This is a genomic window from Methylorubrum thiocyanatum (genome assembly GCA_014138645.1).
In the GTDB taxonomy this organism is placed as follows: domain Bacteria; phylum Pseudomonadota; class Alphaproteobacteria; order Rhizobiales; family Beijerinckiaceae; genus Methylobacterium; species Methylobacterium thiocyanatum.
On record JACJIB010000004.1, the window covers coordinates 112,081 to 336,052 of the forward strand.

209 protein-coding genes, 1 tRNA gene and 1 pseudogene (1 of these 211 cut by a window edge) are annotated in these 223,972 nt (G+C 70.1%); 115 read left to right on the forward strand and 96 right to left on the reverse strand.

Annotated elements, in window-relative coordinates; genetic code table 11:
- Together HNR51_RS11765 and HNR51_RS11770 are read right to left on the reverse strand one after the other, a co-directional pair.
- Nucleotides 1-255, reverse strand: the 5' end (the start) of a protein-coding gene (locus tag HNR51_RS11765) for an alpha/beta hydrolase (protein ID WP_182555066.1). 774 nt of this gene lie to the left of the window's left edge; the window shows 255 of its 1,029 coding nt (coding positions 1-255); the start codon lies at nucleotides 253-255; its stop codon lies beyond the left edge, outside the window.
- 129 nt (nucleotides 256-384) lie between these two features.
- The gene (locus HNR51_RS11770) at nucleotides 385-2,247 is read right to left on the reverse strand and encodes an ABC-F family ATP-binding cassette domain-containing protein (RefSeq protein WP_182555067.1); all 1,863 of its coding nucleotides are present in this window, start codon (nucleotides 2,245-2,247) and stop codon (nucleotides 385-387) included.
- Between the two features lie 160 nt (nucleotides 2,248-2,407).
- On the opposite strand from HNR51_RS11770, the gene HNR51_RS11775 reads away from it, so the two are divergent.
- Both HNR51_RS11775 and mutL read left to right on the forward strand, forming a co-directional pair.
- On the forward strand, nucleotides 2,408-3,664 hold the full coding sequence (locus HNR51_RS11775; protein ID WP_141953713.1) for an acyl-CoA dehydrogenase family protein: 1,257 nt from the start codon (nucleotides 2,408-2,410) through the stop codon (nucleotides 3,662-3,664).
- A gap of 93 nt (nucleotides 3,665-3,757) precedes the next feature.
- Nucleotides 3,758-5,773 (forward strand): DNA mismatch repair endonuclease MutL, encoded by a 2,016-nt coding sequence (gene mutL, locus HNR51_RS11780; protein WP_182555068.1) that lies wholly within the window; start codon nucleotides 3,758-3,760, stop codon nucleotides 5,771-5,773.
- 28 nt (nucleotides 5,774-5,801) lie between these two features.
- On the opposite strand, the gene HNR51_RS11785 is transcribed toward mutL, so the two are convergent.
- The 4 genes from HNR51_RS11785 to HNR51_RS11800 all read right to left on the reverse strand — a co-directional run bounded on the left by HNR51_RS11785 (nucleotide 5,802) and on the right by HNR51_RS11800 (nucleotide 7,530).
- The gene (locus HNR51_RS11785) at nucleotides 5,802-6,383 is read right to left on the reverse strand and encodes an ATPase (RefSeq protein ID WP_182555069.1); all 582 of its coding nucleotides are present in this window, start codon (nucleotides 6,381-6,383) and stop codon (nucleotides 5,802-5,804) included.
- Nucleotides 6,384-6,398: 15 nt separating this feature from the next.
- Complete coding sequence (locus HNR51_RS11790; RefSeq protein ID WP_152278488.1) at nucleotides 6,399-6,614, reverse strand: hypothetical protein; 216 nt, start codon at nucleotides 6,612-6,614, stop codon at nucleotides 6,399-6,401.
- A 105-nt stretch (nucleotides 6,615-6,719) separates the two neighbouring features.
- Nucleotides 6,720-7,340, reverse strand: coding sequence for a protein-L-isoaspartate(D-aspartate) O-methyltransferase (locus HNR51_RS11795; RefSeq protein ID WP_182555354.1), 621 nt, complete (start codon nucleotides 7,338-7,340; stop codon nucleotides 6,720-6,722).
- Between the two features lie 28 nt (nucleotides 7,341-7,368).
- Nucleotides 7,369-7,530 carry a hypothetical protein gene (locus HNR51_RS11800; protein ID WP_182555070.1) on the reverse strand — a complete coding sequence of 54 codons (162 nt, stop codon included), beginning with the start codon at nucleotides 7,528-7,530 and terminating at the stop codon, nucleotides 7,369-7,371.
- 125 nt (nucleotides 7,531-7,655) lie between these two features.
- Between HNR51_RS11800 and HNR51_RS11805 the strand changes: the two genes are divergently transcribed.
- Together HNR51_RS11805 and HNR51_RS11810 are read left to right on the forward strand one after the other, a co-directional pair.
- Complete coding sequence (locus HNR51_RS11805) at nucleotides 7,656-7,982, forward strand: cupin domain-containing protein (protein ID WP_182555071.1); 327 nt, start codon at nucleotides 7,656-7,658, stop codon at nucleotides 7,980-7,982.
- An 11-nt stretch (nucleotides 7,983-7,993) separates the two neighbouring features.
- On the forward strand, nucleotides 7,994-10,222 hold the full coding sequence (locus HNR51_RS11810; RefSeq protein WP_182555072.1) for a glycosyltransferase family 2 protein: 2,229 nt from the start codon (nucleotides 7,994-7,996) through the stop codon (nucleotides 10,220-10,222).
- 90 nt (nucleotides 10,223-10,312) lie between these two features.
- On the opposite strand, the gene HNR51_RS11815 is transcribed toward HNR51_RS11810, so the two are convergent.
- Entirely contained in the window at nucleotides 10,313-13,522 is a 3,210-nt protein-coding gene (locus HNR51_RS11815) for a PAS domain-containing hybrid sensor histidine kinase/response regulator family protein (protein ID WP_210280021.1), read from the reverse strand.
- A 521-nt stretch (nucleotides 13,523-14,043) separates the two neighbouring features.
- On the opposite strand from HNR51_RS11815, the gene HNR51_RS11820 reads away from it, so the two are divergent.
- Entirely contained in the window at nucleotides 14,044-14,640 is a 597-nt protein-coding gene (locus HNR51_RS11820; protein ID WP_182555074.1) for a pyridoxamine 5'-phosphate oxidase family protein, read from the forward strand.
- Nucleotides 14,641-14,735: 95 nt separating this feature from the next.
- On the opposite strand, the gene HNR51_RS11825 is transcribed toward HNR51_RS11820, so the two are convergent.
- The gene (locus HNR51_RS11825; RefSeq protein ID WP_182555075.1) at nucleotides 14,736-15,251 is read right to left on the reverse strand and encodes an Lrp/AsnC family transcriptional regulator; all 516 of its coding nucleotides are present in this window, start codon (nucleotides 15,249-15,251) and stop codon (nucleotides 14,736-14,738) included.
- Nucleotides 15,252-15,298: 47 nt separating this feature from the next.
- Between HNR51_RS11825 and HNR51_RS11830 the strand changes: the two genes are divergently transcribed.
- A complete protein-coding gene (locus HNR51_RS11830) occupies nucleotides 15,299-16,207 on the forward strand; it encodes a phytanoyl-CoA dioxygenase family protein (RefSeq protein ID WP_182555076.1) in 909 nt (302 codons plus the stop codon).
- Nucleotides 16,208-16,351: 144 nt separating this feature from the next.
- Here the strand turns inward: HNR51_RS11830 and metC are convergent, their stop codons facing one another.
- Both metC and HNR51_RS11840 read right to left on the reverse strand, forming a co-directional pair.
- On the reverse strand, nucleotides 16,352-17,539 hold the full coding sequence (gene metC / locus HNR51_RS11835; RefSeq protein WP_182555077.1) for a cystathionine beta-lyase: 1,188 nt from the start codon (nucleotides 17,537-17,539) through the stop codon (nucleotides 16,352-16,354).
- A 73-nt stretch (nucleotides 17,540-17,612) separates the two neighbouring features.
- Entirely contained in the window at nucleotides 17,613-17,777 is a 165-nt protein-coding gene (locus tag HNR51_RS11840; RefSeq protein WP_012456465.1) for a ribosome modulation factor, read from the reverse strand.
- Nucleotides 17,778-17,920: 143 nt separating this feature from the next.
- On the opposite strand from HNR51_RS11840, the gene HNR51_RS11845 reads away from it, so the two are divergent.
- The 3 genes from HNR51_RS11845 to HNR51_RS11855 are packed head-to-tail and all read left to right on the forward strand — an operon-like array spanning nucleotide 17,921 to nucleotide 20,121.
- A complete protein-coding gene (locus HNR51_RS11845) occupies nucleotides 17,921-18,208 on the forward strand; it encodes a hypothetical protein (RefSeq protein WP_141953698.1) in 288 nt (95 codons plus the stop codon).
- A 57-nt stretch (nucleotides 18,209-18,265) separates the two neighbouring features.
- Entirely contained in the window at nucleotides 18,266-19,135 is an 870-nt protein-coding gene (gene rarD / locus HNR51_RS11850) for an EamA family transporter RarD (protein ID WP_182555078.1), read from the forward strand.
- Nucleotides 19,132-20,121, forward strand: coding sequence for a P1 family peptidase (locus HNR51_RS11855; RefSeq protein WP_182555079.1), 990 nt, complete (start codon nucleotides 19,132-19,134; stop codon nucleotides 20,119-20,121). The genes rarD and HNR51_RS11855 overlap by 4 nt, the downstream gene beginning before the upstream one ends.
- A 115-nt stretch (nucleotides 20,122-20,236) precedes the next feature.
- On the opposite strand, the gene HNR51_RS11860 is transcribed toward HNR51_RS11855, so the two are convergent.
- Nucleotides 20,237-21,910 carry an electron transfer flavoprotein-ubiquinone oxidoreductase gene (locus HNR51_RS11860; protein WP_182555080.1) on the reverse strand — a complete coding sequence of 558 codons (1,674 nt, stop codon included), beginning with the start codon at nucleotides 21,908-21,910 and terminating at the stop codon, nucleotides 20,237-20,239.
- Between the two features lie 207 nt (nucleotides 21,911-22,117).
- Between HNR51_RS11860 and HNR51_RS11865 the strand changes: the two genes are divergently transcribed.
- The 3 genes from HNR51_RS11865 to HNR51_RS11875 all read left to right on the forward strand — a co-directional run bounded on the left by HNR51_RS11865 (nucleotide 22,118) and on the right by HNR51_RS11875 (nucleotide 24,652).
- Nucleotides 22,118-23,047: a uracil-DNA glycosylase gene (locus HNR51_RS11865; protein ID WP_182555081.1), complete on the forward strand. Its 930-nt coding sequence runs from the start codon at nucleotides 22,118-22,120 to the stop codon at nucleotides 23,045-23,047.
- A gap of 106 nt (nucleotides 23,048-23,153) precedes the next feature.
- Complete coding sequence (ypfJ, locus tag HNR51_RS11870; RefSeq protein ID WP_012456459.1) at nucleotides 23,154-24,059, forward strand: KPN_02809 family neutral zinc metallopeptidase; 906 nt, start codon at nucleotides 23,154-23,156, stop codon at nucleotides 24,057-24,059.
- Nucleotides 24,060-24,088: 29 nt separating this feature from the next.
- Nucleotides 24,089-24,652, forward strand: a complete 564-nt coding sequence (locus HNR51_RS11875) for a sugar O-acetyltransferase (protein WP_182555082.1) — start codon at nucleotides 24,089-24,091, stop codon at nucleotides 24,650-24,652.
- Nucleotides 24,653-24,682: 30 nt separating this feature from the next.
- Here the strand turns inward: HNR51_RS11875 and HNR51_RS11880 are convergent, their stop codons facing one another.
- The 7 genes from HNR51_RS11880 to HNR51_RS11910 all read right to left on the reverse strand — a co-directional run bounded on the left by HNR51_RS11880 (nucleotide 24,683) and on the right by HNR51_RS11910 (nucleotide 29,092).
- Complete coding sequence (locus HNR51_RS11880; protein ID WP_152278480.1) at nucleotides 24,683-25,000, reverse strand: helix-turn-helix domain-containing transcriptional regulator; 318 nt, start codon at nucleotides 24,998-25,000, stop codon at nucleotides 24,683-24,685.
- A complete protein-coding gene (locus HNR51_RS11885; protein ID WP_012456456.1) occupies nucleotides 25,000-25,326 on the reverse strand; it encodes a type II toxin-antitoxin system RelE/ParE family toxin in 327 nt (108 codons plus the stop codon). The genes HNR51_RS11880 and HNR51_RS11885 overlap by 1 nt, the downstream gene beginning before the upstream one ends.
- A 71-nt stretch (nucleotides 25,327-25,397) precedes the next feature.
- Complete coding sequence (locus HNR51_RS11890; RefSeq protein ID WP_012456455.1) at nucleotides 25,398-26,144, reverse strand: arginyltransferase; 747 nt, start codon at nucleotides 26,142-26,144, stop codon at nucleotides 25,398-25,400.
- Nucleotides 26,145-26,365: 221 nt separating this feature from the next.
- Nucleotides 26,366-26,860 carry an RDD family protein gene (locus HNR51_RS11895; RefSeq protein WP_182555083.1) on the reverse strand — a complete coding sequence of 165 codons (495 nt, stop codon included), beginning with the start codon at nucleotides 26,858-26,860 and terminating at the stop codon, nucleotides 26,366-26,368.
- A 124-nt stretch (nucleotides 26,861-26,984) separates the two neighbouring features.
- The gene (locus tag HNR51_RS11900) at nucleotides 26,985-27,389 is read right to left on the reverse strand and encodes a hypothetical protein (protein WP_182555084.1); all 405 of its coding nucleotides are present in this window, start codon (nucleotides 27,387-27,389) and stop codon (nucleotides 26,985-26,987) included.
- 35 nt (nucleotides 27,390-27,424) lie between these two features.
- A complete protein-coding gene (hemB, locus tag HNR51_RS11905) occupies nucleotides 27,425-28,480 on the reverse strand; it encodes a porphobilinogen synthase (protein ID WP_141953683.1) in 1,056 nt (351 codons plus the stop codon).
- Between the two features lie 369 nt (nucleotides 28,481-28,849).
- The gene (locus HNR51_RS11910; protein ID WP_182555085.1) at nucleotides 28,850-29,092 is read right to left on the reverse strand and encodes a DUF6894 family protein; all 243 of its coding nucleotides are present in this window, start codon (nucleotides 29,090-29,092) and stop codon (nucleotides 28,850-28,852) included.
- Between the two features lie 430 nt (nucleotides 29,093-29,522).
- Here HNR51_RS11910 and HNR51_RS11915 point away from each other — a divergent pair, with 430 nt between their 5' ends.
- The 3 genes from HNR51_RS11915 to ldtR all read left to right on the forward strand — a co-directional run bounded on the left by HNR51_RS11915 (nucleotide 29,523) and on the right by ldtR (nucleotide 31,815).
- Nucleotides 29,523-30,671: an enoyl-CoA hydratase/isomerase family protein gene (locus HNR51_RS11915; RefSeq protein WP_182555355.1), complete on the forward strand. Its 1,149-nt coding sequence runs from the start codon at nucleotides 29,523-29,525 to the stop codon at nucleotides 30,669-30,671.
- Entirely contained in the window at nucleotides 30,668-31,135 is a 468-nt protein-coding gene (locus HNR51_RS11920) for a DUF6163 family protein (protein WP_012456449.1), read from the forward strand. Before HNR51_RS11915 ends, HNR51_RS11920 begins: the two co-directional genes overlap by 4 nt.
- 161 nt (nucleotides 31,136-31,296) lie before the next feature.
- The gene (ldtR, locus tag HNR51_RS11925) at nucleotides 31,297-31,815 is read left to right on the forward strand and encodes a transcriptional regulator LdtR (RefSeq protein ID WP_012456448.1); all 519 of its coding nucleotides are present in this window, start codon (nucleotides 31,297-31,299) and stop codon (nucleotides 31,813-31,815) included.
- Nucleotides 31,816-32,066: 251 nt separating this feature from the next.
- Here the strand turns inward: ldtR and pqqA (HNR51_RS11930) are convergent, their stop codons facing one another.
- On the reverse strand, nucleotides 32,067-32,156 hold the full coding sequence (gene pqqA, locus HNR51_RS11930; RefSeq protein ID WP_015857429.1) for a pyrroloquinoline quinone precursor peptide PqqA: 90 nt from the start codon (nucleotides 32,154-32,156) through the stop codon (nucleotides 32,067-32,069).
- A 72-nt stretch (nucleotides 32,157-32,228) separates the two neighbouring features.
- Nucleotides 32,229-32,318: a pyrroloquinoline quinone precursor peptide PqqA gene (pqqA, locus tag HNR51_RS11935; RefSeq protein WP_015857429.1), complete on the reverse strand. Its 90-nt coding sequence runs from the start codon at nucleotides 32,316-32,318 to the stop codon at nucleotides 32,229-32,231.
- Between the two features lie 505 nt (nucleotides 32,319-32,823).
- Between pqqA (HNR51_RS11935) and serS the strand changes: the two genes are divergently transcribed.
- The 4 genes from serS to HNR51_RS11955 all read left to right on the forward strand — a co-directional run bounded on the left by serS (nucleotide 32,824) and on the right by HNR51_RS11955 (nucleotide 37,247).
- A complete protein-coding gene (gene serS / locus HNR51_RS11940) occupies nucleotides 32,824-34,254 on the forward strand; it encodes a serine--tRNA ligase (RefSeq protein WP_182555086.1) in 1,431 nt (476 codons plus the stop codon).
- Nucleotides 34,254-35,018 (forward strand): 5'/3'-nucleotidase SurE, encoded by a 765-nt coding sequence (gene surE, locus HNR51_RS11945; protein ID WP_141953678.1) that lies wholly within the window; start codon nucleotides 34,254-34,256, stop codon nucleotides 35,016-35,018. The genes serS and surE overlap by 1 nt, the downstream gene beginning before the upstream one ends.
- A 36-nt stretch (nucleotides 35,019-35,054) precedes the next feature.
- A complete protein-coding gene (locus tag HNR51_RS11950) occupies nucleotides 35,055-35,741 on the forward strand; it encodes a protein-L-isoaspartate O-methyltransferase family protein (RefSeq protein WP_141953676.1) in 687 nt (228 codons plus the stop codon).
- 165 nt (nucleotides 35,742-35,906) lie between these two features.
- The gene (locus HNR51_RS11955) at nucleotides 35,907-37,247 is read left to right on the forward strand and encodes a murein hydrolase activator EnvC family protein (protein ID WP_182555087.1); all 1,341 of its coding nucleotides are present in this window, start codon (nucleotides 35,907-35,909) and stop codon (nucleotides 37,245-37,247) included.
- Between the two features lie 150 nt (nucleotides 37,248-37,397).
- On the opposite strand, the gene HNR51_RS11960 is transcribed toward HNR51_RS11955, so the two are convergent.
- Nucleotides 37,398-38,276 carry an ATP-binding protein gene (locus tag HNR51_RS11960; RefSeq protein ID WP_182555088.1) on the reverse strand — a complete coding sequence of 293 codons (879 nt, stop codon included), beginning with the start codon at nucleotides 38,274-38,276 and terminating at the stop codon, nucleotides 37,398-37,400.
- Nucleotides 38,277-38,657: 381 nt separating this feature from the next.
- On the opposite strand from HNR51_RS11960, the gene yajC reads away from it, so the two are divergent.
- The 7 genes from yajC to HNR51_RS11995 all read left to right on the forward strand — a co-directional run bounded on the left by yajC (nucleotide 38,658) and on the right by HNR51_RS11995 (nucleotide 43,889).
- Nucleotides 38,658-38,990 (forward strand): preprotein translocase subunit YajC, encoded by a 333-nt coding sequence (gene yajC / locus HNR51_RS11965; protein WP_012456442.1) that lies wholly within the window; start codon nucleotides 38,658-38,660, stop codon nucleotides 38,988-38,990.
- Between the two features lie 64 nt (nucleotides 38,991-39,054).
- Nucleotides 39,055-40,656 carry a protein translocase subunit SecD gene (gene secD, locus HNR51_RS11970; protein ID WP_012456441.1) on the forward strand — a complete coding sequence of 534 codons (1,602 nt, stop codon included), beginning with the start codon at nucleotides 39,055-39,057 and terminating at the stop codon, nucleotides 40,654-40,656.
- 105 nt (nucleotides 40,657-40,761) lie between these two features.
- On the forward strand, nucleotides 40,762-41,706 hold the full coding sequence (gene secF / locus HNR51_RS11975) for a protein translocase subunit SecF (protein WP_012456440.1): 945 nt from the start codon (nucleotides 40,762-40,764) through the stop codon (nucleotides 41,704-41,706).
- 118 nt (nucleotides 41,707-41,824) lie between these two features.
- Nucleotides 41,825-42,223 carry an Mth938-like domain-containing protein gene (locus HNR51_RS11980; RefSeq protein ID WP_012456439.1) on the forward strand — a complete coding sequence of 133 codons (399 nt, stop codon included), beginning with the start codon at nucleotides 41,825-41,827 and terminating at the stop codon, nucleotides 42,221-42,223.
- A gap of 29 nt (nucleotides 42,224-42,252) precedes the next feature.
- The gene (locus HNR51_RS11985; protein WP_182555089.1) at nucleotides 42,253-43,149 is read left to right on the forward strand and encodes a phytoene/squalene synthase family protein; all 897 of its coding nucleotides are present in this window, start codon (nucleotides 42,253-42,255) and stop codon (nucleotides 43,147-43,149) included.
- Nucleotides 43,150-43,238: 89 nt separating this feature from the next.
- Nucleotides 43,239-43,493: a type II toxin-antitoxin system RelE family toxin gene (locus HNR51_RS11990; RefSeq protein WP_182555090.1), complete on the forward strand. Its 255-nt coding sequence runs from the start codon at nucleotides 43,239-43,241 to the stop codon at nucleotides 43,491-43,493.
- A gap of 21 nt (nucleotides 43,494-43,514) precedes the next feature.
- A complete protein-coding gene (locus tag HNR51_RS11995) occupies nucleotides 43,515-43,889 on the forward strand; it encodes a helix-turn-helix domain-containing protein (protein WP_012456436.1) in 375 nt (124 codons plus the stop codon).
- Between the two features lie 52 nt (nucleotides 43,890-43,941).
- On the opposite strand, the gene HNR51_RS12000 is transcribed toward HNR51_RS11995, so the two are convergent.
- Nucleotides 43,942-44,865, reverse strand: a complete 924-nt coding sequence (locus HNR51_RS12000) for a manganese catalase family protein (RefSeq protein ID WP_012456435.1) — start codon at nucleotides 44,863-44,865, stop codon at nucleotides 43,942-43,944.
- Nucleotides 44,866-45,169: 304 nt separating this feature from the next.
- Here HNR51_RS12000 and HNR51_RS12005 point away from each other — a divergent pair, with 304 nt between their 5' ends.
- Entirely contained in the window at nucleotides 45,170-46,909 is a 1,740-nt protein-coding gene (locus HNR51_RS12005; protein ID WP_012456434.1) for an L-lactate permease, read from the forward strand.
- A 76-nt stretch (nucleotides 46,910-46,985) separates the two neighbouring features.
- On the opposite strand, the gene HNR51_RS12010 is transcribed toward HNR51_RS12005, so the two are convergent.
- Entirely contained in the window at nucleotides 46,986-47,417 is a 432-nt protein-coding gene (locus HNR51_RS12010) for a DUF983 domain-containing protein (protein WP_012456433.1), read from the reverse strand.
- Nucleotides 47,418-47,594: 177 nt separating this feature from the next.
- Between HNR51_RS12010 and HNR51_RS12015 the strand changes: the two genes are divergently transcribed.
- Entirely contained in the window at nucleotides 47,595-48,125 is a 531-nt protein-coding gene (locus tag HNR51_RS12015) for a GNAT family N-acetyltransferase (RefSeq protein WP_182555091.1), read from the forward strand.
- Between the two features lie 195 nt (nucleotides 48,126-48,320).
- Nucleotides 48,321-49,055 (forward strand): response regulator, encoded by a 735-nt coding sequence (locus HNR51_RS12020; protein WP_152278468.1) that lies wholly within the window; start codon nucleotides 48,321-48,323, stop codon nucleotides 49,053-49,055.
- A gap of 10 nt (nucleotides 49,056-49,065) precedes the next feature.
- Here HNR51_RS12020 and HNR51_RS12025 read toward each other — a convergent pair whose 3' ends face one another.
- Nucleotides 49,066-49,956, reverse strand: a complete 891-nt coding sequence (locus tag HNR51_RS12025; protein WP_182555092.1) for a DMT family transporter — start codon at nucleotides 49,954-49,956, stop codon at nucleotides 49,066-49,068.
- A gap of 120 nt (nucleotides 49,957-50,076) precedes the next feature.
- Between HNR51_RS12025 and HNR51_RS12030 the strand changes: the two genes are divergently transcribed.
- Nucleotides 50,077-51,492 carry an aminotransferase-like domain-containing protein gene (locus HNR51_RS12030; RefSeq protein WP_182555093.1) on the forward strand — a complete coding sequence of 472 codons (1,416 nt, stop codon included), beginning with the start codon at nucleotides 50,077-50,079 and terminating at the stop codon, nucleotides 51,490-51,492.
- 127 nt (nucleotides 51,493-51,619) lie between these two features.
- Here the strand turns inward: HNR51_RS12030 and HNR51_RS12035 are convergent, their stop codons facing one another.
- Both HNR51_RS12035 and HNR51_RS12040 read right to left on the reverse strand, forming a co-directional pair.
- Nucleotides 51,620-54,016, reverse strand: coding sequence for a hybrid sensor histidine kinase/response regulator (locus HNR51_RS12035; protein WP_152278465.1), 2,397 nt, complete (start codon nucleotides 54,014-54,016; stop codon nucleotides 51,620-51,622).
- 85 nt (nucleotides 54,017-54,101) lie between these two features.
- Nucleotides 54,102-55,460, reverse strand: coding sequence for a pentapeptide repeat-containing protein (locus tag HNR51_RS12040; RefSeq protein WP_141953658.1), 1,359 nt, complete (start codon nucleotides 55,458-55,460; stop codon nucleotides 54,102-54,104).
- Nucleotides 55,461-55,714: 254 nt separating this feature from the next.
- Here HNR51_RS12040 and HNR51_RS12045 point away from each other — a divergent pair, with 254 nt between their 5' ends.
- Together HNR51_RS12045 and HNR51_RS12050 are read left to right on the forward strand one after the other, a co-directional pair.
- The gene (locus HNR51_RS12045) at nucleotides 55,715-56,089 is read left to right on the forward strand and encodes a response regulator (RefSeq protein ID WP_041372165.1); all 375 of its coding nucleotides are present in this window, start codon (nucleotides 55,715-55,717) and stop codon (nucleotides 56,087-56,089) included.
- 108 nt (nucleotides 56,090-56,197) lie between these two features.
- Complete coding sequence (locus HNR51_RS12050; protein WP_182555094.1) at nucleotides 56,198-58,147, forward strand: AI-2E family transporter; 1,950 nt, start codon at nucleotides 56,198-56,200, stop codon at nucleotides 58,145-58,147.
- Between the two features lie 9 nt (nucleotides 58,148-58,156).
- Here the strand turns inward: HNR51_RS12050 and HNR51_RS12055 are convergent, their stop codons facing one another.
- The 3 genes from HNR51_RS12055 to HNR51_RS12065 all read right to left on the reverse strand — a co-directional run bounded on the left by HNR51_RS12055 (nucleotide 58,157) and on the right by HNR51_RS12065 (nucleotide 60,492).
- The gene (locus tag HNR51_RS12055) at nucleotides 58,157-58,600 is read right to left on the reverse strand and encodes a DMT family transporter (protein WP_152278462.1); all 444 of its coding nucleotides are present in this window, start codon (nucleotides 58,598-58,600) and stop codon (nucleotides 58,157-58,159) included.
- Nucleotides 58,601-58,720: 120 nt separating this feature from the next.
- Nucleotides 58,721-59,878, reverse strand: coding sequence for a Gfo/Idh/MocA family protein (locus HNR51_RS12060; RefSeq protein WP_182555095.1), 1,158 nt, complete (start codon nucleotides 59,876-59,878; stop codon nucleotides 58,721-58,723).
- Between the two features lie 119 nt (nucleotides 59,879-59,997).
- The gene (locus tag HNR51_RS12065) at nucleotides 59,998-60,492 is read right to left on the reverse strand and encodes a ferritin-like domain-containing protein (RefSeq protein WP_141953655.1); all 495 of its coding nucleotides are present in this window, start codon (nucleotides 60,490-60,492) and stop codon (nucleotides 59,998-60,000) included.
- Nucleotides 60,493-60,678: 186 nt separating this feature from the next.
- Between HNR51_RS12065 and HNR51_RS12070 the strand changes: the two genes are divergently transcribed.
- Nucleotides 60,679-61,839 carry a glycosyltransferase family 2 protein gene (locus HNR51_RS12070; protein WP_182555096.1) on the forward strand — a complete coding sequence of 387 codons (1,161 nt, stop codon included), beginning with the start codon at nucleotides 60,679-60,681 and terminating at the stop codon, nucleotides 61,837-61,839.
- A 120-nt stretch (nucleotides 61,840-61,959) separates the two neighbouring features.
- Here the strand turns inward: HNR51_RS12070 and lipB are convergent, their stop codons facing one another.
- Nucleotides 61,960-62,691 (reverse strand): lipoyl(octanoyl) transferase LipB, encoded by a 732-nt coding sequence (lipB, locus tag HNR51_RS12075; RefSeq protein WP_182555097.1) that lies wholly within the window; start codon nucleotides 62,689-62,691, stop codon nucleotides 61,960-61,962.
- A 57-nt stretch (nucleotides 62,692-62,748) separates the two neighbouring features.
- On the opposite strand from lipB, the gene HNR51_RS12080 reads away from it, so the two are divergent.
- The 7 genes from HNR51_RS12080 to HNR51_RS12110 all read left to right on the forward strand — a co-directional run bounded on the left by HNR51_RS12080 (nucleotide 62,749) and on the right by HNR51_RS12110 (nucleotide 72,609).
- Nucleotides 62,749-63,054, forward strand: coding sequence for a FliM/FliN family flagellar motor switch protein (locus HNR51_RS12080; RefSeq protein WP_012456419.1), 306 nt, complete (start codon nucleotides 62,749-62,751; stop codon nucleotides 63,052-63,054).
- Between the two features lie 136 nt (nucleotides 63,055-63,190).
- Nucleotides 63,191-63,275 (forward strand) — tRNA-Leu (locus HNR51_RS12085).
- A 925-nt stretch (nucleotides 63,276-64,200) separates the two neighbouring features.
- Nucleotides 64,201-65,229 carry a Hint domain-containing protein gene (locus HNR51_RS12090; protein ID WP_182555098.1) on the forward strand — a complete coding sequence of 343 codons (1,029 nt, stop codon included), beginning with the start codon at nucleotides 64,201-64,203 and terminating at the stop codon, nucleotides 65,227-65,229.
- Between the two features lie 154 nt (nucleotides 65,230-65,383).
- Nucleotides 65,384-66,817 (forward strand): NAD-dependent succinate-semialdehyde dehydrogenase, encoded by a 1,434-nt coding sequence (locus HNR51_RS12095; RefSeq protein WP_182555099.1) that lies wholly within the window; start codon nucleotides 65,384-65,386, stop codon nucleotides 66,815-66,817.
- A 313-nt stretch (nucleotides 66,818-67,130) separates the two neighbouring features.
- A complete protein-coding gene (locus HNR51_RS12100; protein WP_182555100.1) occupies nucleotides 67,131-68,513 on the forward strand; it encodes a polyhydroxyalkanoate depolymerase in 1,383 nt (460 codons plus the stop codon).
- Between the two features lie 174 nt (nucleotides 68,514-68,687).
- Nucleotides 68,688-71,660: an FAD-binding and (Fe-S)-binding domain-containing protein gene (locus HNR51_RS12105; RefSeq protein WP_182555101.1), complete on the forward strand. Its 2,973-nt coding sequence runs from the start codon at nucleotides 68,688-68,690 to the stop codon at nucleotides 71,658-71,660.
- A 76-nt stretch (nucleotides 71,661-71,736) separates the two neighbouring features.
- On the forward strand, nucleotides 71,737-72,609 hold the full coding sequence (locus tag HNR51_RS12110; RefSeq protein ID WP_012456414.1) for an SDR family oxidoreductase: 873 nt from the start codon (nucleotides 71,737-71,739) through the stop codon (nucleotides 72,607-72,609).
- Nucleotides 72,610-72,693: 84 nt separating this feature from the next.
- On the opposite strand, the gene HNR51_RS12115 is transcribed toward HNR51_RS12110, so the two are convergent.
- Entirely contained in the window at nucleotides 72,694-73,212 is a 519-nt protein-coding gene (locus HNR51_RS12115; protein ID WP_141955030.1) for a DUF3280 domain-containing protein, read from the reverse strand.
- A 114-nt stretch (nucleotides 73,213-73,326) separates the two neighbouring features.
- Here HNR51_RS12115 and HNR51_RS12120 point away from each other — a divergent pair, with 114 nt between their 5' ends.
- Nucleotides 73,327-74,403: an AraC family transcriptional regulator gene (locus HNR51_RS12120; protein WP_141953642.1), complete on the forward strand. Its 1,077-nt coding sequence runs from the start codon at nucleotides 73,327-73,329 to the stop codon at nucleotides 74,401-74,403.
- Nucleotides 74,404-74,425: 22 nt separating this feature from the next.
- Here the strand turns inward: HNR51_RS12120 and hyi are convergent, their stop codons facing one another.
- A complete protein-coding gene (hyi, locus tag HNR51_RS12125) occupies nucleotides 74,426-75,202 on the reverse strand; it encodes a hydroxypyruvate isomerase (RefSeq protein WP_141953640.1) in 777 nt (258 codons plus the stop codon).
- Between the two features lie 55 nt (nucleotides 75,203-75,257).
- Nucleotides 75,258-76,070: a GntR family transcriptional regulator gene (locus tag HNR51_RS12130; RefSeq protein WP_141953638.1), complete on the reverse strand. Its 813-nt coding sequence runs from the start codon at nucleotides 76,068-76,070 to the stop codon at nucleotides 75,258-75,260.
- A gap of 163 nt (nucleotides 76,071-76,233) precedes the next feature.
- On the opposite strand from HNR51_RS12130, the gene HNR51_RS12135 reads away from it, so the two are divergent.
- Both HNR51_RS12135 and HNR51_RS12140 read left to right on the forward strand, forming a co-directional pair.
- Nucleotides 76,234-77,409, forward strand: coding sequence for a pyridoxal-phosphate-dependent aminotransferase family protein (locus tag HNR51_RS12135; protein ID WP_012456411.1), 1,176 nt, complete (start codon nucleotides 76,234-76,236; stop codon nucleotides 77,407-77,409).
- A gap of 99 nt (nucleotides 77,410-77,508) precedes the next feature.
- A complete protein-coding gene (locus tag HNR51_RS12140; RefSeq protein ID WP_012456410.1) occupies nucleotides 77,509-78,810 on the forward strand; it encodes an MFS transporter in 1,302 nt (433 codons plus the stop codon).
- A gap of 36 nt (nucleotides 78,811-78,846) precedes the next feature.
- On the opposite strand, the gene HNR51_RS12145 is transcribed toward HNR51_RS12140, so the two are convergent.
- Together HNR51_RS12145 and HNR51_RS12150 are read right to left on the reverse strand one after the other, a co-directional pair.
- Nucleotides 78,847-79,251 (reverse strand): hypothetical protein, encoded by a 405-nt coding sequence (locus tag HNR51_RS12145; RefSeq protein ID WP_012456409.1) that lies wholly within the window; start codon nucleotides 79,249-79,251, stop codon nucleotides 78,847-78,849.
- Between the two features lie 153 nt (nucleotides 79,252-79,404).
- On the reverse strand, nucleotides 79,405-79,878 hold the full coding sequence (locus HNR51_RS12150; RefSeq protein WP_182555102.1) for an anaerobic typically selenocysteine-containing protein: 474 nt from the start codon (nucleotides 79,876-79,878) through the stop codon (nucleotides 79,405-79,407).
- Between the two features lie 296 nt (nucleotides 79,879-80,174).
- On the opposite strand from HNR51_RS12150, the gene HNR51_RS12155 reads away from it, so the two are divergent.
- Complete coding sequence (locus HNR51_RS12155) at nucleotides 80,175-80,411, forward strand: hypothetical protein (protein WP_012456407.1); 237 nt, start codon at nucleotides 80,175-80,177, stop codon at nucleotides 80,409-80,411.
- A 198-nt stretch (nucleotides 80,412-80,609) separates the two neighbouring features.
- Here the strand turns inward: HNR51_RS12155 and HNR51_RS12160 are convergent, their stop codons facing one another.
- Nucleotides 80,610-83,342 carry a DUF2339 domain-containing protein gene (locus tag HNR51_RS12160; protein ID WP_182555103.1) on the reverse strand — a complete coding sequence of 911 codons (2,733 nt, stop codon included), beginning with the start codon at nucleotides 83,340-83,342 and terminating at the stop codon, nucleotides 80,610-80,612.
- Nucleotides 83,343-84,153: 811 nt separating this feature from the next.
- Between HNR51_RS12160 and HNR51_RS12165 the strand changes: the two genes are divergently transcribed.
- From HNR51_RS12165 to HNR51_RS12190, 6 genes are all read left to right on the forward strand, one after another.
- Entirely contained in the window at nucleotides 84,154-84,846 is a 693-nt protein-coding gene (locus tag HNR51_RS12165; protein ID WP_012456405.1) for a Crp/Fnr family transcriptional regulator, read from the forward strand.
- A gap of 85 nt (nucleotides 84,847-84,931) precedes the next feature.
- Nucleotides 84,932-86,011, forward strand: coding sequence for an ABC transporter ATP-binding protein (locus tag HNR51_RS12170; protein ID WP_182555104.1), 1,080 nt, complete (start codon nucleotides 84,932-84,934; stop codon nucleotides 86,009-86,011).
- On the forward strand, nucleotides 86,008-86,955 hold the full coding sequence (locus tag HNR51_RS12175) for an ABC transporter permease (protein ID WP_182555105.1): 948 nt from the start codon (nucleotides 86,008-86,010) through the stop codon (nucleotides 86,953-86,955). Before HNR51_RS12170 ends, HNR51_RS12175 begins: the two co-directional genes overlap by 4 nt.
- Nucleotides 86,952-87,728 carry an ABC transporter permease subunit gene (locus HNR51_RS12180; RefSeq protein WP_012456402.1) on the forward strand — a complete coding sequence of 259 codons (777 nt, stop codon included), beginning with the start codon at nucleotides 86,952-86,954 and terminating at the stop codon, nucleotides 87,726-87,728. Before HNR51_RS12175 ends, HNR51_RS12180 begins: the two co-directional genes overlap by 4 nt.
- A gap of 41 nt (nucleotides 87,729-87,769) precedes the next feature.
- Nucleotides 87,770-88,480, forward strand: a complete 711-nt coding sequence (gene tmk / locus HNR51_RS12185) for a dTMP kinase (RefSeq protein ID WP_182555106.1) — start codon at nucleotides 87,770-87,772, stop codon at nucleotides 88,478-88,480.
- Nucleotides 88,470-89,561, forward strand: coding sequence for a DNA polymerase III subunit delta' (locus HNR51_RS12190; RefSeq protein ID WP_182555107.1), 1,092 nt, complete (start codon nucleotides 88,470-88,472; stop codon nucleotides 89,559-89,561). The genes tmk and HNR51_RS12190 overlap by 11 nt, the downstream gene beginning before the upstream one ends.
- 51 nt (nucleotides 89,562-89,612) lie before the next feature.
- Here HNR51_RS12190 and HNR51_RS12195 read toward each other — a convergent pair whose 3' ends face one another.
- Nucleotides 89,613-89,813 carry a hypothetical protein gene (locus HNR51_RS12195; RefSeq protein WP_012456399.1) on the reverse strand — a complete coding sequence of 67 codons (201 nt, stop codon included), beginning with the start codon at nucleotides 89,811-89,813 and terminating at the stop codon, nucleotides 89,613-89,615.
- Nucleotides 89,814-90,115: 302 nt separating this feature from the next.
- On the opposite strand from HNR51_RS12195, the gene HNR51_RS12200 reads away from it, so the two are divergent.
- The 4 genes from HNR51_RS12200 to HNR51_RS12215 all read left to right on the forward strand — a co-directional run bounded on the left by HNR51_RS12200 (nucleotide 90,116) and on the right by HNR51_RS12215 (nucleotide 93,868).
- Nucleotides 90,116-90,325 (forward strand): hypothetical protein, encoded by a 210-nt coding sequence (locus HNR51_RS12200; protein WP_141953626.1) that lies wholly within the window; start codon nucleotides 90,116-90,118, stop codon nucleotides 90,323-90,325.
- A gap of 304 nt (nucleotides 90,326-90,629) precedes the next feature.
- The gene (gene metG, locus HNR51_RS12205; RefSeq protein WP_012456397.1) at nucleotides 90,630-92,198 is read left to right on the forward strand and encodes a methionine--tRNA ligase; all 1,569 of its coding nucleotides are present in this window, start codon (nucleotides 90,630-90,632) and stop codon (nucleotides 92,196-92,198) included.
- A 49-nt stretch (nucleotides 92,199-92,247) separates the two neighbouring features.
- A complete protein-coding gene (locus tag HNR51_RS12210; RefSeq protein WP_141953622.1) occupies nucleotides 92,248-93,045 on the forward strand; it encodes a TatD family hydrolase in 798 nt (265 codons plus the stop codon).
- A gap of 16 nt (nucleotides 93,046-93,061) precedes the next feature.
- Entirely contained in the window at nucleotides 93,062-93,868 is an 807-nt protein-coding gene (locus HNR51_RS12215; protein ID WP_182555108.1) for an MBL fold metallo-hydrolase, read from the forward strand.
- Nucleotides 93,869-93,898: 30 nt separating this feature from the next.
- Here HNR51_RS12215 and HNR51_RS12220 read toward each other — a convergent pair whose 3' ends face one another.
- Complete coding sequence (locus tag HNR51_RS12220; RefSeq protein WP_182555109.1) at nucleotides 93,899-94,792, reverse strand: aldo/keto reductase family oxidoreductase; 894 nt, start codon at nucleotides 94,790-94,792, stop codon at nucleotides 93,899-93,901.
- 92 nt (nucleotides 94,793-94,884) lie between these two features.
- On the opposite strand from HNR51_RS12220, the gene HNR51_RS12225 reads away from it, so the two are divergent.
- Entirely contained in the window at nucleotides 94,885-95,793 is a 909-nt protein-coding gene (locus HNR51_RS12225; RefSeq protein ID WP_182555110.1) for a LysR family transcriptional regulator, read from the forward strand.
- Nucleotides 95,794-95,807: 14 nt separating this feature from the next.
- Here HNR51_RS12225 and HNR51_RS12230 read toward each other — a convergent pair whose 3' ends face one another.
- From HNR51_RS12230 to HNR51_RS12245, 4 genes are all read right to left on the reverse strand, one after another.
- Complete coding sequence (locus HNR51_RS12230; protein ID WP_182555111.1) at nucleotides 95,808-96,200, reverse strand: group III truncated hemoglobin; 393 nt, start codon at nucleotides 96,198-96,200, stop codon at nucleotides 95,808-95,810.
- A 66-nt stretch (nucleotides 96,201-96,266) separates the two neighbouring features.
- Nucleotides 96,267-97,070 (reverse strand): SGNH/GDSL hydrolase family protein, encoded by an 804-nt coding sequence (locus tag HNR51_RS12235; protein WP_141953619.1) that lies wholly within the window; start codon nucleotides 97,068-97,070, stop codon nucleotides 96,267-96,269.
- 443 nt (nucleotides 97,071-97,513) lie between these two features.
- Entirely contained in the window at nucleotides 97,514-98,569 is a 1,056-nt protein-coding gene (locus HNR51_RS12240; protein WP_182555112.1) for a sensor histidine kinase, read from the reverse strand.
- Between the two features lie 209 nt (nucleotides 98,570-98,778).
- A complete protein-coding gene (locus HNR51_RS12245) occupies nucleotides 98,779-99,711 on the reverse strand; it encodes a DMT family transporter (RefSeq protein WP_182555113.1) in 933 nt (310 codons plus the stop codon).
- Between the two features lie 204 nt (nucleotides 99,712-99,915).
- On the opposite strand from HNR51_RS12245, the gene HNR51_RS12250 reads away from it, so the two are divergent.
- Genes HNR51_RS12250 through HNR51_RS12265 form a run of 4 tightly spaced genes read left to right on the forward strand, consistent with a single transcriptional unit; the run spans nucleotide 99,916 to nucleotide 104,612 of the window.
- The gene (locus tag HNR51_RS12250; protein WP_182555356.1) at nucleotides 99,916-101,355 is read left to right on the forward strand and encodes a protein adenylyltransferase SelO; all 1,440 of its coding nucleotides are present in this window, start codon (nucleotides 99,916-99,918) and stop codon (nucleotides 101,353-101,355) included.
- A 7-nt stretch (nucleotides 101,356-101,362) separates the two neighbouring features.
- The gene (locus HNR51_RS12255; RefSeq protein ID WP_182555114.1) at nucleotides 101,363-102,187 is read left to right on the forward strand and encodes an SDR family NAD(P)-dependent oxidoreductase; all 825 of its coding nucleotides are present in this window, start codon (nucleotides 101,363-101,365) and stop codon (nucleotides 102,185-102,187) included.
- A gap of 2 nt (nucleotides 102,188-102,189) precedes the next feature.
- A complete protein-coding gene (locus tag HNR51_RS12260) occupies nucleotides 102,190-103,104 on the forward strand; it encodes an alpha/beta hydrolase (RefSeq protein WP_182555115.1) in 915 nt (304 codons plus the stop codon).
- A complete protein-coding gene (locus tag HNR51_RS12265; RefSeq protein ID WP_182555116.1) occupies nucleotides 103,101-104,612 on the forward strand; it encodes a flavin-containing monooxygenase in 1,512 nt (503 codons plus the stop codon). Before HNR51_RS12260 ends, HNR51_RS12265 begins: the two co-directional genes overlap by 4 nt.
- On the opposite strand, the gene HNR51_RS12270 is transcribed toward HNR51_RS12265, so the two are convergent.
- From HNR51_RS12270 to HNR51_RS12285, 4 genes are read right to left on the reverse strand one after another with little or no spacing between them, the layout of a single operon-like run.
- Nucleotides 104,613-105,080 carry a DUF2721 domain-containing protein gene (locus HNR51_RS12270; protein ID WP_182555117.1) on the reverse strand — a complete coding sequence of 156 codons (468 nt, stop codon included), beginning with the start codon at nucleotides 105,078-105,080 and terminating at the stop codon, nucleotides 104,613-104,615.
- Nucleotides 105,081-105,095: 15 nt separating this feature from the next.
- Complete coding sequence (locus HNR51_RS12275; RefSeq protein WP_012456382.1) at nucleotides 105,096-105,425, reverse strand: lipid-A-disaccharide synthase N-terminal domain-containing protein; 330 nt, start codon at nucleotides 105,423-105,425, stop codon at nucleotides 105,096-105,098.
- A 4-nt stretch (nucleotides 105,426-105,429) separates the two neighbouring features.
- Complete coding sequence (locus tag HNR51_RS12280) at nucleotides 105,430-106,188, reverse strand: glycosyltransferase family 2 protein (RefSeq protein ID WP_182555118.1); 759 nt, start codon at nucleotides 106,186-106,188, stop codon at nucleotides 105,430-105,432.
- Nucleotides 106,185-107,993, reverse strand: a complete 1,809-nt coding sequence (locus HNR51_RS12285) for an ArnT family glycosyltransferase (protein ID WP_182555119.1) — start codon at nucleotides 107,991-107,993, stop codon at nucleotides 106,185-106,187. Before HNR51_RS12285 ends, HNR51_RS12280 begins: the two co-directional genes overlap by 4 nt.
- A gap of 261 nt (nucleotides 107,994-108,254) precedes the next feature.
- On the opposite strand from HNR51_RS12285, the gene HNR51_RS12290 reads away from it, so the two are divergent.
- Together HNR51_RS12290 and HNR51_RS12295 are read left to right on the forward strand one after the other, a co-directional pair.
- Nucleotides 108,255-108,449 carry a hypothetical protein gene (locus tag HNR51_RS12290; protein ID WP_003599068.1) on the forward strand — a complete coding sequence of 65 codons (195 nt, stop codon included), beginning with the start codon at nucleotides 108,255-108,257 and terminating at the stop codon, nucleotides 108,447-108,449.
- Between the two features lie 140 nt (nucleotides 108,450-108,589).
- Nucleotides 108,590-110,224, forward strand: coding sequence for an acyl-CoA synthetase (locus tag HNR51_RS12295; protein WP_182555120.1), 1,635 nt, complete (start codon nucleotides 108,590-108,592; stop codon nucleotides 110,222-110,224).
- Between the two features lie 10 nt (nucleotides 110,225-110,234).
- Here HNR51_RS12295 and HNR51_RS12300 read toward each other — a convergent pair whose 3' ends face one another.
- Nucleotides 110,235-110,597 (reverse strand): response regulator, encoded by a 363-nt coding sequence (locus HNR51_RS12300; RefSeq protein ID WP_141953600.1) that lies wholly within the window; start codon nucleotides 110,595-110,597, stop codon nucleotides 110,235-110,237.
- Between the two features lie 80 nt (nucleotides 110,598-110,677).
- The gene (locus tag HNR51_RS12305; protein WP_182555121.1) at nucleotides 110,678-111,952 is read right to left on the reverse strand and encodes an ATP-binding protein; all 1,275 of its coding nucleotides are present in this window, start codon (nucleotides 111,950-111,952) and stop codon (nucleotides 110,678-110,680) included.
- 195 nt (nucleotides 111,953-112,147) lie between these two features.
- Between HNR51_RS12305 and HNR51_RS12310 the strand changes: the two genes are divergently transcribed.
- Nucleotides 112,148-113,536 carry an AMP-binding protein gene (locus HNR51_RS12310; RefSeq protein ID WP_373325204.1) on the forward strand — a complete coding sequence of 463 codons (1,389 nt, stop codon included), beginning with the start codon at nucleotides 112,148-112,150 and terminating at the stop codon, nucleotides 113,534-113,536.
- 244 nt (nucleotides 113,537-113,780) lie between these two features.
- Nucleotides 113,781-114,122, forward strand: coding sequence for a hypothetical protein (locus HNR51_RS12315; RefSeq protein ID WP_012456375.1), 342 nt, complete (start codon nucleotides 113,781-113,783; stop codon nucleotides 114,120-114,122).
- A gap of 192 nt (nucleotides 114,123-114,314) precedes the next feature.
- Here HNR51_RS12315 and HNR51_RS12320 read toward each other — a convergent pair whose 3' ends face one another.
- From HNR51_RS12320 to HNR51_RS12345, 6 genes are all read right to left on the reverse strand, one after another.
- Nucleotides 114,315-114,512, reverse strand: a complete 198-nt coding sequence (locus HNR51_RS12320) for a hypothetical protein (protein ID WP_012456374.1) — start codon at nucleotides 114,510-114,512, stop codon at nucleotides 114,315-114,317.
- Nucleotides 114,513-114,683: 171 nt separating this feature from the next.
- Nucleotides 114,684-115,052, reverse strand: coding sequence for a DUF6481 family protein (locus HNR51_RS12325; RefSeq protein WP_012456373.1), 369 nt, complete (start codon nucleotides 115,050-115,052; stop codon nucleotides 114,684-114,686).
- A 104-nt stretch (nucleotides 115,053-115,156) separates the two neighbouring features.
- Entirely contained in the window at nucleotides 115,157-115,366 is a 210-nt protein-coding gene (locus HNR51_RS12330) for a cold-shock protein (RefSeq protein WP_012456372.1), read from the reverse strand.
- A 347-nt stretch (nucleotides 115,367-115,713) separates the two neighbouring features.
- Nucleotides 115,714-119,316 (reverse strand): transcription-repair coupling factor, encoded by a 3,603-nt coding sequence (mfd, locus tag HNR51_RS12335; protein WP_182555123.1) that lies wholly within the window; start codon nucleotides 119,314-119,316, stop codon nucleotides 115,714-115,716.
- Between the two features lie 208 nt (nucleotides 119,317-119,524).
- A complete protein-coding gene (locus HNR51_RS12340; protein WP_012456370.1) occupies nucleotides 119,525-119,821 on the reverse strand; it encodes an FAD assembly factor SdhE in 297 nt (98 codons plus the stop codon).
- Nucleotides 119,822-119,885: 64 nt separating this feature from the next.
- Nucleotides 119,886-120,857 (reverse strand): NAD-dependent epimerase/dehydratase family protein, encoded by a 972-nt coding sequence (locus HNR51_RS12345; RefSeq protein ID WP_141953595.1) that lies wholly within the window; start codon nucleotides 120,855-120,857, stop codon nucleotides 119,886-119,888.
- Nucleotides 120,858-120,949: 92 nt separating this feature from the next.
- On the opposite strand from HNR51_RS12345, the gene recG reads away from it, so the two are divergent.
- Entirely contained in the window at nucleotides 120,950-123,139 is a 2,190-nt protein-coding gene (gene recG / locus HNR51_RS12350) for an ATP-dependent DNA helicase RecG (RefSeq protein ID WP_182555124.1), read from the forward strand.
- A gap of 287 nt (nucleotides 123,140-123,426) precedes the next feature.
- The gene (locus tag HNR51_RS12355) at nucleotides 123,427-123,753 is read left to right on the forward strand and encodes a hypothetical protein (protein WP_012456367.1); all 327 of its coding nucleotides are present in this window, start codon (nucleotides 123,427-123,429) and stop codon (nucleotides 123,751-123,753) included.
- A 36-nt stretch (nucleotides 123,754-123,789) separates the two neighbouring features.
- On the opposite strand, the gene HNR51_RS12360 is transcribed toward HNR51_RS12355, so the two are convergent.
- Entirely contained in the window at nucleotides 123,790-124,596 is an 807-nt protein-coding gene (locus tag HNR51_RS12360; RefSeq protein WP_012456366.1) for a DUF502 domain-containing protein, read from the reverse strand.
- A gap of 254 nt (nucleotides 124,597-124,850) precedes the next feature.
- Between HNR51_RS12360 and HNR51_RS12365 the strand changes: the two genes are divergently transcribed.
- The 10 genes from HNR51_RS12365 (at nucleotide 124,851) to HNR51_RS12410 (ending at nucleotide 135,508) form a co-directional block, all read left to right on the forward strand.
- Nucleotides 124,851-125,285 carry a GlcG/HbpS family heme-binding protein gene (locus tag HNR51_RS12365; RefSeq protein WP_012456365.1) on the forward strand — a complete coding sequence of 145 codons (435 nt, stop codon included), beginning with the start codon at nucleotides 124,851-124,853 and terminating at the stop codon, nucleotides 125,283-125,285.
- A gap of 191 nt (nucleotides 125,286-125,476) precedes the next feature.
- The gene (locus HNR51_RS12370; protein WP_182555125.1) at nucleotides 125,477-127,078 is read left to right on the forward strand and encodes a sigma-54-dependent Fis family transcriptional regulator; all 1,602 of its coding nucleotides are present in this window, start codon (nucleotides 125,477-125,479) and stop codon (nucleotides 127,076-127,078) included.
- A gap of 211 nt (nucleotides 127,079-127,289) precedes the next feature.
- Entirely contained in the window at nucleotides 127,290-127,841 is a 552-nt protein-coding gene (locus tag HNR51_RS12375) for an OsmC family protein (protein WP_012456363.1), read from the forward strand.
- 59 nt (nucleotides 127,842-127,900) lie between these two features.
- Entirely contained in the window at nucleotides 127,901-129,091 is a 1,191-nt protein-coding gene (locus tag HNR51_RS12380) for an acyl-CoA dehydrogenase family protein (RefSeq protein WP_182555126.1), read from the forward strand.
- Nucleotides 129,088-130,422: an FAD-dependent oxidoreductase gene (locus tag HNR51_RS12385; RefSeq protein WP_182555127.1), complete on the forward strand. Its 1,335-nt coding sequence runs from the start codon at nucleotides 129,088-129,090 to the stop codon at nucleotides 130,420-130,422. The genes HNR51_RS12380 and HNR51_RS12385 overlap by 4 nt, the downstream gene beginning before the upstream one ends.
- Before the next feature lie 11 nt (nucleotides 130,423-130,433).
- Nucleotides 130,434-131,384, forward strand: a complete 951-nt coding sequence (locus HNR51_RS12390; RefSeq protein ID WP_182555128.1) for an MBL fold metallo-hydrolase — start codon at nucleotides 130,434-130,436, stop codon at nucleotides 131,382-131,384.
- A gap of 4 nt (nucleotides 131,385-131,388) precedes the next feature.
- Nucleotides 131,389-132,150: a sulfite exporter TauE/SafE family protein gene (locus tag HNR51_RS12395; RefSeq protein WP_012456359.1), complete on the forward strand. Its 762-nt coding sequence runs from the start codon at nucleotides 131,389-131,391 to the stop codon at nucleotides 132,148-132,150.
- 164 nt (nucleotides 132,151-132,314) lie between these two features.
- Nucleotides 132,315-133,676, forward strand: coding sequence for a CmpA/NrtA family ABC transporter substrate-binding protein (locus tag HNR51_RS12400; RefSeq protein WP_012456358.1), 1,362 nt, complete (start codon nucleotides 132,315-132,317; stop codon nucleotides 133,674-133,676).
- A gap of 3 nt (nucleotides 133,677-133,679) precedes the next feature.
- Nucleotides 133,680-134,519 (forward strand): nitrate ABC transporter permease, encoded by an 840-nt coding sequence (ntrB, locus tag HNR51_RS12405; RefSeq protein WP_012456357.1) that lies wholly within the window; start codon nucleotides 133,680-133,682, stop codon nucleotides 134,517-134,519.
- A gap of 8 nt (nucleotides 134,520-134,527) precedes the next feature.
- Nucleotides 134,528-135,508 (forward strand): ABC transporter ATP-binding protein, encoded by a 981-nt coding sequence (locus tag HNR51_RS12410; protein WP_182555129.1) that lies wholly within the window; start codon nucleotides 134,528-134,530, stop codon nucleotides 135,506-135,508.
- 127 nt (nucleotides 135,509-135,635) lie between these two features.
- On the opposite strand, the gene pyk is transcribed toward HNR51_RS12410, so the two are convergent.
- Genes pyk through HNR51_RS12430 form a run of 4 tightly spaced genes read right to left on the reverse strand, consistent with a single transcriptional unit; the run spans nucleotide 135,636 to nucleotide 140,793 of the window.
- Nucleotides 135,636-137,048 (reverse strand): pyruvate kinase, encoded by a 1,413-nt coding sequence (gene pyk / locus HNR51_RS12415; protein WP_182555130.1) that lies wholly within the window; start codon nucleotides 137,046-137,048, stop codon nucleotides 135,636-135,638.
- A gap of 60 nt (nucleotides 137,049-137,108) precedes the next feature.
- Nucleotides 137,109-138,368 carry a glycerate kinase type-2 family protein gene (locus HNR51_RS12420; protein WP_182555131.1) on the reverse strand — a complete coding sequence of 420 codons (1,260 nt, stop codon included), beginning with the start codon at nucleotides 138,366-138,368 and terminating at the stop codon, nucleotides 137,109-137,111.
- Nucleotides 138,369-138,378: 10 nt separating this feature from the next.
- On the reverse strand, nucleotides 138,379-139,455 hold the full coding sequence (locus tag HNR51_RS12425) for a tartrate dehydrogenase (protein ID WP_182555132.1): 1,077 nt from the start codon (nucleotides 139,453-139,455) through the stop codon (nucleotides 138,379-138,381).
- A gap of 39 nt (nucleotides 139,456-139,494) precedes the next feature.
- Complete coding sequence (locus HNR51_RS12430; protein ID WP_182555133.1) at nucleotides 139,495-140,793, reverse strand: MFS transporter; 1,299 nt, start codon at nucleotides 140,791-140,793, stop codon at nucleotides 139,495-139,497.
- A 153-nt stretch (nucleotides 140,794-140,946) separates the two neighbouring features.
- Here HNR51_RS12430 and HNR51_RS12435 point away from each other — a divergent pair, with 153 nt between their 5' ends.
- On the forward strand, nucleotides 140,947-141,660 hold the full coding sequence (locus tag HNR51_RS12435) for a GntR family transcriptional regulator (RefSeq protein WP_182555134.1): 714 nt from the start codon (nucleotides 140,947-140,949) through the stop codon (nucleotides 141,658-141,660).
- Between the two features lie 59 nt (nucleotides 141,661-141,719).
- On the opposite strand, the gene HNR51_RS12440 is transcribed toward HNR51_RS12435, so the two are convergent.
- From HNR51_RS12440 to exbB, 6 genes are all read right to left on the reverse strand, one after another.
- Nucleotides 141,720-141,944 (reverse strand): hypothetical protein, encoded by a 225-nt coding sequence (locus HNR51_RS12440; RefSeq protein WP_141953573.1) that lies wholly within the window; start codon nucleotides 141,942-141,944, stop codon nucleotides 141,720-141,722.
- A 128-nt stretch (nucleotides 141,945-142,072) separates the two neighbouring features.
- Nucleotides 142,073-144,190 carry an ABC transporter ATP-binding protein/permease gene (locus HNR51_RS12445; RefSeq protein ID WP_182555357.1) on the reverse strand — a complete coding sequence of 706 codons (2,118 nt, stop codon included), beginning with the start codon at nucleotides 144,188-144,190 and terminating at the stop codon, nucleotides 142,073-142,075.
- Nucleotides 144,191-144,414: 224 nt separating this feature from the next.
- Nucleotides 144,415-146,928: a TonB-dependent siderophore receptor gene (locus HNR51_RS12450; RefSeq protein ID WP_182555135.1), complete on the reverse strand. Its 2,514-nt coding sequence runs from the start codon at nucleotides 146,926-146,928 to the stop codon at nucleotides 144,415-144,417.
- A 323-nt stretch (nucleotides 146,929-147,251) separates the two neighbouring features.
- On the reverse strand, nucleotides 147,252-148,121 hold the full coding sequence (locus tag HNR51_RS12455) for an energy transducer TonB family protein (RefSeq protein ID WP_182555136.1): 870 nt from the start codon (nucleotides 148,119-148,121) through the stop codon (nucleotides 147,252-147,254).
- The gene (exbD, locus tag HNR51_RS12460) at nucleotides 148,118-148,555 is read right to left on the reverse strand and encodes a TonB system transport protein ExbD (RefSeq protein WP_182555137.1); all 438 of its coding nucleotides are present in this window, start codon (nucleotides 148,553-148,555) and stop codon (nucleotides 148,118-148,120) included. The genes HNR51_RS12455 and exbD overlap by 4 nt, the downstream gene beginning before the upstream one ends.
- 4 nt (nucleotides 148,556-148,559) lie before the next feature.
- A complete protein-coding gene (gene exbB, locus HNR51_RS12465; RefSeq protein WP_239681496.1) occupies nucleotides 148,560-149,240 on the reverse strand; it encodes a tonB-system energizer ExbB in 681 nt (226 codons plus the stop codon).
- Between exbB and HNR51_RS26715 the strand changes: the two genes are divergently transcribed.
- Entirely contained in the window at nucleotides 149,191-149,808 is a 618-nt protein-coding gene (locus HNR51_RS26715; RefSeq protein WP_239681497.1) for a hypothetical protein, read from the forward strand. The genes exbB and HNR51_RS26715 overlap by 50 nt on opposite strands.
- Here HNR51_RS26715 and HNR51_RS12470 read toward each other — a convergent pair.
- From HNR51_RS12470 to HNR51_RS12520, 11 genes and pseudogenes are all read right to left on the reverse strand, one after another.
- Nucleotides 149,732-150,445 carry a YitT family protein gene (locus tag HNR51_RS12470; protein WP_182555139.1) on the reverse strand — a complete coding sequence of 238 codons (714 nt, stop codon included), beginning with the start codon at nucleotides 150,443-150,445 and terminating at the stop codon, nucleotides 149,732-149,734. The two genes, HNR51_RS26715 and HNR51_RS12470, sit on opposite strands and share 77 nt — an antisense overlap.
- Nucleotides 150,442-151,671, reverse strand: a complete 1,230-nt coding sequence (locus tag HNR51_RS12475) for a PLP-dependent cysteine synthase family protein (protein WP_210280004.1) — start codon at nucleotides 151,669-151,671, stop codon at nucleotides 150,442-150,444. Before HNR51_RS12475 ends, HNR51_RS12470 begins: the two co-directional genes overlap by 4 nt.
- Nucleotides 151,671-152,225 (reverse strand): hypothetical protein, encoded by a 555-nt coding sequence (locus tag HNR51_RS12480; RefSeq protein WP_182555140.1) that lies wholly within the window; start codon nucleotides 152,223-152,225, stop codon nucleotides 151,671-151,673. Before HNR51_RS12480 ends, HNR51_RS12475 begins: the two co-directional genes overlap by 1 nt.
- 83 nt (nucleotides 152,226-152,308) lie before the next feature.
- Nucleotides 152,309-153,286 carry a FecR family protein gene (locus HNR51_RS12485; RefSeq protein ID WP_182555141.1) on the reverse strand — a complete coding sequence of 326 codons (978 nt, stop codon included), beginning with the start codon at nucleotides 153,284-153,286 and terminating at the stop codon, nucleotides 152,309-152,311.
- An 18-nt stretch (nucleotides 153,287-153,304) separates the two neighbouring features.
- Nucleotides 153,305-153,823, reverse strand: coding sequence for a sigma-70 family RNA polymerase sigma factor (locus HNR51_RS12490; protein ID WP_182555142.1), 519 nt, complete (start codon nucleotides 153,821-153,823; stop codon nucleotides 153,305-153,307).
- A 676-nt stretch (nucleotides 153,824-154,499) separates the two neighbouring features.
- Nucleotides 154,500-154,757, reverse strand: a pseudogene (locus HNR51_RS12495) (integrase core domain-containing protein); the annotation flags it as partial.
- Between the two features lie 189 nt (nucleotides 154,758-154,946).
- On the reverse strand, nucleotides 154,947-156,773 hold the full coding sequence (gene glmS / locus HNR51_RS12500) for a glutamine--fructose-6-phosphate transaminase (isomerizing) (RefSeq protein ID WP_182555143.1): 1,827 nt from the start codon (nucleotides 156,771-156,773) through the stop codon (nucleotides 154,947-154,949).
- 160 nt (nucleotides 156,774-156,933) lie between these two features.
- Complete coding sequence (gene glmU / locus HNR51_RS12505) at nucleotides 156,934-158,355, reverse strand: bifunctional UDP-N-acetylglucosamine diphosphorylase/glucosamine-1-phosphate N-acetyltransferase GlmU (protein ID WP_182555144.1); 1,422 nt, start codon at nucleotides 158,353-158,355, stop codon at nucleotides 156,934-156,936.
- Nucleotides 158,356-158,710: 355 nt separating this feature from the next.
- Nucleotides 158,711-158,881, reverse strand: a complete 171-nt coding sequence (locus tag HNR51_RS12510; RefSeq protein ID WP_182555145.1) for a hypothetical protein — start codon at nucleotides 158,879-158,881, stop codon at nucleotides 158,711-158,713.
- Nucleotides 158,878-159,405, reverse strand: a complete 528-nt coding sequence (locus HNR51_RS12515; protein WP_182555146.1) for a DUF2243 domain-containing protein — start codon at nucleotides 159,403-159,405, stop codon at nucleotides 158,878-158,880. The genes HNR51_RS12510 and HNR51_RS12515 overlap by 4 nt, the downstream gene beginning before the upstream one ends.
- Nucleotides 159,406-159,416: 11 nt before the next feature.
- Complete coding sequence (locus tag HNR51_RS12520) at nucleotides 159,417-160,316, reverse strand: MBL fold metallo-hydrolase (RefSeq protein WP_182555147.1); 900 nt, start codon at nucleotides 160,314-160,316, stop codon at nucleotides 159,417-159,419.
- 354 nt (nucleotides 160,317-160,670) lie between these two features.
- Between HNR51_RS12520 and HNR51_RS12525 the strand changes: the two genes are divergently transcribed.
- On the forward strand, nucleotides 160,671-161,408 hold the full coding sequence (locus HNR51_RS12525) for a DUF4336 domain-containing protein (protein WP_141953564.1): 738 nt from the start codon (nucleotides 160,671-160,673) through the stop codon (nucleotides 161,406-161,408).
- 16 nt (nucleotides 161,409-161,424) lie between these two features.
- Here HNR51_RS12525 and HNR51_RS12530 read toward each other — a convergent pair whose 3' ends face one another.
- Both HNR51_RS12530 and HNR51_RS12535 read right to left on the reverse strand, forming a co-directional pair.
- The gene (locus HNR51_RS12530) at nucleotides 161,425-161,622 is read right to left on the reverse strand and encodes a hypothetical protein (RefSeq protein ID WP_012456332.1); all 198 of its coding nucleotides are present in this window, start codon (nucleotides 161,620-161,622) and stop codon (nucleotides 161,425-161,427) included.
- A gap of 161 nt (nucleotides 161,623-161,783) precedes the next feature.
- Nucleotides 161,784-162,689 (reverse strand): S1 family peptidase, encoded by a 906-nt coding sequence (locus HNR51_RS12535; protein WP_182555148.1) that lies wholly within the window; start codon nucleotides 162,687-162,689, stop codon nucleotides 161,784-161,786.
- 369 nt (nucleotides 162,690-163,058) lie between these two features.
- On the opposite strand from HNR51_RS12535, the gene HNR51_RS12540 reads away from it, so the two are divergent.
- From HNR51_RS12540 to HNR51_RS12605, 14 genes are all read left to right on the forward strand, one after another.
- Complete coding sequence (locus tag HNR51_RS12540) at nucleotides 163,059-164,939, forward strand: methanol/ethanol family PQQ-dependent dehydrogenase (RefSeq protein WP_141953560.1); 1,881 nt, start codon at nucleotides 163,059-163,061, stop codon at nucleotides 164,937-164,939.
- A gap of 275 nt (nucleotides 164,940-165,214) precedes the next feature.
- Nucleotides 165,215-166,093, forward strand: coding sequence for a methanol oxidation system protein MoxJ (moxJ, locus tag HNR51_RS12545; RefSeq protein WP_182555149.1), 879 nt, complete (start codon nucleotides 165,215-165,217; stop codon nucleotides 166,091-166,093).
- Nucleotides 166,094-166,137: 44 nt separating this feature from the next.
- Complete coding sequence (gene moxG, locus HNR51_RS12550) at nucleotides 166,138-166,731, forward strand: cytochrome c(L), periplasmic (RefSeq protein WP_239681498.1); 594 nt, start codon at nucleotides 166,138-166,140, stop codon at nucleotides 166,729-166,731.
- Nucleotides 166,732-166,849: 118 nt separating this feature from the next.
- Entirely contained in the window at nucleotides 166,850-167,140 is a 291-nt protein-coding gene (locus HNR51_RS12555) for a methanol dehydrogenase [cytochrome c] subunit (protein ID WP_012456327.1), read from the forward strand.
- 203 nt (nucleotides 167,141-167,343) lie between these two features.
- Nucleotides 167,344-168,375, forward strand: a complete 1,032-nt coding sequence (locus HNR51_RS12560) for an AAA family ATPase (protein ID WP_182555151.1) — start codon at nucleotides 167,344-167,346, stop codon at nucleotides 168,373-168,375.
- Nucleotides 168,372-169,241, forward strand: coding sequence for a DUF58 domain-containing protein (locus HNR51_RS12565; RefSeq protein WP_182555152.1), 870 nt, complete (start codon nucleotides 168,372-168,374; stop codon nucleotides 169,239-169,241). Before HNR51_RS12560 ends, HNR51_RS12565 begins: the two co-directional genes overlap by 4 nt.
- Before the next feature lie 5 nt (nucleotides 169,242-169,246).
- Nucleotides 169,247-170,242: a nonribosomal peptide synthetase MxaA gene (locus HNR51_RS12570; RefSeq protein WP_239681503.1), complete on the forward strand. Its 996-nt coding sequence runs from the start codon at nucleotides 169,247-169,249 to the stop codon at nucleotides 170,240-170,242.
- 4 nt (nucleotides 170,243-170,246) lie between these two features.
- The gene (locus HNR51_RS12575; protein WP_182555153.1) at nucleotides 170,247-171,311 is read left to right on the forward strand and encodes a vWA domain-containing protein; all 1,065 of its coding nucleotides are present in this window, start codon (nucleotides 170,247-170,249) and stop codon (nucleotides 171,309-171,311) included.
- Nucleotides 171,311-171,937, forward strand: coding sequence for an MxaK protein (locus HNR51_RS12580; protein ID WP_182555360.1), 627 nt, complete (start codon nucleotides 171,311-171,313; stop codon nucleotides 171,935-171,937). The genes HNR51_RS12575 and HNR51_RS12580 overlap by 1 nt, the downstream gene beginning before the upstream one ends.
- Entirely contained in the window at nucleotides 171,934-172,929 is a 996-nt protein-coding gene (locus HNR51_RS12585) for a vWA domain-containing protein (protein WP_182555154.1), read from the forward strand. Before HNR51_RS12580 ends, HNR51_RS12585 begins: the two co-directional genes overlap by 4 nt.
- Nucleotides 172,929-173,459: an SRPBCC family protein gene (locus tag HNR51_RS12590; RefSeq protein ID WP_141953553.1), complete on the forward strand. Its 531-nt coding sequence runs from the start codon at nucleotides 172,929-172,931 to the stop codon at nucleotides 173,457-173,459. Before HNR51_RS12585 ends, HNR51_RS12590 begins: the two co-directional genes overlap by 1 nt.
- Entirely contained in the window at nucleotides 173,456-174,415 is a 960-nt protein-coding gene (locus tag HNR51_RS12595) for a YncE family protein (RefSeq protein ID WP_182555155.1), read from the forward strand. Before HNR51_RS12590 ends, HNR51_RS12595 begins: the two co-directional genes overlap by 4 nt.
- Nucleotides 174,412-174,984 carry an MxaH protein gene (locus tag HNR51_RS12600; RefSeq protein WP_182555156.1) on the forward strand — a complete coding sequence of 191 codons (573 nt, stop codon included), beginning with the start codon at nucleotides 174,412-174,414 and terminating at the stop codon, nucleotides 174,982-174,984. Before HNR51_RS12595 ends, HNR51_RS12600 begins: the two co-directional genes overlap by 4 nt.
- A complete protein-coding gene (locus tag HNR51_RS12605) occupies nucleotides 174,981-175,661 on the forward strand; it encodes a response regulator transcription factor (RefSeq protein WP_182555157.1) in 681 nt (226 codons plus the stop codon). Before HNR51_RS12600 ends, HNR51_RS12605 begins: the two co-directional genes overlap by 4 nt.
- A 33-nt stretch (nucleotides 175,662-175,694) precedes the next feature.
- On the opposite strand, the gene HNR51_RS12610 is transcribed toward HNR51_RS12605, so the two are convergent.
- The 3 genes from HNR51_RS12610 to HNR51_RS12620 form a co-directional block, all read right to left on the reverse strand.
- Nucleotides 175,695-176,102 (reverse strand): hypothetical protein, encoded by a 408-nt coding sequence (locus HNR51_RS12610; RefSeq protein ID WP_012456316.1) that lies wholly within the window; start codon nucleotides 176,100-176,102, stop codon nucleotides 175,695-175,697.
- Between the two features lie 11 nt (nucleotides 176,103-176,113).
- Nucleotides 176,114-177,523, reverse strand: a complete 1,410-nt coding sequence (locus HNR51_RS12615; protein ID WP_182555158.1) for a mannose-1-phosphate guanylyltransferase/mannose-6-phosphate isomerase — start codon at nucleotides 177,521-177,523, stop codon at nucleotides 176,114-176,116.
- Between the two features lie 69 nt (nucleotides 177,524-177,592).
- The gene (locus HNR51_RS12620) at nucleotides 177,593-178,918 is read right to left on the reverse strand and encodes a polysaccharide biosynthesis/export family protein (RefSeq protein WP_239681499.1); all 1,326 of its coding nucleotides are present in this window, start codon (nucleotides 178,916-178,918) and stop codon (nucleotides 177,593-177,595) included.
- A gap of 503 nt (nucleotides 178,919-179,421) precedes the next feature.
- Here HNR51_RS12620 and HNR51_RS12625 point away from each other — a divergent pair.
- The 6 genes from HNR51_RS12625 (at nucleotide 179,422) to HNR51_RS26720 (ending at nucleotide 186,814) form a co-directional block, all read left to right on the forward strand.
- Nucleotides 179,422-180,423 carry a UDP-glucuronic acid decarboxylase family protein gene (locus HNR51_RS12625; RefSeq protein ID WP_182555160.1) on the forward strand — a complete coding sequence of 334 codons (1,002 nt, stop codon included), beginning with the start codon at nucleotides 179,422-179,424 and terminating at the stop codon, nucleotides 180,421-180,423.
- A complete protein-coding gene (locus HNR51_RS12630) occupies nucleotides 180,420-181,199 on the forward strand; it encodes a WecB/TagA/CpsF family glycosyltransferase (RefSeq protein WP_182555161.1) in 780 nt (259 codons plus the stop codon). Before HNR51_RS12625 ends, HNR51_RS12630 begins: the two co-directional genes overlap by 4 nt.
- A gap of 308 nt (nucleotides 181,200-181,507) precedes the next feature.
- Nucleotides 181,508-182,506, forward strand: a complete 999-nt coding sequence (locus tag HNR51_RS12635) for an NAD-dependent epimerase/dehydratase family protein (RefSeq protein WP_012456311.1) — start codon at nucleotides 181,508-181,510, stop codon at nucleotides 182,504-182,506.
- Nucleotides 182,507-182,636: 130 nt separating this feature from the next.
- On the forward strand, nucleotides 182,637-184,169 hold the full coding sequence (locus tag HNR51_RS12640; protein ID WP_012456310.1) for an exopolysaccharide biosynthesis polyprenyl glycosylphosphotransferase: 1,533 nt from the start codon (nucleotides 182,637-182,639) through the stop codon (nucleotides 184,167-184,169).
- A 63-nt stretch (nucleotides 184,170-184,232) separates the two neighbouring features.
- The gene (locus tag HNR51_RS12645; RefSeq protein ID WP_182555162.1) at nucleotides 184,233-186,464 is read left to right on the forward strand and encodes a GumC family protein; all 2,232 of its coding nucleotides are present in this window, start codon (nucleotides 184,233-184,235) and stop codon (nucleotides 186,462-186,464) included.
- Nucleotides 186,464-186,814 (forward strand): hypothetical protein, encoded by a 351-nt coding sequence (locus HNR51_RS26720; protein ID WP_239681500.1) that lies wholly within the window; start codon nucleotides 186,464-186,466, stop codon nucleotides 186,812-186,814. The genes HNR51_RS12645 and HNR51_RS26720 overlap by 1 nt, the downstream gene beginning before the upstream one ends.
- A gap of 142 nt (nucleotides 186,815-186,956) precedes the next feature.
- On the opposite strand, the gene HNR51_RS12655 is transcribed toward HNR51_RS26720, so the two are convergent.
- From HNR51_RS12655 to HNR51_RS12675, 5 genes are all read right to left on the reverse strand, one after another.
- Nucleotides 186,957-188,399 (reverse strand): calcium-binding protein, encoded by a 1,443-nt coding sequence (locus tag HNR51_RS12655; RefSeq protein WP_141953536.1) that lies wholly within the window; start codon nucleotides 188,397-188,399, stop codon nucleotides 186,957-186,959.
- 354 nt (nucleotides 188,400-188,753) lie between these two features.
- Entirely contained in the window at nucleotides 188,754-190,214 is a 1,461-nt protein-coding gene (locus tag HNR51_RS12660) for a calcium-binding protein (RefSeq protein WP_141953534.1), read from the reverse strand.
- Nucleotides 190,215-190,643: 429 nt separating this feature from the next.
- Entirely contained in the window at nucleotides 190,644-192,149 is a 1,506-nt protein-coding gene (locus HNR51_RS12665; RefSeq protein WP_182555361.1) for a phosphomannomutase/phosphoglucomutase, read from the reverse strand.
- Between the two features lie 122 nt (nucleotides 192,150-192,271).
- A complete protein-coding gene (locus HNR51_RS12670; RefSeq protein ID WP_182555163.1) occupies nucleotides 192,272-196,996 on the reverse strand; it encodes a malectin domain-containing carbohydrate-binding protein in 4,725 nt (1,574 codons plus the stop codon).
- 212 nt (nucleotides 196,997-197,208) lie between these two features.
- Nucleotides 197,209-197,409: a hypothetical protein gene (locus HNR51_RS12675; RefSeq protein WP_012456303.1), complete on the reverse strand. Its 201-nt coding sequence runs from the start codon at nucleotides 197,407-197,409 to the stop codon at nucleotides 197,209-197,211.
- Between the two features lie 502 nt (nucleotides 197,410-197,911).
- Between HNR51_RS12675 and HNR51_RS12680 the strand changes: the two genes are divergently transcribed.
- From HNR51_RS12680 to HNR51_RS12705, 6 genes are all read left to right on the forward strand, one after another.
- Nucleotides 197,912-198,190, forward strand: coding sequence for a hypothetical protein (locus tag HNR51_RS12680; protein ID WP_182555164.1), 279 nt, complete (start codon nucleotides 197,912-197,914; stop codon nucleotides 198,188-198,190).
- Nucleotides 198,191-198,520: 330 nt separating this feature from the next.
- Complete coding sequence (locus HNR51_RS12685) at nucleotides 198,521-200,875, forward strand: TonB-dependent siderophore receptor (RefSeq protein WP_012456300.1); 2,355 nt, start codon at nucleotides 198,521-198,523, stop codon at nucleotides 200,873-200,875.
- A gap of 10 nt (nucleotides 200,876-200,885) precedes the next feature.
- Entirely contained in the window at nucleotides 200,886-201,236 is a 351-nt protein-coding gene (locus HNR51_RS12690; RefSeq protein WP_182555165.1) for an iron transporter, read from the forward strand.
- Nucleotides 201,233-202,849 (forward strand): PepSY-associated TM helix domain-containing protein, encoded by a 1,617-nt coding sequence (locus HNR51_RS12695; protein WP_182555166.1) that lies wholly within the window; start codon nucleotides 201,233-201,235, stop codon nucleotides 202,847-202,849. The genes HNR51_RS12690 and HNR51_RS12695 overlap by 4 nt, the downstream gene beginning before the upstream one ends.
- Nucleotides 202,846-203,196, forward strand: a complete 351-nt coding sequence (locus HNR51_RS12700; protein ID WP_182555167.1) for a DUF3325 domain-containing protein — start codon at nucleotides 202,846-202,848, stop codon at nucleotides 203,194-203,196. The genes HNR51_RS12695 and HNR51_RS12700 overlap by 4 nt, the downstream gene beginning before the upstream one ends.
- Nucleotides 203,196-203,510, forward strand: coding sequence for a hypothetical protein (locus HNR51_RS12705; protein ID WP_152278386.1), 315 nt, complete (start codon nucleotides 203,196-203,198; stop codon nucleotides 203,508-203,510). Before HNR51_RS12700 ends, HNR51_RS12705 begins: the two co-directional genes overlap by 1 nt.
- Here HNR51_RS12705 and HNR51_RS12710 read toward each other — a convergent pair.
- Nucleotides 203,494-204,120, reverse strand: coding sequence for a thermonuclease family protein (locus tag HNR51_RS12710; protein ID WP_182555168.1), 627 nt, complete (start codon nucleotides 204,118-204,120; stop codon nucleotides 203,494-203,496). The genes HNR51_RS12705 and HNR51_RS12710 overlap by 17 nt on opposite strands.
- Nucleotides 204,121-204,283: 163 nt before the next feature.
- On the opposite strand from HNR51_RS12710, the gene HNR51_RS12715 reads away from it, so the two are divergent.
- From HNR51_RS12715 to HNR51_RS12725, 3 genes are read left to right on the forward strand one after another with little or no spacing between them, the layout of a single operon-like run.
- A complete protein-coding gene (locus HNR51_RS12715; RefSeq protein ID WP_012456294.1) occupies nucleotides 204,284-204,598 on the forward strand; it encodes a PepSY domain-containing protein in 315 nt (104 codons plus the stop codon).
- A 24-nt stretch (nucleotides 204,599-204,622) separates the two neighbouring features.
- Nucleotides 204,623-205,297, forward strand: a complete 675-nt coding sequence (locus HNR51_RS12720) for a response regulator transcription factor (RefSeq protein ID WP_012456293.1) — start codon at nucleotides 204,623-204,625, stop codon at nucleotides 205,295-205,297.
- Complete coding sequence (locus tag HNR51_RS12725) at nucleotides 205,294-206,676, forward strand: ATP-binding protein (protein ID WP_182555169.1); 1,383 nt, start codon at nucleotides 205,294-205,296, stop codon at nucleotides 206,674-206,676. Before HNR51_RS12720 ends, HNR51_RS12725 begins: the two co-directional genes overlap by 4 nt.
- Nucleotides 206,677-206,722: 46 nt before the next feature.
- On the opposite strand, the gene HNR51_RS12730 is transcribed toward HNR51_RS12725, so the two are convergent.
- Nucleotides 206,723-207,112 carry a response regulator gene (locus tag HNR51_RS12730; protein WP_182555170.1) on the reverse strand — a complete coding sequence of 130 codons (390 nt, stop codon included), beginning with the start codon at nucleotides 207,110-207,112 and terminating at the stop codon, nucleotides 206,723-206,725.
- A 217-nt stretch (nucleotides 207,113-207,329) separates the two neighbouring features.
- Here HNR51_RS12730 and HNR51_RS12735 point away from each other — a divergent pair, with 217 nt between their 5' ends.
- From HNR51_RS12735 to HNR51_RS12755, 5 genes are read left to right on the forward strand one after another with little or no spacing between them, the layout of a single operon-like run.
- Complete coding sequence (locus HNR51_RS12735; protein WP_182555171.1) at nucleotides 207,330-207,530, forward strand: hypothetical protein; 201 nt, start codon at nucleotides 207,330-207,332, stop codon at nucleotides 207,528-207,530.
- Nucleotides 207,520-209,223, forward strand: a complete 1,704-nt coding sequence (kaiC, locus tag HNR51_RS12740; RefSeq protein WP_012456289.1) for a circadian clock protein KaiC — start codon at nucleotides 207,520-207,522, stop codon at nucleotides 209,221-209,223. The genes HNR51_RS12735 and kaiC overlap by 11 nt, the downstream gene beginning before the upstream one ends.
- Nucleotides 209,220-209,567: a circadian clock KaiB family protein gene (locus HNR51_RS12745; protein ID WP_182555172.1), complete on the forward strand. Its 348-nt coding sequence runs from the start codon at nucleotides 209,220-209,222 to the stop codon at nucleotides 209,565-209,567. Before kaiC ends, HNR51_RS12745 begins: the two co-directional genes overlap by 4 nt.
- Entirely contained in the window at nucleotides 209,564-209,968 is a 405-nt protein-coding gene (locus tag HNR51_RS12750; protein ID WP_182555173.1) for a circadian clock KaiB family protein, read from the forward strand. The genes HNR51_RS12745 and HNR51_RS12750 overlap by 4 nt, the downstream gene beginning before the upstream one ends.
- Nucleotides 209,958-211,715: an ATP-binding protein gene (locus HNR51_RS12755; protein ID WP_182555174.1), complete on the forward strand. Its 1,758-nt coding sequence runs from the start codon at nucleotides 209,958-209,960 to the stop codon at nucleotides 211,713-211,715. Before HNR51_RS12750 ends, HNR51_RS12755 begins: the two co-directional genes overlap by 11 nt.
- Before the next feature lie 169 nt (nucleotides 211,716-211,884).
- On the opposite strand, the gene HNR51_RS12760 is transcribed toward HNR51_RS12755, so the two are convergent.
- Nucleotides 211,885-212,874 (reverse strand): L-threonylcarbamoyladenylate synthase, encoded by a 990-nt coding sequence (locus HNR51_RS12760; RefSeq protein WP_152278379.1) that lies wholly within the window; start codon nucleotides 212,872-212,874, stop codon nucleotides 211,885-211,887.
- 109 nt (nucleotides 212,875-212,983) lie between these two features.
- On the opposite strand from HNR51_RS12760, the gene HNR51_RS12765 reads away from it, so the two are divergent.
- Nucleotides 212,984-214,747, forward strand: a complete 1,764-nt coding sequence (locus tag HNR51_RS12765; protein WP_182555175.1) for an acyl-CoA dehydrogenase — start codon at nucleotides 212,984-212,986, stop codon at nucleotides 214,745-214,747.
- Nucleotides 214,748-214,753: 6 nt separating this feature from the next.
- On the opposite strand, the gene HNR51_RS12770 is transcribed toward HNR51_RS12765, so the two are convergent.
- Entirely contained in the window at nucleotides 214,754-215,416 is a 663-nt protein-coding gene (locus HNR51_RS12770) for a TetR/AcrR family transcriptional regulator (RefSeq protein WP_182555362.1), read from the reverse strand.
- Between the two features lie 134 nt (nucleotides 215,417-215,550).
- Between HNR51_RS12770 and HNR51_RS12775 the strand changes: the two genes are divergently transcribed.
- A complete protein-coding gene (locus HNR51_RS12775; protein ID WP_182555176.1) occupies nucleotides 215,551-216,759 on the forward strand; it encodes an HlyD family secretion protein in 1,209 nt (402 codons plus the stop codon).
- A gap of 69 nt (nucleotides 216,760-216,828) precedes the next feature.
- The gene (locus tag HNR51_RS12780) at nucleotides 216,829-218,406 is read left to right on the forward strand and encodes a DHA2 family efflux MFS transporter permease subunit (protein ID WP_141953506.1); all 1,578 of its coding nucleotides are present in this window, start codon (nucleotides 216,829-216,831) and stop codon (nucleotides 218,404-218,406) included.
- Nucleotides 218,407-218,440: 34 nt separating this feature from the next.
- Here HNR51_RS12780 and HNR51_RS12785 read toward each other — a convergent pair whose 3' ends face one another.
- From HNR51_RS12785 to mnmA, 6 genes are all read right to left on the reverse strand, one after another.
- Nucleotides 218,441-218,740, reverse strand: a complete 300-nt coding sequence (locus tag HNR51_RS12785) for a helix-turn-helix domain-containing protein (protein WP_141953504.1) — start codon at nucleotides 218,738-218,740, stop codon at nucleotides 218,441-218,443.
- Nucleotides 218,740-219,027 carry a type II toxin-antitoxin system RelE/ParE family toxin gene (locus tag HNR51_RS12790; protein ID WP_182555177.1) on the reverse strand — a complete coding sequence of 96 codons (288 nt, stop codon included), beginning with the start codon at nucleotides 219,025-219,027 and terminating at the stop codon, nucleotides 218,740-218,742. The genes HNR51_RS12785 and HNR51_RS12790 overlap by 1 nt, the downstream gene beginning before the upstream one ends.
- Nucleotides 219,028-219,127: 100 nt before the next feature.
- Complete coding sequence (locus tag HNR51_RS12795) at nucleotides 219,128-220,618, reverse strand: sensor histidine kinase (protein WP_012456278.1); 1,491 nt, start codon at nucleotides 220,616-220,618, stop codon at nucleotides 219,128-219,130.
- Nucleotides 220,619-220,792: 174 nt separating this feature from the next.
- Nucleotides 220,793-221,590 (reverse strand): TVP38/TMEM64 family protein, encoded by a 798-nt coding sequence (locus tag HNR51_RS12800; RefSeq protein WP_182555178.1) that lies wholly within the window; start codon nucleotides 221,588-221,590, stop codon nucleotides 220,793-220,795.
- A 41-nt stretch (nucleotides 221,591-221,631) separates the two neighbouring features.
- Complete coding sequence (locus HNR51_RS12805; RefSeq protein WP_012456276.1) at nucleotides 221,632-222,288, reverse strand: class I SAM-dependent methyltransferase; 657 nt, start codon at nucleotides 222,286-222,288, stop codon at nucleotides 221,632-221,634.
- 251 nt (nucleotides 222,289-222,539) lie between these two features.
- Nucleotides 222,540-223,697, reverse strand: coding sequence for a tRNA 2-thiouridine(34) synthase MnmA (mnmA, locus tag HNR51_RS12810; protein WP_141955015.1), 1,158 nt, complete (start codon nucleotides 223,695-223,697; stop codon nucleotides 222,540-222,542).
- Nucleotides 223,698-223,972: the final 275 nt, after the last annotated feature.

The window sequence follows — 223,972 nt, forward strand, 5'->3', positions numbered from 1 at the left end:
GTAGGCGTTGGCCGCCGCGTTGATCGAATGGATCAGTAGCAGGGGCCGGCCGCCCTGCGCGTCCGCGGCGTAGAGGTTCACCCGGCCGGAGCGCGTGCGCAGGGTGGTGCGCCGCCCCGGCAGGGCCGGGGGGAGGGGGCCGGCCCGGTTCAGCCCGAGATGGCTCCAGGCGATCCAGGCGCCGGCCGCCGCGAGCGGCAGCAGAGCGAGGGCCTTGCCGCTCTTTCGTGTCACGGGATGGCTCGTGCCGCGCATGATGTCTCCGCTCCGCCCTCGCAGCGGACAACGCGGGACGGAGACCGGCGTTGCCCCGACCGCCCGCCTCGGCATGGAGAGCGATGGCCGAACCGCCTCCGCGCTTCGGACAGGTTCGCGGCGGGACCCTCAGGCCGCCTCGATCTCCCCGCTGACCTCCAGCCACTCCTCCTCGGCCTTGGCCAGAGCCTCGGCGGCCTCGGCGCGCATGCGGGCGAGATCGCCGGCCTTGGCCGCGTCCTTGAGGAAGGCGGTGCCGTCGGCCAATGCCGCGTCGATCTTCTCGATCGCCCCCGAGAGCTTGGCCATCCGTGCCTCGATCGTCTCGAGGCGCTTCTTGAGCGGCGCCAGCGCCGCGCGCCGCTCCACCGCGGAGCGGCGCGCCTCGGCCTTCTGGCCGCCGGTGCCCTCGCCCGCAGAATCCACCCGCTCCGGGCCGGCGAGCACGAGGCGGCGATAGTCGTCCATGTCGCCGTCAAACGTCGTCACCGAGCCGTTGCCGACGATCCAGAGCCGGTCGGCGCAGGCCTCGATCAGGAAGCGGTCGTGGGAGACGAGGATGACGGCCCCCTCGTAGTCGTTGATCGCCTCGACCAGCGCCTGCCGGCTTTCGATGTCGAGGTGGTTGGTGGGCTCGTCGAGGATCAGGAGGTGCGGGCCGTCGAAGGCGGCGAGCCCCATCAGCAGCCGCGCCTTCTCGCCGCCGGAGAGCTTTTCAACCGGCGTGTCGGCCTTCGACGCGGGAAAGCCCAGGCGCGCGGCGGCCGAGCGCACCTTCGCCTCCGGCGCATCGGGCATCCGGTCGCGCACATGCGCCACCGCGCTCTCGGACGGGCGCAGCTCGTCGAGCTGGTGCTGGGCGAAATAGGCGACCTCCATCTTGGAGGAGCGCTTCAATTCGCCCGCCAAGGGTGGAAGCCGTCCGCCGATCAGCTTGCAGAAGGTCGACTTGCCGTTGCCGTTGGCGCCCAGGAGCGCCACCCGGTCATCGGGAGCGAGCGAGAGGTTGAGCCCCGAGAGCACGATCCGCTCGCCGTAGCCGGCCTGCACCCGCTCCATGGCGACGATCGGCGGCGAGAGCGGCTTTTCCGGGCTCGGCAGGTGGATCACCGGAGCCTCGTCCTCGAGGAGGGCGGCGATCGGCTCCATCTTGGCGAGCCGCTTCATCCGCGACTGGGCTTGGCGCGCCTTGGTCGCCTTGGCCTTGAAGCGGTCGATGAAGCTTTGCAGGTGCGCCCGCTCGGCGTCCTGCTTGGCCTTCGCCTTGGCCTGGAGCACCCGCTTCTCGGAGAGCTGGCGCGAGAAGCTGGTGAAGCCGCCGCGGTAGATCGTGAGCTTGCCGCGGTCGAGATGCAGGATGTGATCGACGGATGTGTCGAGCAGCTCCCGGTCGTGGCTGATGATGATCGCCGTGCGCGGGTACTTTTCGAGATAGTCGTAGAGCCAGAGCGTGCCCTCGATGTCGAGGTAGTTGGTCGGCTCGTCGAGAAGCAGCAGATCGGGCTCGGAGAACAGGATCGCGGCCAGCGCCACCCGCATCCGCCAGCCGCCGGAGAAGTCCGAGCAGGGCCGCGCCTGCGCCGCCGCGTCGAACCCGAGGCCGTGCAGGATCGCCGCCGCGCGGGCCGGGGCCGAATGCGCGCCGATATCGACGAGCCGGGTCTCGATCTCCGCCCGGCGCAGGCCGTCGGCCCCTTCCGCCTCGCGCATCAGCCGGGCGCGTTCGAGATCGGCGGCGAGCACCACCTCGTGCAGGGTCTCGGGGCCGGCGGGCGCTTCCTGGGCCACCGCGCCGATGCGCATGCCCTTCGGGATCGAGACCGCCCCGGCATCGGTCGGCAAGTCGCCGAGGATCGCCCGGAACAGGGTGGTCTTGCCCGCCCCGTTGCGGCCGACCAGCCCGACGCGGGCCCGGTCGGGAATGGCGAAGGTGGCCGAATCGAGGATGACCCGCTCGCCGATGCGGTAGGTGAGATCGTTGACGCGCAGCATGAGCGGCGTTCTGGGGGCGGGCGCGCCTCAGTGCAAGAGCGCCGATCCCGCGCCGGCCCCGCGCCGGTCCCGCGCCGTCCATTCCCGGCGCGTCCGCGAACGTTTTGCCAGCTTGAGCGTTCGGCTCGGACGAACAACGGCAAGAACGAGCGGAGGAACCATGGCCGAGCCGGATGTCGCCAAGCCGGACGTCGCCAAGCCGGACTTCAAGGCGCCGCGCCCGCCCGAGCTGCTCTCGCCCTGGCGCACGGAGCAACGCGCCGCCCTGCAGCAGGAGGCGCGGGCCTTCGCCCGCGACGTGATCCTGCCGATCGCCGACGAACTCGACCCGCAGAAGGGCGAGATGCCCCGCTCGCTCATCGACCAGATGGCGGCGAAGGGCTGGTTCGGCATCACCATTCCCGCGGAGTACGGCGGGATGGGGCTCGGCGTGTTCGAGTACTGCCTGATCTCGGAGGAACTCGCCCGCGCGTGGCTCTCCACCGGCTCGATCCTGGCCCGCGGCCAGGGCCTCGGCACCCAGACCCTCGACGACGACAGCCGCCGGGCGCTGCTCGCCAAATCCGCCAGGGGGCAGTGGATCGGCTCGATCGCGCTGTCCGAACCCACCGCCGGCTCGGACCTCGCCGGGGTGCAGACCCGGGCCGTGCGCGAGGGCGACGAATGGGTGCTCACCGGCACCAAGCGCTGGGCCGGCTTCGCTCAAGGAGCGGATTTCATCGAGGTGCTGGCCCGGGTGCGCGACCCTGAGCCCGGCGAGCCGCGCTCGGCCGGCCTCGAACCCTTCCTCGTCGTCAAGGAGCCCGGCACCTTCCCGAAGGGCATGACCGGCACGGTGATCGACAAGATCGGCTATCACGGCTTCCTCACCTTCGAATTGAAGCTCGACGGCGTGCGCGTGCCCGAGCGCGACCGGCTCACCGGCCTCTACGGCGACGAGGGGGCGGATGGGGATTCCGGCGGCTTCGCCTCGGTGCAGCGCGGCCTCAACATCGCCCGGGTCCACACCGCGGCCCGCGCCGTCGGCGTGGCGCGGGCCGCGGTGGAGGATTGCACCGCCTACCTCCAGGAGCGCGAGCAGTTCGGCCAGCCGATCGGCCAGTTCCAGGCCCTGCGCTTCGCGCTCGCCGACATGGCGGCGGAGGTGGCGCAGGCCCGCGCCTACTGGCAGCAGGTGGCCCACCTCCTCGACGAGGGCCTGCCCGCCGAGAGCGAGTCGGCGAGCGTGAAGCTCCTCGCCACCGAGATGGCGGTGCGGGTGACGAACCAAGCGATGCAGCTCCACGGCGGCAACGGCTACACCACCGAGCGGCGGATCGAGCGCTACTGGCGCGATGCGCGGCTCACGACGATCTTCGAGGGCACGAGCGAGATCCAGCGCCGCATCATCAGCGACCGGATGCTGCCGCGGGGGTGAGGCAAGGAGGGGGGCAAGGGGGAGGCAAGGGATGAGGACAGGCCGGCGCCTCGCCTATCGGGGGGCCGGCAAGCCTCCTATATTTCTCAGGCCATGTCCGTCGCCCCCGACCTTTGCGATCCGCCGCGCGCCGCCGTCCGCCGCCTCGACCCGATCCTGGTCGATCGCATCGCCGCGGGCGAGGTGGTCGAGCGCCCGGCCTCCGCCGTCAAGGAACTGGTCGAGAACGCCATCGATGCCGGCGCGCGCAGCATCGAGGTGGCGATCGAGGGCGGCGGGCGCCGCCTGATCCGCGTCATCGACGACGGCATCGGCATGGGGCCCGAGGATCTGGCGCTGGCGGTCGAGCGCCACGCCACCTCGAAGCTCCCCGACGGCGATCTCACTCGGATCGGCTCGCTGGGTTTCCGCGGCGAGGCGCTGCCCTCGATCGGCGCGGTCTCACGCCTCACGATCACCTCGCGCACCGCCGACGGGGAGGGGGTGAGCCTGACGATCGATTCCGGCGCCAAGGGCCCGGTGCGCCCGGCGCCCGCGACCCGGGGCACCCGGATCGAGGTCACCGAACTCTTCGCCGCCACCCCGGCCCGGCTGAAATTCCTCAAATCCGACCGGGCCGAGACCGCGGCTGTCTCCGAGATTCTGCGCCGGCTCGCAGTGGCGCAGCCGCAGATCCGCTTCACCCTGCGCACCGAGAGCGGCAGCCCGACGGTGTTTCCCGCCGAGAGCGAGCCCGGCCCGGCCGCGCTGCTGCGCCGGCTCGGCGCCGTGCTCGGTCCCGACTTCCCCGGCAATGCCGTCCCGGTCGACATGGCGCGCGAGGGCTTCGCGCTCGCCGGCCATGTCGGCCTGCCGACCTTCCACCGCGGCGCGGCGAACCACATCCACTTCGTCGTCAACGGGCGGCCCGTGCGCGACCGGCTGCTGCTGGGCGCCGTGCGCGGGGCCTATGCCGACACCATGAGTTCCGACCGGCACCCGGTCCTGGCGCTCCACCTCACCTGCGATCCCGCCCTCGTCGACGTGAACGTGCATCCGGCCAAGACCGAGCTGCGCTTCCGCGAGCCCGGGCTGGTGCGCGCCCTGATCGTCAGCGCGATCCACGAGTCCCTGCGCCGGGCCGGGGCGCGCTCCTCCAGCACCGGCACGCAGGCGGCGCTCGATGCGCTTCGGGCCGGCGGCAGCCTGGCTAGCGGCAGCTTGGCCGGCGGGAGCCTGGGCGGCGTTCCGGCGATGCGCTCCGGCGGCGGGTTCGCCGTGCATACGGGCGCCTCCGCCGCGAGCCCGCTCACGCCCCGCTCCGCGGCTCGCCTCTTCTCCGGCCCCTCGGTGGCCGCGCCCGCGGGCTACCGCGCGCCGCAGAACCCGGCCTTCGCGACGGAACGTCCCGGCTTCGCCGAGACGCCGCAGGCCTTGTTCTCCGCCGACCTCGCCCCGCCCGGCGCCGACCTGCGGCCCGAACCGGAGGCGGTGTTCGAGGCCGGGACGCCGCCCGATTCCCATCCGCTCGGCGCCGCCCGGGCGCAGATCCACGAGACCTACATCCTGGCCCAGACCCGCGACGGGATCGTGCTGGTCGATCAGCACGCCGCCCACGAGCGCCTCGTCTACGAGCGGCTGAAGCGCGAGCGGGCCGGCGGCGGCGTGGCGCGCCAGGGCCTGCTGATCCCCGACGTGGTCGAGATGGCCCCCGAGGAGGCCGACCGCCTCGTCGAGGCCGCGCCCGAACTGGAGCGGCTGGGCCTCAGCCTGGAGGCGTTCGGTCCGGGCGCGGTGCTGGTGCGGGCGGTGCCGGCGGCACTCGCCGGCGGCTCGGTCAGGAACCTCGTCCTCGACGTGCTCGACGCCCTGGAGGCGAGCGGCGTGGAGGAGGGCGGCCCGGCGGGCGAGGGCGATCCCGATCCGGTGAGCCGGCGCCTCGACGCGCTCCTGTCGCGGATGAGCTGCCACGGCTCGATCCGCGCCGGGCGCCGCCTTAAGCCCGAGGAGATGAACGCGCTCTTGCGCGAGATGGAGGCGACGCCGCTCTCCGGCTCGTGCAACCACGGCCGCCCGACCTTCGTGACCCTGGGCCTCGCCGATATCGAGCGGTTGTTCGGGCGGCGGTGAAGGCCGCAGCCGGCCAGGGTCGTCCCGCTCAGTCGGAGCGGCCCAGGAGGAAAGCCTCGGTCACACCGATGCCGAGAGCCTGCGCCACGGCATCGGCGATCCGACCATGAAGGGCCTTCCGCCTGTCGAGGTGATTCTCCTCGATCGCCTCACCCGCGATCCGCAACAGCAATCGCGTCGTCGCCTCCGAGTTGTCGAAGACCGCCGTTTCGTGGGCCGGCGGGATCGCCTGCGCGAGCCGGGACAACGCGATGCCGTAGCGCCGCCGAATGACAGGCTCGGGAATGGCGTGACCACCCTTCCGCACCCGGTCGCCGACGCGCTCCACGTTCAGGTCCGCCGACTCAAGAGCCACGAAGACGAGAGCGACCTGATAACCGGTTTCCCGCGCGCGACGCATGAGGCTGATTGCTTGGTTGCTGCTGAGCGTCGTCTCGTAAACGAAGTCCCGTCCGGTCGCGACGGACGCCGCCTCGGGATCGACTGGATCAATGCGTCGAGCGACCAAGTCCGCGTTGACGAACTCGCCCGGCAGGTCGAGGGCCCGGTAAAGGCTCGACTTCCCGGATCCGTTGGGGCCGCCCAGGATCGTGCAGATCGGTGCGGCCACGGCCCAGGCCCGGGGTCAGCGCCTGGGATCAACCGGTTCGATCGAGACGGATCCATTCTGCCGCCGCAGGCGCTGCCGGGTTCCATCCGGCCATTCCCGCACGATGCCTTCACCGACGACAGGATCGACGTAATGGCTGGGCACGCCGAGGCGCTTGGCCTCATCGATCGCCTCGACGCCTATCCGCCGGATCGCCTCCGCATTCCGACGAAGTGAGTCGAAGAGAGTCATACGCCTCGCTCGTGAACGGAGAGCCGCATCCGGTGGGAAGCGGTGAGAGTTCCATCAGTATAGATGGCCATTCCGACGCCTGGGAAGAACCCCCTTCGTCGGCCCTCACCCCGTCTCCGCCGCCCCCACGCCCCGCAGCAGCGGCACGAACGAGACCGGGCCGAAATCGCGGCTCTCGAACCGCTCCGGGCCGCGCCGGGCCAGCCGCAGCAGCGTCTGCCCGCCCGGCGGGCCGACCGGGATGACGAGGCGCCCGCCCTGCGCGAGTTGGCGCTTCAGCGCCTCCGGGACCGCGGCACCCGCCGCCGAGACGAGGATCGCGTCGAAGGGCGCGGCCTCCGGCCAGCCCGCATGCCCGTCGCCGACGCGCAGGCGAACCGCGAGGCCGAGGGCGGCGAGGCGCGCACGGGCGGCCTCGGCCAGGGCGGCGTGGCGCTCGATGGCGAAGATCCGTGCGCCCATCGTGGCCAGCACGGCCGCCGCGTAGCCGCAGCCGGCGCCGACCTCCAGCACCCGCTCGCCGGGCCGCAGCGCCAGCGCCTCGATCATCAGGGCGACGATGTAGGGCTGCGAGATCGTCTGCCCCGCACCGATCGGCAGCGGCCCGTCGGCATAGGCTTCCGCCGCGAACTCGGCCGGGACGAAGGCCTCGCGCCCCACCCGTCCCATCGCGTCGAGGAGAACCGCGTCGCGGATGCCGCGGGCGATCAGCTGCGTCTCGACCATCCGGGCGCGGGCGGCATCCGGCACGGCTTCACTCCGTGGGCGTGCCGTCGCCGCCGTCGCGGGACGCGCCGTCCTCGGACGGCGGAGGCAGGTTCGGCGGCGGCAGACGGCCGGGGCTCGGCGGCGTCGGCAGGCCGGCATCCTCGGTCACGGGCGGAGGCGGGGGCGGCGCGGGTTTGGTCTCGGGCATCGTTCCATCGCAAGGTGCGGCGGCACGGGGCGCGCCGCCTTCCTGCCTCAACGCCCGGATCGCCGTGCGGTGTCCCGCCGCCTTGCTTCCCCGGCCCGCCCCTCTCGCTCGAAGAAAGCCCGCGCATGAGTGATCACCCGAACCTCTATGCCGGCCCGCCGACGCGGACGGATGCGGAGATCTTCGAGACCCTGCTCACGCGCCCCGGGATCAGGGTCGAGCGCATCGTCTCGACGGGGCAGGCGAGCCCGCCGGGCTTCTGGTACGATCAGGACGGCGACGAGTGGGTCGCGGTGCTGAAAGGGAGCGCCGAGCTGCGCTTCGCCGACGAGCCGGCGCCGCGCCGTCTCGCCGAGGGCGATCACATGCTGATCCCGGCGCATTGCCGCCACCGCGTCGAGCGCACCGCCAATCCGACGATCTGGCTCGCGGTTCACCTCGCGCCGCGCTAACGCGTTCTCCCATGATCGCGTGCCGCATCGAACCGAAGGGACAGATCGAGCCGGAGGGGGAGGGCGTCTGGCGCTCCACCGGCTCCGACCCGCAATTCCGCCTGACCCATCCCCGCGGCGGACGCCTGTTCCCGTTCCGGCTCGCGGGGGGCTGGGTCCGCATCCGCGCCGATCTCGAAGGGCTGGGCTCCACGAAACCGGTGCCGCTGCTCTACGTCGATGACGGCTCGGGTTTCCGCGAGGACGAGGCGGTCCGGCTCGAAGTACGGGAGCACGGAGGGATCGACGACCTCGTGCGCCTGCCGCGCCGGGTGCGGGGCCTGCGCCTCGATCCGCTGGCCGCGAGCGGGCGCTTCCGCCTCGCCCGGGCGACGCTGGAGCCGCTGCGCGGGCCGGCGGCCGCGCTCGCCGTCGCCCGCCGGCTCGTGGCGCGGCTGCCGGAGGAAGAGCGGGGGGCCGCAGCCCTGCTCGGGCGGCTTGCCGGCCTCGCCCTGAGCCGGCCGCCCGCCGCCCTGTGGCGGGCGTTCTGGGACAGCGCCCGGCCGCGTCCCGCCGCGGCCTCCTACGCCGCCTGGATCGAGCAGGTCGAGCGCCCGGCCCTGCCGAGCCCGGAGGCGATGCGGACGGCGATCGCGGGGTTCCGCCTCCGGCCGCGCATCTCCATCGTCATGCCGGTCTACAACACGCCCAAGCCCTATCTCGCGGCGGCGCTCGCCAGCATCCGGGCGCAAGGCTATCCCGACTGGGAACTGTGCCTTTGCGACGACGCCTCGACCGCCCCGCACATCGCACCGATGCTCGATGCGCTGGCGGCGGACGAACCGCGGGTGCGGCTGCACCGGCGGACGCAGAACGGGCGCATCGTGGGGGCGAGCAACGACGCCCTGGCGCTGGCCACCGGCGACTGGATCACGCTGATCGACCACGACGACGTGATCCCGCCGCACGCGCTGTTCGCCTTCGTGAGCGCCCTGAACGCGGATCCGCAGATCGATTTCCTCTACTCGGACGAGGACAAGATCACGGTGGAGGGGGAGCGCTACGAGCCGTTCTTCAAGCCGGACTGGTCGCCGGAGACGCTGGAGGCCTGCATGTACACGGCCCATCTGGCGCTCTACCGGCGCGACATCGTCGCCCGGATCGGCGCGTTCCGGGCCGAGTGCGAGGGCGCGCAGGATTACGACTTCGCGTTGCGCTACACCGAGCACGTCACCCGCGTGCACCACGTCCCCCAGGTGCTCTACCATTGGCGGGCGATCCCCGGCTCGACCGCCCAGGCGATGGACAACAAGGGCTACGTGGTCGCCGCCGCCATCCGCGCCCTGGAGGACCGGGCGCGGCGCACCGGCGGGCTCGATTCCGTGCGCCCCACCGCCTTCGCCGGCAGCTTCCACCTGCGCCGGCCGCTCACGGAACGGCCCGTGGTCTCGATCGTGATCCCGACCGCCGGCCGCGACAGCGCGGTTCGCGGCCGCACCGTCGATCTGCTCGCCGCCTGCCTCGCCAGCATCCGCGAGAAGAGCAGTTACGACAACATCGAGATCGTCGCGGTCGACAACGGCGACCTCCGGCCCGCGACGAAGGAGGCGCTGGAGCGCTTCGGCGCCCGCGCCGTCACCTGGGACCAGCCGGTCTTCAACGTCGCCGCCAAGATGAATCTCGGCGCGCGGGCGGCGAAGGGCGACGTGCTGGTCTTCCTCAACGACGACATCGAGGTGATCAGCCCCGACTGGATCGAGGCGATGCTGGCGCTCCTGCAGATCCCCGGCGTCGGCGCCGTCGGCCCGAAGCTCCTGTTCGAGACCGGCGAGTTGCAGCATGTCGGCGTCACGGTGATTGACGCGACCCCCGACCATCCCCGCCGCTCCTATCCGCGGGAGGATCCGGGCCACTTCTTCTCGACCGCGGGCAACCGCAACTATCTCGCGGTGACCGGCGCCTGCGTGATGGTGCGCCGGGCCGATTTCGAGGCGATCCAGGGCTTCGACGAGGGCTTCGCCATCAACTACAACGACGTCGATCTCTGCCTGCGCCTGCGCGAGCGCGGCCTGCGCAGCGTCTACTGCGCGGAGGTCGAACTCTACCACTACGAGAGCCGCAACCGGGCGCGCACCGTGGCCGAGGACGAACAGGCCCGTTTCCGCGCACGCTGGGCGGAGGCGATTCCGCGCGATCCCTATTACAGCGAGTGGTTCGAGGCGCTGCCGCCGACCTTCGAACTCGATCCGGCACGGTTCTGATGTTTTGCGGGGTGAGATCCCCGCTCCCCGCCGCGCGGGGAGAGGGGATGCCCGCCGTCGATTGTCCTGAAAAGGCAGGGACTTGCCCGCTCACCCCGAACTGATCATCTCCTTGATGCGCCCGGCCAGCACCTCCATCACGAAGGGCTTGGTGATGACCTGCATGCCGGGCTCCAGGTGGCCGTTGCCCACCGCCGCGTTCTCGGCGTAGCCGGTGATGAACAGCACCTTCAGCTCCGGCCGCAGGACGCGGCCCGCATCGGCCACCTGACGCCCGTTCATGCCGCCGGGCAGCCCGACATCGGTCACCAAGAGGTCGATGCGCACGTCCGATTGCAGCACCTTGAGGCCGGACGGGCCGTCGGCGGCCTCGATCGCGGTGTAGCCGAGATCCTCCAGCACCTCCGTCACCAGCATCCGCACCGTCGGCTCGTCGTCGACGATCAGCACCGTCTCGCCCTGCTCGGCTCGCGGCGCGGCGGCGAGGTCGGGAGCGGGATCCGGCTCCTCGGCGGCCCCGTAATGGCGCGGCAGGTAGAGACACATCGTCGTGCCCTGGCCGACCTCCGAGTAGATCCGCACCTGCCCGCCCGACTGGCGCACGAAGCCGTAGATCATCGACAGGCCGAGACCGGTGCCCTGGCCGATCGGCTTCGTGGTGAAGAACGGATCGAACGCCTTGGCGATCACGTCGGGGCTCATGCCGGTGCCGGTATCGGTCACGCACAGAGACAGGTACTGGCCGGGATCGAGGTCGCGCTCCCGGGCGCCGCGGTCGTCGAGCCAGCGGTTGGCGGTCTCGATGGTGATGCGCCCGCCATCCGGCATGGCGTCGCGGGCGTTGATGCAGAGGTTGAGCAGCGCGTTCTCGAGCTGGCTCGGATCGACCAGCACCGACCACAGCCCGCCCGCGGCCACCACCTCCAGGGTGATCGAGGGGCCGATGGTGCGGCGCAGCAGTTCCTCCATCCCCATCACCAGCCGGTTCACGTCGGTGGGCTTGGGATCGAGGGTCTGGCGCCGTGAGAAGGCGAGCAGGCGGTGGGTCAGCGCCGCGGCGCGCTTGGCTGCCCCCTGCGCCGCGTTGACGTAGCGGTCGATCTCGGTGAGCCGCCCTTGCGCGAGGCGGGTCTGGAGCAGTTCGAGCGAGCCGGTGATGCCGGTGAGCAGGTTGTTGAAGTCGTGGGCGAGCCCGCCGGTGAGCTGGCCCACCGCCTCCATCTTCTGCGACTGGCGCAGGGCCTCCTCGGTGCGCATCAGTTCGGCGGTGCGGGCCGCGACCTGCTGCTCCAGGCTCGCATTGAAGGCCTCCAGCTGCGCCTTGGCCCGCAGTTCCGCCTCGATGTTGCGCGCCTCGATGACGGTGCCGATTGGCGCGCCGCCCTCGTCGCGGATCGGGCTCGCGGTGAAGGCGACGGGGTAGAACGAGCCGTCGCGGTGGACGAAGATCTCCTCGCCCTGCTCCTGGTTGTTCTCGGGGAACGCCTGATCGATCGGGCATTCGTGGAGCGGGTAGGGGCTGCCGTCCGGCCGGGTATGGTGGACGACATCGTGGAGCGCCTGGCCCCGCGTCTCCTCCAGAGTGTAGCCGGTCAGCCGCTCGGCGGCGCGGTTCATGTAGGCGCAGTGCTGGCGCTCATCCATCATGAAGATGGCCTGGGTCGCGTTGTCGAGCACGGCGTCGAGGCGGCGGGTGGCCTCGACGAGCCGCTCCTCGGTCGCCTTTCGCGCGGTGATGTCGATGGCGCTGCCGACGCCGCGCAGGCACCGCCCCTCCGCATCGAACACCCCGCGCCCCTTGGCCGCGACCCAGCGGATCGTGCCGTCCGCACCTCCGACCGTGCGGAACTCCTCATCGTAGAAGGCACGGGTGCCGGGATCGAGGGCGGCGGCGAAGGCGGCGGTGACCCGCGCCCGGTCGTCCGGATGAAGGCCTTCGGAGAAATCCTCGAGGGTCACGTCCGCCTCGGGGGCTAACCCGAACATCGCCTTGATCCGCGGCGGCCAGAACAGGGTGCCGGCCCGCGGATCGAAGTCCCACAGGCCGATCTCGCCGCTCTCGACGGCGAGCCGCAGGCGCTCCTCGCTCTCGGCGAGCGCCAGTTCGGCGGCGCGGCGCTCCTCGATATCGACCACCGAGCCGATATAGCCCAGAAAACGCCCGTCGGCGGCAAAGCGCGGGCTCGCGGTGTCGATCGCCCAGCGATAGGCGCCGTCGCGGCGGCGCAGACGGTATTCGAGGCTGAAGCCCTCGTGCCGGGCATTGGCCGTCAGGAAGGTCTCGCCGGACCAGCCGCGGTCGTCCGGGTGGACGGCCTCCAACCAGCCGAGGCCGAGGGCCTGCGCCTCGGTCTGGCCGGTGAACTCGTACCAGCGCCGGTTCAGGTACTGGCAGGCGCCGTCGGCATCGGTGACCCACATCATCACCGGCGCATCGTCCGCCATGGTGCGGAAGCGCGCCTCGCTCTCGGCCAAGGCCGCGTTGCCGGTGATCCGCTCGGTCACGTCCGAGCCGTCGACGAACACGCCGGTGATGGTGCCCGACGCGTCGCGCATGGGCTGGTAGACGAAATCGAGGAAGCGCTGCTCGGGCACGCCGCCGGGCACCCGCAGGAGGGTCACCGGCGCCCCGTGCGCGGTGTGGCTGCGGCCGGTGGCGTACACCTCGTCGAGCAGCTCGAAGAAGCCCTGGCCCTCGACCTCCGGCAGGGCCGCGCGCACCGGCTTGCCGAGAATGTCGCGGTGGGCGACGAGCCCGCGATAGGCGGCGTTGGCGAAGGCGAAGACGTGGTGGGGGCCGTCGAGCACCGCGACGAAGCTCGGCGCCTGCTCGAACAGCCGGGCGAAGCGCTCGCGCTCGGCCTGCATCTGCCGTCCGGCACGCACCGCGGCGGTGGTCTCCGAGCAGGCGCAGAACATGCCCGCCACCGTGCCGTCCTCGCCCCGCACCGGCGTGTAGCCGAAGGCGAAGTGCGTCTCCTCCGGGTAGCCGTTGCGGTGCATCGTGAAGGTGATGTCCTCCATATGCGTGGCCTCGCCGGCATAGGCCCGCGACAGGATCGGCTCCACCTGATCCCAGATGTCGTGCCAGACCTCGTCGAAGGGCCGGCCGAGCGCCTTCGGGTGGCGCGCGCCGCACATCGGGGCGTAGCCGTCGTTGTAGAGCGTGACATGCGCCTCGCCCCAGACGATCAGCATCGGCTGCTGCGAGCCGAGCATCACGCCGACCAGGGTCTTGAGCGCCGCGGGCCACGTCTCGGGTGGCCCGAGCGGCGTCGCCGCCCAGTCGAGTCCGCGCATCAGCGCGCCGGCCGCGCCGCCGCCGGCGAGGAAGGAGGGTGCGGTGGTCACGCGGCCGGCCTCCGGCGCGGCCAGAGCCCTCCGCCGGGACGCGGCGCGCGTCGGCGGAGTGGCGAGCGGGAGGGGATCGGACCAGAGGGCCGATGCGGAGACGGGAATGAAGCGGACAAGGGTGAAGCGCGACCGTGTGTTCGAGAGCGTTCAACGCAACAATCGGGCAGCCGTGCCATCACTGGATGCCGGAAGCCGCGTCGGGCGCCTCCCGGATGCATGCCATGGCGCGAACCGGCGGGTCGCGCCAGAGGTTTGATGCCGCTCGATCGGTTCGCCCGAACCGTGTGAGGACGGCGTGAGGACGGCCGCACCTTGCGCCGCCGCACCGGCCGCGCCAGCATCCGGCGGCCCGCGGCGCACTCGGCCGGCACCGGCCCAGACCGGATCGGGCGGCCTGCGGTCTGCCTGCCACGCGGCCTGACATCCGCGCTTGGCACCCGAGCCTGGTACCCGAGGGGATCCTTTTCGTGGACGCGCTGCCTTCCTTCTACGACGACCTCGACGGCTTCCGCGCGGAGGGCTGGCGGCGCCTCGCCGAGGGGGTGGCGAACCGGCACAGTCCGTTCCACACGCCCGCGCTCGCCACCGTCGACGCGGCGGGGCGCCCGCGGCTGCGCACCGTGGTGCTGCGCGCCGTCGAGGCGGGGGAGAGGAGCCTGCGCTTCCACTGCGACCGGCGCTCGGACAAGGCGCGGGAGATCGCGCGGAGCGGGCGCGCCGCGCTTCACGTCTACGACGGCCAAACCAAGCTCCAGCTCCGCCTCGAGGGGCGGGCGCGCCCGCACCACGACGACGCGGTGGCCGACGCGGCCTGGGCCGGCGCCCTGGCGATGAGCCGGGTCTGCTACGGGATCGAGCCCGCCCCCGGCACCGCGCTCGCCACGGGCGACGCCTACGCGCTGCCCGGCGAGGATCCGGAGGCGCGCCTCGGCCGAGAAAACTTTTGCGCGGTGGTGCTCACCGCCGAACGGATCGACCTGCTCTACCTCGACCGGCGCGGGCACCGGCGGGCGGTTTTTTCCTGGGAGGGAGCGGGCTGGGACGGGACGTGGGTGGCGCCTTGAGGGCAAAACCCCGTTCGCCTTCAGCATACAAGGAGCGGCGTGTGACCCGTCTCGGACTTTCTTGAGGTCTGCTTGTCGCCCGAGCGGGCCTCCGGTCAGTCGAGGGAGCGGAAAACAGGCAACGCGGATCGGCGGCGCGCGTCAAAAATGATCGATGTCTCAATACGTGTGACGCCAGGTCTGTTGGTGAAGTGATCGAGAGCGAGATCCTTCAGGTGCCGGGTATCCCGTACGAGGACGTGGACAACCAAGTCGTAGCGGCCGGTCACGAGGAATGCCGAGCGGACCTCGGGCACCTCGACGATGTCATCCATGAACGTGTCCACGGTGCTGCGCTCGTGCTTGGCGAGTTCAATCATGAAAAGCGCTTCGAGCCCGATACCGAGCGCCTGCGGGTCCACGTCGGCATGCATGCCACGCAGGATGCCGCTCTCTCGCAGCCGCCGGATACGTTCGTGCGTAGAAGATGGGGCCAGCCCCACCTCTGCGGCGATCTCTTTCACGGACAGCCGAGCATTCTGCTGCAAAAGGCGCAAAATGCCGACGTCCAATCGGTCGAGATCGTCCTCCGGCTTCTTTTGCCGTAATCCATTCGTTCGATCGGCCGACATACCGACGATAGTATCAGGAGATTAGGAGCCGAACAGAGGAAAGACCGATGCCAGCCTTCGACCTGCCCCGGCTTGCCGAGCTCGTGGACGTCGATGTCGAGCGTTTTCGTCGGGACGGTTTCCTCGTCGTCGAGCGCGTCCTGTCCGACGAGCGGATCACGGCGCTCCGCGACAGCTTTCCTCGGCTCTTTGCGGGCCGGTTCGACACGGGCGTCTATCCAGACGAGTGGTACTGGCGCGAGGGCATGAGCCTTCCCGACGTCACCCGGCACATGGCCAACGCCTGGAAGGCGGATCTGACGATCGCGAAGCTGGCTCTGTCGGCCGACATCGGTCGGGCCGCGGCTCACCTCGCGGGCTGGTCAGGCGCACGGCTCGGTCAGGACACGATCTGGTGGAAGGCTCCGAAGACGAAGCCCATCGCCCACCACCAGGATTCATCCTTCATGGACTTCCTGGACCCCACCCAGACTGTGACGTGCTGGGTCACGCTCGACGATACACACCAGGAGGCAGGTACCCTCGAATACGTCCCCGGTTCGCACCTGTGGCCGCTCACGCCCTTGCCGACGGCATTCCACGGTCAGGACGACTACCGCGCTCCGATGAGAAACGCCGCAACGTCCGTGGGCATCGAGCCGCCGGAACCAGTGTTCATCGCGGTGCCGGCGGGATCATGCGTGTTCCACGCGGGGGAGATCTGGCATGGTTCCGGCCCCAACACGACGGGTGACCACATGCGCCGGTCGGTGGGCATCCACATGATCTCACCTGAGGTACGGTTCAGCGACCGGCCGGGCGGCTACATCTATCGCAGATATCAGCGCTATGACGATCCGGCCCTCGATGAGAGCTTCTTCCCGTACACGTGGTCGGAGCAGAACGGGCGGACGACTTGGCTCGACGGCTACTGCGAGGATGGCCGGCGGAGGCAACCACAACAGACGGTCGCCTGAGCAACGGCCCGCATCCGCTTCGATGCCGGATTCGCCACGCGTCCGACGCGGGCTCGGAGCCGGACGTCCCTTCCGGTTGTCAAGCCAGCGACCGTCCGCACCTACGGCGGTTTCTCACAACATCAGTTCGATAGAATTCTGACCTCACGCCACAGCCGCCATCCGCGCGAACCCGGCCTCCAGATCCGCCTTCAGATCCTCCGGATCCTCCAGGCCGATATGGAAGCGGAGCGCCGGGCCGCCCGGCTGCCAGCGTGTGGCGGTGCGGTAGACGGTCGGGTCGAAGGGGATGACGAGGCTCTCGAAGCCGCCCCAGGAAAAGCCCATCCCGAACAGTTCGAGCCCGTCGAGGAACGCGGCCAAGGCCTCCTCCGAGACGGGCTTGAGGATCACGCCGAACAGGCCCGAGGCGCCGGAGAAATCGCGCTTCCAGATCGCATGGCCGGGATCGTCCGGCAGCCCCGGATGAAGCACCCGCAGCACCTCGGGCCGGGACTGGAGCCACGCGGCCATGGCGAGCCCGCGGGCGCCGTGCTCGCGCAGGCGCAGGCCCATGGTCCGCAGGCCGCGGAGCCCCAAAAAGATGTCCTCGGGGCCGGGGCAGTTGGCGAAATGCTCGTAGGTGCGCTTGAGCGCCGGGTAGTGCTCCGCATTGGCCGAGACGAGGCCGAGCAGCAGGTCGGAGCCGCCGCTGAGATACTTGGTGCCGGCCTCCACCGCGAGATCGACGCCGCGCTCGTGCGGCGGGAACAGGAGCGGCGTCGCCCAGGTGTTGTCCATCACCACCGTGCCGCCGCGGGCATGCATGGCCTCGGCGATCGCCGGCACGTCCTGCATCTCGAAGGTCTGCGAGCCCGGCGCCTCCACGAGCACAGCACGGGTGTTCTCGTGCATCAGGCCGGCGATGCCCGCGCCGATCACCGGGTCGAAATATTCGACCTCCACGCCGTAGCGCTTGAGCACCCCATCGCAAAAAATCCGGGTCGGGCGGTAGGCGGAATCGGTGACGAGGAGGTGGTCGCCCGCGCTGACGCAGGTCATCAGCGCGAGCGTCAGGGCCGAGAGGCCGGACGGCGCCAGCACCGTGCCCGCTGCCCCCGCGATCTCGCTCCAGGCCTCGCAGAGCGCGTCCATCGTCGGCGTGCCGGAGGTGCCGTAATTGTAGCGCCCGCGCCGGTGCTTGATGTCGTCGTAGGTGGGATAGAGGACCGTCGAGCCGCGATAGATCGGCGTGTTGACGAAGCCGTGCTGGGCGCCGGGATCGCGCCCGGCGAGGACGAGGCGGGTGTCGGCGCCGAAGCGGCCGCGGTCGCGGGGAGGGGACTTGGACATCGGCCTCGGAAGGGGAGAGAGCGGGCGTTGCCGCCCTTTCAGCCCTCCGGGGCCGGAAGCGTCAAGACATGCCTCACTCCGCCGGGTCGTCGGTGGCCGCCTCCTCGTAGGCCTGGAGCCAGGCCGCACGGTCCTGGGAGCCTTCCGGATAGGGGCACGCCTCGACGCTCTTGCCGTAGAGCCGGGCGTTGCGGCCCTGGATGAAGGGGCTATCGCTCGCCGTCGCCTGCTCGTTCATGGCGCAATCCTTTGCCGGTTGTCCTGAATAGGGCCGGTCCGCGGCGGGTCCGGCCGTCCGGTTCATTAACGACAACGGGCGCATCCTGTTTCCGGGGCCGCCGTTCCCGGTCCCGCGTCGCCCGCGTATCCGAGTTCCCCATCGTGAGCATCCTGCGCGTCATCACCTTCGCGACCGTCACGGGCCTCGGCACGCTGTCGGTCGTCCTCGTGAGTGCGGACCGCCTCATGCATCAGGCGGTCGCCGCCGTACCGGCCCCGACGATCGCGCGGGCGGCACCGATCCTGCCCGACCCCGTCACGACCGGCACGGTGACGCAGGGACCGGCGGCCGAGTCGAAGAAGGAGCGCATGCTCACCGGCTTCGACACCGAGCGCCTCAACGCGCTCATGCGCGGCGAGACCGTTCCGGCACCCGCGCGCAAGCGCTGACCGCGGGCCCGCTCCAGGCTACAAGCGGCGCCCCGCCACGCCGCCGACCGTGCAATCTTGGGCCTGATCTACGCGCTCGCCGCCTATCTGAGCTGGGGCCTCGTCGTCCCGGTGCATTTCCGCCTGCTCGACGGCGTCCCGCCCGGGACGATCCTGGCGCAGCGCATCCTCTGGTCGGCGCTGCTCGTCACCGGCCTGATCGCGCTGCTGCGCAAGCGGCTCGCCAACCCCTTACCCTTGCGGCCGCGCCATGCCGGGCTCCTCGTCTCGGCGGGGCTGATCGCGGTCAACTGGATGCTCTACCTCGTGGCGGTGACGAGCGGGCACATGCTCGACGCGAGTCTCGGCTACTTCATCAACCCGCTGGTCTCGGTGGCGCTCGGCGCCCTCGTCCTCGGCGAGCGCCTGCGCCCGGTCCAGGGGGTCGCGGTGGCCATCGTCGTGCTCGGCGTGGTGATCGCGGTGGCGATGGCGGGGCGGCTGCCGCTGCTCTCGCTCGGTCTGGCGGTCACCTTCGCCCTCTACGGACTGGCGCGGAAGCTCGTGGCCGTCGACGGCATCGTCGGCTTCTGCGCCGAGACCTTCCTTCTCCTGCCCGCCGCCTTGGCCTACCTCGCCTTCGCCGCGGCCCCGGTGCCCGAGGACGCCCGCACCTGGGTGCTGCTGGCCCTCACCGGCGTGACCACGGCGCTGCCGCTGATCTGGTTCGCCGCCGCGGCGACACGGCTGACCCTCGCGACCCTCGGCCTGATGCAGTACATCGCCCCCTCCTGCCTGATGGGGCTCAGCACGCTGGTCTACGGCGAGACCCTGACGCCGGACCGCGTCGTGCTGTTCGGGCTGATCTGGCTGGCGCTGGTGCTCTATGCCTACGATGCGCTCCGTCACGAGCGCAGGCGCCGCCGGGCGGCAGGAGAGGTGCGATGACCCGGCTCAACCGCATCACCGACATCGTCGGAATCCGCGTCGGCCATGCCGAGGATGCGCGGATCGCGAGCGGCGTCACGGCGCTGGTCTTCGACACCCCCTTCACCTGCGCGGTGGACGTGCGCGGCGGCGGTCCCGGCACCCGCGAGACCGACCTGCTCGACCCGGCCGCCACGGTGCCGGCGGTGGACGCCCTCGTCCTGTCGGGCGGCTCGGCCTTCGGGCTCGACGCGGCGGCGGGCGTGGTCGCCCATCTCCGGGAAGCGGGGCGCGGCTTCGCGGTCGGCGCGGTGCGGGTTCCGATCGTGCCCGGCGCCATCCTGTTCGACCTGCTCAACGGCGGCGACAAGGCATGGGGCCGCTTCCCGCCCTATCGCGAGCTCGGCCACGCGGCGGCGCTCGCCGCGCGGGACGGCGCCTTTCCCCTCGGCTCGGTCGGGGCGGGGCTCGGCGCCCGCACCGCCAACCTCAAGGGCGGCCTCGGCTCGGCCTCGAGCGCGGTGCCGGGCCTGTCCGCGCAGGTCGGCGCGCTGGTGGCGGTCAACGCCTTCGGCCGGGTGACGATGGGGCAGGGGCCGCATTTCTGGGCGGCGCCGTTCGAGCGCGGGGCTGAGTTCGGCGGCCTCGGCCTTCCGCCGCGCGTGCCCGACGACGCCCTCACATGGCCGCGTGCGCCGTTGCCGGGCGCCAACACCACGCTCGCCGTGATCGCCACCGATGCGGCGCTCACCAAGGCCCAGGCCAAGCGCCTCGCCATCGCCGCCCAGGACGGGCTCGCCCGGGCGATCCATCCGGCGCACACGCCGCTGGACGGCGACGTGGTGTTCGCGGTCGCCACCGGGGCGGTGCCGCTCGGGGACGAGGTGGCCGACCTTGCCCGCCTCGGCGCGGCGGCGGCCGAGACGCTGGCGCGGGCGGTCGCCATCGGCGTCCACGCGGCGACCCGCCTACCCTGCCTCGACCTGCCGGCCTGGCGGGAGCTTTAGCCGTCCGGGATTCCACAAAGATCGTCCCTTTGGCGGGGCGCCGGGGCAGAGCCCCGGCATTCTTCCAGGGCGCTGCCCTGGACCCGCGAAAGGACCCGTCCTTTCGAAACCCGGATTACAGGTTGGTGTAGTTCGGCCCGCCCGGCCCCTCCGGGGTGACCCAGTTGATGTTCTGGTTCGGGTCCTTGATGTCACACGTCTTGCAGTGGACGCAGTTCTGCGCGTTGATCTGGAAGCGGACGCCGTCGCTGGCCGACTGATCCTCCACCCACTCGTAGACGCCCGCCGGGCAGTAGCGGCTCGACGGACCGCCGTAGACGTCGTGCTCGGAGGTCTTCTGCAGCCCCATATCCTTCACCTTGAGGTGGGGCGGCTGATCCTCCTCGTGGTTGGTGTTCGACAGATAGACCGAGGAGAGCCGGTCGAAGGTCAGCTTGCCGTCGGGCTTCGGGTAGGTGATCGGCGTCACCTCGGCGAGGGGCTTGAGGCAGGCATGGTCCGGCTTGCCGTGGCCCAGAGTCCCGAACAGCGAGGCGTTGGCGATCGAGTTCATCCACATGTCGAGTCCGCCAAGGCCGATCCCGACCAGGGTGCCGTATTTCGACCAGAGCGGCTTGACGTTGCGCACCGGCTTGAGGTCGCGCCCGATCGGGCTGTCGCGCCAGCCCTCCTCGTAGGCGGTCAGCTCGTCGCCCTGGCGGCCGGCGACGAGGGCGTCGAAGATCGCGTCCGCCGCCTGGATCCCGGACAGGATCGCGTTGTGCGAGCCCTTGATGCGCGGCACGTTCACGAAGCCGGCGGAATCGCCGACGAGGCAGCCGCCGGGGAAGACGAGCTTGGGCACCGACTGCCAGCCGCCCTCCATGATCGCGCGCGCGCCGTAGCCGATGCGCTTGGCGCCCTCGAACACGTCGCGGATCATCGGGTGGGTCTTGAAGCGCTGGAACTCCTCGAACGGCGACAGGGTCGGGTTCTCGTAGTTCAGATGCGTGACGAAGCCGACCGAGAGCAGGCGATCGTCGAAATGGTAGAGCCAGGAGCCGCCGCCGGCCTTGTTCGGCAGCGGCCAGCCCATCGTGTGCTGCACCAGCCCCGGCTCGAACTTGTCCGGCGAGAGCTGCCACAGCTCCTTGACCCCGAGGCCGTACTTCTGGTGGTCGCTGCTGCGGTTCAGCCCGAACTTGTCGATCAGCGTCTTCGTGAGCGAGCCGCGCGCACCCTCGCCGAACACCGTGTACTTCGCCCGAAGCTCCATGCCGCGGGTGAAATCGTCCCGCGGCTCGCCGGTGCGGGAGATGCCGAGATCGCCCGTGGCGATGCCGGTCACCGTGCCGCGCTCGTCATAGAGCACTTCGGAGGCCGGGAAGCCGGGATAGATCTCGACACCCAGACCTTCCGCCTTGGCCCCGAGCCACTTGACGGTGTTCGAGAGCGAACCGACGAAATTGCCGTGGTTCGACAGGAGCTTGGGGAAGAACACGTTGGGGAGGCTGACGCCGCTGTTCTTGGTCAGGAACAGGAACTCGTCGCGCTCCACCGCCGTCTTCAGCGGGCGGTCGGGATCGTCGCGCCATTCGGGCAGCAGGGTGTCGAGACCGATCGGATCGACCACAGCGCCGGAGAGGATATGCGCGCCGACCTCGCCGCCCTTCTCGACGACGACGACCGAGAGCTCCTCGCCCTTCTCCGCGGAGAGCTGCTTGAGGCGGATCGCGGCGGCGAGGCCGGCGGGTCCCGCGCCGACGATCACCACGTCGAAATCCATGCCTTCGCGTTCGGGCAGCGCCATCCTCATTCCTCCTGCGGCCGTTCGTTGGGGCGCTGTCTCACGCCGCTGCGGCCCAATCCATTGTCAAGATGTCTCTCAAGCGATTCCAAGGTAGGAAGGCAAGTCTGTTCGGGTAGCGGCAGGCCGGCGCAGGGGAACGGAGGGTGCGCCCGTGCGACGATCCGCGGGGCGCACCCGGGCGTTGTCCACAGGGCGCTTCCACGCCACATGAATGAGATGACTGCGAACCACGCGGATAGCGACGCCAGGGCCGACCTGATCTCCTACCTCGACTTCCATGTCGAGGCGGGGATCGATGCGGCCCTCGACGAGCGCCCCCATGACCGTTTCGCTGAGGCCGAGGCAGCCCAGGCCGCTGCCCCGCGGGCCGAACCGGCCCCACGCCGCGAGCCGCCGCCGCGTCGAGAGGCGCCCCCCGGTGAGGACGCGCCCCTGGAATTTCGGCGCGAACTTCCGAGTCGCGACCCGCCGCCGCGGGAACCCCCCCGCACCTACGGCAACGCCGCCGGGGCCAAGCCCGGCGAGGCGGCGGACGACGCGCGGGCGCGCGCCGCGCAGATGCAGACCCTGGAGGAGCTGGAGGCGCTGCTGCGGGGCTTCGAGGGCTGCACCTTACGCTTCACCGCCAAAAACCTCGTCTTCGCCGACGGCAATCCGCAGGCGCGGGTGATGTTCGTGGGCGAGGCGCCGGGCGCCGACGAGGACCGGATCGGCAAGCCGTTCATGGGTCGCTCCGGCCAGCTCCTCGACCGGATGATGGCGGCAATCGGCCTCGACCGGACCAGCGCCTACATCTCCAACGTCGTGCCCTGGCGTCCGCCGGGCAACCGCAACCCGACCCCGCAGGAGATCTCGATCTGCCGCCCCTTCGTCGAGCGCCAGATCGAACTCGCCAATCCCGACATCCTCGTCTGCCTCGGCGCCCCCGCGACGCAGACGCTGACCGGAACCAAGGACGGCATCCTCAAGGCGCGCGGGCGCTTCTATCCCTATCGCTTGAGCGACGGCCGCGAGATCCGGGCACTCGCCACCCTCCATCCGGCCTACCTGCTGCGCCAGCCGGTGCAGAAGCGCCTCGCCTGGCGCGACTTCCGCATGCTGAAAAGTGCCCTCGACGGGAGCGCCCCGGGCAAGTAGGCCCCGGAGCGGCCGGAAGCGGAACCGTAGCCTCCGCGCAGCCATTCTAGAAACCAAGCCCGGAATCCCGATCAGGCCGGGCACGATGCGGGTGGCGGGAGACTCTATGCGCTGGGACGATTTTCGCGCCTCTGAGAACGTCGAGGACCGGCGCGGCGAAGGCGGCGGTGGCGGCGGCTTTCCCGGCGGCGGCATGGGCGGGCTCGGGATCGGCACCATCGTCATCGTGCTGCTGATCTCCTGGGTCACCGGCATCAACCCGGCGATCCTGCTCGGCGGCGCCCAGCAGATGGCCGGCGGCGGGCAGCAGCGCGAGCAGCGGGTCGATCCCGAGACGCAGGCGCGCCGCCGCGAGGCGCCGACCGACCGCGCCGGCCAGTTCGCCACGAAGATCCTCGGCAACACCGAGGACGTCTGGAACGAGATCCTGCCGAACCAGACCGGGCGGCAATACACGCCGACGACGATGGTGCTCTACCAGGGCGGCACCCGCTCGGGCTGCGGCATGGCGCAGGCGGCGATGGGCCCGTTCTACTGCCCGCTCGACAAGAAGGTCTATATCGACCTCGGCTTCTTCAAGGAGATGCAGACCAAGTTCGGCGTGAAGGGCGACTTCGCCTACGCCTACGTCATCGCCCACGAGGTCGGCCACCACGTGCAGGACGTGCTCGGCATCCTCGGCAAGGTACAGAGCCGCCAGCAGAACGCGGGCAGCAAGACCGAGGCGAACCAGCTCTCCGTGCGCGTCGAGCTGATGGCCGATTGCCTCGCCGGCGTCTGGGCCAAGAACTCCAACGACCGCTGGAATTCCCTCGACCAGAGCGACATCCAAGAGGCGCTCAATGCCGCCAGCGCCATCGGCGACGACAAGCTTCAGGAGAAGTCGCAGGGCTACGCGGTGCCGGATTCCTTTACCCACGGCTCGTCCGAGCAACGGATGCGCTGGTTCATGACGGGCTACAAGAGCGGGCAGACCAAGTCCTGCGACACCTTCCGCGCCAGCCGCGGCTGATCCTTTCGCCAACCTCGGAGGAGGCTGACATGGCCGAGACCGCGCGCGAGCGGATGCTCGCCGGGCAGCTCTATCGCGGCGACGATCCGGAACTGGTCGGGCTGCGCAACGCCGCCAAGCGGCTGCTGTTGCGGCTCAACGCCATGGAGCCGGAGGATGCCGCGGGCCGCGAGGCGGTGGTGCGGGCGCTTCTCGGATCGGCCGGACGCAATCCGACGATCTGCCCCGGCTTCGCCTGCGACTACGGCGGCAACATCTCGGTCGGCGACGACTTCTTCTGCAACTTCAACTGCGTCTTCCTCGACTGCGCCCCGATCACGATCGGACATCGGGCGCAGATCGCCCCCGCGGTGCAGATCTACACCGCCGAGCACCCTCTCGACCGCGCCTCGCGCGCCGCCTTCTGGGAATCGGCCCGGCCGGTCACCATCGGCGACGACGTCTGGATCGGTGGCGGCGCGATCCTGCTGCCCGGCATCACCGTCGGCGACGGGGCGGTGATCGGCGCGGGCGCCGTGGTGACGCGCGACGTCCCGCCGGGCGCGGTCGTGGCGGGCAACCCGGCGAAGGTGGTGAAGTGGACCCAGGAGTAAGCGGCCCGGCCGCGGGCAAGTCGCAGCCGGTCAGCGCCCGACGGCGACGGAGAGCTGAACGCCGGAGGCCTTCTGCACCGTCCGCAGGACGCCGAACAGATTGGTCGCAGTCGGATTGCCGGTTGGCCCAAGCATGCGCATCAGGCTCTTTGACGATGTGCCGGTCTCCTGCGCTAACCGCTCGAAGCCGATCGTCGCGTTGATGTAATCGCGCAGAACGGCCTTGCCGGTCTCGATGTCGCCCGCCAGGAGTTGGTCCACCGCCTCAGTGAGCAGAGCGTCGCGAAAGGCCGAATCGCGCTCGGCTCGTGCCTTGACAGTCTCCTTGAAGCTGCGCGTCAGGGCCATCATCCCGTCTCCCTTTTCCGGCGCCTGTAATCCGCCCAATGGGCCCGTGCCTCGGCGATGTCGTCCTGTTGCCGACGCTTGGTGCCGCCGCAGAGGAGGATGATCAGCACGTCGCCATCGCGGCCGAAATACAGGCGATAGCCTGGGCCCCAGGCGATCCGGTATTCCTGCACCCCTTCGCCGACAGGTTTCGCATTCGACAGATTGCCCGCCTCCATGCGGGCCAGCGCGACTGTCACCTTGGCCGCCGCCTGAGGGCCGAGGCGGTCGAACCAGGAAGCGAACGGACTGCGGCCACCGCTATCCAGAAACTCCCGGATCTCCATCCAGAATAGTACCCTGAAAGTTACCATTCAAGACAGGGATGGGTGACGAACGGCAAAGTGCCGGCAGGCCGCTACTCCACCCGCACCCAGCCCTGCGGCATCAGGCGCTCCTGCGGCTTGAACTTGGCCTTGTAGTCCATCTTGCGGGAGCCATCGACCCAGTAGCCGAGATAGAGATACGGCAGGCCGAGCGCGCGGGCGCGCTGGATGTGGTCGAGGATCATGTAGGTGCCGAGCGAGCGGCTGGCCGCCTCGGGATCGTAGAACGAGTAGACCATCGACAGGCCGTCGGCGAGCACGTCGGTGAGACAGACCGCAACCGGTGCGCCGACGCCGCGTCCGTGGATCGCGCTGTCGGGGCCGCGCTCGCGGTAGACCACGAGATGCGTGTCGACGTGGCTGTCCTCGATCATCATCGCGTAGTCGAGCACGGTCATGTCGACCATGCCGCCGTCGCCGTGGCGGGCATCGAGATAGCGGCGGAACAGGGCGTATTGCTCGGAGGCCGGACGGTTCGGCTCCGGCGTGCCGATCAGGCCGGCATTGCGCTGGAGGATGCGCCGCTGGCTTCCGGTGATGGCGAAATCCTCGACCACGACCCGCACCGAGACGCAGGCCCGGCAGGTTTCGCAGGCCGGGCGGTAGGCGATGGTCTGCGAGCGGCGGAAGCCGCCCTGGGTCAGGATCTCGTTGAGGTCGCGGGCGCGGCGCCCGACGAGGTGGGTGAACACCTTCCGCTCCTCCTGGCCCGGCAGATAGGGGCACGGGGAGGGGGCCGTGAGGTAGAATTGCGGGGTGTCGCGCGGATGACTCGTCACGCTCGGAAGGCTCGCCCTCGGGGCCGGCGGCATCGGACGCCGACGCCGCTGTCAATGTAGCGGGATCGCGGCGGCGCTCAACCGGATTGATGGACCGGGACGGCGGCTTTCCGCCGCCATCCCTTCACCCGAAAGGGGGAGCCCCCCATCGAGATGATCAGGGCGGATCGCCGGTTGTCCCCGCGACGGCGGGGCGGCGGTCGTGCGTCGGATGCAGGGTCTCAATCGCGCACGATGGCGAGGCCGAGCAGCAGGTCGTGACCGAGGCGGCGGTCGGAGCGGGCGAGGCCGAACACGATGTCGAGGCACCAGAGCAGGAAGGTGGAGATCGCCACGTAGAACAGCAGCGCGTGGATCGCGGCGGTGAGGAAATCCACCGGCCGGCCGCTCTCGGGCGCCACCACCCGCAGGCCGAGCATGCGCATGCCCAGCGTGCTCTGCTTGGGGCCGCCGACGGTGATCGCGCTGTAGAGGATGCCGCTGATGCCGAGGATCGGGAACAGCATCCAGGCAAAGCCGAAGGTGAGCACGCCGAGGATCGCGATCGCCGTGGCGAGCACCGCCGTGAAGACGAAGATGAAGGCGAGATCGAGCAGGTAGGCGACGGTGCGGCCGCCGAGGCTCGCCCGCACATACGGCACGGGGTATCCGCCGGGGCCCGACATCCGCGCCGGGTCGGTGTAGCCGGGGTGATAGCCGGGCTGAAAATCCGTCATGGCCGCCGCTTCCTCGACCGTTGCGTGCACCCCGATGAAGTGGGGAGACGAAGCGGCGCTGCCAAGGGCAATGTCGGGGGTGCGGCGTGGGAGGGACGACGCCCCGCCCTCCGCTCTCTCCCCGTCACCGGGCGCCGGGATCGGCCGCCTCGGCCTCGGGCGTGGTCAGATAGTAGCGCTTGAGCAGGTAGAGCGAGGCGCCGTTCACCGGCCCCTGCTCGGTCGTCACGGCGGTGAGGTCGTCGGCCGCCCCGAAATGGCAGACGAGGAAGCGGGTCCGGGTCGCCTCGGCCTTCGGATGGGGGCCGGGGCCGCCCAGAACACGATAATCGACGCGCACGCTGCCGCGGCTCGCGCCGGCCCCGACCCGCAGCAGGCCGATCTCGGCTCCGGGCGGGGCGAGCGCCGGCACCGCCCGGCGGCAGAGCGTGATCCGGCGCGCGTCGAGCGCCGTATCGCAGCCGGATCCGGCCGCGAGCCAGAGGAGGAGGGCGCCCGCCAGCGCGGCGCCCCGACGGCCCCGGAGCACGGTCGTCCCGCTCGCCGTTCCGGCCGAACCGGCCCTCAGGCGCCCGCGCGCAGGCGCTCGGCGACGCGGGGGGCGTAATAGGTCAGCACCCCGTCGGCGCCCGCGCGCTTGAAGGCGAGCAGGCTCTCGGTCATGGCGCGCTCGCCGTCGAGCCAGCCGTTGCGGGCGGCGGCCTCGATCATCGCGTACTCGCCCGACACTTGGTAGGCGAAGGTCGGCACGCCGAACTCGGTCTTCACCCGGGTGATGATGTCGAGATAGGGCAGGCCCGGCTTCACCATCACCGAGTCGGCGCCCTCGGCGAGGTCGAGGGCGACCTCGCGCAGCGCCTCGGCCGCGTTGCCGGGATCCATCTGGTAGGTGCGCTTGTCGCCGACCAGCGCCGCCTTGGTGCCGATGGCGTCGCGAAACGGGCCGTAGAAGGCGCTGGCGTATTTGGCGGCGTAGGCCATGATCTGGACATCGCGGAATCCCGCCCGGTCGAGGCCGGTGCGGATCGCACCGACGCGCCCGTCCATCATGTCGGAGGGTGCGATGATGTCGGTGCCGGCCTCGGCCTGGATCAGGCTCTGCTCGACCAGCACCGCCACGGTCTCGTCGTTGAGGATCGCGCCGTCCTCGATCAGGCCGTCATGGCCGTGGCTGGTATAGGGGTCGAGGGCCACGTCGGTCATCACGCCGATCTCGGGCACCGCCCGCTTCACCGCCCGCACCGCCCGGCAGACAAGGTTTTCACGGTTCAGAGCCTCGGAGCCGGTGGGATCGCGCAAGCCTGGCTCGGTGTAGGGGAAGAACGACACCGCCGGGATGCCGAGCCGGGCGGCGCGTTCGGCCTCGCGCACGATCTCGTCCACGCTCAGACGCTCGACGCCGGGCATGGAAGCGATCGGCTCGCGCCGCCGCTCGCCCTCGATCACGAAGAGCGGCCAGATCAGGTCGTCGACGGTGAGGCTGTGCTCGCGCACGAGGCGGCGCGACCAGTCCGCCTTGCGGTTGCGCCGCGGGCGCTGGGTCAGGCTCAGCGGCCCGGCGCCGGGGGCGGCTTCGCGCGCGGTCTCGATGGCGAGCGGGCGCGGGGTGGCGTCAGACATGGCCCTGAGGACTCCGGTTGCTCCGGCGCGCTCTCGCAAGGGGCGCCGAAAGGCGCGCCGACTCGGCGCGGAAGAACGCGTCACGACAAAGACGTCAGGCCAGGGTCGACGGCAAGTCGATCGGCGTGACCCGAGGCGGACGCATTCCGGGCTCGCATCCCCGGGGACCGCCCGAGACAACCGCCGGTGACCGGCGGTATCCCCGCGAAAATCCTCGATGGGACGGACGCCCGCGGAACGCGCGGCCGTGACGATGCGCCTAGCACATCCGGATTCGGACCCGAAAGGCGCCGTTGCCGCAGGGCAGGCTCCCGTTTCCCGGCAGGTTCATGGCGATGGCGCGGGGCACCCGGCCCCTCTCCTTCGGCGTCACTCCACCAGATCCTCGATCTGACACACGAGGCGCAGGCGCATCACCACCCTGTCGGGCGCGTCGCGCACCGTCACCACGACGACGCCCGCGCCACCGAGTTTCTCCGGATCGGCGGCGAAGTCGGCCCCGCGCGCCAGCGCCTCGATCCGGGCGGCGGCGCGGTCGGGCAGCACCCGGCCTTTCGTATCCGGGACGACGGTCTCGTCTTCGATATCGAAGTAGTAGCGAGGCAACGTCATCCCTTCCGCCTCGGGCAACACAGCAGCGTCTACGGTCTCGGCTCGGGTCACGCGACGGCCGACCCCGATTTCAACAAGTGCAACGGCCACTCATGCGGCTCAACAACAAATGCGGTCGCCAACATGCCTATCGGTCACTCGAATTCCGCGGAGACATCGACCTCAAGATGCATCCGGAGATCGTTGTATCCAGAAATGTATACGTTCGAGGTACCTCCCGGCACGGATGCGGCACAGTCCCGGCGGCCGGTGGCGGCGCGCTCGACGGGGCCGGCACGACGCCGCCGCGTTGACGCCCCCGCCGGGAGTTCGTCTAAGAAGCCGCGCGAGGCTTGCCCCATGGGACATGATGGGTCAGCCCGTCGCCCGGGCGGAGGCGGTCCGCGCGGGGAGCTTGCAGCGGAGTGCGGCGCGGGTGGTGGAGCGCGGAATGGCGGGTGAGCGCGTGGAGCCGCAGGCGGCATCTTCGCAGGCGGCACCGATCGAACCCGAGATCGTGTTCGAGACCCGCGGGGAGGCGGGGCTGATCACCCTGCGGCGGCCGAAGGCGCTCAACGCGCTGACCCTGCCGATGGTGGAGGCGATGCACCGGCAGCTCCGGGCCTGGGCCGGCGATGCGCGGGTCAGCCGGATCATCGTGCGCGGCGCCGGCGGGCGCGCCTTCTGCGCCGGCGGCGACATCCGCCAGATCCACGCCCTGGGCCGGGCCGGACGCCACGCCGACGTGATGGCCTTCTGGCGCGGGGAGTACTGGCTCGACGCCGCGGTGAAGACCTACCCGAAGCCCTACATCGCCCTGATCGAGGGCATCGTGATGGGCGGGGGCGTCGGCATCTCGCTGCACGGCGACGTGCGGGTCGCGGCGGAGAGCTACAGCTTCGCCATGCCCGAGACCGGCATCGGCTTCTTCCCCGATGTCGGCGCAACCTACGCCCTGCCGCGCCTGCCGGGCTGTACAGGGCGCTACCTCGCGCTGACGGGGGCCCGGATCGGGGCGGGCGACGCGCTCGCCGTCGGGCTCGCGACCCACGCGGCGCGGGCGGCCGATTTTGACACCCTCATCGACCGGCTCGCCGGGGGCGGGGCGATCGCCCGCGCCTTCGAGGGGCTCGACGCGCCCGGGACGGAGACCGGCCCGCTGGTGGCCGAGCGGGCGCTGATCGATGCCTGCTTTTCCGCCGACACCGTCGCGGAGGTGCTCGCCCGCCTCGACGCGGCGGCGGCGGAGGGCTCCGCCTTCGCCGAGGCGACCGCGGCGACGATGCGCACCCGCTCGCCGACCAGCCTGACCATCGCGCTGGCGCTGATGCGCCGGGGCGGCGATCTCGGCTTTGCCGAGGCCATGCTCGCCGAGTACCGGCTGGCCGAGCAGGCGATGCGCGGGCACGACTTCTACGAGGGCGTACGGGCCGTGATCATCGACAAGGACAACCGACCGGCCTGGCGGCCCGCTACCCTGGACGACGTCGACGGCGCGGCGATCGAGGCCGCCTTCGCCCCGCCCGACGGCACCGAGCCGCGCTTCGACGGCAGCGCGGTTCCGCGCGAACCCGCGCCGGATGCAGGAGCCCAGTCGTGAGGGCGCTGGCCAAGGTCGGCAGTACCCTCGACGGGCGCGGGCGGCCGAGCGCCGGGGCCGGCGACCGGATCGAGGGCAGCGCGCCGCGGGCGCAGACCCGCTGGGACGTGGTGCTGGTCTGGTTCATGCGCATCACCGCGCTGGTCTGGCTGGTCAAGGGGCTCGCGACCTGGGGCGAGATCCTCGACCTGATCCCCGGCCGCCCCCCATTCGCCGACCTGCCGATGGGCCGGCAATCGGCGATCATCTACTTCGCGGTGATCGACTTCGTGGCGGCGGTCGGGCTGTGGCTGACGAGCGCCTGGGGCGGGGTGGTCTGGCTGCTCGCCGCAACCTCGGCGCTGACGCTGGCGCTGCTGACGCCGCAGCTCCTGCCGATGTCGATGCCGGTGATCGCAGTGCAGGCAAGCATTGTCGCTGTTTACTTCGTGTTATCCTGGCTGGCGGCCCGCGATGTAGGCTGAACGAGTGGTCAACATCATCGTTTCATTTTGCATTTACCGACAGAAGTAAATCGCGAGTTCATCCTGTCGCTTAAATCGGCTTTCATCGGTGGGCCTTAGGTTCACCTCATAAGCGAGGCCGGCGGCCAAAAGCCGGCACGAACCGACAGGAAGGCACCACGATGAGCACGAAGGCCGCCAACACCGCCCTCAAGACCACCGACGCCGCTCCCGAGGCCCAGGGCGCCGCCGGCTCCTATCTCGAGGCGCTGCACCTCGTGGAGCGGCTGCACCGCCGCCTGCTCGACGTCATCAAGGACGAGTTCGACCGGCGCGGCCGGGAGGACGTCAACAGCGTCCAGGCGCTGCTGCTCTACAACATCGGCGACAAGGAGCTCACCGCCAGCGAGCTGCGCTCCAAGGGCTACTATCTCGGCTCGAACGTGTCCTACAACGTCAAGAAGCTCGTCGAGGCCGGCTTCCTGCACCATGCCCGCTCCAAGACCGACCGGCGCTCGGTGCGCATCAGCCTGACGCCGAAGGGCCGCGAGATCCACGACCTGATCCAGGGCCTCTACGACAAGCATGCCCGCACGATCCAGCCGATCGGCGGCATCTCCGAGGACGATTTCGGCCGCCTCAACCTCGCGCTGTCCCGCCTCGAGCGCTTCTGGACCGACCAGATCCGCTACCGGCTCTAAGAGCGGAAGCGCTCAGATTCGCTCAAGAGTGACACAAGTCCGGAACACCGGACTTGTGCGCGCTTCTGGACCGACCCCATCCGCTACCGGCTCTGAGCCGCGCATCGACGCACTGAAAAAAGCAGAAGGGCCGGAGGGTTCGCGAACCCGCCGGCCCTTCTGCTTTTCGCTGCGCCCCGCACACGAAAAGGGCGCCACCCTGGTCGGGTGACGCCCTTGGTCTCACCGGATCGAGTCCGGCGACAGCCTTCTTAGTTGAAGGTGTCGATCTCAGCGGACTCGTAGGAGGTGACTTCCATGCCGACGCAGATCTCGGCAACGACGGGAGCGGACCACTTCATGACGTTTCTCCTGATGACAAAGATTGGATACCGGAACCGGCAGGAAAGTGCATCCCGACCGGTGACGCCTTCTTAGTTGAAGGTGTCGATCTCGGCGGACTCGTAGGAGGTGACTTCCATGCCGACGCAGATCTCGGCAACGACGGGGGCAGACCACTTCATGGCGTGTCTCCTGATGACAGTTTGAAGACGAAGGACGGTCTCACAACCGACCCACCTCGAACGGAGGTGGTGGCCGTTTCGATTACCGGGCCCCTCGTGTTCGACGCCCTTGATATAGACAATCCGTTGGGCGCAATTCAAGCGGACCCTACACTTATATTTCTCATAGAGAGCTCTCAGAAACGGCCACGCTGGCGCCGGTGAGCGGCACCTTTCTGCCGGTCGCGCGGGAAAAATGCTGAGGCTTCAGTGATATGGTGCCGGCCGGCCTGATCCACAAGCGGACGCGCCGGGAGAGTTTTCCCCTCTGATTGCCTCTTTTTCCCGAACCGATTTATCGGGAATCCGCCGCGTTGCGCCCCCGTCGCCTGGTCCAACTGGGACAGGCGGCGCATCCATATCGTGGCCGAGCGCCGGCGCGCACCGTCCCGCCCACTCTTGTGATGCGGGGGGCGATGCGGCAAAGCGGGGCCCTCGCGCGCCTTAGAGCTTCAAGAGCCCCGAAATGCACGACATCCGCGCCATCCGCGAGAATCCGGAGGCCTTCGACCGCGACCTCGAACGCCGCGGCCTCTCGCCGCTCAGCGCCGAGCTGATCGCCCTCGACGATGCGCGCAAGGGCGCGGTCTCGGCGGCGCAGGCGGCGCAGGAGCGGCGCAACGCCCTGTCGAAGGAGATCGGCGCCGCCAAGAAGGCGAAGGACGAGGCCCGCGCCGCCGAGCTGATGGCCGAGGTCGCCCGCCTCAAGGAAGAGGCGCCGGGCCTGGACGCGGCGCAGGCGCAGGCGGCCAAGGTCCTCGACGAGCGCCTCGCTGCGATCCCGAACCGGCCGAAGGCCGACGTCCCCCTCGGCGCCGACGAGCACGGCAATGTCGAGTACCGCCGCTTCGATTCCTCCCGCGAGCGCTTGGCGCAAGGCCGCCAGCATTTCGAGCTGGGCGAGGCCACCGGCCTGATGGATTTCGAGGCCGCCGCGAAGCTCTCCGGCTCGCGCTTCGTCGTGCTCAAGGGCCAGCTCGCCCGGCTGGAGCGGGCGCTCGGCCAGTTCATGCTCGACCTGCACACGGGCGAGCACGGTTATTTGGAGGTCGCGCCGCCGATTCTCGTTCGGGATGAGGCGATGTTCGGCACAGCGCAACTACCGAAATTTGAAGATGATCAGTTTTTTGCCGGAAACACCCTCGAAATTGAGAGAGGCGTAGCCGACGCACTCAAATATCTCAACTCGCTTGACCCAGTGGACAGCAATGGCGGAAGCATATCCAAAGCTTTGGAAGAAAATGAACAACGCGGCGTGCGAGAAATAGTACTAAAATATAATCGCCGCTGGCTCGTTCCCACGGCCGAAGTGCCGCTCACCAACCTCGTGCGCGAAAACATCCTGGCCGAGGACGAGTTGCCCCTGCGCTTCACCGCGCTCACCCCCTGCTTCCGCGCCGAGGCCGGGGCGGCGGGGCGCGACACCCGCGGCATGCTGCGCCAGCACCAGTTCAACAAGGTCGAGCTCGTCTCGATCACCGCGCCGGAAAAATCCGCGGAAGAGCACGAGCGGATGCTCGCCTGCGCCGAGGCCGTGCTGCAAAAGCTCGACCTGACCTACCGCGTCATGACGCTCTGCACCGGCGACATGGGCTTTGCCTCCCAGAAGACCTACGACATCGAGGTCTGGGTGCCGGGCCAGCAGACCTATCGCGAGATCTCGTCCTGCTCGGTCTGCGGCGAGTTCCAGGCGCGGCGGATGAATGCGCGCTACCGGGCCAAGGAGGGCAGGGGGGTCGGCTTCGTCCACACCCTCAACGGCTCGGGCGTCGCGGTCGGCCGCGCCCTGATCGCCGTGATGGAAAACTACCAGAACCCCGACGGCAGCGTCACGATTCCGTCGGTGCTCCAGCCCTACATGGGCGGCCTGAACCGGATCGAGGGACCGAACACCTGATGCGCATCCTGGTCACCAACGACGACGGCATCCACGCGCCGGGCCTGGAGACGCTGGAGGGGATCGCCCGCGAACTCAGCGACGACGTCTGGGTGGTCGCCCCCGAATACGACCAGTCCGGCGTCTCGCACTCGCTCTCGCTGAACGATCCCCTGCGCCTGCGGCAGGTCTCCGAGAAACGGTTCGCCGTGAAGGGCACGCCTTCCGACTGCGTGATCATGGGGGTGTCGCACATCCTCAAGGACCATCGGCCGGATCTGGTGCTGTCGGGGGTCAACCGCGGCCAGAACGTCGCCGAGGACGTGACCTATTCCGGCACCATCGCCGGCGCCATGGAGGGTACGATCCTCGGCATCCGGGCGATCGCGCTGAGCCAAGCCTATGGCGCGGGCGGGCGGGCCAACCTGAAATGGTCCTGCGCCGCCGCGCACGGCGCCGCGGTGATCCGCAAGATCCTGGAGATCGGGATCGAGCCGGGCATCCTCGTCAACGTCAACTTCCCGGATTGCGAGCCGGAGGAGGTGCAGGGCGTGGCGGTGTCGGCGCAGGGCCAGCGCAACCAGGCGCTGCTGCAGATCGATGCCCGCCACGACGGGCGCGGCAACCCCTATTTCTGGCTCGCCTTCGCCAAGGCGCGGTTCGAGCCCGGCAACGGCACCGATCTCAAGGCCATCGCCGAGAACCGCATCGCGGTGACGCCGCTGCGGCTCGACCTCACCGACGAGCCGGAACTGACCCGCTTCGCCGCGGCGTTCCGGGCGTGAGCGGCGGCGGCCGATCCGGCGGCCGATTAGGGCGCCATGCCGTCTGAGACCGGCGATCCCGACGGGGTGGCGGACGGGCTCGCCGCGGCGACCGGCAACGCCGCCTTCGTTCTGGCCCTGCGCGAGCGGGGCGTGCGCGACACCGCCGTGCTGCGGGCGATGGAGCGGGTGCCGCGGGAGCGCTTCGCCCCGCCCGCCCTGCGCGCGCATGCAAGGCGCGACATCGCCCTGCCGCTCGCCTGCGGCCAGACCATGACCGCGCCGAGCATCGTCGCGGCCATGCTCGGCGCCCTCGACATCGCCCCCGGCGCGCGGGTGCTGGAGGTCGGCACGGGCACGGGCTACGTCACCGCCCTGCTGGTGCAGCTGGGCGCCGCCCATGTGCGCAGCCTGGAGCGCTACGACGGCCTTGCCCGCGCCGCGCGGAGCCATCTCGGGCGCGACTTCGATGCCGCCGCCGTCGAGACCACCGACGGGCTCGCCCCCGAGATCGTGCGGGGCGGCAGCTACGACCGCATCCTCGTCAACGGCAGCCTCGCCGCGCTGCCGCCGCACCTTCCCGCCGTCCTCAGATCCGGCGGCCGGCTGGTGGCGGGCCAATGGACCGGGCGGGGGAGCCGGCTGGTGACGCTGACCCGCGACGGCGCGGCAGCCTACGCCCGCACGGAAGGGGCGGCCCTGCGCCTCGGTCCGCTGACGCCCGGTCGCGCCCTCGCGCCGTAGCGGTGCGTGCGATCGAAGACGGGATCGGCCCCGTGGTTACGACGCCTCAACCTTTACGGAACCCACGCGAAACCGTTCTGCATATCGATCTCGGGAACGGTTGCTTAACCTGAATCCCGTTTGAATAGCGCATCACGTTGCGTCAGTGTTCAAACGGGTGCGTCGATGCCGGTTCGGGGGAAAGTTCTGGGCTTGAGGACGCTGTCGCGCTTCGCCCTCATCGGAATGATCGGCGGCGGGACCGCCGCCTGCTCGTCGGACGCTTCGCGCCTCGGCGATCCCTTCACCAACCCGTTCGCCGCGCTGACCGGCGAACCCTCGGCCACCGGCAGCCTGCCGGACGGGGGCGCGGAGGGCGAGATGGCGCCGGCCCCGGCGATCCGCACCCCGCGCATCCAGTCGCAGGCGCTGCCCGCTCCCGGCCCGGCCCTGTCGCCGCGGCCCGGCGCGATCAGCGCCGCCCCGGCCCGGACCGCGACCCGCGTCGCCACGGCCGAGCCGATCTCCGGTGGAATGGCGAGCAGCGTCTCCGGCCTGAACCCGGATTCGGGCCGCGCGATGACGCCGCGCGCCTCCGCCCCGGCGCCTCAGCCCAAGCTCCAGTTCGGCAAGCCTGTCGATAAGGCTGCGGAGAAGCGCGCCGCCGAGGCCGCCGCCGCGAAGGCGGCCGAGGCCCGCCGCGACGCCGAGCGCCAGGCCGCCGCCGCCAAGATCGCCGAGGCCAAGGCGGCGGAAGCCAAGGCCGCGGAGAAGGCGGCGCATTCGAAGAAGCTCGCCGAGGCCAAGGCCGCGGAGGCGAAGAAGGCGGCGGACGCCGCCAAGCATCCGCGCCCGGGCCAGAAGGGGACCGAGAAGCTCGCCAAGGCCGACACGAAGGTCGAGACCAAGCCCGATCCGAAGGACGCGGCGAAGGCGGAGGCCGCCCGCAAGGCCGAGGCCGACGCCCGGCAGGCCAAGGCGGACGCCGCCAAGAAGCTCGCCGAGGCCCGCGCCGCGGAAGCCGCCGCGAAGGCCGCCGCCAAGGAGAGCAAGGAAGCCGCCAAGGAAGCTGCCAAGGCGCCCGCGAAGGAAGCCGCGCCCGTGAAGGTCGCGAGCGCCGATGCCTCCGCCCCGATCCCGGCGGCGGCCCCGCAGGCCCCGGCGGAATCGTTCCGCTGGCCGGCCAAGGGCCGCATCATCAACGGCTACGGCTCCGGCGGCAACGAGGGCATCAACATCGCCGTGCCCGAGGGCACGCCGGTCAAGGCGGCCGAGGACGGCACGGTGGCCTATGCCGGCTCAGACGTGAAGGGCTACGGCAAGCTGGTGCTGGTGCGGCACAACAACGGCTACGTCTCGGCCTACGCCCATAACGGCGAGCTGGACGTGCGCCCCGGCGAGAAGGTGAAGCGCGGCCAGACCATCGCCAAATCCGGCGCCACCGGCAACGTGACCTCGCCCCAGCTCCACTTCGAGATCCGCAAGGGCGCGACCCCGGTCGATCCGATGCCCCATCTCGGCGGCTGATTTTTCCAAAGACCCGCAGACAAAGACCTGCAGACGAAGGGCGGCTCCTCACGGAGCCGCCCTTTTTCGTTCGATCCCCTTCGGTTCAGGCGGCTTGCCCCTCTCCCGCCTCTCTCCCGCGCGCGGTGAGGGGATGCACGGGAGCCCGAACTACCCGTCGAGCCGCTGCCCGAGGCGCCCGGCCAGATCCTGGATGAACTGGAACGCCGTGCGCCCGGAGCGCGAGCCGCGGGTGGTGGCCCATTCGAGCGCCTCGGCCCGCACCCGATCCGGAGCCATCGTCAGGCCGTAGCGCTCCACATAGGCGGAAATCATCGCCAGATATTCGTCCTGGCTGCATTTGTGGAAGCCGAGCCAGAGGCCGAAGCGGTCGGAGAGGGAGACCTTCTCCTCCACCGCCTCGCCGGGATTGATCGCGGTGGAACGCTCGTTCTCGACCATCTCGCGGGCGAGCAGGTGGCGCCGGTTCGAGGTGGCGTAGAACAGCACGTTGCCGGGCCGCCCCTCGATGCCGCCGTCGAGCGCCGTCTTGAGCGACTTGTAGGAGGTGTCGTCGGCATCGAACGAGAGGTCGTCGCAGAAGACCAGCCAGCGGTGCGGGTCGTTGCGCAGCAGGCTCATCAGCTCAGGGAGAGCCTCGATGTCCTCGCGGTGGATTTCCACGAGCTTCATCGGCAGCGCGCCCTCGGGGCGCCGGGCGTTGATCTCGGCATGGGCCGCCTTGACCAGCGAAGACTTGCCCATGCCGCGCGCGCCCCAGAGCAGGGCGTTGTTGGCGGGCAGTCCGCGGGCGAAGCGCTTGGTGTTCTCCACCAGGGTATCGCGGGCCCGGTCGATGCCGGTGAGGATGCCGATCTCGACCCGGTTGACCCGCGGCACCGGGATCAGCCGGCGCTCGGGTCCCCACAGGAAGGCGTCGGCGGCGCTCGTGTCCACCTTCGGGACGGCGGGCGGAGCGGCGCGCTCCAGGGCTGCGGCGATCCGCTCCAGGAGCGGGAGAAGGTCGGCGGGCGTCGGCTCTGCGGCCATGATGGGCGGGTCCGGTTGCGGGGGAGGGCGGTGGGCCCTCGTTGAGGTGGCGCCTTTTAGGCCGAGGCGGGATGAAAGGGGAATCGCGGCCGTGCAGCCTGACTTCTCTTCGTCTTCAGATGCCGGCGGCCGCCGCCGCGGCCCCGACTTTCGCTCCGCTCGAGGCCTCGGCCGGGCCGAGCCCCGCTGCGCCGGGCACTCGTCGCGCCCGATACGCGGTGCGATCGCTCTTCGAGCGATTGCCTGTGAACGCATCGCCCTGCCGTTGCTTTCGAGTCGCCCGTCGCTATAGTCCGCGCGCTTTTCGGCAGGGTCGTCGTCGCAAGGCTCCGGCGCCGCCGGGCCTCACGAGCCCATGCCCTCGACCAGGAGTTTGCCGCGTTGATCACTCCCGCCTTCGCGCAAGGAGCCGGTGCCGGAAGCGGCGCGGAAGTCGCGTTGCAATTCGTGCCCTTCGTCCTGATCTTCGTGATCATGTACTTCCTGATCCTGCGCCCGCAGCAGCGCCGGCTCAAGGATCACCAGAGCATGGTCAAGAACGTCCGGCGCGAGGACACCATCGTGACCAATGGCGGCCTCGTCGGCCGGGTCACCAAGGTGGCGGACGAGGCCTCCGAGATCGAGGTCGAGATCGCCCCGAACGTGCGCGTGAAGGTGGTGCGCTCGATGATCTCCGAGGTCCGCGTCAAGGGCGCCCCGGTCAAAGCCTCCTGAAGGCGCGACAGACGTGCCGGTCGTCCATCATCGGCACCAATGACCAAAAATCGGAACCGGGCGGATGCTGCGCTTCTCGAGAACCAAGATCGTCGCGACGCTCGCCGTCATCCTGATCGGCCTCAGCCTCGCGGTGCCGAGCTTCATCCCGGCCGATAGCCGCAAGGCCTTCATGGCCTCGCTGCCGTCGTGGTTCCCGAGCTGGATCATCCCGAGCCGTGCGATCGTGCTCGGCCTCGACCTGCAGGGCGGCTCGCAGATCCTGCTTGAGATCGACCAGCCCGACCTCGTCCGCTCGATGGTCACGGGTCTGCGCGACGATGTGCGCCGCATCCTGCGCGAGGCCTCCGTCTCGCCCGAGGGCGGCATCCGCGTGATCAACCGCGGGGTCGAGCTGCGCATCCCCGATGCGGCGGCCCGCGCCAAGGTGATGCCGAAGCTGCGCGAACTCGCGCAGCCGATCAACAACCCGCTGGCCGCCGGCGGCCAGACCCTCACGGTCAACGAGGCCGAGAACGGCACGATCCAGCTCGTCCTGACCGACGCCGGCATCAACGACCGCACCCGCCGCGCGGTCAGCCAGGCGATCGAGGTCGTGCGCAAGCGCATCGATTTCGGCGGCACCAAGGAGCCGTCGATCCAGCAGCAGGGCTCGGACCGCATCCTCGTTCAGGTGCCGGGGCTGCAGAACCCGCAGGAGCTGGAGGACCAGCTCGGCAAGACCGCCAAGCTCGAATTCCGCATGCTGGCCGATTCGCCCTCCGGCGACGTCGACCTGCTGCCCTCGAAGGACGAGGGCGGCGCCAAGGTGCCGGTCGAGCGCCGCGTCATGGCCGACGGCAGCGATCTCACCGACGCCCAGCCCGCCTTCGACCCGCAGACCCACGAGCCGATGGTGAGCTTCAAGTTCAACCTGCGCGGCGCCCAGCGCTTCGGTCAGGCGACCTCGGAGAATGTCGGCCGGCGCATGGCGATCGTGCTCGACAACGTGATCCAGTCGGCCCCGGTGATCCGCTCGGCGATCACCGGCGGCTCGGGCCAGATTACCGGCAACTTCACCGTCAAGGACGCCAACGACCTCTCGGTGCTGCTGCGGGCGGGCGCACTGCCGGCCAAGCTCACGGTGGTCGAGCGCCGCGTCGTCGGCCCCGGCCTCGGCCGCGACTCGATCGAGGCCGGCGAGAAGGCGACTCTGGTGGCCGCCGCCCTCGTCATCATCTTCATGTTCGCGACCTACGGCGTCTTCGGCTTCATCGCCAACATCGCCCTCATCGTGCATGTGGGCCTGATCCTCGGGCTGATGTCGGTGCTGGAGGCGACCATGACCCTGCCGGGCATCGCCGGCATCGTGCTCACCATCGGCACCGCGGTCGATTCGAACGTGCTGATCTACGAGCGCATGCGCGAGGAGGCCCGCTCGGGCCGCTCCCTGGTCTCGGCGCTCCAGGCCGGCTTCGACCGGGCATTCGCCACCATCATCGATTCGAACTCGACCATGGCGATCGCCGCGTTGCTGCTGTTCTTCATGGGCTCCGGCCCGGTGAAGGGCTTCGCCGTGGTGTTCATCCTCGGCATCCTCACCACGGTCATCACCGCCGTGACGCTGACGCGCATGATGATCGCGCTGTGGTACACTTGGTTCAGGCCCAAGGCCCTGCCGTTCTGATCGTACCCCGCCCGGGGACCTGAGGCGGCCCGCGCGACGCGGGCCGCGACACCGCTTCGCAAGACTCAAGGCCCGCGCGCTGGCCTTCATGATCCGAGACCGACCATGCGCCTGCTCCGCCTCTGGCCCGACGAATCGCATTTCGACTTCATGCGGTTCCGGCGTGTCACCTTCCCGCTCTCGGCGGTGCTGTCGGTCGTGACCCTGGTGCTGTTCATCACCGTCGGGCTCAACTACGGCATCGACTTCAAGGGCGGCACCCTGGTCGAGCTTCAGGCCAAGCCCGGCCGGACCGCGGATGTCGCCGAGATCCGCCACACCGCCAACGGCTTCGGCTTCGGCGAGACCGAGGTGCAGGAACTCGGCGGCGAGGGGCAGGTGCTGGTGCGCTTCCCGCTCCAGGCCGGCGAGCAGGGCCAGACCGCGGTGATGCAGAAGGCGCACGCCGCCTTCGACGCGGGCTACGATTTTCGCCGCACCGAGACCGTGGGACCGCGCGTCTCGGGCGAATTGGTGCAGTCCGGCACGATCGGCGTCGTGCTCTCGGTGCTCGCGGTTCTGCTCTACCTGTGGTTCCGCTTCGAGCGGGAGCTGGCCCTCGGCGCCATCGTCGGCACCCTGCACGACATCGTGCTCACCGTCGGCGTGTTCATCGTCACCCGCATCGAGTTCAACATGACCTCGATCGCCGCGATCCTGACCATCGTCGGCTACTCGCTCAACGAGACCGTGGTGGTGTTCGACCGTACCCGCGAGCTGATGCGCCGCTACAAGACGATCCCGGTGGTCGAGCTCCTCAACCTCTCGATCAACTCCACCATGTCGCGCACGGTGATGACCTCGCTCTCGACCACCCTGTCGCTCGTGGCGCTGGTGCTGTTCGGCGGCGAGGCGATCAAGGGGTTTGCCGTGGTGATGCTGTGCGGCGTGGTGATCTGCACTTACTCGGCGATCTTCGTCTCGACCCCGGCGCTGATCTATATCGGCCTGCGCCTGTCGGGGGCGAAGGCGTCGCAGCGCGAGTCCGGCCTGCCGCAGGCGGCCGAGTAGGGCGCGGCGTGCGGCGGAGCGCGCAGCACCGGTCCGGGACGGTTTTCGCCGCCGCGGCGGTTGAGATGGGGGCCTGCACGTCCGACATCCTCCGGTACGGGATGAGGGGAGGCGCGGCGTGAGCGAGGGACGCATTCCCGGGCAGATCCACGACGGCTTCCTGCCCGGCCGCCACGGGATCGACGCCTACGGCAATGGCGGCTTCCGCTTCGGGCAGATGTCCCACCGCGGCTCGATCCTGCTCCTGCCCTCCGGCGTGCGCGCCTGGGAGGTGAGCGCGCCGTCCGCCATCGACGGGCCGAGCCTCGCGCCCGTCCTGGCCGAGGCCGAGGGGATCGAACTGCTCCTCATCGGCACCGGCGCCGAGATCGTGTTCCTGCCCGAAATCCTGCGCCAGCGCCTCAAGGCCGCGGGCATCGGGCTCGATACGATGCAGACGGGGGCGGCCGCGCGCACCTACAACATCCTGATGGCCGAGAACCGCAAGGTCGCGGCCGCGCTGCTCGCCGTCCCGTGAGCTCAAGAACGCCGCATGAGCCCCGCTCCATGACGCGCCCCGAGACCCGAACCGAGACGAGCCCCGAGGCCGGCCAGGGCGGGCTCGCCTTCGCCTTCCGGCATTGCGAGGAGCTGGTGCGCGAGGGCGATCCCGACCGCTACTTCGCGACGTTGTTCGCGCCGGCGGCCTTCCGGCCGCACCTGTTCGCGCTCGCCGCCTTCAGCCTCAGCATCGCCCGCGTCCGCGAGGCCGCCTCGAACTCGATGGCCGGCGAGATCCGCCTGCAATGGTGGCGCGATGCGCTCCAAGGGGAGGCGCGGGGCGATGTGCGGGCCAACCCCGTCGCCGCGGCCCTGGAGGACGCCATCGTCACCCGCCGCCTCGGGCGCCAGCCCTTCGTCGATCTGATCGACGCCCGCGTCTTCGACCTCTACGACGATCCGATGCCGCGGGTGAACGATCTCGAGGGCTATTGCGGCGAGACCGCCTCCTCGCTGATCCGCCTCTCCGGCCTCGTCCTCGCCGACGGCGCCGAACCCGGCGGCGCGGCGGCCGCCGGCCATGCGGGCGTCGCCTACGGCATCACCGGCCTGTTGCGGGCCCTGCCCTGGCATGCGCGCCAGGGGCAGGTCTACCTGCCCGGCGACCTGCTGCGCCAGAACGGCGTCACCCGCGAGGACATCGTCTCGGGCCGCGGCGGGCCCGGACTCGTGCGCACCTGCGCCGAATTGCGGGCGCTGGCCCGGCGCCACCTCGCCGCCTGCGAGGCGGCCCGTGCCACCATCGCCCCGGCGGCCCGGCCCGCCTTCCTGCCGACGGCGTTGGTCGAGCCCTATCTCGCGGCGATGGAGCGGTCCGGCTACGACCCGCTCAACAGCGTGATCGAGATCCCCCGCTGGCGCCGCCTGTGGCGTCTGTGGCGGGCGGCGCGCACGGGGCGGTGAAGAAGCGGACCCGAGCCAGGACCACCGGATTTATGCGATCACACTCAATAGCGGATTGCTATTCTATAGCATTTTGCTATTGAATGCACATGGCTGAAGTCGTCTACAGCAAAGCTGCCTTGAGGGCTTTGATCCGACTTCCCACGGATGTGTCGCGGAAGATCCGCCTCAAGATCGAGCAATACGCGGCCAAACCCGAGTCACTCGCCAATAACGTGAAAGCGCTTCGAGGCGAGCCCGGCGTCCTGCGTCTGCGGGTCGGAGAGTGGCGCGTGCTCTTCACCGAGGAAGGCACCGTGGTTGCCGTCATCAAGATCGCACCACGGGGTGACGCCTACGACTGACCGGCGAGGGAGACCACGACCATGAACACGCGGATCATCATCACCCCCGGCGGCGAGCGTCTCGTGCTGGTGCCCGAGGCAGACTTCGAAGCGCTGGTGGCAGCGGCCGAAGACAACGCCGACCGCACCGCCGTGGCGGAGTTCCGTCGCAAGCTCGCCGCGGGCGAGGAGGAGCTGATCCCGGCTTCCGTCGTGGAGCGTCTCGTCTCCGGCGAGAATCGTGTCCGTGTCTGGCGCGAGCACCGGGGCCTGACTGGAGCCGCGCTGGCGAAGCAGGCAGGTCTCGCACAGGCTTACCTGTCACAGATCGAGACCGGGGCTCGGGAAGGCACGGTGGAAACCTACAGCAAGCTTGCCGCGGCCCTGGGCGTTTCCCTGGACGATCTCGCCGGCTGAGTCCCAACCGAGCTTGCAGCCGGCGGCAGCGCCGCCGACTGCCTCGGCCGCCTCAGCGCGCCTTCTTCGTCAGCTTCTGGGCGATCTCGAACATCTCCTCCGGCGCGTAGTCCGGCGCGAAAGCCGAGGGGATGCCGGTGAGCTGGTGGATCTTGCCGCCGTCGGGCATGCCCTCGACGACCTCGAGCTCACCCGGCGGATCGCCCGGCAGCGCATGCTCGCCGCTGTTCCAGATCCCGGCGATCTCGCGATAATCGTTCGGGCTCCAGGTGTAGAGCCGGCGGTGCGAGCCCTCCTGCAGATACTTCTGGCACTCGGGAATCTTGTCGAGGTTGATGTTCGGCGTCGGCAGGAACTTGTCGAGATCGACGCCGGTGATCTGCTTGAGCGCCAGCGCGTAGGCGTGGGCGTGGACCGATCCGCGCACCAGCAGGTAGCCGCAGACCTCGCGGCCGGTCGGGTCGGACAGGGTCTCGTAGACCCGCAGCTTGTGCAGCCGCGCGCCGCATTCGAGGTGGAAGTTGTGCAGGAGATCGACGACGACGTTGCCCGTCGAGGTGATGAAGTCGTTGTTCCACGAGGCGCCGTTGCTGTTGATCGGCGCCGAGCCGCCGCCGTTCGAGAGGAAGGCCGCAGCGAGCCGGATGTCCTTCATGTCCTCGAACGGCGCACCCGAGATGTCGCCCCCGTCGGTCGTGTCGCCGTCGTTGTCGGGCCCGTTGTTGAGCATGGCCACGCCGTTGCTCACGAGCTCGACATGGCCGAGTTCCTCCGCCGTGATGCTGGAGACAAGGCTGTAGAACGGCTTGAGCTTGTCCTTGCTGCGGAAGTTGAAACTCTGGAACATGTAGTTCCCGAGCGTGGACATCTCGCCGTATTTGCCGCCCAGCAGCTCCTGCAGCGCGGCGGCCGCGTTCGGATCCCTGCGTTTGGGGGCGGGAAGCTCGGCCTGTAGCTTGTCGACGCGCATGAACATGGGAGGAAGTTCCTCTCGCTGCGTTCGGGAATCGCCAGGGAAGCACTCCAGGGCGTCCAGCGGGAACCGGTGGTCACCAGCCGGGTTCCCGGGCCGATCCGCGCCAGCGCTCACACCGGTGTGACAAACGTCGCGATCGGGCCCCACCACAGGTCGTGTCGAAAAAACGTCACCCGGCCGAACTTCTTCCGGGGACTGGATTGAATACATGATGACGTGCGTTGAGCGGATCTAACGGCTCTGCTAGCACCCTCTGCCAGAAGGTCCCGGCGTAAGATCGGGACGTGGGAGGAGGGCACGGCCCGTGACACCCTGGAATCAGGTCTACGATCCATTCGGGAACCAATGGCTCTCGACTTTCATGGCCTCGCTGCCGGTGATCGCCCTGCTGGGGATGATCGCGAGCGGCAAGGTGAAAGCGCATATCGCCGCGGTCCTCGCCCTCGTCATCGCCTTCCTCGTGGCGACGGTCGCCTTCACCATGCCGGTCGATCTCGCGGTCCGCGCGACGATCCTGGGCATGGTCACGGGCATGTTCCCGATCGGCTGGATCATCCTCAACGTCATCTTCCTCTACCGCCTGACGGTGGAGAAGGGGTGGTTCGCGATCCTCCAGCAATCGGTGGCCGGCATCACCGAGGACCGGCGCATCCAGCTCCTGCTGGTGGCCTTCGCCTTCGGCGCCTTCTTCGAGGGTGCGGGCGGCTTCGGCACCCCGGTAGCCGTCACCGGCGCCATCCTGATCGGCCTCGGCTTCTCGCCGCTGGCCGCCTCCGGCCTCTCGCTCATCGCCAACACCGCCCCCGTGGCCTACGGCGCCCTCGGCGCGCCCGTCCAGGGCCTCGCCTCGGTGACGGGCTACGATCCCTACGTGCTCGGCGCGATGATCGGCCGCCAGTTGCCGTTCTTCTCGGTGATCGTGCCGTTCTGGCTGATCTGGGTGTTCGCGGGCTTCCGCGGCATGCTGGCGATCTGGCCGCCGATCGCGGTGTGCGGCGTCTCGTTCGCGCTCGCCCAGTTCCTGATCTCGAACTACATCAACCCCTGGATCGTCGATATCGGCGCCTCGCTCGTATCGATGGCCGCGCTCGTCGCCTTCCTCAAGGTGTGGCGTCCGTCGCAGGTCTGGTCCTCGCCGGCCCTGCGCGGCCATGACCCGTCGATCGGCTACGGCGAGCCGCGGCCGGCCTCCCTCGGCGCCGGCGTGCCGAGCGACCTGCCGAAGGTGAACCTCACCGGCCGCTCCGCCTCGACGAGCGAGCTGATTATGGCCTGGGTGCCGTGGATCATCCTTTCGGTGATCGTGGCGGTCTGGGGCACCGGCTGGTTCAAGGGGATCGTGAACCCGCTCTTCACCTGGAAGTACGAGATTCCGGGCCTGCACAACATGATCATGAAGGTGCCGCCGGTGGAGGCCGCGCCGAAGGCCGAGCCGGCGATCTTCGCCTTCACCTACATGTCCTACACCGGCACGGGCGTGCTGTTTGCCGCGATCATCTCCGGCCTGATCATGCGCTTCTCGCCGGTGCGTCTCGTGACCGCCTATTTCGAGACGATCTGGGTGCTGCGCTACTCGCTCATCACCATCGCGGCGATGCTCGCGCTGGGCGTGCTCACCCGCTACGCCGGCGTCGACGCGACGCTCGGTCTGGCCTTTGCCGGCACGGGCATCCTCTACCCGTTCTTCGGCACCCTGCTCGGCTGGCTCGGCGTCGCGCTCACGGGTTCGGACACCGCCTCCAACGTGCTGTTCGGCGGCCTGCAGCGGATCACCTCGGAGCAGCTCGGCCTGTCCGGCGTGCTGATGGCCTCGGCCAACTCGTCCGGCGGCGTGATGGGCAAGATGATCGACGCCCAGTCGATCGTCGTGGCCTCGACGGCAACGGGCTATTTCGGCCAGGAGAGCAAGATCCTGCGCTTCGTGTTCTGGCACTCGATCGTGCTGGCCTGCCTCGTCGGCGGCCTCGTGATGCTCCAGGCCTACGTCTACCCGTTCACCGAGATGGTGATCCATCCGGCCGCCACGGCGCCCGCCGCGCACTGACCGGCCGGATCGATCCCCGCCCAACAAAAAAGCCCGCCCCGGGAGACCGGGGCGGGCTTTTTTTTATCCTCTCGCCTCAGCGCCGGCCGGGCGCGTCCGGCTCCGCGGGCGGCGGCGCGACCGGCCGGGCGAGGCGCCCCTCCTCGGCCTTGTGGACGTATTGGCTCGCCACCAGCCAGCCCTTGAAGAAGCGCAAGGGCAGGGTGCAGGTGATCAGCACCACGGGCAGGGTCAGGACGAAGTGGAGCCAGAGCGGCGGGTCGTAGGTCAGCTCCAGCCACAGGCCGAAGGCGACCGCCGGAACCGCCGTCGTCATCATCACGAAGAAGGCGGGACCGTCGGCGGGGTCGGCGAAGGAGAAGTCGAGCCCGCACACGTCGCAACGCGGGGCGATGTTCAGAAATCCCTTGAACAGGTGACCCCGGCCGCAGCGCGGGCAGGCGCTGCGCGCCGCCACGGCGAGCGGCGCCTGAGGCTCGTACCGGGTCTCGTCACGCGTATCGGTCATCACGGTCTCCTGGCGGGGCAACCGGCGCCCCGCTGCGTTGGTTCGCGAAGGCCCCCGCACGCCACCCATGCGGGATCGGGCGGATTTTTTCGAGCCGGGATTTTTTCCAGGCGCGAGGGATTAAACGGCGGCCCCGGCGCGTTCACTCTGTCACGCGCGCCACATCATCCCGCGAAAATGTTCTTCCGACGCGCCCGCCGCGATAGCCTGATCGACCTGCCCGGTCTCGAGACCGCGCGCCTGACGATCACGCCGCTCGGCGCGGAGGACGCGCCGGCTCTGCGCAGGCTCACCGACGATCCGGCGATCACCGGCGCCGTCGATTTCCTCGCCACGCCCTTCACCCTGGCGGATGCCGAGGCGCTGATCGCCTCCGGCCGCCACGGGCGCGACCGCTTCCTCGGAGCCTGGAGCCGCGACGACGCCACGGCGCTCGTCGGCGTCGTCGGCACGCATCTGCGGGGGGAGGGGGCGGTCGAGATCGGCTACTGGATCGGCGGCGCGGCCCGCGGGCGCGGCTTCGGGACGGAGGCGGTCTCCGCCATCCTCGGCCTGCTGCGCCGCCGCTTCCCCCGCCGGGCGATCGTGGCCGAATGCCGGCCCGGCAACGTCGCCTCCTGGGGCCTGCTGCACAAGCTCGGCTTTCGCGAGACCGGCTCGGAGGGACACCGCCCCGGCCGCCGCCAGCTCGTCCACGAAGGGGCGTGACGCCCGCCGCGCGAGCCCCTCGTCCACCGCCGTCGCACGGGAGGCGCGGACTGGACGAAAGTCCGGGCAGCGGCGGCACGCGAAATGTCCTAAGCAGGTCGACGAGAGGGCACTGGGCGAGAGCATCGTCCCGAAAGGCGCTGGCCGGTCTTCGGCCATGGCGACGCTCCGGACCGTGCCGGCCCGCCGGAAGGCATGATCGCGATGACGGCCTGCGCAGTATCGGATTTCGGACACGGCTCCGGAGGGGCGGTCCCCCTGGCCGGCGAGAGCGCCTTGCGCCTCCTCGTCGTCGATGACCACCCCCTGTTCCGCGAGGCGCTGGCGAGCGCCATCGCCCTGGCCTTCCCCAAGGCCGAGCTGCACGAGGCGGACGGCATCGGCGCGGCCTGCGAGATCCTGAGCCGGGACTCCGCCATCGACCTGACGCTGCTCGACCTCTCGATGCAGGGCGTGACCGGCTTCGAGGGGCTCGACACGATCCGCGCGCGCTTCCCCCGGGTGCCGATCCTGATCGTCTCCGGCGTCACCGAGCCGCGCATCATGGGGGAGGCCCTGCGCCACGGCGCGGCGGGCTTCGTGCCGAAGGCCGTCGACAAGGCGACCCTGACCCGGGCGATCTCCGAGGTGCTCGGCGGCGCCCTGTTCATGCCGCCCGATCTCGCCACCGCCCCGGCCCCGGCGCGGGGCGGCGACAAGGCGCCCATCGCCGAGCGGGTCGCCCGCCTGACCCCGCAGCAGATGCGGGTGCTCGGCATGATCCGCCAGGGCAAGCTCAACAAGCAGATCGCCTACGAGCTGCAGGTCGGCGACTCGACGGTGAAGGCGCACGTCTCCGAGATCCTGCGCAAGCTCGAAGTCATCAGCCGCACGCAGATCGTGATCGAGACCGCCTATCTCGACTTCGATCAGGCGGGCGGAGGCTTCTGAGCCGCGCATCTCACGCGAACCGCTTCGCCGCCGCGACGCAGACCACCACCCCGGCGGCGACCGCGACCATCGCGCCCTCGACCGGCTCGCCCAGCAGCAGGCCGGCAAGCCCGAGGCCGAGGAAGGGCTGGAGCAGCTGGAGCTGCCCGACGCCGGCAATGCCGCCGAGGGCCAGCCCGCGATACCAGAACACGAACCCGACCAGCATGCTGAACACCGAGACGTAGCCGAGCCCGGCCCAGGCCGGCAGGCCGATCCCGCTCCACGTCTCGGGCAGCGTGACGAAAGCCAGCACCGCCATGGCGGGTGCCGCGAGCAGGAGCGCCCAGGAGATGACCTGCCAGCCGCCGAGCCGGCGCGACAGGCGCGCGCCCTCGGCATAGCCGAGGCCGCACAGGAGGATCGCTCCCAGCATCAGCCCGTCGCCGGTGAGGTCGGCCCCCTCGCTCCGCATCAGGGCGAAGCCCGCGACCAGCAGGCTGCCCGCCCCCGAGAACAGCCAGAAGGCGGGCTTCGGCCGCTCGGCGCCGGGCGCGAGGACGGCGAACAGGGCGGTGGCGAGCGGCAACAGGCCGATGAAGACGATGGAGCGGGCCGACGTGATGTGCCGCAGCGCCAGCGCCGTCAGCAGGGGAAACCCGACGACGACCCCGAGCGCCACCACGGCGAGCGGGGGGAGATCCGCCCGCGCCGGCCGCTTCTGCCCGAGCAGGCCCAGCAGCGCCGCTCCGAGTCCGGCGGCGATGACGGCGCGGGACGCCGTCAGGAACAGCGGCGTGAAGCCGCCGACGGCCAGCCGCGTCGCCGGCAACGACCCGCTGAAGATGATCACGCCGACAAGACCGTGGCCCCAGCCGTCCCAACGCGTCCCGCCCCGTCCGTTCGTGTGATGATCCTGCATCGTTCGCCTCTTGAACCCACCGACGCTAGCCGACGGACCCTGGCGGCGACAGAAACGGTACCGTACGGTTTTATCCGAACTGTATGGTCTACCGGATCGATACGCTTGGACGGTCGTGACATGACGGATGAAGCGGGCGGACGCACCGGAGCGGTGGTGACGGCGATCCGGCGGAAGCTCGCCGGCGGCGCCTTGATGCCGGGGGAGAGATTGCCCTCGATCCGGGGATTTGCCGCGACGATGGGGGTCTCGCCCTCGACCGTGGTCGAGGCCTACGACCGGCTCGCGGCGGAGGGGCTGATCCGGGCGCGGCCGGGCTCCGGCTTCTACGTCGCGGGGGCGGTCTCGCCGCTGGCACTCACCGAGGCGGAGCCGCGCCGGGAGCGGGCGATCGACCCGCTCTGGGTCTCGCGCCAATCCCTCGATGCCGGGCCGGACATGCTCAAACCGGGCTGCGGCTGGCTGCCGGTGGAATGGATGCCGAACGGGGCGATCCGCCGGGCGGTGCGCGGCCTCGCCCGCACCGGGGACGCTTTGCTGACCGAGTACGGGGCGGCGCGCGGTGCGCTCTCCCTGCGCCGCCACCTCGTGCGCCGGTTCGCGGGGGAGGGGATCGATGCCAGCGCCGATCAGGTGCTGCTGGCGGCCTCCGGCACGCAGGCCATCGACCTGATCGGCCGCTTCCTCCTGCGGCCCGGCGACACGGTGCTCGTGGACGATCCCTGCTACTTCAACTTCCAGGCCCTGCTCAGGGTGCACGCGGTGCGGATCGTCGGCGTGCCCTACACACCGGCCGGCCCCGATCTCACGGCCTTCGCCGCGGCCCTCGCCGAGCATCGCCCGCGCCTCTACGTCACCAATTCCGCGCTCCACAATCCGACCGGCGCGACGCTCGCGCCCGGCACCGCCCACCGCCTCCTGACGCTGGCGGCGGCCCACGACCTCACCATCGTCGAGGACGACATCTTCGCCGACCTGGAGCCCGAGCCCTCACCCCGGCTCGCCGCCCTCGACGGCCTCAACCGCGTCATCCGCATCGGCAGCTTCTCGAAGACGCTCTCGGCCTCGATCCGCTGCGGCTTCATCGTGGCCCGGCCCGACTGGATCGAGGCGCTGGTGGATCTTCAGGTCGCGACGAGTTTCGGCGGTCCGAGTCCGATCGCCGCCGAACTGATCGCCGGCACGCTCGCCGATGGCAGCTACCGCAAGCATCTGGACGCCCTGCGCCGCCGCCTGTCGCGGGCGCGCCGGGAGGCGGGCGGGCGGCTGAAGGCGCTCGGGATCGCGCCCTGGATCGAGCCGCGCGGCGGCTTCACCCTCTGGTGCCGCCTGCCCGAGGGCTGCGACGCCGCCGCGCTCGCCCGGGCGGGCCTGCGCGAAGGCCTCGTGCTCGCCCCTGGCAACGTCTTCAGCGTGTCGCAGACGGCCGCCGGCTTCATGCGCTTCAACGTGGCGCAGATGACCGATCCGCGGGTCTACGAGGCGCTCGCGCGGGCGATGGCGGGTTCGGAGACCCCACCCGCATCCTCACCCTGAGGTTGCCCGCGTCAGCAGGCCCCGAAGGGTCTTCCAGGACGCGCGCGATCTCCGGAGGCTCCTTCGAGGCCCGCGCTTCGCTGCGGCAGCTCAGGGTGAGGGCATGGGTCGGACGACGCGGCCGGTCCTACGGCGACAGCTTGTCGATCAGCCCCTGGATCTGTCCGGGGAGCGGGGTGCCGTCCTGCCGGGCGTAGAGGTCGCGCAATTGCCGGCCGATCTCGGACAGGCTCATCGAACCCTTCATGATCAGCCGGTCGGCCTGGGCGCCCAGGCTCTCCTTCTCCGAGGGGGTGATCTCCTTGGCTGTGAGCACCACGACGGGGATGCTGTTGCCGTCCGGGCGTCCGCGCAGCGCCCGCAGGAAGGCGAAGCCGTCCATCACCGGCATCATCAGGTCGAGCAGGATCAGGCTCGGCCGGGCATGGTCCAGGCTCTCCAGGGCGGCGGCGCCGTTCTCGGCCTCGCGCACCTGCCAGCCGTCGCGCTCGAGGGTGCGGCGCACCCGCTCGCGGGCATCGGCATCGTCGTCCACCACGAGCACGCTGCCCTCGTGATCGACCGGGCGATAGCGCTCCATCGCGTCCTTGAGCGCGCCCCAGTCGATCGGCTTGACCATGTAGTCGGTGGCGCCGAGGACGTGAGCGAGGCTGAACTCGTTGACGACGCTGGTGATGATGACCGGCGTTTCGGCGATCTCGGGATCGGTGCGGATCGCGTGCAGCACCGCCCAGCCGTCCATGCGCGGCATCTCGATGTCGAGCAGGATCGCCCGCGGCTTCAGCGCCCGCGCGAGCGTCAGGCCGGCCCGTCCGTCATTGGCGGTGCGCACCCGGAAGCCCTCGCGTTCGAGGAAGCGCTGGAGCAGGTCGCGGGCGGCGGGGTCGTCGTCGACGAGCAGCACCACGTCGTGGAGATGCGCCTCGCCCTCGGTGATCTCGTGGACGCGGGCGGCGACGCTCTGCGCCTCGACCTCCTCCTCGTGGGCCGCGAGGGTGGCGGGCAGCCGGATGGTGAAGGTCGCGCCAGCACCGAACGTGCTCTCGACGCCGATCGTGCCGCCCATCCGCTCGATGAAGGCGCGGGTGATGGCAAGCCCCAGGCCGGTGCCGCCGAACTGGCGCGTGGTCGATTCGTCGGCCTGGGAGAAGCGCTCGAACAGCCGGCCGATCTGCTCCTGCGTCAGGCCGATGCCGGTGTCGGAGACGGCAAAGCTCAGCCATTCGCCGTCTTCCTCCCGGACGCGGCGCACGGAGAGGACGATCTCGCCGTCCTCGGAGAACTTGGCGGCGTTGCCGATCAGGTTGATCAGCGACTGGCGCAGCTTCAGCTGGTCCTGATGCATCGCGCCGAGATCCCCTTCGAGGTCGAGGCGGAAGCGGTTGCGCTTCTTCGTGATCAGGCTCTGCGTCGCGGCGCTGACGTCCTCGATCAGGCTGGCGACGTCGAAGCTCTCCGCCGCCAGCGTCAGGCGGCCGGCCTCGATCTTGGAGATGTCGAGCACGTCGTTGATGAGCCCGAGCAGGTGGCGGGCGGCCGACTCGATCTTGCGCAGGTCCGGCAGCAGCTCGGCTTGGCCGAGATCCTCCAGCTCCTCGCCGAGCATCTCGGAATAGCCGATCACCGCCGAGAGCGGGGTGCGCAGCTCGTGGCTCATATTGGCCAGGAACTGGCTTTTGGCGAGGTTGGCGGCTTCCGCCGCGGCGCGGGCCTGCTCGATCGCGGCCTCGGCTTCCTTGCGGGCGGTGATGTCGATGTTGAGCCCGACCCATTCGCGGATGGTGCCGTCCTCGGCGAGCACCGGCACGCCGCGCACCTCCATGTCGCGCCAGACCCCGTCGTAGCGGCGCAAGCGGTACTCGACCTCGTAGACCTTCACCGCCTCGACGCACTCGGCCCAGACCTCGGCGGCCCGCGCGCGGTCGTCGGGATGGACGGCATCGACCCAGCCCCAGCCCTGGTAGGCCTCCTCACCCTGGCCGGTATAGGCGGCCCAGCGCGGCTGGGGCGGCATCAGCTCGCCCTGCGCGGTGGTGTTCCAGATCACGGCGGCGGAGGCATCCACCAGCGCCCGGAAGCGCTGCTCGGAATGGCCCAGCGCGTCCTGGGCGAGGCGGGTCTCGGTGACGTCGGTGTTGGTGCCGTACCAGCGCACGATGACGCCGTCGGCGTTGCGGACCGGCTCGGCGAGCGACAGGAACCAGCGGTAGCGGCCGTCCTTGCCCCGGAGCGGAAACGTGTCCTGCCAGGATTCGCCCGCCGCGATGCAGGCGGCGAAGCGGGCCGCCGCGCGCTCGAGATGGTCCGGGTGGTGCAGCTTGCGCCAGCCGTGATCGGCCATCTCGGCCGGTGTCGTGCCGGTGTAGTCGTACCAGCGGCGATTGTACCAGACGAGGTTGCCGTCGGCCTCGGCGATCCAGGCGAGCTGCGGCAGCGCGTCGGCGAGGTTGCGGAAATCCGCCATGGTCGGCCCGGTGGCCGGCACCTTCCCGTCCTGTACGGTCACCGTGATGTCTCCCGTCATGCCGCTCTGGTCCTGGCACCGTCCGAAAGCTGTGGCCGGCTTTCGTGAGGATGCGAAATCACAAGTCGGCGCCGCGCGCTGCCACTCAGCGCCGCAGTCGGTTGCCGAGGACGAAGCCGAACAAGCCCATCAGCACGATCCCCGCCGCGCCCTGGAGCCCGACCAGCAGGTTGGTGACGCGCCCCAGCGGCTTCACGCCGATCTCCGGCGGGTTGGCCGTCATCATGTTGAGCGCGCTGTAGCTCACGAGGTCGAGGGGGTTGTAGGTCGGCACGTTCTCGCCCTCGTGGAACAGCCCGCCCGTGGCGCCGTAAGCCCCGGCGAACAGAAAGATTCCGACGAGGAAGGCGCGGGCGATCCGCGACAGGCTCTCGCCGTAATCGCACAGCCACTCGACGAAGCGGTCGGCGATCCAGCGGTAGCCGGAGCTGAACGTTCCACGAAGATCGCGGGTGAAAAAGGCCTCGCGTGCCCGCACCCCGGCATGGCGGCGGCCCATGCGGCGCCCGCGCTTGTAGGCCCAGCTCGCGCCCTCGTGGCTGCCGATGCTCTGAAGGTTGCGCTCCAGGGCGAGATAGCTCGCCTGCGCCGCCTCGTACTCGCCCGCGATCTCCTCGCCGACGGCGCCGCCGATCTGCTCGACGGAGAGCCGCACGCCCTCCAACCACGCGCCGGCGAAGCGCGCGTGACGCAGCTTGCACGCGGTGAGGTCGAGCCGCACGAGGCTGGTGCGGGAGAAGTCGGCGCCCGATAGGTCCGCCCCGTCGAGCCGGGCACCGGAGAAGTTGGCGCCGCGCAGCCGCGATCCGACGAGCCGCGCCTTCTTCAGGCTCGCCCCCTCGAAATCCGCGCCGGTCAGGTTGCAGTCGGAGAGGTTGGCCTCGTCGAGCCGCGCGCCGCGGAAGACGGAATCGTCGGCATCCGCGCCGGTGAAGTCGGTGCCCCACAGGTCCGCGCCCTCGAAGCGGGCGCCGTCGAGCAGCGCCTTGTCGAGCCGGGCGAAGCGCATGGTCGCACCGGAGAAGTCGGCATCCTCCAGCATCGCCTCGCGGAAAGCGGCCTGCCCCCCGGCGACCCCGGCGAAACGGGCGCCGCTGAGGTCGGCCCCGGAAAAATCCGCCTCCTCCAGGCAGGCGCCCTCGAAGCCGGCGGAGCGGGCGAGCGCCCCGGCCAGCGAGGCCTGCCGCAGGTTGGCGCCGGACAGGTCCGTCTCCTCCAGCCGCGCATCGGCGAGGTCGGCCCGCGGCAGGTCGAGACCGCCCGCGGCGGCCCACCAGCGCGGCGGCGCCTGCGGATCGACCCGCCCGCCCAGGGCCGCGCGCCCGAGGGGCAGGCCGGCGAGGTCGTCGCGCCCGCCGATCGAGAACGGCGCGTCACCGTCCGAGAGGCGCGCGAGCAGCGCCGCGACGCGCGGATCGTCGTCCCCCGCTCCGCCATTCCGCACCGCGCATGCCCCGCATCTTCGAGCCCTCGAAGCCCCTTAGCGGTCCGTGCCGGAGCGAGACAAGGCGAGGGGCGGATAGATTGCAAACCGAGCGCAGTTCGCGGACGCAGCGGTCATCGCGGACACAGTGCAGCCAGCCGACGGGGCGCGGGTGACACATGGAGCGCAGTTTGCGAGCGGAGCGATGACACCGCAGCGGGTTTCCGTGCGTTGTGTGGCGGAAGCGCGTGCAGCGCGAGAAGGGGTGTGCGGGCGTGTCGGGCAAAATCCTGCTGGTGGAAGACCACGAAGAGATCTGGGACTTCCTGTCACGCCGGCTCAAGCGCCGCGGCTACGAGGTGGTGCTGGCCCATGACGGCGAGGCCGGTGTGCAGCAGGCCCGCGCCGCCCAGCCCGACGTGATCCTCCTCGACATGAACCTGCCGATCCTCGACGGCTGGTCGACCGCCCGCGCCCTCAAGGCCGCGACCGACACCCGCGCCATCCCGATCATCGCGCTGACCGCCCACGCCATGTCGGGCGACCGCGACAAGGCGATCCAGGCGGGCTGCGACGACTACCACCCGAAGCCGATCGACTTCCCCAAGCTGCTCACGCAGATCGGGACGGCGATCGGAGCGGCCGGCTGAGCGCATCGCACGTCAATCGCTCATCCCACCCCTCTTCCTCATCCTGAGGGAAAGGGTGGGATCGGCTGCATCTCTCACCGTCCGTGAGGACGGCATCATGAGGACGCCATGACCACCGATCCGGTCACCCAGCGGCTCCTGCGGCAGGCGCTGCCGGTGGTGACGACGCTCGCCTCGCTGCTCCTCGTCGTGACGCTGGCCGGCGCGCTCTATTTCGGTCGCGACATCCTCGTGCCGGTGGCGCTCGCCATCCTCCTGAGCTTCGTCCTGGTCCCCGCGGTGCGCGCCCTGCGGCGGCTGCGCGTCCCCAGGGCGGCGGCCGTGCTGCTCGTGGTGCTCCTCGCCTTCGGCATGCTCGGGGCCGTGGGCAGCCTGATCGCCCGGGAGGCGGCGCAGCTCGCCGCCGACCTGCCGCGCTACTCGCTGACGCTGCGCGACAAGATCACGGCTTTGCGCGCGGCCACCGCCGAGCGGGGCGGGCTATCGGACACCTTCTCCGGCTTCTTCGACATGGCGGAGGAGATCGGCAAGGAACTGCAGCCTCCCGCCGCCAAGACCGACAGCGATTCCCAGCTCGGTACGGCGGAGCGGCCGATGCAGGTCGAGATCCACGCCCCCCGCTCCGGCGTCCTGAAGACACTGGGCAGCGTGGCGGGCGGGGTGCTGCACCCGCTGGCGACGCTCGGCCTGATCCTGCTGTTCACGATCTTCATCCTGCTCCAGCGCGAGGATCTGCGGAATCGCGCGATCCGGCTCGCGGGATCGAGCGACCTGCGCCGCACCACCGCGGCGATCGACGACGCCACGAGCCGGCTGAGCCGGTTCTTCATCGCGCAGCTCATCCTCAACGTCGCCTTCGGCCTCGTGATCGGTGTGGGCCTGTGGTTCATCGGCGTGCCGAGCCCGATCCTGTTCGGCGTCATCGCCGGCATCTCGCGCTTCGTGCCCTATGTCGGCGCGGTGATCTCGGCGGTGCTGCCGCTCGCCATCGCGGTCGCGGTCGATCCCGGCTGGTCGATGGCGATCCAGGTCGCGATCCTGTTCCTGATCGTCGAGCCGATCGCCGGCCACGTGGTCGAACCGCTGCTCTACGGGCACTCGACCGGCATCTCGCCGGTGGCCGTGATCCTGGCGGCGACGCTCTGGACCTTCCTGTGGGGGCCGATCGGCCTGCTGCTCGCGACGCCGCTCACGGTCTGCCTCGTGGTGCTCGGCCGCCATGTCGAGCGGCTGTGGTTCCTCGACGTGATCCTCGGCGACCGGCCGGCGCTGGGCCCCCAGGAAATCTTCTACCAGCGCATGCTCGCAGGCGATCCGGCCGAGGCGATCGACCAGGGGCGGCTGTTCCTCAAAGAACGGGCGCTCGTCACCTATTACGACGAGGTCGTGCTGGCGGGGCTGCGCATGGCCCAGGAGGATGCGGCCCGCGGCATGCTCGACCGGGAGCGGCAGGGCGAGGTCGGCGCAGGCTTCCGCGCGGTGGTCGAGACGCTGGGGCAGGCGCGCAAGCGCGGCCTGCCGCGGCGCTCGCGCAAGCCCGTCGGCGCGGAGGCCGAGGCCGCCTTCGCGGCGGTGGGGCCGGACCGGCGCGCGGCGGGGATCGTGCTGCGTCCGGAGGATCTGGCCCCGGCCTGGCGCGGCGGGTCGGCGGTGCTGTGCGTGCCGAGCGGCGGCGCCTTCGACGAGGCGGCGACGCTGATGCTCGCCCAGACCCTCTCCCGCCACGGGCTCGGGGCGCGGGTGGCGCCGAGCAACGTGTTGCGCGACGGCCTGCCCAAGGCCGAGCGGCCGGCGATGATCTGCTTCTCGTATCTCGACCCGATCAGCCTGTCGCAGATCCGCCTCACCATCCGCCGCGCCCGCAAGGCGGCGCCGGGGGTGACGATCCTCGTCGGCTTCTGGCGCGAGCGCGACCCGGCCTCCCTCGGGCGCCTGCGCCGGGCGATCTCCGCCGACCTGCTCGTGACCTCGCTCAGCGACGCCCTCGACGCGGCGCTGGAGCGGGCTCAGGCCGGCAGCACCCCGGCGGTGGCCCCGGTGCTCAGGGCCGCCGAGTAGGCACCCGCCTCAGAACAGGGCGACGAGGGCGACGCCGACGATCATCAGCGCCCCACCGGCGAGGCGAACGGGTCCGGCGGTGTGGACGGCGAAGCCTTCGAGGCCGAAATGGTCGAGGGCGATCGAGGCGATCACGCCCCCCGTCACGAGCAGGCCCAGGAACGCCGCCGCCCCGATCCGCTGCGCGACGAAGAGCTGAGCGAGGATGACGCCGGCGCCGAGCGCGCCGCCGAACCATGCCCACCAGGGTACGTCCAGCGCCTGTTGCAGGCTCGGCACGCGCAGCCGCCCGCTCACGAGGCCGATCAGGAGCATGGTGGCGGTGCCCACGAGCATCGAGACCAGACCCGCCGCGAAGGGCTGCCCGAAGGATTTGGCCAGTTGCGTGCTCTGGCCCGGCTGGACGGCGTTGGCGATGCCCGCAAGCAGGGCGATGCCGTAGAGGACGATCATCGTTTCGCGCTTCCTGCGATGCCTGGGGACGGCATGGGGACGGGTGTCGGGCCAGGCGGCGGGCCAGGGGGCGGGCCAGGGGGCGGGCGAAGCGGTGAACGGGGCGCCCGAGCGAAGGCCTCAGTTCTTCGGCACCTTCTCTTTGCCCTTGCCGGGATTGGAGGTGTTGACGAGTTCCGGCGAGGACTGGGCCGACAGCGTCTCCTTCTGAGCCGCGGTATCGATGCGCCGCGTGCGCGTGAACGGCTCGAGCCGCACCGGGCCGCCGCTCTCCAGCGCCTTCAGGATCCCCTCGATCACGCGGATGTCGGCGTAGCCCTCCTCGGCATCGGGCTCGGGGTCGGTGCCGTTGAGGATGCAATCGGAGAAGTATTTCAGCTCGCCGCCGAAATGGTCGGTGTTCTTGAAGCTCTCGTGGTTCTTGGTTTCGCCGATGGTCACCGTGCGCTCCAGCGGCTTGCCGTACATGTAGGCCGGATTGACCTCGACGCTGCCCTGGGTGCCGACAACCGCGTAAGTGTCGAGCACGTTGCCGTAATAGGACAGCACGAACTGCGCGAGGCGGTTGCCGGGGAAGCGCAGGGTCACCGCGACGGTGTCGTCGAAGTCGCCGAGCCCGGCCTCCGGGTGACGCACGCCGATTGCCGAGACCACCTCGGTCGGCTCGTCGCCGAACAGGGTGCGGACGGCGTTGATCGGATAGGGGCCCATGTCGAAGATCGGACCCGCCGCGACGCCGCTCGTCGCCCGGTGGTTCTCCGGCGAGACCATCTGCGTGAAGGTCGAAGAGAAGGTCAGGATCTCGCCGAGCTTGCCGGAGCGGATCAGATCGGTCGTGGCCAGCGTCGCCGGCTCGAAATGCAGCCGGTAGGCGACCATCAGCTTGGCCGAGGAGCCGGCCTGCGCCGCCATGATCTCCCGGCATTTTTCGCTCGAGATCTCGAGCGGCTTCTCCACCAGCACGTGGATCCCGGCCTTGAGCGCGGGAATCGCGAACTCCGCGTGGCGCCAGTTCGGGGTGGCGAGATAGATCGCGTCGATCGTGCCCGAGGCGAGCAGCGCGCCGAACTCATCGTAGCCGTAGCTGTCGGTGACGCCGTAGAGTTCGCCGACCCGGCGCGCCTTCTCGGGATCGCCGGTGACGAAGGCGGTGACCTCCGAGTTGCCGGTATGGGCCACGCCCGGCAGCATCGCCTCCTGCGAGATGTCGCCGAGCGCCACGACGGCGTAGCGGACCTTCTTGCCCGAGGTCAGGCCGAGGGCGGACAGGACGCTCATGCGGATCTCTCCTTGGGAACAGCTTCGAAAATGACGTGCGATCGGCCCGGATCGCTGTCTCGACCCGGGCCGCCGTCGCAAGGCTTGTCAGGCGTGGGGGAGGGGTGGCGGACGCGCGGTCAGGCTGCGGCGCGCTCGACGCTCTCGGCGAGGCGGGTCGCGACTTCGTCCGCCTTGTAGATCTCGGAGACCGCGCTTTTGAGCTTGTTCTCCTGATCCGACTTGCCGAGCGCCCGGGCGTAGGCGACGGCCGAGCCGAAACCGGCGAGCCCGTAATGCGACATGCGCTGGTACTGGGCGATGATCTGCACGTCGCGCAGACGGCCGTCGCTCGGCGCCTCCTTGATGCCGTGCTTGAGCGCCTCGGCGACGAGGCCCTCCATGCCCTTGCAATGCTCCGGCGCGGTCTGGCCGCCGTTCTCCTCGATCAGGCCTTTGAGGATATCGGTGTGCTTGGCGATGCCCCCGACCGAATCCTGCAGCATCTGCTTCAGCTTGGGATCGCTCGCCTGATCGCTCAGTTGCTGCACGGCGCGGCTCATCTGGTCGTTGGCCGACCAGAGGTCCTTCATCTCGTCGAGATAGATGTCCTTGAGGCTGCCGGGTGCCGACATGGAAGGCTCCTTGCTGCTGGGTCGCGACGGGGCGTGGGGTGCCCGGGAAACCAGGGGCCGTCCCTCCTGTTCCGTCGCCCGGCCCGTTGGTCCCGCTGTCGGCACGGGACCATCAGCCGCGGTTCATCAAGCGTGGCCTAGGAACGGCGCCTGCGCCTTCCATTGGCCTTCCCGGAGCCTGTGTCCGTGCCGTCCGTCTCCCTCGCGCCGTCGTGCCCCGACACGATCATCGCCATCCCCGTCCGCAACGAGGCCGAGCGGATCGCCCGCTGCCTGAACGCGATCGACGCGCAGAGCGGCCTCGCGCCGGGGCGGCTCGGGCTCGTGCTGTTCCTCAACAACTGCACCGACGACACCGCCCGGATCGTCGCCGAGCGCGTGCCGGGGCTGTCGATTCCCGTCCGGGTGATCGAACGGGTCCATGCCGGGGCGCATGCGGGCTGGGCCCGCCGGGCGGCGATGGACGCGGCCGTCGCGTGGCTCGAAGAGGCGGGAACAGCCGCATCCGGCACGCTCCTGACCACGGATGCCGACAGCATCGTGCCGCCGGACTGGGTCGCGGCCAATCTCGCCGCCCTGGAGGCGGGCGCCGACGCGGTGGCCGGCCGGGTCGAGCTGATCCCGGCGGAGGCCGCCCTGCTGCCGCCCTCGCTGCCCGCCCGCGGCCGGCTGGAGGACACCTACGACGCGCTCATCACCGAGATGGAGGCGCGCATCGATCCCGATCCGCACGATCCCTGGCCCTGCCACCGCACCACGATCGGCGCCTCCCTCGCGGTGCGGCTTTCCGCCTATTGCGACGTCGGGGGCATGCCGGAAATCCCGCTCGGCGAGGACGGCGCCTTCGTCGGCGCCCTGCTTCAGCGGGGTTTTCGCGTGCGCCACGACCGGGCGGTGCTGGTGCTGATCTCGGCCCGTCTCACCGGCCGCGCGGCGGGCGGCGTCGCCGACACGATCCGCTCCCGCTGCGAGGAGCCCGACGCCCTGTGCGACGCCCGGATGGAGGCGGTGCCGCGCGCGCTGCACCGCTACGCGTGGCGGGCGCGCCTGCGCCGCCTGCACGGCCAGGGGCGGCTCGCCCGCGACCTCGCCTGGGCGCGCCGGCTCGGCATCCCCGAGGCGGAGGCCCGCCGCATCGCCGCCCTGCCGCGGGTCGGCGAGATCGTCGCGGCGGCGGACCGCGCCAGCCCGCGCCTCGCCTACCGCCCGCTGATGCCGCGGCAGCTCCCCGGCCAGATCCGCCTCGCCCGCCTCGTCCTGCCGCTGCTGCGCGCGGGCTTGCGCCTGCGCCGGTCGGCACCGGCTGCATCGCTCCCGAGGGTACCGACGGCCACCGCGGACGCTTGAGTTTGGGATCCCAAAGGGGTCACCCCTTTGGCGGGGCATCAGAGCAGCGCCCCGATCTGCCTTCAACCATGGCTCCTCCCCGGACCCGCGAACGGGATGATCCTTGTGAACCCCCGGATCTCAGGCCTCGTCGCGGGTCGCGCCGAAGATCGGCTCGAAGGCCGCGCGCAGCGCCATGTCCACTTCGGGCAGGCTGACGATGCGGCCGAGATCGGCCAGGCTCGTGACGCCGTGCTCGCGCACGCCGCAGGGCACGATGCCGGAGAAGTGGGTGAGGTCCGGCTCGACGTTGAGGCTGATGCCGTGCAGGCTCACCCAGCGCCGCACGCGGATGCCGATCGCCGCGATCTTGTCCTCGACGGTCGGCCCTTTCTCCGGGCGGCGCACCCAGACGCCGACCCGGTCCTCACGGCGCTCGGCCCGGACGTTGTAGGCGTCGAGCGTCGCGATCAGCCACGCCTCCAGGCTGGCCACGTAGGCCCGCAGATCGGGCTTACGCTGGTTGAGGTCGAGCATCACGTAGGCGATGCGCTGGCCCGGCCCGTGATAGGTGTACTGCCCGCCCCGGCCCGTGCGGTGAACGGGGAAGCGCTCCGGCTCGACGAGGTCGGCCGCCTTGGCCGAAGTCCCCGCGGTGTAGAGCGGCGGATGCTCCAGCAGCCAGACCAGCTCGTCCGCCTCGCCCCGGGCGATCGCCGCGGCGCGGGCCTCCATCTCGGCCTCCGCCACGGCGTAGTCGACGAGGGCGTCGGTCACGCGCCAAGCCACCGGCGGCGCGCCCGCGCGCGGCAGGAATGTCGCGGGTGCGATCGAAAGCCGGGAAGCGGGCGCCGTGAAGGAATTGTTTACCAAGACTTCACCCTTGCATGCGGAAGGTTTTCCGAGGGTTGACAAACGGAGCATCCGCACGTGGCGGTCCTGGACGAATTGCAGGTCGATCTCAAGGTCGTGCTGGGGCGCAGCCACATGCCGCTGCACATGCTGCTGCGCATGGGCCGCGGCGCGGTGATCGAGCTGGAGGCCACCGAGACCGACATGGTCGAGATCCTCGCCAACGACCACCCGATCGCCCGCGGGCAGATTGTCGTGACCGGCAACCGGATCTCCGTCGAGGTGACCGAGCTGATCCGCAAGGCCGAGGTCGTGCGCACCCCCGGCGTGACCATCGGCGAAGGGGCCGTGCCGATCCTCGACGACGGCGAGGGTGGGCTCTGAGCGGTCTCCGCGCGGTTTTCGAGGCGGCAAAACGCGAAGATGCGAATCCGGCGCTTGTGCCCGCCCCGGGCATCTGTTATCCGCTGCGCCGCCCACACAAGACACCGGCCGCTGACGAAGCGGCACGGCGGCAAGGGCGGCCATGGCGGAATTGGTAGACGCGCTAGCTTGAGGTGCTAGTCCCGCGAGGGGTGGAGGTTCGAGTCCTCTTGGCCGCACCAACCTACTTCCTGTTGGAAGTCAAAAGGTTGGTCCTGACGATGGGTTGGTGAAGCCCGCACTTTCACACATCTCGTTCTTGACAGCCCGACCACGGAAGCCCCCGAAGACGGGGACGCTTTTCCGTTCGTTCGTGCACGATGCTCGAACCGCTCCACCGCTTGGATCGTCAGAGCGCGACCGGCTCGTGGCGATGCCAAGCATCCCCATGACAGCGGTCGAGGCCATCCAGGCTCCCCCCGACCAAGGACCATCGACGAAGCTCGACGCGGCCACGCGGAAACCCGCGGGGGCGGCACCGTCGCGGCTCTTGTCGACCGCTGGGCCGCCGACAGCGTCGGCAAGAAGGCCCCGACCGCCATCCAGCGGCAACGAAGGCGCTCGCGCTCGCCCATCACCTTCGACGGAGCGCGACAGCCGCCCGCCGCCCCGAACGACGCCGACGCCCGGGCCGAGCGCCCGCACATCGTCACGCAGGCACCGGTGAGGCGCCCCGGATAGGCCCACCCAACACGCTTCTCCATGCGCCATGCGGCCGAGTCTTCCCGCACGATCGACGGGTCTTCGCACGGGTCCCGCGAAGCACAAGATCAATGCGCAAATCGATTGCCTAAAGATCCCGATCAATTTGCCTAAAGGACTGATGTTTCGAGCGTTTTGAGCGGCATGATGTTGCAGAACTGGCACAGAGAGCCACGATGATGAGAGAAAAATAATCCGCCTGCCGAACAACACATCCCGATGGATTGTCAGCCGAGCGAATTCCCCACATGCTCCGACCGTGACTGAAAGCAGAAATCGATAATAGCAGCGTTGAGGCCTTCACAAGCCTCCAATTAGATCCGTTTTTCTGCATTCCGTCGCCGAATCACCAAATGACGCGCGACCTAAAATAAGAGCGCCCGCTCAAGACGGGAGGGGAAAACTATGGCTTTACCGATCACCTTCAACAACCAGACTTACGGCGCTGGCTTTCTCGGCATCGATGACGGCGGCGCATCCGCCGGCTTTTCGGTCGATGCTGCCTCCACATACTCCGTTTCCGTCAACGGAACCGTCAACGCGGTGGGCGACACGGTCACCCTGACCTATGGCGCCGACGCGCCGACGGGCTATGCGGGTCGGTCCATTCAGCTGACTTCGACGCAGTACGACAACGCGAACCAGATCCTGTTCACCAGCAGGGACATCCCTCCCGGTGAAACCAGCGTGGGGAACTACCGCTACCTTCTCTCGAATACGCAGGTCTTCGGAAGCGGGAACCCCGCGCGGACGCGCTTCACGGCCGACGACAACAATCTCGGCACCTACAACGCCCAGGCCGCGCCCTGCTTCACCACCGGCACGCTCATCCGCACCGCCCGGGGCGAGGTCGCGGTCGAGGATCTGGTCGTCGGCGACCTCGCCGTGACCGCCTCCGGCGCGCTGCGCCCGATCACCTGGATCGGCCGCCGCGACGTCGATGGCCAGGGCCACGCCCTGTCCCACGACCAGCAGCCCATCCGCATCCGCGCGGGCGCCTTCGGCCCCGGCCTCCCGGCGCGCGACCTGCGCCTCTCGCACGGCCATCCGGTTCTCGTCGGCGCCGATGTCGACGGCGCGGGCGGAGCCCTGGTGCCGATCATGTGCCTGATCAACGGCACCTCCGTCGTCCGCGAGGCGGCGACCCGCGTCACCTACTGGCATGTCGAGCTGGACAGCCACGACATCCTGCTGGCCGAGGGTCTGCCCGCCGAGAGCTTCTACGACATGGGCAGCCGGGTCTGGTTCGCGGGCGATGACGGCGTGCTGACCGATCCGGACTTCGTGCCGGCCGGCGAGCACGGCCGCTGCCGCCCGGTGGCGGTGGATGGCAGCCTGATCGACCGGGAGCGGGCGCGGCTCGACGGCGTCTTCGCCGCGGAACTCGACGCGCACGGCGCCTGGACCGACACGCAGGCGTGGATCGCCGCGTAATCCGGCACGCTCCGATCACCGGCCGCGCCCCTGCCGAGTCCCGGCGGGGGTGCGCGCCGTTCGAGCGGGCCGCCGGGCAACGCACCGAGGCCTGTGGACGTGCCCTGCGCCCGCAGCCCCTATATGGAGGGCCATCCTTCCTCGGAGATGGCTCATGGACCTCGACGTTTCGCTTCACATCGCCGGCCGCTGGCGTTCCGGTGGCGGCGGCGAGACGCTGGCCATCCTGAACCCCGCCACCGGCGACCCGGTCGGCCGCGTCGCGGTCGCCACGCGGGCCGACCTCGACGAGGCGCTGGAGGCGGCCGAGCGCGGCTTTGCCGCGTGGCGGCGCGTTTCCGCTTTCGACCGGTCCAGGGTGCTGCGCCGGGCCGCCGCGCTGATGCGCGAGCGTGCGGAGGACATCGCCCGCACCATGACCCGTGAGCAGGGCAAGCCGCTGGCCGAGGCCCGCATCGAAACGGGCGTCGCCGCCGACATCATCGAGTGGTTCGCGGAAGAGGGGCGCCGCGCCTACGGCCGCGTCATCCCCGCACGGGCCGAGGGCGTGCTGCAGATCGTCACCCGCGAGCCGGTCGGGCCGGTGGCGGCCTTCACGCCCTGGAACTTCCCGATCAATCAGGCGGTGCGGAAGCTCTCGGCAGCGCTCTGCACCGGCTGCCCCGTCATTCTGAAGGGCCCCGAGGACACCCCCGCCTCCTGCGCCGAGCTGGTACGCGCCTTCCTCGATGCGGGCGTGCCGGGCGATGCGCTCGCCCTGGTCTACGGCGATCCGGCCGCGATTTCCGGCTATCTCATCCCGCATCCGGTGATCCGCAAGATCACCTTCACCGGCTCGACCGCGGTCGGAAAGCAGCTCGCGGCGCTCGCCGGCCAGCACATGAAGCGGGCGACGATGGAACTCGGCGGCCACGCCCCGGCGATCGTGTTCGACGACGCCGACATCGACACCGCCGTGCGGATTCTCTCGGCCAACAAGTACCGCAATGCCGGTCAGGTCTGCGTCGCGCCGACCCGCTTCCTCGTGCAGGAGGGCGTGTACGACCGCTTCGTCGACGGGTTCGTCGCGGCATCAAGAGCGCTCAAGGTCGGGGACGGCCTCGATCCCGAGACGCAGATGGGCCCCCTCGTCCACGGCCGCCGGGTGGAGGCGATGGAGGCCTTCGTCGCCGATGCCGAGGCCAAGGGCGCCCGGCTCCTCACCGGCGGCAGCCGCATCGGCAACCGCGGCCATTTCTTCGCGCCGACCGTCTTCGCCGATGTGCCGCTCGAGGCCCGGATCATGAACGAGGAGCCGTTCGGGCCGATCGCGGCGATCCGCCGCTTCGGGCCGGACGAGGAGGCGATCACCGAGGCCAACCGCCTGCCCTACGGGCTCGCGGCTTACGCCTATACCCGCTCGGCCACCCGGGCGAACCGGGTGGGGGCAGGGGTCGAGTCCGGGATGATCTCGATCAACCACCACGGCATCGCGCTCCCCGAGACGCCTTTCGGCGGCGTCAAGGATTCGGGCTACGGCAGCGAGGGCGGCTCGGAGGCGATCGAGGCTTATCTCACGACGAAGTTCGTGACGCAGGCCCATTCCTGAAGGCACCTCTTCGGACGACGCCCCTCGGCGTCTTCAACAGGTCGGTCCGCGAAGGAGCGGACCGCCGGCTGACCCGGGCGGTTCCGGATCATCGGCCCGCCCTGCGCAAGCCCGCGACAGGCGCTGCCGCACGCAGCGATCGAGGGCGGCGGGCCAGCCTCTTTTTCTTGCCCGTCTTCAAGCTCGGGCGACGCCACCAACAGGGGAGTCTTGTACAAACGAAACCTTTTGTCGGATCCGCGAGTTGCACCCTCCACCACCGCAAGAATTAGGACAGCTTGGTTCAAGCGAGCTGCTCCGGGGAAGCGCTCGCATGCTGTATCCTCTTTATGAGGCCGGCCACCTCATGCTCGCACCGATGCGTCTGGCGGCGGAAGCCACCCGGCTCGCTTGCGAGAACCCGTTCAACCCCCTGGCCTACGCCCCGCAGAGCCGGACCCTGGCCGCGGGATGCGAGATGTTCGAGCGTGCCACCCGCGTCTACGCCAAGCCGGCCTTCGGGCTCGGCGTGCCGGAGCGGATCGTCTGGGAACGCCCGTTCTGCCGGGTCGTCGCCTTCGGCGAACCCTCGGCGGCGCTCGAGGCGAAGCCGAAGCTCCTGATCGTCGCGCCGATGTCGGGCCACTACGCCACGCTCCTGCGCGGCACGGTCGAGGCCTTCCTCGACAGCCATCAGGTCTTCATCACCGATTGGGCCGATGCCCGGCAGGTGCCGGCGAGCGCCGGCCGGTTCGGCCTCGACGACTACATCGACACCTGCATCGCCCTGTTCGCGGCGCTCGGGCCGGACCTGCACGTCGCGGCCGTGTGCCAGCCTTCGGTGCCGGTGCTCGCCGCCCTCGCCCGGATGGAAGCGGAGAATCACCCGCTCGTGCCGCGCTCGGCCGTGCTGATGGGCGGGCCGGTCGATACCCGCCGCTCGCCCACCGCCGTCAACGCGCTGGCCCGGGAAAAGGGCTTCGCCTGGTTCGAGCGGCACTGCATCCACACCGTGCCCTCCGGCTATCCGGGGGCGGGCCGCGCGGTCTATCCGGGCTTCCTGCAGCTTGCCGGCTTCATGGGGATGAACCTCGACCGGCACGCCGACGCCCACCACGCGATGTTCGACCACCTCGTGCGCGGCGACGGCGACTCGGCCGCCCGCCACCGGGCCTTCTACGACGAGTATCTCGCGGTGATGGACCTGACCGCCGAATTCTACCTCGAGACGATCGAGCGGGTCTTCATCAACCACGATCTGCCCCGCGGCACCCTGCGCCATCGCGGCGAACGCGTCGATCTCGGCGCCATCCGCCGCTGCCACCTGATGGCGGTGGAGGGCGAGAAGGACGACATCACCGGTCTCGGGCAGACCAGAGCCGCCCTCAACCTTGCGGTGAACCTGCCGGAGGCGGCCAAGAGCTACCACATGCAGCCGGGCGCCGGGCATTACGGCATCTTCAACGGCTCGCGCTTCCGCGCCGACATCGTGCCGCTGGTGCGGGACTTCATGGAGCGCAGCCTGCGGCCCGCCGCGCCGCGACCGGCCCCGGTGGTGCCGGTGCCGGAGCCGCACCCGATCCTCCTGCGCGATGGCCCCGCCATCCAGCCGCCGCGCGCTCTGCCCGAGCGGCCGATCCTGTTGCCCGAGCCCGGTCCGGGTCTCGCCAAGCGACACGGCCCGCAGGAGGCAATCCCGCAGCGGATCGCGCTCTAGGACAGGTCTCACAACTGAACGCATTGCCAAGCGGCCGCCGATCCGATCGGCGGCCGCTTCGTCGTGACCGGCCTGCCGCGGCACCGTTGCGTTTGACCCACCCTCGCCATCGAATTATGCATTCAAAAAGGCCGGACGCCCGTCCAGGGTGCGGCACGGGGAGGGAGGTTCCACTTGAGCGCGAACTCGGGCGCCAGCGCGAAGCCGGCTGAGGCACCGGCTCCGGCCCAGCGGGCGAAGGCCCGCAACGATGCCGGGCTGCCGCGCAAGCTCGCCGAGGTCCTCCAGGGCGAGGCCCGCTTCGACGCCTTCACCCGCGGCCGCTACGCGACCGACGCCTCGATCTACCAGATCATGCCGGCGGGCGTGGTGTTTCCCAGGAGCGCCGCCGACATCGCCGCGACCCTGAAGGTGGCGGCCCAGTACGACCTACCGGTGATCCTGCGCGGCGGCGGCACCTCGCAGAACGGCCAGCCGATCGGCTCCGGCCTCGTGGTCGATTGCTCGCGCCACTTCAACGGCGTGCTCGCCTACGACGCGGAGGCCGGCACGGTCACCGTCGAGCCCGGCCACGTGCTGGAGCGGCTCAACGCCCGGCTGAGGGCGGACGGCTGGTTCTTCCCCGTCGAGCCCTCGACCGCCACCCGCTGCACCATCGGCGGCATGGCCGGCAACAATTCCTGCGGCGCCCGCTCGCTGCGTTACGGCAAGATGAGCGACAACGTTCTCGGGATGGAGGCGCTGTTCCACGATGGCGCCGCCTTCGGCTTCGGGCTGACCGGCAACGAGGCCAGCGCGGTCACCGGGGGCGCGCGGGCGGAGGATCTGGCGCGGCGGATGCTGGCGCTCGCCGACGCCCACCGCGACGAGATCGCGGAGCGATACCCGAAGGTCCAGCGGCGGGTCGGCGGCTACAATCTCGATTCGCTGGTCGAGCCGAGGCCGAACCTCGCCCATCTCCTCGTCGGCTCGGAGGGGACGCTCGCCGCCACCACTTCGGTCACGCTGAAGCTCTCGCGCCTGCCGGCCCACCGCGCCATGGGCGTGTGCCACTTCCCCTCGTTCCGCGCGGCGATGGAGACCACGCGCCACATCGTGGCCCTCGATCCCGTGGCGGTCGAACTCGTCGACAACAACGTGCTCGTGCTCGGCGCCGACATCCCGCTGTTCCGCACGACGCTCGCCGACATCACCCGGGGCCAGCCGAACTGCCTGCTGCTGGCCGAGTTCGCCGGCGACGATCTCGCCGCGCTCAAGCGCGACCTGAAGCGCCTCGACCAGTGCATGGCCGATCACGGCTTTCCCGGCGCGGTGGTCGAGGTGGTGGAGCCGAACCGCCAGAAGGCGGTGTGGGAGGTGCGCGAGGCCTGCCTCAACATCATGATGTCGATGAAGGGCGACGCGAAGCCCGTCTCCTTCATCGAGGATTGCGCCGTCCCCCTGGAGCATCTGGCCGATTACACCGACGCCGTCACCGAGGTGTTTTCCAAGCACGGCACCCGCGGCACGTGGTACGCCCACGCCTCGGTCGGCTGCCTGCACGTGCGCCCGATCCTCGACATGAAGCAGGGCGGCGATGTCCGGAAGATGCGCGCCATCGCCGAGGAGACGGCGGAGCTGGTGCGCCGCCACAAGGGCTCCTATTCGGGCGAACACGGCGACGGCATCTCGCGCTCCGAATTCGTGGAACCGCTGTTCGGCGCCAAACTCACCCGCGCCTTCGAGACCGTGAAGGACGGCTTCGACCCCGAGAACCGCCTGAACCCCAACAAGATCGTCCGCCCGCTCAAGATGGACGACCGCACGTTGATGCGCTTCGCGCCCGATTACGCGGTGAGCACCCCGCGCAAGACGGCGTTGGACTGGTCGGATTGGGGCGGCTTCGGCCCGGCGGTCGAGATGTGCAACAACAACGGCACCTGCCGGAAGCTCGCCGGGGGCGCGATGTGTCCCTCCTACCGCGCCACCCGCGACGAGCAGCACCTCACCCGCGGCCGGGCCAATTCCCTGCGCCTCGCGATCTCGGGCCAGCTCGGCGCGGACGCGTTCGTCTCGCCCGAGATGAAGCGCACGATGGATCTGTGCGTGTCGTGCAAGGCCTGCCGCCGGGAATGCCCGACCGGCGTCGACATGGCCAAGATGAAGGTCGAGTTCCTGCACCACTACCACGCCCGGCACGGCCTGCCGCTGAAGGAGCGGCTGGTGGCCGAGATGCCGCGCTATGCCGGCGTGGCCGCGGCGCTCGCGCCGCTCCTGAACCTGCGCAACCGCTATCCGACGCTCGCCCGGTTCGGTGAGCAATGGGCCGGCTTCTCAGCCCGCCGCTCCCTGCCAGAATGGCGCCGGCCCTGGCGCGAGACCGGCGAGGTCGCCCACCCGGAGGACGTGACCGGCGACTTCCGCGACCTCGTCCTGTTCGGCGACACCTTCAACCGCGCCTTCGAGCGCGAGAATCTGGAGGCCGCCGAGCGGGTGCTGCACGCTGCCGGCTACCGCCTGCACCGCGTCGTCGCGCACAAAGGGCGCCGCCCGCTCTGCTGCGGGCGCACCTATCTCGCCTCCGGCCAGACCGACCGGGCGCGCGAGGAGGCGCGCCGCACGCTGGACACGCTGCTGCCCTTCGTGCGGGCCGGCGCCCGGGTGGTGGGCCTGGAACCCTCCTGCCTCCTGACCTTCCGCGACGAGTTCCTGTCGTTGCTGCCGCGGGAGGAAGCGGGCGAGTTGGCTCGCAGCGCCCTCCTGTTCGAGGAACTGCTCGCCGCCGACCTCGCGGCCGGCCGCATCACCCTCCCGCTCGCCGATCAGGGCGGCCGGGTCGCCCATCTGCACGGCCATTGCCACCAGAAATCGTTCGGGGCGATGGGATCGGTGGAGACGGTGCTGCGCGCGGTGCCGGGGCTCGACGTGCGGGTGATCGAATCGAGCTGCTGCGGCATGGCCGGCGCCTTCGGCTACGGCCGGGATACGATCGACGTCTCCTTCGCCATGGCCGAGCTGTCGCTGTTCCCGGCGCTCCGAAAGGCTTCCGCCGACGATCTCGTGGTCGCCGACGGCACGAGTTGCCGCCATCAGATCCATGACGGCCTCGGCCGCGACGCGATCCACGTCGCCCGCGTGCTCGACGCGGCCCTCGTGCCCACGGCCTGACCGCGGCTCAGGGTCGCCGCTTCGGAACGCAGGCCCTCGCATCCGGTTGTCGCGGCAATCCCGTACAGGAGCCGTGATGACCGATCCGCTGACCAAATACCCGCGCCCGCCCTTCGAGACGCAGCCTCAGAGCTTCCCCGGCAAGACGGCTCAGATGGCGCCCGAGCCGGACCACGGCGAGGAGAGCTACAAGGGCTCCGGCAAGCTCACCGGCAAGGCGGCCCTGGTGACCGGCGGCGACAGCGGCATCGGCCGGGCGGTGGCGATCGCCTATGCCCGCGAGGGCGCCGACGTGGCGATCTCCTACCTGCCCGACGAGCAGAAGGACGCGGAGGCCGTCGGCACCTGGATCGAGAAGGCGGGCCGGCGCGCCCTGCTGCTTCCCGGCGACATCAAGGACGCGGCCTATGCCCGCGAGATCGTCGAGCGCACGGCCAAGGAATTCGGCCGGCTCGATATCCTGGTGAACAACGCCGCCTTCCAGCAGCCGAACCAGGGCGTGACGGACATCGACGACGCGATCTTCGAGAAGCACTTCCAGACCAACATCTTCGGCCCGTTCTACGCCACCAAGGCGGCACTGGCGCATCTCAAGCCCGGCGCCTCGGTGATCTTCACCTCCTCGGTCAATTCCAAGCACCCGGTGCCGACCCTGTTCGCCTACAGCGCCACCAAGGGGGCGCTCAGCAACATGGTGCTCGGCCTCGCGCAGTTGCTGGCCGAAAAGGGCATCCGCGTGAACGGCGTGCTGCCCGGCCCGATCTGGACCCCGTTCATTCCCGCCGGGATGAGCCAGGATGCGGTGAAGACCTTCGGCAGCCAAGTGCCGTTCAATCGCCCCGGCCAGCCGGCGGAACTCGCCTCGGCCTACGTGATGCTGGCGGCGGAGGAGAGCAGCTACACCTCCGGCGCGCTGATCACCGTCGCCGGCGGCATGCCGATCTTCTGATCGCAGGTTTCCGGTCGATCAGATCGGAAACCGTCTCAGGAAGAAGCCTGCGCGGCCCCTGAGCGGATGTCGCATGACATCCGCTCAGGGGCCGGCCTCCCCGACCTGCCTGGCCAGGAAGACTCCGGCGCGGCGCCACGCCTCGTCGGTGTCGCCGCGGAAGTTGAGGTCGCGGGTCAGCACCGCTCGGCCGGTGCGGGCATCGACCACGCGTGCGAAGAGTTGCAGGATGAGCGTGCTGCTCTTGTGGACCACGCCGACGAAGACGCGTGTCGCGCCGGCCTCTTTCGCGAGCTCAAGGAGACAGTCCGGCCGCTCGTCCGGGCAGCGTGCATGCACCCTCTCCGGGGCGATGAGCAGGGTGCGATAATCACCGGATGCGCCGAGATCCTCCGCGAGGTTTCGCGCCATCGCGTCGAGACGGCGGGCATGCTCGGGGGCCTGATCGACCGGTTCACCGGAGGTGTCGAGGAGCTTGAGCGGCAGGATTGCCAGCGTGAGTTTGGGTGGGTCGGCGCGGGAAGCGGCAGCCGATCCGCCTAGAACGAGAATCGTCAGCGCAAGCCGCATCCCCCACCACCCTTCACGAGATTTACCGGTCATCACCCCCCCTCCGGCGCCGCCCTGCACGGCCCGGACGGAGGTTATGACCGCACTCGCATGGCCTCTTGCCATTCGGTGCCACCGGGCTGAGCCTGCTTGCCGGGAGGAGAGCGCATGGACGAGCCCGGACTGACGCGGGCCTGCACGATGGGCCCGATTGTGGCGGCGGTCGAGGCGGCCGGCGGCTCCATCGCACGCGTGTTCCGCCGGGCCGGCATGCCCCTCGCCCTGATGGACGCACCCGACCGTCTCATCCTGCTCCGCGATCAGCTCCGCCTCGTGGATGGCGCAGTGCGCGAGAGCGGCGACCCGGCCCTGCCGGCGCGTCTCGCGGTCGCCACCGGAATCGGCGGGCTCGGTCCCATTGGCCGGCACGTGCGGGCCTGCGCAACCCTCGGCGATGCGCTGGCGCAGGTCGAGGCTGTCACGCCGGCGCTCCTCCAGACGGCGACCTGGACAGGGCTGTGCCGACAGGGCGAGGACGCCGTCTACGGTTACGCCGTCACCGAGCGGATCGAGGCCGGGCGGCAAACCAACGAGATGCTGGCGCTCGGCTATCTGCTCGGCACCGTGCGCCACTTCCTCGGGCCGCGTTGGCGGCCACGGCGGGCAGTGCTGACCGGCGCGATCCTACCCGACCGGAGCGAGGCCGAGCGGATCTTCGACTGCGACCTGGGTCTCGGCCCGCGTGCCGGCCTGCACTTCGACGCCGCACTGCTGGCGACGCCGAACCCGGCTCCCGACCGGCTCCTCGGAGCGGCACCTCCGCCGCCCAACGCTGGCTTGACGGCCTGCGTCGCCGGCTTGATCGAACTCGCGCTTCTCGAGGGCCGCCCCTCGATCGACGGAGTCGCCCGCCGGCTCGGCCTGTCGCGCCGCAGTCTGCAACGCCGGCTGGAGGCGGAGGGCACGGGCTTCGCACCGATCCTCCAAGGCGTCTTGCGGGCGCAGGCCGAGACACTGCTGGCAGGAGGTACGACGCCCATCGGACGGATCGCCCTCGATCTCGGCTACGCCGACGCGGCCCACTTCACCCGCGCCTTCCTCGGCTGGACAGGGTTGGCCCCACGGACATGGCGCCACCTGCATGCCACAAGTCCAAGTTTCGAAAGGACAGGTCCTTTCGCGGGTCCAGGGCGGAGCCCTGGAAAAATGCCGGGGCGCCGCCCCGGCGCCCCGCCAAAGGGATGATCCCTTTGGGATCCCGTGACGTTCAGCGGTAGGCGGTCATCCAGCCGAGGCCCGCTTCGGTGTCGGACGCGGGCAGGTATTCGCAGCCGATGAAGCCGGCATAGCCAAGGCGGTCGAGGACCGTGAACGCGGCGGAGAAATCGATGCGGCCGGTGCCGGGCTCGTGGCGGCCGGGGCTGTCGGCGATCTGGACATGGGCGATGCGGGCGCGGTGGGCTTCGAGGCTGCCTGCGAGATCCTCGCCCATCCGCGCCATGTGGTAGAGATCGGCCTGGATGAACAGGTTGTCGGATCCCACCGCCTCGATCACCGCCGCGGCGTCCGAGAGACGGTTCAGGACGAAGCCCGGCATGTCGCGGTCGTTGATCGGCTCGATCAGAAGACGGATGCCCGCCCGGCCCAGCGCCTCGGCGGCGTAGGCGAGGTTCTCGGTGAGCGTCGCGCGAAGGCGGGCCGGCTCGACCTCCGGCGGCGCGAGGCCGGCGAGGCAATTGAGCTGGCGGCATCCGAGCGCGCCCGCATAATCGATCGCCCGGGCGACGCCCTCGCGGAATTCGGCCTCACGGCCGGGCAGGGCGGCGATGCCGCGCTCGCCCGCGGCCCAGTCGCCGGGGGGCAGGTTGTGCAGCACCAGCGGCAGGCCGGTTTCGGTGAGGCGCGCGGCCAGCACCGCTTTCGCCTCGGCATAGGGAAACTGCATCTCCACCGCCGTGAACCCGGCGGCGTGGGCTGCCGCGAAGCGGTCCTGGAGCGGCACCTCGGTGAACAGCAGGCTCAGATTGGCGGCGAAGCGAGGCATGGTTCGGCCGTTCGATCGTGCAAAATGCATTCAAAAATGACAGAAGGAGCGAAGCTCAAACGCTGTCCACCGCCGGCTCGCCGGGAACCGGGGCGGCGGCCTCGCGATCAGCGGCGGCTCTGCGCTTGTTGCGCAGGTGGCGGAACAGGATATCGCTGAGTTCCGATCCCGCCCGGCGGCGCAGGGCGTCGAGGATCTCCTCGTGCTCGCGCATCGCCTCGCCCCAGCGGTCGCGGTTGGCATCGAGATTGGCCGAGTAGCGGGCGCGCCGCAGCCGCCCGGCGAAGCTGGCATAGGTGGCGCTCAGCGGCCCGTTCTCGGCGGCCTGGACGATCCGGTCGTGGATCGCCTGATTGCAGGCGAAGTAGCCGTGCAGGTCGCGCCGCAGGTAGTGACCGTACATCTCGTGATGCAGACGTTCGATCTCGGCATAGGCCGCCTCCGTGATGCGCTCGCAGGCGAGGCGGCCGGCGAGCGCCTCGAGCCCACCCATCACGTCGAACAGTTCGATGATCTCTCCCTCGCCGATCCGGCGCACCCGCGCGCCGCGGTTCGGCAGCAGATCGATCAGCCCCTCGGAGGCCAGCACCTTCAGCGCCTCCCGCAAGGGGGTGCGCGAGATGCCGAAGCGCTCGCACAGGAGCCGCTCCGGCACGCGGGCGCCCGGGGCGAGATTGCCCTCGACGATGAACTCGCGCAGCCGCGCCAGCACCTCGTCGTGAAGCGAATGAACGAGGTTTTCCCGCGACTTGGCCTGAGGTTCGGCCGGGAGCGTGCCAGGGATTCTGGCAGGGATCTCGGCAGAGAGCTGGGCGGGGAGGGGACCCGGGCCGTCCGCGCCCTCCGATTCGCGTTCGGCGCGTGTCATGGCGGAAGTCATGGCGGATTGGTAGCAGCGGGCTCGATCGCCGTCGATGGGATGAATGAAGGCATGATACTTCTTGTCTCAGCTCGAAATGAATGCAAACCTGTGGGATGAAACGACCGGACGCGCCGTGAAGCGCCCGGCATCCGGCCCGACGGGAGGGACCATGACGAGCCGCACCGGACGACACTTCCTGCACATTCCGGGCCCGAGCCCGGTGCCGGAGCGCGTGCTGCGCGCCATGGACCGGCAGGTGATCGACCATCGCGGGCCGGAATTCGGCGTGCTCGGCCGCGAGGTGCTGGAGGGCTGCCGCACGATCTTCCGCACCAAGGGGCCGGTGGTGATCTATCCGGGCTCGGGCACGGGGGCCTGGGAGGCGACCATCGTCAACACGCTCTCCTCGGGCGACCGTGTCCTGATGTTCGAAACCGGCCATTTCGCCACCCTGTGGCGGCAGATGGCGGCGCGCTGGGGGATCGAGGTCGAGTTCGTGCCCGGCGACTGGCGCCACGGCGTCGATCCGGCCGTGGTCGAGGCGCGGCTCGCCGAGGATCGCGGCCACGCGTTCAAGGCGGTGATGGTGGTCCACAACGAGACCTCCACCGGCGTCACGAGCCGCATCCCGGCGATCCGCAAGGCGATCGATGCGGCCGGGCACCCGGCGCTGCTGCTGGTCGACACCATCTCCTCGCTCGGCTCGGTCGATTACCGCCACGACGAGTGGGGCGTCGACGTCACCGTCAGCGGCTCGCAGAAGGGCCTGATGCTGCCGCCGGGCCTCGGCTTCACCGCGATCTCGGACAAGGCGCGGGCGGCGGGCCGCTCGAACAACCTTCCCCGGTCCTACTGGGACTGGGAGGAGATGCTGAAGCCCAACGCCAACGGCTACTTCCCCTACACGCCGGCCACCAACCTGCTCTACGGCCTGCGCGAGGCGGTGGCGATGCTGCTGGAGGAGGGCCTCGACAACGTCTTCGCCCGCCACCAGCGGCTGGCCGCCGCGACCCGCGCCGCGGTCGAGGCCTGGGGGCTCGAAGTGCTGTGCCGGAACCCGGACGAGTACTCGCCGGTGCTCACCGCGGTGATGATGCCCGACGGCCATGGCGCGGACGCCTTCCGCGCCCTGGTGCTGGACAAGTTCGACATGTCGCTCGGCGCCGGCCTGTCGAAGCTTGCCGACAAGATCTTCCGCATCGGCCATCTCGGCGAGACCAACGACCTGACCCTGATGGGCGCCCTGTCCGGCGTCGAAATGGGCTTGGCCGCGGCCGGCGTGCCGCACCAACGCGGCGGCGTGCTCGCCGCGATGGCGAGCCTGCGCTCCGGCCTGGACGGCTGATCCGTCTTCACGACGCCCACCGACGCCTGCGCCTCGGGCAATCCGCACGTCAGATGCGGGGCCTGGGGCGGTCGCTCATAAAAACTGGAGGAAGCCCCGATGATCACGATCCCACGCCGTGTGACGGCGCCGGGCATGGTGCTGTTCCTGCTCTGCCTGATGTACTTCATCACCTATGTCGACCGGGTCAACGTCGGCACCGCCGGCCCGGCGATCAAGGGTGAACTCGGACTCAGCAACACCGAACTCGGCCTCGTCTTCTCGGCCTTCGCCTACCCCTACGCGGTGTTCCAGATCATCGGCGGCGCCATGGCCGACAAGTGGGGCGCCCGGCGCACCCTGCTCATCTGCGGCCTGATCTGGGCGGCGGCGACGGTGGCCACCGGCTTCGTCGGCGGCGTGGTCTCGCTGTTCCTCGCCCGCTTCGCCCTGGGCTTCGGCGAGGGCGCGACCTTCCCCACCGCGACGCGGGCGATGCAGTCCTGGGTGGCCAAGGACCAGCGCGGCTTCGCGCAGGGCATCACCCACTCGTTCGCCCGCTTCGGCAACGCGGTGACGCCGCCGCTGGTGGTGCTGATGATGGCCTATGTCGGCTGGCGCGGCGCCTTCGTCATCCTCGGCATCGTCAGCTTCGCCTGGGTGCTGGTCTGGGCGTTCTACTACCGGGACGATCCGCGCGAGCATAAGGGCATCACCGGCGAGGATCTGGAGCGGCTGGCGATCCGCGACCGCACGGCCAAGCCCGCAGCCAAGCCCCCCGTGCCGTGGCGCCGGCTCGTGCCGCGCATGGCCCCCGTGACGCTGACCTATTTCTGCTACGGCTGGTCGCTGTGGCTCTACCTCAACTGGCTGCCCTCGTTCTTCAAGGACGGCTACGGCCTCGACATCAAGAACTCGGCCCTGTTCGCCTCGGGCGTGTTCTTCGCGGGCGTCGTCGGCGACACGCTGGGCGGCGTGGTCTCCGACCGGATCCTGAAGAAGACCGGCGACCTGCAGAAGGCGCGCCGCAACGTGATCTGCCTCGGCATGCTGGGTGCGGCCGCCTGCCTCGCGGGTGTGTTCTTCACCAAGGAGTTGACCCTGGTGGCGCTGCTGCTCAGCGGCGGATTCTTCTTCCTCGAACTGGTGATCGGACCGATCTGGTCGGTGCCGATGGACATCGCCCCGCAATATGCCGGCACGGCGAGCGGGCTGATGAATTTCGGCTCGGCCTTCGCGGCCATCGTCTCGCCGCTCACCTTCGGCCTGATCGTGGACCTGACCGGCAACTGGATCCTGCCCTTCGCCGGCTCGATCGGCCTCCTGCTCCTCGGCGCGGGGCTCGCCTTCACCATGCATCCGGAGCGGCCGTTCGAGGACGAGCCCACGCCCCTGACGCCACGGGTGGTACCGGCGGAGTAGGGAACCGGCCCGCCGCCGCGGCGGCGGGCCTTCCTGTCAGGACGAGGGGAAGCGGCGCTGGAGGTCCGCCAGAACCGCGACCGCCTCGCTCGAAATGCCCGTTTCCCGCACCGCCTCGAGGCTGCGGTCCTCAGGACCCGACGCGACCGCTCCCGACGCGACCGCCGGCTCGAACTGGCGGCGGTGGGCCTGATCGAGGATCTCGGCGATTCGGTCGCCGACCGCCAGGGCGATGGCGGTCGAATCCGGCCCTTCCGAGCGATGGGCGTGCATGCGCTGGAGCGCGTCGGCGATCTGCCGCTCGAAGGCCTGGAACAGCGCCTCGGCGGCCTGCGGGTTCATCCGCATCAGGGCGCCCGCGGCCGCGCAATAGGTCTCCTTGAGCATGTAGAGGGTCAGGCGGTCGATGGCCTGTTCGTCGTCGTCCCCCGGCTTCGCCATGCGCCCTGTGTCCTGCCGACTCTGGTCCACTGCCCCATCCCCCCGCAAGAACCGGAGGGGCAGGCGGTCGTCCCTCTCCTTAAAGGATGACGAGCCGTCTGCCAGGGGTCCGGTAAGCCCAGGCGCGCCTCGCCCGGGCGAAGCGGGACGCGTTCAGCCCGAGGGCGGGGTCAGGATCACCTTGCCCTCGAACGGGTTGCTCCGGCTGTTGGCGCCGGTGCAGGCGAAGGTCTTCTCGCCGGCCGCGACGGTACGCAGGCGCAGCTGGCCGCGGCCCTCCCGCTTGACCGTGTAGCCCTTCTCGCTCGCCACGTGGACGAGATCGCCGTCCGCGTGCAGGACCCGGCCGTTCTCGAACTGGCCCGGCATGGTGATCGTCACCGGCTGGTCGGCCCGGCTCACCACGTTGAGTGCCACGTTGGTGTCGGCCGGCAGACGCAGTTCCGCCGGCTGGCAGACGGGATGGCCGTCGCGCATCTCGACGGTCAGCTCGACCGGCGGCATCACATCGCTGGCCGGCGGCGGCAGCGGTTTTCCCTCCGCCCGGGCCGCAGCCGGCAGGGCGAGGCCGACGGCGGCGGCGAGCAGGGCGGCCGGAATTCGGAGGCGGTTCGGGTGTCGGGGCATGCGCGGATCCTTCGCGGTGGGTCCACGGCACCCCCTTGGATGAACGGGCCGCCTTCCGGCGAAGTCACCGCCGCGGACGGCCGTGCGAGGGCGCCGGCTCGCGGTGTGAAGAGGGTGGATGCCGGCCCTGTTCCGGACCGCGACGCCCCGCCGCGTGAATTGCGCACAATGCATAGGCATATGGGCGTTCATGCCGTATCACGCCGTTGTGACGCGAAGCGTGACGGATGTTCCGGCATACGCCCACCCTTCGAGCCCCAGCCACCCCTTCATCGGCTCAGCGGATACAAGGATCGATGCCCGGTCAGGAGTACGGACCACAGGATCGCGGCGTCGGGCGTGCGCATCCTTCGACGGCGCCGCGTCGGAAGGGCGGCCTCGACGATGATCTCGGTCTCGCGCAGGAGGCGCACACCCTGATCTCGCTGTTCCTGGATATCGAGGATCCGGAGGCCCGCCGCCGCTGCATCGCGTTCGTGCGGCGCGAGGCCCACGGCCCGGCCGAAGCGGACACGGTATCGGCGAGCACCTGAACCGAAGGCCGATCCCGCCGTCGCGCGGCGATCGAGCCGGATCGCGCGGCGGGCGTCCCCGCCGTCCGAGCGGGACGGCGGGGGGATGTCGTTCGCACGACCGAGCCGATACGCAACGTGGCTCCCTCGTAGAATGACCGCGACCGGTTAGCCGACGGTCAATGCCGCGAACCGGCCGCGTGCCGGAACGGGACCGGATCACGCGTCCGGCGCGGCGGGTGGGGGAGCAGGCGCGAAGACGAGGCGCTGGTAGACGAGGCCGATGCCGATCAGGCAGGCGCCGAGCCCGAGGAAGGACAGCGCCCGCAGCGGCCCCTCCAGCCCCGAGAGGTCGAGCAGGAACACCTTGAGCGTCGCCAGCCCCACCAGCACGGCGGAGACGAGCCGTGCCGTCGCCGAGCCGCGCAGGATGCCGTAGCCGAGGGCGGCGAGCCCGAGGCCGAGCCATGCCGCCGAGTAGGCGTACCATTCGGCCTGCCCCGTCTCGCGATCGAGGCCGAGCCGCGCGCCCTGGAAGCCGTGCCGCACCGCGAGGCACAGGGCGAGGAAGCTCAGGCCGAGCCCGAGGCCGCCCGCCATCCGCACGAACCAGAGGGGCCGCACGCCTCGCGCCGCCCGTGCCAGGGCGAAGGCCGCCGCCGCCGGCAGGGCGTAGGCGAGCACGGCGTCGTTCAGGACGAGCCCGCCCGCGACCGGCTCGTCGGTCAGGAACGGGTTGGCGGCAAGCCCGAGGCCGAGCGCCCCCTGGATCAGGGCGAGGCAGGCGAAGGCGAGACCGCCGAAGCGGATCACCGGCGAGGACGAGGAACCGGCGACCCGCGTCAGCACCAGGGAGAAGCCGAGGGAGGCCAGCGTCGTCAGCCCCTGCTCCAGCACGCTGGTGCCCGAGGCGGACAGGTCGCCGTTATGGAGCGCGTGGCGGATTTCGAGAAAGACGAACAGGCCCGAGAGCAGGAGGCTCAGGGCCTGCGCCACCTGCTCCGGAATGTCCGCCCGGCGCTCGGGCAGGCGGATGGCCCGGGCGGCGAGGCCGAAGCCCAGGGCCGGCAAGCCATAGGCGAGCACGAGCCCGTTGAGGATGAGCCGGCTCGACAGATCCTCCCGGACCAGGGCCGGGTTCCAGGCGAGCCGTGCGGCGACGACGACCGCGAGGCCGGCCACGCACCAGCGCAGGGCCGGGATGTCGAGGCGCCGGGCGATCAGGGCGGTGGCGAGCGCCGCTCCGGCCAGAGCCGGCGTCAGCGTGCCGCCCGAGAGGGCGAAGACGAGGCCGAGGCACAGACTGGCCACCGCCGCCGCGGCAAAGGCGCCGAGCCCCAGCGTCAGGGCGGGGGAGGGGGTCTCGCTGCCATGGCGTCGGCACAGGGCCGCGAGCCCGCAGAAGCCGGCGGCCAGGGCTCCGGCTGCGACGGCGAAGTCCGGCGCCACCGCGCCGCCCGCGACCCGCAGATCGGTGAGGGCGAGGGCCGCGAGGGGGGCCGCCGCCGCGCCGGCGGCGAAGCTCAGCGCCGTGGCGTAGGGCAGCCGGCTGCCGCCCAGGAGCCGCAGGGCGCCGAGAGCGGTGACCGCGAGCGAACCGGCTGCGGCCAGCGCAATCAGCAAGCCGGGGTTCTCGACCCCGTACCAGAGCAGGAACGAGGGCGCGTTCGCGGGATCGGATGCCCCCGGCCAGAGCACGAGGGCGCCGGCCAGCGTCAGGGCGGCAACGGCGCTGCCGGCCGCGGCGGGCGCGGCGACGAAGCCGGCCAGGGCGGGCAGCACGGTCGCGGCCAGGGCGGCGGCGGCCCAGCTCAGGGCGTCGCCGTCGGACGCCGTTCCTCCCAGCACCGCCAGCGCCACACCGGCCGCGAGCGCGAGGGCGAGGGCGGCGAAGCGGTCGAGCCGCGCCTGCCCGTCGGGTACGCCGCGCCCCGGCAGCACGGCGAGAACGAGCACCGCCAGCGCCTGCTGCAGCACGAGGTGAGCGTGTACGGCCACGCTCTCCCCGGGCAGGATCGTGAGGAACAGGGCCCAGGCCGCCGCACCGACGCCGCCCGCCACCGCGAGCGGGCGCCAGCCCTTCAGCCAGGCGAAGGCGTAGGCGCTGCCCGCCACCACCGGCAGGTAGAGGGCGAGCGGCCACAGGCTCGCCCCTCCGCCCCCGACGAGAAGCGGCGTGGCGAGCGCCCCGACGAGGCCGATGCCCGCAAGCGCCGGCCCATGCAGCAGGGCCGCAACCATGGCGGCGAGGCCCGTCGCCGCCAGTCCGGCGAAGGCGAGCCCCGGTCCGATGAAGCCGTAGAGGGCCTGCGCGGCGTAGATCGTCCCGAACAGGCCGACCGTGCCGGCGGCGGTGACCATGGCCGGAACGTCGGGCCAGGCCGGGGGAACCGGCGCCGCGCCGCGCAGGCGCCGTCTCAGGACCTCGCCGAGCCCGGCAAGGCCGAATGCGAGGGCGAAGCCCCCGGCGATCCGCACACCCGGCCCGAACAGTCCGCGCTCGGCCGAGTAGCGCACGAGCAGCGCCGCCCCGAAGGCCAGGGCGAGGCCGCCGACCCACACCGTCCAGCGGGTGCCGAAGCGCTCCTCGATCGAGGGCGGGGAAGGTAAGGGCGAGGAGGGTCGAGAGGGCCCGGCCGGCTGCTGCGGCGCCACGGCCGGAACCGCGCCGCGCGGCGGCGCAGCGCCGGGGGAGGAAGCGGGAACGGGGGAGGGGACGAGCGGCGTCGATTCGGGCACCGGCTCCGGGCGGGGCGGCTCCGGTGCGGGCGGTGGGGCGGACGCGGCGACCGGGCCGGCACCGGCGATCGGGCGCGCCTCCACCAGGGCGAGGCGCCGCTCCAGCACGTGGAGGCGGTGCCGCTGCCGCAGCGCCAGAATCAGGCCCGCCGGACCGGACAGGGCAAGCGCCAGCGCGATCAGCACCGCACTCAGGAAAAGACCATCGTCCATAGGCCGGCCGTCCGCTTCGGGAGCGGCGAAGCTAGCCTCGCTTCCGGCCCTGTCGGGGTGCGGGGGCTCACACGCTCGTGAATCGTGGCGGCACGGATCCTATGGATCGCGCGATCTTGCAAATACTTGGCTGTTGCGCCGTCCCCGGCGAACGCCGCCTGCGCGCCGCCTCAGCGGACAAACGCAAGATGAAGACGGCAGCCTTCGCGCTCGACGACGGCGCAAGGACAATCGATCTTCAGACAGGCGATGGATAACCGCACAGAATCAGGAACGAAAACATCGGGACCTACTTCGACTTCGACTCCATCGGGTGTCTCGTCCCAAATGAGGCATCCAATATCGCCACGGCTCCCGGAAGATGAAATCAGTCCTACTTTGAAAGCGTCCTGCCGAAATAAGTCACGGTAACCTTCCAACATCGGTTAACTCCGCGCTTGCCTCAGATCCGCAGCCTAACTTTACGGTTAACAGGCCCTGAAATCACGCGGAAAATGGTGATGTACGCTGTAAAAAACCTGTTGCGCGGCGCGCGAGTTCATGGAAGCCAAAACGAGAGCTCTTCTTCGTTCTTCGGCTAAGTGCCTCTCATCCGAGACTTTTAGTCCCGCAGCGGCCCAAGCGGCGGCCGAATCGGCGGATGGCCCGGGACGGCCGGAATCGCCCGGCCTCGCGCCCCGGCCCGGTGCCCGGGCGGTCCACGGGCTTGCACCGTCCACGCCAATCGGGTGGCGCAGGCGCGCGGCGACTTGACCCGCCTCGACGGGAGCCTCACCATCCAGTCTACGCGCGTAGACAAGGTATAAGAGGCGTGGCGACAGGCCGGTTGGCGAGCATCCCGTTCTTCAAGGAACCGGGTGTCGATCTCTCCCCATTCGAGACGCGCTGCCACTGGCGGCGCTTCGACGAGAACGAGACCCTCGTCGATTACGACGACATCTCGACCGACGTGTACTTCCTCGCCATGGGCGAAGTGCGCATCCTCAACCGGTCCCAGTCCGGCAAGGAGGTGATCCTCGGCGAGATGCGCACCGGCGCCTTCTTCGGCGAGCTGGCGGCACTCGACGGCATCGGCCGCTCGGCCAACGTCACGGCGCTCACCCGCGGCGAGGTCTGCGTCGTGCCCGCCCCGGTCTTCCGGCAGATCGTGTTCGCCTCGGAAGCGATCGCCGACCGGCTGTTCCGCCTGCTCGCCAAGCGCGTGCGCGAGCTGAACACCCGGCTGATGGAACACGCCCTGCTCGATCTGCGCCACCGGCTCTACGCCGAACTCCTGCGCCTGTCCGTGCCGCGGGCCGGGCAGGACGGGGAGCGGGTGGTGACACCGCCGCCCTATCACCACGTGCTCGCCGCCCGCATCGGCTGCCGCCGGGAGCAGGTGACCCGCGAGTTCACGGTGATGGCGGGCGAAGGGCTGATCGACCGCACCCGCGGCGCCCTCGTCATCCGCCGCCCCGACCTGCTGGAAGCGCGGGTTCAGGAGGCGCTGCGAGAGGACGCGTGAGTCGCCCCGCAGCGGATTCCACCCAGATCATCTCCCCTAGAACACGTCGCGCAGATCCGTCGCGACGCCGGTCCGAAGATCGATCGTGCACGCGAACACCGTCCATCCGGAACAGGGGCTCCGCCTGGAGCGGGTCACCAAGCGCTTCTCCGCGCACACGGCCGTCGATGCCGTCTCCCTCGATCTCGCGGGCGGCGAGTTCTTCTGCCTGCTCGGGCCGTCCGGTTGCGGCAAGAGCACCCTGCTGCGGATGGTGGCCGGGTTCGAGACACCGGATTCCGGCACGATCCGGCTCGGCGACACCGACCTGACCGCGCTGCCGCCGCATCGGCGGCCGGTCAACATGATGTTCCAGTCCTACGCCCTGTTCCCGCATATGAGCGTGGCCGCCAACCTCGCCTACGGGCTCAAGGGCCTGGGTCTGAGCCGGGCGCAGAGCGCCGAGCGGGTGAAGGCGCTACTGCGGCTCGTGCGCCTCGAAGGCTTCGAGGCGCGCCGCCCCGACAAGCTCTCCGGCGGCCAGCGCCAGCGCGTGGCGCTGGCCCGGGCGCTGGCCCGCGAGCCGCGCCTCCTCCTCCTCGACGAGCCCCTCGGGGCGCTGGACCGGGCCCTGCGCGAGGAGACCCAAGGCGAGTTGCGGGCCATCCAGCGGCGGCTCGGCACGAGCTTCGTCGTCGTCACCCACGACGCCGCGGAGGCGATGGCGCTCGCCGATCGGATCGGCGTGATGGAGCGCGGGCGCCTCGTGCAGGTGGGGCCGCCCCGCGACCTCTACGAGCGCCCGGCGAGCCGCTACGTCGCCGGGCTGCTCGGCGACGTGAACCTGATCGACGGCCGCCTCGGGCGGGCGGAGCCCGGCGACCTGCGCAGCGTCGAGACGGCCCTGGGCTTCCTGCGCGCGAGGGGGGAGGGCGCGGCGGGCAACCCGGTCGTGGTCGCGGTGCGCCCCGAGCGGCTGATCGTGAGCGGGGCCGGGGCGGGGCTGCCCGGAACGCTGGCCGAGGCGACGTTCCTCGGCGACCGCATCCGCTACCGCGTCGAGATGGCCAACGGCTCGGTCCTGCGCGCCTCCGCGCCCCTGCCGGCGGCCGGGCCCGCCTTGTCCGTGGGGCAGGGCGTCACCGTCGCGGTGCCGCCGGAATCCGCCCGGATCCTGCCGGCATGAGCGGCCAAGCGTGGTCCCCTGCGCGCGCCCCTTCGCAGCGCCTGTCCCAGCGCCTGGGCCGCGGCCTCGTGCGCGGCCTGCCGCTGCTGTGGCTCGCGCTGTTCTTCCTCGTGCCCTTCGCGGTGACGCTGAAGATCAGCTTCTCCTCGCCGGCCACCGCCCAGCCGCCCTACCTGCCGGTGCTCGAATGGGATGGCGGCCTGGAGGGCTGGCGCGAATTCTTCGAGGCGCTCGACTTCCAGAACTACCAGATGATCGCGGCCGACGCGCTCTACCGCGACGCCGCCCTGTCCTCGCTGAGCTACGCCGCGCTCGCCACCGCGATCCTCGTCCTGATCGGGACGCCGACCGCCTATGCCATGGCCCGCGCCTCGGCGCGCTGGCAGCCGATCCTGGTGGCGCTCGTCATCGTGCCGTTCTGGACGAGCTTTCTCATCCGCGTCTACGCCTGGATCGCGATCCTGAAACCCGAGGGGCTGCTCAACGCGGGCCTCCTGAAGCTCGGGCTGATCGCCGCGCCGTTGCCGATCCTCGACAGCCCCTGCGGCGTGCTGATCGGGCTCACCTACGCCTACCTGCCCTTCATGGTGCTGCCGCTCTACGCGGTGATGAGCCGGCTCGACCCGTCGCTGACGGAAGCCGCGGCCGATCTCGGCGCGTCGCGGGCGCGGGCCTTCTTCACGATCACCCTGCCGCTGAGCCTGCCCGGCCTCGCCGCAGGGGCGTTGCTCTGCTTCATCCCGATGGTCGGCGAGTTCATCATCCCCGACCTGCTGGGCGGCTCGGACACGCTGATGCTCGGGCGCGTGCTGTGGAGCGAGTTCTTCTCCAACCGCGACTGGCCGCTCGCCTCGGCCGTGGCGGTGCTGCTGCTGATTCTCGTCGTCGGCCCCGTGGTGCTGTTCCGCGAGGCGGAGCTGCGCCGCGAGGAGGCCACGCGATGAGTCTCTTCGCCCGCATCGCGCTGAGTCTGGCGCTGGCCTTCCTCTATGTGCCGATCGCGGTCCTGGTCGTCTATTCCTTCAACGCCTCGAAGCTCGTGACCGTCTGGGGCGGGTTCTCCACCCAGTGGTACGGGGTGCTGTTCCGGGACGGCCCGCTGATCGCCGCAGCGCTCGTCTCGCTCAAGGTCGCCGCGCTCTCGGCCACCATCGCCGGTGTGCTCGGCACCTGCGCGGCGCTGGCGCTCGACCGGCACGGGCGCTTCCGCGGGCGCGGCGCCTATACCGGGCTGCTCTACGCGCCGATGGTGATGCCGGAAGTCATCACCGGCCTGTCGCTGCTGCTGCTCTTCGTCGGCATCGGGCTGGACCGGGGTATCGCGACCCTCGTCATCGCACACGCGACCTTCGCCACGGGCTTCGTCGCGGTGGTGGTGGGCGCCCGCCTGAAGGGGCTCGACCGTTCCCTGGAGGAGGCCGCCGCCGATCTCGGCGCGGCGCCGGCCCGCGTGTTCTTCGGCATCACCCTGCCGCTGATCGCGCCCTCGGTCGCGGCCGGATTCCTCCTCGCTTTCACCCTGTCGCTCGACGACCTCGTGATCGCGAGCTTCGTCTCCGGCCCCGGCGCCACGACCCTGCCGATGCGGATCTACAGCCAGGTCCGCCTCGGGGTGAATCCGGAGATCAACGCCGCCTCGACCCTGCTGATCGCCGCCGTCGGCCTCGTGGTGCTGACCGCCTCCTGGCTGACGGGGCGAAAAGGGGCGGCGGTCTAGCCGTGGTCGCGCCCCGCTCCCCAGTGTGCTAGCCCCGCCCGATGTCGAGCGATGCGCCCCGGGGCGTCTTCATCACCTTCGAGGGCGGGGAGGGGGCGGGCAAGTCCACCCAGATCGCGCGCCTCGCCGCGACCCTGCGCGACGAGGGAGGCGGGCGCGAAGGAGGCGGGCGCGAGGTCGTGACCACCCGCGAGCCCGGCGGCACGCCCCGCGCCGAGGCGCTGCGCGCGGCTCTGCTGCGGGGCGTGGCCAAGCCCTACGGGCCTTTCGCCGAGGCGCTGATGTTCGCCGCCGCCCGCATCGATCACATCGAGAATCGGATCCGGCCGGCGCTCGCCCGCGGCGCGATCGTGCTGTGCGACCGCTTCTCCGATTCGACCCGCGCCTATCAGGGCGCGGCCGGGGGCCTGGAACCGGAGTTGATCGCGAGCCTGGAGCGGGTGACGCTCGGGGATCTGCGCCCCGACCTCACCCTGATCCTCGACCTGCCGCCCGAGGCCGGGCTCGCCCGGGCGCAAAGCCGCGGCGGGGGCGAACCCGCCGACCGCTTCGAGGCGGAGGGCATGCGGTTCCATCAGCGCCTGCGGGCCGCCTTCCGCGCCATCGCCGAGGCCGAGCCGGAGCGCTGCCGGATCATCGACGCGGATCTCGGCCCCGATGCGGTGGAAGCCGCCATCCGCGCGGCCGTCGCGGCATGGCGGCCGGATCTTCTGTCTGCGGCGGCGGGGGAGGGCCACGACCATGCCGCCTGATCCCGCCCGCGCCGCCCGCGAGGTCGCGCGCACCGAGGCCGAGGCGGGCGATCTCGGCCATGTGCCGCGCCCGCGCGAGCAGACCCGCCTCCTCGGCCAGTCGCACGCCGAGACCGCCTTCGCCGCCGCGCTCGCCTCCGGGCGGCTCCATCACGCGTGGCTGATCGGCGGTCCCCAGGGCATCGGCAAGGCGACGCTGGCCTACCGGGTGGCCCGTCGGCTCGTGGCCGATCCGCGCACGCTCCCCTCCCCCGATTCTCTCGACGTGCCCGAGGATCACCCGGCATCGCGGCAGGTGGCGGCGCTGTCGCATCCGAACCTCATAGCGCTCCGCCGCGTCCAGGCGCCGGGCGCCAAGACGCTGCCGACCCGTATCTCGGTCGATGCCGCCCGCGAGGCGCTCGCCCTGTTCGGGACCACCGCGGGTGGGGAGGGGGGCTGGCGCGTCTGCATCGTCGACAGCGCCGAGGATCTCAACGCCAACAGCGCCAACGCGCTGCTGAAGATGATCGAGGAGCCGCCGCCGCGGGCGATCTTCCTCATCGTCTCCCACGCGCCGGGCCGCCTGCTGCCGACGATCCGCTCCCGCTGCCGTGCTCTGGCGCTGCGCCCGCTTGCCGCCTCCGACGTGCGCGCGATCATCGAAGCCTTTCCGCCGCCCTTCGTCCGGCCCGACGCGGCGGCGCTGGAGCGGGCCTGTGCGCTCAGCGAGGGCTCCGTCGCCCGCGCGGTGGCGCTGCTCGACCCCGCCACCGCCGCCGTCGAGGCGGAGGTCTCGGCGCTCCTCGCCGACCTGCCCGAGCCCGATGGACGGCGCGTGCTCAAGCTCGCGGAAACGCTGGCCGGGCGCGACGCCGAGAAGCTGCTGGCCACTGCCCTCGATGCGATCCAGCGCCACGTCGCCGCCGAGATCGACCGGCGACAGGGGGAAGGCCCGGCCCGATTGCTGGCCCTGGTGGAAGCGGCCGAGCGCATCGCCGCCGCGGCCCGCGAGGCCGCGATCTACAACCTCGACCGCCGCCCGCTGGTGCTTGCCGCCTTCCGGGACCTGGCGGAGGCGGCCGGGACAAGCTCGCCGTAGCGGGCTCGGGCGAGGGACGGCTCGGAAGGAGAGCCGGCCGCCCGACGAGCGTCAGACGAGCGCGCCGATGAGGGTGACGGCGCCGATCAGGGCCACGCACGCGCCGAGCTGCACGGCGCGGAAGACTTCCGGCAGCATCCGGCGGTTGTCGTTGGCAGCCTTGGGACGCGACCGCATGAAGTAGCGATCAAGATCCGGCTCCGGCAGCTCGATCCACTGCTCAGAAGACTCGCGAGCCTTGGCAACGGACATCGGAAGACTTTCCTTGAAGTGGCGGGCATCCGCAGCGAAAGCTTGGCATCGATGCCGAAGCCTTGGCCTTCACTCGCGGCGCGACGAGGAAGGATTAATCAGATCACCGTTCCCGTGTCCATGCAAAATAGAGCTTATTGCCACATTGATTGGAACCATATTGCATTTAAGTCGGGTCTCAGGGCCTATCCCCGCTTGCGCATGCGTCCAGCGAATGACTGGCATCTGGCACGTGGTATACCAAAGCGGGCTGCGTGATGGCACATACGCTGCAACGCAACACACCGCACGGGACGCCCATCATGATCTCTCTGGTTCTCGCCGCCGTCATCGCTGCCGGTGCCATCAACATCGCTCTGGTCGCCTTCCTGGCCGACCGCCTGGGCCCGAAGACCGGCACGCTGTCCGCCGGTGAGTTCGCGGCCGTTGCCGACGCGACGCCCGCGACCCGCGGCGCCGTCCGGGTCGGCAACGAGAACGCCTCGGTTCTGGCCGCCCGCCGCGCCGCCTGAGCGCCCTGCGCACCACGCGCACGCTGTCCGATGAAAGGCCCTGCCAGCTCCTGGCAGGGCCTTTTCGCGTTCGGGGCCGACGTCTGGCGACCGGCTTGCGACCGACTTGCCGGTGCCCCGTGCGGGTATCCCTCGCGCCCGTGGTCCGGTTGCGTCGCGGGACGTTGCGCGCCACAAGGCATGTCCGAGTGCCTCGCAAGCCTCCCGATCACGCACGGCGCCCGTTCCGGCCGCGACGGCGTGGCGGGCGTTCGATGAGAGCATTCAGTCCGACCGACCCATCGCATCCGGGACATCTTCTGACGTGAGCGCGAGCGAGAAGGCGAACGAGCCCTTCCTCATCACCACGGCGATCTCCTACCCCAACGGCGCGCCGCATATCGGCCACGCCTACGAGGTGATCGCCACCGACGCCATCGCCCGCTTCCACCGCCTCGACGGGCGCGAGGTGCTGTTCACCACCGGCACCGACGAGCACGGCCTCAAGATCCAGCAGACGGCGGCCAAGGCCGGGGTGACGCCGCGCGCCTTCGTCGACGACATGGCCGGGCGCTTCAAGGCGGTGGCCGACCGGCTCGACTGCGCCTACGACCGCTTCATCCGCACCACGGAGCCCGACCATTACGCTGCGGCGCAGGAGCTGTGGCGGCGCATGGAGGCCAACGGCGACATCTACCTCGCCAAGTATGCCGGCTGGTACTCGGTGCGCGACGAGGCCTATTACGACGAGGCCGAGACCGTGCTCGCGCCCGACGGCAGCCGCCGCTCGGCCAAGACCGACACGCCGGTCGAGTGGATGGAGGAGGAGAACTACCTCTTCCGCCTGTCCAAGTACCAGGAACCCCTGCTCAAGCTCTACGCGGAGCAGCCGGACTTCCTGGCGCCCGAGACGCGGATGAACGAGGTCGCGAGCTTCGTGCGCTCCGGCCTCAAGGATCTCTCGATCAGCCGCACCACCTTCGACTGGGGCGTGCCGGTGCCCGACCGGCCGGGCCACGTCATGTATGTCTGGGTCGATGCGCTCACCAACTACCTGACCGTGACGGGCTTTCCCGATGCGGGGGCGCCCAACGCCCGGTTCTGGCCGGCGTCGCTCCACATCATCGGCAAGGACATCGTCCGCTTCCACGCGGTCTACTGGCCGGCCTTCCTGATGTCGGCGGGGCTGCCGCTGCCCAAGCGCGTGTTCGGCCACGGCTTCTTCCTGAGCCGCGGCGAGAAGATGTCGAAGTCGCTCGGCAACGTGGTCGATCCGCTCGATCTCGTCGGCACCTACGGCGTCGATCCGGTGCGCTACTTCCTCCTGCGCGAGGCGCCCTTCGGCGGCGACGGCAATTACGACCACGAGGCGATCATCAACCGCATCAACGCGGACCTCGCCAACGATCTCGGCAATCTCGCCCAGCGCTCGCTGTCGATGATCGCCAAGAACTGCGACGGCGCCGTGCCCGAGCCGGGTGACTTCACCGAGGCCGACGCACGCCTGCTCGCCGCCGCCGCCGCGCTGCCGGAGAAGGCGAGGGGGCTGATGCAGAACCTCGCCCTGCACGCGATCCTGGCCGAGATCTGGGCCGTGGTCGGCGAGGCCAACCGCTACTTCGCCTCCGAGGAGCCGTGGAAGCTGCGCAAGAGCGATCCGGCGCGGATGAACACGGTGCTCTACGTCACGGTCGAGACCCTGCGCCGGGTCGGCCTGATGGTGCAGCCCTTCGTGCCGACGGCGGGCGCCGCGCTGCTCGACCTGCTCGCCGTGCCGGTGGACCGGCGCAGCTTCGCCTTTGCCGGCGAGGACCACCGCCTGCAGGGCGGCACGGCGCTGCCCGCCCCGGCCCCGATCTTCCCCCGCTTCGAGCGGCCGGAGGCGACGGCCTGACGGCTGCCGCCCCGGCTCCCTCCCCCCGCTTGACCGCCTCGAAGAGACCATGCTGGTCGACAGCCACTGCCACCTCGACTTCCCGGACTTCGCGCAGGACATCCCGGGCGTCATCGCCCGCGCCCGGGATGCGGGCGTGACGCGCCTGCTCACCATCTCCACCCGCGTCGCCAAGGCCGACAGCTACCGCGCGCTCGCCGAGGCGCATGAGGCGGTCTGGTACACGGTGGGCACCCACCCGCACGGCGCCGCCGAGGAGCCGGACGTGCCCGCCGACACGATCGCTGCGCTCGCCGGCACACCGCGCTGCGTCGGCATCGGCGAGGCGGGGCTCGACTACCATTACGAGGACGCCGCGCCGGAGGCGGTGCAGGAGCGGGTGCTGCGCGCGCATATCGAGGCCGCCCGTCTCTCGGACCTGCCGCTGGTGATCCATTCCCGCGACGCCGACGCGCATATGGAAGCGGTGCTCACCGACGAGATGGCGCGACGCCCGTTCAAGGCGGTGCTGCACTGCTTCTCGTCCGGCGCGCGGCTCGCCGAAGTCGGGGTCGAACTCGGCCTGTCGGTCTCGTTCTCCGGCATCGTCACCTTCCGCCGCTCGGACGCCCTGCGCGACATCGCCCGCAGCGTGCCCCTCGACCGCATCCTGGTCGAGACCGACGCGCCGTTCCTCGCGCCCGAGCCGCACCGGGGGAAGCGCTGCGAGCCGGCCTACACCGCCGACACCGCCCGGGTGCTGGCCAAGGCGCTCGGCCTGCCCTTCGAGGATTTTTCCGCACGCACGACGGCGAACTTCTACCGGCTGTTCTCGAAGGCCGCCGCGATCGAGGGAATCGCCGCATGAGAATGGGGGAGGGCGCATGCCGAGCCTGAGCCTGCGCATCCTCGGCTGCGGCTCCTCCGGCGGCGTGCCGCGGGTCGGCTACGGCTGGGGCGCTTGCGACCCGGCCGAGCCGCGCAACCGCCGCCGCCGCTGCTCGCTCCTGGTGGAGCGGCGGGATGGGGGAGGGGGCGCCACCACGGTGCTGGTGGACACCTCGCCCGACCTGCGCGAGCAGCTCATCGATGCCGGCGTCACCCGCCTCGACGCCCTGCTCTACACCCACGCCCATGCCGACCACACCCACGGCATCGACGACGTGCGCCCCCTCGTGATCCACATGCACCGGCGCATCCCGGTCCATGCCGATCCCCTCACCCGCACGATGCTGATCAAGCGCTTCGGCTACGCCTTCGAGACGCCGCCGGGCAGCGCCTACCCGCCGATCCTCGACCTGCACGAGATGCGGGAGGGCGAGGTGCTGTCCATCGACGGCGCGGGCGGCCCGGTCGCCGCGGAAGCCTTCCGCATGGAGCACGGCAACGAGATCGCCCACGGCTTCCGCTTCGGCCCCGCCGCCTACGCGCCGGACGTGAGCCTGATGCCCGAGGCGGCCAAGGCCCGCCTGCACGGCCTCGACCTTCTCATCATCGATGCGCTGCGCGAGACCCCTCACCCGTCGCACTACTCGGTCTCGGATGCGCTCGCCCTGATCGAGGAGGTGGCGCCGCGCCGCGCCATCCTGACGAACCTCCACACCGACCTCGACTACGCGACGCTCGCCGGAAAGCTGCCGCCGGGCGTGGTGCCGGCCTATGACGGGCTGACGGCGACGGTCGATCTCTGACCTCGCTCTCCCGACCCCGCGCAGGTCGGATCAGCCCCCGCCCGCGGGAGTCGCGATCCGGTCGAGTTCCGCCATCGCCGCGTCCGGCAGCGTCAGGCCGGCGGCGGCCATGTTCTCGTGCAGGTGCTCGACGGACGAGGTGCCGGGGATGAGCAGGATGTTGGGCGCACGGCGCAGCAGCCAGGCGAGCGCCACCTGCATCGGCGTCGCGCCGAGCCTTCTCGCGACCTCGGACAGCGTTGTCGATTGCAGCGGGCTGAAACCGCCGAGGGGAAAGAACGGCACGTAGGCGATGCCGGCGTCGGCCAGCGCGTTGATGAGCGCGTCGTCCGCCCGGTGCGCGAGATTGTAGGCGTTCTGCACGCAGACGATCTCGGCGATCGAGCGGCCCTCGGCGACCTGCCGCGCCGTCACGTTGCTGAGGCCGATCCGGCGCACGAGCCCCTGCCGCTGCAGGTCGGCCAGCACGGTCAGAGGCGCCTCGATCGATCCCTCCGCCGGCCCGTGCACGTCGAACATGACGCGCAGGTTGACGACATCGAGGGCGTCGAGGCCGAGATGGCGCAGGTTGTCGTGGACCGCACGGGTCAGGGCCTCTGCCGAGAAGGCCGGTTTCCACGAGGCGTCCGCTCCGCGCTTCGCGCCGACCTTGGTGACGATGACGAGATCGTCCGGATAGGGATGCAGCGCCTCGCGGATGATCTGGTTGGTGACGTGCGGTCCGTAGAAGTCGCTCGTGTCGATGTGGTTCACGCCGCCCGCGACCGCCGCGCGCAGGACGGCGAGGGCGCGGTTCCGGTCCTTCGGCGGGCCGAAGACGTGCGGCCCGGCCAATTGCATCGCGCCGTAGCCGAGGCGCTTCACGCGGCGGTCGCCCAGGGCATAGCTGCCGGCTCGGTCGAGGTCTGTCAGGGGGTCTGTCATGGCGTCTCTCCTGTAGAGGCCCATGACCTAGACGCCGCCGGCCTGCGCGATAATACGTCTCAATCGGTACGGGCTGTGCGGCGAGGCGGACAGTGGCGGGGGATCTCGGTGACTTGGCCGCCTTCGTCGCCGTGGCGGAGGCGGGCGGCTTTCGCGACGGCGCCCGGGCCAGCGGCCTGAGCGCGTCCGGCCTCAGCGAGGCCGTGCGCCGGCTGGAGCACCGGCTCGGGGTCCGGCTGCTCAACCGCACCACGCGCAGCGTCGCCCCGACCGAGGCCGGTCAGCGTCTCCTGGAGCGCCTGACGCCGGCGCTGGGCGAGGTCGAGGCGGCGCTCGACGTCGTCAACGGCTTCCGCGACCGCCCGGCCGGCACGCTTCGACTCAATGTACCGGTCAGTGCGGCGCGGCTGGTGCTGCCCGCGATCGTGCCGCCGTTCCTGGCCGCCTATCCGGACATCCGCCTCGACGTGATCGCGGAGGACAGCTTCGTCGATGTGCTGGCGGCGGGCTGCGATGCCGGGATCCGCTACGACGAGCGCCTCGAGCAGGACATGATCGCGGTCCCGATCGGCCCGCGCGAGCAGCGCTTCGCCACGGCCGCGGCGCCGGCCTATCTCGACCGGCACGGTCGCCCGGAACATCCGCGCGCGCTTCTGGACCATGCCTGCATCGGCGGCCGGTTCGCGAGCGGCGCGGCTTTGGCCTGGGAGTTCGAGCGGGACGGGGAGGTCGTGCGCGTCGATCCGAGCGGCCCCCTGGTCGTGCGGGTCGGTACGGCCAGCGATCTCGCGGTCGACGCGGCGGTGGCCGGTGTCGGCATCATCACCCTGTTCGAGGACTGGCTCCGGCCGCATCTCGACAGCGGCGCCCTGGAACCGGTTCTGGAGCCCTGGTGGCCGCGGTTTTCCGGTCCGTTCCTGTACTATTCCGGCCGCCGCTACCTTCCCGCGCCGCTGCGCGCCTTCGTCGATTTCATCGGCCGGCAGCGCCGCTCGCCGTGACGGCCTCGCGGGCCTCAGGCCCGCACGCTCCGCATCTCCGGCCGGAAAAACAGCCCGGCCTTGAGGCTGTCGCCGATGCGATGCGCCCGCTCGACGATCTCCGCCGCGATCGCGGGGGTGAACACCTCGGCAGCCGTCTCCTCGAACAGGCCGAGCCAGCGGGCGAAATGCGGCGGCGCGATCCCCGCGATGCCGAGATGCCGGCCGAACGGGTTGCCCTTGTAGCGGCCGGTCTTCAGCAGCACCGAGGACCAGAAATCACGGATCGTGGCGAGATGGCGCGGCCACGCCTCGTCCGGGATTTTTTCCGCGAACACGGGACCGATCAGCGGATCGCGGCGCACCCGGGCGTAGAACGCGTCGAGGAAGACGGCGAGCGCCGCCTCGGTCAGTTCGGCCTGCTTCATTCAGCCTGCTTCATGGGGCTCGGCGGGGAGGGGGCTTCATGGTTGCGAAAGCCACCCCTGCCCCGGTCAGTTCCGGGCGAGCGAGGGCTGGATCAGGCCGGCACCGACGAGGATCTGAGCGGCGGCCGCCTTGGCGAGCTGGCGGTAGCCGGCATCGGTCATGTGCAGGCCGTCGGGACCGATCATCTGGGCCGGGGTCATCAGGCCGTGCGAGACCCAGGCCTGCATCATGGCCCGGCGTCGGATCACCGGCACGCCAAGCTCGGCCGCGAGCGCGTGCAGGGCCTCGCCATAGCGCTCGGCCCCGGCGGCGCCGGAGAGCTTGCTGCACCATTGCTGGTCCATCAGCACCACGTCGGCGCCCGTGGCGCGGATCGCCAGGATGCCCGCACGGGTCAGCTCGACGAAGCGCTCCAGCGGCACGCCCGCGAGCGGATCGTTGCTGCCGGTCTGCCAGACCACGAGATCGGGCCGCTCGGCGAGCACGTCGCGCTCAAGGCGCCGCGCCATCGCCTCCGAGGTGTCGCCGCCCTTGCCACGGTTGATCACGGTGATCGAGCGGCGGCTCGACGCCCCGATCTGGAGGCGCTCCTCGAGGTCGCGCTCCAGCAGGGCAGGGTAGGCCATGGCCGGCGACGAGGCACCCGCCCCTTCCGTCGAGGAGGAGCCGAAGGCCACGATCCGCACGTCGCCATCCCGCCCGAGCATCGAGGCGAGACGAGCGAGCTTCGCGGGCAGGCGCTCGACGGATGCCGGCTTCTGGGGAGCCGTGACCGGCGGCGCGTCGGGCTGCGCCCGGGCGCCGGAAGCCCCGAGCGGGCCGGCGAGGGCAGTGGCGAGGATCAGGCCGGAGAGCGGGCGGATCAACATGGCGGAACGTCTGGCAGCCGATACTGTTTCCCGATGCCTTCGGCTGGTGCCCGAAGATTGTGACGATTGCGAGGGACGCCCTCGGGATCGGTGTCAGCTGGACCCGCACGGACACCGATCTCCGAGGCGTATGCCGGATCGGCGCCGGACTGCCGAAAACCGGAAAAAGCCGGGCCCTTATGGTTAACAGATGCCTCCAGGGCGTCCCACATCCATCCCATGGTTCCATAATATATCTTATGCGAACAGCTTTGGTGCGGCGGCCGGACGATCTGACCGACGGCTCGCCGGAGCCTTCGTGTGCATTCATCGCGAAACCAGCGCCCCGCCCATCCTCGCGGCGCTTCGCGACCTCGGCCATGCCCCTGCCCTTCGCCGGCTCAGCCGCGATCTGCGTTCAAGTCGGGCTGACGGACTGAGCCCGTACGGACTGGCCCGTCCGGTCAGGCTGCGGCGGGCATGGGAGCCGGCGTGGAGCTGGTGGCGAAGACGAGGCGCACCACCGTGCCGCCGTCGTTGGCGTAGGTCAGCGTGCCGTCGAGCTGGGTGGCGAGCCCCTGAACGATCCGGAAGCCGAGGCTGCGGCTGCGGGCCGGATCGAAGCTTGCGGGGATGCCCGGCCCGTCATCGGCGATGCTGAGGGCGGCCTGCCCCGCCGCGAGGGCCTCGAGCCGGATGGTGATGGTGCCGCGCTCGCTCTCGCGAAAGGCGTGCTTGAGCGCGTTCGTCACCACCTCGACCACGAGGAGCGACAGGGTCGTCAGGCGAGGAAGGTCGAGGCGCACCGGGGGCACGTCCACGAGGCAGACGATGTTGCGCGCGCCCGTGGCGTCGAGCAGGTCGGAGCAGAGTTCCTGAAGGTACTGGCCGATGGGCTGGTCGGCCCGCGCCGGGTCGTAGAGGCGGCGATGGATGCGCGCGATCGTCTCCAGCCGGGTCTGCGCTTCGTCGAAGACGCTGATGGCCGCCTGCGGATTCTCGGCGACCTTGCGCTTCTGCAGGGCGAGGAGGGCCGCCACGAACTGCATGTTGTTGGCGACCCGGTGCTGCAGCTCCTGGAACATGGTGCGCTGCTGCTCATAGAGTTCGGCGCTCACCGCCCGCTCCGCGCTCAGGCGCTCGCCCGCCACCCGCATCAGGTGGATGAGCGCGATGTCGACCGTGACGATGAAGGCGTAGAAGCCGAGCGCCAGCCCCGTCGGCGCGTCCAGCAGGAACGTGTCGGCCTGCCCGATGAAGAAGTACCACGCGGCAAGCCCCGAGAGCGCCGCGCAGAGGATTCCCGGCCGCAGCCCGAAGAAGAACGTCGTCAGGATCACCGCGGGGAAGAAGGTCAGGAACGGGAAGCCCGGCGGCAGCACGTCGTCCAGGGCTTGGCGCAGGGCGATGGCCATCCCCGTCGCGCCCAGGGCGGCGATGTCGCCGAACCATGGCGGCACGGGCAGCCGGCCGGCGGCAGGGGCAGAGGCCCGTGGCCGGGGGGCGAGGGGGGATGACATCGGGCTGGGAAAGATCCGAAATGTGATTCGGACGAACATTAGACGGTTTTCAGGCCCGATCTGTGTCTTACCCACCGCGGCGCATGGTTTTTGCGCCGGTCGGCCATGCAATGGCCGATGAGACGACGGCCCGCATCCGTACCGGCACCGGGTCGAGGATGACGCAGCGCCCTGCCCTCACCCCTCACCGTCCTTGTCCCACTCTTCGCTCAACGGTTCCCGGACCTTGCCGCGCGCCGCCCGGCGGTTTCGGCGATGAGGATGCCGCCGAGGACGAGGAGGAGCGCCAGCGTCTCCGCCCCGCCGAAGGGCTCGCCCGCCAGCAGCACGGCGAGGCCGGCGCCGAAGACCGGCACGAGGTTCACGAACAGCCCGGCCCGGTTCGGGCCGATCAGCTCGACCCCGCGGATGAAGGAGAGCTGCGCCAGCAGCGAAGGTCCGAGCGCGACGAAGGCGACGATCGCCCAGGCCGTCGCGCTCTTGGGCCAGATCGAGTGGCCGAGGGTCCATTCGGCGGCCAGCGGCGGCAGCGAGGTGAGGAAGGCGGCCAGCGCCAAAGCGGTGAAGAAGGCGAGCCCCGAGACCGCGGGACGCCCGGCGAGCGCCACGGTGTAGCCGGCATAGACCAAGCTCGCGGCGAGCATCAGCCCATCGCCGCGATTGAGCCCGAGATGGGCCAGCACCGCGAGATCGCCGTGGGTCGTCGCCACGGCGACGCCCAGAAGGGTGACGGCGGCGCCCAGCACCTGCCCGGCCCGCACCGGCACCCGGCGCACGGCGAAGTTCAGCACCATGACGAAGACCGGGATCGCCCCCTGGATCAGGGCGACGTTGACCGCGCTGGTATAGATGCCGGCGGCGTAGAACAGGCTCGCGAAGACCGTGAAGCCGCAGGCGCCCATCAGGAACAGGTAGGGCCAGCGCTGCAGCAGCCGGTCCCGATCCGCCAGGATCGCGCGGCGCGCCACCACGAGCAGCACCGTGAAGGCGAAGGCCCAGCGCAGGGTGGTCAGCACCTGCGGCGAGACCGCCCCGACCGCCCATTTGCCGGCCACGGTGTTGCCCGCCCACAGCAACGTGGTCAGCGTCAGAAGCGGGTAGGCCGCTGCGGAGGCGCGGGCGCCGGGGGTGCCTTGGGTCAAGCGGGACGATCCGTGCTCGGGCCTCGTTTTAGGTCCGATGCCATGCCGTGCCGGGCGCGGGATAGCCAGGGGAGGGCACGGCAGGCATTCCGTGCCGCCATTTCGTGTTGGGATCGCCCCTCCCCGCCGACGGGTTCACCCTTTCGTCGGCTTGACGTCTCCCCTCGCCTGCCCGACTCCTCCCGCCGCTCAGGAGCCGCTCCCCTGCCCGCCCATCGACCCTCGCGCCGCCACGCCGATCTCGGCCCCGATTACTCCGACGTCGTGGCGCCGGCCGCCTTCCCGTCGGCGATCCTGCGCTACCGCAACCAGGCCTGGGCGCGGCGGATCGGGCTCGGCGACCTGTCGGACGAGGCCTGGATCGCGCATTTCGCGCGCTTCACCCCCCTGCCCGGCTCGTTCGAGCGGCCCCTGGCCCTGCGCTACCACGGCCATCAGTTCCGCTCCTACAATCCCGATCTCGGCGACGGGCGCGGCTTCCTGTTCGCGCAACTCCACGACCTGCGCGACGGGCGGCTGCTCGATCTCGGCACCAAGGGCAGCGGCACCACGCCGTACTCGCGCGGGGCGGACGGGCGGCTCACCCTGAAGGGCGGGGTGCGCGAGGTGCTCGCCACCGCCATGCTGGAGGCACTCGGCGTCGAGACCTCGAAAACCTTCAGCCTGATTGAGACCGGCGAGGCGCTGGAACGGGGCGACGAGCCCTCCCCGACCCGCTCGGCGGTGCTGGTGCGGCTCTCGCATTCGCACCTGCGCATCGGCACCTTCCAGCGCTTCCTGTTCCTCGAACAGCCCGAGGCCATCGCCCGCCTCGTCGATTACGTGGTCGAGACCTACTATCCCGGCATCCGGGCCGCGGACGGAGCCGAGCGGGCGGCGCTGTTCTTCGAGGCGATGACGGCACGGGTGGCGCGGATGGGCGCGCAATGGATGGCCGCGGGCTTCGTCCACGGCGTGCTCAACACCGACAACATCAACGTCACCGGCGAGAGCTTCGATTACGGCCCGTGGCGCTTTGCCCCCGTGCACGATCCGGCCTTCACCGCCGCCTATTTCGACGAATGGGGCCTCTACAGCTTCGGCCGCCAACCCGAGGCCCTGTTCTGGAACCTGAGTCGGCTGGCCGACTGCCTGCTCGGCCTCGTGCCGAAGGAGCGGTTGGAAGCGGGGCTCAAGACCTTCGGCCCGGCGCTGCAGGACGCCTTCGCCGAGGCGATCCTGTTCCGCCTCGGCGTCACTCCCGTCCAAGGGGAGGGCGAGGGCGCGGTCCACCGGCTGGTCGGCGCGTTCTGGGCCTTCCTGGAGAAGAGCCGCGCCCCGTTCGAGCAGGTGTTCTTCGACTGGCGCGGCGGGCTGGCGAGCGAGCCCCGCGCGGCGCGCAGCCCGGCGGGCGAGCACTACGCCAGCGACGCCTTCCGCCCGGTCCACGCCGCGCTCCAGGCGATGCGCCCCGCGGCCGAGGCCAAGCTTGACCACCCCTACTTCGCCCGCGAAAAGCCCTGCACGATGCTGATCGACGAGGTCGAGGCGCTCTGGGCGCCGATCGCTGAGGCCGACGACTGGTCGGCGGTCCATGCCAAGCTGGCCGAGGTCGAGGCGATGGCCGAGGCCACCGGCACGCGTCCCCTCCCCCCGGAGACCTGAGGCGGACATGGCTCAGCGCTTCGTCCTGCGGGGCCGAACCGCCCTCGTCACGGGGGCCGCGAGCGGCATCGGCGCGGCCTTGAGCCTCGCGCTGGCCGGCCGCGGCTGCGCCCTCGCGCTCGCCGACCGGGACGCGCAGGGCCTCGCCGAAACGGCGCGGGCCGCCCGCGCCTCCGGCGTCGCAGTCAGCGAGCACGTCCTCGACCTCGCCGACCGGGCGGCGCTCCTTGCGCTGCCGGAGGCGGTCCGGTCCCGTCATGGCGGCCTGCAGCTTCTCGTCAACAATGCCGGCGTGGCGCTCGGCGGCCGGTTCGAGGAGACCGATCCCGCCGATATCGACTGGCTGATGGACGTGAACCTGCACGCGGTGATGCGGCTGACCCATGCCTGCCTGCCGCTGCTGCGGGCCGAACCGCAGGCGCAGATCGTCAACCTGTCGAGCGTGTTCGGCATCATCGCGCCGGCGGGGCAGGCAGCCTACGCGGCAAGCAAGTTCGCCGTGCGCGGCTTCACCGAGGCCCTGCGCCACGAGGTCGAGGGCACCGGGCTCGGCGTCACCCTGGTGCATCCGGGCGGGGTCGCCACCGCCATCGCCCGCAACGCCCGCACACCGCGCTCCATGGATCCGCGGGAGGCCGCCGCGGGGCTGGCCGCCTTCGAGCGCCTGCTGACCCTGCGCCCGGAGACCGCGGCCGCGGCGATCCTGCGCGGGATCGAGGCGCGGGCGCCCCGGGTCGTGATCGGAGCCGATGCCCGCCGCGCCCTCTTGGTCCAGCGGCTGATGCCGGTGCGCTACTGGTCGCTGATCCGCCGCGCCGTTCGGGACACATGACCATGGCGAGCCTGCGTGCCCACCTCTACGATCTCGCCATCCGTCTCGCGGTGAAGCGCCGGCTCGGCAAGACCCTCGATGTGCTTGCGATCCGTCGCGCCTTCGAGAGCGCCCGGTTCCCGGAGCCGCCCGGCGTCGCCTTCACCCCCGGCGAGGTCGGCGGCGTGCCCGGCGAATGGGCGCAGGCGGCAGGGACGGCGGGCGAGCGCCCCACCCTGCTCTACCTTCACGGCGGCGGCTTCATCGCCTGTTCGGCGCAGGTCTACCGCCCGGTCACCGGCCGCTTCGCCAGGGCCGGCTTCCGGGTGTTCACGCCGGATTACCGGCTGGCGCCGGAGCATCCCTTCCCGGCCGCGATCGAGGATTGCAGCGCGGTCTGGGCCGCGCTCGCGGGAGCCGGGCCGGCGGTCGTCGCCGGGGATTCCGCGGGCGGCACCCTGGCGCTCACCACGATCATCGAAGCGCGCCGCCTCGGCCTGCCTCCGCCCGCGGCGGCGGCGCTGTTCTCGCCGGCCACCGACCTGATCGGCCGCAGCGCCTCGTTCCGCACGAATGGGCGCCGCGACGCGATGTTCCGCCCCGAATCGCTGATGCGGCTCGTGCCGGCCTACCTTGCGGGGGCCGACCCCGCCGATCCGCGCGCCTCGCCGATCGAGGCGGACTTTTTTGGGTTTCCGCCGCTGCTCATCCACGTCGGAGCGCGCGAGATCCTGCGCGACGATTCCCTGCGGCTCGCCGACAAGGCGCGGGCCGCGGGCGTGCCGGTCGATCTCACGGTGTTCCCCGTGGTGGCGCATGCCTGGCAGCTCGCCGAGAGCTTTCTGCCGGAGGCGCGAAGCTCCCTCGATGGCGCAGCTCTCTTCCTGCGCCGCGCCTTGGAGGCGGGCTCCCATCCCGGAGCGGAGGCGGCGGCGTGAGCGAGGCGCCCCTCGACCTCATCATCGTCGGTGCGGGCTTTTCCGGCCTCGCCATGGCGATCCGCGCGCGACAGGCGGGGATCGACCGCCTCCTCGTGCTGGAGAAGGCCGCGGGCATCGGCGGCACGTGGCGGGCGAACACCTATCCGGGTGCGGCCTGCGACGTGCCCTCGCAGCTCTACTCCCTTTCCTTCGCCCCGAAATCCGACTGGTCGCGCCTGTTCGCGCCCCAGGCCGAGATCAAGAGCTATCTCGAAGGGCTCGTCGCCGGGCACGGCCTCGCGCCGTTCCTGCGCCTGGAGACCCGCGTGGAGCGCGCCGTGTTCGACGCGGCGGCGGGCCTGTGGCGGGTCGAGACCGACAAGGGGACGCTCTCGGCCCGGGTGCTGGTGGGGGCGATGGGCGCCCTGCATCACCCGTCCGTGCCCCGCATCCCCGGCCTGGACGGCTTCTCCGGCACCGCCTTCCACTCCGCGGCCTGGGATCACGCCTGCGACCTGAGGGCCAAGCGCGTCGGCGTGATCGGTACAGGGGCGAGTGCGGTGCAGTTCGTGCCGGAGATCGTCGGCCGCGTCGCCCACCTCACCCAGTTCCAGCGCTCGGCCCCCTGGATCCTGCCCCGCGGCGACCGCCTCGTCGGAGACGCGCGCCGACGCCTCATGCGGCTCGGCCCCCTGCGCCGGCTCTACCGCGCCTCGCTGTTCTGGCGCCGCGAGGTCGCGGCGCTCGCCGGCTTCACCCGCGTCTCGCGCGTGACCGCCCTGGCTGAGGGACTGGCCCGCCGGCACCTCGCCGCCTCGGTCTCCGACCCGGAGTTGCGCAGGAAGCTGACGCCCGATTACCGCCTCGGCTGCAAGCGGGTGCTGCTCTCCGACGCGTACTATCCCGCCCTCGCCCGTCCCCATGCGAGCCTCGTCACCGCGCCGATCCGCGCGGTGCTGCCCCACGGCATCGTCACCGCGGACGGCGCCGAGCATCCGCTCGACGTGCTGATCTTCGCCACCGGCTTCTCCCCCGGCGGCAGCCTGCTGCGCACCGAGGTGATCGGGCGCGACGGCGTGAGCCTGCTGCAGGCGTGGAAGGACGGCGCCGATGCGTTCCGGGGCGTCTCGGTCGCGGGCTTCCCGAACTTCTTCCTGCTGCTCGGCCCCAATACCGGGCTCGGCCACAACTCGGTCCTGCTGATGGTCGAGGCCCAGGTCGCCCACGTGCTCGACGCGCTGCAGCGCCTGCGGGGCCATCCCGGCGGTGTGCTGGAGGTGCGCCCGCAGGCGCAGGCGCGCTTCCGCGCCGAGGTCGATGCGCGGATGCGGGACAGCATCTGGACGCGCGGCGGCTGCGGCAGCTGGTATCTCGACCGCGCGGGCCGCAACCGCACCCTCTGGCCCGGCAGCGTGGGCGATTATGTCCGCGGGACTGCGCGGCTGCGGGCGGAAGACTACGACTTCGTCGGTTCTCCAGGGCTCCGCCCTGCCCCTGCGAAAGGGCCCGCCCTTTCGAAACCCTGACTATCCCGCCTTATCCCGCTTGCGCTCGACCTCCAGGCGCACGCCCCGGCCGGCCAGAAGAATCTCCGCGAGAAAGGCCAGGATCGCCAGGATGGTGCAGACGAGCGCAAGGCCGAAGCAGGCGAACAGCACGGAGGCCGCCGACGCGTCCCGGAGCGCGCCGACGAACAGGGTCAGCACGGCGGCCCCCGTCATCACGCCGCCCAAGCTCGCCAGCACCACGGCGAGGTCGAGCAGGAGCGAGCGCCGACGCAGATAGGCGAGGCGCCGGTCGAGCGTCGCCCGCGCCTCCCCGTCCGCGCCGGGCAGGGTGGCCGAGAGGGCATCGACCTTGTCGGCGACGCGGCCGAGGCGCGTCGAGAACACGTTGAGCAGGGTCGCCAGCGCCGAGAGCAGGAAGGCGGGGGCGAGCGCCACCTGGATGATGTGGGCGATGCTGTCGGGATCGCCCGGCGCGGTCTGGAACATGCCGTCGGGCTCGCCTCAGGCCCTGCGGGCGCGCCGCCGCTCGCGGAAGATCAGGGCGAGGTTGCGCAGGTAGATGAAGGTGGAGAGCCCCTGCCCGATGATGATCACCGGCTCCCGGCGCACGAAGCCGTAGACCAGGGTCATCAGCCCGCCCGCGATCGACAGGAACCAGAACGAGAGCGGCATCACGCTCTTGCCCGCCCGCTCGCTGGCGATCCACTGCAGGATGAAGCGTGAGCCGAAGACGAGCTGGGCGGCGATGCCGAACACCAGCCAGAAATCGAAGCGGGTGACGAACACGTCGTAGAAATAGGCCGGGAGGTCCTCGGCGAGCTGGATCAGCATGGGGTCACCGGGTCTCGCTCTGCGGCACGTCCTCGGCCCGCGGGGCCGGGCGCCGCCGCCGGATCAGCCACCAGACTCCGGCAAGATCGAGGATGCCGACCCAGAGGCGGTCGAACATCCCGTAATTCGAGCGGCCGGTGAAGCGCGGCCGGTCGACGACGTCGCGGTGGACCACGCCGAACCCCTCGCGGGTGACAAGCGCCGGCATGAAGCGGTGGAGCGCGTCGAAATAGGGCAGCGCGAGGTAGACCTCGCGGCGGAACACCTTGAGCCCGCAGCCGGTGTCGCGGGTGGCATCCTTCAGGATTTTTCCGCGCACGCCGTTGGCGATCCGGGACTGGAACTGCTTCCACGCGCCCTTGCGGCCGATCCGCTGGCCCTGCGCCAGGCCGACGCCCGCGCCGCCCTGGTCGAGAGCGGCGAAGAGCACGGGGATGAAGGACGGGTCGTTCTGGCCGTCGCCGTCGAGCGTCGCGATGACGGGGGCGCGGGCGCGCAGCACGCCGCTGCGCACCGCCGCGCTCTGGCCGCCGCTGCGATCATGGCGCACCACACGAAGCCACGGGTGCTTCGCTTGCAGGCCCCGGAGGGTGGCCAGCGTCGTGTCGGTCGAGCCGTCATCGACGTAGATGACCTCGAACGGCGCGAGGTTGTGGCAGGCATGGCCGATCTCGGCCACCAGGGCCGCGATGTTGCCGGCCTCGTTCTTCACCGGCACCACCACGCTGAGGCGCGGCGGCTCGGTTTCGCTGATCATGCTCATGGTGTGGCGCCCGGCAGCGCGGCGTAGGCGGAGACCCCGACCGGCTTGCCGCCGTTGATGTTGAAGCCCGTGACCCGGCCGGCGGGGCTGAGCGGCTGTCCACCTTCCGCGGCGGCGAATTCAGCCGCGAACCGGTCCTCGACCAGCACGAGGCGGCAGCCTCCTTCACGGAGGAAGGCGGCGGCCTCCGCGCCGGAATTCAGCATGGCCAGATCCGTGCCGATGGTGAAGACGAGGCTCGGCTCGCGAAGACCCAGGCTCGCCACAAGCGGCGCCGCGCAGGGCAGGGCGTCGCGGATCGCGGCGAGCCGCGGCGAGACCTTGAGGCTCTGAAGCACCGGCTGGGTCAGGCCGAACACGCCCCCCGACAGCAGCACCGAGGCGGCGACGCCGAGGGCGAGAGCCCCCTCTCTGGCGCCCTCCCCGGCCCCCTGCCCGGCCCTCTGCCCGGCCCTCTGCCCGGCCCCTTGAGCGAAGGCGGCCCAGGCGAGGATCGCGAGGCCGCAGGCGGCGAGGAGAAGCGGCAGGGCGGCGAGCGGCAGGGCGTGGTCGAGCCGCCAAGCGGCGAGGCTCAGGCCGAGCGTGAGCCCGACCGGGATCAGCACCACGAGGCCGGCCACCCAGCGCGCGCCCGGGCGGCGCGGATCGAGCGCGCCGCGCGTGAGCGCCAGCACGGTGAGGATCGCCACCGCCGGCATCAGGGGCAGGACGTAGTGCGGCAGCTTGGTCGGCACCGCCTCGAAGATCAGCCACATCGGCACGATCCAGGCCAGCAGCAGCGCCACCGCCTCCTCTCCCCGCTGCCTCCAGGCGAAGGGAATGGCGAGGGCGGCGAAGGCCGCGCCCGGCCAGAAGGTGGCGAAGAAGGCGAGCGCGTAGGCGCCGGGCGGGCCCCAGTGCTTCTCGGCGCCGGTGCCGACCTTGCCGAGCATGTCGCGCCCCACCGCCTCGCCGAAGAAGGCGCCGCCGCTCTTCCAGGCGATCGCCAGGAACCACGGCGCCACGACGGCGAGGGTGAGGAGAAGCCCTAAGCGCGGGCGCAGGTCGAGGAGCCAGCGGGCCGAGCCCTCGCGCAGGCACAGGACCAGGGCGGTGAGGCCGGCAAACAGCGGCACCATCGGCCCCTTCACGAGGATGCCGAGGGCGATGCCGAGCCAGAAGACCAGAGCCGTTCCGAGAGAGGCCGGGCCGCGCCGCCGCTCCAGCCGGGCGCGCCCGAGCCAGGCGCGGGCGAGCGCGCCGAAGGCGGCGACCGAGCAGGCGGTGAGCAGCGCGTCGGTCTTGGCGAGCCGCGCTTCCGCCGAGAGCATGATGCAGGCGGAAAACAAAGCCGCAGCGAGCAGCGCCCGGCGCCGGTCGAGCAGGGCGAGAGCGGCCCAGTAGGTCAGGAGGATCGCCGCCAGCGCGCCGACGAGCGAGGGGATCCGGTAGAGCCCGATCTGCGTGCGGGCGCGCGGCACGCCGAGCGCCTCGCCGGCCGCGACCGCGGCGGCCTGCGCCCAGTAGATGCCGACCGGCTTCTTGTGGCGCGCCTCCGCCTGGAAGCGGATATCGACGAGGTCGCCCGTCTCCAGCATCTGCTTGGAGGCCTGCGCGAAGCGCGGCTCGTCCCGGTCCATCGGTTGGAGCGAGGCAAGGCCCGGCAGAAAGCTCGCGAGGCCGATCAGCAGGAGCAGCAGGCAGGCCCGGACATGGCTCGCCGCACCGAAGCCCAGCACCCGGTCCGCGAGCGTCACGGCACCGCCGAGCGGTCGAGAAAGGTCCATGCGCACGGGCGCGGACGGACCGGCACTGAGGCTCGTCATCGGCGGAGGCTGCCCGCTTTCGGCACGGTCTGGCTCGGGCGGGAGGAAACGGGCATCGGCGGCTCGGGCGAGCGGAACGTTCGGGCCGGCGGCGGCCCGCATCCGGCCGGGGCGCCGTGTCGGTGATCCCGCCGGGATTGTCAAATGCGGTGGAGCAAGGCGCGGCAAAGCTTCGCCGGGTGCGGGCCTTCCCGCAAAAAGCAACGCAACCATGCACCCGGCGGGTAGCCGGGCCGGGAGGGCGACCCTATATGCCTCTCCATGGCAAACAACAGCGCAAATCCCTACACCCTCGAAATCGAAGCCTGCGAGCGCCCGGCTGGGCACTTCACCTGGGCCATCCGCCGGAACGGCAAGCTCTTCCAGCGCGCGGATCGCGTGCAGACCACGGAAGAGGCCGCCGAGCGCAGCGGGCTCGCCGCCCTGGAGAAGCTCCTCAGCGGCCGGGAGCGTTGATCGGCCCCTTTCAGCCGTTTTCGCCCCAAATCCCTCGAACCTGACCGAACAAGGCTCCCGGGCACGCGCCCGCGGGGCCTTTTCTCTGTCGTCTCCTCTGCAGAGCTCCGCTAGTCTGCCCCCAAACGGGAGGCGGGACCATGGCGCGCGCGACGATCTACGACCGGGATCTCGACCGGAATCCGGCCAACTATCAACCGCTCACGCCGCTGACCTATCTCGACCGCGCCGCCCGTACCTTCCCGGACCAAGTGGCGGTGATCCACGGCCCGCTGCGCCGCTCCTACGCCGAGCTCTACGCCCGCTGCCGCCGCCTGGCCTCGGCCCTGGCCGCCCGCGGCATCGGCCGCGGCGACACGGTGGCGGTGCTGCTCGCCAACACGCCCGCGATGATCGAGTGCCACTACGGCGTGCCGATGACGGGGGCGGTGCTCAACACCCTCAACACCCGTCTCGACGCGGCGGCGCTGGCCTTCTGCCTCGACCACGGCGAGGCCAAGCTCTTCATCGTCGATCGCGAGTTCGCGAAGATCGGCCGCGAGGCGCTCGACCGGGCCGGCGTCTCGCCCCTCGTCATCGCTTACGACGACCCGGAATTTTCCGGCGAGGGCGGTCCCTTGGGCGAGGCCGGCGACTATGAAACATTCCTCGCCGCGGGCGATCCCGATTTCGACTGGGCGATGCCGGACGACGAGTGGGACGCGATCTCGCTGAACTACACCTCCGGCACCACGGGCGATCCGAAGGGGGTGGTCTACCACCACCGCGGCGCGGCCCTGCTCTCGCTCGGCAACGTCATCACCGCCGGGCTGCCGCAGCACGCGGTCTATCTCTGGACCCTGCCGATGTTCCACTGCAACGGCTGGTGCTTCCCCTGGACGCTGTCGATCGTCGCCGGCACCCATGTCTGCCTCAGGCAGGTGCGGGCGCCGGCGATGTACGCGGCCTTGGCCGAGCACGGCGTCACCCACCTGTCGGGGGCACCCATCGTGATGTCGACGCTCCTGAACGCCCCCGAGGACCAGAAGCGCCCCCTGCCCCACCGCGTCCACTTCCTCACCGCCGCCGCGCCGCCGCCCGAGGCGGTGCTCGCCGCCATGGGCGAGGCCGGCTTCAACGTCACCCATCTCTACGGTCTGACCGAGACCTACGGTCCGGCGGTGGTGAATGCCTGGCACGAAGAGTGGGACGCGCTCGCCCCCGACGAGCGGGCGAAGAAGAAGGCCCGCCAGGGCGTGCGCTACCCTGTGCTGGAAGAGTTGGATGTGCGCGATCCCGAGACGATGGAATCACTGCCCGCCGACGGGACAAGTCTCGGCGAGGTGATGTTCCGCGGCAACGTGGTGATGCGCGGCTACCTCAAGAACCCGGCCTCGACGCAGGCCGCCTTCAAGGGCGGCTGGTTCCGCTCCGGCGATCTCGGGGTGAAGCACCCCGACGGCTACATCCAGCTCAAGGACCGCTCGAAGGACATCATCATCTCAGGCGGCGAGAACATCTCCTCGATCGAGGTCGAGGACGCGCTGTTCAAACACCCCTCGGTCGCCGCCGCCGCGGTCGTCGCCAAGCCGGACGCGAAGTGGGGTGAGACGCCCTGCGCCTTCATCGAGCTGAAGGAGGGGCGGGAGGCGACCTCCGAGGAACTGGTCGCGTGGTGCCGCGAGCGGCTCGCCCCCTACAAGCTGCCGCGCCACGTGGTGTTCGGCGAATTGCCCAAGACCTCGACGGGCAAGGTGCAGAAGTTCGTGCTGCGGGAGAAGGCGCGGGAGGCGTGAGGGTTGCGCTTCACCCCAAGCCCAATTGCTGCGCGGCGTTCATGATCGCGGTCATGCGGTAGGGCTTCATCACCAGCACGCTCGCACTCACCTGCCGCGGCTGCTCGGCACTGTAGCCGGTCACGTAGATCACCGGCAGCGCCGGGTGGAGGGCGCGGGCGCGCTCGGCGAGATCCCAGCCGTCGAGCTGGCCCGGCAGGCGGATGTCGGTGAACAGGAGATCGACCCGCTCCGCGCCCTGGAGCAGGCCGTAGGCCTCCTCCGCGGTGCCGGCGCTGAGCACGGCGAAGCCGGCATCCTCGAACTCCATGATCACGGCGTTGAGCAGCATCTCCTCGTCCTCGACGACGAGCACCGTCCGCTTGTCGGCCATCCCTCCCCCTCTGCTCCTCTCGTGATCCTTCGACGGGTCCCGCGCTTCGGCGGCGCGGCGGCACAGGACGCGCCGGCACCTCAACTCGCAACGGGGACCGGTGGTCGCAGCGGCGCGACGAAGCCCGGCCCGGAGGCTGGGGCTGTCGAGGCTGGAGCCGGGCGCGCCGCAATCGGGCCCCGCCCGGCGGGCGCCTGCGACGGAAAGGCCAGGCGCACCGTGGTGCCGGGCCGCTCGCGGCGCACGAAGGCGGCGCTGCCGCCCGATTGCTGCGCGAAGCCGAAGACCTGGCTGAGCCCCAGGCCGGTCCCCTGCCCCAGCGGCTTCGTGGTGAAGAACGGCTCGAAGGCCCGCACCTCGATCTCCGGCGCCATGCCGATCCCGGTGTCGGACACCTCGACGGCCAAGCCGTCGCCCTCGGGCAGCGGCCGGGTGGCGAGGGTGAGCGTGCCCCCCTCCGGCATCGCGTCGCGGGCATTGACGGCGAGGTTGAGGAGCGCGTTCTCCAGCTGGTTCGGATCGATGTTCACCCGCGGCAGGTCCGGGGCGAAGTCGGTCTCCAGCCGGATCCGCGGGCCGATCGTGCCGCGGACGAACTCGGCGAACGAGGCGATCTGCGCGTTGACGTCGGTGCTGACCGGCGAGAGCGGCTGGCGCCGGGCGAAGGCCAGCAGCTTGTGCGTCATCGTCGCCGCCCGCTCGGCGCCCTTCACCGCGTCGTCCAGGCGCCGGCGCAGGGGGCTGTCCGGGGCCAAGCCGCGCTCGACCCGGTCGAGATTGAGCAGCACCACGTTGAGCAGGTTGTTGAAGTCGTGGGCCACGCCCCCGGTGAGCTGGCCGATCGCCTCCATCTTCTGGCTCTGACGCAGCGCCTCCTCGGCGCGCGCGCGCTCGGCATTGGCAGCCTCCAGCGCGGCGAGCGCCGCATCGCGCTCGGCGATCCGCGCCTCGAGCGCCTCGTTGGCCTGCCGGAGCTGGGTGGGCGACGGCAGCGTCAGCGCCTTCGGCATCAGCACCCAGAGCGCCACCGCCGTGCCGATCGAGGCCAGGCCGGTGAGGAGCTTGACCGCCGCCTCCAGCCCGTAATCCGGCACCCAGAGCGTCCAGATCGCCATGAGATGCGTGGCGCCGCAGGCGGTGATGAACACCGCAAACGACCAGAACATCCAACCGAACACCACGTCGCGGCGGCGGGACACGAAATAGGCGAGCCCGACGGGAATCGAGAAATAGGCGAAGGCGATCAGGCTATCCGAGACGACGTGGGTCCAGATCAGCTCCGGGCGCCAGAGCAGGCAGATGCCGTGGGGCGAGAGGTTCTCGACTTCCCACAGCCGCCGCAGAAGTTCGAGCATCGCTCCGGTCCCCGGCTCCTCTACGCAGGATCCTACAGGCCGCGCAGGCGCAAGCTAGACAGAATCGGGTTCTCCGGCGGATGCGGCCTCCCCTCGCGCCGATTCTCTACGCGAGACGCGGGCGGCGACCAAACATTAAGTCTTGCTTAACCCTATTCGCGCATCACCGGGGATGGTCTTCGAGGGCAGGCTCGCGTGTCGGCGCAACGGGCAATCATGCAGGCTGAGGCGTTGCCGAGAGCCTCGGACGGGACCCCGCCGGATGCCTCGCGCGGGATACCGGCCGACGTTCCGCTGAGGCGGGTCAGCCTCGGCAGCCTGCTCTCCGCCACGGCGCGGCGCCATCCCGAGCGGATCGCGGTGGTCGATCCCGCCGACAAGCCGGACTGGAGCGACCGGCCCGCCATCACGTGGACCTACGCCGCCGCGGCCGAGATCGTGGAGCGCCTCGCCCGCGGCCTGCGGAGCTGGCGCCTGCCGCCGGGAAGCCGCATCGGCCTGTGCCTGCCGGGCTCGGCCGAGAGCGCCCTGGCGATCCTGGCCGTCGAGGCGGCCGGCCATGTCGCCTGCCTGCTGCCGGTCTCCTGGGACGAGGAGCGCCTGCTCGCCGCGGCGCAGAACGTGGCCCTGAGCGCGGTCCTGACCCAGGCCCGCCTCGGCTCGGCAAGACCCGCCGAGCGCCTCTGCGCCGTCGCCGCCCGCTATTTCGGCCTGCGCTACCTCGCCGCCTTCGGTCCCGACGTGCCGGACGGGGTGATCAACCTCGACCGCTTCGTCCTCGACGGCCCCGCCAGAGAACCGGCCGGACCGGTCCCCGCCGCGGCGGGCCTCGTCAGCTTCGTCGGCGGCGATCCCGAACGGCCGGTCTATCGCAGCGGCGAAGCGGTGGTGGCCGCCGCCGCCGCCCACCTCGTGGCGATGCGGGTCGCGCCCACCGAGCGCATCCTCAGCCTGATCGGCCCGCACGACCTGCGCGGCCTCGCCACCGGGCTCGCCGCCGCGCTCGTCGCGGGCGCGACCCTCGAGACGATGCCGCTGTTCGACGGCGCCGCCTTCGCCGCGGCCCTGCGGCGGCCGGGCCCGACGCATCTCGTCGCCCCCGCCTTCATCGAGAAGAACCTCGCCGGCCGCGACCTGCCGGCCGAGCTGCGCTCCATCGCCCTGGTCCACCGGGCCCCCGCCCGCTTTCCCGGCCGCAGCCGCGCCGCGGGCGGACCGCAGGGCCTGCGGGCCGATCTGGTGATCGATACGATCGCCTTCGGCGAGACGGCGCTCCTCTCCGGACGGCGCGGGACCACGAGCGACCTCTCGCTGGTGCTCGGCAAGCTGGAGCGGCTCACCCTTCCCGCCGCCCTGATGTCCCTGCGCCGCGGCCCCGACGGGCGCCTCGCCTTCCGCGGCCAAGCCTGCGCCGTGACGGCACTGCAGCGCGGGAATCAGCAGGCCGTGCCCGGCAATGCGTGGCAGGAGACGCCCTACGCGCCGGTGCTGTTCGCGGGCTTCGCCACCGCGATCGAGGAGGTGGAATCCTCGGACGCCGCTGCGTCACCAGAAATTTTTGCACCTGCGCAATCCGGCCGGTGACGGCCGCGGCCAACGGTGCCCCCTTTTCGAACCCCTGGAAAAAGAGGATATAAAATAAGGGCTTGAAAGACGACTGCATGGGCCGCCGCCGCTCTCCGCCACCTGTGCAGTGCAGTTCATCGGGCCTTCAGCCCGGCGATTCCATGCTCGCCTCATCTGCATGGCCGGCGAACCAATCGTAGCCATGCGGGTTATCCGGGGTGCCCCTTCACACAGGGCGCGACATGGGGTAACGCTGAAGCTTATGGGTGCGCTGCAACAAGTGCTTGTCGTCGACGATGGCCGCCGCGCCGTCGATCGTTCCCTCGCCGCCGACCTTGCGGGGCTCGGCTACGCGAGCGTCACCGCCTCGATCGAGGCGGCAGACGATGTCCTGGCCGTGATCGCCCGTCCCGCGGCGATCCTGCTTCAGCTCTCCAACAGCACCAACCCGCACACCGCCGCACTCGCCGAGCGCCTGCGCGCGCAGATGCGGGCCGGCGGCATCCCGGTGATCGAGATGGACGACGCGGGGCCCCGCCCCGGCGCACCGGTCGATCTCAAGAGCCGTATCGGCCCCTACGTGCTCAACGAGCCGGAGCTGTAGGGCCTTCCCTTAACGGGGCCATGACAGAGGCGGGCCGGGAGCCCGCCTTTTTCGTGTGCATGCCTGTCATCACGGGCTCGGCCGGATGGCGCGAGCGCATTCCGGCGAAGTGGTCACCGGTTCGTCGGAAGAACGCGCGTCAAAACAAAGACCTAGAGGCGCCGGCCTGATGCAGTCAGGTCGGATACGATTCTAGGCGGCAGCGACGATCTCGCTCTCGCGGACGGCGCGCTCCGCCGAACCCGAGCGGATGCGGTAGGAGGGCTCGCCGGTCGGATCGTCGGGCATCAGGCGGACGATCTCGCTGACCGCACCGAAGCCCAGCCGCTCGTCGAGGGGGGAGGATTGGGCGCGGCGGACGCGCTGGCCGAGCTTGAACTTATGCATCATCGGTGTCTCCTCGAATGCCGTCCGCCGAAGCGGGACAAAGCTTCGGCGAAGGAGAGCCCCGCAGGACAACGCGCGGAAGCCAGCCCCGGTCGCGCCTGCGAACGAGACTGGCCCGGCTGCATGTCGGGGCAGGTCCGCGAACCGGGCAGCCCGGTGCGCGGATGAGGGTCGTCAGCGGCGCAGCTTGATCTTGGCCTTGCGGGCGGCGTAGCGGGCGTCCCGCTCCTCCTTCTGCTTGGCCTGGGCGAGACGGGCGCGCTCGGCGGCGGCCTCGATTTCGGCGGCCTTGCGCGCCGCCTCCGCCGCGCGCTCGGCGGCGGCCTCGGCGGCCAGACGCTCGGCCTCGAGGCGCCGCTGCGTCTCACGCTCCTTGGCGCGCTCTTCGCGGGCCACGACGATCGCGCGGCGCTCCGCTTGGCGGGCCTGCACGGCCGGATCGTCGTTGGAGGGGCGGGCGCGGAAGCGGGCGAGCATGGCCTCCCGGGCGGAGGCCGAATCCTGGCGACGGTCGCCGAAGGAGTTTTGTTTGCTGAAGCTCACTGAGTATCCTTGATCGTGCCGGGCTCGAGGGCGAGCCATCGGCCTTAAAAAGCGCAAAGCCGCTCCGAGCGGAGCGGCTTCGATATCTCAGGTTCAGGCGCGGATTACGCGACCTGAAGCTGTCCCGCCGACTGCTTGCCGGAGCGGCGATCGGTTTCCAGCTCGTAGGAGACCTTCTGGCCCTCGGCGAGGCCGCGCAGGCCGGCGCGCTCGACCGCGGAGATGTGAACGAACACGTCCTTCGAGCCGTCCTCAGGCTGGATGAAGCCGAAGCCCTTCTGCTCGTTGAACCACTTGACGGTGCCGGTGCTCATAAAAGGTCCTTGTCCCCGCAGGATGCAGATCGAGAGCCCGTTGCCCTGAGGCAGCGGACATTTCAGTTCACCGATCACGAAGGAAAATGAGAACCGCCCTGCGGAGGCGTCACGGCCCAGAAAATCCGGCCTCGCATCGATCAAACTTATATGCAATTCGATTGAAGCTTTATCAAGGCCGCATTTTATTTTTCGCAATGCAAGAATTGTTGGCAGGTCTTTCGCCATGACCTGCCGCTCGCACTGATTCTTCAGCCCGTAGCGTGCGTTGGCTGCGGCCGTCCCCGGCCCGGCGGCGGAAGCGAGGACGGGCGGCGGCGCGCAAGCCGCTCCCCTCGCCTCCCCTCTCAGGCCGCCTTCTTCGCCCGTTTGGCGATGGTCACGAGCCCGCGCATGATCTGCGTCGTCTCCTTCAGGCGCTTCGGGATGCCGTCGAGTTCGCGGATGAAGACGACGCTCATGTCCGGCCGCACCTTGGCGAAGGAGCCCTGCTCCACGACCATCGCGGCGAGCCCCTGCGGGTTGGCGAAGGACTTGTCGCGGAAGTGGACCACGACGCCCTTCGGGCCCGCCTCCACCTTCTCGACATTCGCCTCGCGGCACAGGATCTTGATGGTCACGATCTTGAGGAGCTGCTCCACCTCGGGCGGCAGCGGGCCGAAACGGTCGATCAGCTCGGCGCCGAAGCTCTCCATCTCGGCGTCGTTCTCGATCGTCGAGAGGCGCCGGTAGAGGCCGAGCCGGACGGTGAGATCCTCGACGTAATCCTCGGGGATCGTGACGGGGGCGCCGAGCGCGATGGTCGGCGACCACGCCTCCTCCACCGGCTCCTCGATGCCGGCCTTGAGCGCGGTGACCGCGTCCTCCAGCATCTGCTGGTAGAGTTCGTAGCCCACTTCCTTGATGTGGCCGGACTGGGCGTCGCCCAGAAGGTTGCCGGCGCCGCGGATGTCGAGGTCGTGGGAGGCCAGCTGGAAGCCGGCGCCCAGCGTGTCGAGGCTCTGCAGCACCTTGAGCCGCTGCTCGGCCTGGGCCGTGAGCTGGCGGTTGGCCGGGGTGGTGAACAGCGCGTAGGCCCGCGCCTTGGAGCGGCCGACGCGCCCGCGCAGCTGGTAGAGCGCGGCCAGTCCGAACATGTCGGCCCGGTGCACGATCAGCGTGTTGGCGGTCGGAATGTCGAGGCCGGACTCGACGATGGTGGTCGAGAGCAGCACGTCGTACTTGCCCTCGTAGAAGGCCGTCATCACGTCCTCGAGCTGCCCCGCCGCCATCTGGCCGTGGGCGACCGCCACCGTGACTTCGGGCATCTCTTGATCGAGGAAGCGCTTGACCTCGGCGAGATCCTCGATGCGGGGCACCACGTAGAACGCTTGGCCGCCGCGGTAGCGCTCGCGCAGCAGCGCCTCGCGGATCAGCAGCGGATCGAACGGTGTCACGAAGGTGCGCACGGCCAGCCGATCCACCGGCGGCGTGGCGATGATCGAGAGTTCGCGCACGCCCGTCATGGCGAGTTGCAGCGTGCGCGGGATCGGCGTTGCCGAGAGCGTCAGCACGTGGACATCCGCCTGGAGCGCCTTCAGCCGCTCCTTGTGGGCCACGCCGAAATGCTGCTCCTCGTCGACGATGATGAGGCCGAGATCCTTGAACGCGACGTTCTTGGCCAGCAGCGCATGGGTGCCGACGACGATATCGACCTTGCCCTCGGCGAGCCCGGCGCGCGTCTGGCGCTGATCGCCGGCGGAGACGAAGCGGGAGAGCTGCGCCACGTTGATCGGCAGGCCCTTAAACCGCTCGGCAAACGTCCGGTAATGCTGGCGCGCGAGAAGCGTCGTCGGCACCACCACCGCCACCTGCTTGCCGGAGATCGCCGCGGCGAACGCGGCGCGGAGCGCCACTTCGGTCTTGCCGAAGCCGACATCGCCGCAGACGAGCCGATCCATCGGCCGCCCCGCATTGAGGTCGTCGAGCACCGCATCGATGGCGTTGGCCTGATCCTCGGTCTCTTGGAAGGCGAAGCGCGCGGCGAATTCTTCGTACAGGCCCTCCGGCGCCTTGAGCGAGGGCGCGGGCTTCACGAAGCGGGCGGCGGCGACCTTGATGAGTTCGCCCGCCATCTCGAGGATGCGGCGCTTCATCTTGGCCTTGCGGGCCTGCCACGCCCCGCCGCCGAGGCGGTCGAGGGCGACCTCCGAGTCTTCCGAGCCGTAGCGGGTCAGAAGCTCGATGTTCTCCACCGGCAGCAGCAGCAGGCCGCCGGCATATTGCAGCTCCAGGCAGTCGTGCGGGGCGCCGGCTGCCGTCACGGTCTTGAGGCCGACGAAGCGGCCGATGCCGTGGTCGGCATGGACCACGAGATCGCCGGGCTGGAGCGCCTGCACCTCCAGGATGATGTCCTGCGGGCGCTTCGACTTGCGCTTCTGGCGCACCAGCCGGTCGCCGAGGATGTCGCCCTCGGCCACGACCGCCAGCTTGTCGAGGGTGAAGCCCGCCTCCAGCCCCCAGACCGCGACCGCCACGTCGGTGCCGCGCTTCAACGCGTTCACGGCGGTGAAGGTGTTGATCTCAATGGGCTTCTTTAGGCCGTGATCGGTCAGAACGCCGCAGAGCCGGTCGCGGGAGCCGTCGGACCAGGATCCCAGGATCACGTGATGCCCGGATGCCTGCAGATCGCGGATATGCGCGACCGCCGCGTCGAACACGCTGGCCGCCTCGTCGGCCCGCTCGGGGGCGAAGTTGCGGCCGGCCTTGGCGCCGCAATCGATCACGGCGCGCTCCTCCGAATCCGGCTGGGCGAAGGGGGTGAGCCGGGCGACCGTGCCGGCCTCGACCTTCCCCTTCCACTCGTTCGGCGTGAGATAGAGCGCGCGCGGCGGCAGCGGCTTGTAGGGCGCGACGCCCGATTGCGGGTTCTTCAGCGCCGCCTCGCGGGCCTGGAAATAGTCCTGGATCAGGGAGAGCCGCTCGGCCGCCGCCTCCTCGACCTGCGGGTCGAACAGCATCGGCACATCGCCGAGATAGTCGAACAGGGTGTCGAGGCCGTCGTAGAACAGCGGCATCCAGTGCTCGAGGCCGGCATAGCGCCGTCCCTCGCTCACCGTCTCGTAGAGCCGGTCGTCGCGGGTCGCCGCGCCGAAGCTCGACAGGTAGCCCTGGCGGAAGCGCCGGATCGTCTCGGTGGTGAGCTGCACCTCGCTCATCGGCACGAGGTCGAGAGAGCGCAAGGACCCCACCGTGCGCTGCGTCTCCGGATCGAAGGCGCGGATCGATTCGAGGGTGTCGCCGAAGAAATCGAGGCGGATCGGGTTCGGCAGGCCGGGCGGCGACAGGTCCAGAATGCCGCCGCGCACGGCGTATTCGCCGGTATCCCGCACCGTCCCCGTGCGCAGGAAGCCGTTGGCCTCGACCCAGGCGACGACCTTGTCCATCGGCACCACGTTGCCGATCGCCGCCGAAAACGTTTCGACCGCGACCCGGGCGCGGGGCGGCACCCGCTGCACCAGGGCGTTCACCGTCGTGCAGAGGATGCGCGGCTTCTCCTCGGACGAGCGCGAGCGGGTCAGCCGCGAGAGCGCGGTCATGCGCTGCGCGGCGATCGCGGCGTTCGGCGAGACGCGATCATAGGGCTGGCAGTCCCAGGCCGGGAAACTCATCGCCTCGATCTCGGGAGCGACGAATTTCAGCGCGTTCTGGAAGGCGTTGGAACGCCCCGAATCGCGGGCGACATGGACCAGCACCGCCGGCCCCTCGAAGGTGCTCGACAGGGCGCGTGCGAGGTCGGCCGCCACCAGCGCGTCGAAGCCGTCGGGCACGGAGGCCAGCGTCGGGCTGTCGCCGCGGCGGATCGCATCGAGCGCCTTGGTCAGCGGCGCCGATTTCGGCAGGGCGAAGCGCGCGGTCTGCGGCTTCGGCGCAGACGGCTTGGATTGGGGCTTGGGTTGGGGCTTGGCCATCGGGCGTAATGTATCAGGGGAAACGGATCGGGACGGAGCGTGGATCACCCTCGATCCAAACCATTCCCCTCATCCTGAGGTGCGGAGCGAAGCGAAGCCTCGAAGTGGGCTCCGGGAATCGCGCGGTTTCTGAAGCCTCCTTCGAGGCCCGCCGACGCGGGCACCTCAGGATGGGGCGAAGAGGAGATAGGGGGCGCCGATCCGCGTTTCAGGAGTGGATCGGCGCGTCGTGCCGGTGGAACGCCTGGAGCCGGCGATAGACGGGCGTGTCGTAGTTCTCCGGCGTCGCGTCCTCGCCGGTGAGCCAGCGGAACAGGTCGCGGTCGGGCACCTCGATCAGCGCCTCGAACTGCGCCAGTTCCTCCTCAGAGAGGTCACCGATCTCGGCATCGGCGAAGCGGCCCATGATCAGGTCCATCTCGCGGATGCCGCGGTGCCAGGCGCGGAACAGCGTGCGGCGGCGGCGCGGGTCGAGATCGGCGCTGGTTCGGGTGGTGCCGGACATGGGCTTTCCCCTGCAATCGTCTGCACAGGCATGTAGAGGGGCGGACGGCTGCGGGCAAACGGCGTCAGCGCGGGGATCCCGCCTCGGCCCGCACCTGCGGCGAAACGTAGTCCGCATCGTGCGCGAAGGGGAGCGGGGCGCCCGTGCGCAGGGCGTCGAGTACCCGCGAGAAGTCGGTCTCGCAGCGGAAGCCCAGCACCCGCTCGGCGCGCGAAGCATCGTAGACGCGGCCGATGCGCCTCGGCAGGTGCCAGCTGCGCCGGGCATAGAGGTCGGGCGCATCGGGAAACAGCCGGGCGATGACGCCCGCCGCGTCCTCTTTCAGGGCCCGCGCGTCCGCGCGCGCGAAGGGGGACGGCGCCGAAAGCACGAAGGTATCGAAGCCGATCTGCGGCGCCCGCTCCAGCGCGACGACATGGGCGCGGGCGGCATCCTCCACGGTGAGGCGGCGGTGCAGGAACTCGTTGGCCTTCCGGTTCTCGCCGGTGAGGTCGCGATGGGTGTCGTCCTCCTCGGGGAAGAAGCGGGCGGTGCGCAGGCTGAGGCAAGCCAGCCCGTGCTCGCGATGGAAGAGCCGGCAGAGATCCTCGGCGGCACGCTTGGTGACGCCGTAGATGTTGCGCGGCGCGAGCGGCCCCGATTCCTCGTCGAGCCAGACCGCGTGGTCGGCGGTCTCGTCGCGGATCGCCTGCGAGATCATCAGCGAGGTCGTGGAGGTGAAGACGAAGCGGTCGTGCCCGGCTCTCACCGCCGCCTCCAGCAGGTTGAGCGTGCCGGTCACGTTCACGTCGATGAAGCGCTGCGCCGGATACCGGGCGATGTCCGGCTTGTGCAGGGCGCCGGCATGGATCACCGCCTCGATGCCCTGCGCGTCGAAGACCCTCGCCACGAGGCCCGCATCGGCCACCGAGCCGATCACCCTCGTTTCGGTGCCGGGCGCCACGTCGAGGCCGATCACGGCATGGCCCGCCGCGCGCAGTTGCGGGGCGAGGAACCGGCCGAGCCAGCCGGAGGAACCGGTGAGAAGCACGCGCATGATGCCATATGCGCAGATGTGGGCGAGGCGTGAAGCGGGGTATACGATGGCTGCGCATCGCTCACGCTTCAGAGGCCCAAGCTTCCGGTCACATGACCTCGGACACCAGCCAGACCCTCTCGCACCGCGCGGAGGCGCCCCCTCCCCGCCCCAGTGGGGATGACGGGCCCGGCCTGCGGCCCAGCATCCTCGACCCGCTCTTCGCCCCCGCCCGCGGCCTGCCCGGCGTCGGGCCGAAGATCGCGCCGCTGATCGAAAAGCTGCTCGGCTCCGAAGAGCGGCCGGCCCGCGTCGCCGACCTGCTGTTCCACCTGCCCCAGAGCGGCGTCGCCCGGCCGCTCTGCGGCTCGATCCGCGACGCGCCGACGGGCGAACCGGTCACGCTGGGCGTCACCGTGGTGGCGCACCGGCCGCCGATGCTGGGTAAGCGCGCCTTCCGGGTCCTGGTGGAGGACGGGACCGGCGACATCAGCCTCGTCTTCTTCGGCATGCCGCGGGGGCGCATCGAGAAGATGCTGCCGATCGGGGCGCATCGCTACGTCTCGGGGCGGATCGACCTGTGGGACGGCACCCGGCAGATGGTGCATCCCTCGCGCATCCTCGACGAGGCGGGGCTTGCCAGCCTTCCGGCGGTCGAGCCGATCTACGGCGCGACCGAGGGGCTGACCTCGCGGGTCATCAGCAAGATCGTCCACGGTGCGCTCGACCGGCTGCCCGTCCTGCCCGAGTGGCAGGATCCGGCCTATCTCGCCCGCAACCGCTTCCCGCCCTTCGCCGAGGCGCTGCGCATCGAGCACCGGCCGGAGGAGGCCCCCCCTCCCCCGGTCGAGGGGCAGGCGCCGCCGGCCAGCCCCGCGCGCAAGCGCCTCGCCTATGACGAGTTGCTCGCCTCGCAGCTCGCACTCGCCCTGGTGCGCGCCCGCCAGCGGCGAAAGGCCGGCCGGGTGAATGCGGGCGACGGCCACCTCAAGGAGCAGGTCGCGGCCGCCCTACCCTTCGCGCTGACCGGAGCCCAGGCGCGGGCGGTCGAAGAAATCCGCGCCGACATGGCCGCCGAGCGGCGGATGCTGCGCCTGCTGCAGGGCGATGTCGGCTCCGGCAAGACGGCGGTGGCGCTGCTCGCCATGGCCTCCGCCGTCGAGGCCGGGCGACAGGCCGCCCTGATGGCGCCGACCGAGATTCTGGCCCGCCAGCACTACGAGCGGCTGGTGCCGCTGGCCGGAGCGATGCGCCTGCGCCTGCTGACCGGCCGCGACCGGGCCGCCGAGCGCCGGGCGACGCTGGCGGATCTGGCGGCGGGCGAGATCGACATCGTGGTCGGCACCCACGCCCTGTTCCAGGAGGCGGTGGCGTTCCGCGACCTCGGCCTCGCGGTGGTGGACGAGCAGCACCGCTTCGGCGTGCACCAGCGCCTCGCGCTCGGTGCCAAGGGCGAGGCGGTGGACATCCTCGTGATGACGGCGACGCCGATCCCGCGCACCCTGGCGCTGACCTTCTTCGGCGACATGGACGTCTCGGTGCTCGACGAGAAGCCGGCCGGGCGCCAGCCGATCAAGACCATCACCGTGCCGGTGGAGCGCATCGACGAGGTGGTGGCGGGGCTGCACCGGGCGCTTCAGGCCGGCGACAGGGTCTACTGGATCTGCCCTCTGGTGGCGGAATCGGAATATGTCGATCTCGCCGCCGCCGCCGAACGGTTCGAGGATCTTCAAAAACATTTCGGCGACGCCGTCGGCCTGATCCACGGCAAGATGCCGGGGCCGGAGAAGGATGCGGCGATGGAGGCGTTTGCCGCCGGCCGCACCCGCGTGCTCGTCTCGACCACGGTGGTGGAGGTCGGCGTCGACGTGCCGGAGGCCACCATCATGGTGATCGAGCATGCCGAGCGCTTCGGGCTGGCCCAGCTCCATCAGCTCCGCGGCCGGGTCGGGCGCGGTTCCAAGGCCTCCTCCTGCCTGCTGCTCTACCGCGGCCCCCTGGGCCAAGTCGCCAAGGCGCGGCTTGAGATGATGCGAGGCAGCGAGGACGGGTTTCGCATTGCCGAGGAGGATCTGCGCCTGCGCGGCGAGGGCGAGGTGCTCGGCACCCGGCAATCCGGCATGGCCGCCTTCCGCCTCGCCCGGCTGGAGAGCGACGGCGACCTGTTGGAGGCCGCTCGCGACGATGCGCGGCTGATCGTCGAGCGCGACCCACGGCTCTCGAGCGAGCGCGGCCGGGCGTTGCGGGTTCTGCTCTACCTGTTCGAGCGCGAGGCGGCGATTCGACTGATCGGGGCCGGCTGAGCGAGGCAATCCGTTCAGGTTGCCGTTCAGGTTCGCGGAAATCTGAACGTCCCGTTCAGGAACCTCCCGACCGGGCAAAAGGCCGAACGCCTGCGGCAACGCTGCGCGACTTGGCAGCGATTCCTCAATAAAATTAGGAGCTTATTGCCTTATTCTCGCGCTTCTGCCGAAGCCTGGTGCGGGCAGAGAAAGCGAAATTACCTTGTATCTGCCCAAATTGCCGCTTAACTGGAGATGAACAAACGGCCTCGTAGACCGGGGTGCCACTGGAAAATAGGAGGATCGCGATGTCGATCGCACCGTTCCAACGCCTGCCGGGTTCCTCCGAGAATTGGGGAGCCGACGCGCTCGCCCTCGAACCCTGGCTCATGCCGATCTCGGATCGCGAGACCCGCGACGAGAGCACGACGGACGCGCTCGTGAGCGCCGTACGGCAATCCTCGCGCCGGTTCTGGATCGCGGCCAACGCGCTGTGCGCGGGCCTCGCCCTGCTGCTGAGCGCCCAGATCGCGGTCGATTGGTCGTCGCCGGTCTCCCGTCCGGTGACCGGGCATCAGGTCGCCGACGCGACGCCGCCGACCATCGCCGTGGAGAAGGCCTCCCTGCACCACTGAGGCTCGCCGAGCCACGGGACGAGCCTCTTTAAGTCTTCAGAGATCAGGGCGTGCCGGTTCCCGGCGCGCCTTTTTCGTGTCCGGGGCCTGCTCGTCGTCCTGCATCTGTGCCTGCCTCAGGGAAGCGGCCATGGCGTGCAGCCCGGCCCGCGGATCCTCCGGCTGGATCACACCCGCCGACATCACGAGCTTGGCCGCGTCGTCCACGCTGATGGCGACCTCCACGATCTCCGCGCGCGGCAGATAAAAGAAGAACCCCGTGGTCGGGTTCGGCGCGCAGGGCAGGAACACGCCGACATAATCCTTGGCCTCGCCCCCCTCCTTGGCGTGGAGCGCGCCCTGCACTTCGTTGGCCGCGGGCGCGGAGAGGAACACCACCGACCACGTTCCCTTCACCGGGAACTCCACGAGCCCGACGGTGCGGAACGAGGTGCCGTTGGCCGAGAACAGCGTCTCGAAGATCTGGCGCAGGCCGCGGTAGAGCCCGGAGATGACCGGCGTGCGGGCGAGCAGCACCTCGCCGAATTCCACCACCGAGCGCCCGACGAGGTTGGCGGTGAGGAAGCCGAGCAGCGTCACCGCGACGAAGGCGATCACGAGGCCGATCCCGGGAATCGAGAACGGCAGGTAATGGTCCGGCAGGTAGCTCGCCGGCACCAGCGGCTTCACCCAGCCGTCGATGAGGGCGATGAACCACCACGTGATGTAGATCGTGATCGCGAGCGGTCCCGCGACGATCACGCCGGTGAGGAAGTAGGTCCGCAGCCGACCGCGGGCGCTGACGCGCGTCTTGGAGGAGGCGGGTTCCGGAGCGTCCGGAATCGGCGAGAGGGTCGGCGCCACGCATGCACCTCGGGGAGGCGGAACGAGCGGGACAGCGGCTTCAGCCCCGCCACCCGGCCCTCCGGGCAGAGACCTAGCCGCTGCGAACGACCGGCTCAAGAGCGGCGGGCGCGGGCATGGGATGAGCGCTGCGACGCGGGATGCCGAGGGATGCCGAGGAATGCGATCAGTGGCGCGCGAGGCAACTTGATCGGGGCCGGCGAAAACTTACCTCGATCCTGCCGATAGCGGCCAAGTTTCAGGGAGAAGACGCGATGCACGTCACCATCGAACAGGCGGAGAAGGCGATCGAGGCCGCCCGTGCCAAGGCGGTCGAACTCGGCACCCAGATGTGCATCGCCGTCGTGGATTCCGGCGGCAACCTGAAGGCGTTCCACCGCATGGACGGCGCCTGGGTCGGCTCCATCGACATCGCCCAGAAGAAGGCCAAGACCTCGGTGTTCTTCGGCATGAAGACCGGGCAGATCGGCTCGCTGTCGCAGCCCGGCGGCTCGCTCTACGGCATCGAGCACTCGAATCAGGGCCTGATCACCTTCCCCGGCGGCATCCCGATCGTGGACGCCGACGGTGAGATGTCCGGCGCCATCGGGGTCAGCGGCTCCTCGGTGGAGAACGACGACGCCGTGGCGCTCGCGGGCGCCAGCGCCATCGGCGACACCGAGCTGCCCGACCACCCCTGGCGCACCTGAGTTTTGCGAGCGCACCGATCCGGGTGATCGATTCCCGGATCGGTGCGGCCCTCTCGGGACTGCAAAGGGCAAGAACCCGGGCGATCGTCTGGCCGTCTCACCTTCGGTGTTCGCGACCGGGCCGTCGTCGCGTTTGCACGCGCCTTGCAGGCCGGTGCGGCAGCGATCGAGCATCCGGGGCGAGCCGAGGAATGGATGGACATGTCCGCAGAGCCGCGTCGGGCACGCATTGGCGCACGCAGGAGATGTTCCTCATCCAGGAGGTGATGAACCTGATCGGAAAGGGCCTGCGCCTCGATCAGGTCGCCCGTGAGATGCTGCATCTCCTGTCCGAGATCGTCGGGCTGAACCGCGGGCGCATCGTCCTCAAAGATCCCGAGGGTGAGGGATATCGCATCGCCCATTCGTACGGGCTGACCCGCGAGGAGGCGGCGCGCGGCCGCTACGCGCCCGGCGAGGGCATCACCGGGCGCGTCATCCAGGACGGCCACCTCATCATCGTGCAGGACATCGACAAGGACCCGACGTTCCTCGGGCGCGCCGTGGCGCGGGCGCAGCTGCCCCGCGGCGCCGTCTCGTTCCTGGCGCTGCCGATCCGGGTCGATCACCGCACCGTCGGCGCCATTGCCTGCCACCGCATCCGGCACCGGGAGCGGGCGCTCTCGGACGATCTCACCATCCTGCGCATCATCGCCACCATGGTCAGCCAGTTGCTGACCCTGAGCGAACGGGTCGAGCGCAAGACGCGGGCGCTCGAAGAGCACAACGACATGCTGGCGCGGGAGCTGCGCCTCAAGCGCGCCCGCTACGGCATCATCGGCACCTCGCCCGCACTGCTGCGCGCCCTCACCCAGGTCGAGAAGGTCGCGAATGCCACCGCGAGCGTGCTGCTTCTCGGCGAGTCCGGAACCGGCAAGGAACTCTTCGCCCGCGCCCTCCATCTCGCGAGTCCCCGGCGCGACCGGCCGTTCATCAAGGTCAATTGCGCGGCGATCCCCGACAGCCTGTTCGAATCCGAGCTGTTCGGACACGAGCGCGGCGCCTTCACCGGTGCGGTCGAGGCGCGGGCCGGCTGGTTCGAGCAGGCGAGCGGCGGCACGATCTTCCTCGACGAGATCGGCGAGATGCCGGCGATTCTCCAGACCAAGCTGTTGCGCACCCTGCAGGAGGGCACCGTCGTGCGGCTGGGCGGCACCCGCGAGATCCGGGTCGACATGCGTCTCGTCGCCGCGACGAACCGCGACCTCGCCGCCGAGGTCATCCACGGGCGCTTCCGGGAGGATCTGTTCTACCGCCTCAACGTCGTGCCGATCACCCTGCCGCCGCTGGCCGAGCGGCGCAGCGACATCCCCGATCTGGTGCTGCATTTCCTTACGCAGGCGAACCAGAGCAACCAGCGCAACGTCAACCTGACGCAAGCGGCGGTTGCCCATCTCGCCCGGCAGCCCTGGCCGGGCAACATCCGCCAGCTCGCCAACTTCATCGAGCGACTGGTGCTGCTGGGGAGCGAGGGGGTCCTCGATGTCGAGGACGTGCGCCCGATGCTCGAAGGCGCCCTCGTCACGGCGCCGGCCGCTCTTGCGACGAGCCCTTATCCGGCGCCGGAACGGGAAGCGGCTTTGCGGGCGATCGGCACCGTGCGGCCCTACCTGCCCGCCGATTCCCACGGGCACGCGGAGCTGCGCATGGCCCTGAGCCAGGCCGGCGGCAACAAGACCCGTGCGGCGCAGCGACTCGGGCTGACCGAGCGGCAGTTCTCCTATCGCTGGCGCAAGCTTCAACCGACGGCGTGACAGGCTCCGACCAAACCCGACATTGTCGACACAATGTCGACAATCATCGACGCCGCGCGATGGCCTCGTAGGCGAAATCATCAATTAAACCATTGAAAAATATCGTTTTTGTGAAATAGCCGATCGCTCACGCGATCTGGCACCCGCCTTGCGCAAGTCCCTCCGAGCCGGCCCCGACCCATCCGGGGCCCGAGCCCAACAGGAGTTGCCGATGAGCGCGAGCGCCGCCCCCAAAACCATCACCACCTATCTGCGCCCGATCGACCGGGACGGCCTGATGCAGTTCGCCGAGAAGGGCCGCAGCAATCCCGGCTCACGCGGCACCAACAAGGTCCACACGGTCGTCGAGGGGCAGTACCGCACCCTCAGCTATGTCGGCGACCACCAGCCGGTCGTAGTGGACGAGCCGCTCCACCTGTTCGGCGAGAACACGGCGCCTGCGCCCGGCGAGATCGTGCTCTCGGCGCTCGGCGGCTGCCTCGCCGTCGGCATCACCGCCGTCGCCACGTGGAAGCAGGTGCGCCTCTCGCGCCTCGAACTGCATCTGGAAGGCGACATCGGCAACCCGGCCGCCTGGGGCGCCGGCGGCGCCGAGAAGCAGCCCGCCGAGATGGGCTTCCAGGAGATCCGGGTCGCCGTGACCATCGAGGGGGATGCGAGCCGCGAGGATCTCGACGCCATCGTGCAGCACGCCAACGTCTTCTCGCCGGTCGCCAACTCCCTGCGCAATCCGATCGCCTTCAAGATCGGGCTGGCTGCCTGACGCCCGCGGCGGGGCCGGGCGTGCCCCGCCGTCTTCCCCATCCTCGAGGAGACTGCACGATGCCGAGCGCCCTCGCTCTCCGGCCGGCGGACGATCGTATGGCGGCCGCGCCGGATCATCCCGACTGGACCCCCGATTGGACCGACGCGGCCGTCCTCGCCGCCACCCAGGCCATCGCCGAAGGCCCCTTGAGCGCGGCGGCGGCCGGGATCGACCGCGGCGCCTACCCGCTCGACCTCCTCGGACGGCTCGGGGACGCCGGGGCGCTCGGCGTCCATCTCGACCGCCACGGCGCCCGCCTCGGCCTGTCGATCGCCGCCATGCAGGCCGCGAGCCGAGCCTGCGGCGCCACCGGCTTCCTGATGTGGTGCCACGACGTCTGCGGCCTCTACCTGGAGCAATCGGGCAATCCGGCGCTCTCCGGCGCGGTGCTCGACGCCCACGCCGCGGGGCGGACCTTCGGCGGCACGGCGCTCTCCAATCCGATGAAGGCGTTCGCCGGGATCGAGCCGATCCTGCTGCGCGCCCGCCGCGTCCCCGGCGGCTACCGGGTGAGCGGCATGCTGCCCTGGGTCAGCCATATCGGGCCGGGCCAGTATTGCGGCGCCATCGCGGGCGTGGTCGGGGCCGGCGACACGATCAGCCACGAGATCATGTTCCTGCTGGCCTGCGACCGCGCCGAATTGCGGCCCTGCCCGCATTTCTCCGGCATGGAGGGCACCAGCACCTGGGGCGTGCGCGTGGACGACCTCTTCGTCGGACGCGACGAGATCATCGCCGATCCGGCCCGCCCCCTCATCGGCCGCATCCGCGGCGCCTTCATCCTGCTTCAATGCGGCATGGGGCTGGGCGTCACCGAGGGCAGCCTCGACGCCATGCTGGCGGTCGAGGAGACGCTCGGCCACGTCAACCAGTTCCTCGACGACCGCCCCGACGCCATCGCGGCCGAACTCGCCGAGTTGCGCGCCCGCGTGATGCGCCTCGCCGAGACGCCCTACGACGGCTCGACCGACTACCTGATCGACGTCCTCGACGCCCGCGCCCAGACCTCGGAACTGGCCTTGCGCGCCTCGCAATCGGCGCTGCTGCACCAGGGCGCGCGGGGCTACCTGATGTCGGCCGCGCCCCAGCGCCGCATCCGCGAGGCGCATTTCGTCGCCATCGTCACCCCGGCGATCAAGCATCTGCGCTGGGAGATGGCGCGGCTGTCGCGGGAGACGCTTCCCGCCTCCGAAGGAGGCCGGGCATGAGCGCGTCGGCGCCGAGCGACGGCCTCGGCCCCTGGCAGCAATTCCTCTGCCGGGCCTGCGGCCTGATCTACGACGAGGGCGAGGGCGATCCCGACAGCGGGCTCCCCCCCGGCACGCGATTCGCCGACATCCCCGAGGATTGGGCCTGCCCGATCTGCGGCGTCACCAAGGCCGATTTCGAACCCTATACGCGGCGCGCAACGGTCGCGCCGAGGCCGGTCTCCGTCGCGCCGCAGCGCCGGCCCGGCGTGGTGATCGTCGGCGGCGGCGTCAGCGGATGGAGCGTCGCCGAGGCGATCCGGGCCGAAGACGCGAGCCTGCCGATCACCCTGGTGACGGCCTGCGACGGCGCCCGCTACCACAAGCCCGAACTGTCGGTCGCCTTCGGGCGCGGCCTGGATCCGGAGGCGCTTCGACGCGAAACCGGCCCTGCGGCGGCGGCACGTTTGGGCCTCCGCCTGATGGCCGACACCGTCGCGGTCGGCCTCTCGACGGACCGCCACGCCCTGCGCACCACCCGGGGGACGCTTCCCTACACCCATCTCGTCCTCGCCCACGGCGCCCGCCCGGCGCTGCTGGCCTGCCTCGACCCGGCCCTGTGCTGGCGGGTGAACGACCTCGCCGCGTGGTCCGGGCTGCATGCCGAACTGGCGCGCGGTCCGGGCGCGGTCGCGGTGATCGGCGCCGGCATGGTCGGCTGCGAGTTGGCCGAGGATCTGGCGCGCGCCGGCCACAGCGTCACCCTCATCGGCGCGGACGCGCTGCCGATGCCCGAACTCCTGCCCGAACAGGCCGGGCGGCGCCTCTTGGCGGGCCTCGAGGGCCTCGGGATCCGCTACCGGGGACATAGCCTCGTGCACGGCCTGAGCCGACGGCCGGATGGCACGGTCGCGCTGGCGCTCGCCGACGGCACCAGCCTCTCCGCCGCGACCGTGATCGCCGCGACCGGCCTCGCCACGCCTTCGCGCCTCGTGCGGAGCGCCGGCCTCGCCTTCGACCGCGGCATCGTCGTCGATCCGGTGACCTTACGCACAAGCGGGCCAGACATCTTCGCGCTGGGCGACTGCATCAGTCTCGGCGGACATCCCTGCCGCTTCATCGAGCCGGTCGCCCGCCAAGCCGCGACCATCGCCGGCGCGATCCTGGGCCTCGACCATCCGGGCTACGCCCATGCCGCCCCGGTCATCCGCCTGAAGACCCGCTCGGCGCCGATCGCGCTGCACGGCACGCCCGTCGCCGGGGCGCCCTGGCACGTCGTGGAGGACAGCGCGCAGCGCCTCGCGATGGAGCAGCGGCAGGGCGACGCCGTCACCGCCTGGCTCGCGGCCTGAAGGAGGGCACGATGAATCCTTCGACTCCCGCCGCCGACGCCGCCCTCGAACGGGCGCAGACACAGGTCGAGGCGAGCCTCTCGGGTCAAACCCCGCGCCCTGTCGTCCAAGGCTTCTTCGACGAGCCGACCCACACCGCGACCTTCGTGGTCCACGATCCCATGAGCCGCGCGGCGGCGGTGATCGACTCGGTGCTGGATTTCGACCCTGCCTCCGGCGCCCTCTCCTTCACGGCCGCCGACCGGGTGATCGACTACGTCCGCACCGAGCACCTGACGGTCGCGTGGATCCTCGAAACCCATGTCCACGCCGACCACCTCTCGGCCGCGCCCTATCTCCAGGGCCAGCTCGGCGGCCGGCTCGCCATCGGGCGCGGCATCGTCGGCGTGCAGGAGACCTTCGGCAAGCTGTTCAACGCCGGCACCGCCTTCGCCCGCACCGGCGCCGAGTTCGACCGCCTGTTCGAGGACGGCGATCGCTTCAGCCTCGGCGGCCTCGAGGCGACCGCCCTCCACGTGCCGGGCCATACCCCGGCCGACCTCGCCTACGTCATCGGCGACGCCGCCTTCGTCGGCGACACCCTGTTCATGCCGGATTACGGCACGGCGCGGGCCGACTTCCCCGGAGGCGACGCCCGGCAACTCTTCCGCTCGATCCGACGCCTGCTGTCGCTGCCCGACGCGACGCGGCTGTTCCTCTGCCACGACTACAAGGCGCCCGGCCGCGACCGCTTCGTCACCGAGACCACCGTCGCGGCCCAGCGCGCCGGCAACGTCCATGTCCGCGACGGGACGGCGGAGGACGACTTCGTGGCGATGCGCGAGGCCCGGGACCGGACGCTGGCGGCGCCGCGGCTGATCATGCCGTCGATCCAGGTGAACATGCGCGGCGGCCGTCTGCCGGAGCCGGAAGAGAACGGCACGCGCTACCTCAAGATTCCGCTGACGACGGGCCGGGGCTAAGCCGATGCCGGACCCCGTCCAAATCGCCCTCGGGGCGGCCTCCGGCTCGGTCGTCGGGCTGATCCTGGGGCTTGCCGGCGGCGGCGGCTCGATCCTCGCGATCCCGATGCTGATCCATGTCGTCGGGCTCAGGAACGTCCATGTCGCGGTCGGGACCGGGGCGTTTGCGGTCGCGGCCTGCGCGCTGGTCAACCTCGTCGGCCATCTGCGGGTGGCGCGGGTGCCGTGGCGGGCGGCCGGATGGTTCGGCCTCGCCGGCATCCTCGCAGCCCTACTCGGGGCCGATCTCGGCAAGCAGTTCGACGGGCCGCGGCTCCAGGCTCTGTTCGCCCTGGTCATGCTCGCGGCGGCGGGGATGATGCTCCGGCGCCGGTTCCGGCCCGCCGCGGAGCCGGACGCGCCGCGCGAGAGCGTGCCGAAACTCGTCGGCTTCGGCGGAGCCACCGGGCTGATGTCGGGCTTCTTCGGCATCGGCGGCGGCTTCCTCGTCGTGCCGGGGCTCGTCGCCGCGACCGGGATGCCGCTCGTCAGCGCGGTCGGCTGTTCGCTGGTGGTGATCACCGCTTTCGGCCTCACCACCGGCATCAGCTACGCCCTGTCGCAACTCGTGGACTGGCCCCTCGTCCTCGCCTTCGTCGCGGGCGGGGCCGGCGGCGGCCTCGCCGGATTGCGGCTGCGCTCCGCCTGCGCCGCCCGCAAGGGCCTGCTCGACTCCGTTCTGGCCGGGCTCATCGCCGGCGCCGGTCTCGTGATGCTGGTGCGCTGAGCCTGCCGACAATGTCGACAATCGGTCGACATTGTCGAAGCCCTACGATCCGACAGCCCGACGCCGAATCCAGCAAACCCCTGAACTGAAATCAGAAATAAAAAATTCCAGCCCTTGGCGCGACTGTTGCTGAGAGAGTTTCACCTGCCCTGCCGGAGACCGTGATGGCCCCCTTCGACAATCCCTTCGACGCCAAACGCCGCTTCAGGCGCGGCGGCTGCTCCTGCGGGGCGCACGAGAGCCAGGCTGCGCACGAAGCGGCTCTGCCGGCCGGCGACGCTGCGATCGAGCGGGCGGTCGAGGCGACGATGCTGCGCGCCCTGTTCCCGCACGCGCCCGAGCGCCGCGCCTTCCTCAGGAGCGTGGGGGCCGCGACGGCGGCGGCGGCCGTCAGCCAGTTCCTGCCGACGAAGTTCGTGGCCGAGGCCTTCGCCGAGGCGGGCAAGCCGGAGAAGACCGACCTCAAGGTCGGCTTCATTCCGATCACCTGCGCCACGCCGATCATCATGGCCAAGCCCATGGGCTTTTACGAGAAGCAGGGTCTCAACGTCGATGTGGTGAAGACCGCCGGCTGGGCGGTGGTGCGCGACAAGACCCTGAACAAGGAATACGACGCCGCCCACATGCTGGCGCCGATGCCGCTCGCGATCACTCTGGGTCTCGGCTCGAACCCGGTGCCCTTCGCCGTGCCGGCGATCGAGAACGTCAACGGGCAGGCAATTTGCCTCGCGAATAAGCACAAGGACAACCGAGATCCGAAGAACTGGAAGGGCTTCAAGCTCGCCATCCCGTTCGATTACTCGAACCACAACTATCTGCTACGCTACTACCTCGCCGAGCACGGCATCGATCCCGACACCGACGTGCAGCTCCGCTCGGTCCCGCCGCCCGAGATGGTCGCCAACCTGCGGGCCGACAACATCGACGGCTTCCTCGCTCCCGACAACGTGGTCCAGCGCGCGGTCTACGACGGCGTCGGCTTCATCCACATCCTGTCGAAGGAGATCTGGGACGGGCATCCCTGCTGCTCCTTCTCGGTGGCGCAGGACACGATCCGCGAGATGCCGAACGCCACGGCCGCCCTGCTGCGCGCCATCCTCCAGGCGACCGCCTACGCCTCGAAGACGGAGAACCGGAAGGAGATCGCCGCGGCCATCGCCCCGGCCAACTACCTCAACCAGCCGGTCACGGTGGTCGAGCAGGTCCTCACCGGCACCTATGCCGACGGCCTCGGCAGCGTGAAGAAGGATCCCAAGCGCGTCGCCTTCGACCCCTTCCCCTACGAAAGCTTCGCGATCTGGACCCTGACCCAGATGAAGCGCTGGGGCCAGATCAAGGGCGATGTCGATTACGCGGCGGTGGCCCAACAGGTCTACCGCGCCACCGACGCCGCCAAGCTCATGAAGCAGGACGGGCTCACCCCGCCCGAGGCGACGACCAAGACCTTCGTGGTGATGGGCAAGACCTTCGATCCGGCCAAGCCCGCCGAATACCTCGACTCCTTCAAGATCAAGCGCGCGAGCTGAGCCATGAAAGGCACCCTGCGGCTTCGCGCCGGCATCCTCTCGCTCGCGCTCCTCGCGATGATCCTGCTCGGCTGGCAGGTCGCGGTGAGCGGCACGGCCAGCACCCAAGCCATGGACCCGGAATACGCCGCCCTGATGGGTCAGGCGGCCACCACGGGGAAATCGGCGATGCCGGGGCCGCTCGATGTCGGGGCAACGATCTGGCATCACCTGAAGGACCCGTTCTACGACCGGGGCCCCAACGACAAGGGCATCGGCATCCAGCTCGCCTATTCGATCGGTCGCGTGGCTTTGGGCTACGGCCTCGCGGTTCTGGTCGCGATCCCGGTCGGCTTCCTCATCGGCATGTCGCCGCTGATGAGCCGAGCGCTCGACCCGTACATCCAGATCCTGAAGCCGGTCTCGCCGCTCGCCTGGATGCCGCTCGCTCTCTACACGATCAAGGATTCGAGCCTGTCGGCGATCTTCGTGATCTTCATCTGCTCGGTCTGGCCGATGCTGATCAACACGGTGTTCGGCGTCGCCGGCACCCGCAAGGAATGGCTCAACGTCGCCCGCACCCTGGAGGTCGGCCCGGTCCGCCGCGCCTTCACGGTGATCCTGCCGGCCGCCGCGCCGACGATCCTCACTGGCATGCGCATCTCGATCGGCATCGCGTGGCTCGTCATCGTCGCGGCCGAGATGCTCGTGGGCGGCACCGGCATCGGCTACTTCGTCTGGAACGAGTGGAACAACCTCTCGATCACCAATGTGATCACCTCGATCCTGGTAATCGGCCTCGTCGGCATGGTCCTCGACCAGCTGCTCGCCCGCGCTCAGCGCCTCGTCACCTTCCCAGAATGAGGCGTCCGATGAGCACGCTCCTTCCCTTCGCGCGGCGCGCCGGCCGCCCCGCCCCCGACACCGCCGAGGCCGGGACCCGCCGTATGTCGACGTCCGAAAAGTTCATCTCGATCGAGGGAATCGCCCGGCGCTACCCGGCGCCGTGGGGCAAGAGCACCACGATCTTCAACGACTTGTGGCTGCCAATGCGCCGCGGCGAGTTCGTCTGCATGATCGGCCATTCCGGCTGCGGAAAGACCACGGTGCTCAACATCCTGGCCGGGCTCGACGCGCCCTCGGAGGGCGTCGTCATCGTCGATGGGCAGGCGATCACCGGCACCAGCCTCGACCGCGCCGTGATCTTCCAGGGCCACGCCCTGCTGCCCTGGCGCAGCGTGCTCGGCAACGTCGCCTACGCGGTGTCCTCGCGCTGGCGCAAGGCGAAGCGCGCCGAGATCGAGGCCCGCGCCCGCCGAGCGATCGCAACGGTGGGCCTCGCCGGCTCCGAGCACAAGCGCCCGTCCGAATTGTCCGGCGGCATGAAGCAGCGCGTCGGCATCGCCCGGGCGCTGGCCATCGAGCCGAAGATCCTGCTCATGGACGAGCCGTTCTCGGCGCTCGACGCGCTCACCCGCGGAACGCTGCAGGACGAGGTCCGCCGCATCTGCGTCGAGACCGGGCAGACGGTCTTCATGATCACCCACGACGTCGACGAGGCGATCTATCTCGCCGACCGGATCGTGCTGATGACCAACGGCCCGGAGGCGAAGGTCGCCGAGATCGTCGAGAACCCGCTGCCCAAGGACCGCGACCGCACTCAGCTCCACCACGCGCCGGGCTACTATGCCCTGCGCAACCACCTGATCGACTTCCTCGTGACCCGCTCCCGCACCCTGCGGGACGCGATGCCGGAGGGCTACGACCCGCGCCATCCGCCGGTGGTCCGCCCCTCCCTCAGCGAGGCGGACGCCGCCGCGCTCGCCACCGATCCCCCGGCCCGCCGGGCCTGAGCCCGACGCCCGAGGTCACTGCCTCGACCCCGCTTCCGCCCGGAAGCGGGGAAGGCCCCTCCATGCCCGATCGCACCATGCCCGGTCGCGAGCGGGCGGGGACCGTGCCCGGTCCCCGTGATCACGCTCAGATCGGGATGAGCCGGATGTTGTTGGTGTTGCCGGGGACGTGGAAGGGAATGCCGGCGGCGGCCACCACGACGTCGTTCGGCTTGGCAAAGCCTTCCGCCTGCGCGTAGTGCGCCGCCTTGGCGGTCATCTCCTCGTAGGAATCGACATCCTGCGTGTGAATGCTGTGCGCGCCCCAGAGCAGGCTCAGCCGCCGCGAGGTCGCGAGGTTCGGCGTCAGCGCCAGGATCGGCGGTCGAGGCCGCTTGCGAGCAACCCTTGCGGCGGTCGTGCCGCTCTCGGTGTAGGTGACGATCGCACTGGCGTGGACGGCCTCGGCAAGGGTTGCGGTGGCCGTGGCAACGGCGTGCGGGGCCGTTTCCTCGGTCTCCGGTTCGGAAGCGGCGATGATCGAATAGTAGAGCTTGTGTCCCTCGACCGAGCGGATGATGCGGTCCATCATCGAGACGGCCTCGGCCGGATATTGGCCTGCGGCCGACTCGGCCGAGAGCATGACGGCGTCGGCGCCGTCATAGATGGCCGTCGCCACGTCCGAGGCTTCCGCGCGGGTGGGAGCCGGCGCATTGACCATCGAGTCGAGCATCTGGGTTGCCACGATCACCGGCTTCACAAGATGCCGGCACAGGCGGATCAGCTCCTTCTGGCGGCCCGGCACGTCCTCGTGCGGGATCTCGACGCCGAGGTCGCCGCGGGCAACCATCACGGCATCGGAGAGGCGGACGATGTCCTCGATCCGCTCCAACGCCTGCGGCTTCTCGATCTTCGACATCAGGCCGGCCCGATCGCCGATCAGCGCACGGGCCTCGATGATGTCGGAGGGCTTCTGCACGAAGGAGAGCGCGACCCAGTCGACGCCGAGTTCGAGCCCGAAGGCGAGATCGGCCCGATCCTTCTCGGTCAACGGCGACACATCGAGCAGAGTGCCGGGCAGGTTGACGCCCTTGCGGTTGGAAATCGGGCCGCCGGTCACGACGAGCGCCTCGATCGTTCCTGCGCCCAGGCCGCTCACCCGGACACGGACGCGGCCGTCGTCGATCAACAGTTCCTGGCCGGGCACCACGGCTGCGAAGATCTCGGGATGATGCAGCGGAATGGCGTCCTTGCCGCCGTCCGATTCCTCGAGCACGAAGCGCACGGTCTCGCCGGTCGCCAGTTCCAGGCGTCCCCCCGCAACGGTGCCGATGCGGATCTTGGGACCCTGCAGGTCCTGCAGGATGCCGATCGGCCGGCCCATCTCCTGCTCCAACGCGCGGATCGCGGCGTGGACTCGGGCGTGATCAGCCTGGACGCCGTGGCTGAAATTGAGGCGGAAGGTATCGACGCCGGCCAGGAACAGCGTGCGCAGCATCTCGGGCGTGTTCGATGCTGGGCCGACCGTGGCGACGATCTTGGCGTGGCGGTGACGACGCATGCGCTGGTTCGGCCGTATCGGACCGCCTCTGCAAGAGTGGAATCGGGTGATCGGGATCACCTAGATGATCAGGATCGCGCGGAAGTCGTTGACGTTGGTCAGGGTCGGGCCGGTGATGACGCCGTCGCCCAGGGACTCGAAGAACCCATGGCCGTCGTTGCGATCGAGGCTGTCGGTGAGCGACAGGCCTGCCGCCGCGGCCCGCACCGGGGTTTCGGGGGTCAGCACCGCGCCGGCGATCGCCTCGATCCCGTCGACGCCGTCGGTGTCGCCGGCGATGGCATAGATGCCGGCTTGGCCGCCCAGCGCGACACCCAGCGCCAGGAGGAACTCGACGTTGCGGCCGCCGCGTCCGCTGCCACGCACGGTGACGGTGGTTTCGCCGCCGGACAGCAGCAGGCAGGGTTTGGCGAGGGGAAGTCCGTGGGTGGCGACGCTTCTGGCGATACCGGCCATGACCTGGCCGACCTCACGGGCCTCACCCTCGATCGCGTCCCCCAGGATCAGTGCCGGAACGCCTTCCTGCCGAGCAAGGTCGGCTGCCGCACGGAGCGCCATCAACGGCGTGGCCACCATCCGCACCTCCGGGGTGCCGAGGCGCGGATCGCCGGGTTTGACCGACTCGCCCCGTCCGCTCAGCAGATGCGCCCGCACCGTATCCGGGATCTCGATCCGGTAGCGGTCGAGGATCGTCAGCGCATCGGCACCGGTGGTCGGATCGGCGACGGTGGGCCCCGAGGCGATATCGAGCGGATCATCGCCGGGGGTGTCGGAGATCAGCAGCGTCACGACCCTGGCCGGATGGCAGGCGGCGGCGAGCCGCCCGCCCTTGATCGCGGAGAGATGCCGGCGGACGCAGTTCATCTCACCGATCGACGCGCCGGACTTGAGCAGGCCGCGGTTGACGGCCTGCTTGTCGGCCAGCGTCAGTCCCTCCGCCGGCAGGGACAGCAGCGACGAGCCACCGCCCGAGATCAGACAGAGGACGAGGTCGTCGGGGGTGAGCCCGGCGACCAGATCAAGCACGCGCCGGGCGGCGGCCTCGCCGGCCGCGTCCGGCACGGGATGGGCGGCTTCGACCACCTCGATCCGCGCGGTCGGCGCGCCATGCCCATAACGGGTGACGACGAGCCCGGAGAGTTCTCCTGGCCAAGCCGCCTCGACGGCCCGGGCCATGGACGCCGCTGCCTTGCCGGCGCCGACGACGATGGTGCGTCCCGGCGGCGGACTTGGCAGGTGCTGTGCAAGGCTGACGGCCGGGTCGGCCGCCGCCACGGCGGCTGCGAACAGCCGCCGCAGGAGATCTCCGGGCTCGGTCACCCTCGCCCCCTCACTCGTTGTCGCCCTGGATCGCGGCGATGACCGCGTCGGTGACTTGGCGGGTCGTCGCCTTGCCGCCGAGGTCGGGCGTGTGCAGGCTCGGGTCGGCGGTGACACGCTCGACCGCGCGCATCAGACGATCGGCGGCCGGCTTCTCGCCGAGGTGCTCCAGCATCTGGCAGGCGGTCCAGAAGGTGGCGATCGGGTTGGCGATGCCCTTGCCGGTGATGTCGAAGGCCGAGCCGTGGATCGGCTCGAACATCGACGGGAAGGTGCGCTCCGGGTTGATGTTGGCGGTCGGCGCGATGCCGAGCGAGCCGGCCAGCGCCGCGGCGAGGTCCGAGAGGATGTCGGCGTGCAGGTTGGTGGCGACGATGGTGTCCAGGGTCTCCGGCTTCATCGTCATGCGCATGGTCATGGCGTCGACCAGCATCTTGTCCCAGGTCACGTCGGGGAAGTCCTTCGCCACCTCGGCGGCGATCTCGTCCCACATCACCATGGCGTGACGCTGCGCGTTCGACTTGGTGACCACGGTCAGGAGCTTGCGCGGACGGGACTGGGCCAGCTTGAAGGCGAAGCGGATGATCCGGTCGACGCCCGAGCGCGTCATCATCGAGACATCGGTGGCGACCTCGTTGGCATGGCCCTGGTGGACCCGGCCGCCGACGCCGGCGTACTCGCCCTCCGAGTTCTCGCGCACGATCACCCAGTTCAGCTCCGGACCGCTGACGTGGCGGAGCGGGCTGGTGATGCCCGGCAGGATCCGGGTCGGGCGGACATTGGCGTACTGGTCGAAGGGCTGGCAGATGGCGAGCCGCAGGCCCCACAGGGTGATGTGGTCCGGCACGTCCGGCGCGCCGACCGCGCCGAAGAAGATCGCGTCGTGGTCCTTGATCTGTTCGCGGCCGTCAGCCGGCATCATCACGCCGTGCTTCTTGTAGTAGTCCGAACCCCAGTCGAAGTGGTCGAACTTGAAGTTGAAGCTGCCGTTCTTTTCCGCGAGCGCGTCGAGCACCTCGATGCCGGCGGCGATCACCTCGATGCCGATGCCGTCGGCGGGAATGGCGGCGATGTTGTAGGTCTTCATGGCGCTAGCCTTTCTTACTGCTTGAAGGGTGGGGAAGGATCAGCGCGCAACGGCGCCGGTGGCCTCTGTGCGGCGTCCGGACCGGGCGACGATGAGCGTGACGACGGCCGACAGGACGAGCAGCCCGGAGACGAAGATCAGGCCACCGGTGAAGCTGCCGGTCTGATCCTTGATCCAGCCGATCGCCCAGGGCCCGACGAAGCCGCCGAGGTTGCCGATCGAGTTGATGGTGGCGATGCCGACCGCCGCTGCCTGGCCCGAGAGGAACATGGTCGGCATGGCCCAGAGCGGGGGCTTGGCCGCGCTGATGCCGACGTTGACGAGGCTCAGCGCGGCGATGACCGCGAGGGCCGAGGTCGCACCGCCGGCCAGCATCAGGCCGACCGAGGCGACGAGACAGGCGATGACGACGTGCCAGGTGCGCTCGCCCGTCTTGTCGGAATGACGCGCCCACAGGATCATGGCGATGATCGCGATGGTCGGCGGCACGCCGTTGAGGAAGCCGACCGCCATGGTCGAGAGGCCGAAGCTCTTGATGATCTGCGGCGCCCAGATGCCGAGGGTGTAGAGGCCGGCCGAGGTGCCGAAATAGACCAGCGCGAGTGCCAGCACGCGGGGATCGGCCATGCCGGCCAGGATCCCGTGCTTGGCGGCCACCTGCTTGCGGGCGTGTTCCTCGTTCATCTCCGCCACGAGCCAGTTCCGCTGGTCCTCGGGCAGCCACTTCGCCTTCTCGGGCCGGTCGGTCATGTAGAACAGAACGACGACGCCGAGGATGACGGCCGGGATGGCTTCGATGATGAACATCCATTGCCAGCCGTGCAGGCCCCAGATCCCGTCCATCGCCAGCAGCGCGCTCGAGAGAGGCGAACCGATCACCACGGAGATCGGGGCCGCCGCCATGAAGAGCGAAACGACGCCTGCGCGGTAGCGCGTCGGAAACCAGTAGCTCAAGTACAGAATGATGCCGGGAAAGAAACCCGCCTCGGCTGCGCCGAGCAGGAAGCGCAGGACGTAGAAGCTGTATTCGCCGCTCACGAAAGCAAAGGAGCCTGAGATGATGCCCCAGGTGATCATCACCCGGGCAATCCAGATGCGAGCCCCGACCTTGTCGAGGACGATGTTCGAAGGCACCTCGAACAGGAAGTAACCGAAGAAAAATACGCCGGCCCCAAAGCCGAAAACGGCTGATGAGAAACCGAGATCTTTATTCATCGTCAGCGCGGCGAAGCCGATATTTACGCGATCGATGAAGGCAATGAAGTAGAGCAGACAGATGAAGGGGACCAAGCGCCATGAGACTCGGCGCATGGTCGCTCGCTCAAGCGAGTCAGCCATCGTTTCCTCCTGTTGCCGGAGCGCTCCATTGACTCTTGAGCACCATCTTCCATGCAAGCATGAATGTGGTTAGGAGGCTGCAATTGCGATGTCAACCCTCGCTCCGCAACTGGTATGGAAGGTATTGGCGTGTTGTATCGTAGGAGGCGTAAAGTGAGGCGGGTCAGCCCTGCGAGGGACAGTGTCGACGAGGGAACGGAGCGGAAAAGCTCACTCGTCGACGACGCCTATGAGGCCATGCGAACGGCCATCCGCGACTCGACCTTTGCGCCGGGCTATCAGGCCTCGGAGCAGGAGATCGCCAATCGGCTCGGCATGAGCCGCACCCCGGTTCATGAGGCTGTGATCCGCCTGCAGGCGGAAGGCTTGGTGGAGGTCCTGCCGCGCAAGGGGATCCTGATCGTGGCCCTGTCGCCGGATGACCTGCGCGAGATCTACGATGTCGTCATCGCGATCGAAGGGCGCGCCGCTGAACTCATCGCAGCGCTGCCTCAGGCCGAGCGTACCGCTAACGTGAAGATCCTCGATGGCTGGACCGATGAAATGGCCGCGGCCGAGAAGCGCAATGATCTCCAGGCCTGGGGCAACGCCGACAGCGCCTTCCATACGGCGCTGATCCAGGGGGCGAATAACAGCCGGATGTCCCGCATCATTCAGACCGTCAACGATCAGTCGCATCGCCTGCGCATGCTGACTCTGAACCTGCGCCGGGGGCTCGATGCATCGGTTGCGGAACACCGGCGCATCGCTCAGTCCATCCGCTTCGGCAATCCGGCGGATGCAGCCGATGCCGCACGGCAACATCGGATCCGGGCACGCGATGAACTCTTGCCGCTGCTTGCCCGCTACGGCCTAAAGCATCTCTAGTGTGGATTATCCGCTTCCGGAAGGGCGCTGTCTCGGCCCTGCAGCGCCCAAGCCGATGTTCAGCGGAACGTCAAAACGCGCTGATAGTGATCAACCCAGGGGCCGAGCATCTTCGCAACCTTCAGCTTGAAAGATTGCGACTTCGCCGGCTTCGAAAGCGCCGCATCGGCCATTGATCGTCTCCTTGAGAAACGGACGGATGCAGGTGCTCCGCCGTCCACATTCGACCCATCATTCTGCCGCATGTTGCGCTGCAGCAATCGGCTTTGCAGATCCTCTGCCATGCGTTCAGCTCATGAAGCGCTTAAGGTTTTCGTTAGGACCTCTCGTCGCCTGCACGGATTGAGAATTCTGGCGCGTCCTCGTTTTCAAGTCCTCGCCGCAACGCTCGATCGGCTCCAACGACAACAGGCTAGCTCGACGAAGCTGGGAGTGGCGTTCCGCGGTCGCGGATGGAAAAACGGCGGCTCGCGCTCGGTGTCAGGTCGATGCGATGGTCATGGTACCGGAGCAGGGTGGAGCGATGACCGATCGACACGATCGTCGTCTCGGGCAACCGCGCGCGGAGCATCTCGTAGAGATGGGCCTCGCTTGGCTCGTCGAGCGCCGCCGTCGCCTCGTCGAGGAAGAGCCAAGCGGGCTGGGCCAGAATGGCACGCGCCATCGCGAGCCGCTGCTGCTCACCGCCGGAGAGGCACCGGTCCCAGGCGTCAACCTCGTCGAGACAATCGGCGAGGTGAAATAGCTGGGTGGCGACAAGCACCTCACGGATCGCCGCGTCGGAGAACCGTCCGGCGGTGTTCGGATAGACCACCGCGCTGCGCAGAGAACCGAGCGGAAGGTAGGGACGCTGCGGCAGCAGCATGGCCGATTGGTCCGGCGGCACGTCGATCCGACCCTGGCCGAAGGGCCAGATCCCGGCCATCGCCCGAAACAGGGTCGACTTGCCTGAACCCGAGGGGCCGGTCACCAACGTGGCGCGCCCCTTCGGTAGGGTTAGGGAGCCGATCCGCACGATCTCACGGCCGTCCGGCAAGCTTAAGACCAGATCCCGCACGGTGACGTCGTCGCGGGTGTCGTTGCCGTATACGAGGCCATGACCGCCCCTTCCAAGGGACTCGGCCCGGGTCATCGCATGATCGAACGAGGCGAGACGATCTGTGTTCGCCTTGTAGGCCGCGATCACGTCGTAGGATTGGATGAAGAACGAGAGCGATGATTGCACACCGGTGAAAGCGTCCCCGGTTTGCCGAAATTGCCCCAGAGTGATTGCCTTGGCGAAGTAGGCCGGAGCGGCGAGGATGTACGGGAACACGACGCTTAGCTGAGTGTAGGAGAATGTAAAGCCGCCGAGCTTGAGCCGCCTGTAAATGATACTGACGTAGTTCTCGACGATCGAGCTGAAGAGATTCGACAACTGTATCGTCTCGGCGCGCTCGCCCCGCAGCAGCGCAATCTGCTCGGAATAGATACGTGAGCGGGCGAGTGAGAACCGGAAATCCGCCTCCGCCCTCTCCTGCTGGAAGTCGAGCCCGATGAGAGGGCGACCGATGATGTGGGCCAGCCATGTGCCGACGACGGCGTAGCCAATCACGAACCAGACCAGGAAGCCCGGGACCACCGTGCCGAAGAGCGGCAGGACGAAGTCGCGCGACAGGCCCCACAGGATAATCATGAAGGAGACCAGCGTAGCGGCCTGCGAGAGCAGGCGGATCGAGAGCATCATCGTCTGCTTGATGAACATGTTGACGTCGCTCTGGATGCGCTGGTCCGGATTGTCCGCGTCCTCGCCCGTGTAGGGGATTCGGTAGTGCGTTCCACCTGCGAGCCAGCGCTCGTAGAGGCTGCGGGTCAGCCATGTGCGCCAGCGGATCTGCAGGCTCGCGTCCACGAAGACATCGAGCATGCCGAGGATCACCCATAGGGTGGCCAGCGGAAGGAACACTCCGACGAGCTGATACCAGAAGACGTCGGCCTGCTGCTCCTGCAGCGCATTGAACAGGTCGCGATGCCAGAAATTCAGGCGAAGCTGCAGGGCGACCTGAGCGAAGGTGATGAAGATTGAGAGCGCCACGAGGCGCCGGCCGATTTCGCCTTCGGCCCGACCCAGGAAGCGGAACATGCCGATCTCCCGGATCGGTGCGTCGCGACTCTCGAAGTACGGGTCGGCGATCCGCGTGATCGCGCGGATCGGGGCGAGACAGGACATCGCCAGCACGATGCCGGCGAACACGACGGCACCGGTGGCGGCGAAGTCCGGCGGCAGCAGGTCCGCCACCGGTGCAGGCAGCAGTGCCAGCAGCGCGGCTTGTTTGGCGAGGGCGAGGACGAGGTAGCCGATGCCGTAGACTGAGACGAAGACCTTCAGGAAGGCCGAAAGGCGTCGCGCGGCCAACAGGAGGCCGGCCATCGCAAGGCCGCCGAGCGAGACGTAGAGCGGTGGCGGTGTGCCGGGAACGGAGAGGAGGAGCAGCGCGACGAGTGCGGTCAGCGCGGCTTGCGCCCCAAGCCCGCTCTTGAATGCGGTCAAAACGATATCCTTCCCGCTCGCCACGATCCTCGGGCGATGCTGCGCGGTTCGATCGTGGCCGTTCGCTCGTGGACGGGGGCATTCCGGCGCTCGCGCGCCGCCGTCGGATCGGCGGGCTGCCCTTTCGGGCAAGCGCGCCGATCCCGTAGGGATGCGTATTCCGGCCCCTGCCGGGAGGCGTGAGGTTCACGGCGGGCCATCGCCTGCTCGGCGCAGGCGCGCGATCAGAAATCGAGGCCTGCGCGGATCATGAACACGCGCCCGTCCGCCACGGGGGCAGCGAACTCGCTCGTAGTCACGTCGTAATAGTAACGATCGAGAATGTTTCTGACGCTGACGTCGACTCGGAAGTTCTCGATCGTATAACCGATCATTGCGTCGTAGGTGATGAAGCCCGGCAACACAGGCGATTCCGCTTTAGGGACGAAGTTGTTCATGTAACTGAGTGTCTGCCCGCGTCCACCACCGCCGATCGACAATCCCCGCAGGGGACCATCCGTGAATGTGTAGACGACGAAAAGGTTGGCCTGATGCTGCGGCTGACCGGCTGCAACTGAAATTACGGCGTCTAGCCCAGCGCGAGGATCGCGCGCGTTCTTGTAGTTGTTGTAACTGTACCCACCTATGAGACTGATATTCTCCGTGACCTGCCCTTGGAAATCGATTTCGTACCCTTCCGCCTGCAATCCCGGACCGAGCCGGTTCATCATCTGTGCATTATCTTGAACGAGATTGTTCGTATTTTCCAAATGGTACCGTGCCATCGTCACGGTCATATTATTGTCGAGCAAGCTCAGCTTGAGGCCGAATTCGCTGTTGTTGCTCCTTGCCGGGGGAGCGGGCTGCGTCCGATTCACCAACCCGATCTGCGGAACGAAGCCGGTTCCGACGCTTCCATACACGCTCGCCCAGGGCAGCACGTCGTATACGGCTCCAGCTGTATAAGTCAGCGCCGACTCGGTGAGGGTCGAGGTCGAAAGCCCACTCGACCTTAGAGTGTTCGATCGGGAATTGAACCAATCATGCCTCACCGATCCCAGGATATGCAGTCGATCGAGAATATCGATTTTATCCTGGAACGCGATTCCGACATTGTCTTGGTAAACGCTGGTTCCGGTGAACTGCGAGAATCCACGGGAAGATCTCGTGGAGTACCTCGGATACGGCAGATTCTGCGGTGGATTTGAAAGCGCGAAATCCCCTGATATGGCTTGTATGTTCGACTTCGTATTGACGGACGTGTCCAGATAATCAATCCCAATGCGCATCGTTTGCCGGACGAACTCCGTATTGTGCTGGATGAGAAGGTCGCTCTGGGTCACCACGCGGTTCACGGCCTCACCGAACACGTAGCCTTGCGGCTGAAACATGGGCCGGCCGGCCAGCAATCTTGTGAAATTGTAAGGGATCAGGTTCTGTCCGAACATATCCGTAAGAAAATAGGATGTCCGGTTACGGATTTTGAAGTCAAAGCTGCCGACGGTGTCGCTGTCGATTCGTCCGAGGTGATGATCCGCTTCCAGGTAGGGATTGAAGGACCGGAACGCCACGAGGTTGTCGAGATTCCCGAAGGGAACGTCTCGTTGAATGCGGAAGGGACGAAAGTTGTCCGGCGATGTCGGAGCGTAGCGCGCGATGCCGGATAGGGTGTCGATGTATCTGACACCCGCCGCCAGACGTGTGTCCACGCCCTGCCAGGCGACGACCGGGGAGATCAGCGCTTCATGGGGGCTGCTCGCGCCGCCGAGTGCGTAATTCGCCGTGTTGCCGGAAACGTTCAGTCGATAGGTGACGCCCTCAAGATCTTGCACCGGACCGCCGAAGTCGAACGCGAGCGTCCTGAAGAAGCGGCTCCCGTAGAAGACCTCCGCCCTCTGGATGGGCGTCGCCGTCGGCGCCTTCGTGATCGCGTTGATGGCACCGCCCCGGAATGACGGTCCGCCAAACTCCGTGGTCGGCCCCTTGATGACGTCGATGCGCTCGATGTCTGTGATGGGAATTCGAGTGGAGCCCGACGGCAATCCGTTCAAAAGAAACGAGGACTGGGCAAAGCCGCGAATCTGATAGGTCGGCGCTCCCAAGTCCTCGCTCCCGGTGGATATGCGCACGTTGCTGACGTTGCGCGCCACATCGAGGGCCGACGTCTGAGCCTGCGTGCGAATCACCGCCTCCGTCACGCCGACCACCGAGCGCGGGTCCTCCTTCAGGGGAATGTCGATCCGCGCGGACGATCGCGTATCGACGGCGGTGAAGCCCACATCCCGGGAGCCGGCAGCGGTATCCGTGACGTCGATCGCCGCGATGTCGCCGAGGACGGTGGATCCGGCGGCGGGGATGGTCGCGCCGCCGCGGATCGTCAGGGCGCCCCCTGCGCCCTGCACGGCTACGAGGCCGCTGCCGGCGAGGGCCCGCGCGAGGGCCTCCTGAACGCTCATGCGACCGACGATCGGACCGGCGCTTCGGCCGCGGGTGAGGTCCGCCGGAAACGAAATCGGCTGCGAGGCCGCGCGCCCGATCTGGGCGAGTACGCTGCCGAGGTCGCCGGCCGGAATGTTGAAGGTGGTGCCGGTCGCGACCTGACTCAGGGCCGGGGAGTTGGCGAGAAGCGGCAGAACGGCCGTGCTCGCCATCAGCAGCGCCGCGAGCGGGATGATCCGCGTGGGTCGACCGGTCCGCGCGCAGCTCGCCGGCACGCCCCATAGCCTTCCCGTCCCCCGGCGGCGCTCGCTCGTATCCATCTCAAACCCCCATGCAGATATGGCTCTGCTTTCGCTGAGCTTGACTGATGAGGGAGCGAAAGCGTCAGCGCGCCGTGCAAATTCTTTAACAAAAGATCAGCATGCAGCCGCTGCGGAAGCAGCCTCCGGTCCGGGTGAGAGTCGCCGGCAAGAAACCGTCATTCCATATCCGGTTGATCCCTTCGGGATGGCGGATGTGGACGTCGCTCAAGCGCCGCGCGGGCCGATTGAAACGCTTCCGGCTTTGATCAGGCAGCATCGGCTTCACGGCGGCCGGTTCCTGATCGTGTCCCGAGGTCAGCCGGCGTCGGGACGACGGCCTCTCACCGACGGTTGAAGTTAAGCGGGATGGTCTGGGTGACCGCCTGCCCGCCGGGCGGCGGTGGGAAGGGCGCGGCGCGGTACATCACGGCGACGGCCTCCGCATCGAGCGCTGCGTTGCCGGACGAGGCGATCAGGCGGGCGCTGCTCACGCTGCCGGTGCCCGAGAAGGTCACGGAGACCGCCGCCACGCCGACCGCGCCGAACGCTCCGGGCGGGAACCGCTTGGCGCGTACGATCCGGGCCCGCATCTCGTTCTGCCACGTCGCCCGCGACACTTGGCTGGCCGCCGCGCCGGCCGAGGAGGCTGCGGTGCGGTTGGCGGTCTGCTGGTCCGAACGGGGGCCGCCGCCGCTGCGAGAGGCCATGATCGGCTTGTCCTTCTTCCGGACAGGCTTTTTGGGCTTCTCCTTCTCGACCTTCTTCTCGGGCGGCTTCGGCTCGGGCTTCTTCACCTCCTGCTTGGGCGGCTTCGGCGGCAGCACGGCCTGCGGCTTGACCTCCGGAGGTGGAGGAGGAGCCTCGACGACCGGTTCCGGATCGGGAGGCGGTGGGGCCTCCTCCGGCTCGGGCTCGACCTGTTGCGCATCGGCGGCCGGTGGTCCCTCGGAGGCGTTGTCCACCTCCGACTTCACCACGGTGGGCTCAGGCGACATGTCGATCATCACGGCCGCCGGCAGTTCCACGGGCGCGGGCGGCGGCTCCGTCTCGCGGGTCAGGGCGAGGTAGAGGCCCACATGCAGACCCAGCGTCAGCAGGCCCGCCACGGCCCAGCCCAGGATCTGCGCCGCCAAAGACGCCTCGCGGCTTTCCACGATCGCGCGGTGCCGTCCGGCGGCCCGCACGAAGGCTTCGGGCGGCGGATGGATCATGGCTGGGCTCCGCCCGACGTGTCTTCCAGGCCGATCAGACCGACCTTGAGGTAGCCGGCACCCCGCAGGAGGTTCATCACCCCCATCAGTTCGCCATAGGGCACGCCCTTGTCGGCGCGCAGGAAGATCCGCTCGTCCTTGTTGCCCTTGGTCGCGGCATCGAGGGCAGCGCCCAAGGCCGGTCGAGCCACGATCTCCTCGCCCAGGGCGATGCCGAGATCGGACTTGACGCTGACGAAGACCGGCTTGTCCGGCCGCGGCTGCTGCGGCGCCGAGGAGACCGGCAGTTCGACCGGCACGTCGACGGTCGAGAGCGGGGCGGCCACCATGAAAATGATGAGCAGCACCAGGATCACGTCGATGAACGGCGTGATGTTGATGTCGGCGGTCTCCGTGAGGTCGTCGCCGTCGCCGGATCGGAGATTGATGGCCATGGCCTCACTCCGCCGCGAGGCGGATGGACCCTTTGGGGCCATAGGCGCCGAACTCGCGCCGGTCGAGGTCGCGCGAGAGGTGGCGCATGATCAAGGCGACGGCATCACCGGTCAGGGCACGGTAGCCGGTGATGGAGCGGGTCAGGGCGTTGTAGATGACGACGGCGGGGATCGCCGCGACGAGGCCGATGCCGGTGGCGAGCAGCGCCTCGGCGATGCCGGGGGCGACCACGGCAAGGTTGGTGGTGTTCGAGCTGGCGATGCCGATGAAGCTGCCCATGATGCCCCAGACCGTGCCGAACAGGCCGACGAACGGGCCGATCGAGCCGATGGTGGCCAGGATGCCGGTGCCCGAGGCCATGCGTTTGCCGACCCGCGCCTCGACCCGGTTCAGCGCGATGGCCGCCCGCTCCTTCACGCCCTCGCTGGGCAGGCCGTGAGAGAGGCCGAGTTCCTCCTCGACCTCGACCAGCAGGAGGGCGCCGACGCCGCGGCGCACCCGTTGCCCCGCATCCGCCAAGTTGCCTGCCGAACGGAGCTCGTTGAGGCTCGACCGCATCCTGCGCTTGGCCAGACCCAAGCTGAACATCTTCACCAGCAGGATGGTCCACGTCACGACGGAGGCGGCGGCCAGGATGATCATCACCGCCTTCACCACCGGATCGGCGGCCAGGAACATGCCCATCGGCGAGAGATCGTGGGCGGCCTTCTCCGGCTTCGCGGCCGGGATCTGCGCGGGTGTCGCTGCGGAAGCGACGGTCGCGGCAGGCGACGATGGCTCGACGGCTCCGACAGGAGGCGTGGCGACGGATGATGCCTCGCTACCCGACGGTGCGGACGTCGCTTCGATCGTTTCAGGAGGCATGGCAGAAGCCGCCGGCTCGGCCTGCACGAGCGAAGGCGCCTGCATCACCGCGCCGCAAGCAAGGGCCAGGACGAAGGTCGCTCGCCTGAGGCGACGGCCGCTCCCCGTAAGCCACGGCGGCCCGGCCCTGAAGATCGCTCGCATCATCGCTTTCCCTTCTCTTCGGAAATCGAAGGCTTCGCGTGCTTTGACGGATGAGAAGCGGCAAGTGACAGTGCCCGACGCGAACTTTCTTTCTGCGGCCGGATCCGAAGGACGGAAAACCTCGATGATCCGTTTTTTGGCAGGTCGCGAACGGCCGAGGCGGCGCTTCAACAATCCTTTCCGTGGCCATAGAGCGCCTGCCGTGCCGGCGCCGAGCCTGTTCGGGGACGATCCCGGCCGGTGACGCCGACGTACCGGTCCGAACGATGATGCGCCGCGATCACCGCGTTGACCGTGAGCATGCCGAGTACCGAAAGGACCAGGTTCCAGGCCGGTAGGACCGAAGAGGCGATGAGCAGGAGCGCTGCGTCGAAGGCCATCTGCACATAGCCTGCGCGGATGCCGACGCGATCCTGCAGGTACAGGGCGAGGATGCTCAAGCCGCCGAGACTGGTGCCGTGGCGGAACAGCACGATCAGCCCGATGCCGATCAGTGCCCCGCCCGCGACGGCGGCGTAGATCGGATTGATCGTGGCGAAGCCGGTCCAGACCGCGGTCCGTTCGGTCAGCGCGGCCGTGAGCGTCACAGCGAGCAGGGTTCTGACCACGAACCCGGCCCCCCTCCGCCACGCAAGAGCGCAGAAGGGAAGATTGAAGACGAAGAACGCGATCCAGAATCCGACCGGGGCCAGACGCGCAACGAACATCGACAGCCCGGCGATGCCGCCGGACAGGAGTTGCGCCTGAGCCTGGATCACGACGCCGAGCGAGATGAGGCAGGCACCGGTGAAGATGGCCAACACGTCCTCGTGCAGCGCATGCCTGTGCAGGATCGCGCTGTTCAGCGCCGTTGCCGGGACCGTCCGATGCACGCGGTTCATCGCCCGACCACCCAGGATCGCGTCGTCTCGAGCACGCAGGGCGGCAGAGATCCGGTCTGCAGGAACACCGTCATCGCCGCCTGCGAATCGCTCACGTCGATTCCCCGTTCGCGAAGCCACGCCTCGTCGAGATGGGTGCTGCGGTAACGCTCGCCCGAATCACACAGGAGGGTGACGACCGATCCGGTCTCGCCGCGCGCGACCATCCTGGCGATCAAAACCGCGACGGCCCAGAGGTTCGTCCCGGTCGATGCACCGCAGGAGCGCCCCAGGGTCTCCGACAAGGCGCGGGCGGCCCCGAGGCTGTCAGCATCCGCTACCGCGACCCAATCATCGATCAGTCGAGGGAGAAAAGAAGGTTCCAGCCGCCCGCGACCGATCCCCTCGACGAGGGAGACCGCACTCGTCGCCGTCGTCGACGGATCGGCGAGATGTCGGTGGAACACCGAAGCCTCCGGATCGGCCAGACACAGGCGGGTCGCGTGGCTGCGATAGCGCAGATAGCGCCCGATCGTCGCCGACGTGCCGCCCGTGCCCGCTCCGACGACGATCCAGGCCGGGATCGGGTAGCGCTCAAGCGCGAGCTGATCGAAAATCGACTGGGCGATGTTGTTGTTGCCCCGCCAGTCGGTGGCACGCTCAGCATAGGTGAACTGGTCCATGTAGTGTCCACCGCTCTCGACCGCGATCCGGGCGGCCTCGGCGTAGACGTCGGACGCCTGCGCCACGATGTGGCTGCGGCCCCCGTAGCGGGCGATCTCGGCGATCTTCTCCGCTGCGGTCGAAGCCGGCATCACCGCGACGAAGGGAAGGCCGAGCATCCGTGCGAAATAGGCCTCGGAGACCGCAGTCGAGCCGCTCGACGCCTCGACGATCGTGGTGTGCGGACCGATCCAGCCGTTGCAGAGCCCGTAGAGGAAGAGCGAGCGGGCGAGGCGATGCTTGAGGCTGCCGGTGGGGTGGGCGGATTCGTCCTTTACGTAGAGGTCGATGTCGCGCAGCCCAGGCAGCGGCACGTGGAGCAAGTGCGTGTCCGCGCTGCGTGCAGCTTCGGCTTCGATCCGGGCCAAGGCGCTTTTCAGCCAGTTCGCATCGATCGCGAACGGCGCAGGGCTCGGCTCGCGGGACACGCGTTCGACCACGCGGCCGTCGTGCGGAGCCCCGCGGCGCGGCGGATCAGCGTCTTCCACTCGGGGATTCTCATGAAGCAACCTGGAGGCGACCATTATTCCGCTTCCCACCGAACAAGGCCGGAAGCGCCGTCGTCCGCCCCGCAATCGCCTGCGCTGCCAGGAGCGCGATGCGCCGACGACCGATGATCGGAGATGCTTCCGACCTGCACGAGGCCCCGGTCGCTCGCCGCCGCGCCTGCAGCGGGTTCTCCATTGGCCCAGTGCATTGCCGCCGACACCCTCGCATCGACCGCTCGAGCATCATCCCGAAAGGTGGTTTCTGGCTTTCGAAAGAAGATGATGCAAAAACAGAAGCCCAGCGCATCGTGCTGGATCCGATATCCAGCACGATGCGCTAGGCGCTGCACCCCGTGTCTACTGCTCCTGTCGGGTTCGGCCGCTGGAGCCGTGCCTGCAAGCGCCTGCATCGAAACGGTCTCGGCAAACCCGCAGCCCGAGATCAGCGCGATCTGCGTCAGGACAGTGGCGAGAGCGCCGCGTGGGATGTGGACTGGGTTGGTTCGATCGGCGTGTGCCGTCACCGCGATCAGGATCAGCGGTCCGGCAGCCGAGCGCGTGGGGTCCGCTCGCCCTGACCAACTCTTCATTGCCGTCTGCTCTCCGTTTCCTGCCTGCCCAGGTTGACGGTCGAGCCTGCGAAAGAGTCAGCGCAGCCGGCGAGAAATGATGGTCACGCTGCGCCTCGTCCCGCCGGACCGAGCTTGATCCAGAGTCGGGAGACACGTGTCAGGGAAAGGTTGAGGGATTCGGCGAGCGCGTCGAGGGCCGCTTCCGGATGACGCAGCGAGAAGACCCCCGTGGCGCGCAGGTCCGCAATCGAGGGATCGACTTGGATGATGCCGGAGAAATAGCGCTGCAATCGGGTCGTGATCGCGAGGAGATCGCTGTCCTTGGCCACCAGCAATCCTTCGAGCCAAGCCGTCGCGGCCTCGATGTCGACCTTCCGCCACCGCCTGTATCCGCCGGTGAACTCCACCATGTCTCCAGGGGCTATCGACTCAGGCTTGCCCGGCGCGTGCCTGATGCGTCCCGAGCCCTCCACACCGGTCGCCGCGAGGCGTTCGGCGCGGTCCTCGACGAGAAACGTCCCCCCGAAGGTTTCCAGCGCCATCGAACCGGCCCGGATTTCGAAGGGCGTTGCCCGGGGCGCAGCCCGAACCAGCACTTCGCCGTCCAGGAGTTGTACGGCGCGCAATCCAGTTTCGTAGACGATGTTGATCGCGCTCCGCGATGCGAGAACGAGTTCGCTTCCATCAGCGAGCGCCACGGTTTCCTGCCCGCCTGTGGAGGTGAACCGATCCGCCAAGATGTTGCCGAGAGGCACAAACCGATCGGCGATGCCCGAGCCGATGGTCCCCACCCCAATCAGGCCGGCCAAGCCCGCGATGAAGGTCCGGCGGCTCTGTCGTCCTGCCGCGAGACGCTTGGACAGGACGTCATGCCCCATCGTTCCGCTTCGCGCCGCGATGCCACATGGCATCAAACCCTGTTGGAGCCGAACCCAGGCCGCCTCATTGGCGTGGTCCGTCCTCAGCCATGCCTCGAAGGCGCGGACCTGACTTTCGGACATCTCGCCCGAATTGATCTCCACCATCCACTGGATCGCGGCTTCGGCGTGCACATCCTCAAGCTTTTGCGTCGGCGACATGCGAAGGATCCGCGCTGCTTAACCTTGTTGATCGACCGCTGCATAGGCCGCGCGCAGTCCTTGAGCAACATACTTGCGGACCATGCTGACCGAAACGCCAAGTTCGTCTGCAATCTCGGCGTAGGGCGTTCCTTGGATCTGGCTTCTCAAAAAAGCGGTCCGCGCTTTGTACGATAAGGTCGAGAGCATCGCCTCCACAGCTTGAAGCGCTTGGATCAGGATCAAGCGTTCCTCGGCCGAGATCTCCAGCGCTTCCGGTAGGGCCATCAATTCCGATTCATAGGAGCGCCGAAGATCGTCTCGACGACGCGCATCGTAGATGAGGCGACGCGCGATCGTCGTCATCATCGCGCGCGGCTGACTGACAGCGTCCAAATTCGGTATTGCAAGCAGGGCACAGAAGACATCCGAGGCCAAGTCTTCAGACGAATGTACGGTCCAACGCTGCCTGTTCAACCAACCTGTCAGCCAGCTGCTGTGCATACGAAACAGTCTGTCGAGCGTCGTGTGGTTTCTATGCAAGATCGACTCAGGCATCTATGGTCCTTCCCACATCGATTACATCCGCCCTAGATTCCTTTTCTGGCGATCCTGCCCTCAAGAGCCAGCTCGCATCGATTCCAAGTCGAAGTCTTGTCATGGCAAATTTCGGGCCAGATTGACGGACACAGAGACAGTTGAACAGCATGAATAGCCATCAGCTCCGGCCTGCTTCGCATCCGGTCAGAGGCCGCAGTCGTCGGGCACATCTAAGCGATCTTTTTCTTGGCTATATTTGACAAAATCATCACTACAGATTGTTTCACACATCTAATACCCTTTTTTACAAATGTTATCAAGTGCGATTACGTTCCAAATAACCAAATGTATCGAGGTTTTTGAGCTGTATTCCGAGAATCCTGTAGCCACTTGTTCTCCATGCGCACGTTTCCGAATGCCATTTCCGCTCCGCTGCAGCCGGAGTCGCGCGGCGGCGATCCGTCGAACGTTGATTGGGTCGATCGGGAAGGCCATCCGAGCGCGATGAAGTGGCTGGCAGGATGACGCGTTGGTTGGCAAAGGAGCGCGCCGATGCCCTCAGCCCCATCCATCGTTTGCGTCGGGGCGTGGTCCATGCCGTCGATGCCGGCGCATCGCCAAACCTAGCAGCCGGACGCTTCGGAATAAGTCCGACAAACTTCAGTTGATCTAACCCTACTGAAGCAGCTCGCCCTTAGGTATGACTATTGATCAAGCAGAGTCGCTCAGGTTTGCGTTCCAGAGCCGACGCAAGTTTTCGGGCTCTGAGAGGTTGGTTGCTGAAGGGATGGGGCGTCATGCCGCCCGAGGCCCTATGAGGTGGGCCTTCGTTGCGAGGGCACCTCCCATCCTCGATGCGCTCACGCGCATCAGCGAGCGATGGGAGCCACGAGGCGTTCAGGCACGCGTCGCGCCGACAACCGCTGAACGACGCGGCCAGCGCGTTGTCGGTTGCCGATTCAGCCGTCCGCCGCCCCACGAGCGCACGCGAGTCACGGCGGCGACAGGATACGCCAGACTGAAGCCGACCTTGGCCGACGCTCTGGCGGCGTCGCGCTACGCGCTCTGGCGCGAACAGGCTTCGGTGCGGCCTTGCGGTCCGCGTGCCAGACCAAAACAGGGGGCAAGCCCGGCCGGGCCGTCACTCCACGGTGACGGACTTTGCCAGATTGCGCGGCTGGTCGACGTCTTTGCCCATGAAGACGGCGGTGTGATAGGCAATGAGCTGGATCGGCACGGCGTAGACGATCGGCGCGATCACCGGGTCCACCTCCGGCATGGTCAGCGTCGCCAAGGTTTCGAGCCCCGCCGCCGCCGCGCCCTTGGCATCGCCGACGAGGATGATCCGGCCGCCGCGGGCGGCGACCTCCTGCATGTTCGAGACGGTCTTCTCGAAGATCGCGTCATGCGGCGCGATCACGATCACCGGCACGCTCTCGTCGATCAGGGCGATCGGCCCGTGCTTGAGTTCGCCCGCCGCGTAGCCCTCGGCGTGGATGTAGCTGATTTCCTTGAGCTTCAGGGCGCCTTCCAGCGCCATCGGATAGCTCGTGCCGCGCCCGAGATAGAGCACGTCGCGGGCCTTGGCGATCTCGCGGGCGAGCCCCTCGATCGCCGCCTCCATCGTCACCGCCTCGGCCATCAGGCCGGGGGCGGTGATCAGCGCATCGACGATGGCGCGCTCGCGCTCGGCGCTCAACGTGCCGCGGGCACGCCCCGCGGCCAGCGCGAGGCAGAGCAGCACCGTGAGCTGGCAGGAGAAGGCCTTCGTGGAGGCCACCCCGATCTCGGGGCCGGCGAAGGTCGGCATCACCGCCGAGGATTCGCGGGCGATGGTGGAGGTCGGCACGTTGACCACCGCCAGCGTGTGCTGGCCCTGCGCCTTGGCGTAGCGCAGCGAAGCGAGCGTGTCGGCGGTCTCGCCGGATTGCGAGATCACGAGCGTCAGCCCGTCCCGCTCCAGCGGCGGCTCGCGGTAACGGGTCTCGGAGGCGACGTCGATCTCGACCGGCAGCCGCGCCAGGGTCTCGAACCAGTATTTGGCGACCAAGCCGGCATAGTAGGCGGTGCCGCAGGCGGTGATCGAGAGGCGCGAGAGACGGGCGAAATCGAAGGGCAGCGCCTCCCGCAGCACGACCTGGCCGCGCGCCATGTCGACGTAGTGGGCGAGCGTGCGGCCGACGACCTCGGGCTGCTCGTGGATCTCCTTCGCCATGAAGTGGCGGTGGTTGCCCTTGTCCACGAGATAGGCCTGCGTCGCGATTCTCTGGCGCGGCCGGCGTGCGAGGTTGCCGGCGATGTCCCGGATCTCGGCGCCGTCACGGGTCAGGATCGCCCAGTCGCCCTCTTCGAGATAGGTGATCTCGTCGGTGAACGGTGCCAGCGCCAGCGCGTCCGAGCCGAGATAGGTCTCGCCCTGCCCGTAGCCGATGGCGAGCGGCGCGCCGTGACGGGCGCCGATCAGGAAGTCCTCCTCGCCCGCGAACAGGAAGGCCAGGGCGAAGGCGCCGTGCAGGCGCGGCAGCGCCGCCGCGACCGCGGCCACCGGGCCGAGCCCCTGGTCCATCAGATGGCTGACGAGTTGCGCCACGACCTCGGTGTCGGTCTCGCTCTCGAAGCGCGCCCCCGCCGCCTCCAATTCGCTCTTCAGCTCGCGAAAGTTCTCGATGATGCCGTTATGGACCACCGCCAGCCGCCCGGTGGCGTGCGGGTGGGCGTTGGTCTCGTTGGGGCGCCCATGGGTGGCCCAGCGGGTGTGGCCGATGCCGATGGCGCCGGGAAGCGGCGTCTCGACCAGCTTGCGCTGGAGGTTCGAGAGCTTGCCCTCGGCCCGGCGGCGGTCGAGCCGGCCGCGCTCCAGGGTGGCGATGCCGGCCGAGTCGTAGCCGCGATATTCGAGCCGCCGCAGCGCCTCGACCAGCGCATCCGCGACCGAGTCACGCCCGACGATGCCGACGATTCCGCACATGGCCGATCCTGCAAGCCACCAAAGACAGACGCCCGATGCCCCGAAACGGGACAGGTCCCGGGACCGGCTTCCTGCTGTGCAAGGGCCGGACCTTGGGCGTGGCGCGAACCCCGAGCTTGTAAGGACCGGACCGCGATAAGGCCAGCGCTTCGGGCGCCGCTCAATCCGGCTCGCCTGCGCGAGCCGCCTTCGCGGCTTTGGCCGCCTTGGCCGCCTTCAGCGTCTCGCGCAAGGCTTTGGCCGCCCCCTCGCGGGTGAGCTGCCGGCCGCGCGCGACGGCGAGCGCATCCCCCGGCACGTCGCGGGTGATGACCGAGCCGGCCCCGACCAGCGCGCCCGCGCCGACGCTCACGGGGGCCACCAGCGCCGAGTTCGAGCCGATGAAGGCGCCCGCGCCGATGGTCGTGCGGTGCTTCGACACGCCGTCGTAATTGCAGGTGATGGTGCCCGCGCCGATATTGGCGCCCGCCCCCACCTCGGCATCGCCGAGATAGGTCAGGTGCGAGGCCTTGGCGCCCGCATGCAGGGTCGCGTTCTTGATCTCGACGAAATTGCCGAGATGGACGCCGGCCTCGAGCACCGCGCCGCCGCGCAGGCGGACATGCGGGCCGATATCGGCACCCTGCATCAGCCGGGCATCGTGCAGGTGCGAGAAGGCGCGGATGGTGCAGCCGTCGCCCACCACGACGCCGGGCCCGAACACGCAGTGCGGCTCGACGACGACGTCGCGGCCGAGCACCGTGTCGACACTCAGGAACACCGTCTCGGGGGCGATCAGCGTCGCCCCGCCGAGTTGGGCCGCCCGGCGCAGCCGTGCCTGGATCGTGGCCTCGGCGTGCCCGAGCTGCACCCGGTCGTTGACGCCCTGCGCCTCCCACTCGTCCACCGGCACCACGGCGACGGAGAGGCCGTCGGCGACGGCGAGCGCCACCGCGTCGGTGAGGTAATATTCGCGGTTGGCGTTGTCGTTGCCGATCCGCTCCAGCAGCGACAGGGCGTGCGCGCCCGACAGCGCCATCAGCCCGGCATTGGACAGGCGCACCGCCCGCTCCTCCTGCGAGGCGTCCTTCTCCTCGCGGATCGCCAGCACACGGCCCGATTCCGTCAGCACGCGCCCGTAGCCGGTGGGGTCGACGGCCTCGAAGGCCAGCACCGCCACCGCCGCCCCCTCGCGCAAGGGCGCGCGCAGGCGGGCGAAGGTCTCGGCCGTGACGAGCGGCGTGTCGCCGAAGGCCACGACCACGTCGCGCCCCGCTTCGAGGGCGGCGCGGGCGGCGAGCACCGCGTGCGCCGTGCCGAGGCGCTCGGCCTGCGGATGGACGCTGGCGCCGGGCGCCAGCCGCTCGATCTCGCGGACGACCTCGTCGCGGCCCGGCTCGACCACCACGGCGAGGCGGGAGGCGCCGGCCTCCTGCACCGCCACGAGCACGTGGCCGAGCATGGAGCGGTTGGCCAGGGCGTGGAGCACCTTGGGCCGGTCGGAGCGCATCCGCGTGCCCTTGCCGGCCGCGAGCACGACCGCCGTGAAGCCGCCCGACTCCGCCCCCTGTGCCTGCGCCCCTTGGTTCGCGCCTGCCGTCATCGAAATCCGCTTCCTACCGCTGGAGAGTGCCTCACGAACCGTTCCGGTCATCGGCCGCCCTCGGCTGCGGCCGGGCAGCAAGAGCCCCGTGAGAGGCACTGAATCGGCGGCCGGTTTAACCGATCGCGCGGCGGGCGCGAAGGGTGCCCGCTCAAGGACCGGACGGGAACCGCGCCCGGCAGCCGCGGTTCGCCCCAGCACCCGGCGCTTCCCGGTCCGAAGCGCTCACGTCCGTGGAGCGGCCCCCTTTGGACGATAGAGCGCCCGCTCAAGGTGCTCTGGTCGCGGGCTTCGCCCGACGCCTCGACGGCTGCCCCGGCCTCGACGGAGGCGCGTTTCCCGACGGACGGCGCCCTCACCACGGCAGGCAGCGGATCCGGAGCAGATCCTCCACGCTCGCCTGAACGCCGAAGGCGAGCACGCGCCAGGCCGGCATCGTGGCGAGACCGAGGCCCATGGCGAGGACGAGCCAGGGCAAGGCCCGACGCGCGACGGGCCGCAGGCCGCCCTCCCCCGCCCGCTTCATCGCCGCAGCGCCGTGGGAGTCGTCCCGCGCCCGGTCCGCAGCAGCCAGAGGCCGCCCAGCAGCATGGCGAGGCCCCAGGCGAGGAAGCCGAGATCCCAGGTGAACCAGTGCGCGCGCGCCACCCGCTCGTTGACGTGGTGCACGCCGAGCCACTGGTGGTCGATCAACCCCTCGACGAGGTTGAACAGCCCCCAGCCGACGAGCAGGCTGCCGACCAGCGCCCGGTTCGACCAGCGCAGGTGCCGGCCCCGCGCCCGGCGCCACAGGACGAACAGCCCGATCACCACGAAGACGTAGGTCGCGCTGTGAAAGATCCCGTCCCACAGGGTATTCAGCTCGAGGTTCTCGATCGAGGTGATCGGGTACCAGGAACTGAGCATGTGGTGCCATTGCAGCACCTGATGCAGCACGATCCCGTCGAAGAACCCGCCGAGGCCCAGGCCGAACAGCACGCCGGCCGCCACCGGGAAGTCGGCGTCGGACCGTGCAGGATCCGGCGGCCGGCCCTGCGGATCGGGCGTCATCGCCGCCTCCCTCACGGCGCGCGGTAGGCGGAGCCGTCCTCGGCCCGCGCCGGCCTCTCGACGTAGCGGCCCTGGTCCGGCACGGCGACGCGCTCGAAGTCCTGCGCCAGGGCGTCGAGGCCGCGGCGCAGCTCCGGTCCCTGGAGCGGGCGTCCGTGACCCGTCACCGCCCGCTCGGGCTGGAGCGCGGCGAGGCTGCGCACGGAGGCGGCTGCGGCCGGCCAGTCGATCGTCAGATACATCGGCGGCCCGTGCACTTCGGGCTCCTGCGTCGCCACGGCATAGGCCGATTCCTGGGCGGTGGTGACGAAGGCGTCGCCCGCGATCAGGCTGCGGTCGGCCTCGCGCCAGAACGAGACATGGCCCGGCGCGTGGCCCGGCGTGTGCAGCCAGCGCCAGCCCGGCATCGGCGGCACGCTGCCGTCGGCGGGCAGCAGGCGCAGGCGCGCGGACACGTCCACGGGCTTGGTCGGGTAGAGCGGGGCGATGCGCGCCATCAGCCCGCCGCCGACGCTCGGATCCGGCGCCGGATAGGCGGCGCTGCCGTCGAGATAGGGACGCTCTAGGCCGTGGGCGTAGACGGGGACGTCCCATTCCTCCGCCAAGTCCTCCAGCACACCGACATGGTCGAAATGGCCGTGGGTCAGAACGATGGCCGAGGGCCGGGCGCCCTCGCCGAAGCGGGCCTCGGCGGCACGGCGGATCGCGGCTTTCGTGCCGGGAATGCCGGCATCGACGAGCACCCAATTGCGGTCGCCGGCACCTGGGCTGCCGATGAAGACGACATTGGCCAGAACGAGGCGGCAATAGGCGAGATCGGGTGCGAATTCGTGGGTGCCGTCGTCGCGCTCGGCATCGGCCCGCGGATCGTCGGCGCGGGCCCGGCGGCTGATCGGGATCTGCTGCGCCATGGCCTTCTCCTGTGCGAGGGGGAACGCGCGACCGGCCGGCGCTCCGGCCGTGCGGGATCGGTCATCACGGAAAGGCCGGCGCGAAAGCGTTTTGTTCCCGCCCCGCGACGGGGCGGGAAAAGCAGGACGAAAAGGATCGTCGCCGGGCCGTCCCCCGAACCTTCGCGCGGGAGCCCAGGTTGGAAGGCTATCGGCCGGCACGACGATCCCCCGTCGCGCTCTTCGGGCGCGTCTCCTTGCGGCGCGTCTCTGCGCGAGGAATCGCCCCGTGCCGCCGTCCCGCTCCCGTCACGCGGCTGCCGAACGGCGGCCCCATGATGGGTGTCGCGCCACCCTCGATCCGGGCCCGTTGCCGTGAGCGATCCGACCTATCCGCCCCTCGACAGACTCAAGCCCGTGGCCTTCGGCCTCTGGATCGTGGACAGCGGCCCGATCCACGCGGCAGGGATGATGCCGCTGCCGGTGCGCATGAGCGTGGTGCGGCTGGCCAACGGCGATGTCTGGCTGCACTCACCGACCCGCTACGACGCGGGCCTGCACCGCGAGATCGAGGCGCTCGGGCCGATCCGCCACCTCGTCGCGCCCAATGTGGCGCACTGGACCTACCTGAAGGCATGGCAGCGCCATTGCCCGCAGGCCCTGACCTGGGCCGCACCGAACCTGCGGGAGCGCCGACAGGTCCGTCAGGCGGGCGTGCGGCTCGACCGCGATCTCGATGATGCGGCCCCGCCCGAATGGGCCGACGACCTCACGCAGGTGGTGGTGCCCGGCGGCCTCGGGTTCCGGGAGGTCGCCTTCTTCCACGCCGCCTCGGCGACGCTGATCCTGACCGACCTCGTGCTGAACCTGGAGCCGGACAAGCTGCCGCCCCTGATGCGCCCGTTCCTGCGGATGGCCGGGGCGACCGCGCCCGACGGACGCGCGCCGATCTATCTCCGGCTGGTGGTGCGCCTGCGCCGGCGGGATGCCGCCCGCGCCGCCGCCCGGCTCGTGGCCCTGGCGCCGGAGCGGGTCGTGTTCAGCCACGGAGCTTGGTTCGACCGGAACGGCACGGAAGAATTGCGCCGCTCCCTCCGTTGGCTCATCGGCTGAGGCCGGTCACCCTCGCTTACGGATTCTTCCGCCCGCGATGGTCGGGATCGACCCCGCCCTCCGGCGTGGTCTCGTTCTCGACGTCGCCCTCGACGGTGGAATCACCCGCGATCGTCTCGATGTCCGCTCCGGTCAGTCCCTTGGATTGCCCGATGCCCGGATTGCCCTTCAGGTCGGCATCGCTCGGCGTGTCCGTCTTCAGATGCTTCGACATGCGGATGTCGTCTCCCGGTTTCTCGGCTGGAAGTCCGGGCAACCTGGGTTCTCGCCGGGTGTTCCGGGCGCATTCCGCCGCGCTGGCCGGCCGGGAAAGCCTCCCGCCCCCGCGATCGGCCGACAGGATTTCCTCGGGCTCAGGCGGTTGGGCGGCTCCCCTCACGGAGCTTGTGACGGAGCCTGCGGCGTCGTGTCCTCCCGCTGCGCCTGCCTCAGGGCATCGAGCAACTCGCCCTCGATGAGCAGGGCGGAGCCGTAGTGGAACTCGATGTCGAAGGCGTGCCGGGAATTCATGGAGAGCGAGGCGCTCTGCATGGCGACGAGGCGCCCCGATTCATCGAACACCCCCGAGCCCGAGCCGCCGTAGCCGTCGTTGCAATCGTGGCGGGCGCGCCGGATGCCGCCCTCCGTCGGCGGATCGATCCGGCGAAGGGTGCAGGCCTCCAGGCTGCTGTCGCCCCGGTAGTTCTGGTGGCCCCCGGGGGCGACCAGGGTCACGGGGAGCGCGAGATCGCCCGTGGACAGGTCGGGGGCCGCCCCGGGCACCGGCTGGCGCGGCGCGTCGGCGGGGCGGGCGAGGCGCAGCAGCGCCCAGTCGTCGGTGATGTGAAGCCGCGTCGCGTCCGCGGCCACCCCGAGGCGCAGGCTCTCGGCGACGAAGTCGTAGTTGCGGCCGCCGATCTGGAAGTAGCAGTGGCCGACGGGCCGCGTCGTCTCGAGCTGCCGGTTGCGGAAGTTGTGCGCGTTCAGCATCACGGTCGAGGCCGTGCCGATCAGCCACGCGGCGGCCGCCTTCTGCGGCACCCCGTCCGGGCGGCGGCACCAGAGGACGCCCGCCCCCGGATAGCGGGCGCGGTCGTCGCCCGTCAGGTCGCGGCGTCCGTCGCGGGGATAGAGGGCGGCGCTCCGGGTCACGCCCCTCGCGGAATCGTGTGCTTCCGCGGCCATGCCGTGAGGCGGGTGCGTCGGATCGTCCGAGGCCGCGGGGCCACCGCCAGCGCGTGCGACCAGAGCGAGCACGCCCGCCGCTGCCAGAACGCGCCGTGCGCGCCGCCCCTGCGCCATCGCCGCCAAGCCTCCCCTGCATCGGACCGCTTCGCGAGGGCCCGTTGGCAACAGTGGTGCGACGGCGCTCAGCGGCGGTCAAGCCAAGCCGCGCAGGATGCGACGCTACGTCTTGGCACTTTTAGAATTACCTTATCGTCCCGGCAAGAAATGTCCGACCAGCTAAAGACTTCTCCTCCAATCAAAGCCTAGAAATTATAGGCGAAGGGGCGCTAATAAGTCTTTTATAAGACCGCAATAATCTAAGAATCATCTTAGATCGACGATGCGGCACTCCGAAGGACTTCGAAGCGAGCCTGGAACCTCAGAAGAACGTCTGAGAGATACCGCGAGGCCGAAAGGCGAGGCGGTTCAGTGAGGAGACGCAGGATGAGCAGGTTTGTGACATCGGTCTCGGCCCTGGCGATGCTGGCGCTCGCGCCGGCCGCGCTGTCGAGCGCGGCTTACGCCAACGACAAGCTCGTTGAGCTGTCGAAGAGCGACGAAAACTGGGTGATGCCCGGCAAGAACTACGACTCGAACAACTACAGCGAGTTGAAGCAGATCAACAAGAGCAACGTGAAGCAGCTCCGGCCGGCTTGGACGTTCTCGACCGGTCTGCTGAACGGCCACGAGGGCGCGCCGCTCGTCGTCGACGGCAAGATGTACATCCACACCTCGTTCCCGAACAACACCTTCGCCCTCGGCCTCGACGATCCGGGCACGATCCTGTGGCAGGACAAGCCGAAGCAGAACCCGGCCGCCCGCGCGGTGGCCTGCTGCGACCTCGTCAACCGCGGCCTCGCCTACTGGCCCGGCGACGGCAAGACCCCGGCGCTGATCCTCAAGACCCAGCTCGACGGCAACGTCGCGGCGCTCAACGCCGAGACCGGCGAGACGGTGTGGAAGGTCGAGAACTCCGACATCAAGGTCGGCTCGACGCTCACCATCGCCCCCTACGTCGTGAAGGACAAGGTGATCATCGGCTCCTCGGGCGCCGAGCTCGGCGTGCGCGGCTACCTCACCGCCTACGACGTGAAGACCGGTGCGCAGGTGTGGCGCGCCTATGCCACGGGTCCGGACAAGGACCTGCTGCTGGCCGACGACTTCAACGTCAAGAACGCCCATTACGGCCAGAAGGGCCTCGGCACCGGCACCTGGGAGGGCGATGCCTGGAAGATCGGCGGCGGCACCAACTGGGGCTGGTACGCCTACGATCCGGGCACCAACCTGATCTACTTCGGCACCGGCAACCCGGCGCCGTGGAACGAGACCATGCGTCCCGGCGACAACAAGTGGACGATGACGATCTTCGGCCGCGACGCCGACACCGGTGAAGCCAAGTTCGGCTACCAGAAGACCCCGCACGACGAGTGGGACTATGCCGGCGTCAACGTGATGATGCTGTCCGACCAGAAGGACAAGGACGGCAAGTCCCGCAAGCTGCTGACCCATCCGGACCGCAACGGCATCGTCTACACGCTCGACCGCACCGACGGCTCGCTCGTCTCGGCGAACAAGCTCGACGACACGGTCAACGTGTTCAAGTCGGTCGACCTGAAGACCGGCCAGCCGGTGCGCGATCCGGAATACGGCACCCGGATGGACCACCTCGCCAAGGACATCTGCCCCTCGGCGATGGGCTACCACAACCAGGGCCACGACTCGTACGATCCGAAGCGTGAACTGTTCTTCATGGGCATCAACCACATCTGCATGGATTGGGAGCCCTTCATGCTTCCCTACCGTGCGGGTCAGTTCTTTGTCGGCGCGACGCTGAACATGTATCCGGGCCCGAAGGGCGACCGTCAGAACTACGAAGGTCTCGGCCAGATCAAGGCGTACAACGCGATCACCGGCGACTATAAGTGGGAGAAGATGGAGCGCTTCGCCGTGTGGGGCGGCACCATGGCCACCGCGGGCGACCTCGTCTTCTACGGCACCCTCGACGGCTACCTGAAGGCGCGCGACTCCGACACGGGTGACCTTCTCTGGAAGTTCAAGATCCCGTCCGGCGCCATCGGCTACCCGATGACCTACACCCACAAGGGCACGCAGTACGTCGCCATCTACTACGGCGTCGGCGGCTGGCCGGGTGTCGGCCTCGTGTTCGACCTTGCCGACCCGACCGCCGGTCTCGGCGCGGTGGGCGCCTTCAAGAAGCTCGCCAACTACACCCAGATGGGTGGCGGCGTGGTGGTGTTCTCGCTCGACGGCAAGGGCCCCTACGACGATCCGAACGTCGGCGAGTGGAAGTCGGCCGCCAAGTAAGGTCGGGACGTAACGACAAGGCTCCCCTCCCCCTCGCGGGGGAGGGACACGGCTGGGATGGTGCGGGCCCTCAAGCTGCCCGCGGCCGGGTCCGCACCATTCCTTTTCCGCTCTCCGCAGGACGTTTCCTCTCGGCGTGCCGATGCCCCGGCACCGGCGGCGGTCTGCACGGGAGATGCGTGGTGGGCAGGCCGGGACCGTCCCGATGAGGACATCCCCGCAAGAGCCTGAGCCCCGCGCCAAGACTTCATAAGAATAATCCAGAGGAAACGAAGATGTCGCTCGTGAACGGACGCCGCCGGGCCGTCGCCTCGGCCGTCGCCCTCGCTGCCCTGACCGGCCTGTGCGCCCCCGCCCTGGCGCAGGACCCGAAGGCCGCCGCAGCCGCGAAACCCGATGCCGGCACCCTGCGCGTCTGCGCCGCCGAGCAGCCGCCGCTCTCGATGAAGGACGGCTCGGGGCTGGAAAACCGCATCGCCACCGCCGTCGCCGAGGCGATGGGCCGTAAGGCCCAGTTCGTATGGCTCGGCAAGCCGGCGATCTACCTCGTGCGCGACGGGCTGGAGAAGAAGACCTGCGACGTGGTGGTCGGGCTCGATTCCGACGATCCCCGGGTGCTCACCAGCAAGCCCTACTACCGCTCGGGCTACGTCTTCCTCACCCGCGCCGACAAGGATCTCGACATCAAGTCCTGGTCCGACCCGCGGCTGAAGGAGGTGAGCCACATGGTGGTCGGCTTCGGCACCCCCGGCGAGGCGATGCTCAAGGATATCGGCCGCTACGAGGAGGACATGGCCTACCTCTACTCGCTGGTGAATTTCCGCGCGCCCCGGAATCAGTACACGCAGATCGACCCGGCCCGGATGGTCAGCGAGGTCGCCTCCGGCAAGGCCGAGGTCGGCGTCGCCTTCGGGCCCGATGTCGCCCGCTACGTGCGCGATTCCTCGACCAAGCTGCGCATGACCCCGGTGCCCGACGACACCACCCGCAGCGACGGCCAGAAGATGCCGCAGAGCTTCGACCAGTCGATGGGCGTGCGCAAGGACGACACCGCCCTGAAGGCGGAACTCGACGCCGCCCTGGAGAAGGCCAAGCCCAAGATCGAGGCGATCCTGAAGGAGGAGGGCGTGCCCGTGCTGCCCGTCTCGAACTGAGCCGCCGGAAGAACGGCACCGCGATGAGGAACAAGACCAAGACAATGACGAAGCGTACAACGATCGGAACCGCCCTGCTCGGCCTCGTGCTCGCCGGTGCTGCCCTGCCCGCGCTCGCCCAGCCCCAATCCGGACCGCAGACGGGCGTGGTGTTCCGCAACACCGTGACCGGCGAGGCGCTCGACGTCACCCAAGGCAAGGAGGGCGGCCGCGACACGCCCGCCGTGAAGAAGTTCTTCGAGACCGGCGAGAATCTCTACATCGGCGACAAGTCCTGCCTGCGGAACGGCGAGAGCCTGTTCGCGACCTCGTGCTCGGGCTGCCACGGCCACCTCGCCGAGGGCAAGCTCGGGCCGGGCCTGAACGACAATTACTGGACCTATCCGTCGAACACGACCGATGTCGGCCTGTTCGCGACGATCTTCGGCGGCGCCAACGGCATGATGGGCCCGCATAACGAGAATCTGACGCCCGACGAGATGCTTCAGACCATCGCCTGGATCCGGCACCTCTATACGGGGCCGAAGCAGGACGCGGTCTGGCTCAACGACGAGCAGAAGAAGGCCTACACGCCCTACAAACAGGGCGAAGTCATCCCGAAGGACGCCAAGGGCCAGTGCAAGCCGCTGGAGGAGTGATCCGTTCGGGGTTCGGGCCGGGATCCAACCGGCGCGATCGAGGGGGCGAAGCGCCGCTCGCCAAAATCCAAGAAGAGCCGGCTCAGCCAAGAGCAAGTCTCAACACGTGGAGGAAACCATGAAGACCACTCTCATCGTCGCCGCCGTCGTCGCCCTTTCCGGCCTCGCCGCGCCGGCGCTCGCCTACGACGGCACGAAGTGCAAGGCGCCGGGCAATTGCTGGGAGCCGAAGCCCGGCTTCCCGGAAAAGATCGCCGGCTCCAAGTACGATCCCAAGCACGACCCCAAGGAGCTGAACAAGCAGGCCGATTCCATCAAGCAGATGGAAGAGCGCAACAAGAAGCGCGTCGAGAACTTCAAGAAGACCGGCAAATTCGAGTACGACGTCAGCAAGATCTCGGCGAACTGACACAGCATCAGCCCTCCCCCTCTGCGGGGGAGGGTGCCTGCGGAGCAGGCGGGAGAGGGGCAGCGCGACGGTTCCAATCTGGACGGGCGTCGAACCAGCGGAAGCGGCGCTCCCCTCACCCGACCCCTTCGGGGGTCCCCCTCCCCCGCAGCGGGGGAGGGAATGCGCGCAGCGCCCATGAAAGAAAAAAGGCCAACCGCCGAATGAACACCCTGCGCCCCGGCGACGCCATGCTCACCGACTGGCGGGAGGCGGCCGCGCGCTTCGAGCGCGAGATCGCCAAGGCCGTGGTCGGCCAGGAGCGGGCGATCCGCCTGCTCACGATCGCGATCTTCGCCCGCGGCCACGTCATGCTCGAAGGCGATGTCGGCGTCGGCAAGACCACGCTGCTGCGTGCGGTGGCCCGCGGCCTCGGCGGCGCCTACGAGCGCGTCGAGGGCACCGTCGACATGATGCCGACGGATCTGATCTATCACACCTATCTCGGCGAGGACGGGCGCCCGCGGGTCGAGCCCGGCCCGGTGCTGCGGCAGGCCGAGGATCTCTCGGTGTTCTTCTTCAACGAGATCAACCGCGCCCGGCCCCAGGTCCACGCGCTCCTCCTGCGCATCATGGCCGAGCGCAGCGTCAGCGCCTTCAACCGCGAGTACCGCTTCCCCAACCTCCAGGTCTTCGCCGACCGCAACCGGGTCGAGCGCGAGGAGACCTTCGAGCTGCCGGCCGCCGCCCGCGACCGCTTCCTCATGGAGATCGGCATGGAGGCGCCCCGCGATGCGCAAGCGCGCCGCGCCCTGGTGTTCGATCCCCGCTTCCACGACACCGACCGGCTGACCGAGGCGGTCGGTGCCGACGTGCTCGACCACGACCGCATCGGCACCATCGCCAGCGCGATCCAGCACGCGATCTCCGCCGAGCCGGCGATCGAGACCTACGTCGTCGGCCTGTGGGAGGCACTGGTGCGCCCCGGCCCCGCCGGCATCCGACTCCCCGGGATCGACATGGATCGCCTCGTCCAGGGCGGCGCCTCGCCCCGCGGTGTCGCCTTCCTCGTGCGCGCCGCCCGCGTCCGCGCTTGGCTGGAGGGCCGCGACTGGCTGGTGCCGGAGGACATCCGCGCCGTCTTCCCCGAGGTCATGGCCCACCGCCTCTTCCTCGAACCCGTCTACGAGATGCGGCGGGCGCAGATCGTGCCCGACCTGATCCGCGCGGTGTTCGAGACGGTGCCCGCCCCGTGAGCGGTCCGGAGGAGGCGGTCGACGGCGGGGCCGACATCATCTACCTGCCGCGCTGGCGGCCGGGCGGACACCGGGTCGGCGCCCATCGCGGGCGCGAGGCCGGCGGGCTCGGCACCTTCCGCGATCCCGTCAGCTTCCTGCGCCTGCCGGATGCGCGGCGCATCGACCTGCGCGCCTCGTTGCGCGATCCGTTCGAGGGGGTGTTCGTCCGCCGCTTCGAGGCGCGCAGCCCGGTCGAGACCTGGGCACTGGTCGATCTCTCCGCCTCCATGCGCTTCCGCGGCCGGGCCGACCGGCGCGATCTCACGGGCGCCTTCTGCACGAGCCTCGCCCGCTCGGCGACGCGGATCGGCGACGGCTTCGGCGTGATCGGCTGCGACCGGACGCTCCGCGAAGACCTCTTCCTCCCCGCCACGCGCCATCGCGCCGCGGCTCAGACCGCCGCCGCGCGCCTCGGCGAGGCAAGCTGCGAGGGAGGCGGGGCCGAGGGCTTTCTCGAGGCCGCGCGCCGCCTCGCCGGGCGCCCGAAACTGATTTTTCTGGTCTCGGACTTCCGCTGGCCGGAAGCCCTGATCGAGGAGGTCTTCGCGGCGCTCGCGCTCCATGACGTGACGCCGGTGCTGCTCGCTGATTCCGCCGAGGACGAGGGCCTGCCCAACTGGGGCCTTGTCGAACTCGACGATCTGGAGGGCGCCGGGCGCCGCCTCGTCTTCCTGCGCCCTTCCCTACGCCGCCGCTGGATCGCCCGCGAGGCGGAGCGCGTCGAGCGCTTGCGCCGGATCTGCGCTCCCTTCGCCCGCCCGCCCTTCCGGCTCGCCGACCGCTTCGACGCGGAAGCCTTGAGCCGCCACCTGATGACGACGTGAGCGCGATGCGGCGGCAAGCCAGACTCCCCTCCCCCTTGCGGGGAGAGGCCGAGGGTGGTGCGGGCGGCACCGCCGCGCGGGCTCTCGGCCTCGTGCTGCTGCTGGCCGGAGCCTGTCCCCTGCCCGCCGCCGCTCAGGTGCGCGGCGTGGAACTGCGCACGCCGCGGGCCTTCGGCTATTTCCAGGGCGACCTCGTGCAGGTGCAGGCCGAGATCCGCACCGATCCGGGCTTTTCCCTGCAGCGCCCCTCCCTGCCGAAGCCCGGCCCGGTCACCTACTGGCTCGATCTGCGCGACGTGCGGATGGAGGAGAGCCGGGCTGCTGACGGCTCGCGCGTGATCCGCCTGCGCCTGACCTATCAGAACTTCTACGTGGCGCTCGACGCGCGCACCCTCGAAGTGCCGGGCTTTCCCGTGACGGTGGAGAGCGCGGATGCCAACGGCGCGACCACGGCGGTGGCGCAGGTGCCGGCCTGGAAGATCGGCGTGTCGCCCTTGCGCGAGGTGCAGCCCGAGCGGCGCGACGACCCGGCCGAGTATCTCCGGCCCGACGGGCGCGCCCTGCGGCTCGATCCGCAGCCGGCGTTGGCCTCCGCCGCCGGCTTCCTCGCGCTCGCCGCCCTGGCGCTGGTGCTGCTCGCCTACGACCGGGCGTGGTGGATTTTCAGAGGCCGCCGCGGCCGCCCGTTCGCGCAGGCGCTGAAAGCCCTCCGCCGGGCCAAGCGGCGCTCGCAAGGAGAGCCCCTGTACCGCGAGGCCCTGCTCGCCCTGCATCGCGGCCTCGACGCCACCGACGGCCGCCGGGTGCTCGCCGACGACCTGCCCGACTTCCTCGGGCGCCATCCCGCCTTCCGGGAGCAGGCAAGCGGCCTCCAGACCTTCTTCTCGGCCTCGCGGCTGGCCTTCTTCGGCCGGGACACCGCCGGGGCCGGCACGATGCTACCCCTGCCCGAGGCCGAGGCGCTGCTGCGCCGCCTCGGCGCGGTCGAGCGGAGCGCGTGATCCCGTGACCCCGCTTCTCGCCTCCCTCGGGGCCGCCACGCCCTGGCTGCTCTGGCTCCTGCCGCTGGCGGGGCTGCCGCTGCTCCTGTCGGTCACCCGGCGCAGCCCGGTCGCGTCGGTCGCCGCCGCGCCCGAGGATCCGGTCTCTTCGGGCCTGCGGATCGCCCTGACCGCCGCCGGCATGCTGGCCATCGGCGGCCTCGTCCTGGCGCTGGCCGGTCCGTATCGCGCGGGCGAGCGGGTGACCCGCACCGGCATCGGCGCGCAGATCTCCATGCTGATCGACCGCTCGGGCAGCATGAACGAGACCTTCGCCGGCCGGCAACCCTCGGGGGCGGAGGAGTCGAAGGCCATGGCCTCCCGGCGCATCCTGCGCGACTTCGTCGGCGAGCGCGCCCACGACCAGTTCGCCGTGACCGCCTTCTCCACCGCGCCGATGCTGGTCGTGCCGATGACCGACCGGCACGACGCCGTGCGTGCGGCCATCGCCGCCATCGACCGCCCCGGCCTCGACTACACCAACGTCGCCCGCGGCCTCGGCATGGCGCTGTCGCAGTTCGGGGCGGGCGCACCGGGGGTGTCGCGGGCCCTCCTGCTGGTCTCGGACGGGGCGGCGGTGATCGATCCGCGCATCCAGGCGCAGTTGCGCGCGGAATTCACCAAGGTGCAGCCGAACCTCTACTGGCTGTTCCTGCGCACCAAGGGCTCGCCCTCGATCTACGACAAGCCCGCGGGCGAGGACACGCCGCAGGCCGCGCCCGAGCGCCATCTCGACCTGTTCTTCAAGAGCCTCGGCGTGCCCTATCGCGCCTTCGAGGCGGAGGGGGCCGACGCGGTGGCGGGCGCCGTGCGCCAGATCGAGGCGCTGGAGCGCGACCCGATCCCCTATACCGAGGAGCGCCCCCGCCGCAACCTGACCGGCTGGGCCTACGGGCTCGCCGCTTTCGGCCTGCTCCTCCTCGTCCTCGCCAAGCTGGCCGAGACCGATTTTCTGCGCAGGCCCGTCCGTGAGCGGGATGCCGCTGCGGCCGGGCCCGCGCGGGCCACGCCGAAAAAGGCCGCCGCATGATGCTCTCCGGCCTCACTCACCCGCCTGCCCCGTCCCTGCGCGCCCGGCTCGGCGCGGGCTTGAGCCTGGGTTGGCGCACCGTTCGCCCGACCCTGCTCGTGCTGCTGCCGATCCTGCTTCTGGCGGCGGCCGCCGCCTTCGCGCTCTCGGCCTGGCGGGACGCGGGCACCAACGCGGCCATCGCCGCATTGGAGGCGGGACGCGACATCGCCGTCCCGCCCGACGCCGCCGACCCGCTCCTCGTCGCGCGCATCAAATTCCTGGCCTTCCGCGATCGCCTCGGCGAGACCGAGCCGCTCTTGGAGACCCTCGACAGCCGGCGCTCCGCCGACGCCGCGGCGCGCGCGCGCTACATCGTCGCCAATGCCCGCATCCGGGAGGCCTTCCGGCTGATCGAGCGCAGCGAACTCGACAAGGCGGGTCCGCAGGTCACGCTCGCGCGCCAGGATTACCGCCGGGCGCTTCAGGCGCGCCCCGACTTCTGGGACGCGAAGTTCAACTTCGACGTCGCCTCGCGCCTGATCCGCGATTTTCCGGAATTCGACCGCAAGTTCGGCGACGAGCTGAAGGCCGAGCCCAAGCAGATCTGGACCGACATTCCCGGCCAGCCGCGAGGCGGGCCATGAATGTGTGGACCGAGCTTCCGTTCGCAAGAAACCTGCGCGACCGCCGCTTCCAGGCGCTCGCCGCCGCCCTGCTGCTCGCAGGTCTGGCGATGGTCGCGCCGCCGCTGCCGCTCACCCGCTCAGGCGTCTCGGTGCTGGCGGTGGTCGACATCACCGGCAGCATGAATGTGCGCGACTATACGCGCGACGGGCGTCCGGCGAGCCGGCTCGACATCGCCAAGGCGGCCCTGCGCACCCTGCTGCCTGAGCTGCCCTGCGGCTCGCGCCTCGCGCTGGCCCTGTTCACCGAGCGGCGCCCCTTCCTGCTGTTCGCGCCGATCGAGGTCTGCGCCGATTTCGCCCCGCTGGACGGCGCGATCGCAGGCCTCGACTGGCGCATGGCCTGGGAGGGCGACAGCCGCATCGCGTCCGGCCTCCATCGCGCCATCACGATGGCGGGCGAACTCGACACCGACCTCCTGTTCATCACCGATGGCCAGGAGACGCCGCCGCTGCCGGCCAACGGCATCCCGCCCTTCGAGGGCATGCCCGGCGCGGTGCGCGGCCTCATCGTCGGAGCGGGCGGCTACAGCCTCGCGCCGATCCCGAAATTCAACGACCGCGGCCGCGAGACCGGCTTCTATGCCGAATCGGAGGTGCAGCAGGAGAACCGCTTCGGCCCGCCGCCGGCCGACGCGGAATCGCGCGAGGGCTACAACCCGCGCAACGCCCCCTTCGGCGGCGCCGCGGCGCGCGGCGAGGAGCATCTCTCCTCGGTGCGCGAGCCGCATCTGAAGGCTTTGGCCGCCCAGACCGGCCTCGCCTACGCTCATCTCGACGGCCCGGATCTGCGCGCGCCGCTCCTGGCGGCCGCCACCCCGCGCCCCCTGCCCGGCCGGCTCGACCCCCGCCCCTTCCTCGGCGCGGCGGCGCTCGCCCTGGTGCTCGCCAGCTTCCTCGCAGGCGCGCTGCGCGCCCGCCTCACCCCCTTCACCCCCAGCAGGACCTCATGATGCGTCTGTCCCTTCTCGTTCTTCCGCTCGCGCTCGCCGCAACCGCAGCGCTGGCCCACGGCCCGACCCCGCAGAAAGTCTCGCAGTCGATCACGATCAAGGCGAGCCCGGACGCCGTGTGGAAGGTGGCGGGCGACTTCGCCGGGATCGGAAAGTGGCACCCGGCGATCGAGCGGGCCGAGGGCAGCGGGAGCAAGGATGCGGGCAGCCGCACGCTCACCTTCAAGAACGGCGGCAAGATCGAGGAGAGCCTCGACGAGTACAAGGCGGACGCTCGCACCTATTCCTACCGGATGGGCGAGCCGGACCTGAAGGCGCTGCCGGTCTCGTCCTATTCGGCGACCTTCACCGTGAGCCCGGAGGGCGACGGCGCCAAGGTCGAGTGGATGGGCCGCTTCTACCGCGGCGACACCGGCAACGAGCCTCCGGAGAACCTCAGCGACGAGGCCGGCAAGGCCGCGATGAACACGTACTTCTCGGACGGCCTGAAGGGCCTGAAGGCGGCCGTGGAGGGCGGCAAGGCGAAATGATCCGCCCCGCCCTCGCCGCGCTGATCCTCGCCCCTGCGCTCGCCGGCTGGCCGGCCGGCCTCTCTGCGCGCGCCGCGACCGTCTACGTCGCGAGCCAGCAGGGGGCGCAGGTGACGCGCATCGAGGCGGGAGCGGTCGCGGGCCACACGACCGTGGCGGGGGCGGCCCCCGCCACGGTGGCGGCGGGTGGCGGCCTCCTGTTCCTCAGCCATCCCGACGGGCACGCGGTCACGGTCATCGACGCGGCCACCGGCGCGGTGCTGCGACGCCTGCCCTACAAGGGACAGGCCTTCGGCCTCGCGGCCTCCCCCGACGGCAAGACCCTGTTCGTCGCCGACTGGTCGGGCAACCGCGTCGACCGGCTCTCGGCCGCGGACGGCACGGTCGAGGCTTCCGCCGAGACCGGCCGCGACCCGGCCCATATCGTCCTCGACCGCGCCGGCCGGCTGTTCGTCGCCGACCGGGAGAGCCATCGGGTCAGCGTGTTCGACACCGCCCGGATGACCCGGCTCGCGACGATCCCTGTGGGCACCGCGCCCTTCGCCCTCGCGTTGAGCCCGGATGAGCGCCGCCTCTATGTCGGCAACGTGCGCAGCAACGACCTCACCGTGATCGACACGGAGGCGCTCGAGGCCCTCGCCACCGTGCCGGCCGGCGCCATGCCCTACGGCATCGCCGTGAGCCCGGACGGGACGCGGATCTTCGTGACCAACCAGCATGCCGCCACGGTCACCGTGCTCGATGCGGGCAGGCTCGTCATCGCGGCGACGGTCGGCGTCGGGCGCTATCCGGAGGGCATCGTGATCGAGGGCGGCCGGGCCTACGTCGCGAACTGGTTCTCCGACAGCGTCTCCGTCCTCGATCTCGCGACGCTCAAAGAGATCGCCCAGCTGCCGGTCGCCGAGGGCCCGCGCAGCCTCGCCATCGCCGCTTCCACCGGGGAGACCCCGCGATGAGAGCACTTGCGACCCGTCTTGCGGCACCTCTCGTGGCCCTGCTGATCCTCTCCGCCTGCGACCGCGGCGCTGAACCGTCCGGCGAGGCCGCGACCGCGGCGCCCGACCGCGGCGACGACGGCGCGATCGTCGCCTCGACCTCGGAGGATCACCTGCCCGACTGGCTCTCGCCCACCGACGGCACGGATCCGGCGCGCTGGCTCGCGGGCCGCGAGGCGGGACACCCCTTGCCCGCGGACGCCGCCGCGGTCAGGGAACTGCGCGAATCCCTCGATGGGGCACGCAGCGCCTTCGTGGAAGACAAGCGCATGATCGCCAACCGCACGGTGCAGCTCGGGCAGATGCTGTCCGAGATCGGCAAGACGGAATCCTATCGCGGCCTGATCGACGGCCTCGGCGCGGTCGCGTCGGTGCGCGGCCGCCACAAGAGTCTCTACGGCGAGATGTGCCAGCACTATTACAACACCCGCGTTCAGGGCGCCGACCACGCCACGGCCCTCGCCCGCCTCGAAGCCCGCGAGCGGCCGGAGGTCGCCGCGCCGGAGCGGCCGTCGGGAGGGCAGCCGTGAGCGAGGGCCGTGCCTTTGCCCGGGGCGCCGCGCCGGCGCGGCCGGAGACGCTCCTCGTCATCGACGACCATCCGATCGTGATGCAGGGCGTGCGCCGGCTCGCGGAGGCGGCGGGCGTCGCCAGAGTCTACGAGGCCGCCGACATCGTCTCGGGCTACCGCCTGTTCCACCGGCATCGGCCCGACCTCGTCGTGGCCGATCTGAGTTTTCGCGACGACGGCCTGTCCGGCCTGTCGCTGATCCGCCGGATCCGGGCGCTCGACCCCGCCGCCCGCATCCTCGTGTTCAGCATGCATGCCGACCCGGTGCTGGTCTCGCGGGCGCTGGAGAGCGGGGCGCTCGGCTTCGCGCTCAAGGATGCCGGATCGGATGCCTTCCTGGAGGCCCTCGACGCGGTGCAGGCCGGGCAGGGCTACCTGCCGCACGCGCTCGCCACCGAGGTGGCGATGCTGAACCGCGGCGCCCGCCCCGCCCCGCTCGCGACCTTGAGCGCCCGCGAATTGCAGATCCTGTCGCTGCTGAGCCAGGGCAAGTCCTACGACGCCATCGCCAGCGCCATGGCGGTGAGCTACCGCACGATCATCAACGCCAGTTCCAGCATGCGCAAGAAGCTCGGCGTGGAGTCCCGCGCCGGGCTGGTCCAGATCGCGGTCAACCGGCGCAACGCGCTGCTGTGAAGGGCGGCCGGGCGCAGGTCCTCGTCCGCCCCGTCATCGGCCGAGGACCCGGCTCAGGCGCAGCTCCTCCGGGTCGGCGAGCCGAGCGTCCGTCGCGGTCCGTGGGGCGGGCCCGCCCGCGGGCGTCGCGAAGGGCAGGGTCAGCGCCGCCGCGACGAGGACGGCGGTGATCCAGCGCCTCGGCCGCTCGGGCGAGGCCGAGGCGAGGCTCGGCCCTCCGAGCCGCGGCCGCCCCCCCTCGCCGACGAGCGGGGTCGGGCGCCGCCGTTCTCCCTCCGGCGCCGAGATCCGGTCGAGGCTGCGCTCGACCGCACCGAGCAGCGCGGCGGCCTCCCCGTCCAGGCTGTCCCAGTGCCGGGTCAGTGCGCCGTGCTCTGCCGGCTCGGACGCCGCGGCGTCCGGTCCGGTGCCTTCCGTCGTCGGCTCCTCCGGGCCTGTCATGGCGGGTCGCGTCAGGCGCGGTGATAGGCATCCTCGAGGCGGACGATGTCGTCCTCGCCGAGGTAGCTGCCGAGTTGCACTTCGATCAGCTCGACATCGTCGTTGCCGGGATTCTCGAGGCGGTGGATCGCGCCGAGCGGGATGAAGATGTGCTCGCTCTCGCGGTAATCGGCGACGGTGTCGTCCACGGTGACCCGGGCGCAGCCGCGCACCACGACCCAGTGCTCGGCCCGGTGGCGGTGCTTCTGCAGGGACAGCCGGCCGCCGGGCGCCACGGTGATCCGCTTGACCTGGAAGCCGTTGGAGGCCTCCAGCACCCGGTAGCTGCCCCAGGGGCGGTGCGAGGCGGCGTGCCACTCGGCCTGGGGCCGGCCCTTGCTGCGCAGGATCTCGACCATCTTGCGCACGTCGCCGCAGCGGCTGCGGTCGGCCACCAGGATCGCGTCCTTCTCGGCCACGACCACGAGGTCGCGCACCCCGACGAGGGAGGTCACCATCCCCTCGGACGACACGAAGCAGCCCTCGCTCTCGAACAGTTCGGCCGCGCCGCGGCTGACATTGCCGAGGTCGTCGCGCTCGCTGATCGCCCACAGCGCGTTCCAGTTGCCGACATCCGACCAGCCGCAGCGCATCCGCGCCACCGCGGCGCGGCTCGTCTTCTCCATGACCGCGAAGTCGAGGGAGGTCTTGTTCGTGCCGGCGAACCCCTCGGCATCGAGGGCCAGCGCCCCGCCCTCGTCGGCGGCGGCCTCGACCGCGGCGGCGGCGGCGGCGGCCGTGTCGGGATCGAAGGCGGCGTACTCGCCGCACAGGGTATCGGCCCGCATCAGGAAGTTGCCGGAATTCCACAGCCAGCGGTCGGCGAGATAGCTGGCGGCCCGCACCGCGTCCGGCTTCTCGGCGAAGGTGTGCACCGCGTGGCAGCGCGCCTCGACGCGGTCACCGGGCCGGATCCAGCCGTATTCCGTGCTGGGATGATCCGCCTCGATGCCGAAGGTGACGAGCCGCCCGGCCCGCGCCGCCGGCAGGGCGGAGGCCACGGCGCGGCGGAAGGCGCGCGGCTCGGTGACGATGTGGTCGGAGGGCAGCACGAGGACCACCGCCTCCGGATCCTGCCGCGCCACCAGGGTGCAGGCGGCCAGGATCGCCGGGCCGGAATCGCGCCGCTCCGGCTCGAGCAGGAGGGTGATCGCGGCGTCGATGGCCGCCGCCTGCTTCTCGACGAGGCAGCGATAGTCCCGGTTCGCCACGATGATCGGCCGGGCGAAGAGCGGGCCCTGGAGCCGCAGCAGGGTCTGCTGGAAGGTCGAGTGCGGCCCGAGCAGGGGCACGAACTGCTTCGGCATCGAGGTGCGGGAGGTGGGCCAGAGCCGCGTTCCCGAGCCGCCGCAGAGGATGACGGGCTGGATCCGTGCAGGCATCGACGGGCGTCCTTTTGTGCTGGGACTGAAGGAAGGTCAGGGGGAGGTCAGGGAAGGTTCAGGGGAGGATCAGGGGGTTTCGAAGGAACTGCGCAGGGCCGGCACCGCCTGCGAGACCGGACCGGGCGCGGCCGCCCCGCCGCGGGTGGGGGCCGGGGTCGGGGCCGGGGTCGATCCCTCCGCGGTGCCGGCCTTGGCGGGCGAGACCTGGACGACGTCGCCCGGCAGCAGCATCGAGGTCAGGGCCGCCTTGAACGTCACCGCCCCGTTGTGCCGGGTCCGGGTCACCTCGACGCTCCAGCCGGTGGCCTCGCTGCCGCCGTCGGAGGCGGCGAGCCGCCGGGCACGGCTCTCCAGGAGGTCGCGGGCGATGGGCAGGCTCGCCTCGGTTTCCAGGAGTTGCTGGCGGGTGGCCTGAAGGTCGGCCACCACCCGGCGCCGGTGGCCGTTCTCGGTATCGCGCTGGCGCAGGGTCAGCTCGCCGCTGGCGGTGGCGTTGCGGGCGAGATCCGCGTCGATCCGGGCGAGTTCCGCCCGGACCCGGGCGTTCTCGCGCTGCCGGTCCACCATGATCGTCTGCAGGCCGTGGCCGTTATCGGTCAGCCGCGCGTAGTTGCGGACCTGGGCCTCGGTCAGCTTGACCTGCTCGTCGATGAGGGCGCGCTGCTGGGTCAGCGACGCCCGCTCGGTCTCCAGCCGCTCGACCTGCTGGCGCAGAAGGCCGACTTCGCTGCGCTCCGTCTCGCGCTGGAGCGCGAAGATCTCCTGCTCGCCGCGCAGCAGCGCCGTCGCCTCCGGGCCGATCAGCTCGTCCGAGACGAAGCTCGTCCGCCCGTCGCGCTGGGCCTCCAGCCGGAGCTGCCGGGCGCGCTGGGCGAGCCGGGCGAGTTCGAGGCTCCGCAGGCGCTCGCGCGCGGTCAGCACCTCGGCCTTGAGTTCGGTGATCGAGCGGTCGCCGACCCGCCCGCCGCCGGCCAGCGCCACCGCGCCGAGCACGGTCAGGCCGTAGCGGTAGGTGTAGCTGCCGGGCGAGCGCACCTCGCCGAGCACGTAGATCGGCTTCATCTCGGAGAGCCGCAGGCTGACCGTGGCCGAGCGCAGGTAGCCGTCGTTCAGCCGCGTGCGCACCAGGGTCTCCGCCTGTTCGGGGCTCAGGCCCGCGACCCGGATGCGCCCGACCATCGGCAGGTTCACATCGCCGACCGCATCGACCACGTACTCGCCGGTGAGTTCCGTCTGGCCGAAGACGACGACGGTGACCTTGTCGCCGCTCGACAGCAGCAGCGCGGCCTCGGCCGGCGGCTCCGGCGCGGAAGCCGGTGCGGATGCGGGCGGAGAGGCCGGCGCTTGGACCTCGGCGGCCAGGGGCGCGTCGGCGAGACAGAGCAGGAGCACCGCCGCAAGCCCTAGTGCAGACCCTGCCGCGGAACCGGCCGGACGCCGCGCACCGCGCCGCCCCCCGCCGGTCCAAGGCCGAAATGTCCTGAAGTCGAGCATGCCTTCGCCTCTCAGGCTGCTGTCCGGGCGCCGGCCGGCCTTGCGAGCGGGGCCGGCCGAGGGTGCTGGCTTCGGGGCCTGCCCTGCCCGGGGAAGAGGGGACGGGCCGTCGCGACGCCCTGCTTGAATGCCAGAGCTCCCTCCGCTTTTGTCCTGGCTATTCGGTCACCTGCCGGTTCGCGACCGGGTTAGCCCGACAGGGCCGGGGCCGGGCCTCGGGCGCGGTCGGGAACCGTTTCCGCGCCGGCCCGTCCCGCCGGGGCGCGAAAGAGGCCGACGCCGCCCGATCGTGGTAGACCGCCTTCGCACCGCCGCAGGCCTCGTCTTCCTCGAAACAGCAATGCCGCGCCCGATCCAAGTCCCCTAATCTGGCATCGACTGAGATTGGGAGACGGCGAGCGATGAAAAAACGTATCCTCGTGACGGGCGGCGCCGGTTTTGTCGGCAGCCACTTGTGCGATCGACTGGTGGCACAGGGACACGACGTCCTCGCCGTCGACAATTTCTACACCGGCGACCGGTCGAACCTCGCGCAGCACCTGAGCAATCCGCGCTTCGAGGTCATGCGCCACGACGTGACCTTCCCGCTCTACGTCGAGGTCGACGAGATCTACAATCTCGCCTGCCCGGCCTCCCCGGTGCACTACCAGCGCGACCCGGTGCAGACCACGAAGACGAGCGTCATCGGCGCCATCAACATGCTCGGGCTCGCCAAGCGCCTCGGCATCCCGATCCTCCAGGCCTCCACCAGCGAGATCTACGGCGATCCGGACGTGCACCCGCAGCCGGAGGATTATCGCGGCCTCGTCAGCGTCAGCGGTCCGCGCGCCTGCTACGACGAAGGCAAGCGCTGCGCCGAGACCCTGTTCTTCGACTACCAGCGTCGGCACAACGTGCCGATCCGGGTCGCGCGCATCTTCAACACCTACGGGCCGCGGATGAACCGCGACGACGGCCGGGTGGTGTCGAACTTCGTGGTGCAGGCGCTGCGGGGCGAGCCGATCACCCTCTACGGCGACGGCCGCCAGACCCGCGCCTTCTGCTTCGTCGACGACCTCGTCGAGGGGCTGATGCGCCTGATGAACGTCGAGGGCACGCTCGACGGCGCGGTCAATCTCGGCAACCCGACCGAGGTGACCATCGCCGCGATCGCCGAGCGGATCATCGCGCTCACCGGCTCGCGCTCGGAGATCGTCTACCGCCCGCTGCCGCAGGACGACCCGCGCCAGCGCTGCCCGGACATCACCCGCGCCCGGGCGATGCTGCACTGGAGCCCGAAGGTCGACCTCGACGCGGGGCTGACGAAGACCATCGCCTATTTCGACGCGCTGCTCTCGGCCTCCGCCTCGAGCGTGACGCCGTTCGAGCCGGCCCTGCCGGACCTCGCCAGGACGGGCTCATGAGCGCGGTCCTCCCCCGCGTTCCGATCCTCGGGGTGCCGGTCAGCGCGATCACCCTGGACGATGCCGTGAGCGCGGTCGAGGACTGGATCCTCGCCCGCCGCCGCCACTACGTCTGCATCACCGGCGCCCACGGCGTCATCGAGTGCCAGACCGATCGCGCCTTGCGGGCGATCCACGAGCGCGCCGGCCTCGTCACCCCGGACGGGATGCCGCTGGTCTTCATGGCGCGCCGGCTCGGCTTCCCGCGCACCCAGAGGGTCTACGGACCCGACCTGATGCGCGCGCTCACAGCCCTGTCCGCCCGCAAGGGCTACCGGCAATACTATTTTGGAGGTGCGACCGGCCTGCCCGAGCGGCTGGCCGCGCGCCTGACGGAACAGTTTCCGGGGCTTCCCGTCGCCGGCACCTTCTCGCCCCCCTTCCGGCCGACCACGCCGGAGGAGGACGAGGCGGTCGTCGCACGCATCAACGCGGCCAAGCCCGACATCCTGTGGGTCGGTCTCAGCACCCCCAAGCAGGAATACTGGATGGCCCGCCACCGCGACCGGCTGGAGGTGCCGGTCATGGTCGGCGTCGGAGCGGCCTTCGACTTCCTCGCCGGGACCAAGCGGCAGGCTCCGGTCTGGATGCAGCGGCGCGGGCTCGAATGGGCCTTCCGCCTCGGCACCGAGCCGCGCCGGCTGTGGCGCCGCTACGGGCGGATCGTGCCCGAATTCACCCTGCGCGCCGCGTTCCAGCTCCTGAGCGCACCGTCGCGGCCGCGGCGGTCCTTCTGAGGCCTGCCGCCGAGGGCGGGCTCGGCGATATGCGCGCATCGTCTTGGGGACGTGGCCCGATCCGGTGACGGTCGGGCCACGTCCCCAAACGTTTCTCGATCCCCGCGCGGGGGCGGTCGCCGGTCGGTCTTACGAGGCAGCCATCGGCACTCCTTCGCGCCCCCTTTCGGCGATCCGGTCTCCACGTCGTCGCGCCGCGCTCCAAAGGATTACCGCAGCGCGAAAGTATGATCGCCCATCGAGAAGATATGCTCAGTCAGCCCGCGAAATAAGAATGGAAGCGCCGAAGCAGAAAAGGCGTCAAACCCATGTCGAAAAGCGCAGTTGTCACCGGGGCCGGCGGTTTCATTGGTGGACATCTGGTGACGTACTTGCGTCGCCACGGCTATCACGTCCGCGGCGTCGACCTGAAGTACCCCGATTTCGGGCACAGCGACGCCGACGAGTTCGTACTCGCCGACCTGCGCTCGTTCGAGGATTGCCGCGAGGCGGTGAAGGGCGTCGACGAGGTCTACAACCTCGCCGCCGACATGGGCGGCATCGGCTACATCTCCGGCGCGCACGCCTCGATCACCTTCAACAACACGATGATCAGCGCGCAGATGCTGAAGGCCGCCTTCGATGCCAAGGTCGAGCGGTTCCTGTTCTCCTCCTCGGCCTGCGTCTACCCGCAGCACCTGCAGGACGTGCCGAGCGTGATCCCGCTCAAGGAGGAGGACGCCTTCCCCGCCGCCCCCGAGGAGGGCTACGGCCTGGAGAAGCTCTACACGGAGAAGCTCTGCCAGTACTTCACCGAGGATTACGGCTTCCCGACCCGCTCGGTCCGCTTCCACAACGTCTACGGCCCCCTCGGGACCTATGACGGCGGCAAGGAGAAGGCCCCGGCCGCGATCTGCCGCAAGGTCGCGCGCACGCCCGACGGCGGCACGATCGACATCTGGGGCGACGGCCAGCAGACCCGCTCGTTCATGTACGTGGACGACTGCGTCGAGGGCATCTACCGGATCATGCAGTCGGACCATTACGGGCCGCTCAACCTCGGAACAGACGAACTCGTCAACATCAGCGGCCTCGTCGATCTCGTGGCCGAGGTCGCCGGTAAGACGATCCACAAGGCGTTCGACACCAGCAAGCCGCAGGGCGTGCGCGGGCGCAACAGCGACAACAACCGCCTGCGCGAGGTTCTGGGCTGGGAGCCCGGCATCCACCTGCGCGAGGGCCTGAAGCCCACCTACCGCTGGATCGAGGCCCAGGTCCGGGAGGCGCAGGAGCAGGCGGACGCCGCTCCGAGGCAGGCCGCCGAATAAGGCGGCCTACCCGCCCGCGGAAAACCCATCCGCGGAACGCTCCTGATCCCGCAAAGGACCCGGCCGGCGATGCCTCCGACGCGTCGCCGGCCCTCCGCGCCATCGTGTCATTCCCAGCGCGAGCGAGCCCATGCCGGACGTCGATGTCGCAAATCCCGGCCTGCTGCCGGTGGGCAGGGCCGGCTGGCCCGAGCGCCTGCCGGACCGCCTCGGGCCCGCCCGGCCCGGACGCGCCGAGGCCGCGGCCCGGGCACGGGGCCTGATCGTCACCCTGGCCCTGCTCGGCGGCGACGCCGCCGCCGTGCTGGCGGCCTGCGGGGCGAGCCTCGTCGTCATGGCGCTGGCCGGGGCGGCGCCGGGCATCCCGGCGGCCAGCCTCCTCGGCTGGGGCGCGCTCCAGATCGGCACCATGGCCCTGTTCGGCCTCTACGAGCCGATCGAGGCGGAGCCGATCGAACGCCTGCGCCGTCGCAGCCTCGCCGCCGCCGCCGCGGTCGGCGCGGCCCTGCTGATCGGCGGCCGGGCGCCCTGGCCCTGGCTGTGGATGGCCGCGGCCGGGCTCGCCGCCCTCCTCTCCATCCCGCTCGGTCATTACGCGGAGGGGTTCGTGCGTGCGCGGCTCGTCCGACGGGGGGTTTGGGGGGCGGCGACCATCGTCTACGGCGAGGGCGCCGCCGAACTGGCGCGCAGTCTCACCGCACGGCCGGAACTCGGCCTGAGACCGATCGGGATCGTCCGCGAGGCCACGCGCGGGGTCGAACCCTACCGAGCGGCCGGCTCCCCGGCACCGGCGGAAGAAAGGGCCGAGGGCGCGGCGATCGAAGCGAAGGCCGCCGAGCGCGAGGCCGAGCTGCTGGCGGCGGCGGAAGTCGCCATCTGCACGCCGGGCGAGCGCGATCCCGCCCGCTTCGCCTGGCTGACCCGCCACCCGTTCCGGCAGGTCATCGTGGCCCACCACGCGCCCGAGGTGGAGACGGTGCGCCTCCAGACCCGCTGCCTCGGCTCGGTGGTCGGGCTCGTGGTGCGCCGGGCGATCTTCCTGCCGCACAACCTGCGCCTCAAGCGCGCCCTCGACCTCGCCGTGACGCTGCCCGCGCTCCTCCTGTTCGGGCCGCTGATCGGCGTGCTCGCGCTCGCGGTGAAGCTCGCCGATCCGGGACCCGCCTTCTACGTCCAGCCCCGCGTCGGGCGCGATGGCCGCACCATCCGCGTGTACAAGCTGCGCAGCATGTTCCGCGACGCGGAGGCGCGGCTCGCGGATCACCTCGCCGCCGACGAGGCCGCCCGGCGCGAGTGGGACCGGTTCTGCAAGCTGCGCGACGATCCGCGGGTCCTGCCCGGCATCGGCGGCTTCATCCGCCGCACCAGCCTCGACGAGCTGCCCCAGCTCCTCAACGTACTGCGCGGCGACATGAGCGTGGTCGGCCCCCGGCCCTTCCCCGCCTACCACACCGAGCGGTTCGGCCCGGCCTTCCAGGCGCTGCGGGCGAGCGTGCCGCCGGGCCTGACCGGCCTGTGGCAGATCTCGGCGCGCAGCGACGGCGACCTCGCGGTCCAGGAGCAGCAGGACAGCTTCTACATCCGCAACTGGTCGATCTGGATCGACCTGTACATCCTCCTCGAGACGGTGCCGGCGGTGCTCACCGCCAAAGGCGCCCGCTGACGAGGGACCGCCGGCCCCTCCCCCTTCGAAGCGCTCCCTTCCGACTCTGACGCAGGCCCGACCATGGATCCGTTCCACGAAGCCGACCCGCCCGGCGGCGGGCGATCGCTCACCAGCCATTACGAGGCGGTCACCGGGCACGCCCTCGCGGTGCTGTGGCGGCGCCGGCTGATGATCGCCTCGATCGCCGGGCTGTCGGCGCTGGCGGCGGGGGCGGCCTCGCTGGCCCTGCCGCCGAGCTACGTCGCCGAGGTGCTGCTCCAGTTCGATTTCGGCCAGACCCAGGACGTGCGCGGGACCGGCAAGTCCGGCCCGCAGATCGCCCTGGAGCCGGCCTCCGTGGTGGAGAGCGAGGCGCGCATCATCCGCTCCTTCGCCATCGCCCAATCCGTCGCGGGCCGCCTCGAGACCGAGGCTCGGGCCGAGACTCGACCTGAGGCCGGACACGCGGCCAAGGAGCCGCCCACCGGCTGGGTCGGCTCCCTGCGGCAGGCGCTGGCGAGCCGGGTCCAGGCCGCGCTGCCCGCCCTCCCCGGCGGGCGGCAGGAGGACGCCGCCCAACAGGAGAGCGCGCAGCAGGAGACCGAGCGGGACGCGCGGGCCCAGCGGCTGATGCGCGGGCTCACCGTCGGCAACGACGCCAAGGCCTACCTGATCAGCATCGGCTATCGCGACCGCGATCCCAAGCGGGCGGCGGAGATCGCCAACACCTTCGCCACCGAGTACCTCGCCCGCAAGATGCAGGCGGCCTCCCTCGCCACCGAGCGGGCGAGCCGCTGGTACGCCGAGCAGATCCAGGTCTCGCGGGGCGAACTCGCGCGCCTCGAGGGCGAGATCGATGCCTTCCGCAAGCGCACGGGCTTCGTCGAGTCGGTGCGCGAGGGCGTGGACCTGCGCGAGCAGCAATTGCGCGATGCCCTCTCCGAACTGTCCAGCGCCTCCGTCAAGCGGCTGGCGGAAGAGGCCCGGCTGCAGCGCGCCGGGGACGTGATGCGCTTCGGCGGCGTGCCGAACGCCGCCGACACGACGATCTCGCCGGTGATCCAGCAGATGCTGGCCGACGACAGCAAGCTGCGCGCGGAGCTGGAGCAGCTCACCGCCGTCTCCGGCGACAACCACCCGAGCGTGCTGCGCCTCAAGGCCTCGATCGCCGCGCTGCAGCAGCGGCTGCAGACCCGCATGGCCGAGGTGCTGAAGCTGGTGGAGGTCGATCTCGGCGCCGCCCGCGGGCTCGAAGCCGCGGCCGAGGCGCGGGTCGCGGCCGTGCGCCGCTCGCTCATCGAGAGCAAGGCGCTCGAAGCCAAGCTGCGGGCGCTCCAGGCCGATGCGACCGCCGCGCGGGACCGCCTGCGCGTCCTCGACGAGGGCTACCAGACCGCCAACGCGCTGAGCGAGCTCAAGCCGGTGATGGCGCAGATGCTGGCCCCGGCCAAGGTGCCGACCCTGCCCACCGGCCCCGGTCTCGGACTCGTGCTCGGCCTCGGGTTGTTCGCGGGCGCCGGGGCCGGCTCGGTTCTGGCGCTCGGGCTCGACCGCCGCGACCGGGGCTACCGCAGCCAGGGCGAGATGGAGGCCGAGACCGGCCTGCCCTGCCTCGCCCTGCTGCCGAACCGGCACGTCGGTGAATATCCGGGCGCGCATGCGGGCGAGCGCCCGGAGCAGGATCTCGTCTTCCGCGAGGCCGTGCGGGCGGCGGTGGCCGAACTCGTCGCGGTGCGCGAGCCGCTCAAGGTCGTCCTCGTCACCTCGGCGATGCCCGGCGAGGGCAAGTCCGTGGTCGCCCGCTCGGTGGCGCGCTCGCTCGCCGCCATGGGGCGCCGGGTGCTGATCCTCGACGGTTCGCCGCGCCGCGCCGCGATCGAGGATGCCCGCCTCGGCCCGTCCGGTCCCGAGACGGAGGCCGAGGACGAGGAGGCGGACGGCCGCATCTCGACCATCCGCCGCGTCTCCGGCCTCAAGGACGGGCACGACATCTACGCCGAGCCGACCTTCGGCATGCTCGTGCGGGAGGCGCGCGAGCGCTACGACGTGATCCTCGTCGAGGTCCCGCCGGTGCTGCTGCTGGGCGACGTCGCGCTCCTGCGCCAGCACGCCGACGCCGTGGTCCATGTCGTGGCGTGGCACGGCACGCAGAAGGCGGCGGTGGCCGCGAGCCTCGCCTATATGCGCCGGCTCGGGCTGACGGTCGCCGGGCTCGTCCTGAACAAGGTCGATCTGAAGCGCCACGAGGGCCGCGCCGCGGATCGCGGCACGCTCTACCGCGACTTCTCGCACTACTACCGGAACAGCGCCTGATGGGCGCGCAAGCGGCACTGGACCCGGGGGCGGCGATCCTCGTGAGCGAATGGACCTTCGCCTGCGCGGCGTGCGGCTCCCCCGCCGTCACCTGGCCGGCGGACCCGACCGCCGAGGCGCCGGTCGCCTGCGGCGGCTGCGCCCGGCCCCTGGGCACGCTCGCCGCCTTCCGCGCCGGAATCGAGCGGGTCCTGGCCGGCCATCGAGCGCGCAGGGACGGCGCAGAAGGCGGCCGCCAGGAGACGTTCGAAGACCAAGGGACGTTCGGAGACCAAGGGACGTTCGAAAGACAAGGGACGTTCGAAGAAAGCCGCCCGATCGCTGTCGCCCGAGCCGCCCCGTCATCGTGAGGGGCTGCCGGAGAGGTCGCGCAGCAGCCGTGAAAAAATCCTCCGGATCCCGTGCGGTTTCCGGAGGATTTTTTCGATCGCCGCGGCCCCTGGGGATGCGGTGAGGCGATGGGTCCCTCGCCTCACCGAGCCGATCCCGCGGTCAGACGAACAGGAAGTGGCTCGCGTTCAGCTCGGCCTTGTGGGTGTCGGCGAGCCAGAGCGTGTCCGAGCCTGAGCGGATCACCACATCGCTGCCGACATCCTGCGCCGCGGCGAGCACGGCACTGAGCGAGCCGAACATCGACCGGGCGATCTCGATCGCGTCGGGCGCGGCGCCCCCGGTCTCGAAATCCTCGACCCAGTCGGTGCCGTTGCCGGCCTTGAAGGCGAACCGGTCGGCCCCGGCCCCGCCCCAGAGATGGTCGGTGCCGCTGCCGCCGTCGAGCCGGTCGTTGCCGGCCCCGCCGTAGAGGTTGTCGTCTCCGCCCATCCCGTTGAGGGTATCGTCGCCGCCCAGCCCATCGAGGTCGTCGCCGGCATTCGATCCGGTCATCGTCTCGGCCGCGGCGGTGCCGTCGCGGTCGAGGCTCGTGCCCGACGGCGAGGCCCCGATCGCGGGCGTCGAGCCGGAGGTCGAACCCTGGGGGCTGCCCGTGACCACCCCGACGACGGTGCCGACCGTGCCCGCCACCCAGTCGAACAGGTTCTCGATCGGCGTCATCGGCGTGGCCGAGGGCGCCGCCGCCACATCCGCGCCGGACGAGGACGGGCCCCAGGCGATGTTATTGGCCACCGCCGGGTTGGTGTAGGTCGAGTCCTGGATCGAGACGTCGTCGCCGCTCGCGTTCCAGATGACGGCGTTGGACATGGGATCGCCCCGGCCCTGGTCCTCGGCGATGTTGTCGAAGGAGCGGGTGTCGATGAAGGTCACGTCGTCCGAGTAGGACGAGAAGCCGCCATTGCCCATGTGGATCACGTCCACGTCCTCGACGCGCCCCCCCTGCGAATCGCCCTCGAACATCACGCCGACGCCGCTCGGCGAGTTGTTGCCGTCGATCACCCCGTGGGCGATCGTCACGTTCTGGCTGCCGATGATCGAGACGTTGTCCTCGACATGCGAGTTGTCCGGATCGTTGGTGACGGAGAAGTTCGTCAGGCTGCCGTCGGGCGAGTGGAAGAACTGGACGAACTGGCCGGACGGGTAGAGCCCGTGGAAGTCGTGGCCCTCGATATGGGAGAGCGTCGCACCCGGCGACTGGCCGAGATAGATGCCGGTGCCGCTGTCCCGCAGCGTCACGTGCGAGGCGGTGAAATCGGGGGAATTGACGACGTGGATGCCGGTGGCCTCGCCGGAGAGGCCCTGGTTGCCGTCGGGCGGGTCGGAATTGACGATCAGGCTGTTCTCGACGGTGACGCCGCTGGAATCCTCGACGACGATACCGTGACCGTCGGCGTGGTGGATGGTGACGTTGCGGATGACGACATTGTCGTGCTCGACGCGGATGGCGTCGCCGTCGGAAACCCAGAGATCCAGGTTCTCGATGACCTGTCCGTCATGGGTCGTGCGGATGGGGGTGGTGCTGGTGGTCAGACCCGCGGGCATGCTCTCTCCGTTCGTGAATATTACGACGGAGCGACCACCTAACGGAATTTAATCATGGTATCGATTGCGTAAATCCGCAACGTCAGCGCATCGAACTAGAACGATCGGGCTACGAGCGCACGGAACCAACTTACCGTACAGCTTTTATTGACCATCGCCGCGCCGGATATTTTTCGCGTTGCACAACCGGCGTTGCCGAACGGCCACGCTTGATCGGTGGCTGCCGCTTCATCGATACGTCTCCACGGCGGTACTCCAAATGTCGCCGTCGGCCTTCGGAGTACTGCGAAAGCATAAGGGCCGGAGCCGCGTCCTGAATACGGGATCCAGGACGCGGCTCCGGCGCCGGACGGCTCAGACGAACAGGAAATGCCCGGCCGAGAGGTCGGCCTTGTGGACGTCGGCGAGCCACAGCGTGTCCGCGCCCGAGGTGATGGCGACGTCGGGGCCGACATCGTGAGCCGCGGAGAGCAGGGCGTTGAACGAACTGAACATCGCCTTGCTCAGTTCGACCACGTCGTGCCCGCGGCCGGCGGTTTGGAAGTCCTCGACCCAGTCGGTGCCGTTGCCGGCCTTGAACACGAACCGGTCCGCGCCGGCGCCGCCCCAGAGGTGGTCGGTGCCGCTGCCGCCGTCGAGCCGGTCGTTGCCCGCCCCGCCGTAGAGGCGGTCGTCGCCGGCGAGCCCGTTGAGCGTGTCGTTGCCGTCCCGCCCGTCGAGGTCGTCGGCGAAGCGCGAGCCGGTCATCGTCTCCGAGGCGGCGGTGCCGTCACGGTCGATCCCGGTGCCCGACGGCGCCGGGTTGGCAGCCGGGGCGGTCGCGACCGGAGGTGTGGCGACAGGAGTCGTCGCAACGGGGGTCGGGGCCGGGGTCGCCACCGGCGTGCTGCCCGTCGCCGTCCCGTCGAACACGTTGTGGATCGGCGTCATCGGCGTGGCCGAGGGCGCCGCCGTGACGTCCGCACCGGCCGAGGACGTGCCCCAGACGATGTTGTTGGGAACGCCCGGATCCGTGTAGGTCGAATCCTCGACCGTGACGTTGTGGCCGGTCATGTTCCAGATCAGCCCGTTCGACAGCGACACGCCGCGGCCCTGGTCGCCGGCATCGTTGTCGAAGGAGCGGGTGTCGACGAAGCTGACGTCGTCCGAGTAGGACGAGAAGCCGCCATTGCTCATGTGGATCACGTCGACGTTCTGGACGTGGCCGCCCTGCGAATTGCCCTCGAACATCACGCCGGCCCCGCTCGGCGAGTTGTTGCCGTCGATGACGCCGTTGGCGATCGTCACGTTCTGGCTGTCGATGATCGAGACGTTGTCCTCGACATGCGAGTGACCCGGATCGTTGGTGACGGAAAAGTCCGACAGGCTGCCGTTGGGCGACTGGAAGAACTGGACGAGCTGTCCGCCGGGGAACGGACCGTGGAAGTCGTGGCCCTCGATGTAGGACAGCTTCGCGCCCGGCGACTGGCCGAGATAGATGCCGGTGCCGCTGTCCTGCAGCGTCACGTGCGAGGCGGTGAAGTTCGGCGCGTTGACGACCCGGATGCCGGTGGTCTCCGGATCGGTCTCGCCCCCGTTGCCCGTCGGCGGATCGGAATTGACGATGAGGCTGTTCTGAACGCTGACGCCGCTGGCATCCTCGACGACGATGCCGTTGCCGTCGGCGTGGTGGATGGTGACGTTGCGGATGATGACGTTGTCATTCTCGACGCGGATGGCGTCGCCGTCGGAGACCCAGAGATCCAGATTTTCGATAACCTGTCCGTCGTACGTCGTGCGGATGGGGGTGGTGCTGTAGGTTTGGCCCGCAGGCATGCTTGCTCCTTGAAGTGCGATGATCGCAACGGAGCGGGTGCCTAACGAAGGTTATTGGCCGGATCGATTACGTAAATCTGCAACGTACCCCTTGAGGAGTAATCCTCCGGAGGTAGGGACGCGCGAAAACGGTTCAGCTTGTTGCTGTTTTCTAGAGAGTCTCTGTCAGAAATTTTCTGACAAGGGCCAGCCTGTTGCCGAACGGCCACGCTTAGGCGCACGGCTGCTCTCGTCCCTGCTCATACGGCATCTGTTGACCGCTTTCGATCCGCCGTTCCCCGTCATCCCGGGGCCGCGCAGCGGAACCCGGGATCCACCCTTGCGACGGGGTCTATGGCGTCCCGGCCGGTCGTGGATTCCGGGTTCGCTACCAGCGCCCCGGATTGACAGAGGTGGGGGGTGAACCCGACCCATCAGCCGGACATCGCATCAGATCGTCTGGTTGTAGGCGCCGACGTCCGGATGCTCGCGCAGCACCGCGTCGACGGCGGCAAACATCTCCCGCAGCCGCGCCTCCGAGACCGGGCTCTCCACCACCACCACCAGTTCCGGCTTGTTCGAGGAGGCCCGCACCAGACCCCAGGTGCCGTCGTCCGTCGTCACCCGAACGCCGTTGACCGTCACCAGATCGGTGATCGCATGGCCCCCCACCGGCTCGCCCGCCGCGTGCAGCGCCCGGAACCGCTCGGTCACCGCCGCCACCACGCCGTACTTCACCTCGTCGGCGCAGTGCGGCGACATCGTCGGCGAGCCCCAGGTCTTCGGCAGCGCCCGGTAGAGATCGGCCATCGAGCGATCCGGGTTGCGGTCGAGCATCTCGATCACCGCAATCGCGGTCAGAAGGCCGTCGTCGTAGCCCCGCCCCACCGGCGCGTTGAAGAAGAAGTGGCCCGACTTCTCGAAGCCGGCCAGCGCCGAGAGCTCGTTGACCCGGCGCTTGATGTAGGAATGCCCCGTCTTCCAGTAGTCGGTGCGCACGCCGCGGGCCTGAAGCTCGGGATCGGCGGCGTAGAGGCCGGTCGATTTCACATCGACCACGAAGGTCGCGTTCGCGTGCAGCTTCGACAGGTCGCGCGCCAGCATCACCCCGATCTTGTCGGCGAAGATCTCCTCGCCCTCGTCGTCGACCACGCCGCAGCGGTCGCCGTCGCCGTCGAAGCCGAGCCCGACATCGGCGCCGGTCTCGCGCACCTTGTCGGCGATGGCGTGCAGCATCGCCATGTCCTCGGGGTTGGGGTTGTAGCGCGGGAACGAATGATCGGGCTCGACGTCGAGCGGGATCACCTCGACCCCGAGCCGCTCCAGCAGGGCAGGCGCGAAGGCGCCGGCGGTGCCGTTGCCGCAGGCGGCCACGACCTTGAGTTTGCGCGAGACGGGCTTGGCGCGGGCCACGAGGTCGTCGAGGTAGACCTGCGCGAAGTCCGGCACGAATTCGTAGGCGCCGCCGTCGCGGTACTGGAACGCGCCCGTGGTGACGATCTCCTTGAGGCGGCCCATCTCGTCGGGGCCGAAGGTCATCGGCCGCTCGGCGCCCATCTTCACGCCGGTCCAGCCGTTGTCGTTGTGCGAGGCGGTGACCATGGCGACGCACGGGCAGTCGAGGGCGAACTGGCCGAAATAGGCCATGGGCGAAAGCGCCAGCCCGATATCCTTCACCCGCAGGCCGGCCGCCTGCATGCCGGCGATGAGCGCGAGCTTGATCGCGGCGGAGTAGCTGCGGAAGTCGTGTCCGGTGACGATGTCGGGGCGCACGCCGCGCTCATGGATCAGGGTGCCGAGGCCGAGGCCCAGTGCCTGGACGCCCATGAGGTTGATCTCCTGCGGGAACAGCCAGCGGGCATCGTACTCGCGAAAGCCGGTGGGCTTGACCATCGGCAACTGCTCGAAGGCGAAGGTGTTGGGCTCGAGCTTCGGCCGGGGCGTGGGAAAGGTCATGGGGGAGGCCTTGGAGAAGGTCTTGGGAAACCGGTCGGAGGACATGGCAGACCTTTCGCGCGGGCGGCGGCGAACGAGACCCCGTGCACCGCCGCAGGAGACGCCGAAAACAGGTTGAGAGTTTAGACCAGAAGGCCGCCCTGCGCCGCGCCGGGATCGACCTTCCACACCTCGATCGCCGCCACCGTCGGGTTCTCGGTCGCCCCCTGCCAGAAGGCGAGGTTGAGCGTCCCGTCGGTGACCGAGACCGTTCGCGTCAGGGTCGTCGCGGTGGCCCCCGCCCCGGCCGCGGCCCAGATGTCGTAGTTGGCGACCGTGGTGCCCTCGATGCCGACATTGAACTGGCGCTGGCCCGCGCCGGTCAGGCCGCCCGGATCGTCGGGCTGGTTGTAGATCTCGGCGAAGTGCAGAACGACCTTGTAGGAGCCCGCCGCCAGCGCGCTGCCGTCGGCGTTCTTGACGGCGTAGCCGAAGCGCCCGTCATCGGCATCCGTGGTCGGGGTGCTGGCCCAGCCGAAGCGCTGGTTCTGGTAGAGCGCGTCGTCGGTGGTGCCGGCGATCGGATCGACGTCGGAATAGGTCGCGTTCCCATCCTGGCCGGCGACGTAGAAGCGGTGCGGGGATGCCGCCGTGTCGGCCTCGAACACGGTCCCGTCCGCGCGGGTATAGGCGCCGCCGCCGGAATTGATCGCCATGACCAGGGTGTCGCCCCCGGGCGTCACGTCGATGGTGAAGCCGTGCGAGGCGGCGGCGTTGGTGTTGGCCGCCGGGCTCGCATCGGCGACTTCGCCGGCCTTGACGGTGGCGGTGTACGACCCGTCGGCCCAGCCGCCGTTCGGCGCCGCGACGAGGTAGGTGGCGGTGGCCGAGGTGGCGCTGGTGGCCACCTTCGACTGCAGGCTGATCGCCCCGACCGCACCCGATCCCGTCACCGCGAGATCGGCCGCAGCGATGCTGGCGAGATTGATGCCGGACGCATCGTTGTAGACCACCGTGACGCTCGCATTGGCCGTGCCGGAGGCGGGCCCATCGACGGTGAACGCGCCGATGCTCGGACCGGTCGTGTCGGTCGAGCCGGTGGCCTGCCGCACGACGATGCCGCTGAGTTTGGCGTTGTCGATGACGTTGGCGAATTGCAGGTCGAGCGTGCCGTTGGCGCCCGCGGTGATCGGGCCGGAGACGAAGCTGTAGGGCGTGTTGAAGCTGCCTGTCTGCGCCAGGATGTCGAGATCGTTGAGAACGGTCTGGCCTTCCAGCGTGACGTCGAAGACGCGCTGGCCCGGATTGCTCCACCACAATTCGCCGAAGCGCAGCTCGACGGTGTAGGCCTGGCTCGTGCTGGCCACGGGAATCGCGTAGCTGAAATTGCCGTAGCGCTCGGTCTGGAACACGGTGCCAGTGAAGGCCGATTGCAGGCCGTTGCCGCCGCTGCCGTCGATGAAGGTGGCGCCGCCGGTGAAGTACTGGTCGGCCGAGAAGCTGATCCCGTCCTGGATCAGCGCCCCGCCGCCGGCATTGATCGCCGCGACGATCCCGCCCGCGTTGCTGGTCTGGACCGAGAAGAGCTGGGACGAGGCGAGGTTGGTGTTGGCCGCCGGGCTCGCATCCGCCACTTCGCCCGCCTTGACGGTGGCGGTGTACTGGCCGTTGGTCCAGCCTCCCGTGGGGGCGGCGACGATGTAGGTGGCGGTGGCCGAGGTGGCGCTGGTGCTCGTCTTCGATTGCAGCGTGATCGCGCCGATGGCGCCCGGCCCGCTCACCGCGATGTCGGCGGCGGTGATGCTGGCGAGGTTGATGCCCGACGCATCGTTGTAGACCACCGTCACGCTGGCGCTCGCATCCCCTGCCACGGGCGCCTGGATCGTGAACGGCCCCACCGTCGGCTTGGTGGCGTCGGTGCTCCCGCCCCCGTTGGCCTGCCGCACGACGATGCCGCTGAGCTTGGCGTTGTCGATGCCGTTGAGGAACTGGAGGTCGAGCGTGCCGTTGGCACCCGCGGTGATCGGGCCGGAGACGTAGGTGTAGGGCGTGTTGAAGCTGCCCGTCTGCGCCAGGATGTCGAGGTCGTTGAGGATCGTCTGGCCCTCCAGCGACACGTCGAAGACGCGCTGGCCCGGATTGCTCCACCACAGTTCGCCGAAGCGCAGCTCCACCGTGTAGGCCTGGCTCGTGCTGGCCACCGGAATGGCATAGCTGAAATTGCCGTAGCGCTCGGTCTGGTAGACGGTGTTGGCGAAGGCCGGCTGCAGGCCGTTGCCGCCGGAGCCGTCGATGAAGGTGGCGCCGCCGGTGAAGTACTGGTCGGCCGAGAAGCTGATCCCGTCCTGCGACAGCGCCCCGCCGCCGGCATTGATCGCCGCCACGACCGGGTTCGTCGCGCCCGATTTCGCCGTCGTCGTGATGGTGATCCCGTCGAAATCCGCCGTGAACGGCGCGCCGTCGTTGGAGGTGGCCATGAGGCCGACCGCCATGCCGCTCGCCTTGCCGCCGACGGTGTAGTCGCCCTGGATCGCCTTCAGCAGCGCACTGCCGCTCGGCACGCTCATGGCGGTGCCGGCGGTGAACGCGGAGTTCGCATCGGTGGCCGACGAGACCGCGCCGGTGCCGAAGCGCCAGAGCGGGGTCACCGTGTTGGTCTCGAGATTGACGGCGAGGCGCAGCTGTACCCAGCTCGCATTGGCCGCGCTGAGAAGCGCGTTGTTGGTGACCGCGGCGGTCTGCGCGACGCCGAGATTCTCCATCGAGGTCTCGAAGATCGCGCTGGTGTACTTGCCCGCTGCGCTCTCGCCGCGCCCGCCCAGCACCAGCTTGATGAAGTTGTCCTGGTCGCCTGTGCCGATCTGAAGGCCGGCCGAGGGGAAGCCGCCGTCGCTGGTGGCGTTCGGGATCCAGTTCGCCATCGTCATGGTGACGTTGGCGGTCGCCACGGTGTCGTCGAAGGTGACGCCGGCCTGGAGCGCGTCCTTGAGGGTGTTGTTGCCTTCCGTGAAGTCCCCCTCTTGGACGTTCTTCAACTGGATGACGCCGCCCGCGCCGCCCGCGATGATGTTGGACGAGGTGTAGAGGCCGCCGTCGAGGAACGGGTCGAGCCCGTTGATCATCGCGCCGGTGAGCCCGCTGCCGCCGAAGGTGCCGGGGATCGAGCCGGATTCGAAGTTGAACACGATCGTCTCGCCGCCCGAGATCACGTCGGTGCCGGCGGTGCCGTTGTCGGGATCGAGGGCGAAGGGGTCGAGGGTGTTGTTGATGCCGTCGCCGTCGAGGTCGAGGTTCTGCGGGTTGGTCGGCCCCGGCGTCAGCACCTTGATGTTGCCGTCGGCCAGCGTCGTGACCCAGACGGTGCCGGCAAACGGCTTGCCGTCGCCGACCGCGTCGATGCCGAGCGGCGCGCCGCCGCCCATCGGCACGACCTGCTTGCCCGCCGCCACGATCTGCCCGGCGGCGCCGACGGTGGTGTCGACCCCGCCCGAGGCGTTGCGCGGGATGATGTGGAGATAGCCCGCGAGATCCGTGACGAGGATCGCGCCCTTGATGCTCGTGGTGCCGCCGCCCGCCGTGCTCCACGTGGTCGAGGCGGTGTACTCGGCCAAGCCGTTGAGCGAGCCCTGGCCGGTATCGAGCGCCCCGTCGTTGATGCCGCCCTCGAAGAACACGCTCTCGCGCGGATCGGCGGTGCCGGCGGGGATCACCGCGTTGAAGTCGGCGGGCAGGCCGCTGCTTCCCTGGGGCAGGAAGGTCGCGCCGGTGACGCCCGCCCCTGGCGTCAGCAGCCAGCCCGCCTGTCCGCCGACCGCCCGCACGAGGTTGGGGTGGCCGCCGTAATAGCCCTGCCCCGTGATCTCGTGGAGCTGGTCGTAGTTGAGCCGCTTGGTGCCGCCATCGAGATCGGGCGTGTTGAGCGGGATCTGGTTCTGGTTGGTCACGACGTTGCCGCTGGCGTCGGAGGGGCGCCCGCCCCAGCCGTTGTTGGCGCCGTTGTCGTAGGTGAACATCTTGCCGTCGGAGGTCAGCAGCACGTCGTAGGCGTTGCGGTAGCCCGGCGAGTAGACCTGCACCGGACTGCCGGCGGTGATCTTGGCCATGTTGAAGCCATCGCGCCCGCCGAACGGGCCGCTGACGTCGGAGCCGTCCGGATTCTCGTTGCCGGGGGTGCCGTTGTTGGGACGATAGGGATCGTCGAGGGTCGGCAGGTCGTAGAGGTAGGGGTTGAGCCCGTTCGGATCCTTGATCGACATGGCGTCGAGCGCCGTGAGGTCGACCTTCAGGATCGCGGCCGAGTAGGCGAACTCGGGCAGACCGGCGAAATTGTTGGAGGGGGCCCCGGCATTGGTGTTGCCGCCGACCGCCATGTAGAGCGTCTTGCCGTCGGGCGAGATCGCGAGGCCGTTGGCGGAGTGGTTCTCCTCCGAGCGGGGCAGGCCGCGCACGAGATCGACCTTCTTCCACGACTGGCTGGCGGAATCGAAGGTGAGACGCGAGAGGATCGAGGAGTTGGTGTCGAGATTCGTATCCTCCCCGCCATTGCCGGCCCCGATGCGCGGATCGCTCGACGTGACGTAGAGGACGGGGTTGGCGGCGGTGCCGGTGACGAGGATGCCGGTGACCTGCCGCTCCTTCAGGCTCGCATTCAGCGTGCCATCGTCGTTGTGGTTGGGCAGGTTCAGGATGAGGTCGATCGATTCCGTGTTGGTGACGACGTAGCCGTTGCCGTTCTGGGCGACCGTCAGGGCCTTGATGCTGCCGAAGCGCTCGGCGACGTAGAGGCGCCCGTCCGGCCCCCATTGCAGGGCCGAGGCCAGCCCCGAGTAACCGGCCAAGGTCGATTGAGAAAACGTCACGTCGGCCATGATCTTAGACCCCCCGCACAAGCTCGGGGCCGACCGTATCCGTGCCCGATCCGGGCTTCATGCGCGCAGCGGTATCGCCCGGCGCTCTTCCGGGCTACGGCGCTCTCCACCGAAGTGGATGCCGCTTCGGCGCAAAGGTGAGGATTGGAACGAGAGGCGAGAACCGCCCCCCCCGATCGGGAGCGGATCCGGGGTAGAGCCCGCCCGGGCGCTCAGATGTAGTGGCGGTAGACGATGGAGCGGGCCGCCTCGTCGGCATCGCCCTCGAGATCCGCCGTCCGTTCAGCCGACAGGCCGATCATCGAGACGAGGGCGAGCGACATCACCTTCGGCGAGAGGCGGGCGATGCGGCGCGCCGCGGATGCGAGGCCGCCCGCGAACCGGTTCAGGATCGTCATGCTCGGGATCGTCATGCGCACGGTCTCCCTTCGTCGACAGTCGCACCACGATACCGGATCGATGAATCCGGATTGTGTCGGAACGCGGCGGAGCCGGGCAAGGGGTCGAGCAAGGGGACGAGCAAGGGACCGGGACATGTCGGCCCGGTGCCGTACGAAGAATACCGCGCGGCGGCGGCCGCGCGGCACGGTGCGGAAGCGGTGTCGATCAGGAGGTGTGGCGCGGGCGGCCGAACGCCCAGGTGCCGAGCGCAAGCGCCCCCACGGGCACGAACAGCAGGGCAATCACGGGCAGAATGCTTGTCATTGGCGTCGGCCTCCCTCGCCGCATGGCTTCGGTCCGGATCGTTCGCGATCCCGAATCCGTCGCGTCCGCCTATCATGAAATATGGTTCAGGATATAGGGGCGATGCGATCACTATTCCGCAAGGTGACGACCGCAGCGTCCTGATCCGGCACAGAATGCGGTGGCATTGCCCTCGCACCGACGGAGCGATTTCATTCAGGTGACGCTCCGATGTTTCCCAAACTCGTCGGCTCCCTCGCACTCCTCGCGGCCGGATCCATCCTTCTCCACAGCTGGGAGATGCCGCGCTGGGTCATCGGCACGGTGTGCGCGCTCGGCATGGTCGCAACCGCGCTGCTCGTCGTGCCCGTTCTGGAACAGACGGTCGCTCCGGCCGCGGAGTTGCCGATCCGCGAGCAGCCGACGGGTCCCGCTCCGGTCTTCGAGGGGGTCTGGGATCCGCTCGCCCCTCGGCAGGTTCTGGGCGAATCGGATCGAACGGGTCTGTAGCGCCTCGTCTTGAGCGGGAGGTCCCGCGTGCGAAATCCCGGGAACGCCCTCACGGCCGCGTCCCGGCGGCCGGCGGGGTGCGGCATCGCCCCGAAGCGCGGATGCGCCGCGCCGACGATCTGCCGATGCCTTCCGGCAACAGCCAAACAAATATACAGACCAAGTAAAATCATTGTATGCAATCCAAGGTAGCATACTGAAGTACTTGTATTTATAACAGTTATAAAACATAGATCTTGCATACATCATTCCGCCTTTGCCATACGCGACGCATAGTTCGTTGTGTCTTCTTAGGTTTTCATAACCTAAGTTAAAAGCGTACCGGAAAAGATGTTCGAAGATCGTGCCGTTTCCGCTCGTCCGGCTCCGCGTGCCGGTTGGCTGTCACGCCTGCTGGCCTCGACGATTCTGTCGGGAACGGCGCTGTGCGGCCTCGCCGGGCCGGGCCTGGCCCAGGGTGCGGCCGACGCCGTCGAACTGTCCGAGCTGAGCGTGACCGGCGAGGGCCGCGGCGCCACGCTCGGCGGCGCGCTCTACGGTCCCGGCGGTGCCCAGGGCGCGGTTCCGGGCTACGTCGCCAGCCGAAGCACCGTCGCCACCAAGACCGACACGCCGATCCTGGAGACGGCCCAGTCGATTTCCGTCATCGGGCGCAAGCAGATCGAGGATCAGAACGCGCTCAGCATCAATCAGGCCCTGCGCTACACCCCGAGCGTCACCACCGAGCAGCGCGGCGGCGCCGGCTCGACCCGGCTGGAGCAGTTCCTGATCCGCGGCTTCACCGCGCCGGTCTTCCTCGACGGCATGGCGCTGATCGGCGGCCGCGACGCCAACGCCACGATCGAACCCTATCGGCTGGAGCGCATCGACGTCATCAAGGGGCCGGCCTCGGTGCTCTACGGGCAATCGGGTCCGGGCGGCATCGTCAACCTCGTGTCGAAGGTGCCGCAATTCGTCCGGCACGGCGAGGTCTTCGTCCAGGGCGGCGGCTTCAGCGAGGTGCGCGGCGGCGTCGATGTCGGCGGCCCGATCGCCTCCGACGTGCCCTGGCTTGCCGACCAGTTCGCCTACCGCATCGTCGGGTTCGGCTGGAACGGCGACGGCCCCGTGGACACGACGCGGGTCGAGCGTGCCCTGATCAACCCGAGCCTGACCTGGCGGCCCTCCACCGACACCCAGCTCACGATCATCGGCAACTACCAGCGCGATCCGTTCTCGGGCTTCTACGGCGGCTTCCCGGCGGTGGGCACGGTGTTCCCGCGCAACTTCGGCAACGGCATCATCGGCCGCCTGCCGGTCAACTTCTACGACGGCGACCGCGGCATCGAGCGCTCCGACCGGACCCAGGCCTCGATCGAGTACCTATTCGACCATCGCTTCAGCGAGAACCTGCGCTTCCACTCCGCCGGGCGCTACCTGCGCACGCAGGGCGACTACCGCAGCGTCTACAGCGCCTTCAATCCCCGCAATGGCCCCTTCGCCACCGGCCCGCTGATCCCGCGCGCGGTCATCGGCACCAACGTGGCGGCGGAAGCCTACACGATGGACAGCAACTTCGTCGCCAATTTCGACACCGGCTTCATCGCCCACACCGCCCTGCTCGGCGTCGATCACCGCACCTTCAGCACCCGGACGACCGGCTCCCCGTTCCCGGACGCGCCGGACCTGAACGCGCTGGCGCCGAACTACACCATGAACATCGCGTTCCCGGCCTTCAACACCGTCTCGCGGGTCGACGCGCAGCAGACCGGCGTCTACTTCCAGGACCAGATGAAGTTCGACCGCCTCGTGCTGACGCTGGGCGGGCGCTACGACGTCGCGCGCCAGACCGGGCCGACCCGGTCCTTCGCGGCCAACGGCACCAGCACCCTCACGCTCCAGAACGCGCCGGCCGACGCCTTCACCGGCCGGGCGAGCCTGCTCTACCTGTTCGACTCGGGCGTGGCCCCGTACGTGTCCTACAGTCAGGCCTTCGAGCCGATCGTGGCGGGCCGCGTGTTCGACCCGGCCTTCGGCACGGTCGGGCGCGTGCCCGATCCGCAACTGAGCGACCAGTACGAGGCCGGCATCAAGTACCAGCCGCCCGGCACCGACATCCTGCTCACCGCCGCCTTCTTCGACATCCGCCAGTCGAACCGCACCACCGCCGACCCGGCGCGCCAGGGCTTCGTCGTCCAGACCGGTCAGGTCGGCGTGCAGGGCGTCGAGTTCGAGGCGCGGGCGAACCTCACCGAGGGCCTCACCCTGATCGGCGGCTTCTCGCTCCTCGACATCCGCAACGTCCGCGACGACGGCCGGACCGCCAACGACCTGACGCCGGGTCAGACCGTGCCGCTCCAGGGCCGCAGCCCGGTGCTGGTGCCGGATTCCACCGCCTCGCTGCTCGCGACCTACCGCTTCAACGAAGGGCCGCTCCTCGGCCTGGAGGTCGGCGGCGGCGTGCGCTACCTCGGCCCGTCCTGGGGCGATGCGGCCAACACCTTCAAGGTGCCGGCGAGCGTGCTCGTCGATGCCACGCTCAACTACGACCTGAAGTACCTCGATGCGACGCTTCAGGGCTTCTCGATGCAGGTGAACGCCACCAACCTCCTCGACGAACAATATGTCAGCGGCTGCAACGGCTACACGAGCTGCTACTACGGGCTTCCCCAAACCGTCTATGCAACCCTGCGCTATCGCTGGTAGGAGGCCTCGCATGGCGGCAGGGGGCAGGACACCGGGCAAGGGACCGGGCAAGGGACCGGGCAAGGAACCGGGCAGGTCGAGGGCACTCGAGCGGGCCGGCGTGGCCGGCCGGGTGGTGCTGGCGGCGGGCGGCGGCTACGGCGTCGCCGCGCTCGCCACCGCGCTGCTGTCGCTGACCCTGCCGATGGCACGCTCCGAGGCGGTGGCGACGGCGACGCTTCTCAGCTTCGCGGTGATGGCGGGCATCGTCGTCCTCGTCTTCGCGACGCGCACAGCGCTGCGGGCGCTCCTGATCGTGGCCGGCACCGCCCTCGTGCTCGGCGCTCTCCTCTGGCTGGCGATGGGAGGATCCGCGCCATGAAGGGAAGCTTCCGGCAGTCGATGGCGTGGCTGCACACGTGGTCCGGCCTGATCGTCGGCTGGGTGCTGTTTTCGATCTTCGTCACCGGCACCGCGAGCTACTACCGGCCGGACATCTCCCGCTGGATGCGCCCCGAATTCACGCGGGTCGAGCCGGTGGAGGCTCCCGCCCTCGGGGCGGCGGCCGAGCGGGCGGTGGCCTATCTCGGCACGCATGCGGCCCAGGCCCGGACGTGGTTCATCGGCCTGCCGCAGCCCGACAAGCCGGTGCTCGATCTGTTCTGGCGCACCCGGCCCGGCGCGCCGCCGGGCCATGTCCTGCTCGATCCGCGGACCGGGACCGAGTCCTCCGTCCGCGACACGCAGGGGGGAGACTTCCTCTACCGCTTCCATTTCGAGCTGCACATGCCGCCGCTCTGGGGGCGCTGGGTCGTCGGAATCTGCGCGATGATCATGCTGGTGGCGCTGATCTCCGGCATCGTCACGCACAAGCGGATCTTCGCCGACTTCTTCACCTTCCGCCGCGGCAAGGCGCCCCGGCGCAGCTGGCTCGACGCCCACAACGTCACCGGCGTGCTGGCGCTGCCGTTCCACCTGATGATCACCTATACCGGCATCATCACGCTCGCGACCTTCTACATGCCCTGGGGCGTCACCGCCGCCTACAAGGGCAACGCCCAGGCCTTCTTCACCGAGGCGAGCTGGATCACCACGCCGCGCCCGCCCGCCAAGCAGGCCGCCCCCCTGGCCCCGATCGGGCCGATGGTGGAGCAGGCGCGCGCGGCCCGATCCGAGCCGCTGGAACGGCTGATGATCGTCAATCCGGGCGACGCCAACGCCACCGTGGTCGCGGTGTTCGAGGAGCCGCACGGCCTCTCGCACGAGCATCCGCAGATCGCCTTCGACGGGGTGAGCGGCGCGATCCTGGAGGTCCGCGACGGCGGCCTCAAGCCCGCGGCCAAGACCTTCACGGTGATGACCGGCCTGCACGAGGGCCACTTCGCCGGCACGATGCTGCGGCTGTTGTTCTTCCTGTGCGGGATCATGGGCTGCGCCATGATCGCCACGGGGGTCGTGCTGTGGTCGCTGGCGCGCCTGCCGAAGGCGGGGGAGCGTCCCTTCCTCGGCCTGCGGCTGGTCCAGGCGCTCAACGTCGGCAGCATCGCCGGCCTGCCGGCGGCGGTGGCCGTGTACTTCCTCGCCAACCGGCTCCTGCCGGTCGATCTCGCCGGGCGGGAAGAGTGGGAGATCCGCGCCTTCTTCGGCGCCTGGATCGTCGCGGCCCTGGTGCCGCTCGCCCGTCCGCAGCGCCGGGCGTGGTGCGAGGGTCTGGCCGCCGTGTCGGTGCTCTGCCTCGCGGTGGTCGCGGCCGACATCCTGACGATCCCCGACCATCCCCTGCGGCGGGCGGGCGGCGATCCGCTCTTCGCGTGGTTCGACGGGGCGATGCTGCTGCTCGCGGGCCTGTTCGCGCTCGCCGCCCGCAAGGTGCTGCGCTACGAGGCGCCCAAGAAGGCGCACAAGAACGAGCACGAGCGGGACCGGGCCGCCAAGCCGGCGCCCGTGCCCGCCGCCGCCCAGCCCGCGCGGCGCCCGGAGCCGACCCACGCATGACGCCCCTCGTCCTCGCCGCGAATCTGGGCCTGAGCTTCGCCGCGCTCGCCGCCCTCTGCCTGAGCCTCAACCGGCACCATGCGGAGGTGTTCGACCGGAAGGCGGAGCGGGCGGCTGTCCTGCGCCTGCGCGCCTTCGGCTGGGGGGCGATCGCCCTCTCCTTCTTCATCGCCGGCCTGTGGGAGGGCTGGGCGTTCGGCCCGGTGCAGTGGATCGGCGCACTCACCGGCGCCGCCCTCGGGCTGGTGCTGCTCCTGTCCTACCGGCCGCGCTACGTCGCCCCCGCCGCGCTCGCTGCGCTGGCCGCTTCGGCCCTGCCGCTGGCGATCCTCGCCGTCGCGGCCTGATGCGACCGCTCCCGCCGCTGGAGGCGCTCGCCCATGCGAGCCGCCTGCTCGAAGCGCAGGGCTTTCGCGAGACCGCCCGGAACGAGCGCGGCGACAGCCGCTATCTCGCCCGCGGCGAAGGCCCGGAGCGGCTGCGCCTGTCGAACCATGCCCGTACGCCGAAGCAGCGGCGCATCCATCCCGAGGTGATGGCGAGCCTCGTGATCCGCGCGCCGAAGACGGAAGCGCAGGTCGCCGCCCTGGTCGCGGCGGCCCTGCGCGACTTCGCCGGCGGCCTCGCCCGGCGGGACGCCCGTCTTACAGCGCCGCGCTGAGGCGGCGCATCCGGCGCCGCTCGGCGGGGATCTCGAACACGCCCGACCACAGCCCGACGCGGCGGCCCCAGGCGCGCCGGTCCTGGGCCTCGTACGCGGCCGAGGCGCTCCGGTCGGCGATGGCGTAGCCGTTGCTCACCATCCAGGCGGCGAGGTCGTCGCCGTCGCGGCGGCACAGGGCGGTGACGGTGCCGTCGGCCGCCGCACCGCGCGGCTCGCAGCTCACGCTCTCGCCGCCGATCCGCGCCGCCAGGGCCTCGGCGGCACCGCGGCCGCAGGAATAGTCGCGCTCATGCCCGTCGGAACAGGTCTGGTCGAGATCGGGCGCGTCGATGCCGTGCAGCCGCAGGCGCCGGCCGCCGATCTCGAGCGTGCTCCCGTCGATGACGGTGGCGGGGCCGCTCACGGCCTGGGGTGCCGCCTCGCCCGCCCGGGCCGGAAGCGCCTGAACGCCGGCCAGCAACGCCAGGGCGGGGATGAGGAGCGCACCCAGCAGGCGCCGGGTGCCCGGCTCCTCCGGGGGTCGATCGGCGTTGGATCGGGCCGGGCTGGCGATGGTGCCGACGAGGCAGGCGGCGTAGATCAGCAGGATGGTGGCGGTGAGCGACATCGAACGCAGTCTCGCGGACAGAGGGTGGATGGCGCGCCGGTCGGGGCTGCGCCGTCGATGCCGCCTTCTCGCAAACCCGATTGCGCGCGAGCCTGACGCCCTCTGTCAGCCTCGCGTCAGCCGGGCTCGGGCATTTTCGCCGCTCGTCCGGTCCCGTGCTCCGATGTCCCGTCCGCTTCGCCTCGCCCTCGTCGCCCTCCTCGCGCTCGCCCCGGCGTTGGCGTCCGTCCCGGCACGGGCCGACAGCGACGGAGAGCGGGCGCGGCACGCATTGGAGCGGGGCGAGATCCGCCCCCTCGACGCGGTGCTCGCCGCCGCCCGCGCCGCCGTGCCGGGGGACGTGGTGGCGCTCGACCTCAAGCGCGACGACGGGCGCTGGCTCTACAAGCTGCGCATCCTCGGCAGCGACGGGCGGCGGCGCGACGTGAAGATCGATGCCAGCTCCCTCAAGCTTCTGGACGTGGACGACGATGACTGAAGCCGGCAAGCACCGGGAGCCTGCATGCGCATCCTCGTCGTAGAGGACGAGCCGCGCATCGCGGCCGATATCCGCGAGGGGCTGGAGCGGGCCGGCTACGTCGCCGAGATCGTCGGCGACGGCGAGGCGGCGTGGTTCCGGGCCGAGACCGAGACCTACGACGCCATGGTGCTCGACCTCGGCCTCCCGCGCCTCGACGGGCTCGGCGTGCTGCGCCGCCTGCGGGGGGCCGACGTGGCGCTGCCGGTGCTGATCCTCACCGCCCGCGACGGCTGGCGCGAGCGGGTCGAGGGGATCGATGCGGGGGCCGACGACTACCTCGTCAAGCCGTTCCGGATGGAGGAACTGGTGGCGCGGCTGCGGGCGATCCTGCGCCGCACCGCCGGTCACGCCTCGCCCGTGCTGCGGGCGGGCGCGGTCGAACTCGACACCCGCACCCGCGCGGTCTCGGTGGCGGGCCGCGAGACCGACCTCACCGCGCTCGAATACCGCCTGCTCGCCTTCCTGCTGCACCGCCAGGGTCAGGTCGTGGCGGCGGGCGAATTGCTCGACCATCTCCACGGCAGCGACAGCGACCGCGAGGCCAACGCCCTCGAAGCCCTGCTGACCCGGCTGCGGCGCAAGCTCGGCCCCGGCATCATCGAGACCCGCCGCGGCCACGGCTACCTCGTGCCGGCCGACACCGCCGGGACACCGTGAAACGCGGCTCGCTGCGCCTGCGGCTCGGGCTCGCCGCCGCCGGTCTGATCGCCCTGGCGCTGGTGCTCGCGGGTGTCGGGCTGACACTGATCTTCGACCGGGTGCTCGACGCCCGCACCGCCGACGGGCTCGACCGCACCGCCAAGCTCATCGCCGGGCAGGTCGCCCTGGCGCCGGACGGCACCCTGACCCTGCCGCGCGAGCCGCCGGATTCGCGCTTCTTCGCACCCTATGGCGGCCTCTACTGGCAAGTCGACCGGCACGTCGACCAGCAAGGCGACCCGCAAGGCGAGCGCGCAGGCGGCCCCGCTCTGCGCTCGCGCTCACTGTGGGATCGCGGCCTCGGCACGGTGCCGGACACCGCGCAGGAGCCGGCGGTCGGCGACCTCGCCGGGCCGGATGGCGGAACATTGATCGCCGTCACCCGGCGCGTGTCGATTCCCGCCAATGGCGCCAATGCGGCGCTCGCCGTCACCGTGGCCGAGGACCGGCGCGACCTCGCCGAGAGCCGCGCCACCTTCCTGCGCCTGCTGGTGCCCTCGCTCGGCGCCCTGTTCGTCGCGCTGACGCTCGCCATGTCGCTGTTCGTGCGCCGGGCCCTGGCGCCCTTCCGCACGCTGCGGGCGGATCTCGCCGCGATCCATGCCGGGACGCGGGCGCGGCTGCCCGAGACCTTTCCCGAGGAGGTGCGCCCGCTGGTGGCCGACCTCAACCGGCTGCTCGACGCGCAGGAGCGCGACCTGGAGCGGGCCCGCACGGGGGCCGGCGACATGGCCCACGGCCTCAAGACGCCGCTCGCCGTCCTCGACGCACTGGCACGCCGCACGGAGGGCCGGCATCCGGCGCTGGCGGCGGAGATCGCCGAGCAGGCCCAGGCCATGGGCCGGCAGGTCGAACGGACGCTCGCCCGGGCACGGGCGGCCTCGGGCGGCCTGCGGCGGCGCGCCTGCCCCGTCGCCCCGGCGCTCGCGCGCGTCGTCGGCGCCCTCAAGCGCCTGCCCGAGGGCGAGGCCCTGCGCTGGGAGATCGCGGCCGCGGATGAACTCGCCTTCCCCGGCGACGAGGGCGATCTCACCGAGATCCTCGGCAACCTTCTCGACAATGCCCGCAAATGGGCCCACCGCCGCATCCGCGTCGCGGGTCGGGTGGAAGGCGGGGAGGCCCACCTCGTCATGGAGGATGACGGCCCCGGCATGAGCGAGGCGGCGATTGCCGGCATCGCCCGCGGCCGGCGCTGGGACGAGACCCGGCCGGGCACCGGCTTCGGCATCGCCATCGCCCGCGACCTTGCGGAGGGGGCCGGTGCGCGAATGCAGTTCGGCCGCTCCGACCTCGGCGGCCTGCGGGTGGAGATACGCTGGCCCGTTCCGGAATCGTGAAGGAAGCGGCGCCGGCCGCCTCAGGCGGCTTGCTCAGGCCACTTGCTCAGGCCGCTTGGCCGAGGGCATCGAGCAGGTCGGAGCGGCCATAGGGCTTCGGCAGGAAGCAGCCCGCGTCGGGCAGGGCGTCGGTGCCCGGCCGGACCCGGCCCGAGGTGACGACGAGGCGGATATGCGGCCAGCGCGCCCGCACCCGCGCGGCGAGCGTCAGCCCGTCCATCGAGCCCGGCATGTCGATATCGGTGAACAGCACGCAGAAGGCCTGCGCCTTCCCCTCCAGAAGCCGCAAGGCCGTATCCGCATCCGGCGCCTCGGCCACCGGCAGGCCGGCATCCTCCAGCATGTCCACGGCGACCATGCGCACGAAGCTCTCGTCTTCGACGACGAGAACGTGAGAGGCATCAGGCGAGGCGGCGGACTGTGACAGGGAAGACATCGGGGCAAGCAGCTTCGAGGAACGGGACAGCTTTCCTCAAAGTGCCCGCACCGCGATTGGTTTCAGCGCAGCCGCAGAAGTTTTCCTGAAAAATCTGCAATGAATCGCGCCGAGGCGGGCGCGCCGGGGCATGCGTCCGCCTGCGTATTGCCAACCCCAAGGCGTTTGCATTACGGGAGCCGGCATCTGGGCGATCGAGGCCCGCCATGACGCCTTCATGACGACGCCCCCGGCCCTTCCCGCCGTCTGCGCCCGGCGCAGGTTCCGGCGCCTGCCCGATCCCCTTGCATCCCTGCCGCAGGGCCCGGCCATGACGATGGCGGGCGTGATGATGGCACGTCCCGGCAACGGAGCGGACGGGTCGCCCCCGGTGACGACCGGCGAGGCCGCCGTTTTGGAGAACCGCCTTGGCGCCTGAATCCGCGAGTCCGTCCACCGGCGCGCCTGCCCTGCCGAAGGTCGCCACCGGCATCGACGGCTTCGACGCCATCACCTTCGGCGGCCTGCCGAAGGGGCGGCCCTCGCTGGTCTGCGGCGCCGCCGGCTGCGGCAAGACGCTGTTCGCCACGACCTTTCTCGTCAACGGCGCGACCCGCTTCGACGAGCCCGGCGTGTTCATGAGCTTCGAGGAGCGCGCCGAGGATCTCGTCGCCAACGTCGCCTCCCTCGGCTACGACCTCGACGCGCTGGTGGCGCAGGGCAAGCTCGCCATCGACCATGTGCGCGTCGAGCGCTCCGAGATCGAGGAGACCGGCGAGTACGACCTCGAAGGGCTGTTCATCCGCCTCGGCTTCGCGGTGGATTCCATCGGCGCCAAGCGCGTCGTGCTCGACACGATCGAGACCCTGTTCGCCGGCTTTTCCGACGAGACGGTGCTGCGCGCCGAACTGCGCCGCCTGTTCGGCTGGATCAAGGACCGGGGCCTGACCGCGATCATCACCGGCGAGCGCGGCGACGGCCAGCTCACCCGCCAGGGCATGGAGGAATACGTCTCCGACTGCGTGGTGCTGCTCGACAACCGGGTCGAGGACCAGATCACCACCCGGCGCCTGCGCGTCGTGAAGTATCGCGGCTCGGCCCACGGCACCAACGAGTACCCGTTCCTGATCGATGCCGAGGGCATCAGCGTCCTGCCGGTCACCTCGGCCGACCTCGACTACCGGATCGCCGAGGGCGTGATCTCCACCGGCATCCCCGGTCTCGACGCGATGCTCGAACCCGGCGGCTTCCACCGCGGCACCAGCATCCTGATCTCGGGCGAGGCCGGCACCGGCAAGACCATGATCTCGTCGAGCATGATCGAGGCCGCCTGCGCCCGGGGTGAGCGCTGCATGGCCTTCGTGTTCGAGGAGAGCGGCGACCAGATCATCCGCAACGCCCGCTCCATCGGCCTCGACCTCGCCCGCCACGTCGAATCGGGGCTGCTGCGCTTCGAGGCGGCGCGCCCGAGCCTCTACGGGCTGGAGATGCACCTGGCGCGCATGCACCGGGACATCGACCGGTTCGAACCCACCCTGGTGGTGATCGATCCCCTTTCGGCCCTGCGCGGTCCGCCGGCCGAGCTGCAGGCGACGATGCTGCGCATGATCGACATGCTGAAGAGCCGCGGCATCACCGCGGTCTTCACCAGCCTGCGCGAGGACGGCGAGATCGATCACGACAGCGCGATCGGCGTGTCCTCGCTGATGGATGCCTGGGTCAAGCTCCTCAACGTCGAGGCCAACGGCGAGCGCTCGCGCACGCTCTACGTCATCAAGGCCCGCGGCATGCGGCACTCGAACCAAGTGCGCGAGTTCACGATGTCCGGCGAGGGCATCGCGCTCATCGATGCCTATATCGGCCCGGCGGGCGTGCTCACCGGCACCGCCCGCATGGTGCAGGAGGCGGCGGAGGCCGCCGCCGCCCTGCGCCGCGAGCAGGAGAACCGCCGTCGCCAGCGCGAGGCGGAGCGGCGGCGCCAGTCGCTGGAGCGCCAGATCGACGAACTGCGCGCCACCCTGGAAGCCGTGGCAGAGGAAGAGGCGGTGCTCTTGAGCGAGGACGAGATGCGGGAGGCCGTGCTGGCGAGCGACCGCTTCAGCCTCGCTAAGCGCCGGGGAGGCACGAAATGAGCGGGCCGGGATCGACCGGGGGCGGGATCGAGGACGGGGCCGACGGCACCGTGGAGGACGGGCACTACCACCTGCGCCTCTACGTTGCCGGGCAGACCGCCAAGTCGCTGGCGGCGATGGCCAACCTCAGGCGCTTCTGCGAGGAGCACCTTGCCGGACACTACGACATCGAGGTCGTCGACCTGATGAAGAACCCGCAGCTCGCGGCCGGCGACCAGATCCTGGCGATCCCGACCCTGGTGCGGCGCCTGCCCACGCCGCTCAAGCGGATCATCGGCGACCTCTCCAACACCGAGAAGGTGCTGGTCGGGCTCGATATCCGCCCGAAGGCGGACGGACTTTGAGCGGCGGGGGCATCACGGAGGCCGGGGCCGCCGGGCGCATCCGTCTGCGCCTCTACGTCGCCGGCACCTCGCCGCGCTCGACCCGCAGCATCGAGAGCGTGCGCCGCCTGTGCGAGCGCCGGCTCGGGGGCGTCTGCGACCTCGAAGTGGTCGACATCTACCAGCAAGCGGCGCTCGCGGCCGCCGACGGCGTCGTCGCGGCGCCGACCCTGGTGCGGCTCTCCCCCCTCCCCGCCCGGCGCATCGCCGGCGACCTGAGCGACGAGCGGCGCGTCCTCGACGGTCTCGCACTCAAGGGACTCGGGCTTGAGGGCCTCGGGCTCGAGGGACTCGACGTGCCGCCGGCGGCTTCGGGAGCGGATCGGCGCGAGACCATGGGCGGAGGCGGCGGTGAGCGCTGAGGCCGGCACCCTCGCCGAGGCGCAGGCGCGCATCCGCGAACTGGAAACGCGGCTGGAGGAGGTCGAGGACACCCTCGCGGCGATCCGCCGGGGCGATTTCGACGCCATCGTGGTCGAGGGTCCGGCCGGCGAGCGGCTGGTCTACACCCTGGAGAATGCCGACCGGCCCTACCGGGTGCTGATCGAGCAGATCCAGGAGGGCGCCTTCACCCTCGGTCCGGACGGGACGCTGCTCTACTGCAACCGCCGGCTCGCCGAGACCCTGGGCACCCCGCAGGAGCGCCTGATCGGCCAGTCCTTCGCGCGTTTTGCCGCCAGGGACCAGGAGGCGACCCTCGCCGCCCTGGTCGCCCAGGCGGCGCGGATGCCGGCGCGGGGCGAGATCGCCCTGTGCGACGAGGCGGGAATTGAGCGCCCGGCCTATCTCTCCCTGAACCGCCTCGACGGCGACGGCGACACCCTGCTCCTGTGCGGCGTGGTCACCGACCTCACCGCCGAGCGCCTGCGCCTGCACGAACTCGCCGAGGCCAACGAGCGCCTGCGCGCCGAGGTGGCCGAGCGCGAGCGGATCGAGGAGGCCCTGCGCCAGAGCCAGAAGATGGAGGCGGTGGGCCAGCTCACCGGCGGCGTGGCGCACGACTTCAACAACCTGCTGACCGTCATCAAGTCCTCCACCGACCTGCTCAAGCGCCCCGACCTCGCCGAGGAGCGCCGCCGCCGCTACGTCGATGCCATCTCCGACACGGTGGCGCGCGCGGCCAAGCTGACGGGCCAGCTCCTCGCCTTCGCCCGCCGCCAAGCCCTCAAGCCCGAGGTGTTCGATGCCGGCCGCGGCGTCGCGTCGGTGGCCGACATGGTCGGCACGCTCACCGGCGCGCGCATCCAGGTGAAGACCCTGATCGAGCCGTGTTTCGATGCGGCGGGCGAGCCCTTCGCCTGCCTCGTGGAGGCCGATCCGAGCCAGTTCGACACGGCACTCGTCAACATGGTCGTCAACGCCCGCGACGCCATGGACGGCGAGGGCACGCTGACCATCCGCGTCGGCCATGCCGGGCAGATCCCGGCGCTGCGCACCCATCCGGCGGTGCCGGGCGACTTCGTGGCCGTGTCGATCGCCGACACCGGATCGGGCATCGCGCCGGGTGACCTGTCGCGGATCTTCGAGCCGTTCTTCACCACGAAGGGCGTCGGCCAGGGCACCGGGCTCGGCCTCTCCCAGGTGTTCGGCTTCGCCAAGCAATCGGGCGGCGACATCGCGGTGGAGAGCGTGCTGGGCCAAGGCACCACCTTCACCCTGTTCCTGCCCCGCGCCAAGATCGCCCCGACCCTGAGGGAGGCCGCCGACGAGCCCGAGCCGCTGGCGCCCGGCCACGGCACCTGCGTCCTGCTGGTGGAGGACAATCGCGAGGTCGGCGCCTTCGCGACGCAGGCGCTGACCGAGCTTGGCTACGGCACCGTCTGGGCGATGGATGCCGAGCAGGCGCTCGCCGAACTCGGCCGCACGCCGGAGCGGTTCGACGTGGTGTTCACCGACGTGGTGATGCCCGGCATGAACGGCGTCGAACTCGCCCGCACGATCCTGAGCCGGACGCCCGACATGCCGATCGTGCTCTCCTCCGGCTACAGCCACGTGCTGGCCGAGGACGGGCACCACGGTTTCCCGTTGCTGCACAAACCCTACTCGGTGGAGGATCTCTCGCGCATCCTGCGCCGGGCCATCCAGCGGCGCAGCGCGCAGGGAAAATGATTTTCCCTTCGCCTGCAACGACTTGGCTTGCAGGCAAGAAAAAAGGCTCGGATCGCTCCGAGCCTTGAAGGGAAAAGGCCATTGGGGGCTGAACTGGCCTTCGTAACCAGACAATGCGCCGGAGGCGAAACGGTTCCGCAAAAAAGTTTCGCGGAAAATTGCGTCGCATTCAGCGCGGGGCGGCGGCCCGGCGCAGGCGGTCGTTGATCGCCTCGCCCAGGCCCTCCTCCGGGACCGGGACGACGGCGATGGTCGGCGCGCCCGAGGCGTCGAGCCGGCGCAGCGCCCCGAACAGCCGGGCGGCGGCCTCCGCCGGATCGCCGCGCGCGCTCAGGGTCTCGACCGCCGCCGCACGGTCCAGCCCGGCGGGGCGGAAGGCGCCGAAGAGCAGAACCGCCTCCCCCGGCTCGAGGCCGGTCGCGTCGAGCCGCACCCCGGCCCGCGGCGCGTAGTGCGAGGCGAGCAGGCCCGGGCCCACCGGTCGCGAGCCCGGATCGCCGCCCGCCTCGGGGGCAAAGCCCAGGACGGCGGCGATGGCCGCCCGCGTCACCCCGCCGGGGCGCAGCAGCCGGGGCGGCCCGCCGAGGCAGGCGACCACCGACGACTCGACCCCGACCGGGCATGCGCCGCCGTCGAGCACGGCGGCGATGCGCCCGTCGAGGTCCGTCAGCACGTGGTCGGCGCTGGTGGGGCTGACCCGTCCCGAACGGTTGGCCGAGGGCGCCGCGACCGGCCGCCCGACCCGCTCCAGCAGCGCGCGGGCGGTGGCGTGGGCCGGCACCCGCAGCGCCACGGAATCGAGCCCGGCCCGGGCGAGATCGCAGACCGAACCGGTGGACGCGGCCGGCACCACCAGGGTCAGCGGCCCCGGCCAGAAGTGTTCCGCGAGCCGGAGGGCGGCTTCGTCGAACGTGCCCTCCCCCAGCGCGGCCTCGACCGTCGCGACATGGGCGATCAGCGGGTTGAAGCGCGGGCGGCCCTTGGCGGCGTAGATCGCGGCCACCGCCTCCGGATCGGTGGCGTCGGCCCCGAGCCCGTAGACCGTCTCCGTCGGCAGGGCGACGAGACCGCCCGCCCCGATCAGCGCGGCGGCCCGCGCGAGGCCGTCGGCGTCGGCGGCCAAGCGCAGCGTGGGGATGGTTGACGGTGGGGCGTCCATGTCGGAGTGGATGCGAGGAAGAACGGCCGGCCGTAGCCTCTCTGGCCGCAAGCCGTCAAACGGGATCGCCGCCCCCTCAACGCGCGGCGGGAGGAGCGGTGAACCGGTCATGAGCTATCGCGCACCCGTCGAGGAGATGGCCTTCACGCTCCGCCACGTCGCGGGGCTCGACGCCGTGCTGGCGCAAAACGGGGCCGAGATCGGTCCGGACGATGCGGGGGCCATCCTCGAAGAGGCGGGCCGGTTCGCCGGCAACGTCATCGCGCCGCTCAACCGCGTCGGCGACCGCCACGGCACGCCGTTCAGCGACGGCACCGTCACCACCGCGCCGGGCTGGCGTGACGCCTACCGCGCCTTCGTCGAGGGCGGCTGGAACGGCGTGCTGGCCGCCCCCGACCATGGCGGCCAGGGCCTGCCGCACCTGATCGCCGCCGCCTGCACCGAGATGTGGAACGGCGCCAACCTCGCCTTCGGCCTCTGCCCCCTGCTCACCGCCGGCGGCATCGAGGCGCTGGCCGCCCACGGCTCGGACGACCTGAAGGGCCGCTACCTCGAAAGGCTCGTCTCGGGCGAGTGGACCGCGACCATGAACCTGACCGAGCCGCAGGCGGGCTCGGACCTCTCGGCCCTGCGCACCCGTGCCGAGCCCCGCGGCGACGGCAGCTACCGGATCACGGGCGCCAAGATCTACATCACCTACGGCGAGCACGATCTCGCCGACAACATCTGCCACCTCGTCCTGGCCCGGCTGAAGGACGCGCCCGCCGGCACCCGCGGCATCTCGCTGTTCCTCGTGCCGAAGGTGCTGCCGGACGGGACCCGCAACGACCTGCGCTGCTCGGGGATCGAGCACAAGCTTGGCATCCACGCCTCGCCCACCTGCTCCATGGCCTTCGGCGATGGCGGCGGCGCCACCGGCTGGCTGATCGGCGAGGAGAACCGGGGTCTGGCCTGTATGTTCACGATGATGAACTCGGCCCGGCTCAATGTCGGCCTGCAGGGCGTCGGCGTGGCCGAGGCCGCGTATCAGAAGGCCCTCGACTACGCCCGCGAGCGCCGCCAGGGCCGGGCGCCGGGCGCGCCGGAGCCGGTCAGCGCCATCGTGGCGCATGCCGACGTGCAGCGCATGCTGCTGACGATGAAGGCCTACACGGCGGCCTCCCGCGGAATCTGCTACCTCACCGCCCAAGCGCTCGACGCGGCCCACGGCCCCGAGGGGAAGGCCGCGCATGACCGCGCCTCGCTGCTGACGCCGGTGGCCAAGGCTTTTTCCACCGACATCGCCAACGAGGTGACCTCGCTCGGCGTCCAGGTCCATGGCGGCATGGGCTTCGTCGAGGAGACCGGCGCGGCTCAGCTGATGCGCGATGCCCGCATCCTCGGAATCTACGAGGGCACCAACGGCATCCAGGCGATCGATCTCGTCACCCGCAAGCTGCCGCTCGCTGGCGGCGCCACGGTCGGCGCCCAGATCGCGTCGATGCGGCGGGTGGCCGAGGGGCTGCTGAAGGACGGCGCGCCCGGCTTCGGCCACGCGGCGCCGCGCCTGCGCGAGGGCATCGGCAGCCTCGACCGGGCGACGAGTTTCCTGCTCAAGGCGCTCGGCTCGAACCGGCCGCAGGCGGCGCTCCCCGGCGCCGCGCCGTATCTGCGCCTGTTCGGCCTCGTGCAGGGCGCCGCCTGCCTCGCGACGGCGGGCCTCGCCGCGAGCGCCGCGCTCAAGGCGGGGGAGACCGATCCGGCGCACGCCGCGCGCATCGCGCTTGCCCGCTTCTTCGCCGAGAACCTGCTTCCGGCGGCGGGTGGCCTGGAGCAGGCGATCCTCTCGGGCGGCGACTTCGCCGACGATCCGGCCTTCGCGCTCGCGGGGTGAGCGCGGCTATCGCGCCGCGTTCGGGCCGTAACCCGCGTAGAAGACGCGGACGGCTTCCGCGACCCGGTGCCGGATCTCGTCCTCGTCCGGTGCCGCGCCCGCATTGAACAGCAGCCGCGTCAGCATCCCGGCCTGGCAGAGCTGGAGGAAGTGCTTGGCGGCGAGATCGGTGTCGGTGGCGGCGAGGCGCCCGGCCGCGACCTGGGCGTCGATGTAGACCTTGAGCCGCCCGACCCCGCAGGCCGGGCCGGCCTCGTAGAAGGCCTGCCCGAAGCGGGGAAACTTTTCACAGGCCCCGATCACCATGCGGATGATCGAGACGTGCTCCGGCCGCGCCATCATCGTGAGATAGCTGGTGCCGAGCCGGGTCAGCACGGCGCGCACGTCCGGGTCGCCCTCGTCGAGCCGGAACAGGTTCTCGGCCAACCCCGCCTTCGCCTCGGTGGTCAGAGCCTCGAACAGCGCCTCCTTGCTGTCGAAATAGACGTAGAGCGTCCCCTTCGAGACGTTCGCGGTCTTGGCGATCTCGCCCATGCTGGCGCCGTCGAAGCCCGAGGCCATGAACACCTGACGGGCGCCTTCCAGGATCTGCCGGCGCTTGTCGCTCTCGCCCGAAGGGGACGCCTGGGCGGCCGCCTGCCCCCGCTCCTGTGTCGCCGCGCCCGCCATCGCACTCACTCGCCGTCCATCCGCGTTGACCGAACCGTTCAGTCAGTGATAATTATCGCTCGAATGCCGACGGCGTCAACCTGACCCGCCGAGTGACCGAACGGTTCGGTCAATGGATGTCTGGGGCTTCAGTCATGTCGCTTCGTGAGGATTCCGGTCGGTCGGAGACGGCACCGGACAATGTCGAGGACGAGCGGGCCGAGGGCGGCCGCACCCCGGCCCCGCCGCCCGCCCTCGTGACCGCCCCGGTGCCGCCGGCCGCGCCGGCTAAGCCCCGGCGCCCGCTGCGGCGGGCGGTGCTGGGCCTCGTGCTCTGCGCGGCGCTCGGCGGCGGCGCCTATGCCGGCTGGGAGTGGTGGACGGTCGGGCGCTTCTTCGTCAGCACCGACGACGCCTACGTTCAGGCCGACATCTCGGTGCTCGCCGCCAAGGTCTCGGGCTATCTCGAGGCGGTGCCCGTGGTGAACGGGCAGGCGGTGAAGCGGGGCGATGTCATCGCCCGGCTCGACGACGGCGATTACCGCCTCGCGGTGACGGCGGCGCAGGACAAGCTCGCCACGCAGGAGAGCACCATTGCCCGGATCGGCCGGCAGGCGGAAGCGGCGCAGGCGCAGGTGCTGCAGAGCACGGCCCAGATCGATGCGGCGAAGGCCGACGCGGTGCGGGCGAGTGCGGATTACGCCCGCGCCACCCAGATGCAGGCCGACTACGTCGCCAAATCCCGGATCGACCAGGCCAAGGCCGACCGCGACCGCACCGAGGCGGCGGTGAAGTCGGCCGAGGCCGCCCTCGTCGCGGCGCGCGCCAATGTCGAGGTGCTGCGGGCGCAGTCGCGCGAGGCGGAGAGTTTGGCCGCGGAGCTGCGCACCGCCGCCGACCGGGCGCGGCGCGACCTCGACTTCGCGGTGATCCGCGCGCCGTTCGACGGCGTCGTCGGCAACAAGGCGGTGGAGGCCGGGGCCTACGTCTCGCCGGGCTCGCGCATCGCCGCCCTGGTGCCGCTGAAGAGCGTGCGGGTCGATGCGAACTTCAAGGAGACGCAGCTCGCCCGCGTCCGGCCCGGCCAGGAGGTCCACATCCACGTGGACGCCTATCCCGACCGCGACATCGTCGGCACGGTGGAATCGCTCTCGCCGGCCTCCGGTTCGGTCTTCAGCCTGCTGCCGCCGGACAACGCCACCGGCAACTTCACCAAGATCGTCCAGCGCCTGCCGGTGCGCGTCCACGTGCCGGAGGACGTCGCCCGCGAGGGCCTGCTGCGGCCCGGCCTGTCCGTGGTGGTGCGGGTCGATACCCGCGCGGGCGCCGACGCGCCGGTGCAGCGGCTCGCCGCCCGGCCCTGAGACTCCGGCCGGCCAGGACCGTTCGTCCCGCCCGCGACCTCATCCCCGAACCGTCTTCCGAGGCGCCCCATGGCCGCCACCGCGACCCTCGCCGCAACCCCCGCCATCGACCCGCCCCTCGACCGCCGCCGCATGGTGGCGTTCCTGTGCATGGTGTTCGGGATGTTCATGGCGATCCTCGACATCCAGATCGTCTCGGCCTCGCTCAACGAGATCCAGGCCGGCCTCTCGGCCTCGGGCGACGAGATACCCTGGGTGCAGACGAGCTACCTCATCGCCGAGGTGATCTCGATCCCGCTCTCGGGCACCCTGTCGCGGGTGCTCTCGACGCGCTGGATGTTCTCGGTCTCGGCCGGCGGCTTCACGCTGATGAGCCTGATGTGCGCCACCTCCTCGTCGATCGACGAGATGATCGTCTGGCGCGCGCTCCAAGGCTTCATCGGCGGCGGCATGATCCCGACGGTGTTCGCGGCCGCCTTCACGATCTTCCCGCCCTCGAAGCGCTCCATCGTCTCGCCGATGATCGGCCTCGTGGCGACGCTGGCGCCGACCATCGGCCCGACCATCGGCGGCTATCTCACCGACCTGTTCTCCTGGCACTGGCTGTTCCTGATCAACATCGTGCCGGGCATCTTCGTCACGGTCTCGACTTTCCTCCTGATCGATTTCGACCGGCCGAACTTCGACCTGCTGAAATCCTTCGACTGGGCCGGGCTCGCCTTCATGGCCGGTTTCCTCGGCTGCCTCGAATACGTGCTGGAGGAGGGCCCGAACCACGACTGGCTGCAGGACGAGGCGGTGTTCGTCTGCGCCCTCGTCTGCGCCGTGTCGGGCTTGGCGTTCTTCGCCCGCGTCTTCACCGCGCGCCAGCCGATCGTCGACCTGCGCGCCTTCTCCGACCGCAACTTCGCTGCCGGCTGCGTCTTCAGCTTCGTGATGGGCATCGGCCTCTACGGCCTGACCTACCTCTACCCGGTCTACCTCGCCCGGGTGCGCGGCTACTCGGCGCTGCAGATCGGCGAGACGATGTTCGTCTCAGGGCTCTGCATGTTCGCCACCGCGCCGATCGCCGGCAAGCTCTCGGCCAAGCTCGATCCGCGCATCATGATGGCGATGGGGTTTTCGGGCTTTGCCGTCGGCACCTGGATCGTCACCGGGCTGACCAAGGACTGGGATTTCTGGGAGCTGCTCTGGCCGCAGGTGCTGCGCGGCTGCTCCTTGATGCTGTGCATGATCCCGATCAACAACATCGCGCTCGGCACCCTGCCGCCGGAGCGGATGAAGAACGCGTCGGGCCTGTTCAACCTCACGCGCAACCTCGGCGGCGCGGTCGGGCTGGCGCTGATCAACACGATCCTGAACGCCCGCTGGGACCTCCACCTCGCGCGGCTGCACGAGCGCTTCACCTGGGCGAACAGCGCTGCGCTGGAGCGCCTCGACGCTATGCGGCGCCAGTTCGAGGTGTTCGGGGGCGACGCCAACGGCATGGCGCTGAAGGCGCTCAACAACACCGTGCGGATCCAGGGGCTGGTGATGGGCTTCGAGGACGTGTTCCTCGTCCTCACCGTCCTGTTCCTGGCGATGGCCTGCGGCACACCGCTGATCCGGCGCCCGCGCGGGGCTGCGCCGGCCGGCGCGGGGCATTGAGGAGCCTCCCATCTGAAGCGGCGATGGAGCAGCCCTACAAAGCTTCGTCCGTCCCTTGGCCTCCGAGCTGGATCTGCAGTGTCGCCCCGGTCGCCTGAGCAAAGCGGCGCAACGACGTTGTCGTCGGAGCGCTCTTGCCTGTTTCCCAACGGGCAATCATCGCCTGGGACGTACCGATGCGGCGGGCAACCTCGGCTTGAGACAGCTTGGCACGGTGACGCGCTTCGGCCATCGCGAAGGCAAGCTCCATCTCGGGCGCGATCTCGTCCCGCACCGCCCGATACTCCGGATCAGCGCTCCAGCGCTCGCGGACGGCCTTGAATGGGATCGTCATCACAGCACGCCTTTTGCTCTCTCAGCGGCAAGATCCAACCACCGCTTGGGCGTCTTCCTGGTCTTCTTCATGAAAGCAGCCAAAATCACCACGCGCCGGCCTGAAACCGCCACGTAGAGCGCCCGACCGTCATTACCGCCCGCGCTCGGGCGCATCTCCCAGATCTTGTCTTGGAGATGTTTGACGTGCGGCTCGTGAAGGCGTTCCAGACCGAGGGTTTCGATCCGCTCCACAATCTTGTCCAAGGACGCACGAACCTTGACGGGCCATGCGTCGAGTTCGGCCATGACAGCCTCATTGAGGATTTCAACCTGCCATGGCATGACAGTAAACTATATCAAAAATGACATCAAACAAGGGTGTACATGGCGCCTGGCGTCGGCTCGCTCACGCCGCCTTCACCCCCGCGGCGCGGTCCGGGATGACGATGCGGAAGCGCGCACCGCCCGCCGTCTCGTCGAGGCAGAGAGTGCCGCCGTTGAGGCGCACCAGTTCCGAGGCGATGGCGAGGCCCAGCCCCGTGCCGCCGGCCCGGGTCGAGCCCTGGAAGGCGGCGAACAGGTTGGCCTTGGCCCGATCCGGCACGCCGGGACCGTTGTCGGTCACGAGGATCGTGACCGCCCCCCCGCCGGACGCGCCGCTGCGGACGCCCTCGATCAGCACCCGGCCGTCCTCGGTCCGGGCCGCGGCATGGGCCTGGACCGCGTTGCGCACGAGGTTGGTCAGCGCCCGCAGGAGCTGTTCGGGATCGACGTCGATCTCCAGATCCGGCGCCGCGCGGGTCTCCACGCGGATGCGGGCGGCGGGCATCAGGTCGGCGAGGTCGGTCAGTTCCTCGAGGAGGGGACCGAGCGCCACCATGCGGCGCTGCGGGTTCGGCTCCGTGGCGCGGCCGTAGGCGAGCGTCGCCTCGCAGAAGCGGATCGCCCGGTCGAGGGTCTCCACGAGGCGCGGCGCGACGCGCTGCACCAGGGGGTCGGAGACGCTTTCGAGCCGGTCGCCGAGGAGCTGGGCGGTGGTGAGCAGGTTGCGCAGTTCGTGGTTGATCTTGCTCACCGAGAGGCCGAGTTCGGCCAGCCGCCGCCGCTGACGCAGCTCGCCGCCGAGCGCGACCTGCATCCGGGCGAGGGCGTTCTCCGCCTGCCCGATCTCGTCGCTGCGCGCCGAGCGCCGGGCCACGAGGTCGGTCCGCTCGGGATCGTCGGCGAAGACGGCGATGTCGCGGGCGAGCCGGACCACCGGCCGCACGATCGCCCGCTGGAGCACGAAGAACACGAGCCCGGCCGCCAGCGCCGCGATGATGAGGCAGGCGGTGAGCAGGCGGAGCGAGAAATCCGCCAGAGCCGCCTGCAGCGGCGCCTCGTCGAGCAGGACTTCGACGGCGTCGAAGCCGTCCTGCCCCGGTCCGATCGCCCGGATCGGCGCATCGGTGTGGAGGAACAGCGTCCGGAAGGCGCCGCTGACCGAGCCCGTCAGGCGACGCTCCCGCAGGTCCACCGTCTCGGCGACCACGGACGGCACCGGACCGTCGGTGAGATAGCGCCACGTCTCGCCGACCCGCACGGCGATGGCGCGGGCGCCCACCCCCATCAGCAGACGCCGGGCGGTCTCCTCGGGGACCCTCCCCTCGGGGGCGGCATTGAGCACGAGGGCGGCGACCCGGGCCGCCGCGACCCGGTCGGAGAGCCGCGACAACCGGTAGGTCGCCACGGCCGGGATGTAGATCAGGATCTCGGCCAGGACGACGAAGGCCACCGTGAGCAGGAACAGGCGGCCGGACAGGCCGAGCCGGCCGGGCGAACGCGCGCGCGCCGTCGCGGCGGTTGCCTCGCTGTGCCAGGGCAGGGCGGCGATCGCCGCCGGTTCGGTCTGTGCCACGTCCGCCGGTTCGGGCTGCCGGCCGGGAAACGGAAGGCGGGGCCGTCTCAAGCGTCACCCGTCGTTGTGTCGTCCAATTGCGGTCGAAGGGCACTTCGCCGTCGCCCAGTCCCCATCTGTCGCACAGGTTGCACGACGGCCTGGTAACGCGCGCCATTCGCTTGTGCGCAAGTCTTATGCGCGAAGCGTCCGCCGCTCAAGCCGTCGGCGCAGATAAACCGTCAAAAGAGCAAAACCGGCCAAAGCCGCCAGCGCCGCCACCATGCCGGGCGTGACCAGCGCGCGCAGGTCGATGCCCTCCGCGCAATCGGTGCCCCCGGCGGCGAGGCAGGCGGCCCTGGCCTCGTCGCGTGCGCTCAGGAGATCCTCAAGGCCGGCCCCGAGCCCGGCATAGATGAAGGCGCCCGGGGTGAGACCGAGCAGGGTGGCGAGCGCGAAGGTGCGCAGCGACACGCCGAAGGCCGCCGGGGCGAGGTTGGTGATCCAGTAGGGGAAGATCGGCAGGAGCCGCAGGATCAGGATGTAGCCGAAGCCCTCGCGGCGAAACCCGTCGGCGAAGCGCCCGAGCCGGGGCCCGGCCTTGCGCCGGATCAGGTCGCCGGCGGCGTAGCGCCCGACGGAGAACACGATCGAGGCTCCCATCGTGGAGGAGGCGATGGCGATCAGGGCCCCCGTCACCGGGCCGAACAGCAGCCCGGCCAGCACCGTGAGCACCAGGGTCGCGGGCAGCGAGACCACCACCGAGCCGACATAGGCGAGGCAGGCGAGCGCGATCGCCCGCACCCGGTCCTCGGCGATCAGCCCCTGGAGCCAGACCCGCGACTCGGAGAGCCGGTCGAGATCGAGAAAGCGGGTGCCGCCCGCGGCGAGGATGCCGATGGAGAGCGCGGCCAGCACGAGCAGCGGGAGCCAGCGCAGCCAGGGGCGGCGCGGGCCCGGCGGCCCGGCATCGCCGTCCCGGTCGCCCTGCATCGTCGGTCTCCTTCTCGCCCGGACGGCGGCCCCGATCCGCCTCAGCCCTTCTTGCGCATCCGCAGGATCTTGAAGAAGCCGCCGGGGAAGGTCGGGGCGAGGCCGACCACCTCGACGCCGTTGCGCTGCGCCCAGGCCTCGATCCGGGTCGCCTTGAAGTCCGAGGACCAGCCAATCTTGGTGCAGAGCGGCGCGACGATCTCCTCGACCCGCGCCACCGGCCCGTTCGACTGGCCGAAATGGTTGGCGAGCACGATGCCGCCGCCGGGGCGCACCACGCGGAGGAACTCGGACAGGGCGGCTTCCGGGTTCGGCACCAGGGTGATGAGGAACTGCGCCACCACGGCGTCGAAGCTCGCATCGGCGTAGCCGAGGCGGCACACGTCCATCACCTGGAGGCCCTTCACGTGGGTCAGCCCCTTGCGGAGCACCTTGCCGCGGGCGCGCTTGAGCATGTCCTCGGAGAGATCGACGCCGCAGACGAAGCTGTCGCGGGGATAGTAGCCGAGCGACAGGCCGGTGCCGACGCCGGCCTCCAGCACCCGCGGCCCGTGGGCGACGGCCGCCTCGACGGCGGCGCGGGCGGCCGGCTCGGTCAGCTTGTCGTAGACGACGTCGTAGACCGGCGCCCAGCGGGCATAGGCCTTGCGCATCAGCTCGGTGGTGGGCCCGGCCTCGGGCGCCCGCTCGCTCAGCATGTAACCGTCACCCTCTCAATCCGTCCGGCCTCAAGCGCCGGCAGCCGCCTTCGCGGCTTCGGCTCTCGCCACTTCGTTTCGCATCGCCTCTCCCCGAAAGCCGGCAACCACCTTTCGGGACGATGTTCGAGACGCCTCGGCATGGCCGAGGCCGCTCCCTGGGCGCTCTTCGCGCCTGTCACGCGGCACAACCGCTCGCAGCGCGATTGTGGAATCGAGAAAAACCTGAATCCGCGCGGCGTGAAGCCCCATCAGGCGGCCTCGGCGGCGCCTGCCTGCAACGCGCCGATGCGCCGGATGGTGCCGCCGCCGAGCACCTGCGCGCGCGGGCCGTCATCGGCGTAGATCACGCAGGCCTGCCCCGGCGAGACTCCGTCCTCGGGGACCACCAGCTCGACCTCGAGGCAGGCCTCGGCCGCGTTCCACGACAGGCGCGCGGGCCGCGGCTCGCGGGTCGAGCGCACGCGCACGGCCACGGGCAGATCGGCGAGGCCGTCCGGTGCGCGGCTCCCGAGCCAGTTGAGGTCGGTGAGACGGATGCGGCGGGTGGCGAGCGCCGCCCGCGGCCCGACCACGACGCGGGCGGTCTCGGGCTCCAGCCGCACCACGTAGAGCGGTTCGCCGACCGACAGCTTGAGGCCGCGGCGCTGGCCCACCGTGTAGTGGATGATGCCCTCATGCTCGCCGAGCCGGCGGCCGTCGAGATCGACGATCTCGCCGGGCCGGGCCGCCTCGGGCCTGAGCTTGGCGATCACGTCGGCATAGCCGCCCTGCGGCACGAAGCAGATGTCCTGGCTGTCGGCCTTGTCGGCCACCGCGAGGCCGAGTTCGCGGGCGAGCGCGCGGGTCTCGTCCTTGGGCCGCTCGCCGAGCGGGAAGCGCAGGAAGGCGAGCTGCTCAGGGGTCGTCGCGTAGAGGAAGTAGCTCTGGTCGCGGGCCGGATCGAGGGCGCGGTAGAGGGCGCGCCCGCCTTCCGGCCGCGCCCGGCTCGCCACGTAGTGGCCCGTCGCCAGCGCCTCGGCGCCGAGATCGCGGGCCATCCCGAGCAGGTCGCGGAACTTGACCGACCGGTTGCACTCGACGCACGGAATCGGCGTCTCGCCGGAGAGATAGCTCTCGGCGAAGCGGTCGATCACCGATTCCCGGAAGCGGTCCTCGTAGTCGAGGACGTAGTGCGGGATGCCGAGCGTCTCGGCCACCGCCCGCGCGTCGTGGATGTCGCGGCCGGCGCAGCAGGCACCCTTGCGGTGGGTCGCCGCACCGTGGTCGTAGAGCTGGAGCGTGACGCCGACGACGTCGTAGCCCTCGCGCTTCAACAGCCCGGCGACCACCGACGAATCGACGCCGCCCGACATGGCGACGACGACGCGCGTCTCGTGCGGGGGCTTCGGGAGATCCAGCGAGTTCATGGCCGGTGATGAGGGCCGGTTGCCGGCCATGGGCGGAGCCTTCGGGCACGCGCCGGCCTGCAGAGCCCGGGCGCATCGTGCGGATGTCTATAGCGATCCCGATCCCGACTTTCCAGGGATGGCGCGGATGAGAGCCGGCTCCGAACCGGAATCGGGACAGCGGAGAGCCGGCAAATCCTGCCGGGAAGGCGGCAGATCCGACCCGGCCAGCGGAAGGGAGACTTCGCACCGCCGAATTTTACCGTTCCATATCAGATGTTTAGCCCATACCCGCA

Bases quoted from the DNA above. Each gene is read 5' to 3' on its own strand.
- HNR51_RS11770 (WP_182555067.1), bottom strand. From the start codon at position 2,247: ATGCTGCGCGTCAACGATCTCACCTACCGCATCGGCGAGCGGGTCATC.
- HNR51_RS11775 (WP_141953713.1), top strand. From the start codon at position 2,408: ATGGCCGAGCCGGATGTCGCCAAGCCGGACGTCGCCAAGCCGGACTTC.
- mutL (WP_182555068.1), top strand. From the start codon at position 3,758: ATGTCCGTCGCCCCCGACCTTTGCGATCCGCCGCGCGCCGCCGTCCGC.
- HNR51_RS11790 (WP_152278488.1), bottom strand. From the start codon at position 6,614: ATGACTCTCTTCGACTCACTTCGTCGGAATGCGGAGGCGATCCGGCGG.
- HNR51_RS11795 (WP_182555354.1), bottom strand. From the start codon at position 7,340: ATGGTCGAGACGCAGCTGATCGCCCGCGGCATCCGCGACGCGGTTCTC.
- HNR51_RS11800 (WP_182555070.1), bottom strand. From the start codon at position 7,530: ATGCCCGAGACCAAACCCGCGCCGCCCCCGCCTCCGCCCGTGACCGAG.
- HNR51_RS11805 (WP_182555071.1), top strand. From the start codon at position 7,656: ATGAGTGATCACCCGAACCTCTATGCCGGCCCGCCGACGCGGACGGAT.
- HNR51_RS11810 (WP_182555072.1), top strand. From the start codon at position 7,994: ATGATCGCGTGCCGCATCGAACCGAAGGGACAGATCGAGCCGGAGGGG.
- HNR51_RS11815 (WP_210280021.1), bottom strand. From the start codon at position 13,522: ATGCGCGGACTCGACTGGGCGGCGACGCCGCTCGGGCCACCCGAGACG.
- HNR51_RS11825 (WP_182555075.1), bottom strand. From the start codon at position 15,251: ATGTCGGCCGATCGAACGAATGGATTACGGCAAAAGAAGCCGGAGGAC.
- HNR51_RS11830 (WP_182555076.1), top strand. From the start codon at position 15,299: ATGCCAGCCTTCGACCTGCCCCGGCTTGCCGAGCTCGTGGACGTCGAT.
- metC (WP_182555077.1), bottom strand. From the start codon at position 17,539: ATGTCCAAGTCCCCTCCCCGCGACCGCGGCCGCTTCGGCGCCGACACC.
- HNR51_RS11840 (WP_012456465.1), bottom strand. From the start codon at position 17,777: ATGAACGAGCAGGCGACGGCGAGCGATAGCCCCTTCATCCAGGGCCGC.
- HNR51_RS11855 (WP_182555079.1), top strand. From the start codon at position 19,132: ATGACCCGGCTCAACCGCATCACCGACATCGTCGGAATCCGCGTCGGC.
- HNR51_RS11860 (WP_182555080.1), bottom strand. From the start codon at position 21,910: ATGGCGCTGCCCGAACGCGAAGGCATGGATTTCGACGTGGTGATCGTC.
- HNR51_RS11865 (WP_182555081.1), top strand. From the start codon at position 22,118: ATGAATGAGATGACTGCGAACCACGCGGATAGCGACGCCAGGGCCGAC.
- ypfJ (WP_012456459.1), top strand. From the start codon at position 23,154: ATGCGCTGGGACGATTTTCGCGCCTCTGAGAACGTCGAGGACCGGCGC.
- HNR51_RS11875 (WP_182555082.1), top strand. From the start codon at position 24,089: ATGGCCGAGACCGCGCGCGAGCGGATGCTCGCCGGGCAGCTCTATCGC.
- HNR51_RS11880 (WP_152278480.1), bottom strand. From the start codon at position 25,000: ATGGCCCTGACGCGCAGCTTCAAGGAGACTGTCAAGGCACGAGCCGAG.
- HNR51_RS11885 (WP_012456456.1), bottom strand. From the start codon at position 25,326: ATGGAGATCCGGGAGTTTCTGGATAGCGGTGGCCGCAGTCCGTTCGCT.
- HNR51_RS11895 (WP_182555083.1), bottom strand. From the start codon at position 26,860: ATGACGGATTTTCAGCCCGGCTATCACCCCGGCTACACCGACCCGGCG.
- hemB (WP_141953683.1), bottom strand. From the start codon at position 28,480: ATGTCTGACGCCACCCCGCGCCCGCTCGCCATCGAGACCGCGCGCGAA.
- HNR51_RS11910 (WP_182555085.1), bottom strand. From the start codon at position 29,092: ATGACGTTGCCTCGCTACTACTTCGATATCGAAGACGAGACCGTCGTC.
- HNR51_RS11915 (WP_182555355.1), top strand. From the start codon at position 29,523: ATGGCGGGTGAGCGCGTGGAGCCGCAGGCGGCATCTTCGCAGGCGGCA.
- ldtR (WP_012456448.1), top strand. From the start codon at position 31,297: ATGAGCACGAAGGCCGCCAACACCGCCCTCAAGACCACCGACGCCGCT.
- pqqA (WP_015857429.1), bottom strand. From the start codon at position 32,156: ATGAAGTGGTCCGCTCCCGTCGTTGCCGAGATCTGCGTCGGCATGGAA.
- pqqA (WP_015857429.1), bottom strand. From the start codon at position 32,318: ATGAAGTGGTCTGCCCCCGTCGTTGCCGAGATCTGCGTCGGCATGGAA.
- serS (WP_182555086.1), top strand. From the start codon at position 32,824: ATGCACGACATCCGCGCCATCCGCGAGAATCCGGAGGCCTTCGACCGC.
- surE (WP_141953678.1), top strand. From the start codon at position 34,254: ATGCGCATCCTGGTCACCAACGACGACGGCATCCACGCGCCGGGCCTG.
- HNR51_RS11950 (WP_141953676.1), top strand. From the start codon at position 35,055: ATGCCGTCTGAGACCGGCGATCCCGACGGGGTGGCGGACGGGCTCGCC.
- HNR51_RS11955 (WP_182555087.1), top strand. From the start codon at position 35,907: ATGCCGGTTCGGGGGAAAGTTCTGGGCTTGAGGACGCTGTCGCGCTTC.
- HNR51_RS11960 (WP_182555088.1), bottom strand. From the start codon at position 38,276: ATGGCCGCAGAGCCGACGCCCGCCGACCTTCTCCCGCTCCTGGAGCGG.
- secD (WP_012456441.1), top strand. From the start codon at position 39,055: ATGCTGCGCTTCTCGAGAACCAAGATCGTCGCGACGCTCGCCGTCATC.
- secF (WP_012456440.1), top strand. From the start codon at position 40,762: ATGCGCCTGCTCCGCCTCTGGCCCGACGAATCGCATTTCGACTTCATG.
- HNR51_RS11985 (WP_182555089.1), top strand. From the start codon at position 42,253: ATGACGCGCCCCGAGACCCGAACCGAGACGAGCCCCGAGGCCGGCCAG.
- HNR51_RS11990 (WP_182555090.1), top strand. From the start codon at position 43,239: ATGGCTGAAGTCGTCTACAGCAAAGCTGCCTTGAGGGCTTTGATCCGA.
- HNR51_RS11995 (WP_012456436.1), top strand. From the start codon at position 43,515: ATGAACACGCGGATCATCATCACCCCCGGCGGCGAGCGTCTCGTGCTG.
- HNR51_RS12000 (WP_012456435.1), bottom strand. From the start codon at position 44,865: ATGTTCATGCGCGTCGACAAGCTACAGGCCGAGCTTCCCGCCCCCAAA.
- HNR51_RS12010 (WP_012456433.1), bottom strand. From the start codon at position 47,417: ATGACCGATACGCGTGACGAGACCCGGTACGAGCCTCAGGCGCCGCTC.
- HNR51_RS12015 (WP_182555091.1), top strand. From the start codon at position 47,595: ATGTTCTTCCGACGCGCCCGCCGCGATAGCCTGATCGACCTGCCCGGT.
- HNR51_RS12020 (WP_152278468.1), top strand. From the start codon at position 48,321: ATGATCGCGATGACGGCCTGCGCAGTATCGGATTTCGGACACGGCTCC.
- HNR51_RS12025 (WP_182555092.1), bottom strand. From the start codon at position 49,956: ATGCAGGATCATCACACGAACGGACGGGGCGGGACGCGTTGGGACGGC.
- HNR51_RS12030 (WP_182555093.1), top strand. From the start codon at position 50,077: ATGACGGATGAAGCGGGCGGACGCACCGGAGCGGTGGTGACGGCGATC.
- HNR51_RS12035 (WP_152278465.1), bottom strand. From the start codon at position 54,016: ATGACGGGAGACATCACGGTGACCGTACAGGACGGGAAGGTGCCGGCC.
- HNR51_RS12050 (WP_182555094.1), top strand. From the start codon at position 56,198: ATGACCACCGATCCGGTCACCCAGCGGCTCCTGCGGCAGGCGCTGCCG.
- HNR51_RS12055 (WP_152278462.1), bottom strand. From the start codon at position 58,600: ATGATCGTCCTCTACGGCATCGCCCTGCTTGCGGGCATCGCCAACGCC.
- HNR51_RS12060 (WP_182555095.1), bottom strand. From the start codon at position 59,878: ATGAGCGTCCTGTCCGCCCTCGGCCTGACCTCGGGCAAGAAGGTCCGC.
- HNR51_RS12065 (WP_141953655.1), bottom strand. From the start codon at position 60,492: ATGTCGGCACCCGGCAGCCTCAAGGACATCTATCTCGACGAGATGAAG.
- HNR51_RS12090 (WP_182555098.1), top strand. From the start codon at position 64,201: ATGGCTTTACCGATCACCTTCAACAACCAGACTTACGGCGCTGGCTTT.
- HNR51_RS12095 (WP_182555099.1), top strand. From the start codon at position 65,384: ATGGACCTCGACGTTTCGCTTCACATCGCCGGCCGCTGGCGTTCCGGT.
- HNR51_RS12100 (WP_182555100.1), top strand. From the start codon at position 67,131: ATGCTGTATCCTCTTTATGAGGCCGGCCACCTCATGCTCGCACCGATG.
- HNR51_RS12110 (WP_012456414.1), top strand. From the start codon at position 71,737: ATGACCGATCCGCTGACCAAATACCCGCGCCCGCCCTTCGAGACGCAG.
- HNR51_RS12115 (WP_141955030.1), bottom strand. From the start codon at position 73,212: ATGACCGGTAAATCTCGTGAAGGGTGGTGGGGGATGCGGCTTGCGCTG.
- HNR51_RS12120 (WP_141953642.1), top strand. From the start codon at position 73,327: ATGGACGAGCCCGGACTGACGCGGGCCTGCACGATGGGCCCGATTGTG.
- hyi (WP_141953640.1), bottom strand. From the start codon at position 75,202: ATGCCTCGCTTCGCCGCCAATCTGAGCCTGCTGTTCACCGAGGTGCCG.
- HNR51_RS12130 (WP_141953638.1), bottom strand. From the start codon at position 76,070: ATGACACGCGCCGAACGCGAATCGGAGGGCGCGGACGGCCCGGGTCCC.
- HNR51_RS12135 (WP_012456411.1), top strand. From the start codon at position 76,234: ATGACGAGCCGCACCGGACGACACTTCCTGCACATTCCGGGCCCGAGC.
- HNR51_RS12140 (WP_012456410.1), top strand. From the start codon at position 77,509: ATGATCACGATCCCACGCCGTGTGACGGCGCCGGGCATGGTGCTGTTC.
- HNR51_RS12145 (WP_012456409.1), bottom strand. From the start codon at position 79,251: ATGGCGAAGCCGGGGGACGACGACGAACAGGCCATCGACCGCCTGACC.
- HNR51_RS12150 (WP_182555102.1), bottom strand. From the start codon at position 79,878: ATGCCCCGACACCCGAACCGCCTCCGAATTCCGGCCGCCCTGCTCGCC.
- HNR51_RS12155 (WP_012456407.1), top strand. From the start codon at position 80,175: ATGCCCGGTCAGGAGTACGGACCACAGGATCGCGGCGTCGGGCGTGCG.
- HNR51_RS12160 (WP_182555103.1), bottom strand. From the start codon at position 83,342: ATGGACGATGGTCTTTTCCTGAGTGCGGTGCTGATCGCGCTGGCGCTT.
- HNR51_RS12175 (WP_182555105.1), top strand. From the start codon at position 86,008: ATGAGCGGCCAAGCGTGGTCCCCTGCGCGCGCCCCTTCGCAGCGCCTG.
- HNR51_RS12180 (WP_012456402.1), top strand. From the start codon at position 86,952: ATGAGTCTCTTCGCCCGCATCGCGCTGAGTCTGGCGCTGGCCTTCCTC.
- tmk (WP_182555106.1), top strand. From the start codon at position 87,770: ATGTCGAGCGATGCGCCCCGGGGCGTCTTCATCACCTTCGAGGGCGGG.
- HNR51_RS12190 (WP_182555107.1), top strand. From the start codon at position 88,470: ATGCCGCCTGATCCCGCCCGCGCCGCCCGCGAGGTCGCGCGCACCGAG.
- HNR51_RS12195 (WP_012456399.1), bottom strand. From the start codon at position 89,813: ATGTCCGTTGCCAAGGCTCGCGAGTCTTCTGAGCAGTGGATCGAGCTG.
- HNR51_RS12200 (WP_141953626.1), top strand. From the start codon at position 90,116: ATGATCTCTCTGGTTCTCGCCGCCGTCATCGCTGCCGGTGCCATCAAC.
- HNR51_RS12210 (WP_141953622.1), top strand. From the start codon at position 92,248: ATGCTGGTCGACAGCCACTGCCACCTCGACTTCCCGGACTTCGCGCAG.
- HNR51_RS12215 (WP_182555108.1), top strand. From the start codon at position 93,062: ATGCCGAGCCTGAGCCTGCGCATCCTCGGCTGCGGCTCCTCCGGCGGC.
- HNR51_RS12220 (WP_182555109.1), bottom strand. From the start codon at position 94,792: ATGACAGACCCCCTGACAGACCTCGACCGAGCCGGCAGCTATGCCCTG.
- HNR51_RS12230 (WP_182555111.1), bottom strand. From the start codon at position 96,200: ATGAAGCAGGCCGAACTGACCGAGGCGGCGCTCGCCGTCTTCCTCGAC.
- HNR51_RS12235 (WP_141953619.1), bottom strand. From the start codon at position 97,070: ATGTTGATCCGCCCGCTCTCCGGCCTGATCCTCGCCACTGCCCTCGCC.
- HNR51_RS12240 (WP_182555112.1), bottom strand. From the start codon at position 98,569: ATGTCATCCCCCCTCGCCCCCCGGCCACGGGCCTCTGCCCCTGCCGCC.
- HNR51_RS12255 (WP_182555114.1), top strand. From the start codon at position 101,363: ATGGCTCAGCGCTTCGTCCTGCGGGGCCGAACCGCCCTCGTCACGGGG.
- HNR51_RS12260 (WP_182555115.1), top strand. From the start codon at position 102,190: ATGGCGAGCCTGCGTGCCCACCTCTACGATCTCGCCATCCGTCTCGCG.
- HNR51_RS12270 (WP_182555117.1), bottom strand. From the start codon at position 105,080: ATGTTCCAGACCGCGCCGGGCGATCCCGACAGCATCGCCCACATCATC.
- HNR51_RS12275 (WP_012456382.1), bottom strand. From the start codon at position 105,425: ATGCTGATCCAGCTCGCCGAGGACCTCCCGGCCTATTTCTACGACGTG.
- HNR51_RS12280 (WP_182555118.1), bottom strand. From the start codon at position 106,188: ATGAGCATGATCAGCGAAACCGAGCCGCCGCGCCTCAGCGTGGTGGTG.
- HNR51_RS12285 (WP_182555119.1), bottom strand. From the start codon at position 107,993: ATGACGAGCCTCAGTGCCGGTCCGTCCGCGCCCGTGCGCATGGACCTT.
- HNR51_RS12290 (WP_003599068.1), top strand. From the start codon at position 108,255: ATGGCAAACAACAGCGCAAATCCCTACACCCTCGAAATCGAAGCCTGC.
- HNR51_RS12295 (WP_182555120.1), top strand. From the start codon at position 108,590: ATGGCGCGCGCGACGATCTACGACCGGGATCTCGACCGGAATCCGGCC.
- HNR51_RS12300 (WP_141953600.1), bottom strand. From the start codon at position 110,597: ATGGCCGACAAGCGGACGGTGCTCGTCGTCGAGGACGAGGAGATGCTG.
- HNR51_RS12305 (WP_182555121.1), bottom strand. From the start codon at position 111,952: ATGCTCGAACTTCTGCGGCGGCTGTGGGAAGTCGAGAACCTCTCGCCC.
- HNR51_RS12315 (WP_012456375.1), top strand. From the start codon at position 113,781: ATGGGTGCGCTGCAACAAGTGCTTGTCGTCGACGATGGCCGCCGCGCC.
- HNR51_RS12320 (WP_012456374.1), bottom strand. From the start codon at position 114,512: ATGATGCATAAGTTCAAGCTCGGCCAGCGCGTCCGCCGCGCCCAATCC.
- HNR51_RS12330 (WP_012456372.1), bottom strand. From the start codon at position 115,366: ATGAGCACCGGCACCGTCAAGTGGTTCAACGAGCAGAAGGGCTTCGGC.
- mfd (WP_182555123.1), bottom strand. From the start codon at position 119,316: ATGGCCAAGCCCCAACCCAAGCCCCAATCCAAGCCGTCTGCGCCGAAG.
- HNR51_RS12340 (WP_012456370.1), bottom strand. From the start codon at position 119,821: ATGTCCGGCACCACCCGAACCAGCGCCGATCTCGACCCGCGCCGCCGC.
- HNR51_RS12345 (WP_141953595.1), bottom strand. From the start codon at position 120,857: ATGCGCGTGCTTCTCACCGGTTCCTCCGGCTGGCTCGGCCGGTTCCTC.
- recG (WP_182555124.1), top strand. From the start codon at position 120,950: ATGACCTCGGACACCAGCCAGACCCTCTCGCACCGCGCGGAGGCGCCC.
- HNR51_RS12355 (WP_012456367.1), top strand. From the start codon at position 123,427: ATGTCGATCGCACCGTTCCAACGCCTGCCGGGTTCCTCCGAGAATTGG.
- HNR51_RS12365 (WP_012456365.1), top strand. From the start codon at position 124,851: ATGCACGTCACCATCGAACAGGCGGAGAAGGCGATCGAGGCCGCCCGT.
- HNR51_RS12370 (WP_182555125.1), top strand. From the start codon at position 125,477: ATGGATGGACATGTCCGCAGAGCCGCGTCGGGCACGCATTGGCGCACG.
- HNR51_RS12375 (WP_012456363.1), top strand. From the start codon at position 127,290: ATGAGCGCGAGCGCCGCCCCCAAAACCATCACCACCTATCTGCGCCCG.
- HNR51_RS12380 (WP_182555126.1), top strand. From the start codon at position 127,901: ATGCCGAGCGCCCTCGCTCTCCGGCCGGCGGACGATCGTATGGCGGCC.
- HNR51_RS12385 (WP_182555127.1), top strand. From the start codon at position 129,088: ATGAGCGCGTCGGCGCCGAGCGACGGCCTCGGCCCCTGGCAGCAATTC.
- HNR51_RS12390 (WP_182555128.1), top strand. From the start codon at position 130,434: ATGAATCCTTCGACTCCCGCCGCCGACGCCGCCCTCGAACGGGCGCAG.
- HNR51_RS12395 (WP_012456359.1), top strand. From the start codon at position 131,389: ATGCCGGACCCCGTCCAAATCGCCCTCGGGGCGGCCTCCGGCTCGGTC.
- HNR51_RS12400 (WP_012456358.1), top strand. From the start codon at position 132,315: ATGGCCCCCTTCGACAATCCCTTCGACGCCAAACGCCGCTTCAGGCGC.
- ntrB (WP_012456357.1), top strand. From the start codon at position 133,680: ATGAAAGGCACCCTGCGGCTTCGCGCCGGCATCCTCTCGCTCGCGCTC.
- HNR51_RS12410 (WP_182555129.1), top strand. From the start codon at position 134,528: ATGAGCACGCTCCTTCCCTTCGCGCGGCGCGCCGGCCGCCCCGCCCCC.
- pyk (WP_182555130.1), bottom strand. From the start codon at position 137,048: ATGCGTCGTCACCGCCACGCCAAGATCGTCGCCACGGTCGGCCCAGCA.
- HNR51_RS12425 (WP_182555132.1), bottom strand. From the start codon at position 139,455: ATGAAGACCTACAACATCGCCGCCATTCCCGCCGACGGCATCGGCATC.
- HNR51_RS12430 (WP_182555133.1), bottom strand. From the start codon at position 140,793: ATGGCTGACTCGCTTGAGCGAGCGACCATGCGCCGAGTCTCATGGCGC.
- HNR51_RS12440 (WP_141953573.1), bottom strand. From the start codon at position 141,944: ATGGCAGAGGATCTGCAAAGCCGATTGCTGCAGCGCAACATGCGGCAG.
- HNR51_RS12450 (WP_182555135.1), bottom strand. From the start codon at position 146,928: ATGGATACGAGCGAGCGCCGCCGGGGGACGGGAAGGCTATGGGGCGTG.
- HNR51_RS12455 (WP_182555136.1), bottom strand. From the start codon at position 148,121: ATGATCCATCCGCCGCCCGAAGCCTTCGTGCGGGCCGCCGGACGGCAC.
- exbD (WP_182555137.1), bottom strand. From the start codon at position 148,555: ATGGCCATCAATCTCCGATCCGGCGACGGCGACGACCTCACGGAGACC.
- HNR51_RS26715 (WP_239681497.1), top strand. From the start codon at position 149,191: ATGATCATCACCGCCTTCACCACCGGATCGGCGGCCAGGAACATGCCC.
- exbB (WP_239681496.1), bottom strand. From the start codon at position 149,240: ATGGGCATGTTCCTGGCCGCCGATCCGGTGGTGAAGGCGGTGATGATC.
- HNR51_RS12470 (WP_182555139.1), bottom strand. From the start codon at position 150,445: ATGAACCGCGTGCATCGGACGGTCCCGGCAACGGCGCTGAACAGCGCG.
- HNR51_RS12475 (WP_210280004.1), bottom strand. From the start codon at position 151,671: ATGGTCGCCTCCAGGTTGCTTCATGAGAATCCCCGAGTGGAAGACGCT.
- HNR51_RS12480 (WP_182555140.1), bottom strand. From the start codon at position 152,225: ATGAAGAGTTGGTCAGGGCGAGCGGACCCCACGCGCTCGGCTGCCGGA.
- HNR51_RS12485 (WP_182555141.1), bottom strand. From the start codon at position 153,286: ATGTCGCCGACGCAAAAGCTTGAGGATGTGCACGCCGAAGCCGCGATC.
- HNR51_RS12490 (WP_182555142.1), bottom strand. From the start codon at position 153,823: ATGCCTGAGTCGATCTTGCATAGAAACCACACGACGCTCGACAGACTG.
- glmS (WP_182555143.1), bottom strand. From the start codon at position 156,773: ATGTGCGGAATCGTCGGCATCGTCGGGCGTGACTCGGTCGCGGATGCG.
- glmU (WP_182555144.1), bottom strand. From the start codon at position 158,355: ATGACGGCAGGCGCGAACCAAGGGGCGCAGGCACAGGGGGCGGAGTCG.
- HNR51_RS12510 (WP_182555145.1), bottom strand. From the start codon at position 158,881: ATGAAGCGGGCGGGGGAGGGCGGCCTGCGGCCCGTCGCGCGTCGGGCC.
- HNR51_RS12515 (WP_182555146.1), bottom strand. From the start codon at position 159,405: ATGACGCCCGATCCGCAGGGCCGGCCGCCGGATCCTGCACGGTCCGAC.
- HNR51_RS12520 (WP_182555147.1), bottom strand. From the start codon at position 160,316: ATGGCGCAGCAGATCCCGATCAGCCGCCGGGCCCGCGCCGACGATCCG.
- HNR51_RS12530 (WP_012456332.1), bottom strand. From the start codon at position 161,622: ATGTCGAAGCATCTGAAGACGGACACGCCGAGCGATGCCGACCTGAAG.
- HNR51_RS12535 (WP_182555148.1), bottom strand. From the start codon at position 162,689: ATGGCGCAGGGGCGGCGCGCACGGCGCGTTCTGGCAGCGGCGGGCGTG.
- HNR51_RS12540 (WP_141953560.1), top strand. From the start codon at position 163,059: ATGAGCAGGTTTGTGACATCGGTCTCGGCCCTGGCGATGCTGGCGCTC.
- moxJ (WP_182555149.1), top strand. From the start codon at position 165,215: ATGTCGCTCGTGAACGGACGCCGCCGGGCCGTCGCCTCGGCCGTCGCC.
- moxG (WP_239681498.1), top strand. From the start codon at position 166,138: ATGACGAAGCGTACAACGATCGGAACCGCCCTGCTCGGCCTCGTGCTC.
- HNR51_RS12555 (WP_012456327.1), top strand. From the start codon at position 166,850: ATGAAGACCACTCTCATCGTCGCCGCCGTCGTCGCCCTTTCCGGCCTC.
- HNR51_RS12560 (WP_182555151.1), top strand. From the start codon at position 167,344: ATGAACACCCTGCGCCCCGGCGACGCCATGCTCACCGACTGGCGGGAG.
- HNR51_RS12570 (WP_239681503.1), top strand. From the start codon at position 169,247: ATGCGGCGGCAAGCCAGACTCCCCTCCCCCTTGCGGGGAGAGGCCGAG.
- HNR51_RS12580 (WP_182555360.1), top strand. From the start codon at position 171,311: ATGCTCTCCGGCCTCACTCACCCGCCTGCCCCGTCCCTGCGCGCCCGG.
- HNR51_RS12585 (WP_182555154.1), top strand. From the start codon at position 171,934: ATGAATGTGTGGACCGAGCTTCCGTTCGCAAGAAACCTGCGCGACCGC.
- HNR51_RS12590 (WP_141953553.1), top strand. From the start codon at position 172,929: ATGCGTCTGTCCCTTCTCGTTCTTCCGCTCGCGCTCGCCGCAACCGCA.
- HNR51_RS12595 (WP_182555155.1), top strand. From the start codon at position 173,456: ATGATCCGCCCCGCCCTCGCCGCGCTGATCCTCGCCCCTGCGCTCGCC.
- HNR51_RS12600 (WP_182555156.1), top strand. From the start codon at position 174,412: ATGAGAGCACTTGCGACCCGTCTTGCGGCACCTCTCGTGGCCCTGCTG.
- HNR51_RS12610 (WP_012456316.1), bottom strand. From the start codon at position 176,102: ATGACAGGCCCGGAGGAGCCGACGACGGAAGGCACCGGACCGGACGCC.
- HNR51_RS12615 (WP_182555158.1), bottom strand. From the start codon at position 177,523: ATGCCTGCACGGATCCAGCCCGTCATCCTCTGCGGCGGCTCGGGAACG.
- HNR51_RS12625 (WP_182555160.1), top strand. From the start codon at position 179,422: ATGAAAAAACGTATCCTCGTGACGGGCGGCGCCGGTTTTGTCGGCAGC.
- HNR51_RS12630 (WP_182555161.1), top strand. From the start codon at position 180,420: ATGAGCGCGGTCCTCCCCCGCGTTCCGATCCTCGGGGTGCCGGTCAGC.
- HNR51_RS12635 (WP_012456311.1), top strand. From the start codon at position 181,508: ATGTCGAAAAGCGCAGTTGTCACCGGGGCCGGCGGTTTCATTGGTGGA.
- HNR51_RS12640 (WP_012456310.1), top strand. From the start codon at position 182,637: ATGCCGGACGTCGATGTCGCAAATCCCGGCCTGCTGCCGGTGGGCAGG.
- HNR51_RS12645 (WP_182555162.1), top strand. From the start codon at position 184,233: ATGGATCCGTTCCACGAAGCCGACCCGCCCGGCGGCGGGCGATCGCTC.
- HNR51_RS26720 (WP_239681500.1), top strand. From the start codon at position 186,464: ATGGGCGCGCAAGCGGCACTGGACCCGGGGGCGGCGATCCTCGTGAGC.
- HNR51_RS12655 (WP_141953536.1), bottom strand. From the start codon at position 188,399: ATGCCCGCGGGTCTGACCACCAGCACCACCCCCATCCGCACGACCCAT.
- HNR51_RS12660 (WP_141953534.1), bottom strand. From the start codon at position 190,214: ATGCCTGCGGGCCAAACCTACAGCACCACCCCCATCCGCACGACGTAC.
- HNR51_RS12665 (WP_182555361.1), bottom strand. From the start codon at position 192,149: ATGACCTTTCCCACGCCCCGGCCGAAGCTCGAGCCCAACACCTTCGCC.
- HNR51_RS12670 (WP_182555163.1), bottom strand. From the start codon at position 196,996: ATGGCCGACGTGACGTTTTCTCAATCGACCTTGGCCGGTTACTCGGGG.
- HNR51_RS12675 (WP_012456303.1), bottom strand. From the start codon at position 197,409: ATGACGATCCCGAGCATGACGATCCTGAACCGGTTCGCGGGCGGCCTC.
- HNR51_RS12680 (WP_182555164.1), top strand. From the start codon at position 197,912: ATGTTTCCCAAACTCGTCGGCTCCCTCGCACTCCTCGCGGCCGGATCC.
- HNR51_RS12685 (WP_012456300.1), top strand. From the start codon at position 198,521: ATGTTCGAAGATCGTGCCGTTTCCGCTCGTCCGGCTCCGCGTGCCGGT.
- HNR51_RS12690 (WP_182555165.1), top strand. From the start codon at position 200,886: ATGGCGGCAGGGGGCAGGACACCGGGCAAGGGACCGGGCAAGGGACCG.
- HNR51_RS12695 (WP_182555166.1), top strand. From the start codon at position 201,233: ATGAAGGGAAGCTTCCGGCAGTCGATGGCGTGGCTGCACACGTGGTCC.
- HNR51_RS12700 (WP_182555167.1), top strand. From the start codon at position 202,846: ATGACGCCCCTCGTCCTCGCCGCGAATCTGGGCCTGAGCTTCGCCGCG.
- HNR51_RS12705 (WP_152278386.1), top strand. From the start codon at position 203,196: ATGCGACCGCTCCCGCCGCTGGAGGCGCTCGCCCATGCGAGCCGCCTG.
- HNR51_RS12710 (WP_182555168.1), bottom strand. From the start codon at position 204,120: ATGTCGCTCACCGCCACCATCCTGCTGATCTACGCCGCCTGCCTCGTC.
- HNR51_RS12715 (WP_012456294.1), top strand. From the start codon at position 204,284: ATGTCCCGTCCGCTTCGCCTCGCCCTCGTCGCCCTCCTCGCGCTCGCC.
- HNR51_RS12720 (WP_012456293.1), top strand. From the start codon at position 204,623: ATGCGCATCCTCGTCGTAGAGGACGAGCCGCGCATCGCGGCCGATATC.
- HNR51_RS12730 (WP_182555170.1), bottom strand. From the start codon at position 207,112: ATGTCTTCCCTGTCACAGTCCGCCGCCTCGCCTGATGCCTCTCACGTT.
- HNR51_RS12735 (WP_182555171.1), top strand. From the start codon at position 207,330: ATGACGACGCCCCCGGCCCTTCCCGCCGTCTGCGCCCGGCGCAGGTTC.
- HNR51_RS12745 (WP_182555172.1), top strand. From the start codon at position 209,220: ATGAGCGGGCCGGGATCGACCGGGGGCGGGATCGAGGACGGGGCCGAC.
- HNR51_RS12760 (WP_152278379.1), bottom strand. From the start codon at position 212,874: ATGGACGCCCCACCGTCAACCATCCCCACGCTGCGCTTGGCCGCCGAC.
- HNR51_RS12765 (WP_182555175.1), top strand. From the start codon at position 212,984: ATGAGCTATCGCGCACCCGTCGAGGAGATGGCCTTCACGCTCCGCCAC.
- HNR51_RS12770 (WP_182555362.1), bottom strand. From the start codon at position 215,416: ATGGCGGGCGCGGCGACACAGGAGCGGGGGCAGGCGGCCGCCCAGGCG.
- HNR51_RS12775 (WP_182555176.1), top strand. From the start codon at position 215,551: ATGTCGCTTCGTGAGGATTCCGGTCGGTCGGAGACGGCACCGGACAAT.
- HNR51_RS12780 (WP_141953506.1), top strand. From the start codon at position 216,829: ATGGCCGCCACCGCGACCCTCGCCGCAACCCCCGCCATCGACCCGCCC.
- HNR51_RS12785 (WP_141953504.1), bottom strand. From the start codon at position 218,740: ATGACGATCCCATTCAAGGCCGTCCGCGAGCGCTGGAGCGCTGATCCG.
- HNR51_RS12790 (WP_182555177.1), bottom strand. From the start codon at position 219,027: ATGGCCGAACTCGACGCATGGCCCGTCAAGGTTCGTGCGTCCTTGGAC.
- HNR51_RS12800 (WP_182555178.1), bottom strand. From the start codon at position 221,590: ATGCAGGGCGACCGGGACGGCGATGCCGGGCCGCCGGGCCCGCGCCGC.
- HNR51_RS12805 (WP_012456276.1), bottom strand. From the start codon at position 222,288: ATGCTGAGCGAGCGGGCGCCCGAGGCCGGGCCCACCACCGAGCTGATG.
- mnmA (WP_141955015.1), bottom strand. From the start codon at position 223,697: ATGAACTCGCTGGATCTCCCGAAGCCCCCGCACGAGACGCGCGTCGTC.